The sequence below is a fragment of the Streptomyces sp. Pv4-95 genome (genome assembly GCF_045782725.1).
Classification (GTDB): Bacteria; Actinomycetota; Actinomycetes; order Streptomycetales; family Streptomycetaceae; genus Streptomyces.
Genome location: NZ_CP127172.1, coordinates 4,064,617 through 4,294,140 on the forward strand (window position 1 = coordinate 4,064,617; position 229,524 = coordinate 4,294,140).

The 229,524-nt window shown below is 70.7% G+C and carries 192 protein-coding genes, 3 tRNA genes, 1 pseudogene and 1 riboswitch (2 of these 197 cut by a window edge); of the genes and pseudogenes, 103 read left to right on the forward strand and 93 right to left on the reverse strand.

What is annotated here, in order from left to right; genetic code table 11:
• From lysA to mltG, 4 genes are all read left to right on the forward strand, one after another.
• Positions 1-340, forward strand: the 3' portion of a protein-coding gene (gene lysA, locus QOM21_RS17830; RefSeq protein ID WP_407551295.1) for a diaminopimelate decarboxylase. It extends 1,151 nt beyond the left edge of the window; 340 of the gene's 1,491 nt are visible here — the last part of the coding sequence; its start codon lies beyond the left edge, outside the window; it ends in the stop codon at positions 338-340.
• A 183-nt stretch (positions 341-523) separates the two neighbouring features.
• A complete protein-coding gene (locus tag QOM21_RS17835) occupies positions 524-1,234 on the forward strand; it encodes a FadR/GntR family transcriptional regulator (protein ID WP_407551297.1) in 711 nt (236 codons plus the stop codon).
• A gap of 140 nt (positions 1,235-1,374) precedes the next feature.
• Positions 1,375-2,679 carry a CynX/NimT family MFS transporter gene (locus QOM21_RS17840; protein WP_407551299.1) on the forward strand — a complete coding sequence of 435 codons (1,305 nt, stop codon included), beginning with the start codon at positions 1,375-1,377 and terminating at the stop codon, positions 2,677-2,679.
• Positions 2,680-2,800: 121 nt separating this feature from the next.
• On the forward strand, positions 2,801-3,622 hold the full coding sequence (gene mltG, locus QOM21_RS17845; RefSeq protein ID WP_407551301.1) for an endolytic transglycosylase MltG: 822 nt from the start codon (positions 2,801-2,803) through the stop codon (positions 3,620-3,622).
• A 72-nt stretch (positions 3,623-3,694) separates the two neighbouring features.
• Here the strand turns inward: mltG and QOM21_RS17850 are convergent, their stop codons facing one another.
• The 4 genes from QOM21_RS17850 to QOM21_RS17865 form a co-directional block, all read right to left on the reverse strand.
• Positions 3,695-4,414: an ABC transporter permease subunit gene (locus QOM21_RS17850; protein ID WP_407555708.1), complete on the reverse strand. Its 720-nt coding sequence runs from the start codon at positions 4,412-4,414 to the stop codon at positions 3,695-3,697.
• Positions 4,415-4,492: 78 nt separating this feature from the next.
• On the reverse strand, positions 4,493-5,404 hold the full coding sequence (locus QOM21_RS17855) for an ABC transporter ATP-binding protein (RefSeq protein WP_407551303.1): 912 nt from the start codon (positions 5,402-5,404) through the stop codon (positions 4,493-4,495).
• A gap of 91 nt (positions 5,405-5,495) precedes the next feature.
• Positions 5,496-6,431 carry an ABC transporter permease subunit gene (locus tag QOM21_RS17860; RefSeq protein ID WP_407551305.1) on the reverse strand — a complete coding sequence of 312 codons (936 nt, stop codon included), beginning with the start codon at positions 6,429-6,431 and terminating at the stop codon, positions 5,496-5,498.
• Positions 6,421-7,491 carry an ABC transporter ATP-binding protein gene (locus QOM21_RS17865; protein ID WP_407555709.1) on the reverse strand — a complete coding sequence of 357 codons (1,071 nt, stop codon included), beginning with the start codon at positions 7,489-7,491 and terminating at the stop codon, positions 6,421-6,423. Before QOM21_RS17865 ends, QOM21_RS17860 begins: the two co-directional genes overlap by 11 nt.
• Before the next feature lie 329 nt (positions 7,492-7,820).
• Between QOM21_RS17865 and QOM21_RS17870 the strand changes: the two genes are divergently transcribed.
• From QOM21_RS17870 to QOM21_RS17880, 3 genes are all read left to right on the forward strand, one after another.
• Positions 7,821-8,687, forward strand: coding sequence for a M24 family metallopeptidase (locus QOM21_RS17870; protein ID WP_407551306.1), 867 nt, complete (start codon positions 7,821-7,823; stop codon positions 8,685-8,687).
• The gene (locus tag QOM21_RS17875) at positions 8,684-10,552 is read left to right on the forward strand and encodes an SDR family oxidoreductase (protein ID WP_407551308.1); all 1,869 of its coding nucleotides are present in this window, start codon (positions 8,684-8,686) and stop codon (positions 10,550-10,552) included. The genes QOM21_RS17870 and QOM21_RS17875 overlap by 4 nt, the downstream gene beginning before the upstream one ends.
• Positions 10,553-10,814: 262 nt before the next feature.
• The gene (locus tag QOM21_RS17880; protein WP_407551310.1) at positions 10,815-11,921 is read left to right on the forward strand and encodes a MerR family transcriptional regulator; all 1,107 of its coding nucleotides are present in this window, start codon (positions 10,815-10,817) and stop codon (positions 11,919-11,921) included.
• 47 nt (positions 11,922-11,968) lie between these two features.
• Here QOM21_RS17880 and QOM21_RS17885 read toward each other — a convergent pair whose 3' ends face one another.
• The 4 genes from QOM21_RS17885 to QOM21_RS17900 all read right to left on the reverse strand — a co-directional run bounded on the left by QOM21_RS17885 (position 11,969) and on the right by QOM21_RS17900 (position 15,259).
• Positions 11,969-12,511 carry an RNA 2'-phosphotransferase gene (locus QOM21_RS17885; RefSeq protein WP_407551312.1) on the reverse strand — a complete coding sequence of 181 codons (543 nt, stop codon included), beginning with the start codon at positions 12,509-12,511 and terminating at the stop codon, positions 11,969-11,971.
• 56 nt (positions 12,512-12,567) lie between these two features.
• On the reverse strand, positions 12,568-13,131 hold the full coding sequence (pspAB, locus tag QOM21_RS17890) for a PspA-associated protein PspAB (protein WP_407551313.1): 564 nt from the start codon (positions 13,129-13,131) through the stop codon (positions 12,568-12,570).
• 66 nt (positions 13,132-13,197) lie between these two features.
• On the reverse strand, positions 13,198-14,097 hold the full coding sequence (htpX, locus tag QOM21_RS17895) for a zinc metalloprotease HtpX (protein ID WP_407551315.1): 900 nt from the start codon (positions 14,095-14,097) through the stop codon (positions 13,198-13,200).
• A 262-nt stretch (positions 14,098-14,359) separates the two neighbouring features.
• On the reverse strand, positions 14,360-15,259 hold the full coding sequence (locus tag QOM21_RS17900) for an LLM class flavin-dependent oxidoreductase (protein WP_407551316.1): 900 nt from the start codon (positions 15,257-15,259) through the stop codon (positions 14,360-14,362).
• 152 nt (positions 15,260-15,411) lie between these two features.
• Here QOM21_RS17900 and QOM21_RS17905 point away from each other — a divergent pair, with 152 nt between their 5' ends.
• The gene (locus tag QOM21_RS17905; protein ID WP_407551318.1) at positions 15,412-16,551 is read left to right on the forward strand and encodes an HAD hydrolase family protein; all 1,140 of its coding nucleotides are present in this window, start codon (positions 15,412-15,414) and stop codon (positions 16,549-16,551) included.
• A 121-nt stretch (positions 16,552-16,672) separates the two neighbouring features.
• Here the strand turns inward: QOM21_RS17905 and QOM21_RS17910 are convergent, their stop codons facing one another.
• The 5 genes from QOM21_RS17910 to QOM21_RS17930 form a co-directional block, all read right to left on the reverse strand.
• On the reverse strand, positions 16,673-17,920 hold the full coding sequence (locus QOM21_RS17910; protein ID WP_407551320.1) for a peptidoglycan DD-metalloendopeptidase family protein: 1,248 nt from the start codon (positions 17,918-17,920) through the stop codon (positions 16,673-16,675).
• Positions 17,921-18,217: 297 nt separating this feature from the next.
• The gene (locus tag QOM21_RS17915; protein ID WP_407555710.1) at positions 18,218-19,897 is read right to left on the reverse strand and encodes a GAF domain-containing sensor histidine kinase; all 1,680 of its coding nucleotides are present in this window, start codon (positions 19,895-19,897) and stop codon (positions 18,218-18,220) included.
• A 104-nt stretch (positions 19,898-20,001) separates the two neighbouring features.
• Positions 20,002-23,811, reverse strand: coding sequence for a thiol reductant ABC exporter subunit CydD (cydD, locus tag QOM21_RS17920; RefSeq protein WP_407551322.1), 3,810 nt, complete (start codon positions 23,809-23,811; stop codon positions 20,002-20,004).
• A gap of 63 nt (positions 23,812-23,874) precedes the next feature.
• A complete protein-coding gene (gene cydB / locus QOM21_RS17925) occupies positions 23,875-24,876 on the reverse strand; it encodes a cytochrome d ubiquinol oxidase subunit II (RefSeq protein ID WP_407551324.1) in 1,002 nt (333 codons plus the stop codon).
• 9 nt (positions 24,877-24,885) lie between these two features.
• On the reverse strand, positions 24,886-26,394 hold the full coding sequence (locus tag QOM21_RS17930) for a cytochrome ubiquinol oxidase subunit I (RefSeq protein ID WP_407551326.1): 1,509 nt from the start codon (positions 26,392-26,394) through the stop codon (positions 24,886-24,888).
• A gap of 226 nt (positions 26,395-26,620) precedes the next feature.
• Between QOM21_RS17930 and QOM21_RS17935 the strand changes: the two genes are divergently transcribed.
• On the forward strand, positions 26,621-26,989 hold the full coding sequence (locus QOM21_RS17935; RefSeq protein WP_407551328.1) for a cyclophilin-like fold protein: 369 nt from the start codon (positions 26,621-26,623) through the stop codon (positions 26,987-26,989).
• 52 nt (positions 26,990-27,041) lie between these two features.
• On the opposite strand, the gene hisC is transcribed toward QOM21_RS17935, so the two are convergent.
• Positions 27,042-28,121: a histidinol-phosphate transaminase gene (gene hisC, locus QOM21_RS17940; protein ID WP_407551330.1), complete on the reverse strand. Its 1,080-nt coding sequence runs from the start codon at positions 28,119-28,121 to the stop codon at positions 27,042-27,044.
• A 402-nt stretch (positions 28,122-28,523) separates the two neighbouring features.
• Between hisC and QOM21_RS17945 the strand changes: the two genes are divergently transcribed.
• From QOM21_RS17945 to QOM21_RS17955, 3 genes are all read left to right on the forward strand, one after another.
• The gene (locus tag QOM21_RS17945) at positions 28,524-29,624 is read left to right on the forward strand and encodes a LacI family DNA-binding transcriptional regulator (protein WP_393892993.1); all 1,101 of its coding nucleotides are present in this window, start codon (positions 28,524-28,526) and stop codon (positions 29,622-29,624) included.
• Positions 29,625-29,867: 243 nt separating this feature from the next.
• Positions 29,868-31,025, forward strand: coding sequence for a metallophosphoesterase (locus tag QOM21_RS17950; protein ID WP_407551332.1), 1,158 nt, complete (start codon positions 29,868-29,870; stop codon positions 31,023-31,025).
• 212 nt (positions 31,026-31,237) lie between these two features.
• Positions 31,238-32,122 carry a hypothetical protein gene (locus QOM21_RS17955; RefSeq protein WP_407551334.1) on the forward strand — a complete coding sequence of 295 codons (885 nt, stop codon included), beginning with the start codon at positions 31,238-31,240 and terminating at the stop codon, positions 32,120-32,122.
• Between the two features lie 465 nt (positions 32,123-32,587).
• On the opposite strand, the gene thiC is transcribed toward QOM21_RS17955, so the two are convergent.
• Positions 32,588-34,366 carry a phosphomethylpyrimidine synthase ThiC gene (gene thiC / locus QOM21_RS17960; protein ID WP_407551335.1) on the reverse strand — a complete coding sequence of 593 codons (1,779 nt, stop codon included), beginning with the start codon at positions 34,364-34,366 and terminating at the stop codon, positions 32,588-32,590.
• Positions 34,361-34,518: riboswitch (TPP riboswitch) on the reverse strand. Its footprint overlaps the gene before it by 6 nt.
• A gap of 69 nt (positions 34,519-34,587) precedes the next feature.
• Between thiC and QOM21_RS17965 the strand changes: the two genes are divergently transcribed.
• Positions 34,588-35,973, forward strand: a complete 1,386-nt coding sequence (locus tag QOM21_RS17965; RefSeq protein WP_407551337.1) for a YibE/F family protein — start codon at positions 34,588-34,590, stop codon at positions 35,971-35,973.
• A 56-nt stretch (positions 35,974-36,029) separates the two neighbouring features.
• Here QOM21_RS17965 and QOM21_RS17970 read toward each other — a convergent pair whose 3' ends face one another.
• The 4 genes from QOM21_RS17970 to QOM21_RS17985 all read right to left on the reverse strand — a co-directional run bounded on the left by QOM21_RS17970 (position 36,030) and on the right by QOM21_RS17985 (position 38,549).
• On the reverse strand, positions 36,030-36,452 hold the full coding sequence (locus QOM21_RS17970; RefSeq protein WP_398554140.1) for an SsgA family sporulation/cell division regulator: 423 nt from the start codon (positions 36,450-36,452) through the stop codon (positions 36,030-36,032).
• A gap of 104 nt (positions 36,453-36,556) precedes the next feature.
• Positions 36,557-37,327 carry an IclR family transcriptional regulator gene (locus QOM21_RS17975; RefSeq protein WP_407555711.1) on the reverse strand — a complete coding sequence of 257 codons (771 nt, stop codon included), beginning with the start codon at positions 37,325-37,327 and terminating at the stop codon, positions 36,557-36,559.
• Between the two features lie 498 nt (positions 37,328-37,825).
• Positions 37,826-38,053: a DUF5326 family protein gene (locus QOM21_RS17980; RefSeq protein ID WP_407551339.1), complete on the reverse strand. Its 228-nt coding sequence runs from the start codon at positions 38,051-38,053 to the stop codon at positions 37,826-37,828.
• 178 nt (positions 38,054-38,231) lie between these two features.
• Complete coding sequence (locus QOM21_RS17985; RefSeq protein WP_407551341.1) at positions 38,232-38,549, reverse strand: cupin domain-containing protein; 318 nt, start codon at positions 38,547-38,549, stop codon at positions 38,232-38,234.
• Between the two features lie 48 nt (positions 38,550-38,597).
• Here QOM21_RS17985 and QOM21_RS17990 point away from each other — a divergent pair, with 48 nt between their 5' ends.
• From QOM21_RS17990 to QOM21_RS18010, 5 genes are all read left to right on the forward strand, one after another.
• Positions 38,598-38,975, forward strand: a complete 378-nt coding sequence (locus QOM21_RS17990) for a phage holin family protein (RefSeq protein ID WP_407551343.1) — start codon at positions 38,598-38,600, stop codon at positions 38,973-38,975.
• Positions 38,968-39,582, forward strand: coding sequence for a low molecular weight protein-tyrosine-phosphatase (locus QOM21_RS17995; RefSeq protein ID WP_407551345.1), 615 nt, complete (start codon positions 38,968-38,970; stop codon positions 39,580-39,582). The genes QOM21_RS17990 and QOM21_RS17995 overlap by 8 nt, the downstream gene beginning before the upstream one ends.
• A gap of 208 nt (positions 39,583-39,790) precedes the next feature.
• Complete coding sequence (locus tag QOM21_RS18000; RefSeq protein WP_407551347.1) at positions 39,791-40,921, forward strand: cystathionine gamma-lyase; 1,131 nt, start codon at positions 39,791-39,793, stop codon at positions 40,919-40,921.
• Positions 40,922-41,206: 285 nt separating this feature from the next.
• Entirely contained in the window at positions 41,207-42,103 is an 897-nt protein-coding gene (locus tag QOM21_RS18005) for a LysR family transcriptional regulator (protein ID WP_407551349.1), read from the forward strand.
• A gap of 219 nt (positions 42,104-42,322) precedes the next feature.
• Positions 42,323-42,802, forward strand: a complete 480-nt coding sequence (locus QOM21_RS18010; protein ID WP_407551351.1) for an NUDIX domain-containing protein — start codon at positions 42,323-42,325, stop codon at positions 42,800-42,802.
• 123 nt (positions 42,803-42,925) lie between these two features.
• Here the strand turns inward: QOM21_RS18010 and QOM21_RS18015 are convergent, their stop codons facing one another.
• The 3 genes from QOM21_RS18015 to QOM21_RS18025 form a co-directional block, all read right to left on the reverse strand.
• Positions 42,926-43,897, reverse strand: coding sequence for a pyridoxamine 5'-phosphate oxidase family protein (locus QOM21_RS18015; protein WP_407551352.1), 972 nt, complete (start codon positions 43,895-43,897; stop codon positions 42,926-42,928).
• Positions 43,898-43,946: 49 nt separating this feature from the next.
• The gene (locus QOM21_RS18020; RefSeq protein ID WP_407555712.1) at positions 43,947-45,608 is read right to left on the reverse strand and encodes a globin domain-containing protein; all 1,662 of its coding nucleotides are present in this window, start codon (positions 45,606-45,608) and stop codon (positions 43,947-43,949) included.
• Positions 45,609-46,560: 952 nt separating this feature from the next.
• Positions 46,561-47,196, reverse strand: a complete 636-nt coding sequence (locus QOM21_RS18025) for an HAD family hydrolase (protein WP_407551354.1) — start codon at positions 47,194-47,196, stop codon at positions 46,561-46,563.
• Positions 47,197-47,373: 177 nt separating this feature from the next.
• Here QOM21_RS18025 and QOM21_RS18030 point away from each other — a divergent pair, with 177 nt between their 5' ends.
• Positions 47,374-47,910 (forward strand): DUF2269 domain-containing protein, encoded by a 537-nt coding sequence (locus tag QOM21_RS18030; protein ID WP_407551356.1) that lies wholly within the window; start codon positions 47,374-47,376, stop codon positions 47,908-47,910.
• Positions 47,911-47,945: 35 nt separating this feature from the next.
• Here the strand turns inward: QOM21_RS18030 and QOM21_RS18035 are convergent, their stop codons facing one another.
• Both QOM21_RS18035 and QOM21_RS18040 read right to left on the reverse strand, forming a co-directional pair.
• A complete protein-coding gene (locus QOM21_RS18035; RefSeq protein WP_407551358.1) occupies positions 47,946-48,401 on the reverse strand; it encodes a GlcG/HbpS family heme-binding protein in 456 nt (151 codons plus the stop codon).
• Between the two features lie 287 nt (positions 48,402-48,688).
• On the reverse strand, positions 48,689-49,909 hold the full coding sequence (locus QOM21_RS18040; protein ID WP_407551360.1) for an MFS transporter: 1,221 nt from the start codon (positions 49,907-49,909) through the stop codon (positions 48,689-48,691).
• A gap of 492 nt (positions 49,910-50,401) precedes the next feature.
• Between QOM21_RS18040 and QOM21_RS18045 the strand changes: the two genes are divergently transcribed.
• Both QOM21_RS18045 and QOM21_RS18050 read left to right on the forward strand, forming a co-directional pair.
• Positions 50,402-50,809 (forward strand): MarR family winged helix-turn-helix transcriptional regulator, encoded by a 408-nt coding sequence (locus tag QOM21_RS18045; protein ID WP_407555713.1) that lies wholly within the window; start codon positions 50,402-50,404, stop codon positions 50,807-50,809.
• 188 nt (positions 50,810-50,997) lie between these two features.
• Positions 50,998-51,450, forward strand: a complete 453-nt coding sequence (locus QOM21_RS18050; RefSeq protein ID WP_407551362.1) for a GNAT family N-acetyltransferase — start codon at positions 50,998-51,000, stop codon at positions 51,448-51,450.
• A gap of 364 nt (positions 51,451-51,814) precedes the next feature.
• Here the strand turns inward: QOM21_RS18050 and QOM21_RS18055 are convergent, their stop codons facing one another.
• From QOM21_RS18055 to dnaB, 5 genes are all read right to left on the reverse strand, one after another.
• Positions 51,815-52,684 (reverse strand): TetR/AcrR family transcriptional regulator, encoded by an 870-nt coding sequence (locus QOM21_RS18055; RefSeq protein ID WP_407551364.1) that lies wholly within the window; start codon positions 52,682-52,684, stop codon positions 51,815-51,817.
• Between the two features lie 898 nt (positions 52,685-53,582).
• Entirely contained in the window at positions 53,583-54,722 is a 1,140-nt protein-coding gene (locus QOM21_RS18060) for a pyridoxal-phosphate-dependent aminotransferase family protein (RefSeq protein ID WP_407551366.1), read from the reverse strand.
• Positions 54,723-54,844: 122 nt separating this feature from the next.
• Positions 54,845-56,230: a serine hydrolase domain-containing protein gene (locus QOM21_RS18065; RefSeq protein WP_407555714.1), complete on the reverse strand. Its 1,386-nt coding sequence runs from the start codon at positions 56,228-56,230 to the stop codon at positions 54,845-54,847.
• Positions 56,231-56,652: 422 nt separating this feature from the next.
• Positions 56,653-56,955 (reverse strand): hypothetical protein, encoded by a 303-nt coding sequence (locus QOM21_RS18070; protein WP_407555715.1) that lies wholly within the window; start codon positions 56,953-56,955, stop codon positions 56,653-56,655.
• 145 nt (positions 56,956-57,100) lie between these two features.
• The gene (gene dnaB, locus QOM21_RS18075; RefSeq protein WP_407555716.1) at positions 57,101-58,558 is read right to left on the reverse strand and encodes a replicative DNA helicase; all 1,458 of its coding nucleotides are present in this window, start codon (positions 58,556-58,558) and stop codon (positions 57,101-57,103) included.
• Between the two features lie 477 nt (positions 58,559-59,035).
• Here dnaB and QOM21_RS18080 point away from each other — a divergent pair, with 477 nt between their 5' ends.
• A complete protein-coding gene (locus tag QOM21_RS18080) occupies positions 59,036-60,373 on the forward strand; it encodes an MATE family efflux transporter (RefSeq protein WP_407551368.1) in 1,338 nt (445 codons plus the stop codon).
• 39 nt (positions 60,374-60,412) lie between these two features.
• On the forward strand, positions 60,413-61,279 hold the full coding sequence (locus tag QOM21_RS18085; RefSeq protein ID WP_407551370.1) for a trypsin-like serine peptidase: 867 nt from the start codon (positions 60,413-60,415) through the stop codon (positions 61,277-61,279).
• An 87-nt stretch (positions 61,280-61,366) separates the two neighbouring features.
• Here QOM21_RS18085 and rplI read toward each other — a convergent pair whose 3' ends face one another.
• From rplI to rpsF, 4 genes are all read right to left on the reverse strand, one after another.
• Entirely contained in the window at positions 61,367-61,813 is a 447-nt protein-coding gene (rplI, locus tag QOM21_RS18090; protein ID WP_393893019.1) for a 50S ribosomal protein L9, read from the reverse strand.
• Positions 61,814-61,831: 18 nt separating this feature from the next.
• Positions 61,832-62,068, reverse strand: coding sequence for a 30S ribosomal protein S18 (gene rpsR, locus QOM21_RS18095; RefSeq protein WP_003978893.1), 237 nt, complete (start codon positions 62,066-62,068; stop codon positions 61,832-61,834).
• Between the two features lie 110 nt (positions 62,069-62,178).
• Complete coding sequence (locus QOM21_RS18100; protein ID WP_407551373.1) at positions 62,179-62,778, reverse strand: single-stranded DNA-binding protein; 600 nt, start codon at positions 62,776-62,778, stop codon at positions 62,179-62,181.
• Between the two features lie 82 nt (positions 62,779-62,860).
• A complete protein-coding gene (gene rpsF / locus QOM21_RS18105; RefSeq protein ID WP_003978891.1) occupies positions 62,861-63,151 on the reverse strand; it encodes a 30S ribosomal protein S6 in 291 nt (96 codons plus the stop codon).
• A 230-nt stretch (positions 63,152-63,381) separates the two neighbouring features.
• On the opposite strand from rpsF, the gene QOM21_RS18110 reads away from it, so the two are divergent.
• The 3 genes from QOM21_RS18110 to QOM21_RS18120 all read left to right on the forward strand — a co-directional run bounded on the left by QOM21_RS18110 (position 63,382) and on the right by QOM21_RS18120 (position 66,044).
• Positions 63,382-63,699, forward strand: coding sequence for a hypothetical protein (locus tag QOM21_RS18110; RefSeq protein ID WP_407551375.1), 318 nt, complete (start codon positions 63,382-63,384; stop codon positions 63,697-63,699).
• Between the two features lie 129 nt (positions 63,700-63,828).
• Entirely contained in the window at positions 63,829-64,947 is a 1,119-nt protein-coding gene (locus QOM21_RS18115) for a lipid II:glycine glycyltransferase FemX (RefSeq protein WP_393893022.1), read from the forward strand.
• A gap of 65 nt (positions 64,948-65,012) precedes the next feature.
• Positions 65,013-66,044: an alanine racemase gene (locus QOM21_RS18120; RefSeq protein WP_393893023.1), complete on the forward strand. Its 1,032-nt coding sequence runs from the start codon at positions 65,013-65,015 to the stop codon at positions 66,042-66,044.
• A gap of 92 nt (positions 66,045-66,136) precedes the next feature.
• On the opposite strand, the gene QOM21_RS18125 is transcribed toward QOM21_RS18120, so the two are convergent.
• Entirely contained in the window at positions 66,137-67,618 is a 1,482-nt protein-coding gene (locus QOM21_RS18125; RefSeq protein ID WP_407551378.1) for a glycosyltransferase family 87 protein, read from the reverse strand.
• A gap of 131 nt (positions 67,619-67,749) precedes the next feature.
• Positions 67,750-70,398, reverse strand: coding sequence for a transglycosylase domain-containing protein (locus QOM21_RS18130; protein ID WP_407551380.1), 2,649 nt, complete (start codon positions 70,396-70,398; stop codon positions 67,750-67,752).
• Positions 70,399-70,759: 361 nt separating this feature from the next.
• On the opposite strand from QOM21_RS18130, the gene QOM21_RS18135 reads away from it, so the two are divergent.
• The 4 genes from QOM21_RS18135 (at position 70,760) to QOM21_RS18150 (ending at position 74,586) form a co-directional block, all read left to right on the forward strand.
• Positions 70,760-71,440 (forward strand): PadR family transcriptional regulator, encoded by a 681-nt coding sequence (locus tag QOM21_RS18135; protein WP_407551382.1) that lies wholly within the window; start codon positions 70,760-70,762, stop codon positions 71,438-71,440.
• Between the two features lie 46 nt (positions 71,441-71,486).
• Entirely contained in the window at positions 71,487-72,569 is a 1,083-nt protein-coding gene (locus QOM21_RS18140; RefSeq protein ID WP_407551384.1) for an inositol-3-phosphate synthase, read from the forward strand.
• 88 nt (positions 72,570-72,657) lie between these two features.
• Positions 72,658-73,938 (forward strand): MFS transporter, encoded by a 1,281-nt coding sequence (locus QOM21_RS18145; RefSeq protein ID WP_407551386.1) that lies wholly within the window; start codon positions 72,658-72,660, stop codon positions 73,936-73,938.
• 90 nt (positions 73,939-74,028) lie between these two features.
• Entirely contained in the window at positions 74,029-74,586 is a 558-nt protein-coding gene (locus QOM21_RS18150; protein ID WP_407551388.1) for a hypothetical protein, read from the forward strand.
• A gap of 100 nt (positions 74,587-74,686) precedes the next feature.
• Here QOM21_RS18150 and QOM21_RS18155 read toward each other — a convergent pair whose 3' ends face one another.
• Positions 74,687-76,159 carry a CCA tRNA nucleotidyltransferase gene (locus tag QOM21_RS18155; RefSeq protein ID WP_407551389.1) on the reverse strand — a complete coding sequence of 491 codons (1,473 nt, stop codon included), beginning with the start codon at positions 76,157-76,159 and terminating at the stop codon, positions 74,687-74,689.
• A gap of 180 nt (positions 76,160-76,339) precedes the next feature.
• Here QOM21_RS18155 and QOM21_RS18160 point away from each other — a divergent pair, with 180 nt between their 5' ends.
• The 7 genes from QOM21_RS18160 (at position 76,340) to trxA (ending at position 86,210) form a co-directional block, all read left to right on the forward strand.
• Complete coding sequence (locus QOM21_RS18160; protein WP_407551391.1) at positions 76,340-78,661, forward strand: DUF6049 family protein; 2,322 nt, start codon at positions 76,340-76,342, stop codon at positions 78,659-78,661.
• Between the two features lie 46 nt (positions 78,662-78,707).
• On the forward strand, positions 78,708-80,915 hold the full coding sequence (gene murJ / locus QOM21_RS18165) for a murein biosynthesis integral membrane protein MurJ (protein WP_407551393.1): 2,208 nt from the start codon (positions 78,708-78,710) through the stop codon (positions 80,913-80,915).
• A 107-nt stretch (positions 80,916-81,022) separates the two neighbouring features.
• On the forward strand, positions 81,023-82,735 hold the full coding sequence (locus QOM21_RS18170) for a protein kinase family protein (RefSeq protein WP_407551395.1): 1,713 nt from the start codon (positions 81,023-81,025) through the stop codon (positions 82,733-82,735).
• Between the two features lie 356 nt (positions 82,736-83,091).
• Positions 83,092-83,826 carry an RNA polymerase sigma factor SigM gene (sigM, locus tag QOM21_RS18175; protein WP_407551397.1) on the forward strand — a complete coding sequence of 245 codons (735 nt, stop codon included), beginning with the start codon at positions 83,092-83,094 and terminating at the stop codon, positions 83,824-83,826.
• A complete protein-coding gene (locus QOM21_RS18180) occupies positions 83,823-84,749 on the forward strand; it encodes an anti-sigma factor family protein (RefSeq protein ID WP_407551398.1) in 927 nt (308 codons plus the stop codon). Before sigM ends, QOM21_RS18180 begins: the two co-directional genes overlap by 4 nt.
• A 116-nt stretch (positions 84,750-84,865) precedes the next feature.
• Positions 84,866-85,837 (forward strand): thioredoxin-disulfide reductase, encoded by a 972-nt coding sequence (trxB, locus tag QOM21_RS18185; RefSeq protein WP_407551400.1) that lies wholly within the window; start codon positions 84,866-84,868, stop codon positions 85,835-85,837.
• Positions 85,838-85,883: 46 nt separating this feature from the next.
• Positions 85,884-86,210 carry a thioredoxin gene (trxA, locus tag QOM21_RS18190; RefSeq protein ID WP_030075727.1) on the forward strand — a complete coding sequence of 109 codons (327 nt, stop codon included), beginning with the start codon at positions 85,884-85,886 and terminating at the stop codon, positions 86,208-86,210.
• 79 nt (positions 86,211-86,289) lie between these two features.
• Here trxA and QOM21_RS18195 read toward each other — a convergent pair whose 3' ends face one another.
• The 9 genes and pseudogenes from QOM21_RS18195 to rpmH form a co-directional block, all read right to left on the reverse strand.
• On the reverse strand, positions 86,290-86,907 hold the full coding sequence (locus tag QOM21_RS18195; protein ID WP_407551402.1) for a GNAT family N-acetyltransferase: 618 nt from the start codon (positions 86,905-86,907) through the stop codon (positions 86,290-86,292).
• A 308-nt stretch (positions 86,908-87,215) separates the two neighbouring features.
• On the reverse strand, positions 87,216-88,316 hold the full coding sequence (locus QOM21_RS18200) for a ParB/RepB/Spo0J family partition protein (protein WP_407551404.1): 1,101 nt from the start codon (positions 88,314-88,316) through the stop codon (positions 87,216-87,218).
• A complete protein-coding gene (locus QOM21_RS18205; protein WP_407551405.1) occupies positions 88,313-89,383 on the reverse strand; it encodes an AAA family ATPase in 1,071 nt (356 codons plus the stop codon). The genes QOM21_RS18200 and QOM21_RS18205 overlap by 4 nt, the downstream gene beginning before the upstream one ends.
• Positions 89,384-89,689: 306 nt before the next feature.
• Positions 89,690-90,415 carry a 16S rRNA (guanine(527)-N(7))-methyltransferase RsmG gene (rsmG, locus tag QOM21_RS18210; RefSeq protein WP_407551406.1) on the reverse strand — a complete coding sequence of 242 codons (726 nt, stop codon included), beginning with the start codon at positions 90,413-90,415 and terminating at the stop codon, positions 89,690-89,692.
• 136 nt (positions 90,416-90,551) lie between these two features.
• Positions 90,552-91,058, reverse strand: a complete 507-nt coding sequence (locus tag QOM21_RS18215; protein ID WP_407551408.1) for a protein jag — start codon at positions 91,056-91,058, stop codon at positions 90,552-90,554.
• Positions 91,059-91,071: 13 nt separating this feature from the next.
• Positions 91,072-92,232, reverse strand: coding sequence for a membrane protein insertase YidC (gene yidC, locus QOM21_RS18220; RefSeq protein ID WP_407551409.1), 1,161 nt, complete (start codon positions 92,230-92,232; stop codon positions 91,072-91,074).
• A gap of 3 nt (positions 92,233-92,235) precedes the next feature.
• The gene (gene yidD, locus QOM21_RS18225) at positions 92,236-92,553 is read right to left on the reverse strand and encodes a membrane protein insertion efficiency factor YidD (protein WP_393893043.1); all 318 of its coding nucleotides are present in this window, start codon (positions 92,551-92,553) and stop codon (positions 92,236-92,238) included.
• 62 nt (positions 92,554-92,615) lie between these two features.
• Positions 92,616-92,984 (reverse strand): annotated as a pseudogene (rnpA, locus tag QOM21_RS18230) (ribonuclease P protein component); the annotation flags it as partial.
• Positions 92,985-93,008: 24 nt separating this feature from the next.
• Positions 93,009-93,146, reverse strand: a complete 138-nt coding sequence (gene rpmH, locus QOM21_RS18235; protein ID WP_030354375.1) for a 50S ribosomal protein L34 — start codon at positions 93,144-93,146, stop codon at positions 93,009-93,011.
• Positions 93,147-93,522: 376 nt separating this feature from the next.
• Here rpmH and dnaA point away from each other — a divergent pair, with 376 nt between their 5' ends.
• The 12 genes from dnaA to QOM21_RS18295 all read left to right on the forward strand — a co-directional run bounded on the left by dnaA (position 93,523) and on the right by QOM21_RS18295 (position 110,194).
• Complete coding sequence (gene dnaA, locus QOM21_RS18240; RefSeq protein WP_407551411.1) at positions 93,523-95,442, forward strand: chromosomal replication initiator protein DnaA; 1,920 nt, start codon at positions 93,523-93,525, stop codon at positions 95,440-95,442.
• Between the two features lie 943 nt (positions 95,443-96,385).
• A complete protein-coding gene (gene dnaN / locus QOM21_RS18245; RefSeq protein WP_393893045.1) occupies positions 96,386-97,516 on the forward strand; it encodes a DNA polymerase III subunit beta in 1,131 nt (376 codons plus the stop codon).
• 160 nt (positions 97,517-97,676) lie between these two features.
• The gene (gene gnd / locus QOM21_RS18250) at positions 97,677-98,555 is read left to right on the forward strand and encodes a phosphogluconate dehydrogenase (NAD(+)-dependent, decarboxylating) (RefSeq protein WP_407551413.1); all 879 of its coding nucleotides are present in this window, start codon (positions 97,677-97,679) and stop codon (positions 98,553-98,555) included.
• Between the two features lie 80 nt (positions 98,556-98,635).
• The gene (gene recF, locus QOM21_RS18255; RefSeq protein WP_407551415.1) at positions 98,636-99,772 is read left to right on the forward strand and encodes a DNA replication/repair protein RecF; all 1,137 of its coding nucleotides are present in this window, start codon (positions 98,636-98,638) and stop codon (positions 99,770-99,772) included.
• The gene (locus QOM21_RS18260; RefSeq protein WP_407551417.1) at positions 99,769-100,335 is read left to right on the forward strand and encodes a DUF721 domain-containing protein; all 567 of its coding nucleotides are present in this window, start codon (positions 99,769-99,771) and stop codon (positions 100,333-100,335) included. Before recF ends, QOM21_RS18260 begins: the two co-directional genes overlap by 4 nt.
• 334 nt (positions 100,336-100,669) lie before the next feature.
• Positions 100,670-102,700, forward strand: a complete 2,031-nt coding sequence (gene gyrB, locus QOM21_RS18265) for a DNA topoisomerase (ATP-hydrolyzing) subunit B (protein ID WP_407551418.1) — start codon at positions 100,670-100,672, stop codon at positions 102,698-102,700.
• Between the two features lie 50 nt (positions 102,701-102,750).
• Positions 102,751-105,369, forward strand: coding sequence for a DNA gyrase subunit A (gene gyrA, locus QOM21_RS18270; RefSeq protein ID WP_407551420.1), 2,619 nt, complete (start codon positions 102,751-102,753; stop codon positions 105,367-105,369).
• A 15-nt stretch (positions 105,370-105,384) separates the two neighbouring features.
• The gene (locus QOM21_RS18275) at positions 105,385-106,050 is read left to right on the forward strand and encodes a DUF3566 domain-containing protein (protein ID WP_407551421.1); all 666 of its coding nucleotides are present in this window, start codon (positions 105,385-105,387) and stop codon (positions 106,048-106,050) included.
• Positions 106,051-106,138: 88 nt separating this feature from the next.
• A tRNA-Ile gene (locus QOM21_RS18280) sits at positions 106,139-106,212 on the forward strand.
• A 189-nt stretch (positions 106,213-106,401) separates the two neighbouring features.
• Entirely contained in the window at positions 106,402-106,536 is a 135-nt protein-coding gene (locus QOM21_RS18285) for a DLW-39 family protein (RefSeq protein WP_003958712.1), read from the forward strand.
• 272 nt (positions 106,537-106,808) lie between these two features.
• Complete coding sequence (locus tag QOM21_RS18290) at positions 106,809-108,737, forward strand: vWA domain-containing protein (protein ID WP_407551423.1); 1,929 nt, start codon at positions 106,809-106,811, stop codon at positions 108,735-108,737.
• Positions 108,734-110,194 (forward strand): hypothetical protein, encoded by a 1,461-nt coding sequence (locus QOM21_RS18295; protein ID WP_407551425.1) that lies wholly within the window; start codon positions 108,734-108,736, stop codon positions 110,192-110,194. The genes QOM21_RS18290 and QOM21_RS18295 overlap by 4 nt, the downstream gene beginning before the upstream one ends.
• Positions 110,195-110,267: 73 nt before the next feature.
• Here the strand turns inward: QOM21_RS18295 and QOM21_RS18300 are convergent, their stop codons facing one another.
• Together QOM21_RS18300 and QOM21_RS18305 are read right to left on the reverse strand one after the other, a co-directional pair.
• Entirely contained in the window at positions 110,268-111,584 is a 1,317-nt protein-coding gene (locus QOM21_RS18300) for a serine/threonine-protein kinase (RefSeq protein WP_407551427.1), read from the reverse strand.
• 51 nt (positions 111,585-111,635) lie between these two features.
• Complete coding sequence (locus tag QOM21_RS18305; RefSeq protein ID WP_407551429.1) at positions 111,636-112,184, reverse strand: helix-turn-helix domain-containing protein; 549 nt, start codon at positions 112,182-112,184, stop codon at positions 111,636-111,638.
• 127 nt (positions 112,185-112,311) lie between these two features.
• Here QOM21_RS18305 and QOM21_RS18310 point away from each other — a divergent pair.
• Positions 112,312-112,384 (forward strand) — tRNA-Ala (locus QOM21_RS18310).
• A 157-nt stretch (positions 112,385-112,541) separates the two neighbouring features.
• Here the strand turns inward: QOM21_RS18310 and QOM21_RS18315 are convergent.
• Positions 112,542-113,576 carry a hypothetical protein gene (locus QOM21_RS18315; protein ID WP_407551431.1) on the reverse strand — a complete coding sequence of 345 codons (1,035 nt, stop codon included), beginning with the start codon at positions 113,574-113,576 and terminating at the stop codon, positions 112,542-112,544.
• Positions 113,577-114,116: 540 nt separating this feature from the next.
• Entirely contained in the window at positions 114,117-114,881 is a 765-nt protein-coding gene (locus QOM21_RS18320) for a DUF5324 family protein (RefSeq protein ID WP_407551433.1), read from the reverse strand.
• 319 nt (positions 114,882-115,200) lie between these two features.
• On the opposite strand from QOM21_RS18320, the gene QOM21_RS18325 reads away from it, so the two are divergent.
• Together QOM21_RS18325 and QOM21_RS18330 are read left to right on the forward strand one after the other, a co-directional pair.
• Positions 115,201-115,728, forward strand: a complete 528-nt coding sequence (locus QOM21_RS18325) for a peptidylprolyl isomerase (RefSeq protein ID WP_407551435.1) — start codon at positions 115,201-115,203, stop codon at positions 115,726-115,728.
• A 162-nt stretch (positions 115,729-115,890) separates the two neighbouring features.
• A complete protein-coding gene (locus QOM21_RS18330; protein ID WP_407551436.1) occupies positions 115,891-116,796 on the forward strand; it encodes a rhomboid family intramembrane serine protease in 906 nt (301 codons plus the stop codon).
• Between the two features lie 304 nt (positions 116,797-117,100).
• Here the strand turns inward: QOM21_RS18330 and crgA are convergent, their stop codons facing one another.
• The gene (gene crgA / locus QOM21_RS18335; RefSeq protein ID WP_393893059.1) at positions 117,101-117,358 is read right to left on the reverse strand and encodes a cell division protein CrgA; all 258 of its coding nucleotides are present in this window, start codon (positions 117,356-117,358) and stop codon (positions 117,101-117,103) included.
• A 146-nt stretch (positions 117,359-117,504) separates the two neighbouring features.
• Between crgA and QOM21_RS18340 the strand changes: the two genes are divergently transcribed.
• The 6 genes from QOM21_RS18340 to QOM21_RS18365 all read left to right on the forward strand — a co-directional run bounded on the left by QOM21_RS18340 (position 117,505) and on the right by QOM21_RS18365 (position 122,225).
• Positions 117,505-118,275, forward strand: a complete 771-nt coding sequence (locus tag QOM21_RS18340; RefSeq protein WP_407551438.1) for a DUF881 domain-containing protein — start codon at positions 117,505-117,507, stop codon at positions 118,273-118,275.
• Positions 118,276-118,313: 38 nt separating this feature from the next.
• Positions 118,314-119,054: a class E sortase gene (locus QOM21_RS18345; RefSeq protein WP_407551439.1), complete on the forward strand. Its 741-nt coding sequence runs from the start codon at positions 118,314-118,316 to the stop codon at positions 119,052-119,054.
• 81 nt (positions 119,055-119,135) lie between these two features.
• Positions 119,136-119,312 carry a hypothetical protein gene (locus tag QOM21_RS18350; RefSeq protein WP_393893062.1) on the forward strand — a complete coding sequence of 59 codons (177 nt, stop codon included), beginning with the start codon at positions 119,136-119,138 and terminating at the stop codon, positions 119,310-119,312.
• Positions 119,309-119,947 (forward strand): aminodeoxychorismate/anthranilate synthase component II, encoded by a 639-nt coding sequence (locus QOM21_RS18355; protein WP_407551442.1) that lies wholly within the window; start codon positions 119,309-119,311, stop codon positions 119,945-119,947. The genes QOM21_RS18350 and QOM21_RS18355 overlap by 4 nt, the downstream gene beginning before the upstream one ends.
• Complete coding sequence (locus QOM21_RS18360; protein ID WP_407551444.1) at positions 119,944-121,458, forward strand: class E sortase; 1,515 nt, start codon at positions 119,944-119,946, stop codon at positions 121,456-121,458. The genes QOM21_RS18355 and QOM21_RS18360 overlap by 4 nt, the downstream gene beginning before the upstream one ends.
• A 26-nt stretch (positions 121,459-121,484) precedes the next feature.
• The gene (locus QOM21_RS18365) at positions 121,485-122,225 is read left to right on the forward strand and encodes a class E sortase (RefSeq protein ID WP_407551445.1); all 741 of its coding nucleotides are present in this window, start codon (positions 121,485-121,487) and stop codon (positions 122,223-122,225) included.
• A 143-nt stretch (positions 122,226-122,368) separates the two neighbouring features.
• On the opposite strand, the gene pknB is transcribed toward QOM21_RS18365, so the two are convergent.
• From pknB to QOM21_RS18395, 6 genes are all read right to left on the reverse strand, one after another.
• A complete protein-coding gene (gene pknB / locus QOM21_RS18370; protein ID WP_407551447.1) occupies positions 122,369-124,345 on the reverse strand; it encodes a Stk1 family PASTA domain-containing Ser/Thr kinase in 1,977 nt (658 codons plus the stop codon).
• A gap of 146 nt (positions 124,346-124,491) precedes the next feature.
• Positions 124,492-125,961: a peptidoglycan D,D-transpeptidase FtsI family protein gene (locus QOM21_RS18375; protein WP_407551448.1), complete on the reverse strand. Its 1,470-nt coding sequence runs from the start codon at positions 125,959-125,961 to the stop codon at positions 124,492-124,494.
• Positions 125,958-127,355: an FtsW/RodA/SpoVE family cell cycle protein gene (locus tag QOM21_RS18380; RefSeq protein WP_407551449.1), complete on the reverse strand. Its 1,398-nt coding sequence runs from the start codon at positions 127,353-127,355 to the stop codon at positions 125,958-125,960. Before QOM21_RS18380 ends, QOM21_RS18375 begins: the two co-directional genes overlap by 4 nt.
• Before the next feature lie 23 nt (positions 127,356-127,378).
• Positions 127,379-128,941, reverse strand: coding sequence for a PP2C family protein-serine/threonine phosphatase (locus tag QOM21_RS18385; RefSeq protein WP_407551451.1), 1,563 nt, complete (start codon positions 128,939-128,941; stop codon positions 127,379-127,381).
• Between the two features lie 120 nt (positions 128,942-129,061).
• Entirely contained in the window at positions 129,062-129,586 is a 525-nt protein-coding gene (locus QOM21_RS18390; RefSeq protein ID WP_407551453.1) for an FHA domain-containing protein, read from the reverse strand.
• Between the two features lie 10 nt (positions 129,587-129,596).
• The gene (locus tag QOM21_RS18395; protein ID WP_407551455.1) at positions 129,597-130,430 is read right to left on the reverse strand and encodes an FhaA domain-containing protein; all 834 of its coding nucleotides are present in this window, start codon (positions 130,428-130,430) and stop codon (positions 129,597-129,599) included.
• A gap of 497 nt (positions 130,431-130,927) precedes the next feature.
• On the opposite strand from QOM21_RS18395, the gene QOM21_RS18400 reads away from it, so the two are divergent.
• Positions 130,928-131,011: transfer RNA gene (locus tag QOM21_RS18400), tRNA-Leu, on the forward strand.
• 553 nt (positions 131,012-131,564) lie between these two features.
• Here the strand turns inward: QOM21_RS18400 and QOM21_RS18405 are convergent.
• Positions 131,565-132,215 (reverse strand): FMN-dependent NADH-azoreductase, encoded by a 651-nt coding sequence (locus QOM21_RS18405; protein WP_407551457.1) that lies wholly within the window; start codon positions 132,213-132,215, stop codon positions 131,565-131,567.
• A gap of 126 nt (positions 132,216-132,341) precedes the next feature.
• Here QOM21_RS18405 and QOM21_RS18410 point away from each other — a divergent pair, with 126 nt between their 5' ends.
• Positions 132,342-132,704, forward strand: coding sequence for a winged helix-turn-helix transcriptional regulator (locus tag QOM21_RS18410; protein WP_407551459.1), 363 nt, complete (start codon positions 132,342-132,344; stop codon positions 132,702-132,704).
• A gap of 42 nt (positions 132,705-132,746) precedes the next feature.
• Here QOM21_RS18410 and QOM21_RS18415 read toward each other — a convergent pair whose 3' ends face one another.
• The gene (locus tag QOM21_RS18415) at positions 132,747-133,181 is read right to left on the reverse strand and encodes a MarR family winged helix-turn-helix transcriptional regulator (protein ID WP_407551460.1); all 435 of its coding nucleotides are present in this window, start codon (positions 133,179-133,181) and stop codon (positions 132,747-132,749) included.
• Between the two features lie 294 nt (positions 133,182-133,475).
• Here QOM21_RS18415 and QOM21_RS18420 point away from each other — a divergent pair, with 294 nt between their 5' ends.
• The 4 genes from QOM21_RS18420 (at position 133,476) to QOM21_RS18435 (ending at position 138,754) form a co-directional block, all read left to right on the forward strand.
• On the forward strand, positions 133,476-134,786 hold the full coding sequence (locus tag QOM21_RS18420) for an ABC transporter permease (RefSeq protein WP_407551462.1): 1,311 nt from the start codon (positions 133,476-133,478) through the stop codon (positions 134,784-134,786).
• A 377-nt stretch (positions 134,787-135,163) separates the two neighbouring features.
• Complete coding sequence (locus tag QOM21_RS18425) at positions 135,164-136,627, forward strand: DUF2252 domain-containing protein (RefSeq protein WP_407551463.1); 1,464 nt, start codon at positions 135,164-135,166, stop codon at positions 136,625-136,627.
• A 684-nt stretch (positions 136,628-137,311) separates the two neighbouring features.
• Positions 137,312-138,400, forward strand: a complete 1,089-nt coding sequence (locus QOM21_RS18430) for a J domain-containing protein (RefSeq protein WP_407551465.1) — start codon at positions 137,312-137,314, stop codon at positions 138,398-138,400.
• 9 nt (positions 138,401-138,409) lie between these two features.
• Positions 138,410-138,754 (forward strand): rhodanese-like domain-containing protein, encoded by a 345-nt coding sequence (locus tag QOM21_RS18435; protein WP_407551467.1) that lies wholly within the window; start codon positions 138,410-138,412, stop codon positions 138,752-138,754.
• A 329-nt stretch (positions 138,755-139,083) separates the two neighbouring features.
• Here the strand turns inward: QOM21_RS18435 and QOM21_RS18440 are convergent, their stop codons facing one another.
• From QOM21_RS18440 to paaA, 6 genes are all read right to left on the reverse strand, one after another.
• Positions 139,084-140,217 (reverse strand): acyl-CoA dehydrogenase family protein, encoded by a 1,134-nt coding sequence (locus tag QOM21_RS18440; RefSeq protein ID WP_407551469.1) that lies wholly within the window; start codon positions 140,215-140,217, stop codon positions 139,084-139,086.
• A gap of 468 nt (positions 140,218-140,685) precedes the next feature.
• The gene (gene paaE / locus QOM21_RS18445) at positions 140,686-141,735 is read right to left on the reverse strand and encodes a 1,2-phenylacetyl-CoA epoxidase subunit PaaE (RefSeq protein WP_407551471.1); all 1,050 of its coding nucleotides are present in this window, start codon (positions 141,733-141,735) and stop codon (positions 140,686-140,688) included.
• Positions 141,735-142,232, reverse strand: coding sequence for a 1,2-phenylacetyl-CoA epoxidase subunit PaaD (gene paaD, locus QOM21_RS18450; protein WP_407551473.1), 498 nt, complete (start codon positions 142,230-142,232; stop codon positions 141,735-141,737). Before paaD ends, paaE begins: the two co-directional genes overlap by 1 nt.
• Positions 142,226-142,939, reverse strand: coding sequence for a 1,2-phenylacetyl-CoA epoxidase subunit PaaC (gene paaC, locus QOM21_RS18455; RefSeq protein WP_407551475.1), 714 nt, complete (start codon positions 142,937-142,939; stop codon positions 142,226-142,228). The genes paaD and paaC overlap by 7 nt, the downstream gene beginning before the upstream one ends.
• Complete coding sequence (gene paaB / locus QOM21_RS18460) at positions 142,939-143,280, reverse strand: 1,2-phenylacetyl-CoA epoxidase subunit PaaB (protein ID WP_407551477.1); 342 nt, start codon at positions 143,278-143,280, stop codon at positions 142,939-142,941. Before paaB ends, paaC begins: the two co-directional genes overlap by 1 nt.
• A complete protein-coding gene (gene paaA, locus QOM21_RS18465; RefSeq protein ID WP_407551479.1) occupies positions 143,277-144,227 on the reverse strand; it encodes a 1,2-phenylacetyl-CoA epoxidase subunit PaaA in 951 nt (316 codons plus the stop codon). Before paaA ends, paaB begins: the two co-directional genes overlap by 4 nt.
• Before the next feature lie 281 nt (positions 144,228-144,508).
• Between paaA and QOM21_RS18470 the strand changes: the two genes are divergently transcribed.
• The 3 genes from QOM21_RS18470 to QOM21_RS18480 all read left to right on the forward strand — a co-directional run bounded on the left by QOM21_RS18470 (position 144,509) and on the right by QOM21_RS18480 (position 147,332).
• Positions 144,509-145,063: a DUF5819 family protein gene (locus QOM21_RS18470; protein WP_407551481.1), complete on the forward strand. Its 555-nt coding sequence runs from the start codon at positions 144,509-144,511 to the stop codon at positions 145,061-145,063.
• Positions 145,060-146,556, forward strand: coding sequence for an HTTM domain-containing protein (locus QOM21_RS18475; RefSeq protein ID WP_407551483.1), 1,497 nt, complete (start codon positions 145,060-145,062; stop codon positions 146,554-146,556). Before QOM21_RS18470 ends, QOM21_RS18475 begins: the two co-directional genes overlap by 4 nt.
• 107 nt (positions 146,557-146,663) lie before the next feature.
• Positions 146,664-147,332: a TrmH family RNA methyltransferase gene (locus QOM21_RS18480; RefSeq protein WP_407555717.1), complete on the forward strand. Its 669-nt coding sequence runs from the start codon at positions 146,664-146,666 to the stop codon at positions 147,330-147,332.
• 455 nt (positions 147,333-147,787) lie between these two features.
• Here QOM21_RS18480 and paaN read toward each other — a convergent pair whose 3' ends face one another.
• Positions 147,788-149,470, reverse strand: a complete 1,683-nt coding sequence (gene paaN / locus QOM21_RS18485) for a phenylacetic acid degradation protein PaaN (RefSeq protein WP_407551485.1) — start codon at positions 149,468-149,470, stop codon at positions 147,788-147,790.
• Between the two features lie 314 nt (positions 149,471-149,784).
• On the opposite strand from paaN, the gene QOM21_RS18490 reads away from it, so the two are divergent.
• Both QOM21_RS18490 and QOM21_RS18495 read left to right on the forward strand, forming a co-directional pair.
• Complete coding sequence (locus QOM21_RS18490; protein WP_407551487.1) at positions 149,785-151,302, forward strand: 3-hydroxyacyl-CoA dehydrogenase; 1,518 nt, start codon at positions 149,785-149,787, stop codon at positions 151,300-151,302.
• Positions 151,303-151,304: 2 nt separating this feature from the next.
• Positions 151,305-151,895, forward strand: coding sequence for a TetR/AcrR family transcriptional regulator (locus QOM21_RS18495; RefSeq protein WP_407551489.1), 591 nt, complete (start codon positions 151,305-151,307; stop codon positions 151,893-151,895).
• A gap of 207 nt (positions 151,896-152,102) precedes the next feature.
• Here the strand turns inward: QOM21_RS18495 and QOM21_RS18500 are convergent, their stop codons facing one another.
• Positions 152,103-152,639 carry an Lrp/AsnC family transcriptional regulator gene (locus QOM21_RS18500; RefSeq protein WP_407551491.1) on the reverse strand — a complete coding sequence of 179 codons (537 nt, stop codon included), beginning with the start codon at positions 152,637-152,639 and terminating at the stop codon, positions 152,103-152,105.
• Positions 152,640-152,862: 223 nt separating this feature from the next.
• On the opposite strand from QOM21_RS18500, the gene pdhA (QOM21_RS18505) reads away from it, so the two are divergent.
• The 9 genes from pdhA (QOM21_RS18505) to QOM21_RS18545 all read left to right on the forward strand — a co-directional run bounded on the left by pdhA (QOM21_RS18505) (position 152,863) and on the right by QOM21_RS18545 (position 165,297).
• Entirely contained in the window at positions 152,863-154,056 is a 1,194-nt protein-coding gene (pdhA, locus tag QOM21_RS18505) for a pyruvate dehydrogenase (acetyl-transferring) E1 component subunit alpha (protein ID WP_407551492.1), read from the forward strand.
• Entirely contained in the window at positions 154,053-155,087 is a 1,035-nt protein-coding gene (locus QOM21_RS18510; protein ID WP_398554226.1) for an alpha-ketoacid dehydrogenase subunit beta, read from the forward strand. The genes pdhA (QOM21_RS18505) and QOM21_RS18510 overlap by 4 nt, the downstream gene beginning before the upstream one ends.
• Positions 155,087-156,832 (forward strand): dihydrolipoamide acetyltransferase family protein, encoded by a 1,746-nt coding sequence (locus QOM21_RS18515; RefSeq protein ID WP_407551495.1) that lies wholly within the window; start codon positions 155,087-155,089, stop codon positions 156,830-156,832. Before QOM21_RS18510 ends, QOM21_RS18515 begins: the two co-directional genes overlap by 1 nt.
• Positions 156,833-157,921: 1,089 nt before the next feature.
• Complete coding sequence (locus tag QOM21_RS18520; protein WP_407551497.1) at positions 157,922-159,004, forward strand: NTP transferase domain-containing protein; 1,083 nt, start codon at positions 157,922-157,924, stop codon at positions 159,002-159,004.
• Complete coding sequence (locus QOM21_RS18525) at positions 159,001-161,094, forward strand: molybdopterin-binding protein (RefSeq protein WP_407551499.1); 2,094 nt, start codon at positions 159,001-159,003, stop codon at positions 161,092-161,094. Before QOM21_RS18520 ends, QOM21_RS18525 begins: the two co-directional genes overlap by 4 nt.
• Positions 161,091-162,236, forward strand: coding sequence for a potassium channel family protein (locus tag QOM21_RS18530; protein ID WP_407551501.1), 1,146 nt, complete (start codon positions 161,091-161,093; stop codon positions 162,234-162,236). Before QOM21_RS18525 ends, QOM21_RS18530 begins: the two co-directional genes overlap by 4 nt.
• A 238-nt stretch (positions 162,237-162,474) precedes the next feature.
• Positions 162,475-163,452 (forward strand): NAD(P)H-quinone oxidoreductase, encoded by a 978-nt coding sequence (locus tag QOM21_RS18535; protein WP_407551503.1) that lies wholly within the window; start codon positions 162,475-162,477, stop codon positions 163,450-163,452.
• A 482-nt stretch (positions 163,453-163,934) separates the two neighbouring features.
• Complete coding sequence (locus QOM21_RS18540; protein WP_407551505.1) at positions 163,935-164,504, forward strand: hypothetical protein; 570 nt, start codon at positions 163,935-163,937, stop codon at positions 164,502-164,504.
• A gap of 220 nt (positions 164,505-164,724) precedes the next feature.
• Positions 164,725-165,297 carry a bacterial proteasome activator family protein gene (locus QOM21_RS18545; RefSeq protein ID WP_407551507.1) on the forward strand — a complete coding sequence of 191 codons (573 nt, stop codon included), beginning with the start codon at positions 164,725-164,727 and terminating at the stop codon, positions 165,295-165,297.
• Between the two features lie 153 nt (positions 165,298-165,450).
• Here QOM21_RS18545 and QOM21_RS18550 read toward each other — a convergent pair whose 3' ends face one another.
• Positions 165,451-167,109, reverse strand: a complete 1,659-nt coding sequence (locus QOM21_RS18550) for a protein kinase domain-containing protein (protein WP_407551509.1) — start codon at positions 167,107-167,109, stop codon at positions 165,451-165,453.
• Between the two features lie 313 nt (positions 167,110-167,422).
• Here QOM21_RS18550 and QOM21_RS18555 point away from each other — a divergent pair, with 313 nt between their 5' ends.
• Positions 167,423-169,027, forward strand: coding sequence for a protein kinase domain-containing protein (locus QOM21_RS18555; protein ID WP_407551510.1), 1,605 nt, complete (start codon positions 167,423-167,425; stop codon positions 169,025-169,027).
• A 167-nt stretch (positions 169,028-169,194) separates the two neighbouring features.
• On the opposite strand, the gene QOM21_RS18560 is transcribed toward QOM21_RS18555, so the two are convergent.
• From QOM21_RS18560 to QOM21_RS18570, 3 genes are all read right to left on the reverse strand, one after another.
• Positions 169,195-170,238 (reverse strand): phosphotransferase, encoded by a 1,044-nt coding sequence (locus QOM21_RS18560; RefSeq protein WP_407551512.1) that lies wholly within the window; start codon positions 170,236-170,238, stop codon positions 169,195-169,197.
• 52 nt (positions 170,239-170,290) lie between these two features.
• Entirely contained in the window at positions 170,291-170,707 is a 417-nt protein-coding gene (locus QOM21_RS18565; protein WP_407551514.1) for a pyridoxamine 5'-phosphate oxidase family protein, read from the reverse strand.
• A gap of 151 nt (positions 170,708-170,858) precedes the next feature.
• On the reverse strand, positions 170,859-171,518 hold the full coding sequence (locus tag QOM21_RS18570; protein ID WP_407551516.1) for a response regulator: 660 nt from the start codon (positions 171,516-171,518) through the stop codon (positions 170,859-170,861).
• Between the two features lie 328 nt (positions 171,519-171,846).
• Between QOM21_RS18570 and pdhA (QOM21_RS18575) the strand changes: the two genes are divergently transcribed.
• Genes pdhA (QOM21_RS18575) through QOM21_RS18585 form a run of 3 tightly spaced genes read left to right on the forward strand, consistent with a single transcriptional unit; the run spans position 171,847 to position 175,546 of the window.
• Positions 171,847-173,073, forward strand: coding sequence for a pyruvate dehydrogenase (acetyl-transferring) E1 component subunit alpha (pdhA, locus tag QOM21_RS18575; protein ID WP_407551518.1), 1,227 nt, complete (start codon positions 171,847-171,849; stop codon positions 173,071-173,073).
• A 2-nt stretch (positions 173,074-173,075) separates the two neighbouring features.
• Positions 173,076-174,059 (forward strand): alpha-ketoacid dehydrogenase subunit beta, encoded by a 984-nt coding sequence (locus tag QOM21_RS18580; RefSeq protein ID WP_407551520.1) that lies wholly within the window; start codon positions 173,076-173,078, stop codon positions 174,057-174,059.
• 23 nt (positions 174,060-174,082) lie between these two features.
• The gene (locus QOM21_RS18585) at positions 174,083-175,546 is read left to right on the forward strand and encodes a dihydrolipoamide acetyltransferase family protein (RefSeq protein ID WP_407551522.1); all 1,464 of its coding nucleotides are present in this window, start codon (positions 174,083-174,085) and stop codon (positions 175,544-175,546) included.
• Positions 175,547-175,688: 142 nt separating this feature from the next.
• On the opposite strand, the gene QOM21_RS18590 is transcribed toward QOM21_RS18585, so the two are convergent.
• The gene (locus tag QOM21_RS18590; RefSeq protein WP_393893109.1) at positions 175,689-175,865 is read right to left on the reverse strand and encodes a hypothetical protein; all 177 of its coding nucleotides are present in this window, start codon (positions 175,863-175,865) and stop codon (positions 175,689-175,691) included.
• 386 nt (positions 175,866-176,251) lie between these two features.
• Here QOM21_RS18590 and QOM21_RS18595 point away from each other — a divergent pair, with 386 nt between their 5' ends.
• Both QOM21_RS18595 and QOM21_RS18600 read left to right on the forward strand, forming a co-directional pair.
• Positions 176,252-176,959, forward strand: a complete 708-nt coding sequence (locus QOM21_RS18595) for a GntR family transcriptional regulator (protein WP_407551524.1) — start codon at positions 176,252-176,254, stop codon at positions 176,957-176,959.
• On the forward strand, positions 176,956-178,284 hold the full coding sequence (locus QOM21_RS18600; RefSeq protein ID WP_407551526.1) for a nitrate/nitrite transporter: 1,329 nt from the start codon (positions 176,956-176,958) through the stop codon (positions 178,282-178,284). The genes QOM21_RS18595 and QOM21_RS18600 overlap by 4 nt, the downstream gene beginning before the upstream one ends.
• Before the next feature lie 153 nt (positions 178,285-178,437).
• On the opposite strand, the gene QOM21_RS18605 is transcribed toward QOM21_RS18600, so the two are convergent.
• On the reverse strand, positions 178,438-179,262 hold the full coding sequence (locus tag QOM21_RS18605; RefSeq protein WP_407551528.1) for a maleylpyruvate isomerase family mycothiol-dependent enzyme: 825 nt from the start codon (positions 179,260-179,262) through the stop codon (positions 178,438-178,440).
• A gap of 144 nt (positions 179,263-179,406) precedes the next feature.
• Between QOM21_RS18605 and QOM21_RS18610 the strand changes: the two genes are divergently transcribed.
• Entirely contained in the window at positions 179,407-180,195 is a 789-nt protein-coding gene (locus QOM21_RS18610; protein ID WP_407551530.1) for a carbon-nitrogen family hydrolase, read from the forward strand.
• Between the two features lie 56 nt (positions 180,196-180,251).
• Here the strand turns inward: QOM21_RS18610 and QOM21_RS18615 are convergent, their stop codons facing one another.
• Positions 180,252-180,746, reverse strand: a complete 495-nt coding sequence (locus QOM21_RS18615; RefSeq protein ID WP_407551532.1) for an LURP-one-related/scramblase family protein — start codon at positions 180,744-180,746, stop codon at positions 180,252-180,254.
• Positions 180,747-180,810: 64 nt separating this feature from the next.
• On the opposite strand from QOM21_RS18615, the gene QOM21_RS18620 reads away from it, so the two are divergent.
• Positions 180,811-182,619 carry an NHL domain-containing thioredoxin family protein gene (locus QOM21_RS18620; protein WP_407551534.1) on the forward strand — a complete coding sequence of 603 codons (1,809 nt, stop codon included), beginning with the start codon at positions 180,811-180,813 and terminating at the stop codon, positions 182,617-182,619.
• A 57-nt stretch (positions 182,620-182,676) separates the two neighbouring features.
• Here the strand turns inward: QOM21_RS18620 and QOM21_RS18625 are convergent, their stop codons facing one another.
• The 5 genes from QOM21_RS18625 to QOM21_RS18645 form a co-directional block, all read right to left on the reverse strand.
• Positions 182,677-183,330, reverse strand: a complete 654-nt coding sequence (locus QOM21_RS18625; protein WP_407551536.1) for a DUF4232 domain-containing protein — start codon at positions 183,328-183,330, stop codon at positions 182,677-182,679.
• A gap of 134 nt (positions 183,331-183,464) precedes the next feature.
• The gene (locus QOM21_RS18630; RefSeq protein WP_407551537.1) at positions 183,465-184,277 is read right to left on the reverse strand and encodes a DUF4232 domain-containing protein; all 813 of its coding nucleotides are present in this window, start codon (positions 184,275-184,277) and stop codon (positions 183,465-183,467) included.
• 125 nt (positions 184,278-184,402) lie between these two features.
• Complete coding sequence (locus QOM21_RS18635) at positions 184,403-186,355, reverse strand: BTAD domain-containing putative transcriptional regulator (RefSeq protein WP_407551539.1); 1,953 nt, start codon at positions 186,353-186,355, stop codon at positions 184,403-184,405.
• Position 186,356: 1 nt separating this feature from the next.
• Positions 186,357-187,649 (reverse strand): M18 family aminopeptidase, encoded by a 1,293-nt coding sequence (locus tag QOM21_RS18640; protein WP_407551541.1) that lies wholly within the window; start codon positions 187,647-187,649, stop codon positions 186,357-186,359.
• A gap of 314 nt (positions 187,650-187,963) precedes the next feature.
• Positions 187,964-189,790, reverse strand: coding sequence for an acyl-CoA dehydrogenase (locus QOM21_RS18645; protein ID WP_407551542.1), 1,827 nt, complete (start codon positions 189,788-189,790; stop codon positions 187,964-187,966).
• A gap of 234 nt (positions 189,791-190,024) precedes the next feature.
• Here QOM21_RS18645 and QOM21_RS18650 point away from each other — a divergent pair, with 234 nt between their 5' ends.
• The 3 genes from QOM21_RS18650 to QOM21_RS18660 all read left to right on the forward strand — a co-directional run bounded on the left by QOM21_RS18650 (position 190,025) and on the right by QOM21_RS18660 (position 192,898).
• Entirely contained in the window at positions 190,025-190,498 is a 474-nt protein-coding gene (locus QOM21_RS18650) for an SseB family protein (protein ID WP_393893121.1), read from the forward strand.
• Between the two features lie 164 nt (positions 190,499-190,662).
• Entirely contained in the window at positions 190,663-191,634 is a 972-nt protein-coding gene (locus tag QOM21_RS18655; RefSeq protein ID WP_407551543.1) for a pirin family protein, read from the forward strand.
• Between the two features lie 133 nt (positions 191,635-191,767).
• Positions 191,768-192,898 (forward strand): AI-2E family transporter, encoded by a 1,131-nt coding sequence (locus QOM21_RS18660; protein WP_407551544.1) that lies wholly within the window; start codon positions 191,768-191,770, stop codon positions 192,896-192,898.
• On the opposite strand, the gene QOM21_RS18665 is transcribed toward QOM21_RS18660, so the two are convergent.
• Complete coding sequence (locus QOM21_RS18665; protein WP_407551545.1) at positions 192,844-195,096, reverse strand: SpoIIE family protein phosphatase; 2,253 nt, start codon at positions 195,094-195,096, stop codon at positions 192,844-192,846. The two genes, QOM21_RS18660 and QOM21_RS18665, sit on opposite strands and share 55 nt — an antisense overlap.
• 269 nt (positions 195,097-195,365) lie before the next feature.
• Between QOM21_RS18665 and aspS the strand changes: the two genes are divergently transcribed.
• Positions 195,366-197,138 carry an aspartate--tRNA ligase gene (gene aspS, locus QOM21_RS18670; RefSeq protein WP_407551547.1) on the forward strand — a complete coding sequence of 591 codons (1,773 nt, stop codon included), beginning with the start codon at positions 195,366-195,368 and terminating at the stop codon, positions 197,136-197,138.
• 205 nt (positions 197,139-197,343) lie between these two features.
• Here aspS and metG read toward each other — a convergent pair whose 3' ends face one another.
• The 4 genes from metG to QOM21_RS18690 all read right to left on the reverse strand — a co-directional run bounded on the left by metG (position 197,344) and on the right by QOM21_RS18690 (position 203,713).
• Complete coding sequence (gene metG / locus QOM21_RS18675) at positions 197,344-199,062, reverse strand: methionine--tRNA ligase (RefSeq protein WP_407551549.1); 1,719 nt, start codon at positions 199,060-199,062, stop codon at positions 197,344-197,346.
• A 192-nt stretch (positions 199,063-199,254) separates the two neighbouring features.
• Complete coding sequence (locus QOM21_RS18680; RefSeq protein WP_407551551.1) at positions 199,255-200,820, reverse strand: DHA2 family efflux MFS transporter permease subunit; 1,566 nt, start codon at positions 200,818-200,820, stop codon at positions 199,255-199,257.
• A gap of 165 nt (positions 200,821-200,985) precedes the next feature.
• Positions 200,986-201,852 carry a hypothetical protein gene (locus tag QOM21_RS18685; RefSeq protein ID WP_407551553.1) on the reverse strand — a complete coding sequence of 289 codons (867 nt, stop codon included), beginning with the start codon at positions 201,850-201,852 and terminating at the stop codon, positions 200,986-200,988.
• Between the two features lie 355 nt (positions 201,853-202,207).
• On the reverse strand, positions 202,208-203,713 hold the full coding sequence (locus QOM21_RS18690) for a VWA domain-containing protein (RefSeq protein WP_407551555.1): 1,506 nt from the start codon (positions 203,711-203,713) through the stop codon (positions 202,208-202,210).
• Positions 203,714-204,491: 778 nt separating this feature from the next.
• Here QOM21_RS18690 and QOM21_RS18695 point away from each other — a divergent pair.
• The 3 genes from QOM21_RS18695 (at position 204,492) to QOM21_RS18705 (ending at position 208,950) form a co-directional block, all read left to right on the forward strand.
• A complete protein-coding gene (locus QOM21_RS18695) occupies positions 204,492-206,585 on the forward strand; it encodes a PhoX family protein (RefSeq protein ID WP_407551557.1) in 2,094 nt (697 codons plus the stop codon).
• 270 nt (positions 206,586-206,855) lie between these two features.
• On the forward strand, positions 206,856-208,145 hold the full coding sequence (locus QOM21_RS18700; RefSeq protein ID WP_407551559.1) for an alpha/beta hydrolase: 1,290 nt from the start codon (positions 206,856-206,858) through the stop codon (positions 208,143-208,145).
• A 238-nt stretch (positions 208,146-208,383) separates the two neighbouring features.
• Entirely contained in the window at positions 208,384-208,950 is a 567-nt protein-coding gene (locus QOM21_RS18705) for a VanZ family protein (protein ID WP_407551561.1), read from the forward strand.
• 21 nt (positions 208,951-208,971) lie between these two features.
• On the opposite strand, the gene QOM21_RS18710 is transcribed toward QOM21_RS18705, so the two are convergent.
• The 3 genes from QOM21_RS18710 to QOM21_RS18720 all read right to left on the reverse strand — a co-directional run bounded on the left by QOM21_RS18710 (position 208,972) and on the right by QOM21_RS18720 (position 212,190).
• Positions 208,972-209,844, reverse strand: coding sequence for a polysaccharide deacetylase family protein (locus QOM21_RS18710; protein WP_407551563.1), 873 nt, complete (start codon positions 209,842-209,844; stop codon positions 208,972-208,974).
• 334 nt (positions 209,845-210,178) lie between these two features.
• Entirely contained in the window at positions 210,179-211,453 is a 1,275-nt protein-coding gene (locus QOM21_RS18715; protein ID WP_407551565.1) for a sensor histidine kinase, read from the reverse strand.
• Positions 211,450-212,190: a response regulator transcription factor gene (locus QOM21_RS18720; RefSeq protein ID WP_407551567.1), complete on the reverse strand. Its 741-nt coding sequence runs from the start codon at positions 212,188-212,190 to the stop codon at positions 211,450-211,452. Before QOM21_RS18720 ends, QOM21_RS18715 begins: the two co-directional genes overlap by 4 nt.
• A gap of 193 nt (positions 212,191-212,383) precedes the next feature.
• On the opposite strand from QOM21_RS18720, the gene QOM21_RS18725 reads away from it, so the two are divergent.
• The 5 genes from QOM21_RS18725 to QOM21_RS18745 all read left to right on the forward strand — a co-directional run bounded on the left by QOM21_RS18725 (position 212,384) and on the right by QOM21_RS18745 (position 217,186).
• Positions 212,384-212,884 (forward strand): hypothetical protein, encoded by a 501-nt coding sequence (locus QOM21_RS18725; protein ID WP_407551568.1) that lies wholly within the window; start codon positions 212,384-212,386, stop codon positions 212,882-212,884.
• Positions 212,874-213,977 (forward strand): peptidoglycan-binding protein, encoded by a 1,104-nt coding sequence (locus tag QOM21_RS18730; protein WP_407551570.1) that lies wholly within the window; start codon positions 212,874-212,876, stop codon positions 213,975-213,977. The genes QOM21_RS18725 and QOM21_RS18730 overlap by 11 nt, the downstream gene beginning before the upstream one ends.
• On the forward strand, positions 213,974-214,792 hold the full coding sequence (locus tag QOM21_RS18735; RefSeq protein ID WP_407551572.1) for an ABC transporter ATP-binding protein: 819 nt from the start codon (positions 213,974-213,976) through the stop codon (positions 214,790-214,792). The genes QOM21_RS18730 and QOM21_RS18735 overlap by 4 nt, the downstream gene beginning before the upstream one ends.
• Before the next feature lie 8 nt (positions 214,793-214,800).
• The gene (locus tag QOM21_RS18740) at positions 214,801-215,985 is read left to right on the forward strand and encodes an ABC transporter permease (protein WP_407551574.1); all 1,185 of its coding nucleotides are present in this window, start codon (positions 214,801-214,803) and stop codon (positions 215,983-215,985) included.
• 259 nt (positions 215,986-216,244) lie between these two features.
• Entirely contained in the window at positions 216,245-217,186 is a 942-nt protein-coding gene (locus QOM21_RS18745; RefSeq protein WP_407551576.1) for an NADP-dependent oxidoreductase, read from the forward strand.
• 7 nt (positions 217,187-217,193) lie between these two features.
• Here the strand turns inward: QOM21_RS18745 and QOM21_RS18750 are convergent, their stop codons facing one another.
• The 4 genes from QOM21_RS18750 to QOM21_RS18765 all read right to left on the reverse strand — a co-directional run bounded on the left by QOM21_RS18750 (position 217,194) and on the right by QOM21_RS18765 (position 221,763).
• The gene (locus tag QOM21_RS18750) at positions 217,194-218,207 is read right to left on the reverse strand and encodes a hypothetical protein (RefSeq protein WP_407551578.1); all 1,014 of its coding nucleotides are present in this window, start codon (positions 218,205-218,207) and stop codon (positions 217,194-217,196) included.
• Positions 218,208-218,363: 156 nt separating this feature from the next.
• On the reverse strand, positions 218,364-219,050 hold the full coding sequence (locus QOM21_RS18755; RefSeq protein ID WP_407551580.1) for a hypothetical protein: 687 nt from the start codon (positions 219,048-219,050) through the stop codon (positions 218,364-218,366).
• A 152-nt stretch (positions 219,051-219,202) separates the two neighbouring features.
• Positions 219,203-220,228 carry a cation diffusion facilitator family transporter gene (locus QOM21_RS18760; RefSeq protein WP_407551582.1) on the reverse strand — a complete coding sequence of 342 codons (1,026 nt, stop codon included), beginning with the start codon at positions 220,226-220,228 and terminating at the stop codon, positions 219,203-219,205.
• 266 nt (positions 220,229-220,494) lie between these two features.
• The gene (locus tag QOM21_RS18765; protein WP_407551584.1) at positions 220,495-221,763 is read right to left on the reverse strand and encodes an MFS transporter; all 1,269 of its coding nucleotides are present in this window, start codon (positions 221,761-221,763) and stop codon (positions 220,495-220,497) included.
• Between the two features lie 73 nt (positions 221,764-221,836).
• Between QOM21_RS18765 and QOM21_RS18770 the strand changes: the two genes are divergently transcribed.
• The 3 genes from QOM21_RS18770 to cobM all read left to right on the forward strand — a co-directional run bounded on the left by QOM21_RS18770 (position 221,837) and on the right by cobM (position 224,854).
• Complete coding sequence (locus QOM21_RS18770; protein ID WP_407551586.1) at positions 221,837-222,595, forward strand: DeoR/GlpR family DNA-binding transcription regulator; 759 nt, start codon at positions 221,837-221,839, stop codon at positions 222,593-222,595.
• Positions 222,596-222,794: 199 nt separating this feature from the next.
• Positions 222,795-224,078, forward strand: a complete 1,284-nt coding sequence (gene cbiE / locus QOM21_RS18775) for a precorrin-6y C5,15-methyltransferase (decarboxylating) subunit CbiE (protein ID WP_407551588.1) — start codon at positions 222,795-222,797, stop codon at positions 224,076-224,078.
• Positions 224,075-224,854 carry a precorrin-4 C(11)-methyltransferase gene (cobM, locus tag QOM21_RS18780; protein ID WP_407551590.1) on the forward strand — a complete coding sequence of 260 codons (780 nt, stop codon included), beginning with the start codon at positions 224,075-224,077 and terminating at the stop codon, positions 224,852-224,854. Before cbiE ends, cobM begins: the two co-directional genes overlap by 4 nt.
• A 37-nt stretch (positions 224,855-224,891) precedes the next feature.
• On the opposite strand, the gene QOM21_RS18785 is transcribed toward cobM, so the two are convergent.
• Positions 224,892-226,037: a cobalt-precorrin-5B (C(1))-methyltransferase gene (locus QOM21_RS18785; protein ID WP_407551591.1), complete on the reverse strand. Its 1,146-nt coding sequence runs from the start codon at positions 226,035-226,037 to the stop codon at positions 224,892-224,894.
• 17 nt (positions 226,038-226,054) lie between these two features.
• Between QOM21_RS18785 and QOM21_RS18790 the strand changes: the two genes are divergently transcribed.
• Entirely contained in the window at positions 226,055-226,825 is a 771-nt protein-coding gene (locus QOM21_RS18790; RefSeq protein ID WP_407551593.1) for a cobalt-precorrin-6A reductase, read from the forward strand.
• A 10-nt stretch (positions 226,826-226,835) separates the two neighbouring features.
• Here the strand turns inward: QOM21_RS18790 and QOM21_RS18795 are convergent, their stop codons facing one another.
• A complete protein-coding gene (locus QOM21_RS18795; protein ID WP_407551595.1) occupies positions 226,836-227,591 on the reverse strand; it encodes a GntR family transcriptional regulator in 756 nt (251 codons plus the stop codon).
• A gap of 183 nt (positions 227,592-227,774) precedes the next feature.
• Between QOM21_RS18795 and QOM21_RS18800 the strand changes: the two genes are divergently transcribed.
• Entirely contained in the window at positions 227,775-228,215 is a 441-nt protein-coding gene (locus tag QOM21_RS18800; RefSeq protein WP_407551597.1) for a hypothetical protein, read from the forward strand.
• Positions 228,216-228,264: 49 nt separating this feature from the next.
• Here QOM21_RS18800 and QOM21_RS18805 read toward each other — a convergent pair whose 3' ends face one another.
• Positions 228,265-229,524, reverse strand: partial view of a precorrin-2 C(20)-methyltransferase gene (locus QOM21_RS18805; RefSeq protein ID WP_407551598.1) — the 3' portion only. The gene runs 288 nt beyond the window's last position; only the last 1,260 of its 1,548 coding nucleotides appear in the window; its start codon lies beyond the right edge, outside the window; the stop codon is at positions 228,265-228,267.

The window sequence follows — 229,524 nt, forward strand, 5'->3', positions numbered from 1 at the left end:
CGGCGGCATGAGCGACAACCCCCGGCCCGCGCTGTACGGGGTGCGCTACGCGCCCCTGCTGGTCGGCCGGCGCAGCTGCGCCGCGCCCGAACCGGCCACCGTCGTCGGGCGGCACTGCGAGGCGGGCGACATCCTCGCCTCCGACGTCGCGCTGCCCGGCGACGTCCGGCCCGGTGACCTGCTCGCCGTCCCCGTCGCCGGCGCGTACCACCTCTCCATGGCCTCCGGCTACAACCTCGTCGGACGCCCACCGGTCGTCGCCGTCACCGCGGGCCACGCGCGCCTCCTGGTCCGCCGTGAGTCCCTGGCCGACATCCAGGAGCGGGACATCGGGCTCTAGCGGGAGACCGGGCAGGCAGGCGGAGGGGGATGAGGGCGGCCGTGGAGTGCGGCCTTCGTCCCCCTGCACTCTTGCGTGTACCCTGAATGCATCAGTTGTAGGATGACTGGGCAACCGGGCAGAGCCCGCGACACCGCAGGGACCGCGGCGGCGCGAACACCGACAGAGGGGCGGCCGGACGGCATGGCATTGCAGGCAGCGGGGCGGCAGTCCCTGGTGGACACCGTCGTCGAGGCCCTGCGGTCCCAGCTGGCGGCCGGCGAGTGGAAGGTCGGGGCGCGCATCCCCACCGAACACGCCCTCGCCGAACAGCTCCAGGTCGGCCGGAACACCGTCCGGGAAGCGATCCGCGTCCTCGTGCACGCCGGGATGCTGCGCTCACGCCAGGGCGAGGGCACCTTCGTGGTGTCCGCCGCCGACCCCGGCGACATCATGCGCGGCGTCCAGCGCGCCGGTATCCGCGATGTCCTGGAGCTGCGGATCGCGCTGGAGGCGGAGGCCGCCCGGCTGGCGGCGCTGCGGCACGAGCCCGCCGACCTGGAGCGGATGCGGGCGGCCCTGGACGCCCAGGCCCGGCTGGCGGACGCCGCGGGACAACCCGCCTCCGGCAGCGTTGAGCTCTACGCCGACCATGACATCGCCTTCCACAGGGCCGTCGTCGAGGCCGCGCACAACACCGCGCTCACCGCGACCTACGGCTGGTTCAGCAGTTCCGTGCGCGAGGCGCTGGTCAGCGCGCTCGACGACCAGGCGATGCCGAAGGTCGTGCACGGTGACCACCGCGCCGTCATGGACGCCATCGCGGCGGGTGACCCCGAGGCCGCGGAACGGGCCACGCGCGAGCTGCTGGACAAGCCGAAACGGGCCGTGGAGGCCCTGCTCGCCGACGACTGAGTCCGAGGCCGCAGGCGCGCGGAGACACGGGCCCCTTGGCTCTTCCCCCTCCCGCAGCGCGCAGCAGCTGCCCGTCGTGCCGGCACACGCCCCGACGGCTCCCCCACACACAAGGCAATCGATAGGCGAGGTACGCACGCATGTCAGGGACCAGGTTCGAATCACCCTTGATCGACGCGGAGGAGGAGACGACCTCGGCGCCGGAGGCCGCCGCGGTCCGCCGTCGGCTGCGGGCGCACCCGGCCCTCCTCCTCGCCGGGATCGTCCTCGCGGCGCTCAACATGCGGGCCGCGCTCGCCGGCGTCTCACCGCTGCTCGGTGAGATCGGTGCGCACTTCCACCTCACCGCGACCGCCAGCAGCCTGGTGACGACCATTCCGCTGATCTTCATGGGCCTGGGCTCGATCGCCGCGCCGAAGCTGGCCCACCGCTGGGGCACCGAGGCGGTGCTGTGCGGGGCGCTGATGCTGCTGTGCGGCGGCATCGTGCTGCGCATCGCCCCGCCCGTCGTCGCGCTGTTCGCGGGCTGTGCGGTGGTCGGCACCGCCATAGCCCTGCTGAACGTGCTGATGCCGGGCCTGATCAAGCGCGACTTCCCGGACCGGGCCGCCGGTATGACGGCGCTGTACTCCACCGCGATGATCCTGGGCGCGACCGTCTCCGCCGCGACCGCCGTGCCGCTGGAGAGCGCGCTGGGCGCCTGGCAGGGTTCGCTCGTCTCCTGGTCGCTGCTGGCCGCCGTCGCGGCGCTCGTCTGGATCCCGCAGACCGTGCTCAGCCGCCGCGGCCGCAGTGCCGCGCGCTCCGGCGGGCCGGGGGAGAGCCGCCACGGCAACACGCCCGCGCAGGCGGCCGGGAGCGGACCGAGGCTGAGCCGCTCCCCGCTGGCCTGGCAGGTCACGCTCTTCATGGGGTCGCAGTCGCTGATCGCCTACGTGACCATCGCCTGGATGCCGACGATCCTCACCGACCACGGCATGGCCAAGGGCGAGGCCGGTCTGGTCTTCGCCTTCAGCACGCTGGTGCAGATGGCCGGTTCGTTCGTGGTGCCGATGCTCGCGGGCCGGATGCGCCGCCAGCGGCTGCTGGGCGTCACCGTCTCCTCGCTGATGGCCTGCGGCGTCGCGGGGCTGCTGGTGGCGCCGGTGGCCGGCGCCTGGCTGTGGGCCGCGCTGCTCGGCATCGGGCAGGGCGGCGCGCTGGGCCTGGCGCTGACGATGATGGTGCTCCGGTCCGGCGACGCGCACACCGCGGCCCGGCTCTCCGGGATGTCCCAGACCGGCGGCTATCTCCTCGCCGCGGTCGGCCCGCTCGCCCTCGGCGCGGTCCACCAGGCGACGGGCGGCTGGACCGTCCCCCTCCTGGTCCTCCTCGGCGTCTGCGCCGGACTCGCCCTTCTGGGCGTCGGCGCGGGCCGAGACCGCCGGATCGGGGACACGGCCTGAGGCCGCCCCACCGGGCCGCCACCCGTGCGGCTCCACGGCGCCGCCCCTCGGCTGCTCATCTTCCGAAGTGATCAAGGGGGAGGGCATCCCGTCCGACCGCTGACTGGCTTACGGTGCCCTCATGAGCGATGTTGAGCGCACCGTTCGCCGGCCACGCAAGCGGATCTCCCGCACCGGCCGGCTCCTTCTTGCGGCCGGGCTGTGTGTCCTGGTGGCCCTCGCCGTGCTCCTCGTGCCCCGGCTGCTGAGCAAGGGGCCGGAGCGGGCGGAGACGCTGACCGTCCCGGAGGGCATGCGGGCCAAGCAGATCTACGCCGCCGCGGACAAGGCCCTCCATGTGGCCGAGGGCACCACCGCGAAGGCGGCCGAAAGAGCGCGGCTCAAGCTGCCGGACGAGGCGAAGGGCAACCCGGAGGGCTACCTCTTCCCGGCCACCTATCCGATCCACGACGACACCACCCCCGCCTCGCTGCTCTCCTACATGGTCGACACCGCTCATGACCGGCTGGCCGCGGACGGCATCGCCTCCTACCGGACCGTGGTGATCGCCAGCATCGTGCAGGCCGAGGCGGACCGGCCGGACGACATGGGCAAGGTCGCCCGGGTCATCGACAACCGGCTCGCCGAGAAGATGCCGCTGCAGATGGACTCGACCATCAACTACGCGCTGGGCCGCAGCACGCTCAACACCACGCACTCCGACATCAGGACCGACAGCCCGTACAACACCTACAAGCAGCAGGGCCTGCCGCCCACCCCGATCGACAGCCCCGGGGCGGACGCGCTGAAGGCGGCGGGCTCGCCCCCGGCCGGTGACTGGCTGTACTTCGTGACCGTCAAGCCGGGCGACACCCGCTTCACCGCCGACTACCAGGAACACCTCCGGAACGTCCGGGAGTTCAACGCACAGCAGCAGAGCGGAAGCGGCGAACAGGAGGGGTGAGGTGGGGGCCGCGCCCGCTCACTCCTCCTGCTCGCCGCCCCGCCGGGGCTCCTTCACGCCGTGCCTGCGGCTCTACTCCTCACCCGCGAGGGTCAGTGCCTTCAGCCGGCGACCGGCGTACCAGGTGGCGAGTCCCGTGACGGCCACCAAGAGGAAGACGGCGAGCGGCAGTTGCACCTCCGAGGTGATCGCGCCCTCCGCACCGAACCGCTGCCCCACCGCAAGCGCCCACTGCTGGACGCTGAGCGTCCGCGCGCCGGGGACGAGGTTGCCGAACAGGGCCTCCCACACCAGGGCGTAGACCAGGCCGAAGACGACGGCGTGCCGCGTGATCGTGCCGAGGAAGAGGAACAGGGCGCTGTAGGCGATCGAGGCGACGGCCGCGGCGAGGGCGTACGCCACCGCGATCTGCTGGCTGTTGCCGTTCAGAACGAAGCCCGCCACCAGGACCGGGACGGCGGAGAACACCACCGTCACGCCGATCGCGACCAGCAGCTTGGTGAAAACGATCGTCGAGCGTCGCACCGGCTTGGCCAGCAGATAGACCACCGAGCCGTCGTCGATCTCCGGGCCGATGGCGCCGGTGCCGGCGATGACGCCGATCAGCGGCACCATCGTGCCGAGCGCGAAGCCGCCCAGAATGCCGCTCGCGGTGGCGTCGTCGGCGCCGGCCAGCATGCGGATGGCGAGGGCGATGACGATGAGCAGGGCGGGCAGCGCGAAGAGGATCCCGGCACGCCGCCGGCCGAGCAGGCCGCGGTAGGTGAGCCGGGCGACGGTCGGGTTGAACAGCGAGAACTTCGGAGGGGTCAGGGAATTCGACGGGGCCGTCGGGGAGGTCGTGGACATGCGTCAGGCTCCTTTCAGGCCTCAGGCCGCTACGAGGTAGGAGAAGACGGATTCCAGCGACTCGTCGGAGGGCGAGACCGTCAGGAGGCGGATGCCGTGCTCACGGGCGACCCGCGGCAGGAGGGCGGTGAAGCGGCCGAAGTCGACGGCCTGGATCCGCAGTGCGCCCTCGACGACATCGACCTCGATACCGGACGTCGACGGGTCGGCGATCAGCGCCCCGGCCAGCGCCCGGTCGTTGTCGGACCGGACGAGATAGCGGTGCGGACGGTCCGTCATCAGCCGGCGGATCTTGCGGAAGTCACCGGACGCGGCGTGCCGGCCGGCGACCACCACCTCGATGTGCGAGGCCAGTTGCTCGACCTCTTCGAGGATGTGCGAGGAGAACAGGACCGTACGGCCTTCGTCGCCCATCCGCCGCAGCAGTTCCATCAGCTGCATCCGCTGGCGCGGGTCCATGCCGTTGAACGGCTCGTCGAGCAGCAGCACCGAAGGGTCGTGCACGAGCGCGGAGGCCATCTTCACGCGCTGCCGCATGCCCTTGCTGTACGTCGAGATCTTGCGGTCCTGGGCGTACTCCATGGCCACGGTGGCCAGCGCCCTGGCCGCCTCGGCGCGGCCGAGACCGTGCAACTCGGCGTTGGCCAGGACGAACTCGCGGCCGGTGAGGAAGTCGTACATCGCCTCCCTTTCGGGGACGATGCCGAGGTGGCGGTAGATCCCGGCGTTGCGCCAGATGGTGGCGCCGTCGAGGGTGACGGAGCCGCCCGAGGGCGCGAGGAAGCCGCCCATCATGTTGATCAGCGTCGACTTGCCGGCGCCGTTGGGCCCGAGCAGGCCCGTCACACCGGGGCCGATGGTCATGGTGATGTCGTTGACGGCGACGACATTGCCGAACCAGCGCGAGACGTGGTCGATGTGGAGGGTGGTCATGGCCGCAGCCCCTTCCTTCCAGGGGTGGTGGTGGGCTGGGGGCAGCGCCCAGCGGTGGCCCGCGCGGAGCGGACGGTCACGGTCGCAGCGGTCACAGACCCGCCTTCCGGTAGCGGCGCATCAGCAGGGCGTAGCTGCCGGCGATGACGGCCAGCGAGACGAGGAGATAGACGAACCCGGCGCCGGTGGACGGCCCCAGGCCGTTGGGGAAGGAGCTCGTTCCGCCGAGGAGCGCGGACTGCACGCCGTCGATGAGGGTGATGGGGGAGAACAGCCCGAGCCAGCCGACGGCCGATTCGTTGCCCTGGACGGAGGCGATGCCCTGGACCGCGCTCACGGCGCCGTACGGGATGGTCAGGACGGCGATCACCGCGGCGACTCCGAAGCCGCGGCGCGGCGTGAGGGCCGCGATGACCAGACCGATGCCGGCGAACAGCAGCGAGAGCAGCGCGACGGAGACCAGGCCCTGCGCCAGGCCCTTGGTCTGGTCGAGGAAGTCCAGCTTGGCCAGCAGCGCCCCGACGTAGAGGACCACCAAGGGAGCGGCGGTCAGCAGGAACAGCGCGCTCGCCATGGCCGCGAACTTCGCCACGACGTAGTCGACGCGTTCGATGGGGCGGGAGAAGTAGAGCGGGACGGTCTTGAAGCGCAGGTCGCGGGAGACGGACTGCGGGGCCTGGGACGCCAGGTAGAGGCCGATGACGGCCTGGAGGTAGACGGCGTAGCGGGTGTAGTCGACGGGGAGGCTGCCGGCCTTGGTGAACACCGCCACCGCGACGATGATCCCGGCCGGCAGGCACATCACCGCGAAGAGCAGCATCGGCAGCACCTTGGTCCTGGCCGAGCGGCCCAGACCGTAGGCGCCGCGCAGGCTCTGCGAGAAGAGCGAGCGGCGGGCGTAGGCGCGGCCCTGGCGGGGGCCGTCGTAGTGGCGGTAGCCGATGTTGTGGATGAAGGCACCCGCGGCGGCTCCCTGCGGCGCGACGGGCGCGGAGGCAGGCGTGGACGTGGTGGGCTCAGGCGACATCGGGGGCGCCTCCGTCCTTGGTGGGCTGCGGGGCGCTCGGAGCGTTCACCGGCGCGGCGGGGGCTGCTCCTGTGGCGCCGGGGTGGGGCTGTGCGGGCACCTCGGCGGCCGCCTCCGCGGCGGCGTCCGCGTCGTGGAAGACCTCGGCGATGTGGTGCCTGCGCTGTTCCATCCGGATCAGACCGAGACCGAGGCCGGCGACGGTGTCCCGCACCAGGTCGTAGGTCTCCTCGCTCGCGGCCTCCACGAACAGCACGTGTCCGGCGGTGACGCTCCCCGGGCCGGCCGCGTCGGTCGTCACCGCGGCGCCTGCCGCGACCAGCGCCGCCCGCAGTGCCGCGGTGCCGTCCGGATGCGCTTCGCTGTCCGTGACCTCGACCGCCAGCGAGGCCGTGACCTGCGTGAACTCGTCGGTGGAGGAGGATCGCAACAGCTTGCCGCCGTCGATGACCACGACGTGGTCGCAGGTGCGCTCCAGCTCGCCGAGGAGATGGGACGTCACCAGGACCGATATCCCGAAGTCGGTGTGGACACGCCGGATCAGGCCGAGCATCTCGTCCCGGCCGGCGGGGTCCAGACCGTTGGTGGGCTCGTCGAGGAACACCAGCTGCGGGTCGTGGACGAGGGCCTGGGCCAGCTTCACCCGCTGCTTCATGCCCGTCGAATAGCCGCCGATGGGGCGGTAGCGCTCCTCGTAGAGGCCGACGTGGCGCAGGGTGTCGGCGGTGCGCTCGCGCGCGGCCGTGGGCGGCAGCCCGGACATCCGGGCCATGTGCACGACGAACTCCGTCGCCGAGACGTCCGGCGGCAGGCAGTCGTGCTCGGGCATATAGCCGACCCGCTCACGGATGGCGCCGCCGTCCTTCGTCACGTCCAGTCCGAGGACGTGCGCGGTCCCCTCGGTGGCCGGGGCCAGTCCCAGAAGGATCTTGATCAGAGTGGACTTGCCGGCGCCGTTGGCACCCACCAGGCCGGTCACGCCGGGGGCGATGTCAACGGAGAGCCGGTCCAAGGCGGTAACCCGCGGGAACCGCTTGCTCAGGCTTTCGGTCACGATCACAGTCACGGCAACGACGGTAGTGGCGACCGACACACCCGTCGTCAGACCTGACGGTTGGATGTCCCTACCTCTCCGGGACTACGGCCCCGTAGGGGAATCATGCTGCGAACGGTCCTGGGCTCGGGGTTCCGCACGCCGGGCGGTGGCCGGGGAGGCTCAGGCGTTCGCACCCGGTGAGCGGGGAGCCTGTGGACAACGAGGCGGGGAGGGTGGGCTTCGCCTCGCTCCGTGCACACCCCCTTGACGCAGCCGCCGGTCATTGTCACATTCATCAGTGTCAAGTTACGGGCACGTACCGCGATGAACCGCTTACGGACGGACGGTTGGCGATGGCCTCAGTCACTTCAGCGACCTCGGCGGGAGCCGGCGAGCTCACCGCCGAGCTACGGGGATTCCGGGAGGTCCAGCGCCTCGCCTACGCCTGCGCGGAGGCGGTGGCCGCCCAGCTCAAGCCCGGCGTCACCGAGCGCGAGGCCGCCCGGATGCAGCGCGAGTGGCTGCGCGAGCGCGGGGTGCGCGACTGGTTCCATCTGCCGTTCGCCTGGTTCGGCGACCGCACCGCCTTCGCGAATTTCCGCATCCCCCTCCAGTTCTTCCCCACCCACCGCGAGCTGGAGCCGGGGATGGCCTTCATCCTCGACATGGCACCGGTCCACCAGGGCTTCACGGCCGATATCGGCTACTCCGGCTGCCTCGGCCTCAATCCCGTGCACGACCGGCTGCTCGCCGACCTGGAGGCACACCGCGAGCTGATCCTGCACGAGGTGCGCGAGCGGCGCCCGCTGCGCGAGATATACGAGGACGTCGAGCGGCTGATGGTGCGGCAGGGGTACGCCAACCGCCACCGCGCCTATCCCTTCGGCGTGATCGCGCACAAGATCGACCGGGTCAAGGAACGTCGCTGGTCACCCACGCTTTTCGGCTTCGGCACCCAATCCCTCAAGGGCCTCGCCTCCGACGCGCTGCACGGCCACCGCGACGGCTGGTCCCCGCTGTGGAGCCCGTACACCTTCTCCGACCACCCGCCGCAGCCGGGACTGTGGGCGGTGGAGCCCCACCTCGGATTCCGGGGCACGGGGGCGAAGTTCGAGGAGATCCTGGTGGTCACGGACTCCAAGGACCCCCAGGAGAGCGCTTTTTGGCTGGACGACGATCTGCCGCATGTGCGGCGTTGGCAGGAGGAGAAGGCCGCATGAGCACCGGACGTGAACAGGGCCGTGAGCAGGGCCGGGAAGGGCAGCAGCGCCGGCAGGAGGGCGAAGGGCGGAGTGCGCCGAGGGGCGCGGAGCGGTCGCCCGTGAACGGCCTCTCCGGGGCCCGGGAGCGCCGGGTCGCCACCGGTGGGGTCGAGCTGTGCGTCGCCGAGCTGGGTGATCCCGACTCGCCGACGGTGATGCTGGTGCACGGCTACCCGGACAGCAAGGAAGTGTGGTCCGAGGTCGCCCGCGGCCTGGCGGACCACTTCCATGTGGTGCTCTACGACGTCCGGGGCTGCGGCCGGTCCACCGCCCCCCGACCGCTGCGCGGAGGCTTCACCCTGGAGAAGCTGACGGACGACTTCCTCGCCGTCGCGGACGCCGTCAGCCCCGGCCGCCCGGTCCACCTCGTGGGCCACGACTGGGGATCGGTGCAGGGCTGGGAGTTCGCCACCGCCCGGCGCACGGAGGGCCGTATCGCGTCCTTCACCTCGATGTCGGGCCCCTCCCTCGACCACTTCGGCCACTGGATCAAGAAGCGGATGGCGCGCCCCACACCGCGTCGCGCGGCCCAGCTCCTCGGCCAGGGCGCCAAGTCCTGGTACGTCTACATGCTGCACACCCCCGTGCTGCCCGAGCTGGCCTGGAAGGGCCCGCTCGGCAAGCGGTGGCCCGACATCCTGCGCCGGGTGGAGAAGGTGCCGGCCGACGGCTATCCGACACCGTCGCTGCCGACCGATGCCGCGCACGGTGCCTGGCTCTACCGCGACAACGTCCGGGCCCGGCTGCGCCGCCCCCGCACCGACGCCTACGCACACTGCCCGGTCCAGCTCATCACCCCGACCGGCGACGCGTTCCTCTCCCAGCGCCTCTACGACGACCTGGAGCAGTGGGCACCGCAGCTGGTGCGCCGTACCCTCCCGGCCAAGCACTGGGTGCCCCGCACCCGGCCCGACCAACTGGTCTCCTGGATCGGCGAGTTCGTCACGGCCAAGGAGGAGGGCGATCCGGCGAAGCAGGTCGTGGCCAGGGGACCGCACGCCGACCGCTTCGGCGGCCAGCTGGTGCTGATCACCGGCGCCGCCGGCGGCATCGGCCGGGCGACGGCGTTCGCCTTCGCGGAAGCCGGCGCCCGGATCATCGCCGTCGACCGCGACGCGGAGGGCGCGGCGCGGACCGCCGACATGGCCCGGCTGATCGGTGCCCCGCAGGCCTGGGGCGAGGTCGTCGACGTCTCGGACGAGGCGGCCATGGAGAAGCTGGCGGACAAGGTCGACGCCGAATACGGCACCGTCGACGTCCTGGTGAACAACGCCGGCATCGGGCTGTCCGGCTCCTTCATGACGACCTCCGCCGAGGACTGGAAGAAGGTGCTGGACGTCAATCTGTGGGGCGTCATCCACGGCTGCCGGGTCTTCGGCAGGCGGATGGCGGAGCGCGGGCAGGGCGGCCATATCGTCAACACCGCCTCGGCCGCCGCCTTCCAGCCGTCCAGGGTCCTGCCCGCCTACAGCACGTCCAAGGCGGCGGTGCTGATGCTCAGTGAGTGTCTGCGCGCGGAGCTGGCCGGCCAGGGCATCGGGGTCTCGGCCATCTGCCCCGGGCTGGTCAACACCAACATCACCGCCACCTCCCGCTTCACCGGCGTCTCGGCGGACGAGGAGAAGCGCCGGCAGGCCAAGGCCGCGCGGCTGTACGGCATGCGCAACTACCCGCCGGAGAAGGTCGCCGACGCCATCCTGCGCGCGGTGGTCCGCAACCAGGCGGTGGTGCCCGTGACCCCCGAGGCCCGCGGCGCACACCTGATGTCCCGCTTCACCCCGCGAGCGCTGCGCGCCCTCGCCCGGATGGAGCCACCGCTGTAGGGCGGCGGCCTCGGGCCGGGCACCCGCCCGTCCCGAGGCGCCTGCGGCTCGAAGGCGGGGATCGGGGGCGGTGGTGGCGAATCGGCCGGAGCCGCGGCGGTCGTACCATCCCTCGCAGAAAGGGCCGCCGCGCACGGCCGTCGCCTGTCCGGCGTCCTCACCTGCCGTACGGGCCGCGGCAGGGGCGCAGCGGGCCGCGCGCCCCTCGCGCAGGACGCTGCCGACCGTCTCGTACGACGCGGCCCACCGTAAGGAGCACGCAGTGACCGAGCAGCCGCCGTCGGCCGAATACCGCATCGAGGACCTGGCCCACCTCAGCGGCGCCACGGTCCGCACCATTCGCGCCTACCAGGACCGCGGACTGCTGCCCCGCCCGGAGCGGCGCGGCCGCGCCAATGTCTACGGCGACGCCCACCTGGCACGGCTCCGGCAGATCGCCGATCTGCTCGACCGCGGCTACACCCTCGCCAGCATCAAGGAACTGCTGGAAGCCTGGGACGCGGGGCGCGGACTCGGCGGGGTCCTCGGCCTGGTCGCCGAGATCGACGGCCCCTGGACGGACGAGGAGGCGTCCCGCATCAGCCGTGCCGAGCTGGACGCCACCTTCGGCGGTACGTCCGACGACGCGGCGGTGTCCGAGGCCGTCGCCCTGGGGGTGCTGGAGCGCATTCCCGGCCGCGACGACGAGTTCCGCGTCCCGAGCCCGCAGGAGCTCGCGGTCGCCGCCGAGCTGCACTCCGCCGGCGTCCCCCTGCCCGCGATCTCCTCCCATCTGCGCGAGCTGCGCGGCCAGGTCGAGCACATCGCCTCCCGCTTCCTGGACTTCACCACCGAATACGTCTTCCAGCCGTTCCTCGACCACCCGCCCACCGAAGCCGAGGCGGTGGAGGCCGCCGCCCTCGTCCGCCGCCTGCGCCCCCTCGCCCAGCAGACCGTCGACGCCGAACTCGCCCGCGCCATGCGCACGTTGGCCGCCCGATATCTGCGCCATCACCTCATCGAAGGGCTCCCGCCGGACTTCCAGGGGACACCCGGCGGGGCGGGGGCCGAGGGTCCGGGAATACCACCGGGCGGCATCGGGCCGGCGGCAGCGGCACCGGCAACAGCGCCGGAAGAGGAAAAAGCCGAGGAGGAGTCGGGGCAGCCGGATCGCGGGCATCGCTCGGCGGCCCCGCAGCCGGCCGGGGTCGAGAGCCCGGGGCTCCCGCCCGGCTCCGAGCCGGTGGTCCTGCCCGCCGAGGCCGTCCGCGCCGTACGGGACCTCGTGGGCGCGCAGAACACGGCTGCCTTCATCGCCGCGGCAGCGCAGCGCGAGGTGCACGCCCGCACGATGGACGCCCTGACGTCGGCTCCCGGCACCGATTCCTGAGCCCGAACGGCGCCGATGCGCGAGCCCGCTCGGGCCCGCCTGCCGCCTCACCCGGGAAAGCGCAGGAATTCCGGCGGTACGCGACCGGTGAGCCACACCCCGTTGGCACTGACCCGGAACTCGTGGCCCGCCCGGTACATCGCCCCCGTGTCGACCGTCAGCACCACGGCCCGGCCGCGCCGGGCACCCACCCGCGTCGCGGTCTCCCGGTCCGCCGACAGATGCACGGCATGTCGGGCCATCGGCCGCAGTCCCTCGCTCCGGATCGCCGCGACGGTGCGGGCGACCGTCCCGTGAAACAGCTGGGCGGGCGGTTCGACCGGGGACAGGCCGAGGTCGACACGCACGGAGTGGCCCTGGTTGGCGCGGATCCGGTCGCCCTCGATGGCGTAGCGCTGCTTGTCGTTGTCGGCGACCACCGACTCCAACTCGGCCCGGGTGAAGCGGAAGCCGTGCCGGCCGGCCGCCGCGATCAGCTCCGCCACGGGCACCCAGCCCCGGGCGTCGAGCGTGAGGCCGATCCGTTCCGGCTCGTGGCGAAGATGCTTCGCCAGATACTTCGAAATGCGCACGGAGCGCTGGACGTTCATGCTCCCAGGGTGGCGCGCGGGACGCCGGAGGGCATCCGAATTGCGTACGGCGCAGCTCAGAGCCCCGGAGCCCCCCACACCGGGAACCAGCGCGCAAGATCCTTCTCGACCGTCAGATCGTCCGCCAGCATCGCCCGCATCTGCAGTTCCAGCGGGCTGTCACGCTTCTCGCCACCGCTGGGGTGCGGCGCGAAGGGGTAGAACGTGCCGCGCTTGTAGAGGTAGACCAACGCCAGCGGCCGCTGCCGGTCGTCGCGGAAGGCGACCAGCGAGCACAGCAGCTGCGGGCCGAAGCCGGACTCCGCCAAGGACGTGTTGACCGCGTGCAGGTCGTTGACCAGACCCGCGACGTCCTCCGGCGGATGGCTGACGAGCAACCAGGTGTAGCCGTACGCGTCCTGGGTGAACTCCACCGAACCGTCCAGCAGTGACCGCGCCTCCTCCTGGATGCGCGAGAAGGCGCCGCCCTCGACGCTCGCGAAGCACACCGAGCCCAGCCCGGTCGGCACGAAACCGGCCGCGGCCTGCAGGGTCACGGCGGCGGACGGCAGCGCGAAGAGCTGATCGAGGTCGGGGCGTACCGGCTTGCTGCGGCCGAGGATGGCGTCCAGGAATCCCATGCGCGACGTACTCCTTGATCGATTGTTGCGCGGTGCCCGGTGACGCGGCGCGGAGGGCACCCGCCCTCACGGCCGCCCCAGCTGCGTCGCGATCCGCGCGAGTTGGTCGAGGCGCTGTTCGAGGGTCGGGTGGGAGGAGAACAGCCGGCTGACGCCCTCCTTGCTGAAGGCGGGGGCGAAGTAGAACGCGTTGAACGGCTCGGCCTTGCGCAGGTCCCGGGTGGGGATCCGCGCCATCTGCCCGGTGACCTTCGTCAGGGCGGACCCGAGCGCCGACGGGCGGCCGGTCAGCATCGCGGCGGCCCGGTCGGCGGACAGCTCCCGGTAGCGGGACAGCAGCCGGGTCAGCAGGAAGCTGATGGCGTAGACGACCGCGCTGACGGCGGTGACGATCAGGACGGCGATGGCCGCGTTCTGGTCGCGGCTGTCGCGCCCGACGCCGCTCCACAGGGCGGCCCGCGTGATGATCCCGGCCAGCACGCCGAGGAAGGACGCGATGGTCATCACCACGACGTCGCGGTGCGCGACATGGGAGAGCTCGTGCGCGAGCACGCCCTCCAGCTCCTCCGGCTCCAGCCTCCGCAGCAGCCCGGTCGTGGCGCACACCATGGAGTTCTTCTGGTTGCGGCCGGTCGCGAAGGCATTGGGCACATCCGACTCGGCGATCGCGACCTTCGGCTTTTGCATGTCCGCCAGCGCGCAGAGCCGGTCGACGGCGCCGTGCAGCTCGGGGGCCTGCTCGGGCGTGACCTCGCGCGCCCCCATGCTGAACGCCGCGATGCGGTCGCTGAACCAGAACTGCGCGACGAACAGCGCGCCCGCGATGAGCAGGATCACCACCCAGGCGCCCTTGAGCAGCACCACCAGTACGCCGACGACCACCACGTACAACAGCCCGATCAGGAACATCGTCGTGACCATGCGGGAGGTCAGCCCGCGGTCGGGGGCGAATCGGGTCCGGGCCATGGCATCCTCCGCTGCGCCGCGATGTCGCGCAGCGCGCCTGACCCGGCTCGCGCGTTCAGCTCACCCGCGCGCCGCGCCCTGCACACTGCGCCGCTGTCACCAATTCTCCCTCTTGTGTCCTATTCGTGGGATAAAGCCCAGGCCGGCGGGCTGCCGGGCGGGTTCCGGCCGGCTTCCGGGCCGGAACCCGGCGGCTCGCCGAGCCGCGAGCCGCGGGCGCGGCGGTCCACCGAACCGCCGCGCCCGCCGCGCCGGCGGTCGCCTACTCGCCGGCCAGCTGCGCCGCCCCGTCGGTGGCGATCCGCTCGAAGACCGCGAGATCGGCCTCGAAGACCGAATCCGCGATCGGCCAGTGCAGGACGAGTTCGTCGAAGCCCAGCTCGGCGTATGCGCCCGCGAAGTCGACGAAGGCGTCCACCGAGTCCAGCGGCCGGTCCGGGGTGAAGCCGGCCAGCATGATCTTGCGCAGTTCGCCGGGCTCCCGCCCGAGGTCCGCGCAGGCCTTGCCCAGCCGCTCGATCTGCCCGCGGACGGCGTTCCGGGAGTCGGCCGACGTGCCGCCCTCGGCGACGACCTTGGGATCGCCCGTCGTCACCCATGCCTGGCCGTGGCGCGCCGCCAGCTTCAGACCGCGCGGCCCGGTCGCCGCCACCGCGAACGGCAGCCGGGGCCGCTGCACGCAGCCGGGGATGTTGCGCACCTCGTGCGCGGAGTAGTGCGTGCCCTCGTGGGAGACGACGTCCTGGCTCAGCAGCTTGTCCAGCAGGGGCACGAACTCGGCGAAGCGGTCGGCCCGTTCCCGCGGCGACCACTGCTCCTGGCCGAGCGCGGTGGCGTCGAAGCCGTTGCCGCCGGCGCCGATGCCGAGGGTGATCCGGCCGCCGCTGATGTCGTCGAGGGAGATCAGTTCCTTGGCGAGGGTCACCGGGTGCCGGAAGTTCGGGGAGGTGACGAGGGTGCCCAGGCGCATCCGCGACGTGGCGGCGGCGGCCGCGGTCAGCGTCGGGACGGCGCCGAACCAGACCTGGTCACGAAAGCTCCGCCAGGAGAGGTGGTCGTAGGTGTACGCGGCGTGGAAGCCCAGCTCCTCGGCGCGCTGCCACACCGCCCTTCCGCCTTCGGACCAGCGGCGGACGGGGAGGATCACGGTGCTCAGTTGCATACCTCCGAGCCTACGGCGGCGCGGGCGCACCCCGTCCCCTCGCCGGACGGCACCCCCGCACCCCGGCACGGCGGCCACCCGCCACGGCCCCCGAAAGCTCATGCGCGCGCCCCACCGCACGCCTGTGCACGCTCGTACGGGAAGATGTCCCGGTGACTGATGCCTCTGCCACGCCACCCCGGGCGCCCGAGCCGGCCGTTGCGCCCCGGCTGATCGCCACCGACCTCGACGGCACGCTGCTGCACGACGACAAGACGGTTTCCGACCGGACGATCGCCGCGCTCGCCGCCGCGGAGCGGGCCGGCATCGAGGTCTTCTTCGTCACCGGCCGCCCGGCCCGGTGGATGGACGTGGTCAGCGACCATGTGCACGGCCACGGCCTGGCGATCTGCGCCAACGGCGCGGCCGTCGTCGACCTGCACCGCGGCCGCCGCATCGTGGAGGTCAGCCCGCTGGAGCGCGCGGTCGCCCTCGACGTCGTGGACATCCTCCGCAGCGCCGCACCCGGCACCTCCTTCGCGGTCGAGCGCACCGGCGGCATCCACTACGAGCCGCACTACCCGCCCTTCCACCGCGACCCGGCCGCGGTCATCGCCCCGGCCGAGAAGCTCCTCGCAGAGGACTTCGCACCGCCGCCGGCCCCGGAGACGGCCGGGATCGACGCGACGGGCATCGAGATGACCGGCATCGACGTGAGCGAGGGCGACACGGCTCAGGACGCCGCGGTCGCGTTCGGTGGCGTGCCGGGCGCCGTGCCCGGCCCCGCGGGGACGGGTGTCGACGACATCGCGGAGCCCCTCACCGGCCACGGCCGCGAAGGCGCCGGCGAGCAGCACGCGGCCGACGGCGGCGCCGCTGTGATCGTCAGCAGCGCCGCCGGCACCCCCGCGGGCCACATCACCACCACGGGCCCCGACCAGCCCGTCCTCAAGCTGCTCGCGCACCACCCCGAGATGGACCCCGACGCCTTCCTCACACTGGCCCGGTCGGCCGCGGGCGGCCTGGCGTCCTTCACCCGGTCCAGCCCCACCGCCCTCCTGGAGATCAGCGGCCCGGGCGTCAGCAAGGCCGGCACCCTCGCCCGCTGCTGCGCGGAGCGCGGTATCTCCCCCGCCGAGGTCGTCGCCTTCGGCGACATGCCCAACGACATAGAGATGCTCACCTGGGCCGGGACCGCGTACGCCATGGCCAACGCCCATCCGGACGTCCTGGCGGCCACCGGCCACCGCACGGAGTCCAACAACGACGACGGTGTCGCCGCCGTCATCGAGCGGATCGTTCAAGGGCGTTGAGCCCCGCCGGGGCGCCGGCACCACACGGCACCCGGCCCGGCCGGTGGTGAGCGGCCGGCCGCGCGCACGCCTCTTCGGACTCGGCCCGGGCCCGCGCTGAAGCACAGCGCGGGCCCGCGCTTCAGAGCCGCACCCCGTGCCGCCGCAGCCACGAGACGGGATCCACGCTCGACCCCAGGTCGGGCGTCCGCCGCACCTCGAAGTGCAGGTGCGGGCCGGTGGAGTTGCCGGTGTTGCCCGAGAGCCCGATCCGCTCCCCGGGCCGCACCCGCTGACCCGGCCGCACCATCGCCGCGGACAGGTGCGCGTACTGCGAGTACAGACCGTTGCGATGCCGTAGGACCAGGCTGATCCCGAAGCCGTCTCCGCAGGTCACGCTGGCGACCTTGCCTCCGCCGACGGCTCTGACGGAGGTCCCCACGGGGACCGCGAAATCCTGGCCCGTATGGCCGTCGGCCCATCGGGTGCCCTCGCCGCCGAAGGGCGCGGAGAGTTCGTAGCTCTCCACCGGGCGCGTCCAGCGTCCGCGCGGTGAGGCCGCCGGGGCGAGGGCCCGCGCCGCGGTGGACACCGCGCGCGGCAGCCTGCCGCAGGAACCGTCACGCGACGCCTCCTGGGAGAGCTGCTGCAACTCGCCGCGCGCCGCGCTCAGTCCGCGGTCGGCGTACGTCCGCTCCTCCTGGAGCCGGGCGCTGCGGGCGGTGAGGGTGGCGATGCGGGACGCGGCCGTCGCGCTGTCCGATTCCATCGCGCGGCTCTCCCGGCCCGCGCCACGCAGCCGGGCGGCCAGCATCCCCTCCCGCTTCTCGGCCTCCGCGAGCACCGTGGCCAGCGGCTTGCGCCCTTCGGCCGCCGACTGACGCACCGTGTACCCGATCATGTTGCCGGTGCGGTACTGCTCGGCCGCGATCGCACCGGCCGACCGGCGCAGTGCCGAGACCAGCCGCTGCTCCCCCAGCAACGCGGTCCGCAGCCGATCGCGCTCGGCCAGCTGCTCGAGTGCCGCGCGGTGCCCCTCGGTGTACGAGCGGCTCGCCCTCCGCGACACCTCGCCCAGCCGGATCACCTCCAGGCTCACGGCGGCCAGCCGCTCAGCGGGACCGCGCGGCACCTGGCTCGGGACGGAGCCCTCCGGGCCGGGAGCGACCGGTCCGCGGCCCTGGAGGTGGGCGCGTGGACCGGGGAGCGGCCCTCCGGCCCGTACGCCGGCGTCCTCCGAGGCGTCCGCGGTGGGAGCGAGCGGGCCATCCGTCCCGGAAGGCCCGTTGGAAGCGGTGGGTGCCCCGGAGAAGCGTGCGCCTGCTCCGAGCACCATCGATACGACCAGGGCGAAGGCTCCCACCGCGCACATCGCGCAGGCCCCGGCCATACGGCCCCGGCGCCTGCGACGCAGGAGGCCGGCGAGGCGGCGGAGACCGCCGGGACGGCCGCGTCCGTGCTCGCCGGGACCACCGGGCCGACCGCGGCGCCGGGCCTCGGTACACCTCCGTCTTCGCCACCATGGGTGTCGCCACGCAGATGAACACATGGACCGATAATTGCCTGAAGTCGCCCGGAATCGCCTGATTCACTGCTCCAGGTGCCGTCCAAGGCCCCCAACGGCCCAATCCGCACCGACCGGCGCCCGGTGTCTCGGCCGGACCTTCGGCGACGCAAGGGCGACCCGTCAGAGCGGGGCTTCCCAGATCACCCGCGTGCCGGCCCCGCCCTCTCCCAGACCGGGCCCGTACGCACTCGATCCCCCGAGCGCCTCGGCACGCCTGGCCAGGTTCTTCAGGCCACTGCGGCGGCCTCCGGCCGGGATGCCGACGCCGTCGTCGGCGACCGACAACCGCACGCCGTCGGTCCCGTCCGGCAGGGTGACCGTCGCATCGACGGTCACCTCGATACGGGTGGCCTGCGCATGCCGGAAGGCGTTCGACAGCGCCTCGCGCACCGCCGCGATGAGATTCTTCCCGGTCAGCTCGCCGACCCGGGAGTCGACCGGGCCGAAGAACTGTGCCGACGGCTGGAAACCCAGCGGTACGGCGGCCGTACCGACCTCCCGCAGCACCCTGGTCCGCAGCCCGGACGGCGCCTCCGCGGGCCCCTGTTGCAGCGCGAAGATCGCGGTACGGATCTCCTGGATGGTGACGTCCAGCTCGTCGACGGCCGTGCCGATGCCCTCGGTCACCTCGGGGACCACGGCCTTGCGCTGGGCACTCTCCAGCATCATTCCCGTCGCGAACAGCCGCTGGATGACGAGGTCGTGCAGGTCCCGGGCGATCCGGTCGCGGTCCTCGTAGACGGCCAGCCGCTCCCGGTCCCGCCGGGCGTCGACGAGCACCAGTGCCAGCGCCGCCTGGGCCGCGAACTGGGTGGCCAGGGTCCGTTCGGCACCGGTGAAGGAGCGGGCGCCCCGGTGGCGGGGCGTGGCGAGCGTGCCGAGCACCCGGCCGCCGCTTCGGAGCGGCAGCATCATGCTGGGACCGAAGCGCGGCGCGATCGCCGTGATCATGCGTGGGTCGGTGGCCGAATCGTCCACGAACACCGGCTCCCCGGCGAGGAGTTGCTCGGTCACCGGGCTTTCGGGCGGAATCCGCGTCCCCAGGATCCCGGCGGGATCGTCCGCCGAGACGGCGACGATCTCCAGGCCCCCTTCGTCGTCGGGCAGCAGCACGATGCCGGCGGCCGAATCCGCCAGCTTCCGCGCCTGCTCCGCGACGACCGCGAGCGCGTCGTCCATATCGCTGCCGGCGAGGAGTTCGGTGGTCACCGCGACCGAACCGTCGATCCACCGCTCACGCTGCCGGGTCAGCGCGTAGACGCGCGCGTTGCCGATGGCGATACCGGCCTCGGTGGCCAGCACCCGCACCATGTGCAGGTCCTCCTCGCTGAACTCCCCGCCGCCGCGCTTCTCCGTCAGATAGAGATTGCCGAAGATCTCGCCCTGGACGCGGATCGGCACCCCCAGGAAGGTCCGCATCGGCGGGTGCCCCGACGGCAGCCCGGCGGAGCGCACGTCCTGGCCGAGGTCGGCGAGCCGAAGCGGCTTCGGATCGTGGATCAGCGCGCCGAGCAGTCCCGTGCGGCCGTCGGGCAGCGCGGCGATCCGCTCGCGTTCCTGCGGGCTCACGCCGTACGTCACGAAGTCCGAAAGCCCCTCGCCCGCATCGTCGATGATCCCGATCGCGGCGTACCGGGCATCGGCGAGTTCCGCCGCCGTCTGCGCGATCCGGTCGAGCGTGACGTGCAGGTCGAACCCCGCGCCGACGGTACGCATCGCCTCCAGCAGCTGCGGCAACCGGGAGGTCAGCTCCGGGGACAGTCCCCGCAGACTGCGGGTGGCCTCGGTGGCGGCCTCCATCGGGTCCGCACCCGTGCCGCCGCCGTTGCCCGCCGGATCCGAGGGTTCTTCCGTGGCTGCCATGCCCTGAGCCTAATAAGGGCCCATTTCTGGCGAAAGTCCAGTTATGCGGGGAGCGCCGGCACCGGGTCTGCCGTGGACGGCTCGGGACGGGCCGGCGCCCCGGGAACGCCGTGGGCCGCGTCCACCGCCCGCTCACGCTCCAGCATCCGCCGGAAGGGGCCGTCGGCGACGGCCAGCTCCGCGTAGCCGCCGCTCTGCACGATCCGGCCGCGATCGAGCACCAACACCTCGTCCACGGCGTCGAGACCGGTGAGCCGGTGGGTGATCAGCACCGTCGTACGGCCCTCGGTCGCGGCCAGCAGATCGGTGGTCAACGCGTCGGCGGTGGCCAGGTCGAGGTGCTCGGCAGGCTCGTCCAGGACGAGGACCGGGAAGTCCGCGAGCAGCGCGCGGGCCAGGGCGAGACGCTGCCGCTGCCCGCCGGAAAGCCGGGCGCCGTGCTCCCCGACCATCGTGTCCAGACCGTCGGGCAGGCCACGCACCCAGCCGGCGAGCCGCGCCCGGCCGAGCGCGTCCCACAGATCCTGGTCCGCGTCGCCCGCCGAGTCCGCGGCCCCGGCGGCATCCGGGTCCTCGGCGGTGACGGGAGCCCGGCCGTCCGGCGCGGGCGCCGGGCGACGGCGGGCGAGCCTGAGGTTCTCCCGCAGCGAGCTGTCGAAGAGGTGCGCGTCCTGGGCGCACAGCCCCACCAGGCGACGAACCTCGTCCCCGGCCATGGCCTGGGCGTCCGTACCGCCCAGCGTGTACGTCCCCGCCTCCCGGTCGAGGAAGCGCAGCAGCACCTGCGCGAGGGTGGTCTTGCCGGATCCGGAGGGACCGACCACGGCGACCCGCCGCCCGGCCGCCAGGGTGAACCCGACGCCGTCCAGCGCGGGCTCGACCTGGCCGGGGTGGCGCGCGGTCAGATCCGACACGGCCAACGGGAACGGGGAGCCCGGAGCGGCCACCGGGGCGTCCGGCTCCCGCACCGGCTCCGGCGCGTCCAGCACCTCGAAGACCCGCTCGGCGGCCCGCCGGGTGCGCTGGCGGTACTGCACCGCGAGCGGCAGCCCCGTCACCGCCTCGAACGCGGCGAGCGGGGTGAGGACCACCACGGCGAGCGCGACCCCGTCGAGCCGTCCCGTGTGCACCGCCTGGACGCCCACCACCGCGGCCGCCGCGACGGTCAGCCCGCACAGCAGCGCCGAAAGACCGGCGCCGATACCGGCAACTCCGGCCGAACGGGAGGCGATCCGCGTCAGATCACGGTCCGCGCGCCGCACCGCTCCGAACCGGCCCACGACGGCACCGGCGACCGTCAACTCAGCCGTTCCGGTGAGCAGTTCGACCACGCGAGAGGACAGCACGCCACGGGACGGTGCCAGTTGCCGCTCCGCCCGGCGCGCCAGCGCACCCGACAGCACCGGCACGCCCGCGCCCGCGAGCAGCAGCCCGGCGGCGAGAATCGCGCCGGCCTCCGGCAGCAGCCACGCGGTGAAACCGACCGCGCCCGCACCGACCAGCACCGCCGCTCCCACCGGCAGCAGCCAGCGCAGGAAGTAGTCCTGCACCGCGTCCACATCGGCCACCAGCCGCGACAGCAGATCGCCGCGGCTGCGCTCCTTGAGCCCGGCCGGCGCGAGCCGCTCCAGCCGGCGGAAGACCGCGACCCGTACGTCGGCGAGCATCCGGAAGACCGCGTCGTGGGCGACGAGCCGCTCGGCGTAGCGGAAGACGGCACGCCCGATTCCGAACGCCCTGGTCGCGGTCACCGCCACCGCCAGATAGAGCACCGGCGGATGCTGGGCCGCCCTTGAGATCAGCCAGCCGGAGGTCGCCATCAGGCCCACCGCGCTGCCCAGCGCGAGACTGCCGAGCAGCAGCGCGAGCGCGAACCGCGCACGGCGGGCACGAGCGGTACGCCGCAGCCGGTTCAACGCCGAACCGCGGTCCGGGACCTCGGCATCGTCCGGTCCTTCGGTGACGACCGCGGGGGAGGCGGTGTCGGTGCCCGCCGCCGTAACGGCTTCCGGGCGGGGCTGCGGTACCGGCCCGACACTGCGGTCGGCGGTGATGTCGGACTTGGTGTCGGCGGCAGGCACCACGCCCTCGCCGGCTGCCGTGCCGTCCTCGTCGGCGGCCTCCGCCGTATCCGCCGGGTCGGGCAGCCGCACCGTGCGGTCGGCCACCGCCAGCAGCGCCGGCCGGTGCACGACCAGCAGGACCGTACGGCCCGCCGCGAGCCGCCGGACGGCCGCCACGACAGCCTCCTCGGTCTCGCCGTCCAGGTTCGCGGTCGGCTCGTCGAGCAGCAGGACCGGGCGGTCGGCGAGGAACGCGCGGGCGAGAGCGAGGCGTTGACGCTGGCCTGCGGAAAGGCCGGCGCCGGCCTCACCGAGGCGGGTCGCCGGGCCGTCGGGCAGGGCGTCGACGAAGTCCAGGGCCCCGGCGTCCGCCAGAGCGGCCCGCACCGCGGCATCGTCGGCGTCCGGGCGGGCCAGCCGCACGTTCTCGGCGATGGTGCCCGCGAAGAGGTGCGGGTGCTGCGGCACCCAGGCGATCCGCTGCCGCCAGCTCTCGGGAGCGAGGGAGGCGATGTCCCGGCCGTCGACGAGGGCCCGGCCCTCGGACGGCGCGGTGAAGCCCAGCAACACGCTCAGCAGCGTGGACTTGCCTGCGCCGGAAGGCCCGACCAGGGCGACGGTCTCCCCCGCCCCGACCTCGAACGAGGTGGCCGGCAGCGAGGCGCCCCTGCGCCCGGGGTGCCGGACGACCAGCCCCTCGACGGCAAGGGCCGTGCCCGCGGGCGCCGGCGCGGTACCGGGTGTCGGCAGCGGCGTCTCCAGCACCGCGAAGATCTCCTCCGCGGCCGAGAGCCCCTCGGCCGCGGCGTGGTACTGCGCGCCCACCTGCCGTAGCGGCAGATACGCCTCGGGCGCGAGGACCAGCACCATCAGGCCGGTGTAGAGGTCGAGTTGACCGTGCACCAGACGCATCCCGATTCCGACCGCGACCAGGGCGACGGAAATGGTCGCGAGGAGTTCGAGGGCGAAGGAGGAGAGAAAGGCGATGCGCAGCGTACGGAGTGTGGCCTGGCGGTATTCGCCGGTGATGGCCCGAATGGAGGCGGCCTGTGCCTTGGCGCGCCCGAAGACCTTGAGCGTCGGCAGCCCCTCGACGACATCGAGGAAATGACCGGAAAGACGGGAGAGCAGCCGCCACTGACGGTCCATCTGCGTCTGGGTGGCCCAGCCGATCAGAACCATGAAGAGCGGGATCAGCGGGAGGGTGAGGACGATCGTGAGCGCGGAGATCCAGTCGCCGGCGACGATCCTGGCCAGTACCGCGATCGGGACCACGACCGCCAGGCCGAGCTGCGGGAGGTAGCGGGCGAAGTAGTCGTCCAGGGCGTCGATGCCGCGCGTGGCGAGGGTGGTGAGTTCGCCGGTGTTCAGCTCCGTTGCGCTGTCGGCCCCGCCGTCGGCCCTGGCCCCAGGGCCCTTCTCCGCGTCGGCGCCGTCCGGACCGCTCTGCGGGCGGCGGAGGGTCGCGCCCGGCCCGAGCCGCGCCACCCGCTCGATCAGCCGGGTCCGCAGCTCGGACTTGACCGCCGCGCCGGCTCGGTGCGCGGCGAGTTCGGTGAGCCAGGAGACCAGCCCCCGGCCGACGGAGACCGCGGCGAGCAACCCGAGCGGTGCCGTCAGGTCGCCGAGAGCGAGATCGTGCCGGAAGGCACCCACCACGATCTCGGCGATCAGCATGGCTTGGCCGACCACCAGGCCCGCTCCGGCAAGCCCGAGCACCACCACCGCGACAAGGAAGACGCGGGTGGCGCGGGCGTATCGAAGGAGCCTGGGGTCGACCGGTTTCACGTGAAACCTTCCATCCTGCCGTGCCCGCCCCGAGGGGCGGGCACCGCTGCGGGAGTCGTTCAGCTAGTGGGCGTCGGCGATGTGCTGGGTCCCGATCCGCTTGCGGAAGACCCAGTACGTCCACCCCTGGTAAAGCAGGACGATCGGGGTGGCGATGCCTGCGCACCACGTCATGATCTTCAGGGTGTAGGGGCTGGAGGAGGCGTTGGTGACCGTGAGGTTCCAACTCTCGTTCAGCGAGGACGGCATGACGTTCGGGAAGAGCGTCAGGAACAGCATCGCGACCGCGGCCACGATGGTGATCCCGGAGAACGCGAAGGCCCACCCCTCACGCCCGAGCTGATTGGCCCCGAGCGCCGCCACCAGCGCGACCACCGCGACGATCATCGCGATCAGGCTGCTGCCGTCCCCCTTGTCCACCTGCGTCCACGACAGGAATCCGACCGCGAGCACGGCGGTGACCACCCCGAGGGCGGCCGCCATCCTGCGCGCCCGCTCCCGGATGTCGCCCACCGTCTTCAGCGAGGCGAAGACCGCGCCATGGAAGGTGAACAAGGTCAGCGTCACCAGGCCGCCGAGGATCGCGTACGGGTTCAGCAGATCGAACAGGGTGCCCACGTACTCCTTGTGGGCGTCGATCTTCACGCCGCGCACGATGTTGCCGAAGGCGACACCCCACAGCACCGCGGGACCCAGCGAGGTCCAGAAGATCGCCTGCTCCCAGTTCCGCTGCCAGCGCTCCTCGGTCCGCTTGGCGCGGTATTCGAAGGCGACCCCGCGCACGATCAGGCAGACGAGGATGAGCAGCAGCGGCAGATAGAAACCGGAGAACAGGGTGGCGTACCACTCGGGGAACGCCGCGAAGGTCGCACCGCCCGCGCTGAGCAGCCAGACCTCGTTGCCGTCCCAGACCGGGCCGATGGTGTTGATCAGTACGCGCTTCTCCCGGCGGTCCCGGGCGAGCAGCTTGGTGAGGACGCCGATTCCGAAGTCGAAGCCTTCAAGGAAGAAGTACCCGGTCCAGAGGACGGCGATGAGAACGAACCAGACGTCGTGAAGTTGCACGGTCGCCTCCTAGTACGAGAAGGCCATCGGCCGGTCGGCGTCCGTGGTGTCGCCGCCGATCTTGGTGGGCGGGTTGAGGTCGGAGTCGGAGAGTTCCGGGGGTCCGGCCTTGATGTACTTCACCAGCAGCTTCACCTCGACCACCGCGAGAATCGCGTAGAGCGACGTGAAGACGATCATCGAGGTGAGCACCTCACCCTGCGAGACCCCGGGCGAGACCGCGTCGGAGGTGCGCAGCACGCCGTAGACGACCCAGGGCTGCCGTCCCATCTCGGTGAAGATCCATCCCCAGGAGTTGGCCAGGAGCGGGAAGCCGAGCGTGACGAAGGCGAGCGACCAGTACCACTTGGTGAGGCGGGGGCCGAGTTCCCTGTTCTTGGTGAGCGCGAGGCGCGGTGGCTCCTCGTCCCCCGTACGCAGTCCCGGCGCGAGCCAGAACTTCTTGCGGGTGAGCCAGAGCCCGGCCAGCCCGATGGCGAAGGACGACATGCCGAAGCCGATCATCCAGCGGAAGCCCCAGTACGCGACCGGGATGTTGGGCCGGTAGTCGCCGGGCCCGAACTTCTGCTGTTCGGCCCTGTTGACGTCGTTGATGCCGGGGACCGGCGAGGAGAAGTCGTTGTGGGCGAGGAAGGAGAGCACGCCGGGGACCTCGATGGCGACCTTGTTGTGTCCCTTGTCGACATCGCCGTAGGCGAAGACCGAGAACGGCGCCGGCTTCTCCGTCTCCCAGAGCGCCTCGGCGGCGGCCATCTTCATCGGCTGCTGCTTGAACATGACCTTTCCGAGGGAGTCACCGCTGATCGCGGTGAGCACGCCGGCGATCACGAGGGTGATCAGGCCCAGCCGCAGCGACGTCCGCATCACCTTGACGTGCTTCTTGCGCATCAGGTGGAACGCGGAGATGCCCACCATGAACGCGGCGCCGGTGAGGAAGGCCGCGGTCAGCGTGTGGAAGACGACGACGAGGGTGGTGTCCTGGGTCAGCACCTTCCAGAAGTCGGTGAGCTCGGCGCGGCCGTTGGCGGCGTTGTACTTGTAGCCGACCGGGTGCTGCATCCAGGAGTTCGCCGCGAGGATGAAGTAGGCGGACAGGATGGTGCCGATCGAGACCATCCACATGCAGAAGCAGTGAATCTTCTTGGGCAGCTTGTCCCAGCCGAAGATCCACAGTCCGATGAAGGTGGACTCGAAGAAGAACGCGATGAGGGCCTCGAAGGCGAGCGGGGCACCGAAGACGTCCCCGACGAACCGCGAGTAGTCGGACCAGTTCATGCCGAACTGGAACTCCTGGACGATGCCCGTGACGACACCCATCGCGATGTTGATCAGGAACAGCTTGCCCCAGAACTTGGTGGCCTTGAGGTACTTCTGCTTGCCCGTTCGCACCCATGCGGTCTCGAGTCCGGCCACCAGAGCGGCGAGGGAGATCGTCAGGGGGACGAACAGGAAGTGGTAGACGGTCGTGATGCCGAATTGCCATCGCGCCAGAGTCTCTGGCGCCAACGCCAGTTCCACGTCGTTCTCTCCTTACGTCGCCGTTGCACTACGGCACTTTGCCCCGGTTTGCGCAGGACGAAGCAGCACAAAACCAGCGAGCTTGTGAACGCGTTCACATTCACAAGCAATTATCTCCCACACCCCCGAAACCTTGCACAGGGGGGGTACGTGACTGCGGTCACGTAGGAATCCATGGTGCGCACCCCCTTCCCCCGAGCTTCAACATATTGTTGAATTCGGCGCCATGGAGATTCGCTTTTCGTGGCCCGCGGGCCAGCTGACCGCCACCCTCGACGACACCCCGACCAGCACGGCTCTCGCCGCCGCCCTGCCGCTCCAGGGCACCGCCCACACCTGGGGCGAGGAGGTCTACTTCGAAACCGGGCTGAGCCCCGCGCTGGAGGCCGGCGCCCGCCAGGTCGTCGAGCCCGGCACGGTCGCCTTCTGGACCGAGGGCAACGCGCTCGCCCTGCCCTACGGCCCCACCCCGATTTCCCTGGGCGACGAGTCCCGCCTCGCCTCCCCCTGCAACGTCCTGGGCCGCATCGACGGTGACCCCCGCCTGCTCGCCACCGTCCGCAGCGGCGACCCCATCCGGGTGGAAAAAGCCTGAGGCCGCAGGTCAGCGACTGCTGACCGGCGGCCTCAGGAGTGCGCCGGGGCGCTCAGAGCATCTTGCGGAACTCCTCCGCGGCCTGCAGGAACATGTCCATCGCAGCGCCCTCGCCGATCGTCACCCGCACCCCTTCACCGGCGAACGGCCGCACGACGACCCCGGCCCGCTCGCACGCCGCCGCGAAGTCGGTCGTACGGTCGCCGAGCCGCAGCCACACGAAGTTCGCCTGGGACGCCGGAACCGTCCAGCCCTGCCCCTCCAGGGCATCGGCGACCCGGGACCGCTCGGCGACCAGTGCGTCCACCCGCTCCATCAGCGCCGCCTCGCTGCGCAGCGAGGCCACCGCCGCCTCCTGCGCCAGCTGGCTCACACCGAACGGCACGGCCGTCTTGCGGAGGGCCGCGGCCACCGGCTCGTGCGCCACCGCGAAGCCGATCCGCAGCCCCGCCAGGCCGTACGCCTTGGAGAAGGTGCGCAGCACGCACACGTTGGGGCGGTCGCGGTAGAGCTCGATGCCGTCCGGCACCTCGGGGTCGCGAAGGAACTCGCGGTAGGCCTCGTCGAGCACCACGAGGACATCGCTCGGCACCCGGTCGAGGAAGGACTCCAGCTCGGCGCGGCGCACCGCGGTACCCGTGGGGTTGTTGGGATTGCAGACGAAGATCAGCCGGGTGCGGTCGGTGACCGCGGCGAGCATCGCCTCCAGGTCGTGCACCTCGCCCGAGGTCAGCGGCACCTGGACGGGCGTGGCCCCGGAGACCTGGGTGATGATCGGGTACGCCTCGAACGACCGCCAGGCGTAGATCACTTCATCGCCGGGCCCGGCCGTCGACTGCACCAGCTGCTGGGCCACGCCCACCGATCCGGTGCCCGTCGCCAGATGCTCCACCGGCACCGAGAAGTGCTCGGACAGCTCGGCCATCAGTGCCGTGCAGGCCATGTCGGGGTAGCGGTTGAAGGAGCCGGCGGCCGCCACCGCGCTCTCCAGGACACCGGGCAGCGGCGGATAGGGGTTCTCGTTGGAGGACAGCTTGTAGGCGACGGGACCGTCGGCCGCCGCCGGCCGGCCCGGCTTGTAGGTCGGGATGCCGTCCAGCGCAGCACGCAGCTTGGGGGTCTTCTCGCTCACCGCAGGTCCTCCTCGACCGTCCCTCTCGACTCCAATACTGCACACCTTATGAGGATTGCCCCGTCCGGCGGCAGCCCCCGGCCCGGCAACCGGGCCGCGACAAGGCTCACAACCCGGCCGTAGCGGCCTGCGCACACGGCTGGGGAGCGCTTCGCCCTCTGTCGCGCGCCGGTGGCTCGCGCCGTGGCGCGCGTCCCCCGTGAAGGTGACTTGAGACCTCTTCGAGATCTGGGGAGATCGACAGGCAAAGTCGCCAGATCGCACCTTAAACGATCTTCGCACCAGGTAACTACCTGCGCTTCAAAGGTAATTGACGGGAGATCACCTTGCAGAAACGTGCCTTTGAGTAGGCCCGGGAAGGGCCCCTCGACTTGCCGTGCCGAGCCCTACTATCGGCTCGCCATGACAGCAGCAGGGAAGCACCAGGTGAGCCGGTCGACCGGTCGCCGGCTGGGACGCGCGGGCATCCGGGACGTGGCCGCCGCAGCCGGTGTATCGATCACGACTGTCTCCGACGCGCTCAACGGCAAGGGCCGGCTTCCGGATGCCACCCGTAGCCACGTCCGCGAGGTGGCCGAACGGCTGGGCTACCGCCCCTCCGCCGCCGCCCGAACCCTCCGTACCGGCAAGTCCGGCCTCATCGGCCTGACCGTGACCACGTACGGGGATGAACCTTTCACCTTCACCGAATTCGCCTATTTCGCGGAGATGGCCAGAGCCGCCACCTCCGCCGCGCTGGCCCGTGGCTACGCACTGGTCATCCTCCCCGCGACCTCCCGCCACGATGTGTGGTCCAACGTCGCCCTGGACGGCACGGTCGTCATCGACCCCGCCGACGGCGACCCGGTCGTCACCGAACTCGTCCGGCACGGCATCCCCGTCGTCTCCGACGGGCGCCCCGGCGGCAGCCTCCCCGTCACCGGCTGGGTGGACAACGACCACGAAGCGGCCGTCCTCGGCCTGCTCGACCACCTCGCCGACGCCGGCGCACGCCGGATCGGCCTGCTCACGGGCACCACCACCGACACCTACACCCGGCTGTCGACCACCGCCTACCTGCGATGGTGCGAGCGGGTCGGCCAGGAACCGGTCTACGAGTCCTACCCGGCGCACGACCCGCGCGCGGGCGCGGTCGCCGCGGACCGGCTGCTGGCCCGCCCGGACCGGCCGGACGCCGTCTACGGACTCTTCGACCCCAACGGCACCGACCTGCTCGCGGCCGCGCGGCGCTACGGCCTGCGCGTTCCCGACGACCTGCTGCTGGTCTGCTGCAGCGAGTCGACGGTCTACGCCACCACAGAACCGCCCATGACCACGCTCTCCCTCAAGCCGCGCCGCATCGGCACCGCCGTCGTCCAGATCCTCATCGACGCCATCGAAGGACTCGACAACGGCCGGCCGGTCGAACAGGTGATACCGACCGATCTGATCGTCCGTACCTCGTCCCAGCGACGGTCCCCTCGGACGACCGTGATCCCCCCGCGGGGCCCGGCCGGCGACTGAGTGTGCTCCGGCGAGCGACGGAGTGGGCGCACCGGTGACGACCGGGCGCCCCCTTCACTCAGGAAAAAATATGGCGATCCCGGGACAAATCATCCGGGAATGCCGAGCTCCGGCCGATTGACCACCCCCGGGTGCGTCACAACCCGCGAGCGGCATTCCTATGATGGGCGCACGACACCGCGGACCGCCGTCGACCAGGCAAAGGTCCGAGAGGTGCACGGCGGCGCGATGGTGGAGGGGTCGATGACTCAGGGGGCCAGTCAGGGACCCATGGTGTGGACCATGGCGGGACAGACACCGGCGTCTCCTCCGCCACCCTTGCCGCCCTCCGGTGCGCCGGCCGGGCCGCCTCCGGTGCCGTCTGCCGACCACCCGCTCCAGCAGCCCGCGGGCCCTCCTGCCGCGCCCCCTGCCGCACCCCCCGTCGTGCCGCCCGCCGCGCAGCCGGTGGACCTGCCCGAGGAGTACACCCCGACGGCCCGTGACCTCCCGGTCATCGGATCCGGCCGTACGGACACCCTCATCGACCAGCCGGCCGCGAGCCACCTCCCCGAGGCCACGCTCGACCCGGACGCGACCGAGGGCCTGGGCCCGCTGTACGTCGTCGGCGATGTGCACGGCTACTACGACGAGCTGCGCGAGGCACTCGCCTCCGAGGGGCTGGTCGACGCCGACGGCAGCTGGGCGGCCGGCAATGCCCGGCTGTGGTTCCTCGGTGACTTCACCGACCGCGGCCCGGACGGTATCGGCGTCATCGACCTCGTCATGCAGCTCTCCGCGGAGGCCGCGGCGGCCGGTGGCTACTGCAAGGCCCTGATGGGCAACCACGAACTTCTGCTGCTGGGCGCCAAGCGGTTCGGCGACACCCCCGTCCAGTCCGGCGCCGGCACGGCCTCCTTCCAGGCCGCCTGGCTGCTCAACGGCGGCCAGAAGTCCGACATGGACCGCCTGGAGGACCACCACCTCCAGTGGATGGCCCGCCTGGACGCCGTGATGGAGGAGGACGGGCATCTGCTCGTGCACTCCGACACCACCGCCTACCTCGAATACGGCGACTCCATCGAGGCCGTCAACGACACCGTCCACGACGTGCTCACCCGCAGCGACGCGGACGAAGTGTGGGATCTGTTCCGCAAGTTCACCAAGCGCTTCGCCTTCCGCGACGAGACCGGCTCGCAGGCGGTGCGCGAACTGCTGGACGCCTACGGCGGCACGCGCGTCGTCCACGGCCACAGCCCCATCCCGTATCTGCTGGGTGAGGTCGGCGGGGAGGACGGCGAGAGCGACGGTGTCGCCGTCGACGGCCCGCATGTCTACGCCGACGGCCTCGCCATCGCCATGGACGGTGGCGTCACGATGGCCGGAAAACTGCTGGTCGTTCAACTTCCGCTGGCCGACTGAGCGTTATCCGCGCAGGTCTGCGCCGGGCCGGGGACGTACGGCGGCCCGGCGGGCCGGGGCCGATCCGGTAATGGACTGGCTCAATTTCCGGAAACACCCTGTAACCCCGTGCCAAAAACGCTCTACCATCGGTCTATCCGTAGCAGGCTCTCCTCCGTTTCCGCCCACCGCCCGGCCACGCCGGCCCGTACGGCCCTACGGAGCATCGGGGGATGCACATGAACAGCGCTCCGCACCTGCTGAATGAGGACCGCGAGGAATTCGCGCGGATCCTTGATGACGCGCTGCGTACCGCCGAATACCGCCCGGACCACCTCGCTTCCGACGCGGGCAACGACCTCGACACCGAACAGCTGCGCACGATGGCCCTCGGCGCCACCAGCGCCATCGCCGCCTGCGCGACGGCTGAATACCAACGCTATGTGGAACTCCGCACCGCACTGCGGGCGGCACCGTCCGCGGTGTCGGCCGAAGCGGCGGACGGCCAGGAGGACGCGGCAGCCGGGCAGGAGCACGTTCCGGCCACGGCCGCGATCGAGGCCCCGGGGACGGCAGGCGCGGGGCTGGCCGCCATGATCGCCGTCCTCGCACCGGTCCTCGCCGGCATCGCCGCCATCCTCTTCCTCCTCATCGGCTACGTCCTGCGCGCCTTCGGCCCGGACCAGGCCGCGGCGCGCCCGCTGATCAGCGTCGGCTGGATCTTCGCCGCGCTCACCGCGACGGGCGCCCTGATCGCCATGGGCGGCCTCGTCGTCACGGCGCTGCGCAACGGCTCGTCGTCCGCACCCGACGTGAGAGAGGACGCGGCGGACGAGGAACTCCACCGCGCACACGACGAGTGGCGGCACGCCCTCCTGGAGCGCGGCCTGCTGCCGTTCCTCCGCGAGGCGCGCAGCGACACCGCACGGGGCCCGGATCCCGACCCTTCGCGTTACGTCCCCCGGCCGCACTCCGAGCCCAAGAGCCGCATCCCCACCCTGGGCTACTCCCGCCCCGACTTCACCAGCCCCGACAGCGGCTCCGCCTCGCGCCCCCGCTACTCCAGCCCCGACTTCACCAGCCCCGAATACGGCGGCCCGGACCACAGCCCGGAATAACAACCGCGCACGGCCGGCGCCCGTTCGCCGGGTCCGCTCTTCCTCTGCCCAGGGGCCCTCCCCGGGACGGCAACCCCAACGGCCCGCCATTCACACCCGCGTGGATTCCGCCAATGCCCACGGAGATCCCCTCGGCACCGACCGAATTCCCGCTCCTGATCCGGCGCGAACACGACGGCATCCTCCGCCCAGAGTTCGCGACGGCCTCGGGATGCCTTTCACGGTGAGCGCCTGAGGGCGCATATGATGGCAGGCGCGCTCATTTCCGTACGCAGCGGGCGTTAAGAAATCAGCTCAATGATCCCAACTGATACGCAGAATGCGGCGCCTTGATTTCTCTTTCGGGGCGCCGCACCTCAACACCCTTAACGATGCGCCCTGGCCAGCGACGCCGAAGCGCCGTCGCCGGATGGGGAAGCTTCCGGCGACGGCGCTCGGTTGGTTCGGGTCGGGTCGCAGCAGGGGTCAGTCGGCGAGGGGCAGGTAGACGCGATTGCCTGCTGCTGCGAATTCCTTGGACTTCTCTGCCATGCCGGCCTCGGGGTCGATCGCCAGGTCGCCGCCGTGTTCGCGGCGGATGTCCTGGGAGATCTTCATGGAGCAGAACTTCGGGCCGCACATCGAGCAGAAGTGGGCCGTCTTCGCCGGTTCCGCGGGCAGCGTCTGGTCGTGGAAGGACCGGGCGGTGTCCGGGTCGAGGGCCAGGTTGAACTGGTCCTCCCAGCGGAACTCGAAGCGGGCGTCGGAGAGCGCGTCGTCCCATTCCTGGGCGCCTGGGTGGCCCTTGGCGAGGTCCGCCGCATGGGCCGCGATCTTGTAGGTGATGACGCCGGTCTTGACGTCGTCGCGGTCCGGCAGGCCCAGGTGCTCCTTGGGCGTGACGTAGCAGAGCATCGCGGTGCCCCACCAGGCGATCATCGCGGCACCGATACCGGAGGTGATGTGGTCGTAGGCGGGCGCGATGTCGGTGGTCAGCGGGCCGAGGGTGTAGAACGGCGCCTCTTCGCAGATCTCCTGCTGGAGGTCGATGTTCTCCTTGATCTTGTGCATCGGGACGTGTCCCGGGCCCTCGATCATCGTCTGGACACCGTGCCGCTTGGCGATGGTGTTCAGCTCCCCGAGAGTGCGCAGCTCGGCGAACTGCGCCTCGTCGTTGGCGTCCGCGATGGAGCCGGGGCGCAGGCCGTCACCGAGTGAGTAGGTGACGTCGTAGGAGGCGAGGATGTCGCAGAGTTCCTCGAAGTGCGTGTAGAGGAAGGACTCCTGGTGGTGCGCCAGGCACCAGGCGGCCATGATCGAGCCGCCCCGCGAGACGATGCCGGTCTTGCGGCGGGCCGTGAGGGGCACGTAACGGAGCAGCACGCCGGCGTGCACCGTCATGTAGTCGACGCCCTGTTCGGCCTGCTCGATGACGGTGTCCTTGTAGATCTCCCAGGTCAGCTCCTCGGCCTTGCCGTCGACCTTCTCCAGTGCCTGGTAGAGGGGGACGGTGCCGATGGGGACGGGGGAGTTGCGCAGCACCCACTCGCGCGTGGTGTGGATGTTGCGGCCGGTGGAGAGGTCCATGACCGTGTCGGCGCCCCACTGGGTCGCCCAGGTCATCTTGTCCACCTCCTCCTCGATCGAGGAGGTGACCGCGGAGTTGCCGATGTTGGCGTTCACCTTCACCAGGAAGTTCTTGCCGATGATCATCGGCTCGATCTCCGGGTGGTTGATGTTGGCCGGCAGCACCGCGCGTCCCGCCGCGATCTCGTCGCGCACGAACTCGGGCGTGACGTTCTCGCGGATGGCGACGTACTCCATCTCCGCGGTGACCTCCCCGCGCTGCGCGTACGCGAGCTGGGTGACGGCGGCGCCGTCCCGGCCGCGGCGCGGCAGACGGGGGCGGCCCGGGAAGACCGCATCGAGGTTCTTGAGGCCGCCGCGCGGCGAGGTGTGCTTGAGGCCGTCGTCCTCCGGCCGCAGCGGCCGGCCCGCGTACTCCTCGGTGTCGCCCCGCGAGACGATCCAGTTCTCCCGCAGCGGCGCGAGACCGCGGCGGACGTCGGTCTCGATCTGGGGATCGGTGTACGGACCTGACGTGTCGTAGAGCGTCACGTCCTTGCCGTTGGTGAGGTGCACCTTCCGGACCGGGACCCGAAGGTCGGGCCGCGAACCGGAGACATAGCCCTTGTGCCAGCCGATCGTCGGCTCGACGCCGTCGCCGGCACCGTTTTCGGGCGTGCGTGCATCCTGCAGAGTCATATTGACCCAACTCCCTACGCCGGCATTACCCGGTAACAGGTTCGGCGGTCGACGCAGCGATTTCCCGTGGGTTGCGTTCCGGCGTCTGCCGGACGTCCCGCGGAGGTCAGCGCCCTCTCAGCCCGGTGCTCCGAGCTCCCGCGATTGCAAAGTGCCACCACGGTAGCTGCCGATGCGGCGCGGTGGCCAGGGGGCCCCTGGGTTCTTGCGATGATCGGGCGGTGAGCAGCCAGGAGCCCCATACGCATTCCCACGCGCACGGCCACGCGCCTGCCGCGCCGGTGTCCCGTCATCTGCGCAAGGTCATCGCGGCCGTGCTGATCCCGTTCGCCGTCGCGGTGGTCGTCGGTCTGGCCGTGCTCTGGCCCGGCGGCGCGCCCTCTCACAAACCGTCCGGTGTGGGCTTCGACCAGCCCACCGAGCAGGCGACGGTGCTCCAGGTGGACAAGGTCAACTGCGCCGACGTCCATGCCGAGCAGCAGCCGCAGCCCACGCCGCCGCCGGGGCAGCCACCGAGCGGGGGGTCGACGACCGGCAAGGACTGCGAGCAGGTGACGATCAAGGTCACCACGGGCGAGAACGCCGGGCGGACGTTCCAGACGGTGGTGACCCCGGACGCCTCGCGGCACTACACGACCGGGCAGGACGTGGTGGTCGCGTACTCCCCCAAGGCGCCCAAGGATCTGCAGTACTCGGTCAGCGACGTCGACCGGAGCTTCCCGATGTGGGTGCTCGCCGCGATCTTCGCGTTCGCGGTCGTGGCCGTAGGACGACTGCGCGGGGTTCTCGCGCTGGTGGCGCTGCTGGCGAGCTTCGGCGTGCTGACGCTGTTCATCCTCCCGGCCATCCTGCAGGGCTCCAATCCGCTGGTCGTGGCGGTGGTCGGGGGCAGCGCGATCATGCTGATCGCGCTCTATCTGTGCCACGGGCTGACCGCCAGAACGTCGGTCGCCGTACTCGGGACGCTCGCCTCACTGCTGCTGATCGGCCTGCTCGGGTCGGTGTTCGTCGGCTGGGCGCTGCTGACCGGTAACACCGACGACACCACCGGGCTGGTGCACGGCCTGTACCCGGACATCGAGATCCGGGGCCTGCTGCTGGCGGGGATCATCATCGGCTCGCTGGGTGTGCTCGACGATGTGACGGTGACCCAGACCGCCGCGGTCTGGGAGCTGAAGGAGGCCAATCCGTCGGCGAGTTGGCGCACGCTCTACAGCGCGGCGATGCGCATCGGACGGGATCACATCGCGTCCGTCGTCAACACGCTGGTGCTGGCCTACGCGGGCGCCGCACTGCCGCTGTTTTTGCTGTTCTCGATCGCACAGAGCGATGTGGGGACCGTCGCCACGAGCGAGGTGGTCGCGGAGGAGATCGTGCGCACGCTGGTGGGCAGCATCGGGCTCGTCGCCTCGGTGCCGCTGACGACGCTGCTCGCGGCGATGGTCGTCTCCGCGGACCGCAAGGGGCAGAGCACGGCGGCGCCCGGCACCGCACCGGACACCGGCGCCTCCTCACCGGGCGCTGCCGACGGCTTCGGGGCACAGCGAAGCGCCGCGCGGGGGCGGTCCGGACGGCGCGGGTCGCGGGGCAGGCGCCGAAAGCAGTGAGGACCGGCACGGCCGGGTCGGCGGGGCATGACCGACTGGGCCGGCCCTTCGGGGCATCAGCCGGCCGGCGCCTCCGTGAGGATCCGGTCCAGTACGGCCTCCAGCGTGTCGAAGACCTCTTCCTTGCCGAGCGGCACCAACCGGTCCGTCCGGTCCAGGAAGGCGACCAGCGGGGGCGCGCTGACCCGGAACAGGGCCTTCTCCGCACCGACTTGGAGGCTGATGAAGATGTCGCTGAGGTGCTCCGCGGAGGACGGTTCGATGCGCACATCGCCCTCACCGGACGGCCGGCTCAGCCCGTCCAGAAGCAGTTCGCGGCTGAAAGCCCAGGTCACGGGCACATCACCGGGGAGATCGAAGGTGAGCCGGACGGCGTACGGATCGGCGCTGTCGAAATCCAGCTCCACCGGGATCCGGAACGCGAGCTCCTCCGAGACGAGAAAGCTCATGATCACTTCTGCCTGAACTGTGTCGGTCATCAACCACTGCCCCGCACTTGATCGGAGATGGCCGGGAATCGTCCCCCGAAGCCCTATTGACGCCATCGTCTGTCACGTGCAAGCAGATCACAAGGAGTGAGTTTTCAGATACTGATAGAGAAGGCGAGTGTCGTTAGTGTCGCCTCCGCCATTTTCCGTAGTCGGCTCGTCACGTTACGCAATCGATGCAGCTCGGAGACCGGAAGAGAAACCGCCAGGGTGGCGGCCGCGGTACCGACCTGGATGGGGATCGCCGAACAGACGGTGCCCAGGGCATATTCCTGATGCTCGAAAGCGGCTTGACCGCGACGCACCGTATCCAAACGGTGCAGCAGATCGTCCTCTGATCGCACGGAAAATGGCGTTATGGACTGCACTGGATATCGGGACAAATGCTCCTTACGGGCGTTTTCGTCCAACTGCGCGAGCAGGCATTGTCCGATCGCATGTGCGTGCGCGGTGGTGCGGAAGTCCACCCACTCCTCGACCGGCGGCCGATCCGGCTCGTCGGTCACCGCCACTACTTCCACTTCACCCTCGCGGTAGACGGCGAAGTAGACGGCGGCGCCCAATTCCCGTCCGGCCATGGCCAGCGCCTCGGCGATATGGACGCGCTGCCGGCGCCGGGCGCCGACCTGGCCGATGGCCTCGGCCGCCTCCCCGAACACGAAGACGCCGTTCTCGCGGCGCAGATATCCCTCGTGGGTCAGGGTCCGCAGCAGGTGATAGGTCGTCGGGAGGGGGAGGCCGATCTCCCGGGCGAGTTGCTTCGCGGGTGCTCCGTCGGGGTGCGCGCTCACCGCCTCCAGCAGACGAAGTGCGCGCTGCACCGATCCGATCAGCGTGGGGTGAGAAGCGGATTCGCCGTTCACAATTGCCAACGCCAACCCCCAGGTTCTGTCCCCTTGGGGCACGGAGCCCCGTCGCGGGACCCTCTCCCGCGCCGCGCGCGTCTCCCAGCGCCCCGTCGGCGACGCCCTGTCGGCCGCCGCTTCCGGTATTTTCCGGAACTTTCCGTCCGGAAGACGCCTGCGCCCCGAACTCTAGCCGGGCCGATCGAAGCCGTAGCCCGAATGGCTGGGGAGTTAACTCGCCTGGCGCACTTGTTGACCATGCATGCCATGACGGAGCCGTTCATGAGCGCCTTGTGTACGGCGAACGGCACCGGGAAAACGCGGAACGCCCCGGTCCTGGTGGCGGATCGGGGCGTTCGGCGGGGACGCGGGGGCGCGTGCGATGAGGACGCGCGGCGGGTGGCGCGGGGCGGGCAGCTCGCGGCGGCGCCTTCACCGCCGGGCGATGCCGTGCCGGGCCGGGCTGCCGGGCCGGCCGGAGTTACCGGTTCCGGCCGGGGCTGCCGCTCAATCGGGGCTCTACCAGTCGCCCTTCGACGAGGACGAGGAGGACGAGCCGTTGAATCGGCGTACGAGGTAGACGACTCCGGCGATCAGCGCTGCCGCGATCAGCACCTTGAACAGCAGGCTGATCAGTACGCTGACCGCGGAGGCGATCAGACCGCCGAAGACGACGATCAGGATGACGGGCACCACGACCCAGGTGACCCACCACGGAAGCCCTGCGAATATCCCCTTACCAGCCACTGCTCTGCCCTGCCTTCTGTCTGTCGCGTCGATGGCACCGTTCACGTACCGCGCGTCCGCCGCGTCGCGTCTCCGGTTCCCCCTTCACCGTCGATGCTAGGGCGCCGCACGCCGCTGTGGGGGCCTCGCAGCCCCGGCCCGTCCCTGACCCTTCCCCTACGGGTCGGGGGCCCGGCCCTCAGCTCTCGGGCGGAGAGAAGACCACCATCACCCGGAGGTCCTCGCTGATGTGGTGGAACTTGTGGGCCACCCCGGCCGGCACGTAGACCACACTGCCCCGGGCCACCGACTGCGTCTCCATCCCGACCGTGATCGCCGCCCGACCGCTGACCACGAGGTACACCTCGTCCTGGGCGTGCGGCTGCTGCGGGTCCGTGGTGCCGGCGTCCAGCGCGTACAAACCGACCGACATGTTGCGTTCCCGGAGGAACTGCAGATACGCGCCGTCGTTCGCGGCCCGCTCCGCTTCCAGTTCTTCCAGCCTGAAAGCCTTCATGCCGTTCGCACCCCTCGATGATTCAGACTCGTCTGCGACGATCTCACCATGAAGAATTTTCTGGTCAAGACGATCGCCAACGCCGCGGCACTCGCCGTAGCGGTCTGGCTGCTCAAGGACATCACGCTGACCGGCGACAACACCGGTCGCACCGTACTGGCGCTGGTTCTGGTCGCGTTGATCTTCGGGCTGGTCAACTTTGTGGTCAAGCCCATTGTGAAGCTGCTCTCGTTCCCGCTATTCATCCTCACGCTCGGCCTGATCACTCTGGTCGTGAACGCACTGATGCTGCTGCTCACTTCCTGGCTGGCGGAGAAAGCCGATCTCGCCTTCCATGTGCAGGGCTTTTGGACCGCGGTGCTCGGCGGCGTGATCATTTCGATCGTTTCCTGGGCAATGCACATGATCCTTCCCGACAATGACTGACCAGCCGCAGGCTCCTTTCCGCGTCTGCTTCGTCTGTACCGGCAACATCTGCCGTTCGCCGATGGCCGAGTCCGTCTTCCGCGCCCGCGTCGCGGAAGACGGACTTGCCGGCCTGGTCGAGGTCGACAGCGCGGGCACCGGCGGCTGGCACGAGGGTGACGGCGCCGACCCGCGCACGGTCGCCGTGCTGCGGGCGGCCGGCTATGAACACGACCACACCGCGAGGCAGTTCCAGGCCGCCTGGTTCGACCGTCTCGACCTGGTGATCGCGCTCGACTCCGGTCATCTGCGCGCGCTGCGTCGCCTGGCCCCGACCGCGCGGGACGCCGCCAAGGTGCGGTTGCTGCGCTCCTACGGGGCCGCAGGCGCCACGAACGGCGTCGGCGGCTCAGGTGGCGCCGGCGGCACGGCCACGGACCTGGACGTCCCGGATCCGTACTACGGCGAGTTCGCCGGCTTCGAGGAATGCCTGGAGATGGTCGAGGAGGCCGGCGACGGCCTGCTGGAGGCGGTCCGCTCCGCGGTCACCGCCGCCACCGCCGTCACGGACGCCTCGGAGTCGTGCGCCACCGGATCCGACGGCCGGCCGGACCTGCAACGGCTGTGAAGGACCTGAGCCCGCCCGGCTCTGCGAATTCCCGGCGATTTCCGGCAAAACGCCACGCATAACCATCAGAAGCACGAATTCACACCGAAGTACCCGTAAAACCTGTAACACCCTTAACACCCCGCGGCCCCGTGCCATCGGTGACGCCGATGATGCCGTTGACGCCCTGGCACCGGCGCGCCCGCGGTTCCCAGAAGCAGGAGAGCGCATGACGGGCGATGGCACACGCGTCGTACGAGCGGGACTTCCCGAGCCCGCGGCCTACGAGCCGACCCACCCCGGGCCGGTCTTCGCGGCCCACTTCCACCTTCCCGGCGACGCCGTCGGCCCGTATACCTACGGGCGCGAGTCCAACCCCACCTGGACCCTGCTGGAACAGGCCATCAGCGACCTCGAATCGCCCGGTGAAGCCGCCCGGAGCGTCGTCTTCGCCTCCGGTATGGCGGCGATCAGCGCCGCCCTCTTCTCGCAGTTGCGCGCCGGGGACGCGGTGGTGCTCCCCAACGACGGCTATCAGCTGCTGCCCGCCGTCCGCACCCGCCTGGAGAGCTACGGCATCGAGGTGCGCACGGCGCCCACCGCGCATGACGCGCAGCTCGATGTGCTGGACGGCGCCCGGCTGCTCTGGATCGAGACGCCCTCCAACCCGGGCCTCGATGTCTGCGACATCCGGCGGCTGGCCGACGCCGCGCACGCCCGGGGCGCCCTCGTCGCGGTCGACAACACCCTCGCCACCCCCCTCGGCCAGCGCCCTCTGGACCTGGGCGCCGACCTCTCGGTCGCCAGCGGCACCAAGGCCCTGACCGGCCACGGTGACGTGCTGCTGGGCTACGTCAGCACGCGCGACGCCGCGCTGGCCGACTCCGTACGGCTGTGGCGCAAGACGGTCGGCGCGATCCCCGGCCCCATGGAGAGCTGGCTCGCGCACCGTTCGCTGGCCACCCTCGCGTTGCGCGTACGCCAGCAGGCGGCCGGCGCTCTGGCGCTCGCGCAGGCCCTGGCCGACCGCCCCGAGATCACCGGCCTGCGCCACCCCGGACTGCCGTCCGACCCCTCCCACCAGCTCGCCCTGCGGCAGATGCGTGCCGGGATCTTCGGCTGCGTGGTGTCGTTCACGCTGCCCGACAAGGCACATGCCGAACGCTTCCTGGCCGCGCTGACGCTGGTGGACGACGCGACGAGCTTCGGCGGAGTGCGGTCCACCGCCGAACGGCGCGGCCGCTGGGGCGGCGACGCCGTCGCGGAGGGGTTCATCCGCTTCTCGGTCGGTGTGGAGGAACCGGTGGATCTGGTGGCCGACGTGCTCCGGGCACTGGACTCGGCAGCGCGACCGGCCTGAGGCCGCTGCTCGGCCGGGCCGGCGGCATCATCCGGGCCCGCGGCAACGTCCGGGCCGCCGGGAGGACGCCCGGACCCACTGCCGCCGACGGTCCTGCGCACGCGCGATGGGCCGGCAGGGTATCCCCCCTCGTCACCCTGCCGGCCGCGGTTCACACTTCAACGAACCGCTTCCACAAGGCTAGTTGACTCAGCGTCAGTGTCCAATCACGCTGGCGATGCAGCCCTATCGACAAATTTATGGTGGGGCCGCGACCAGGCATCCGAGGGGCGCGGGAGGTTCCCGATGGATCTGGCTCTGCTGCGCACGTTCGTCACGGTGCACCGGGCCGGCTCCTTCACCCGCGCCGCGGCGTTACTGGGCCTCTCCCAACCCGCCGTGACGGGCCAGATACGTTCCCTGGAGCGGCAGTTGGGCCGCCCCCTCTTCCTGCGCAACGCGCGCGGCGTCACCGCGACCACGATCGGCGACGAACTCGCGCACAAGGTCGCACCCCACCTCGACGCGCTCACCGAGATCACCGAGGCCGACCTGGACGAGGAGTCCGTGGCCCGAACGCTGCACCTCGCCGGGCCACCGGAGTTCACCGCAGAGCGCACACTGCCCGCGCTGGCGCCGCTGGTGTCCCAGGGGCTCGCCCTGCGCGCTGCCTTCGGCCCCTCCGAGGAGCTGCTGGCGGGACTCGCCGCCGGGCACCACGACCTGACCGTCACCACCGCCCGGCCACGCGGCGGCCTGCTGACCTCCACCCCGCTGTGCGACGAGGAGCATGTGCTGATCGCCTCGCCGCGCTGGGCGGCCCGGCTGGGCGGGCCGGCGGTCCTGCGCGCCAGAGGTGTGCGGCTGCTCGATCACGTACCGCTCGTCGAGGTGCACGAGAGCCTGCCGCTGATCGCCCGCTACTGGTCCGCGGTCTTCGACGCCAGGCCCGCCGCCTCCGCCACCATCATCGCCAGTGATCTCCGGGCGGTGCTGTCCTGCGTCCTCGCGGGTGCGGGAATCGGCGTACTGCCCCGCTACCTGTGCACCGGCGCGCTGGACAGCGGCGAGATCATCGCCCTCCTCGACCCACCGGTGCCGCCGCTGCGCACCTACTTCCTGGCCGTCCGCACCGGGACGCTCGGCCTGCCGCATATCGCGCGGGCGCACGAGTGGCTGCTGCGGACGGCGACCGACTGGTGAGAGCCGGCCACGATGCGCGGGCGCAGGTGCGAGGCGGTTCCCTCGCCGTCCCGGGGCGGTGCGGAGCCGGCACCCGGCGAGGGGCAGCCTCCGGTGATGGGCCGCGGCGGATTGTGGGGCGTGCGGCGCATCGGGGCGTGAAGCGGCGCGAAGGGGGCGTGTGGCGTCGTCTCGGGCGGCGTGGGTTTCACCCGGCCGTGACTGCGGCATCTGTCCCCTATGACCGTACGGCCAGTCGTGAAACGCACCGCCCGCGCGATTCTGCTCGACGGCGAGGATCTGCTTCTGATCAAGCGCACCAAGCCGGGCCGGGCTCCGTACTGGATCACCCCGGGCGGTGGCGTGGAGCCCGAGGACTCCACCGTCATCGAGGCGCTCCACCGCGAGGTGGACGAAGAGCTGGGCGCGAAGATCAAGGATGTGGTGCCGGTCTTCGTCGACACCGTCGAGCACTTCAGCGAGGGCGGTGTGGACGGCGTGAAGGTGCAGCACTTCTTCGTCTGCCGACTGGACTCGATGGACCTCTCCCGCCGGCACGGCCCCGAGGTCGACGAGCCCTGCGGCGAGTACGAGATCGTCCGGGTGCCCTTCACGCGGGTCGGGATCGCCTCCGTCGAGGTCGTACCGCTGTCGCTGCGGCACTACCTCGACGGCAACATCGAGGGCGTACGCGCCATGCACGCCCCTGACCTCGGCTGACGACACGGGGGCGGGGACCGGCGAGCCGCCGGCCGAGAGACGGACCGACGGACAGACCCGACGGACGGACCGGCGGACGACCGGTGGGCTCTGGAGCCGCCCGGCTGCCGCCCGCCCGCTTCCTCAGCCGAACCACCCGCGGAACTCGGGATCACCCTCCGTGGACCGCCGGGGCTGGGCACGCGCGAGCACCCGCTCGACCCGGTCGAGGAACGCCCCGTTCAGCTCCGCGGCGAAACTGTCCGGCCCCTGGGTGCGCCCCGCCTCGCCGCGTGCGCCGACGGAAGCACCCAAGGCAGCGTCGAAGGAAGCACTGAAGGAGGCATCGGCGGAGGAGTCATCGGCAGAAGACTCATCGAGTGCGGCAAAGCGCGCTTCGACGGGTGCGCCGCCGTACGCGGCCGCGTCACCGACAGCCTGGTGCCCCTCGTCCCAGGGGTGCTCGTCCTTGCGCTCCGCACGCCGGAACGGTGCCCGCTCGGGAGCCTCCTCCGCGGCCCCGAAGAAGTCGCCGCCCTTGCGCTTGTAGTCGTCCGTTCCCCAGGCCCGCGCCCCACGCTGCTGCGCCGGGACCTTCTGCAGATGCGGGATGTGCTTGGAGCAGTGGATGTACGCCTCTTCGATCCCGACCATCACCCACAGCTGGGCACGCCGCCCGGGCACCGGGTCGACCGGCAGACCGGGGTGGCTCGCCCGCATCTCCTCGTCCATCACCACGCGCGCCCGGCCGTTGATGTGCAGCCCGATGCGGTTGCGGGTGAAGTCGACCATCAGCAGGCCAAGGCGCGGGTTCTCCGACATGTTGCCCACGGACGCCATGACACCGTTGCCGCGGTACTCCGGATACGCCAGTGTCCGCTCGTCCAGCACCTGCACGAACCCGGCCGGCCCGGCCCGGAAACTCGCATCGCAATCGCCGTGCCGGTCGGCCGTGGACAGGAAGAACATCTCCTGCCGGGTCACGAACTCCCGCATCCGCTCGTTGAGATGATCCAGCACCTGGTCACCGTAGAAGCGATTGGCGCGCTCGGTCGTACCGAGCCGCTGCTGCACCAAGTGCTCACCGTCGCTCCCGGGCCGCTCTCCCTGCCGCATGCCCCGCCCGTCCCCTGTCCGACCGTAGTCGCCCTGTGCTGCCAAGACCTCAATCCCCTGCCGAGACCAGCTCTTCGATGGAGTCATGCCGTATGCGAGCGGTCGGGATGCCGACCCCCACCAACGCGTCCACGCCGCTGCGGATCAGCCCGGGCGGCCCCGAGAGGTAGGCGTCGTACTCCCGCCACGGCCCGTACTGGCGTACCGCGTCCGGGAGTTGGCCACTGACGCTGTTCGTTCCGCTGGGCGCCGGACCGGAGGCCACGACCGGGCGGACCGAGAGCCAGGGATGCGTCTGCTCCAGGCGCATCATCGTGTCGATGTCGTACAGGTCGTGGTCGCTGCGGGCGCCGTAGAACACCTCGACCGGGCGCCGGGTGCCGTGCTCGGCGACGTCCTCGATCAGGGCCTTGATGGGTGCGATGCCGGTGCCGCCGCCGACACACAGCAGACCGTTCCTGGTGGAGTGGTCGACGGTCATCGAGCCGCCCGGTGCACCGAGGCGGATGACGTCACCGGGGCGGGCGCGGTGGACCATGGCGTTGGACACCCAGCCCGCCGGGACGGCCTTGACGTGGAACGAGAGCAGCCCGTCGGAGCGGGGCGCCGAGGCGAAGGAGTAGTGCCGCCAGATGCGCGGCCACCACGGGGTCTCGACGCTGGTGTACTGCCCGGCGCGGAAGGGGTACGGCTGGTCCGGGCGGACCGTCACCACCGCGATCTCCGGCGTGCGCAGCTCGTGCGAGACGACCTCGGCCTGCCACCACGCGGGGGCGACGGCCTCGTTCTCGGCGGCCGCGTCGATCATGATCTGGGAGATCGCGGTGTACGCGCGCACCCACGCGGCCTCCGTCTCCTCGTCCCAGCTGGAGGTCGCATAGCGCGAGAGCGCGCCCAGCAGGCACTCGCCGACCGCGGGGTAGTGGTCCGGCATCGTGCCGTACTTCCGGTGGCCGCGCCCGAGGTGCGAGAGGTACTCGGTGAGCCGCTCGGCGTCGTCGGCGTGCTTGGCCGCGGTGAGCAGCGCCTTGAAGAGCCGGTCGCGCTGCGTGTCCATCGAGGCGGGGAACAGCGCGCGCAGATCGGGGTGCTGGACGAACAGCAGCGCGTAGAAGTACGAGGTCACCTTGTCCGCGATGGGCTCGATCTCGGCCATGGTGCGGCGGATGAGGATCGTGTCGGGGGAGGCGGGAGCCGAGGTGGAGACCGACGCGGTGAGGGAGTTCAGCGTGGGCTCCGCGCTGCCCGGGCGCTCCGGGACCGAGGTGCGTCGCGGTGCCGAGGGGCGCTCGGGGGCCGCAGGGCGGCCGGGGGAGCGAGGGGCCTCCGAGGCGGCCGGGCCCTGTGCGCGGTCCGGTCGCTGGACGGGGGTGAAGGCCGGGGGCGCGGGGGCGGCCGGGGGTGCGGGGGCGGCCGGGGGTGCGGACGCGGCCGGGGGTGCGGACGCGGCGGCCGGTCGCTGTGCGCGATCCGGTCGCTGGACGGGGGTGAAGGCCGGGGGTGCGGAGGCGGCCGAGGGGGCGAACTCGGCGGGCGGTTCGGCGGCGGGGTCGAAACCGCCTGCGGCCCCCGGGCCCCGCGCCGGCTCGTGTACCGGCTCGGGCTCACGGCCGGGCTCACGAACGGGATCGCGGCGGGGCTCACGGTCCCACGCGGCCGGGGACTCATCGCGGGACGCGTCGTACCCGGGGTGGGGCTGCTCGGTGTACAGGGCGGCACGGGGCTGTCCGGCGGACGCGGCACCTGCGGGGGAAGAACCCTGGTGCGACGGGGCGTGCGACTGCGGAGCCGGTGACTGCGGGGCGTGCGGCTGCGGGGCCGGCGAGGACGGAGCCTGCTGGAAGGGGTTTTGGAAAGGGGGCTGGAATGGTGCCTGCTCGGACCACGCCTGCTGGGCGTGGTCCGGCGCCTGTCGCGCATCCGGAAGGGGCTCCGGCTCGCGCTCACGCTCGGCGGCGGTACCTACCGGCCGGATCGGATTGACCGGCCGGCTGGGTATCCGTTCACGGTCGTCACGGCCCCCCTGGCCCTGCGGGTCGGTCGGGTCGTTCTGTTCACTCCGGTCGTCCTGGTCCTGCCGGCCGTCCTGGCCGTTCTGCCGCTCCGACTGATCCTCGGAGGGCTTTTTCGACGGAGGAGTGAACCAACCCCAATCGCCACTGCTACCGCCAGAAGAGCCGCCATCGGCCGACGTGGTGGTCGGAGCGTCCATGGTCTGCCTCGCCTCGAACGTCTTTCGGTTGTCTTCGCACTTCCGTGGATCGGAAGTGCCCGGAATTCCCCCGCCTGGCCCCCGGAATACTTCATCGGCTCACACTATTCCGGCAACTTCCTCCAAAGCGGACACATCTCACGTCCCTGCAGCAATCGGCGCAGATGCCGCCTGCGCAGCATGCCACCCCGGTTCATCGCATCGGACAAATTAGTCAGAAGTCCTGATGCGGGGGCCCACTCGCCGCTAGGCTGACGGGTTTTTGCCTGGCCGCGTGCGCACCCACGGAGCCCTCACCCCGCTGAACCGGACTCGACCATACCGGCAGTAGTTGAAACCACAAGCCCTGATCTGCGAACACTCCACACGGGCCCCGTGATAACAGTGATCCTCCCCACAGAGCGGCTTTTCCGTACACACAGCGGACGAATCCGCCGCCTAATGCTCTTTATTACCGGCCAGTACGAACGAGGGTGTATGCGTCACGCAGATCGCGGCCCGCGTACGCGAATGAGGCCACGTCACTGACGTGGTGATCCGCATTCACCGCCACTGACACCGGAACCGCGGCGAAGAGATCGACATCCGACATGGAGTCGCCGTACGCCACGCAGTCAGCCCGGGTCAACCCGTACCGCGCGCAGAGTTCATCGGCGATCCTGACCTTTGCGGCCGAGGAAAGGATGCCGGTCGGCTCCACCCGTTCCATGATCGGCACGGCCGGCCAGCGCGATCCGTGCGCGGTATCCGCACCCCATGTCAAGAGCCGTTCCACAAAGAATCCCGGAGACAGGGAGATCACCGCGCACCGTTCACCACGTGCACGGATATCCGCCCAGACCTCCCGGATTCCGAGCAGCCACGGAGCGTTTTCAAAAGCCGCCGCCACTTGCCGTTCGGTGAGCTCCGCCGCCCACAGATCGCACGCGAGTTGCGCGAATTGCGGCGGCGTCAGCTCGCCCGCGGCGAACCCACGCTCCAGCTCGGCGATCTCCCGGTCGAGGCCGAGCTGCCGGGAGATCTCGATGGCGGCCGCGGACCCGTGGAGCAGGGTCCCGTCCATGTCGAACAGATGCAGCTTCCCCATGGGGCGAGCGTAGGCCGGGGGAGGGAGCCCGGGAGGAAGGGGGAGGGGGATGGGGGCAGGGGTGGGCGATGTGGGAGGTAGGTGGTCGGTGGTCGGGCGGCGTACTCAACCGCGCGTACACGCGGATACTCCCGCCGCCAGATGTCCCGTTCCGCGCCGCGCGCCATCGTGGGACGCATGCAGCAGCTCAGCCGCCCCGCACGCCGGGGATTCCTCGTCGTCCATGTCGCCGTATCCGTCGGCTGGTTCGGGCTCACCCTCGGCCTGCTCACGCTGAGCATCACCGGCTACACCACCCGCTCCCCCGAGATGGCGGAGATCGCCTACCGCGCCATGAAGATCTTCGGCGATTGGCTGGTCGTCCCCATAGCCCTGGCCTCGCTGCTCAGCGGGTTGGTGCTGTCCCTCGGCACGCGATGGGGGCTGGCCAGGCACCGCTGGGTCTACACCAAGTTCTGGCTGACCCTCGTCACCGTGCTGCTGTCGGTCTTCTCGCTCCGCCCGGGGATCAACCATCTCGCGGCCGAGGCCGCCGCCGGTACGCCGGTCCCCGACATCAATCTCGTCGTCGCCCCCTCGGTCGCCACCGCGACCTACCTCTTCATCACCGCGGTCTCCGTCCTCAAGCCGTGGGGCCTGACCAAACGCGGCAGCCGACTGCGGGGTACGCAGCCGGCCGGAGCCCGTGATGTCCGGGCTGTGCGCAGCAGTTGAGGGGGAGGGGCGTGGGGTTGGGGGGGCAGGCGGCGTCAGGCGAGTTCGGCTTCCGCCGCCGCAGCCGTGGCGATGCGGTGGTCCTGCTCAGGGGCGCCGCCGCCGAAGCCGATCGCCCCGACCAGGCGGCCGTCCCGGTGCAGGGGCACCCCACCCGCGATGAAGAGCAGCGGGCGGTCAAGCGCCGTGGGCAGGGTGTGGAAGAGGCCGTCGGGACGGACGAGGTCGACGAGGTCGGCGGTCGGTGCGTCCAACTGGAGCGCGGTGAACGCCTTGCGGTTGCTGGTCTCGCCGGAGATCAGCACGGCGTCGTCGTCCCGGCGGAGGCCGAGCAGATGACCACCCGCGTCCACAACGGTCACCGTGCCACGTACCCCGAGCCCCTCGGCGGCCCGGCGGGCGGCCTCGATGAGCGCATCGGCGTCACGGGTGGTGAGCGGGCGGACGGTGGGGACCTCGGTGGTGGTAGCGGTAGTGGTGATGGTGCTCATGGTTGTGCTCCTGGGGAGGTTGAGGGGGAGGGGGTTGTAGAGGGGTGTAGGGGGTGCGATTCAGGGGCGAGAGGCCCCTGGGGGTGCCGAGTGCTGCGCTTCAGCCAGGCACGGCGCGGGTCCGGCCGAAGCCGCCGGGATTCTGCCGGTCAGCCGCCGCGATATCTGCCGGGTGTCCGCCGAGATGCCCATCGGGATGCCCCAGCGGAATGCCCATCGGGACGTCTCTCTGAATGGCCACTCGGAATGTCCACGGGCCCAAGCCCGTTCGCCCACGGCCGAGATGGTCAGCTCTGTGCCGCCGGGACCGGCTCCTCCGTGGCCACGGCAGGGCCGCCGGAGGCGACCACCTGGTTGCGGCCGGCCGTACGCCGCTCCAGGGCGGACGCGAAGATCGCCACGCCGAGTGCCGCGGCGGCCATCAGCGCACCGACCCAGTTCGGCGCGGTGAAACCGAGACCGGCCGAGATGACGATCCCGCCGAGCCAGGCCGCCAGCGCGTTGCCGAAGTTGAAGGCCGCGATGTTGCCCGCCGAGGCGAGCGTGGGAGCGGAAGCGGCCTGGTCCATCACCCGCTTCTGGAGCGGCGGCACGGTCGCGAACCCGAAGACGCCGATGAGGACGATCGTGGCGGTCGCGGCCACCTTGTCGTGCGCGGTGAAGTTGAACGCCGCCAACGCGAGGGCAAGCCCCGTCAGTGACACGTACAGCATCGGCATCATGGCGCGGTCGGTGAAGCGGCCGGAGACCAGGTTTCCGCCGACCATTCCGATGCCGAAGACAGCCGTCAGCCAGATGACGGAGGACGGTGCGAAGCCCGTGACCTCGGTCATCATCGACGCGAGGTAGGTGACGGCCGCGAAGACTCCGCCGAAGCCGAGAACCGTCATGAGCATCGCCAGGCCGACCTGCGGATTACGGAAGACCGCCAGCTCACTGCCGATACGGGAAGCGGCCTTGGCCCCGTTCGCCGGGATGAGCTTGAGGATGCCCACCAGACCGATCACGCCGAGCGCGGTGATGGCGAAGAACGTGGTGCGCCAGTCGAACTGCTGGCTGAGCATGGTGCCGGCCGGGACACCGACGACGTTGGCGACGGTCAGGCCGCTGAACATCAGCGAGATGGCCGTGGCCCGCTTCTGCGGCGCCACCAGGTCAGCGGCCACGAGGGCACCGATTCCGAAGAACGCACCGTGCGTGAAGGCGGAGACGATCCGTCCGGCCAGCATGATCCCGAAGTTGGGCGCCAGCGCCGTGAGCAGGTTGCCCACGATGAACAGGCCCATCAACAGCACCAGCATCTGCTTGCGGGTGAACCGCGTACCGAGCGCCGTCATGAGGGGCGCTCCGACGACCACGCCCAGGGCGTAGACGGTGGTCGCGTAACCGGCGAGCGGGATGGAGACACCGAAGCCGGCGGCCATGTCGGGCAGCAGCCCCATGACCGCGAACTCGGTCGTTCCGATCCCGAAGGCGCCGATGGCGAGCGCCAGGAGTGCGAGTGGCATGACGGATCCCTTCAAATGATTGCGTCCGTCGCTTACAGGCGTCGACAATAATTGCAGACGCAGTTACTTGCAAACGCGGGCTATTTCAAAAGTGCCCTATCCTGGTGCGTACGACCTATGAGGAGGTCCTCGATGACGCCGCAGACGCACGAGACGCCGCAGGTGACAGCCGTTCCGGACCTCCGGTCCGCCGCAGGGCCCCCGGTGGCGGACGGCCTGGAGCCGGGCACGGCCATCGACGGGGAGACGGGCTCCCGCCAAGCGGCTCAGGAGCGCGACGGGGCTCCGGCCTCTGCTCCGGGTGCGGCTGCGGGAGGGACTGCGGGGGCGACCGCGACCTTGGCTCCTGGTTCGGCTTCGGAGTCGGCTTCGACTACTGCTTCGGCTCCGGCGGCGTCCCCGTCAGCCGGGTCTGCTTCCGATGGCACCTCCCCCGGCTGCCCGCCGTCGCAGTCCGGGCCGGCACGCGGGCTCGCCCAGGGCTGGTGCGCGCTGTCGGCGCTGCACGGCCGTATCGAGTCGCACATCGAGCGCGCGCTCCAGGCCGGGCACGACCTCAGCGTCCGGGAGTTCTCCGTCCTCAACGTGCTCAGCGAGCAGCACGATGGGCCGGGCGGCCACCTGCGCATGAACCAGGTCGCCGACTCCGTCGTCCTCAGCCAGAGCGCCACCACCCGCCTGGTGACCCGCCTCGAAGAGCGCGGACTGCTGTCCCGCTACCTGTGCCCCGACGACCGGCGCGGCATCTACACCAACGTCACCGCGGACGGCCTCGCCCTCCTCGAACAGGCCCGGCCCGCTCACGACAACGCCCTCCGCGAGGCCCTGCAGGAGGCCGCGAGGCGCCCGGAGCTGGCACCACTGGTCACCGCGGTGGAGACGTTGGCACCGTCCATCTAGGGGCGGGGCAGGACCCGGCCCGCGGTCGCCGGCGCCCCCGGTGCCTGCCCGGGAATGGCGTGGCGGTGCCGCCCGAGGGCTGTGCCCCCGGACCGGCGCCTACTGCCCGTCCTGCTGGGGCTGCTGGGGCTGCTGGGGCTGCTGGGGCTGCATCAGCAACGAGTTGTTCACCGCATAGGGTCGCGCCCATGAGCGATTTCGAGATACGGCGCGCCACCGAGGCAGACCTGCCGGCCATCGTCGCGATGCTGGCCGACGACGCGCTGGGCGCGACCCGCGAATCCCCCGACGACCTGACGCCCTACCGCGCCGCCTTCGAGGCACTGGCCGCCGACCCGCAGCAGCACCTGGTCGTCGCCGTCCAGGAAGGACGTACGGTCGGTACCCTCCAGCTCACCGTCATCCCGGGCCTGTCCCGTCGCGGCTCCACCCGCTCGATCATCGAGAGCGTGCGCATCCACGCCGACGCGCGGGGCAGTGGCCTGGGCACGCTGCTCATCGAGTGGGCGGTCGCGGAATCCCGCACCCTCGGCTGCCAGTTGGTGCAGCTCACCAGCGACGCGACCCGCATCGACGCCCACCGCTTCTACGAGCGTCTCGGGTTCGAGGCCTCCCACCTGGGCTTCAAGCTCCAGCTCTGACGAGCACGGGCGGGTCGCCCGACGAAGCCGCACCGACCGACCGTGTCGGGCAACCGCCGGCACCCGCCCCCGGAAGCCCACGCAGACCCCCGATCCCACCGTTCGCCCCGTCACATGCCCCACCACCACGCCGTCGGCCACACCGACAGGTACGGCCGAAGGCTCACGTGTACGGGCGGGGACCGACGCGTACGTCCGAGGCCGACAGGCAAGGGCGGGGCTGACGCGTGCAGCCGGGGCCATCGCCACGGCGGTCGGCCGCCACCGTCCACCCTCGGGCCCCGGACCGCCGCCCTTCGCTCCTCCCCTACGCGGCTCACCGGGCTCACACGGCTCACCCGCACCTCACCCAACCGGGCGCGGGTTACGGCCGCGGCGCCCGCACCCGCTCCCGATGGGCCTTCTGCCGGCACGCACCACCGCAGTAGCGCGCGGGCCGACCGGTACGCGCTGCCTCCACAGGCCGACCGCACACCTCGCACGGGATCGCCTCGCGTCGGGCCTCGTCGCCGTGGGGGCCAGCCCTGCGAGTTTCGTCGCCCGTCGTGCCGACGCCTCGGGTTTCGTTACGCGCTTCCGCCACATTCGGCAGTTTCGTTACGGCGCGGCCCGGCCGCAGCCCGTCACACAGAAGGGCGGTCATACGCCCCGGAGTCTCCCCCTCCGCTCCCGCCCCGGAGCGCTGACGCTCCATCGTCATGCATCCGATCAACAGCACACGGACGTCCTCCAGCCGGACGTCCTCCCTTACCGCTCCGGCCTCTTGCGCCCGAACGAGCAGGACCCCCCACGCTTCCTCGAACTCCTGCTCGATCCCGGGTGGCGCCTCGCCTTCCCTGCCCCTGCCCCTGCCTCCGTCCCCGCTCCCACAGGCGGCCTCAGCCGCCGAGCCCGCCGCCTCCAGCGCGTCACACAGTGCCTTGTTCCGCGAGGCCAGCCGGACCACCGCCGCCAGGAAGCGAAAGAACACCCCGCCCGGATCCTCGGCGTCGGCCAAGTCCCTTGCCGTATCGGTGAAGAGCCGAAGCCGGTCCTCGATCGATGCCCTGAACAGGGCTTCCTTCGAGGGGAAGTGGCGATACACGGTCCCCGCACCCACCCCGGCACGACGCGCGATCTCCCCCAGCGGCACTCCCAAGCCCCGCTCCTCGAAGGCCGATCGAGCCGCCTGAAGCACCAGGGCGCGATTGCGCCGCGCGTCAGCACGCGAGCAGCCCGAACCGACATTTCGCACCTGCAAGCCTCCCGAGATCGCCGCTCAGCCCCATCAAAAACATGCCGATTTTAAACGGGCTGAGCGTTCCGATTCTAAGAGCAGACCAAAACATGAGCCGTGAGGGCCACGCGCAGCTGCTGACGGCCTCGAAAAGCGATGGCTACGAACGAACGCCGTCACGGCCGGCAGCGACACGGAACATGAGCCACGGACGGCCACAGGAAAGCCACTGGGGCAGAGCAGAGAAACGGGCGACCGGAGCGGCGCTCTCCAGCAACCCGCGCCCGCCCCGCCCCTCGACGCGCAACACTCCGCGCTGCGACTCGCGGCAGGGCGTGGATGCCAGGACGGGATGCCAGGCCGGGCGATCCCGCAACACGGCGCACAGTCGGCGACCCTCCACGCAACACCCCGGCCAACCTCCCCACCGCCGCCCGAGCACATCGAAAGGAGTCGACATCGCCACAGCAGGGCTACGCCAACTCCCCTACACGATAGGGAACTTGAGGGCCAAATGGGTGACTGCGAGAGCAAGAAAACGAGGGCTCGAAAGGCGCGTCCCGAGCACGCGACAAGGCCGGCCGCACCGCGAACGCGGCTGCCCTCGTTCCCAGACGACGGCTCCGCCACAGCGGCCTTCTCCCCACCACCCCAGGGGCCCTCTGGGTACCGCAAAGACTGTGGGGCGCTGCGTTTCACGTGAAACGCAGCGCCCCATCCAGCGCGAGCCGCTCGGCACAAGCGGCCTCAAGCACCATCACCGAACAGTCGGCATCAGCCGGCACCTAGCCGGCGGGCTGACACCAGCCCCCAACAACCGGCGACCGATGCGCGGGCAGCGACCGACGAGCGGCAGCAGCGACCCGCAGCCGCGCGCCTCCTACCGGCAACCTCCTACCGCCCTCCCCCTACCGGCTCAGCCGGCGGCGACAACCTCATCCCACGCCGCTCCGGCCGCTCCGGCCGCCGCGTCCTCGTCGATGGTTGCGCCCAGTGCCCGCAGACCGGCCGCCAAGGCCGCCAGCGAAGCCAGCACCACGTCACGGTCCGCCGCCCGCCCGTAGTGATTCACCCGGATCATCTCCTTGGCCAGTGCGCCGCCCGCCGCCTGCAGCGGCACCGAGCTGTTGGCGGCGAGCGCAGCGGAGACCACCTCACGGGCATCGAGGCTCGCGGGCGCCCGCAGGGTCGTCGCGGCCGGCGCCGCGTCCTCGTCGCGGATCACGTACGGGACCGGGCCACCGAGCACGCGCACGCCCGCACGTACCGCAGCGGAGGCGGCACGGTGGCGGGCCATGGCCGCCTCCAGTCCCTCCACCTCAAGGCGATCCACGGCCTGCTCCAGGGCGAGCATCTCCAGCTGCGCAGGAGCATGCGGCAGGGCGGTGCGGCCGCCGTCGATCCAGCGCTCCTTCCAGTCCAGCAAGGAAAGGTACGACCGCCGGGGCGCCTGCTCATTGGCCACGATGCGCTCCCAGGCGCGAGCGCTGACCGACACCGTGGAGACACCGGCCGGCCCGGCCACCGCCTTCTGCCCGCCGATGACGCACAGGTCCACCCCCCACTCGTCGGTGAGGAGCGGCTCAGCACCCACGGAAGCCACCGCGTCGAGCATCAGCAATGCCCCGTGCTCGCGCACCAGGGCCCCGATCTCGGCGACGTGGTTGGTGTTGCCGGTCGCCGCCTCGGCATGGACCAGGCTGACGAAGTCGATCTCCGGGCGGTCCCGCAGCGCATCCGCCACCTGCTGGGCATCGACAGCGCCGGTGAAGGGCGCGCTGACGGTGATCACCTCGGCGCCGCAGGACCGCAGCCAGCCGCCGAAGGTCTCCCCGTAGGGGCCGGTGATGATGTTGAGCGCGGTGCTGCCGGGCCGCACCGCGGAGCGGATACACGCCTCAAGAGGCAGCAGCGCCTCGCCCTGCATCGTCACGACATCGCAGCGGGTGCGCATCAACGCGGCGACCTTGTCCTCGATACGCGCGAAGTGGGCTGCGTCGAGCGGCGGCAGGTCGAGCAGAACCGGGGCGTCGGAGTTCGCAGTCACGGCAGTCACAGTGGCCTTCCAGCGGTGGCGAGCCGCGGTTCGGGCGGCTCCTGACATCTGGATCGACTGTACGTCCGTGAACACCACCCTCGCCGTGCGGCCCTGCGACCCCGGAGGTCGTCAGGCGCAGCTCACACGCGCCATCCCTCCGCGTCCACGCCTCCCGGCACCGGTCCTGCCGGCTCGTAGGGGCCACGGGTGAAGACGAAGGTGCCCAGATCCAGATGATCGGCCGCACCGTCCTCGGTCCTGACCACCCTCAGCGTCTCCCCCGCGTAGTAACCGTCGAGCCCGGTCCAGGTACCGTCCGCCTCCGCCCGGAACCGCGAACCGCGCCCCGTACCGGACAATGGCGACAGCGTCAGCCCGCGCTCAGCGGTCAACCGCAGGGCGAACGGGTTCGCGCCCCAGTACCAGGGCCCGGTCAGTGCCAGCAGGTCGTGGTCGAGCGGCCCGGACAAGGGACGCCACGGCTCCGGAATCCTCGGTTCGCGATCGGCCACGATCTCCAGGAGGTCGGTGGCCACCGCGCTGATCGCCGGTCCCGACGTGCAGTTGGCCAGGGCGATGCCGGCGAGATCCTCCTCCACGTCGACCCACAGCGACGCCAGGAAGCCCGGCATCGATCCGGTGTGCCCCGCCAGCCGGCGCCCAGCCCCGCCGTCGCCGCGCTCCCCGCGGCCGCTGGTGCGTACGAGCTGCAGGCCCAGGCCGTAGCCCGCCTCCCAGCCGCCGCCCTCAGGCGGCACCGCCGGGGCACGCATCTCGGCCAGGCTCGACTCGCTCAGGACCCGTTCATCCCCCCGCAGCAGGAAGTGCGCCCAACGGCACAGGTCCTCCAATGTGGACCACAACTGCCCGGCCGGGCCCATCAGCCCGGTGTCGTGCGCCGGTTCGGGGAGCAGAGCATCGGCCCACGGGTGGACCGCCCAGCCGCCGGCATGCGGCATCGCCGGCTGCAGCGTCGTACGCCGCAGGCCCAAGGGTTCACACACCTCGCGCCGCAGCACCTCGCCCCACGGCTCCCCTCCCCGCAGCCGCTCGACGAGCGCACCCAGCAGCGCGTAGCCCGGGTTGGAGTAGTGGTGCCGGCGCCCGGCAGGAAGTCGCTGCGGCCGCTCACCGAACAGATCGGCCGGCTCGGGCCGTAGCCCGCCCTCGGTCCGCTCCCACCACGGCCCCCGCGGCTCCGCCGTCAATCCGGAGCTGTGGGACAGCAGTTGGGCAACGGTCACGGTCGGCAGCGGGGCGTCCTCCAGGTAGGTGCCGATCGGATCCTCCAGCCGGAGCATCCCTTCGTCCCTCAGCCTCATCACCATGACCGCCACGAAGGTCTTGGTGATCGAGCCGATCCGGTACTGCACGTCGCCGTGCGGCACTTCCCCCTCGACCGAGGTACGGGCCCCTGTCCACACCGTCCGTCCGCCACGCACGACCGCCCCCATCATCGACGGCGCCCGCCCCTCGGCCTGGCCGACCGCAAGCCTGCGCAGCAGGGCCCGACGCGTCTCGGGCATCAGCTCGGTAAAGGCGTCGGCCGCCTCCGCTGCCGCCCCACTCCCCGCAGCCGGCGCCCGCCCGGCGGCCGGCTGGTCGAGCGGGCCGCTCAAGTGCGGGTCGGGTCCTTGGGATTCCGTGGACGGTGCGGTGGTCATGACGCTCCTCAACGGTCGAACCGGCGCGTGCGCAGGCAAACGACTGCCTACCGGGGATCACCATCTCCCGATCACGGCCCTGGACGCCACCAGGTGGCGACTCACCGTCATCACCCGCCGAAACCGCGAACACCAGCGCCGTCCCAGGACGCCGAGCCCCTCAAAGATCTCGCGGCTCGCGCCGGACAGCGTCGCGTTGTCCATCCTCTTCTCGGGCCGACTCATGTGATGGCCGGGCGCCTTGTCTCGGAAGGGGTGGCATTACCTCTCGCCCGCTTCGGGAGTCACGACGGCCGAGCTGCGATCTGCCGGCGGGCGGTGTCCCAGACCTCCTCGAACTTCTCCAAGGTCAGCTGCTCTGGATCATGGCCTTCCCACTCGGAGACGGGCAGTTCTGCTGTGATCCCGAACCTGCTGTCGCACTCGTCGAGGCGGCCCGCATCGGAGGCCCGCTGCCATTCCGCGAGGGAAGCAGCTGCGATCGGGGTCCGCCCAGGCCCTTCGAGCTCGAGCTGCCGGGTCACCCAGCCCTCCGAGTCGATCTCGAAGTAGAACCAGACGTCTTCCTCGTCCCAGTAGCAGCGCATCCATGTGGTCACCAGCTCATGATGGTGGGGACGTCTGACAACCACGGCGGACGGTCAGCCGGTCTGCGCCGGGCCCCTCGGCCATCGCTTGGCCGTCGGAACCGATCATCGGGGACACGGAATGTGCGCCCACGGCCGCCAGGGATCAGGTCTGCGCCATGTCCACGAAGCGCGAGTAGTGGCCCTGGAACGCCACGGTGATCGTCGCCGTCGGGCCGTTACGGTGCTTGGCCACGATCAGGTCGGCCTCACCGGCGCGCGGGGACTCCTTCTCGTAGGCGTCCTCACGGTGCAGCAGGATCACCATGTCGGCGTCCTGCTCGATGGAGCCGGACTCACGGAGGTCGGAGACCATGGGCTTCTTGTCCGTCCGCTGCTCCGGGCCTCGGTTCAGCTGGGAGAGCGCGATGACGGGGAGCTCCAGCTCCTTCGCCAGCAGCTTGAGGTTTCGGGACATGTCGGAGACCTCCTGCTGGCGGCTCTCGGCGCGCTTCGAGCCACCGGACTGCATCAGCTGCAGATAGTCGATGACCACCAGCTTCAGCTCATTGCGCTGCTTGAGCCGACGGCACTTCGCGCGGATCTCCATCATCGACAGGTTCGGCGAGTCGTCGATGTACAGCGGGGCGGCCGAGACGTCGGGCATCCGGCGTGCCAGCCGCGTCCAGTCCTCGTCCGTCATGCTGCCCGAGCGCATGTGGTGCAGCGCCACCCGCGCCTCGGCGGACAGCAGGCGCATGGCGATCTCGTTGCGGCCCATTTCGAGCGAGAAGATGACGCTGGGCAGGTTGCTCTTGATCGAACAGGCCCGCGCGAAGTCCAGCGCGAGTGTCGACTTACCCATGGCGGGACGGGCCGCGATGACGATCATCTGGCCCGGGTGCAGACCGTTGGTCAGCGAGTCCAGGTCGGTGAAGCCCGTGGGCACACCCGTCATCTGGCCCTGACGCGAACCGATCGCCTCGATCTCGTCAAGGGCACCTTCCATGATGTCGCCGAGCGGCAGGTAGTCCTCGCTGGTCCGCTGCTCGGTGACGGCGTAGATCTCCGCCTGGGCGCTGTTGACGATCTCGTCGACATCGCCGTCCGCCGCGTATCCCATCTGCGTGATGCGGGTGCCGGCCTCGACCAGCCGGCGCAGCACCGCCCGCTCGTGGACGATCTCGGCGTAGTACTCGGCGTTCGCTGCCGTCGGGACGGACTGGACGAGGGTGTGGAGATACGACGCTCCGCCGACCCGCGCGATCTCCCCGCGCTTGGTCAGCTCCGCGGCGATGGTGATCGGGTCGGCCGGCTCGCCCTTGGCGTACAGGTCGAGGATGGCCTGGTAGACCAGCTCATGGGCGGGCCGGTAGAAGTCATCGCCCTTGAGCACCTCGACGACATCCGCGATGGCGTCCTTGGACAGCAGCATGCCGCCGAGCACGGACTGCTCGGCGTCCAGGTCCTGCGGGGGCACACGCTCGAAGCTGCCGGCCCACGAGCCGCCGTCTTCGTCACCGCGGTCCTGGCGGTCACGGCCGCGGTTCTTTCCGTCGTTACGGCGGGAGCGGGCGGCCGGCAGCCGGTCGCTCGGACCGGAGTCCGCCCAGGGGTCTTCCATGGACTCGGGAATGCTCACCCCGGGCACCTCCTCCCGTCCGCGACGCGGACCTTGCTGTGCTCCTCTTTCTTACGGCACAGCTCTGACAATCGAGCCGCCCGACTCCGGCTACGGCGCGTCGAGTTCGGACGTATTCTCACGGCGGAACAGGCTGCGGGTGCCGGACCACGGTAGGCCCGCGGGCACCGTCCGCCAATCTGGTTATCCACAGGCCGTGTGGATGACGGCCCCATAGCTGTGGAGAACCCACCGGATCCTGTGCACGGGCCGGGGGAAACCGCTGTGGACAAGCACACAATCACTCCGTCCCCACCCTTCTGACCTGCGATTTTCTCATCCATAGGCTGTGGGGGAGAAAAACTTCCCCAACCTGTTCAAGATCGCGGCAAACGGCGCGGAGGAGGCAACTCCACAGAGCGGAAAGTAAGGACTGCACGCTAGTTGCATCTATTACCTGTGGAAGATTAGATTGAGTGCATGACACAGGCTCCCGCGACGCCCCGGCGCACCGACCGCCGCCACGACCGCGAGATCATCGCACTTGCCGTGCCCGCCTTCGGCTCCCTGGTCGCAGAGCCCCTGTTCGTCATGGTCGACAGCGCCTTCATCGGCCACCTCGGCACCCCCCAGCTCGCCGGCCTGGGCGTCGCCGCCGCACTGCTGACCACAGCAGTATCCGTCTTCGTCTTCCTCGCCTACGCCACCACCGCGGCCGTCGCCCGCCGGGTCGGCGCCGGCGACCTCGCCGCCGCCATCCGCCAGGGCATGGACGGTATCTGGCTCGCTCTCCTCCTCGGCGCCGCCGTCATCGCCGCCGTCCTGCCCATGGCCCCCTGGCTGGTCGACCTCTTCGGCGCCTCCGGCACCGCCGCCCCGCACGCCACGACGTACCTTCGCATCAGCGCGCTCGGTATACCGGCCATGCTCGTCGTGCTGGCCGCCACAGGCGTGCTGCGCGGCCTCCAGGACACCAGGACCCCGCTCTACGTCGCCGTGGGCGGATTCTCCGCCAACGCCGCCCTGAACGCCGCGCTCGTCTACGGCGCCGGCCTCGGCATAGCGGGCTCCGCCTGGGGCACGGTCATCGCCCAGTGCGGCATGGCGGCTGTCTACCTCGTCGTGGTGGTCCGCGGCGCCCGGCGGCACGGTGCCTCGCTGCGCCCCGATGCGGCCGGCATACGCGCCTCCGCCCAGGCCGGTGTCCCGCTGCTGGTCCGCACCCTCTCGCTGCGCGCGGTGCTGATGATCGCCACCGCGGTCGCCGCCCGGCTCGGGGACGCCGAGATAGCCGCCCACCAGATCGTGCTGACCCTCTGGTCCCTGCTGGCCTTCGCGCTGGATGCCATAGCCATCGCCGGCCAGGCCATCATCGGGCGCTACCTCGGTGCGGGGGACCGGGACGGCGCCACGGCCGCCTGCCGCCGCATGATCCAGTGGGGTATCGCCTCAGGTCTCGTCCTCGGCGTCCTGGTCGCCCTCGCCCGCCCGGTGTTCATCCCACTGTTCACCTCCGACCCCGCGGTCAAGGGCCCCCTGATGACCACGCTTCTCGTCGTGGCCGTCACTCAGCCGATCTCCGGCATCGTCTTCATACTCGACGGCGTGCTGATGGGCGCAGGCGACGGTCCCTACCTCGCCGGAGCGATGGTCGTGACACTGGCCCTGTTCGCCCCCGTCGCACTGGCCGTCCCCGCCCTCGGCGGCGGCCTGGTCGCCCTGTGGTGGGCCATGGCACTGATGATGACCGTGCGCATGCTGACGCTCTGGCTGCGCACCCGCTCCGGGCGCTGGATTGTGACCGGGGCCTCCCGCTGAACCGGCCCGCAATCCGCAGCCCGTACCGATAATGAGCCTGTGCGCCCGCTTGCCAGGAAATCCATCCTGCCCTTGACGCTCGTCGTCCTCGGGGCTGCAGCCATCGTGGGGTACGCCACGGAGGAAGCGGCAACGCACAGCGGGAACGGTGACCGCAGCAGCTTCGGCAAGTCCGGCGAGGCCGGGCACGAGCCCGAGGACCAGGACCCCGCCGCCACAGCCCCGGCCGGCGCCGGCGACGCGTACACCCCGCGTCGCAACGAACAGAACGCCAGGGTCGGCGCGATCTTCGAGAAGGACGACTCCGGCGAGCACTTCTGCACCGCGAGCGTGGTGCAGAGCCCGGGCCGGAACATGCTCATCACCGCAGCGCACTGCGCCTTCGACAGTGACGCCGGGGCGCCCGTGGACGACCTCGTCTTCGCCCCCGACTACCGCGACGGCGAGGAGCCCACCGGCCTGTGGAAGGTCGAGAAGGTCGTGGTGGACGACCGCTGGGCCAAGTCGAACGACGAGGATCTCGACGTCGCGTTCCTGGTGCTGGCCAAGAAGGACGGCGAACAGATCCAGGACGTCCTCGGTGGCAACACCCTCGGCATAGACCGGGGCTTCACCAACGAAGTCAAGATCACGGGTTACCCCACCAGCCGCGATACGCCGATCTCCTGCCAGAACCGCACCACGAAACACACCTCGACCCAGCTGCGCATCCGATGCAAGGACTTCGAGGGCGGCACGAGCGGCAGCCCCTGGCTGGCCGACTACGACCCCAAGAGTCACACCGGCACGGTCATCGGCGTTCTGGGGGGTCACGAAGGCGGAGGCAGCGAGGACGACGTCTCCTACGCGGCGTACTTCGACGACGACATCGCCAAGCTCTACCGCCGGGCCCAGGAAGCGGACTGACACCGGCCGGGCGGTGATCCGCCCACGGCGAAGGGCCGCACCCCCAGGAGGGGTACGGCCCTTCAGCGTTGTGCTGGGGTGCTGCGATTACGCGGCGACGACCTCGACGCCGAGCTTCGCAACGACCTCGGCGTGCAGACGCACGGAGACCTGGTGCGCGCCCAGGGTCTTGATCGGCGAGCCGAGCTCGACACGACGCTTGTCGACGTCCGGACCACCGGCAGCCTTGATCGCCGAAGCGACGTCGGCCGGGGTGACGGAGCCGAACAGGCGGCCCGCGTCGCCGGCGCGAACGGCCAGCTTCACGTTGACGCCCTCGAGACGGCCCTTGACCTCGTTGGCCTGCTCGATCGTGGCGATCTCGCGGATCTTGCGACCGCGACGGATCTGCTCGACGTCCTTCTCGCCACCCTTGGTCCAGCGGATCGCGAAACCACGCGGGACCAGGTAGTTGCGAGCGTAACCGTCCTTGACGTCAACGACGTCGCCAGCGGTGCCGAGGCCGGAGACCTCGTGGGTGAGGATGATCTTCATTTGTCGGTCACCCTTCCCTTATCGCGCGGTGGACGTGTAGGGCAGCAGCGCCATCTCACGGCTGTTCTTCACGGCCGTGGCGACGTCACGCTGGTGCTGAGTGCAGTTGCCGGTGACTCGGCGGGCACGGATCTTGCCGCGGTCGGAAATGAACTTCCGCAGCAGGTTCGTGTCCTTGTAGTCAACGTAGGAGATCTTCTCCTTGCAGAACACGCAAACCTTCTTCTTAGGCTTGCGAGCAGGCGGCTTCGCCATTATCTCTCTCCAGTGAGTTCAAGAAGTTTGTGCTGACGCCTTCGAGGCCCTGGCCGTTTCGCGGCGCTGTTTCACGTGAAACGACGCCGGGACGAACCAGCTGTACGGACCTAGAAAGGCGGCTCGTCCGAGTAACCGCCGCCGGAGCCGCCGCCCCAGCCACCGCCGCCGCCACCCTGCTGGCCACCGCCGGCAGGCGCGTTGGTCGCCCACGGGTCGTCGGCGGGAGCCCCGCCGCCGCCCTGCTGCTGGCCGCCACCGGGGCCGCCGCCCCAGCCGCCGCCACCCTGGCCGCCACCGCCCTGCTGACCGCCGCCGAAGCCGCCACCGCCCTGGCCACCACGACCACTGGTCTTGGTGATCTTGGCCGTGGCGTTCTTGAGGCTCGCGCCCACTTCCTCGACGTCGAGCTCGTAGACCGTGCGCTTCACGCCCTCGCGGTCCTCGTACGACCGCTGCTTGAGGCGGCCCTGCACGACCACGCGGGTACCCCGCGTGAGGGACTCGGCGACGTTCTCGGCCGCCTGACGCCACACCGAGCAGGTCAGGAACAGGCTCTCGCCGTCCTTCCACTCATTGGTCTGACGGTCGAAGGTGCGGGGGGTGGACGCGACGCGGAACTTCGCGACCGCCGCACCGGACGGGGTGAAGCGCAGCTCGGGGTCGTCGACAAGATTGCCGACAACCGTGATGACGGTCTCGCCTGCCATTAGGGGAACCTCTCGGCGGGTGTGCTGCTGGCTGCTGGTGTTGCTGCTACTCGGACCCGGTTACCGCTGAACGCTTACGCGGTCAGTGGGTCTCGGGACGGAGGACCTTGGTCCGGAGGACCGACTCATTCAGGTTCATCTGACGGTCGAGCTCCTTGACGACCGCAGGCTCGGCCTGCAGGTCGATGACCGAGTAGATGCCCTCGGGCTTCTTGTTGATCTCGTAAGAGAGACGACGACGGCCCCAGGTGTCGACCTTCTCGACCTTTCCGTTGCCCTCACGGACGACGGAGAGGAAGTTCTCGATCAGCGGGGAGACAGCGCGCTCCTCGAGATCGGGGTCGAGGATGACCATCACCTCGTAGTGACGCATGTAGAACCCACCTCCTTTGGACTCAGCGGCCACGGTCGTTCCGTGGCAGGAGGGTCTTGATGCGTTCCGCGCCGAGCCCGGCCAGATCATCCGGACAGACATGGGCGCAGACCGTACAGAGTACCTGCCTCAAGCCTTCTGGTTGAAATCCGACCACCGCACCCCCAGTCTGGAACCCAACGGGTGTGAGCGGCGTTACAGTGCGCCGCCCTGTCAGTCGGAGGTGCCGCATGGCACAGGCAGTAAGGACCCAGCGCAACCTGCTCTCGCTGCTCAACAGCGACGGCAAGGCCCATCCCGTCGAAAACACCATGATCGCCGTGACGCTGGTGCTCGGAGCGGTCGCCATCTTCACCACGTTCTCGAACAGCCTGCACCTGGTCAGCTCCTGGGCCGGCCTCGTCGGAATCGCCACCGGGGCCTGGGGCCAGTTCATCTCCTCGACGACAGGCGAACGCTTCCTGTTGATCATCGGTCTGGGGGCATCGGCCGTGGGCTTCTTCCTCGGTATGGCCCACGGCGGCCTCTTCGGCGGCGTACTCGGTTAGCCCTCCATCCGAGGGCCGTACGGGCCAAGCCCCGTACGGCCCAGACGGGGCGCTCCCCGGTCACAGTAGGCTTCGGCGCGAGAGCCGGAGCCCCGACCATGGGGACACACCTGCCGAGGAGCGCCCCGCATGAGCCTGACCCTGAGGACCATCAGCCGAGAGCAGCATCTGGCATACATCCAGAGCCTGCCCGCGGCCAGCCACATGCAGGTCCCGGCCTGGGCAGACGTCAAGGCCGAATGGCGGTCCGAAAGCCTGGGCTGGTTCGACGCCAACGGCGAGCTGGTCGGCGCCGGACTGGTCCTCTACCGCCAGTTGCCCAAGATCAAGCGCTACCTGGCGTACCTGCCCGAGGGCCCGGTCATCAACTGGTACGCGCCGAACCTGGACGACTGGCTCCAGCCGATGCTGCGCCACCTCAAGCAGCAGGGCGCCTTCTCCGTGAAGATGGGCCCGCCGGTCGTCATCCGCCGCTGGGACGCCGCTGCGATCAAGTCCGGCATCCAGAGCCCGGACGTCAAGCGCCTGCGCGACGTCGAGGCCACCCACATCGAGCCGCGGGCCTTCGAGGTCGCCGACAAGCTGCGCCGCATGGGCTGGCAGCAGGGCGAGGACGGCGGCGCCGGCTTCGGTGACGTGCAGCCCCGCTACGTCTTCCAGGTGCCGCTGGCCGAGCGCTCCCTGGAGGATGTCCACAAGGGCTTCAACCAGCTGTGGCGCCGCAACATCAAGAAGGCCGAGAAGGCCGGCGTCGAGGTCGTCCAGGGCAGCTACGAAGAGCTGGCCGAGTGGCAGCGGCTGTATGAGATCACCGCGGAGCGCGACCACTTCCGGCCGCGGCCGCTCAGCTACTTCCAGCGGATGTGGACGGCCCTCAACTCCGAGGACCCCAACCGCATGCGCCTCTACTTCGCCCGCCACGAGGGCGAGAACGTCGCGGCCGCCACGATGCTGATCGTCGGGGGCCACGTCTGGTACTCCTACGGCGCGTCCGCCAACCACAAGCGTGAGGTCCGCCCGTCCAACGCGATGCAGTGGCGGATGCTGCGCGACGCCTACGCACTCGGCGCCACGGTCTACGACCTTCGCGGCATCAGCGACTCCCTGGACGAGAACGACCATCTCTTCGGCCTGATCCAGTTCAAGGTCGGCACGGGTGGGCAGGCAGCGGAGTACCTGGGTGAGTGGGACTTCCCGCTCAACAAGCTTCTGCACAAGGCTCTCGACATCTACATGTCGCGGCGCTGACCGCTCCACCGCATCGATCGCACCTCTGACACACCCCAGCCACGAGAAAGGTTCCGGGCCCGGCCATGGCGCTCACCCTCTACGTCGACACCGCGCGCTGGCGGGCGCATCAGCAGAGCGTTCTCCAGCAGTTCCCCGGGCTGGTCCCGGTCTGCAAGGGCAACGGCTACGGCTTCGGCCATGAGCGCCTTGCCGATGAGGCGACCCGCCTCGGTGCCGACATCCTGGCGGTCGGTACGACCTACGAAGCAGCCCGCATCAAGGATTTCTTCAGCGGTGATCTGCTCGTGCTGACTCCCTTCCGTCACGGCGAGGAGCCGGTGCCGCTGCCCGACCGGGCCATCCGCTCGGTCTCCTCGGTCGAGGGCGTGGGCGGCCTGGTCGGTGCCCGGGTCGTCATCGAGGTCATGAGCAGCATGAAGCGGCACGGCGTCACGCCGGAGGACCTGCCGAAGCTGGCCGCCGCCATCGAAGACGTCCGGCTCGAAGGCTTCGCGATCCACCTGCCGCTCGACCGCACCGACGGGAGCGACGCGGTCGATGAGGTCATCGGCTGGATGGACCGGCTGCGGGCCGCCCGGCTCCCGCTGCACACCATGTTCGTCAGCCACCTCAAGGCCAACGAACTCGCCCGGCTCCAGCAGCAGTTCCCCCAGACGCGCTTCCGCGCCAGGATCGGAACGCGACTGTGGCTCGGCGACCACGAGGCCACGGAGTACCGCGGCTCGGTTCTCGACGTCACACGCGTGGCGAAGGGCGACCGGTTCGGCTACCGCCAGCAAAAGGCCGCCTCCGACGGCTACTTGGTCGTGGTGGCCGGTGGCACCTCGCACGGCGTGGGTTTGGAGTCGCCCAAGGCCCTGCACGGTGTGATGCCCCGTGCGAAGGGTGTGGCCCGGGCCGGCCTGGCGACCGTCAACCGCAACCTCGCGCCCTACGTGTGGAGCGGGAAGCAGCGCTGGTTCGCGGAACCCCCGCACATGCAGGTGTCGATCCTGTTCGTTCCCAGTGACGCACCCGAACCGCAGGTCGGCGACGAACTGGTGGCTCACCTGCGCCACACCACCACCCAGTTCGACCGCCTCGTGGAGCGCTGAAGCAGCCGCATCCACTCCGGGAACCACTGAGGGCCCGGTGCCGCAGGAATCTCTGCGGCACCGGGCCCTCAGCCGTTGGCCAGGCTGTGCGGTCAGTCCCGCACAGCGCCCCAGCGCACCCGCGGACGGCCCTCGAAATGCATCGCGTGGCGCGGTGCGTGATGGCCCCGCCCGAGGACGAACACATCGGGCTTACGGTCCAGCACGCCGCCCGACGGGTCGTCGTCCCCGTCCTGGCGGACCACATCGCGTTCCGGCAGCAGGATGTCCCGCACGATCACCGCGCAAAGGTAGAGCGTCCCCAACAGGTGCAGCACGATGGCCAGTTGGTAGCCGTCCAGCGGCAGTCCCTGGTGCTTGTCACCGTTGCCCGTGTAGGCGAGGTACATCCAGATCCCCAGGAAGTACATGACCTCACAGGCCTGCCAGATCAAGAAGTCCCGCCAGCGCGGTCTGGCCAGCGCGGCGAGCGGGATCAGCCAGAGGACGTACTGCGGTGAGTAGACCTTGTTGGTGAGAATGAACAGCGCCACGACGAGGAACGCGAGCTGGGCGAACCGTGGCCGGCGCGGCGCGTACAGCGTCAGGAGTGCGATGCCTCCGCAGCCCAGGAGCATCAGCAGCGTGGCGTAGGTGTTGGCGTCCTCGAGCGGGTTTCCGGTCCGCTGGGAGATCAGCAACCAGACCGAGCCGAAGTCGATCGGCCGTTCCTGGCTGAAGGTGTAGAACTTCGCCCAGCCCTCCCGGATATGCCATCCGGACGCGTCGTGCATGACCATCACCGGCAGGTTCACCACGAGCCACGCCACCACAGCGCCCGCCACGGCCTTGCCGTACGCACGCCAGGCCCCCGCGCGCCAGCAGAGGGCCAGCAGGGGCCCCAGGAGCAGTACCGGGTACAACTTCGCCGCGGTCGCCAGTCCGATCAGGACACCGGCAGCCAGCGGGCGGCTGCGCGCCCACATCAGCATTCCGGCCGCGGTCAGCGCGATGGCCAGCAGGTCCCAGTTGATGGTGGCGGTGAGTGCGAAGGCGGGCGCCAGGGCGACCAGGAGACCGTCCCAGGGGCGCCGCCGATGCGTACGGGCCACGCACACCGCGATGACCGCCGCGCACGCCATCAGCATGCCGGCGTTGACCAGCCAGTAGATCTGTTCACGGTGCTGGATCGTGCCGCTGCCAGGAGTCATCCACGAGGCGACCTCCATGAAGACGCCGGTCAGTACCGGGTACTCGAGGTACTCCATGTCACCGGGCAGTCGGTCGAAGTACGGGATCAACCCGTCCGCGAAGCCTCGACCGGCGTAGAGATGAGGAATATCGGAGTAACAGGCGTGGATGTACTGGCTCGTGGCGCCGAAGAACCAGCCACCGTTGTAGCAGGGGAGCTTTTGCACCATGCCGAGCGCGAACATGCCGATGGCGACGAGCGCGATGACCCGGACCGGTGTCAGCCAGCTCGTTCCGAGCAGCGCATGCCGGCCGGCCGGGCCGCCGATCAGCTCGCTTCCGGCCGCGGCCACCTCATCCCGCCTCGTCGGCCGTACGGGCTCGTCCTGTCGCACGCTCGTCATGGGCCCCATCCTGCCGCAAAGCCCTCACGCGAACGCGACGAAGCCCCCGCCCGGTCCAGCCGGGTCGAGGGCTTCGTTGGCCCGGTTTCACGTGAAACGGTCACCGTTTCACGTGAAACCGGGGTCGATCATCAGGGTTCCGTGCCGTTGGGCCCGCCGAACAACCCACCGCCGTTTCCATTGCCCGGATCGGGCGTGGGACTCGTATCGCCACCGGTGCCACCGCCCGGGTCACCGGTGTCTCCACCAGTGGCTCCACCGTTCTCCTTGCACCTGACGTCCCAGTCGGAGCAGGTCTCCGTCGGAGTGGGACTCGGGGAGTCGCTCGGGGAAGCAGAGCCGCTAGGCGTCCCGGAAGGCGTCTCGGACGGCTCCTCCGACGGCGTCGGCGACGGAGTCGGGCTCGGCATGCCTTCCTGGTCCACACGCGTACCGATGGGCTGGGCAAGCGGGAAGGGCTTCGCCGGAACCCCCTTCATCGCCTGCAGCATGTACTCGGTCCACACTTCGGTGGGAAGCGCACCACCGTGGATCGAGTCGAACCCACCAACGCCGTTCATCGACAGCTGGCGAGGGTTCTTCGGGTCCTCACGGAACATCGTGACGGCGGTGGAAAGCTGCGGGGTGTACCCCACGAACCAGGCCGACTTGTTCTGGTCGGTGGTGCCGGTCTTACCGGCGGCCGGCCTGCCCAGACGCTTCGCGTCCTTCGCCGTGCCGTTCTGGATGACGTTCTCCAGCACCTCGGTCACGTTGTTGGCGATGTTGGAATCCATCGCCGACTCCTGCTCGGGCTTGTCGAAGCCCTGCACTTCCACGCCTCCGGACGTCAGCTTTGTCACCGAGTACGGCTCGACCTTCGTTCCCGAGTTGGCGAAGGTCGCGTAGGCGTCGGCCATGCGGATGGCGCTCGGAGTGGAGGTGCCCAGCGCGAAGGACGGGTTCAGGTTCTTGTCGAAGCTGGCCTCGGAGATGCCGGTGGCCTGCGCCATGTCCCGCACCTTGTCCATCCCGACGTCCATGCCGAGCTGGACGAACGGGGTGTTCACCGACTGCTCCATCGCCTTCGTCAGCGGGATGTATCCCCAGCGACGGGCGCTTTCGTTTTCCTGATAGAAGGGCGAGTTATCCCGCTTCAGGACGTAATTGCCTTGCGCGTCCTTCACCTTGAGGTGGTCGTTGCCGTTGTAGCGGCTATCCGGGGAGATCGGCTGGTGGCCGCTGTGACTCGTCCCGTCCTGCATCGCCGCAGCCAGCACGAACGGCTTCCAGGTGGAACCGACCGGCACGCCGAAGGTGTCGGCGTTGTTGCTGAAGTGGCCCTTGTCGTAGCCCTCGCCGCCGTACAAGGCGACGATCTTGCCGTCTCCCGGCACCACGGAAGCTGCACCGAACTGGACGTATTTGTCCTTGAGGCGCTCCTTCGGGTCGATATACCGCTTGTCGACCTTCTTGACGGAGTCCTCCAGCTCCTTGGTCCGACCCTCGTCGAAAGTGGTCTGGATCGTGTAGCCGCCCTTGTCGAACTGCCGCTCACCGACGCCGTGCTTCAGCACATACTTCTTCGCGGTGTCCATCAAGTACCCGATCTGGCCCTTCTTGCTGGCCACAGGCTTCGGGTCGTGGGGCATCGGGAAGTTCTTCACCGTGTACTTGGCGCGCTCGCTCTTCGACATGAGCTTGTTCTCGACCTCGCGGTCGAGAATCCAGGACCACCTCGCCTGCGCACGCTTGGTGTTCGCGGCCCGGTCGGAGTTCGGGCCCGTACCACCCGCGGGGTCGTACAGGTCGGCACCCTTGAGCACGGTCGCCAGCAAGGCGCTCTCGTCGGGCTTGAGTTCCGCGGCGTCCTTGCCGTAGTACGCCTGCGCCGCCGCCTGGATCCCGTAGGCACCGCGACCGTAGTAGCTGGTGTTCAGGTAGCCCTGGAGGATCTTGCGCTTGTCGACCTTCGCGCCCACCTTTATCGAGATGAACAGCTCCTTGAACTTGCGCTCAAGCGTCTGCTCCTGAGTCAGGATCGCGTTCTTCACATACTGCTGGGTGATGGTGGAGCCACCCTGGGTTTCGCCGCCCTTGGCCATGTTGAACAGGGCGCGGGCGATACCCATGGGGTCGACACCCGAGTCCGACCAGAACGACGCGTTCTCCGCCGCGATCGCCGCGTTCTGCATGTGGACCGGGATCTCGCCGATGTTGACGTTCTGACGGTTCGCCTCGCCGTCCCGCGCCATCACCTTGCCGTTGGACCACAGGTAGACGTTGTTCTGCTGCTGTGCGGCCTTGCTCTCGTCCGGTACCTCCACCACGGCCAGCGCGACGCCGGCCGCTCCCACGATCAGGCCGAGGAAGGTGACCATCAGGCCCGATACCTGTTTCCAGGACGGGACGAAGCGGCGCCAGCCGGAGCGGTTGGCGCGCGGGTAGTCGATGAAGCGCTTCCTCGACGGCTGCCCGCCTCCACGACCCCCCTCAGGGCCGTTTCCGCCACCGCCGGTGCGGCGTCGGCCTCCACCTCCACGTCCGGCGCCACCTCCGCCGGAGGCCATCGCCTCCCGGTCGGACGCTCGCCGGCGACCGCCGCGCTGTGCGGCCCTGCGAGCCTCGGCCCGGCCGCCTGTCGGACGCTCCTGGCCGTAGGGATCGGAATTGGGCACAGAACCGGCAGCGGAGCCACGTGAGGGCGCCGCGCGACGCCCTGTTGGCTGCTGCGCGGCGCGTCGGGCCGCGGCACGTCCGCCACCCTGCGGCTGTGGCGGTTTGCGACGGTGCTCGCTCATGGAACGAATACTCCTCGGGCAGGCGCGCTATCTCGTCGCCTGAAGGCGGCAGTTGTCTTCAGGTCCCCCCGATGCACGACCCGCTCCTGACGCGCGAGCCGCACTACACCGAGGACAGGGACGCCACAACTAGGTCCACGGTTCCCGGCAGTCTGCATGCCGCACAGACTACGCACGGCCAAAACCTGCCCAGCGTTGAAATTCACTCCAAATCAGTCAGGACGGGTCGAGCAAATTGGTGATGTGACGCCGTTCACCGATCCCCCACTTGTTCCGACCGGGTGAGCGTTCTATCGTCTGGATGTATCGAGTCGATACATCAGGACGACATAAAGAGTGCACCAGGCCAGGGAGGCGGAGGATGAGCAGGCGTTCCGGCATCCTCGAGTTCGCCGTCCTCGGCCTTCTCCGCGAGTCGCCGATGCACGGGTACGAGCTGCGAAAACGGCTCAACACTTCACTCGGCGTCTTCCGTGCGTTCAGCTACGGCACCCTCTACCCCTGCCTCAAGGCGCTGGTCGCGAGCGGCTGGCTCATCGAGGAGACGGGCGGTGCGCCCGAGGGCGTGCCGGCTGCGGCGCTGACGGGTCGCCGGGCGAAGATCGTCTACAGATTGACCGCATCGGGCAAAGAGCACTTCGAGGAGCTGCTCGCCCACTCCGGCCCGGATGCGTGGGAGGACGAGCACTTCGGCGTCCGCTTCGCGTTCTTCGGTCAGACGTCGCGGGACGTCCGGATGCGCGTGCTGGAAGGCCGCCGCAGCCGGCTGGAGGAGCGCCTGGAACGCATGCGCACCTCCTTGTCCAGGACGCGCGAGCGGCTGGACGACTACACCCTCGAACTGCAACGCCACGGCATGGAGTCCGTGGAGCGCGAGGTGCGGTGGCTGAACGAGCTCATCGAGAGTGAGCGCGCCGGACGCGATCAGCGCGCCCCGGAGCCCGCAGAGCAGGACAAGAAGGACCAGTCAGGAGATACGGGCGGCCTGCCCCGGCACCGGGGTGGTACCCGGCCGGATCCGTCCGATGACACCACCACATGAGGTCCTGCGGTGCAGGCCCTCATCGAGAACACAGGGAGCAACCGGAATGGGTTCGGTTCGCGTAGCCATCGTCGGCGTGGGCAACTGCGCCGCCTCGCTGGTACAGGGCGTCGAGTTCTACAAGGACGCAGACCCGGACAGCCGCGTGCCCGGCCTCATGCACGTGCAGTTCGGTGACTACCACGTGCGTGACATCGAGTTCGTGGCTGCCTTCGATGTCGACGCCAAGAAGGTCGGCCTCGACCTCTCGGACGCCATCGGCGCCAGCGAGAACAACACCATCAAGATCTGCGACGTGCCGAACGCCGGCGTGCAGGTCCAGCGTGGCCACACCCTGGACGGGCTGGGCAAGTACTACCGGATGACGATCGAGGAGTCCGAGGAGGCCCCGGTCGACATCGTCCAGATCCTCAAGGACAGGCAGGTCGACGTTCTGGTCTGCTACCTCCCTGTCGGCTCCGAGGACGCGGCGAAGTACTACGCCCAGTGCGCCATCGACGCCAAGGTCGCCTTCGTCAACGCCCTCCCGGTCTTCATCGCCGGCACCAAGGAGTGGGCGGACAAGTTCACCGAGGCCGGCGTCCCGATCGTCGGTGACGACATCAAGTCCCAGGTCGGCGCCACGATCACGCACCGCGTGATGGCCAAGCTCTTCGAGGACCGGGGCGTCATCCTGGACCGCACGATGCAGCTGAACGTCGGCGGCAACATGGACTTCAAGAACATGCTCGAGCGGGAGCGCCTGGAGTCCAAGAAGATCTCCAAGACGCAGGCCGTCACCTCCCAGATCCGGGACCGCGAGATGGGCGAGGACAACGTCCACATCGGCCCGTCGGACTTCGTTGCCTGGCTGGACGACCGCAAGTGGGCCTACGTCCGCCTCGAAGGGCGCGCCTTCGGCGATGTGCCGCTGAACCTCGAGTACAAGCTCGAGGTCTGGGACTCCCCGAACTCCGCCGGCGTCATCATCGACGCCCTGCGCGCCGCGAAGATCGCCAAGGACCGGGGCATCGGCGGCCCCATCCTGTCGGCGTCCTCGTACTTCATGAAGTCGCCGCCGGTGCAGTACTTCGACGACGAGGCGCACGAGAACGTCGAGAAGTTCATCCGAGGCGAGGTCGAGCGCTGACGCGCCCACCACACCGTCTTTCCGCAGGCCTCCAGGTATTGCACCTGGAGGCCTGCGGGTTGTGTGAGCCTGTGTGAAGCTGTGCCCCATGCATGCTGTGCGCGACCTCCGCGTATTACTCCACCTACGCGACTTCCGGTCTCTCCTGGCCGCACGGCTTCTCTCGCAGGCTGCGGACGGCGTCTACCAGGTGGCCCTTGCCGCCTACGTCGTCTTCTCCCCCGAGAAGCAGACCTCGCCCGCGGCGATCGCCTCGGCCATGGCGATCCTGCTGCTTCCGTACTCGCTCCTCGGGCCGTTCACCGGAGTGCTGCTGGACCGCTGGCGCCGTCGGCAGGTGCTGCTTTACGGCAACCTGCTGCGGACGGCGCTGGCCACCGTGACAGCGGCGCTGATCATGGTCGAGGTACCCGACTGGCTGTTCTACGCCTCGGCTCTCTCCGTGACCGCCGTGAACCGGTTCGTTCTGGCCGGGCTCTCCGCCGCTCTCCCCCGGGTCGTGGACAGCGAACAGCGGCTCGTCATGGCCAACTCCCTTACGCCCACGGCAGGAACGCTCGCCGCGACGGCTGGTGGCGGGCTCGCCCTGGCGGTGCGGCTGGCCGGACCCGACGCGGATGCCATCGTCGTACTGCTCGCCTCGGCCCTCTACTTCTGCTCGTCCGTCACGGCGCTGCGACTGACTCCGGGGTCGCTGGGGCCGGACCCTTCCGAGCTCCAACCCCACCTCGGAGAAGCCTTGTTGAGCACGGTGAGGGGGCTCGTCGAGGGCATACGGCACCTGGCGGAGCGACGCGCGCCGGCACGCGCGCTCGCCGCCATGACCACGGTCCGGTTCTGCTACGGCGCCCTGACCGTCATGGTGCTCATGCTGTGCCGCTACGCCTGGACCTCTGATGAAGCGGACGGCCTGGGCCTGCTCGGCCTCACCGTCGCAGTCTCAGGAGCGGGCTTCTTCGCCGCCGCTCTCCTCACCCCCTGGGCCGTCGAACGGCTCAACCCCTTCGGCTGGATCGCCTTCTGCGCCGCCCTGGGCGCGGTGCTGGTGCCTGCCCTCGGCCTCTTCTTCGCACCGGCGCCGATGCTGACAGCCGCATTCGTGCTGGGGCTGGGCACCCAGGCCACCAAGATCTCCACGGACACCGTGGTGCAGTCCTTCGTCGACGACGCCTTCCGCGGCCGGATCTTCGCCGTCTACGACGTGCTGTTCAACGTCGCCTTCGTCGGCGCCGCGGCGGTCGCCGCCCTCATGCTGCCGCCGGACGGAAGATCTACTGCTCTGCTGATCTTCGTGGCCTGCCTCTACGCGACGGTCTTCGCGGCAATGGTCCGCAATGGGCTCCGCAAGACACCGCCGTCCTGGCCTTAGACGCCCATCCCTTGCGAAGGCCGCTGACGCACCCGGTACCTTACGGGCGTCGAATATCAGCCTGGACACTTCAAAAACGGGGGATCACTCATGACCACACCGCCGCAGGGCCAGTACCCATACGGACAGCAGCCGTACGGCCAGAACCCGTACCCGCAGGCCCCCCAGGCACCCCAAGCTCCGTACGGGCAGCCGCAGCCCGGCTATGGATATCCCCAGCAGCAGGCGCCCTACGGACAGCAGCCCCCGCCCGGTTACCCGCAGGCGCCGCAGCAGCCCTACATGCAGGGCGGTTCCCCTGTTCCGCCCTCGAGGCCGTCCCGCGGCCGTTCCCCGATGGCCATTTTGAAGGGCATCGGCGTCGTCCTCGCGCTGATCGTCGGCGCGTTCTTCTGGGTGAGCAGTTGGGACGACGCGGACACCGCGGAGGTCGGGGACTGCATGAAGAACAACGGCAACCAGATCAACCCCGACCTCGAAGTGGTCGACTGCGGCACGGCCGAGGCCAAGTACAAGGTCGCGGAGGTGCACACGGACACCACCGACACGTCCCTCTGCCCCCAGAACACCACGTCCTACGGGGAGAGCCAGCACCGCCGGAGGGGTTCCGACACCAGGTTCGTGCTCTGCCTCACCGTTGAGAAGTAGAGCGAGCCACCCGGTCGCGTCGTAGCGGCACGCTGTGTTTCACGTGAAACAGGGCGGTTCACCACCGGCCGTTTCACGTGAAACACAGCACCGTCCGCCCTCAGCCTTGGGCGGCCCACCACTCCTTGAGCACGGCCACCGCGGCGTCCCGCTCCATCGGACCGTGCTCGAGCCGCATCTCCAGCAGGTGCTGGTACGCCTTACCGACCTCAGGGCCGGGGGCGATGCCCAGAATTTTCATGATGTCGTTGCCGTCCAGGTCAGGCCGGATCGCCTCCAGCTCTTCCTGTTCCTGCAGCCGCGCGATGCGTTCCTCGAGCCCGTCATACGCCCGCGACAGCGCGTTGGCCTTGCGCTTGTTCCGCGTGGTGCAGTCCGAGCGCGTCAGCTTGTGGAGCCGCTTGAGCTGAGGGCCGGCGTCCCGGACGTAGCGACGAACCGCCGAGTCCGTCCACTCGCCCGTTCCATAGCCGTGGAAGCGCAGATGCAGCTCCACCAGACGCGACACGTCCTTCACCATGTCGTTGGAGTACTTCAGGGCGATCATGCGCTTCTTGGTCATCTTCGCTCCCACCACCTCGTGGTGGTGGAAGGAGACCCGACCGTCCTTCTCGAAGCGCCGCGTCTTCGGCTTGCCGATGTCATGCAGCAGAGCCGCCAGCCGCAGCACCAGATCAGGCCCGTCCTCTTCGAGGTCGATCGCCTGCTCCAGCACCGTCAGCGAGTGCTCGTAGACGTCCTTGTGACGGTGATGCTCGTCACTTTCCAGCTGGAGGGCCGGCAGCTCCGGCAGGACACGTTCGGCCAGACCCGAGTCGACGAGCAGCCGCAGTCCCTTGCGCGGGTACGGCGACAGGATCAGCTTGTTCAGCTCGTCCCGCACGCGTTCCGCGGAGACGATCTCGATGCGCTCGGACATGGCCTTCATCGCGGTGACGACATCGGGCGCGACCTCGAAGTCGAGCTGGGCGGCGAAACGGGCCGCACGCATCATCCGCAGCGGATCATCGGAGAAGGACTCCTCCGGGGTCCCCGGTGTCCGCAGAACACGGGCCGCGAGGTCCTCCAGGCCGCCGTGCGGGTCCACGAATTCCTTCTGCGGCAAGAACACCGCCATGGCGTTCACCGTGAAGTCACGGCGGACCAGGTCCTGCTCGATGGAGTCGCCGTAGGACACCTCCGGCTTGCGCGAGGTGCGGTCGTACGCCTCGGAGCGGTAGGTGGTGACCTCGATGTCGAACGAGCTCTTCTTGCAGCCAACGGTGCCGAAGGCGATGCCGACCTCCCAGACCGCATCTGCCCAGGGGCGAACGATCTTCAAGACGTCTTCGGGGCGAGCATCGGTGGTGAAGTCGAGATCGTTACCGAGGCGGCCGAGCAACGCGTCCCGGACCGACCCGCCGACCAGGGCAAGCGTGAACCCGGCCTCCTGGAAGCGGCGGGCCAGGTCGTCCGCGACGGGGGACACCCGCAGCAGCTCGCTCACGGCACGGCGCTGTACGTGACTCAGCGCGTTCGTCGACTGCGGAGTCCGGTCGGGCTGCGGGGCGATGTCATTGTTGGCGTTCGGCACAACAGAACAGAGTACGTGCCTGTGCCGCACGAGGCGGCACCCTATTAAGGGGACAGACATCCGGTCCCCGGCCCACGATCATGTGGCGCAGTCCCCGGCACCACGCCGCAGCGGGCCTCGTTACCATTCGTGGACGCACATTCCGACGACCACTGACGACGACGAGGGACGGGCGAGCGCGTGGCCGAGGCGGCAGGGTTCCAGGGGACTGAACGGCCGCGTGGTCGATGGCTGAGAAGGACCGTGGCACTGCTCACCGGAGTACCCCTGCTTGTGGGGCTGCTCCAGGTCCCACAGGCCCCCTCCGCGCAGGCGGCTCCGACGGGCTCCCACGCCGTCGACGTCACCATCGACTCGATGACCCCGTCGGCTCCCACCAAGTCCGACACCGTCACGGTCTCCGGGACGCTGACCAACGACAGCAAGACCGCGATCACCGATGCGCATGTCGGGATGAGCCGAAGCTCGGCCCTCGGCGGGCGGAGCGCGATCGATGCCGCGGCCAAGCGCACCGGCTACATCCCGGGCGTGGACGGCCAGGAGGTCAAGGGCCACACCGAGAAGGTCGCCAGGCTCGACGCCGGTGCGAGCCGCTCCTTCACCCTCAGCGTGCCGGTGAAGGACCTCCACCTCGGCGAGGACGGCGTGTACCAGCTCGGTGTCTCGCTGTCGGGCAACACTCCGGCCGCGCCCTACGAGCACGTGCTGGGCATCGACCGGACGTTCCTGCCCTGGCAGGAGTCGGACGCGGAGAAGAAGACGCAGCTCACGTACATGTGGCCGCTGATCTCCTCGACACATCTCACCGCCGAGACCGACCCCGACGCCCAGCAGACGCCGGTGTTCCGCAATGACGATCTCGCTGCGGAGATCGCCCCCGGCGGCCGTCTGCAGCAGATGGTGGCACTCGGCAAGAACCTGCCGGTGACATTCGTCATCGACCCCGACCTGCTCGCCACCGTCGACGCGATGGCCAAGACCTACAAGGTCGACGGCGCCGACGGCCCCACGGGCAAGAACCAGGCGGTCGCCAGGCAGTGGCTGACCGACCTCGAAGAAGCGGTGAAGACCCACGAGGTGGTCGCGCTGCCGTTCGCCGATCCCGATCTGGCCTCGCTCGCTCACCACGGCAAGAGCGTGCCCAGGGCCCTGAGCCATCTCGGGCCGGCCACCGAGCTCGCCGCGAAGACCGTCGACACGGTTCTCGGCGTCAAGCCGCGCACGGACTTCGCCTGGCCCGTCGACGGCGCGATCGACTCTTCGATCGTGGACGTCGCCACCTCGGCCGGCGCGCACAACGTCATCAGCCGCAGCGACAGCCTCCGCGACCCCGGCGTGCCGTACACGCCGACGGCGGCCCGGCCGATCGGCGGAGGCAACACGGCGGTCGTCGCGGACGCACGACTCTCCCGCGCCTTCGAAGGCGACATGGCCAATGCCGGGGACGCGACCCACGCGGTCCAGGAGTTTCTCGCCCAAACCCAGATGATCGGCCGGCAGAGTCCGGGCCGGCAGCGCAGCATCGTCGTCGCGCCGCAGCGCATGCCGTCGGCCGGCCAGGCCCAGGCCATGGCCTCCGCGCTGCGCACCCTGGAGTCGGAGCGCTGGACGCAGCCCCTGGACCTCAGCCGCGCCGCGAAGGCGAAACCGGATCCGTCGGCCAACCGACAGGTGCCGAGCGGAGCGAACTATCCGGCCTCTCTCCGCAGGCAGGAGCTGCCGACCGAGGCCTTCCGGCAGATCCAGGACACCCAGTCCGCGCTGGACGAGTTCCAGGTGATCCTCGACCAGCCGGAACGCGTCGTCACGCCGTTCGGCACCGCCATAATGCGCGAGATGTCGACCTCGTGGCGGGGTGATTCCTCGGGCGCCACGGGCTTTCGGAACTCCGTTCGGAGCTACCTCAGCAGTCTGACCAAGAAGGTCAGCCTGATCCAGAAGTCGGACGCGACGCTCTCCGGGCGCAGCGCCACGATTCCGGTGACGGTGCAGAACAACCTCGTCCAGGGTGTCGAGGGCATGACGCTGGAGCTGAGCTCGTCGCAGCCCAACCGTCTGGACGCGGGCACGTCGCAGCGGATCAAGGTGGACGGCGGCCACAGCCAGTCGTTCAAGTTCGACACCACCGCGAACGCCAACGGTCGGGCCTGGGTGACGGCCCAGCTCTACACATCGGACGGCAAGCCCTACGGTGACCCCATGACGTTCCAGGTGAACGTCACGGAGATCACCGCGACGGTCATGCTCGTCATCGCGGGCGGTGTCCTGCTGCTCGTCCTCGCCGGCGTGCGGATCTATCTTCAGCGCAAGCGGCATGCCGCCGAGAGCAGCGACGACGGGCCCGACGGCGACGACGGCGACGGTTCCGAGGGTGGGGGAGACACGGACGGCGACAACGGCGGCACGGACGGCGATACGCCCGAGCAGCCGAGTGACCCCACGCCGGACACCGGTTCGGAAAGCCCGGACGCGTCCGGCTCAGGTGAGAAAGTGGACCGTTGATAGATGGCGGGGCCGGATGGCCGGCGACGGATGAGGTGGGGCAGCGATGAATGCGCCGTACGACGGTGACCGCAGCCGGGGCGCCCACGGCGACCCCCCGGGGCCGGTCCCTGCGACGCCCCAGGTCCCTGCGGCCCAGGACCCCTATGTCCAGGACGCCTACCGCAACGATCCGCACCACGCCCAGGACCCGACGGCGCAGGATCCCGTTGCCGAGGCGCTCTACGACCGCGCCGCGCACCCGCCGCCGCCCCCCGGCCAGGCTCCGCATCCGCTGTATCAGCAGCCGCCGGCCGCACAGCACACACCCGATCCGCAGTTGTGGGCCTCGCCGCCGCCACCCGAGCCGCAAGGCCCGACGCGCAATCTTCCCTACGGCGACGCCGCGGCAACGACACAGTTCGTGGGCGTCGACGACCTGATCACCCAGGCCGCGGAAGAACGCCCGGAGCCTGACGCCTTCGCGCATCTCTTCCGGGACCAGCAGCAGCCTTACGATCCGCAGCGCCCCGCGGGCTCGCCCGAAGCCGCAGCAGGCCAGGCGCCCGAGACTGGGCCGCAGACAGGCGCGCCCTCGCCGGAAGCCGCTCCTGTGGCGGCGGCCGGCGGAAAGCCTTCCGGTGGCCGCGCCTCCAGCCTCCTGAAGTCCAGCGCGGTGATGGCCGCGGGCACGATGGTCTCCCGGCTCACGGGCTTCATCCGCTCGGCGCTCATCGTCGCGGCGCTCGGCGGCGCGGTTCTCGGTGACTCCTGGCAGGTGGCCTACCAGCTGCCCACGATGATCTTCATCCTGACCATCGGCGGCGGCCTGAACTCCGTCTTCGTCCCGCAGCTGGTGCGGGCGATGAAGGAGGACGAGGACGGCGGCGAGGCCTACGCCAACCGGCTGCTCACGCTGGTCATCGTGATCCTCGGTGCGCTGACGGTCCTCGCGGTGTTCGCCGCTCCTCTCCTGGTGAAGCTGGTCTCCTTCGACATCTCGCGGGATCCGGCGGCCAACGAGGTCGCCGTCGCGTTCACCCGCTACTGCGTGCCGACGATCTTCTTCATGGGCCTCCATGTCGTCATGGGCCAGGTCCTCAATGCCCGCGGCCGCTTCGGCGCGATGATGTGGACTCCGGTCCTCAACAACATCGTCATGATCGCCACGTTCGGCCTGTTCATCGGCGTCTACGGCTCGGCCGAGACCTCGCACATCGGTGTCACCACGATCCCCTCCGAGGGCATCCGCCTGCTGGGCATCGGCACCCTCCTCGGTCTCGTCGTCCAGGCCCTGGCGATGATCCCGTACCTGCGCGACGCGGACTTCAAACTGCGGCTGCGCTTCGACTGGCGAGGGCACGGCCTGGGCAAGGCCGCCAAGCTCGCCAAGTGGACGGTCCTCTTCGTCCTCGCCAACCAGGCGGGCGTCCTGGTCGTCACCCAGCTGTCCACCTGGGCCGGAAACACCGCCGACCAGCAGGGCCACCCGGGCACGGGCTTCATCTCCTACGCCAGCGCGCAGCTGATCTGGAACATGCCGCAGGCGATCATCACCGTCTCCGTGATGGCGGCGCTGCTGCCCCGGCTGGCCAGGTCGGCCCACGACGGTGACACCGGCGCGGTCCGGGACGACATGTCCCAGGGCCTGCGCACCTCGGCGGTCGCCATCGTCCCGATCTCCTTCGGGTTCCTCTCTCTCGGTATTCCGCTGTGCACCCTGGTCTACGGTTCGTCCGGCGCCGGTGTCCCGATGGGATACATGCTGATGGCCTTCGGTGTCGGCCTGATTCCGTTCTCGGTGCAGTACGTCATCCTGCGCGCGTTCTACGCGTACGAGGACACCCGCACCCCCTTCTACAACACGGTGATCGTCGCCGCCGTCAACGCCGCGGCGTCCGCCCTCTGCTTCCTGGTCCTGCCCGCACGCTGGGCCGTGATCGGCATGGCGGCCTCCTACGGCCTCGCCTACATCATCGGCGTCGGAGTGGCCTGGCGCCGCCTGAGCAAGCGGATGAATGGTGACCTCGACACCGCGCACATCGTCCGCACCTACGCGCGGCTGGCGGGCGCGAGCATCCCGGCCACCATCATCTCCGGGGCGGCCGTCTACGGCATCATGCAGGCGCTCGGCACCGGTGTTCTCGGCTCGCTCTCAGCTCTCGTGGGGGGTGGCGCCGCACTTCTGGGCGTCTTCTTCGTCGCCGCTCGCAAGATGCGGATCGATGAGCTGAATGCGCTGGTGGGCATGGTTCGCGCCAAGCTGGGGCGCTGACCGAGCACAACCATCGACCGCCATCGTGTGTCGTGCATAGTGGCGGACTGTGGGCACAATTGTCTTGGCTCATTGAGCCTGCAACGGATGGGGAGGCAGGAACGACGGTGGCGGAACGGAGCACGGCTGCCGTCGACGTGGCCGACACGAGCGGTGAGGAACCGCTGACCGCCCAGGCGGGTAAGGCCACGGACGACGGTGCGGAGGCCGAGAAGGTATCCGGCGGGGAAGCGGACGCCGCGGGCAACGGTGAGCAGCCGACCGCGGGGGCCGATGCCCAGCCACCGGAACTGCACAGTGGCCACAAGCTCGCCAGACGCTACCGTCTCGAGGAGTGCGTCACCCGTCTGGACGGCTTCAGCAGTTGGCGTGCGGTCGATGAAAAACTGCGCCGGGCGGTGGGTGTCCACATCCTGCCCGCCGACCATCCGCGGGCCCGCCCCGTGCTGTCCGCGGCGCGCTCCTCCGCGCTGCTGGGCGATCCCCGGTTCGTGCAGGTCCTCGACGCCGTCGAGGAGAACGACCTGGTCTACGTCGTCCACGAATGGCTGCCGGACGCCACAGAACTCTCCACCGTGTTCGCCGGCGGCCCGCTCGAACCGCACGACGCCTACCAACTGGTCAGCCAGGTGTCCCAGGCCATGGCAGCCGCGCACCGCGAGGGCCTGGCCCATCTGCGGATCACGCCCGGCTCGGTGCTGCGGACGGAATCCGGGCAGTACCGCATCCGTGGTCTCGCCGTCATGGCGGCGCTGCGCGGCATCAGCTGCGAGCACCCCCAGCGCACGGACACCGAGGCGATCGGAGCACTGCTGTACGCCGCGCTGACGCAGCGCTGGCCCTACGAGAACGACGCCTACGGGCTCACCGGCCTGCCGAAGGGCGTCGGGCTCATCGCGCCCGATCAGGTGCGGGCCGGCATCCACCGCGGGCTGTCCGAGCTGGCCATGCGGGCGTTGGTCAACGACGGTGCCACCGCTTCCCGTCAGGAACAGCCGTGCACCACTCCGGAAGAGCTGTCCAAGGCAGTCGCGGCCATGCCGCGCATCCGGCCCCCGGAGACGTCCTTCACCACCCCGCCGCCGTATCAGCGCACCGGATTTCAGCAGGGTTCCTACGGACAGCCTCCGAGCCGCAACGGCCGGCCCGGTCATGCAACGCAGCCCGTGCCGGCTCCGCCGCCCCCGCTGCAGAGCCGCACCGGCAAGGCGCTGAAGTGGTCTGTCTCCGCGCTGCTCATCGCGGCACTGGGGCTGGGTAGCTGGCAGCTGGCCGACACCCTCTTGAAGGGCGAGAAGCAGTCCGATTCGCCGGGCAGTTCCCAGCCCGGCGGCGGGGAGAAGCCGGCCGCCAAGCCCCTGCAGATCGAGAAGGCCACCGAGTTCTCACCGCTGACGTCGCCTTTCGCCGATGCACAAGCGCCCAACGCCGTGGACGGGGACGCGGGAACCGCCTGGGTGACCGGCCGCTTCAAGGGAATGGCGAACTTCGGCAACCTCCCGAGCCGCGCGGACGGCAGCGGCATCATCCTGGACCTCGGGAGCGAGAAGAAGGTCTCCGGTGTGAAGGTCAGCATGTACCGCCCGGGGCAGACCGCGGAGGTGCTCGCCGCTGATCCGTCCGCGTCGGCCCCGACGTCTCTGAACGCCTTTTCCCAGCGCCTCACCAAGGCGAACAAGGTCGACGGAGAGCTGACCGCGAGCGTCGAAAAGCCCGTACGCACGCGTTATGTACTGGTTCACATCACGGAACTGCCGAGCGATGGCACCCCGGATTGGTTCCGGGGTGGCATTTCGGAAATCAGGGTCACCGGCAGCTGACGCATAGCCCTCATGCGCCCTCCAGCAGACGCTGGAGGGCGCATTGCCGTGGTACGGATCGATGGGTCGAATTGTGCCGTGAACTGGCACAATGGGATCGAATCGGTTGCTTGGAGGCCGCGTGGCCCGGTCCTCACCCCGCGCGCGCAAGCGGCTCCGGCGAGAATCGAGGACGGGGTTTTCAGCAGCCCCACCCCACGACAATCAGGCGACAGCAGGGGCTGGGAATCGGAATTTCCTGTCCGGCCACGAGTCGGAATTCCGCCGCGAAGTGGCCACCAGGGATTACCTGACGAATTGGTGTGTTTGCGTCATTTTTGGCCTGCTCATTTACTTTCCGGGCATCAGCAGCTTGAATGGCTGCGAGGGTGAGTACCTGTAGCGGGGGGCTTGTGTCCACAGAGAGCAACGAGGCGTCCACTCCGCCGAGCGACAGCGACCTCCTCGCGAGCCATGTCGCGGGCGACCCGGACGCCTTCGGGGAAATCGTCCGCCGGCACCGCGACCGGCTCTGGGCAGTGGCGCTGCGCACCCTCGGGGACCGCGAGGAAGCCGCCGACGCCGTCCAGGACGCGCTGGTCTCCGCCTATCGCGCCGCCCACACCTTCCGCGGGCAGTCGGCCGTGACGACCTGGCTCCACCGCATCACCGTCAATGCCTGCCTGGACCGGGCCCGCAAGGTCGCTTCCCGGCGAACGTCACCGATCGCGGAGACCGAGCGCCTGGAGCAGCTCCTGGAGCCCCACGAATCCGCGGCCGTCCCCGCCGAGCGCAAAGATCTGCACCGCGAACTGCTCAGCGCGTTGCGCACCCTCCCGGAGGAACAGCGCGCCGCTCTCGTGCTGGTCGATATGCAGGGCTACCCGGTCGCCGAGGCGGCCGCGATCCTCGATGTCCCCACCGGCACGGTGAAGAGCCGCTGTGCGCGTGGCCGCGCCCGTCTCCTCCCCTTGGTCACCCATCTGCGCACTGAAGGCGGGGATAACAGACCTGCGGGCCGGGAAAGGAACCGGGCGCAGGGGACATCCGTCCCACCGACGGCAGGGCCGAACGACACAGGTGCCGTGAAGGGCGGAGGTGGGCGAGCGTGACGACGACCGGCACGGGTCAGCACCCGGAGGTCTCCGAGATCTCCGATCTCACGGATGGGCTGCTCTCGCCGTCCCGTACGGCGGATCTGCGTGACCACCTCGCCTCGTGCGCACTGTGCGAGGACGTCTACGAGTCCCTGGAGGAGATCCGCGGACTCCTGGGCACTCTTCCCGGCCCGAGCCGGATGCCGGCGGATGTCGCAGGACGCATCGATGCCGCACTCGCAGCTGAAGCCCTGCTCGATGCCACCGCTCCCGCCACCGGGACGCTGGTTTCACGTGAAACGACCATGGAGCCTTCTGCTGTTTCACGTGAAACAGCAGAGAGCGCACCTCCCCGTGGCTCGACCGCCACCCGTCCGGCAGGCCGGCCCCGTGGCGCCTCGGGTCCGGGACGTCAAACAACGGGTGGTCGGTCGCCGCGGGGACGACGCTGGCCCCGCCTTCTGCTCGGCACAGCGGCAGCCGCGGCGGTTTTCGGCCTTGGGGGTCTGCTCGTCCAGAACGCCGCCACCAACGGCGCGGGAAACGGCCAGGACCGCCCCTCGGCAGCCACTGAACAGAGCGAGGGCGGGACGAGCGCACTGACCTCGGCGACCCTCGGCTCGCATGTCCAGGACCTTCTGAAGTCCAAGCACGCGCACAAGTCCCCGGAGATGGGTACCCGAAGCTCCCCCGAGACCCCGCTGCGCGGCGGCGCCGACACGATCCCGTCGTGCGTGCGCCAGGGCATCGGGCGTGCGGAAACTCCGCTCGCGTCCACACAGAGCCGCTACGAGGGCAAGGACGCCTTCCTCGTCGTCCTTCCGCACCCGTCCGACCCGTCTCGGGTCTCCGCGTATATCGTCTCTTCCTCCTGTATCTCCGCCACGCCCCCGGCTCCTGGCAAGGTCTTGCTGAGCCACTCCTACCAGCGAGACTGAGCGGCGGGCAGAGCACTGTGGGACTACGGGAATGCGCGACCCGTAGGATCCGTTGGGTGGGGTGAGAGTTCCGAGACAGCCCCATCCAGCAGTCGGCAGAGACAAGGAAGACACCCGTGAGCGACGTCCGCAACGTGATCATCATCGGCTCCGGGCCCGCGGGCTATACGGCAGCGCTCTACACCGCCCGCGCGTCCCTGAAGCCGCTGGTCTTCGAAGGTGCTGTCACCGCCGGAGGCGCGCTGATGAACACCACCGACGTGGAGAACTTCCCCGGTTTCCGCGAGGGCATCATGGGTCCCGACCTGATGGACAACATGCGCGCCCAGGCCGAGCGCTTCGGCGCCGAGCTTGTACCGGACGACATCGTCTCGGTCGACCTCTCCGAAGAGATCAAGACCGTCACGGACACCGCGGGAACGGTTCACCGCGCCAGGACCGTCATCGTCACCACCGGCTCGCAGCACCGCAAGCTCGGTCTGCCCCGCGAGGACGAGCTGTCCGGCCGCGGCGTGTCCTGGTGCGCCACGTGCGACGGGTTCTTCTTCAAGGACCAGGACATCGCCGTCATCGGTGGTGGCGACACCGCGATGGAGGAGGCGACCTTCCTCTCGCGCTTCGCCAAGTCCGTCACGATCGTCCACCGCCGTGACACCCTGCGCGCGAGCAAGGCGATGCAGGAGCGTGCCTTCGCCGACCCGAAGATCAAGTTCGTGTGGGACAGCGAGGTCGCGGCGATCCAGGGCGAGAACAAGCTCTCCGGCCTGACGCTTCGCAACCTCAAGACCGGCGAGACCAGCGAGCTTCCGGTGACCGGCCTGTTCATCGCGATCGGCCACGACCCGCGCACCGAGCTGTTCAAGGGCCAGCTGAACCTGGACGACGACGGCTACCTCATGGTCGAGGCGCCCAGCACTCGCACCAACCTGGAGGGCGTCTTCGCAGCAGGTGACGTCGTCGACCACACCTACCGCCAGGCGATCACCGCGGCCGGCACCGGCTGCTCCGCCGCCCTCGACGCCGAGCGGTTCCTCGCCGCGCTGACGGACAGCGAGTCCGCCGAGCCGGAGAAGACTCCCACGGTCTGATCCCGGACCTCCCCAGCCTTTAACCACCACCAGTAAGGAGATTGCCATGGCCGGCGCCACGGTGACCGTGACGGACGACAACTTCGAAGAGGTCGTCCTCAAGAGCGACAAGCCCGTACTCGTCGACTTCTGGGCCACCTGGTGCGGCCCGTGCCGCCAGGTCGCCCCGTCCTTGGAGGCCATTGCCGCCGAGCACGACGAGATCGTCATCGCGAAGCTGAACACCGACGAGAACCCGGCGACCACGGCCAAGTACGGCGTCATGTCAATTCCGACCATGAACGTCTACCAGGGCGGCGAGGTCGTGAAGACCATCGTGGGTGCCAAGCCGAAGGCCGCGATCGAGCGGGACCTGTCGGACTACCTCGCCTGAGTCACGCATCACGTTTCACGGGAAACGGGCCCGCCCCTTCGAGGGGCGGGCCCGTTTCTCCGTTCCGTCGCACCACGCTCTAAAGCGGTCGGAGAGCAGGTTCCTTCTGGACGGCCCCCAGCAAGCGGTCGAGTGCCAGCTCCACGTCTTCCTTCCACGAGATGGTCGCTCTCAGCTCCAGCCGGAGCCGTGGGAACCGCGGATGGGGCCGTACGGTCTTGAAGCCGACCGCCAGCAGGTGATCGGCGGGCAGCACGCAGGCCGGCTCGGTCCACCGAGCGTCCCCGAACGCCTCGATGGCCTTGAAGCCCCGCTGAATGAGGTCCTTGGCGACGGTCTGCACCATGACCCGGCCGAGCCCCTGGCCCTGGTACTCAGGCAGCAGCGACGCGGTGAGCAGTTGCACCGCGTCCGGAGACACCGGGCTGGTGGGGAAGGCCGTGGACCGCGGCACATAGGCCGGAGGGGCGTACATCACGAAGCCCGCCGGCGCATCGTCGACGTAGACGACACGTCCGCAGGACCCCCACTCCAACAGCACCGCCGAGATCCAAGCTTCCTTTTCCAGCTCGGGTCGGCCCGCCTTTACTGCGGCTTCGCCGCTGACGGGGTCGAGCTCCCAAAAGACGCAGGAGCGGCAGCGCTTTGGGAGATCCGGAAGGTTGTCCAGCGTGAGCGGTACGAGTCGACGGCCCATGAAGCCAGGTCCTCACTTCCCTCGCCCGCCGCACCTCGAAGCATCGTCAGCGACCCCTGCTCTCTGAGCAGACCGCCGACAAAACCTCCCACCGCTGCGAGGCCGAAACCTACGGCCAACAGTCCGGTGCGGCTCACCGATCGCATGGCCTCTCCTCGATCTGAGGTATTTCTCCGTGGATGGGCGCCATACCCGATCGCATCGTATCCACCCTTTACGGGCACCGGTACCGCCAGAGAGCAAAGGGCGGGCCGTGTTCCGGTATGGACTCCGGATCATGGCCCGCCCTCACGCTGCAAGCGGTCAGCTCACGCCTCTTCGTCGCTCTCCTCGGCCAGCGACTTCCCCAGCACACGTCCCTCGCCGGGAGCGAGGGTGCCGAGGATGCGCTCCAGATCGTCTATCGAGGCGAACTCGACGACGATCTTTCCCTTCTTCTGGCCCAGGTCCACCTTCACCCGGGTCTCGAAACGATCCGAGAGGCGGGAGGCCAAACCGGTGAGAGCGGGCGACACGCGGTTGCCCGCGCGGGGCCCCTTCGCCTTGCCGGCGCTCTTGGGGCTCGACCCCATCAGCGTCACGATCTCCTCGACCGAGCGCACCGACAGCCCCTCCGCCACGATGCGGCGCGCGAGGTGATCCTGCTCCTCCGGGTCGTCCACCGACAGCAGCGCACGCGCGTGCCCCGCGGAGAGCACGCCCGCAGCGAGGCGCGACTGAACGGACGGGGAGAGCTTCAGCAGACGCAAGGTGTTGGAGACCTGCGGGCGAGACCGCCCGATGCGGTCGGCCAGCTCGTCATGCGTGCACTTGAAGTCCCTCAACAGCTGGTCGTAGGCGGCCGCCTCTTCCAGAGGGTTGAGCTGGGCCCGGTGGAGGTTCTCCAGGAGTGCATCGAGCAGCAGCTTTTCGTCGTCCGTGGCGCGGACGATGGCGGGGATCTTCTCCAGGCCGGCCTCACGGCAGGCCCGCCAGCGACGCTCGCCCATGATGAGCTCATAGCGCTCCGGTGCGGTCTGACGGACCACCACCGGCTGGAGCAGGCCCACCTCCTGGATGGAGGTGACCAGTTCCGCGAGAGCATCTTCGTCGAAGACCTCACGCGGCTGTCGTGGGTTCGGCGTGATCGCGTCGAGGGGCACCTCGGCGAAATGCGCGCCGGCGACCTCCGTCGCCGTCTCGCTCGTCGTCCCCGGCTCCGGCGGCTCCTCCGTTTCACGGGAAACACCGTGCGGCGGAAGCCCGGCGACCTTCGCCGCTGCGACTCCCCGCTCCGGCGACAACACCGGTACGGCCGTCGGTGACGTCGCCCCCCGGCCCACCGCAGGCCCGGCCTGGTCCGTGCTCTGTGGTGCCGCAGGGATCAGCGCACCGAGCCCACGGCCCAGTCCTCTACGTCGTTCGCTCACTGATTCCCCTCCGACATGCTGTGCTGTGCTTCGTAGTTGACGCTGAGACCTTGGCCCCCGGTCTGGGGAGCCCCGCGCATCGCGATCTCTCGGGCCGCTTCGAGGTACGAGAGCGATCCGCTGGATCCCGGGTCGTAGGTGAGCACCGTCTGCCCGTAGCTCGGCGCCTCCGAGATGCGCACGGAGCGGGGGATGCTCGTACGGAGCACCTCGTTACCGAAGTGGCTGCGCACTTCATCGGCGACCTGGGAGGCCAGCCGGGTGCGCCCGTCGTACATGGTGAGCAGGATGGTCGAGACGTGAAGCTTGGGGTTGAGATGGCCCCGCACAAGGTCCACATTTCGCAGCAGCTGTCCCAGCCCCTCCAGCGCGTAGTACTCGCACTGAATCGGGATGAGGACCTCGGCGCCCGCGACCAATGCATTCACGGTCAGCAGGCCCAGCGAGGGCGGGCAGTCGATGAGGATGTAGTCCAGAGGCTGTTCATACGCCTTGATGGCACGATCCAGCCGACTCTCGCGTGCCACCAGCGAGACCAGCTCGATCTCGGCGCCGGCCAGGTCGATCGTGGCGGGCGCACAGAACAGCCCCTCCACATCGACCACCGGCTGCACCACGTCCGAGAGCGGCTTGCTCTCCACCAGGACGTCGTAGATGGACGGCACCTCGGCGTGGTGGTCGATCCCCAACGCTGTCGACGCATTGCCCTGGGGGTCGAGGTCGATCACCAGAACCCGTGCGCCGTGCAGGGCGAGGGAGGCCGCCAGGTTCACCGTGGTCGTGGTCTTCCCGACCCCGCCCTTCTGGTTGGCCACCACCATGACCCGGGTCTGCTCGGGTCGTGGCAGCCCCTCGCCCGCGCGGCCGAGTGCCTCCACCGCCAGCTGAGCGGCACGACCGATCGGGGTGTCGTCCATCGGGGGCGGCGTTTCACGTGAAACGTCGTCCCCGAACGACTCGCTACGGGGACCGGGGACCGGATCGGTCATCGGTCCCGCGATGTTGGCGTCGGACCGCACGGATTCACTCTCCTCGACATCAGGCTCGCAATGTGCAGAGCCTGCCATGCTTTCGGTGTCGTGAACCAGTGAGGTCCGTTCTCCTGTGGATGAATCCACTTCTGTGGATACTTCCCTGACCCTCGTGGGCTTATGGCCACGCGGCGCGGCAGCCGCCCGACCACGACTGATAATCCCTTGCAGCAGAGAACGACGTTTCACGTGAAACACGATGACAGCGTCGCGCCCGATTAAGCCGCGACACTCCGTCTTATGCCGTTTTGATGGCTTTTAGATAATTCATCACTCACGCCGATCGACGGACGCCACACCCATCACCACGCCGCCTGCCAGCACATTTCCGGCATTCGAGCCTCAGCGGCGGCGACCCCGCGACGCACGGCTGGCTCGCGCGGCCTTCGCCCGCTTGGCGGCAAAGCGCACACCGCCCGGGCTCTCGCCCACCTCGACGCGCACGACCGTCGACGGCGGATCCACGATGCCCTCACCGACGTGTACCACCGACGTCTCCACCACACCGAGCTTGCTGAGGGCCGCTCGCGCCCCCTTGAGCTCTTCCTCGGCGGCGTCGCCCTTGAGCGCCAGCATCTCGCCGTAGGGGCGCAGCAGGGGAACACCCCAGCCGGCGAGACGGTCGAGCGGAGCGACGGCCCGTGCGGTCACCACATGCACCTGCGGAAGCTTGCCCATGACCTCTTCCGCCCGCCCCCGGACCACCGTCACGTGGTCCAGCCCGAGCAGCTCGACAACCTCCTGCAGGAAGTTGGTCCGCCGCAGCAAGGGCTCCAGGAGCATGATCTTGAGGTCCGGTCGCACCAGCGCCAGCGGAATGCCGGGCAGCCCGGCTCCTGAGCCCACATCACAGACCGAGACGCCCTCGGGCACCACCTCGGAGAGGACCGCGCAGTTCAGCAGGTGCCGCTCCCACAGCCGGGGCACCTCACGCGGGCCGATGAGCCCCCGCCTCACCCCCGCGTCCGCGAGCAGCTCGCCGTACCGCACGGCCTCCGCAAAGCGTTCTCCGAATACCTCCTGCGCCGCCTTCGGCGCGGGAGGGAGCTCCGCTGCTGCCTCCGTCACGGGAACCGCCCCTTCCACTGGACTGCTATTGCTGCCGGGAGCCCGGGTTACGCCCCGGGATAACACAGAACGCTGACAAGATTTGGCCCCGCCTGCGAGCAGACGGGGCCAAAAGACAATCTGGAGCGCTGAGAGGTCAGGCCGGGAGGACGACCACTCGGCGCTGCGGCTCCTCGCCCTCGGACTCGCTGCGCAGTCCGGCCGCCGCCACGGCGTCGTGGACCACCTTGCGCTCGAAGGGCGTCATCGGGTCGAGCTTCACCGGCTCGCCGGTGCCCTTGGCTTCCTCGGCGGCCTTCGCGCCGATCTCCGCCAGCTCCTCACGCTTGCGCGCCCGGAAGCCTCCGATGTCCAGCATCAGACGGCTGCGGTCACCGGTCTCGCGGTGCACGGCGAGCCGGGTCAGCTCCTGCAGCGCCTCGAGCACCTCGCCATCGTGGCCCACCAGCTTCTGCAGGTCACGGCTGGTCGAGTCGCTGATGATCGACACAGCGGCTCGGTCGGCCTCGACATCCATGTCGATGTCGCCGTCAAGATCGGCGATGTCCAGCAGACCCTCGAGGTAGTCGGCCGCGATCTCGCCTTCCTGCTCCAGGCGAGTCAGGGTGTCGGTGCCCTTGGTGGCAGGGGTCGTGTCCGTCACGAAAGGACTCCTCTTACTTCTTGGACGGGTGCTTGGGGCGCTGCTGGCCCTTGCCGGACTTGGTGTTGCGGGAGCCGGAGGAGGAGCCGCCCTTCGCGGAGCTGCCGCCCTTGGACTCGCCGTCCTGCGCGGTGCTGTCCTGCGGGGCCTTCTTCTCCAGCGACTGCTTCTTCGTGGCACCCGATCCCGACGCACCGGCACGCGTACGGCCCGGCGCACCGGCACCCGACGCGCCCGCGCCGGCGGTGTGCTGGCGCTTGGACTTCGGCTGGCGCTTGGGCTGCTGGCGGTTCTGACGCGCCTCCTCGACGGCCTTCTTCGCCTCGACCTCGGCCGGGTCCTCGACCAGCTTGCCCTTGGCACGCAGGCGCTCCTGGCGCTCGGTGAAGGCCTTGCTGCCGGGGGTGGGGTTACGGCGGATGACGAACATCTGCTGGCCCATGGTCCACACGTTGGTGGTCAGCCAGTAGACGAGGACACCGACGGGGAAGTTGATACCGAAGACGGCGAACATGACGGGGAAGACGTACATCAGCATCTTCTGCTGCTGCATGAACGGCGTCTTCACCGTGAGGTCGACGTTCTTCGTCATCAGCTGGCGCTGCGTGTAGAACTGCGAGGCCGACATCAGAACGATCATGATGATCGTGACGACCCGGACGTCGACCAGCGAGGCACCCAGGCTCTGGATCTTCTCCGCGCTGTCCAGGAACTTCGCGGCCAGCGGTGCGCCGAAGATGTGTGCCTTCTGCGCGCTCTCCAGCAGCGGCTGGTCGATGACGCCGACGGTCTTGTTCTGGGCGATGTGGTTCAGGACCTGGTACAGGGAGATGAAGAACGGCGACTGCGCCAAGATCGGAAGACAGCTCGAGAGCGGGTTGGTGCCCGTCTCCTTGTAGAGCTTCATCATCTCTTCGGACTGGCGCTGCTTATCGCTCTTGTACCGCTCCTGGATCGCCTTCATCTTCGGCTGGAGCGCCTGCATGTTCCGCGTCGCCTTGATCTGCTTCACGAAGAGCGGGATCAGGCAGATACGGATCAGTACCACCAGCGAGACGATGGACAGACCCCACGCCGCGCCACTGTCCTTGTCAAAGATGAGGCTGTAGAACGAGTGGAACTGGACGATGATCCAGGAAACAGCGATATAGAGGGGACCGAGGATCGTGTCCACGAATCAGGCTCCTTGGGCGTTGGGCTGAGTCTCGGGCTGGGCGACAGGCTCAGGGACGGTGGGCCCGCCCAGGCGGCTCCTCAGCCGCTGATGCCAAACCGGACGCTTCCGGGGAGGGACGTGGTCGACGCCACCGAGCGACCACGGGTTGCACCGCAGGATGCGCCAGGCTGTCAGCGCAGTCCCTTTCACCGCGCCGTGCCGGTCGATGGCGGTGTAGCCATAGTGCGAGCACGACGGGTAGTACTTGCAGACCGGGCCCAGCAGGGGGCTGATGGTCCACTGATACAGCTTGATCAAAAGCAGCAGCGGGTACTTCACTGTGCACTCCCTCCCGGGTCCCGACCGGGGTTCCGGGGGGCGTCCCCCGGGGGATTGCAGCCTCTCGGCACCCCTCCCGGCAGCCGCTGAAGGGCGGCGTCCAGGTCGCGGGCCAGCTGTTCGTGGTCCGCCTCACCCGCGCCGGGCAGGGCCCGTACGACAACCAGGCTACCGGCGGGAAGCCGGTCCAGCCGGTCGCGCATGAGGTGACGCAGCCTGCGCTTGACCTTGTTGCGGACGACGGCAATGCCAACGGCCTTGCTCACGACGAAACCCGCACGCGTCGGGGGAACACGTTCCCCCGCTGCGTGCGGGTCCGTTGAACCGCTACGAAAATGAACGACAAGGAGCGGGCGCCCGGCCCTGCGTCCCCGGCGTACCGCGGTCGCAAAGTCCTCGCGCCGCCTCAGCCGATGTTCGGTAGGCAGCACGTCATGGACCTAGGGTCAGGCTGCTCAGGCCGACAGGCGGGCGCGACCCTTGCCACGGCGGGTCGCCAGGATGGCGCGACCGGCGCGGGTCCGCATGCGCAGACGGAAGCCGTGGGTCTTCGCGCGGCGGCGGTTGTTCGGCTGGAAGGTGCGCTTGCTCACTCGGGGGCTCCAGGAATGCTTGTTGTCTCGGGAGAGACAGATGTGGGGCGTCGACTGGCTGTCACCGTGCGCCCACGAGTAGCTCGCAACGCCTAAGTGCACCGCTACACGATCACTAGAGCGCGATCTTTGCCCATCGGAGGCAGGCGGCAGCAGCCATCGACAACTCGACCTGTGCACGGTACGCGCGGCTGCGCCATCCGGTCAAACCGGCTCGGGACAGCCTCCAACCCGCTCTTGTCAGGACACACTATGCACAGCCTGTGGACAACAACTTGAATCCCCAGGCCCGGCCTGACTACCGTGGCCGAACTCCGATTCCTTCCCGCCCGTCCTGAGAATCACACATTCGCGGGACTGTGAGAGAGCGTGCCCTGTGGCTGATGTTCCTGCCGATCTTGCCGCAGTGTGGCCGCGCGTCCTCGACCACCTCCTGCGAGCGGAGGCCGACGGCCTCAAGCCGAAGGACCAGGACTGGCTCAAGCGCACTCAGCCGCTGGCGCTGGTCGCCGACACCGCGCTGCTCGCCGTACCCAACGAATTCGCCAAGGGCGTGCTCGAAGGCCGGCTGGCGCCGCTGATCGGCGAGGCCCTCAGCCACGAGTGCGGTCGGCCGATCCGGATCGCGATCACCGTGGACGACTCCGCCGAGGAGTCGCCGGCGCAGTCCGGGTCCGCCGCGCCTCAGCAGCACCAGCAGCCGCAGCACCAGTCCCAGCAGCACCCACAGCATCAGCAGCAACATCAGTCGCAGCAGCAACACGATGCGTACGACGGCTATGACGGCCGGCACGACAACCGGCACGACAACCGCCAGGGATACGGACGTCAGGGCGACGATCTGCCCAGCGTCCGGCCCGCCTACCCGGATTACCAGCAGCACCAGCCCCGCCACGAGCCCGGATCCTGGCCGCAGCACTCCTCCGGCATGGGCGGCGGCGGTCCTCGCGACGACTACGGCTGGCAGCAGCAGCGGCTGGGCGGATTCCCCGAGCGCGACCCCTATGCCTCGCCGCCCCCCTCGCACATACAGCACCAGCAGCACCAGTCGCAGAACGACTACCGCTCGCAGGGCCCCGACCGCTCCGGGCCGCCGCAGCACTCCGACGGGCGCTCCCCTTATGACCAACCGCGCCGCGACCTCTCCGAGCACCAGGGCCACAACGGGCGCTCCGGCGGCCCGGGGTCCGGTCTCCCGGCTCCCAGCGGTGCGCCCAGTCCGCTCGCCGCGCAGCCCGCGCCCGCGACCGGTCCCGGTGAGCCGACGGCCCGGCTGAATCCGAAATACCTCTTCGACACCTTCGTCATCGGTGCCTCGAACCGCTTCGCGCACGCCGCCGCGGTCGCCGTCGCCGAGGCGCCGGCGAAGGCGTACAACCCGCTGTTCATCTACGGCGAGTCCGGCCTGGGCAAGACGCACCTGCTGCACGCGATCGGGCACTACGCGCGGAGCCTGTATCCGGGCACCCGGGTGCGGTACGTGAGCTCGGAGGAGTTCACCAACGAGTTCATCAACTCCATCCGCGACGGCAAGGCGGACGCGTTCCGCAAGCGCTACCGCGACATGGACATCCTGCTCGTCGACGACATCCAGTTCCTGGCCAGCAAGGAGTCGACGCAGGAGGAGTTCTTCCACACCTTCAACACGCTGCACAACGCGAACAAGCAGATCGTGCTCTCCAGTGACCGGCCGCCCAAGCAGCTGGTCACCCTGGAGGACCGGCTGCGCAACCGCTTCGAGTGGGGTCTGATCACGGACGTCCAGCCGCCCGAGCTGGAGACCCGGATCGCGATCCTCCGCAAGAAGGCGGTGCAGGAGCAGCTGAACGCTCCCCCCGAGGTGCTGGAGTTCATCGCCTCGCGGATCTCGCGCAACATCCGCGAGCTGGAGGGGGCGCTGATCCGGGTCACGGCGTTCGCGTCGCTCAACCGGCAGCCGGTGGACCTGGGCCTCACCGAGATCGTGCTGAAGGACCTGATCCCCGGGGGTGAGGACGCCGCCCCGGAGATCACCGCGACCGCGATCATGGCGGCGACGGCCGACTACTTCGGGCTGACCGTCGACGACCTGTGCGGCTCCTCCCGCAGCCGGGTCCTGGTGACGGCCCGGCAGATCGCGATGTATCTGTGCCGCGAGCTGACGGATCTCTCGCTGCCGAAGATCGGCGCGCAGTTCGGCGGCCGCGACCACACGACCGTGATGCACGCCGACCGCAAGATCCGCGCGTTGATGGCGGAGCGGCGCTCCATCTACAACCAGGTCACCGAGCTCACCAACCGCATCAAGAACGGCTGAGGCGGGCCGGGACCACCGCCGGCCGGACCGGCGCGCCCAGGGGCGCTCAGGGACTCGTTCCCGGGGCGCCCTTCGTCGTACGGGCCTGTGCGTCGGCGTACCGAAGCGGCCCACGGGACGGTGCAAGGGGCGTCCTGGGCACCTCTGCGACCGTCCCGCCGGCTCCCGTCGGCGTCCCGAACCTGTGGAGGCGCAGCGCCGCTGTTCGATTCCGGGCGGGGTCACGGCCTCCCTCCACAGATTGGGCGAGAATCTTCCGTCCACATCCTGGGGAGAGGAAAGTTATCCCTGTGGGATCCACAGGCGGGTGTCCTGACGGGGCATCGGGCAAGGTCAGCAGGGTGTGGATTTGTGGTCAACGATGATCCACAGGCTGTGGACGAAAGATCCGTCCACAGGGGGAGGTTCGGCTTGTCCACCGGCCGCCCACAGGCAGGGCGGTGTTGTCCCCAGCTTCTCCACACCCCTGTCCACTGTTCGGCAACACAACACCCTCCCTCACCGGGCCGAGTGAAAGCGGTCACACCAAGGTGGTGGGTTGGGCTGTGGGGAACGTGGGTAAACCTGGGGACGGCACTGGGGAGAAGTACCCCTCGCCTGTGCATCGGGTGTGCAGAACTTTCGGCGGTCCACAGAACCGCCCGCTTATCCACGACCGCCACCCACAGGGCCGGTGGACAAAAAATCCGTGTTGACCTGCGCAAAAGCAGTTGTCCACGGTTTCCACAGCCCCTACTACTACGACCACGGATATCTACCGGGGAACTCGCTTCGAAACGGGGCCTGTGCACAAGTTGGCCAGGGAGCGCCCCGGACCGGTCGAGTCGACTTGACCCCGAGCCGCACCGACTGTCGGCGGCGTACGTCAGACTGGTCTCCGGCAACTCAGCCGACGACGAAAGCCAGCAGGGCGAGAGCCAGCAACAGCAGGAGGCGGTTTCCGGTGAAGATCCGGGTGGAGCGCGATGTACTCGCGGAGGCGGTGGCCTGGGCGGCCAAGAGCCTCCCGGCCCGTCCGCCGGTGCCCGTCCTCGCGGGCCTGCTGCTGAAGGCGGAGGAAGGCACCCTGAGCCTGTCGGGCTTCGACTACGAGGTCTCGGCGCGGGTCTCGGTGGACGCCGAGGTCGATGAGGACGGCACCGTCCTCGTCTCCGGCCGGCTGCTCGCCGACATCTGCCGCGCCCTCCCCAACCGCCCGGTGGAGATTTCCACCGACGGTGTACGCGTGACCGTCGTCTGCGGCTCCTCCCGGTTCACCCTCCACACCCTGCCGGTGGAGGAGTACCCGACCCTGCCGACGATGCCCACCGCCACCGGCACCGTGCCCGGTGAGGTCTTCGCCGCGGCCGCCGCCCAGGTGGCCATCGCCGCCGGCCGTGACGACACCCTGCCGGTGCTCACCGGTGTGCGGATCGAGATCGAGGGCGACACCGTCACCCTCGCCTCCACCGACCGCTACCGCTTCGCCGTCCGCGAGTTCCTGTGGAAGCCGGAGAACGCCGACGCCTCCGCGGTCGCGCTGGTGCCCGCCAAGACCCTGCTGGACACCGCGAAGTCGCTGAGCAGCGGCGACACCGTGACGCTGGCGCTGTCCGGCTCCGGTGCCGGTGAGGGGCTGATCGGTTTCGAGGGCGCCGGACGGCGGACGACGACGCGTCTGCTGGAAGGCGACCTGCCGAAGTACCGCACCCTCTTCCCGACCGAGTTCAACTCGATCGCCGTGATCGAGACCGCCCCGTTCGTCGAGGCCGTCAAGCGTGTGGCCCTGGTGGCCGAGCGGAACACCCCGGTGCGGCTGAGCTTCGAGCAGGGTGTGCTCATCCTGGAGGCCGGCTCCAGCGACGATGCACAGGCTGTGGAGCGGGTGGACGCGGAGCTGGACGGCGACGACATCTCCATCGCGTTCAACCCGGGCTTCCTCCTGGAGGGCCTGTCGGCCATCGATTCCCCGGTGGCCCAGCTGTCCTTCACCACGTCCACCAAGCCCGCGCTGCTGAGCGGCCGGCCCGCCAAGGACGCCGAGGCGGACGACGCGTACAAGTACCTGATCATGCCGGTGCGACTGTCCGGCTGAACCGGCTGACGGGGAGTGCCGGGCGGCGCCGCGGAGCCCTTGGGGCGACTGGCTGAACGGGCTTCTGATGAGCGGCTGAGCCCACAGGTGTGCACGCACCTGCGGGCGTAGGCTCGGACCGGGTACGAACAGCAACGACTACGTGCAAAGAGGGTCTTTGATGGAGCTCGGTCTCGTCGGTCTCGGCAAGATGGGCGGCAACATGCGCGAGCGCATCCGCCGCGCAGGCCACACCGTCATCGGATACGACCGCAACCCGGACCTGGCCGATGTGGACAGCCTCCAGAAGCTTGTGGAAAAGCTCAAGGGTCCGCGAGTGGTCTGGGTCATGGTGCCGGCCGGTGCCGCCACCCAGGCCACGATCGACGAGCTGGCGGAGCTGCTCTCGCCGGGCGACATCGTCGTGGACGGCGGCAACTCCCGCTGGACCGACGACGAGAAGCACGCCGAGGAGCTCAAGGCCAAGGGCATCGGCTTCGTCGACTGCGGTGTCTCCGGCGGTGTCTGGGGCCTGGAGAACGGCTACGCGCTGATGTACGGCGGCGACACGGACGACGTCGCCAAGGTGCAGCCGATCTTCGACGCCCTCAAGCCCGAGGGCGAGTTCGGCTCGGTGCACGCGGGCAAGGTCGGCGCGGGCCACTTCGCGAAGATGGTCCACAACGGCATCGAGTACGCGATGATGCAGGCCTACGCCGAGGGCTGGGAGCTGCTGGAGAAGGTCGACTCCGTCACGGACGTGCGCGAGGTCTTCCGCTCCTGGCAGGAGGGCACGGTCATCCGCTCCTGGCTGCTCGACCTCGCCGTCAACGCGCTGGACGACGACGAGCACCTGGAGAAGCTGCGCGGGTTCGCCGCCGACTCCGGTGAGGGCCGCTGGACGGTCGAGGCCGCGATCGACAACGCCGTCCCGCTGCCGGCGATCACCGCCTCGCTCTTCGCCCGCTTCGCGTCCCGTCAGGACGACTCCCCGCAGATGAAGATGATCGCCGCGCTGCGCAACCAGTTCGGCGGCCACGCGGTCGAGAACAAGAAGTAGCAGCTCGTTCCACGCAGCAGAGCAGTACGCAGCAAGCAGCACAGAGCAGTTCAGCAGCCGCGGGAGGTCGGCGGGTAGCCATGCACGTAGCGCATCTGTCGCTCGCCGACTTCCGCTCGTACGCCCGGGTCGAGGTCCCGCTCGACCCGGGCGTCACGGCGTTCGTGGGCCCCAACGGCCAGGGCAAGACCAATCTGGTCGAGGCCGTCGGCTATCTCGCGTCGCTCGGCAGCCACCGTGTCTCCTCCGACGCGCCACTGGTGCGGATGGGCGCCGAGCGGGCGATCATCCGGGCTGCCGTCGTCCAGGGCGAGCGGCAGCAGCTGGTGGAGCTGGAACTCAATCCGGGCAAGGCGAACCGCGCCAGGATCAACCGGTCCTCGCAGGTCAGGCCGCGCGATGTGCTGGGAATCGTCCGGACGGTGCTGTTCGCGCCGGAGGACCTGGCGCTGGTCAAGGGCGATCCGGGTGAGCGCCGGCGGTTCCTGGACGAGCTGATCACCGCGCGCTCCCCGCGGATGGCCGGGGTGCGCGCGGACTACGACCGGGTGCTCAAGCAGCGCAACACCCTGCTCAAGACGGCGGCGCTGGCCAGACGGCACGGCGGACGGCAGATGGATCTGTCGACGCTGGACGTGTGGGACCAGCACCTCGCGCGGGCGGGCGCGGAGCTGCTGGCGCAGCGGCTGGACCTGATCGCCACGCTGCGGCCGCTGGCGGACAAGGCGTACGAGCAGCTGGCACCCGGTGGCGGGCCGCTGGCGCTGGAGTACCGCGGGTCGGCGGGCGAGTCGATGGCCGACGCGACGACCCGCGAGGAGCTGTACGGCGTGCTCCTCGCGGCGCTGGGCGAGGCCCGTAAGAACGAGATCGAGCGGGGCGTGACGCTGGTCGGCCCGCACCGCGACGACCTGGTGCTGAAGCTGGGGGAGCTGCCGGCGAAGGGATACGCCAGCCATGGCGAGTCCTGGTCGTACGCGCTCGCCCTGCGGCTGGCGTCGTACGACCTGCTGAGCTCGGAGGGCAACGAGCCGGTGCTGGTGCTCGACGACGTCTTCGCGGAGCTGGACGCGCGGCGCCGCGAGCGGCTCGCCGAGCTGGTGGCGCCCGGTGAGCAAGTCCTGGTGACGGCGGCGGTGGACGACGACGTGCCGGGGGTGCTGGCCGGGGCGCGGTTCGCGGTCGCCGACGGCACCGCGACGCGGGTGACGCGGTGAGCGGCGAGGAGCTGCCGGAGCGCGGGGAGCCGGGTGCCGGGGTGCCCGAGCAGCCCAAGCCGCCGGAGTTGTCCGGGGTGGATCTGGCCCGCCAGGCGCTGGTGGCGGCCAAGGAGCAGGCGCGGGCGCGGGGCGCAGCCGCTCAGCAGAAGAAGCAGGCCAGACGCGGTGGGCTGCGCTCGGGTGCGCGCGCCGACGGCCGGGATCCGCTGCCTCTGGGAGCGGCGATCAACCGGCTGATCACCGAGCGCGGCTGGGAGACCCCGGCGGCGGTCGGCGGCGTGATGGGCCGCTGGCCGCAGATGGTGGGCCCCGAGGTGGCGCAGCACTGCGAGCCGCAGAAGTACGACGAGGACGCCCGGGTGCTGACCGTCCAGTGCGACTCCACGGCGTGGGCGACGCAGCTGCGGCTGCTGGCGCCGCAGCTCGTGGCGCGGCTGAACCAGGACCTCGGGCAGGGCACCGTGAAACTGATCAAGGTGCTGGGCCCCGGCGGCCCCCCGCGGCGCTACGGCCCGCTGCGCGCACCGGGCAGCAAGGGCCCGGGGGACACCTACGGCTGAGCCGTGGGAGAGACCTGATCACCGTTGTCCACGGGAGTGTCGGGTGAGACCCCGCTCACCGTAGTCGGAGGTTGACAGTCCGAAGCGCTGAGCGCCCGCGTGAGCGTCCTGGGGCCCCTTCTCGGATATGGGGAGTCGGCGGACGTCAGTTCAGGGCGGCACATGACGACTCAGGTGCCTCCAAACCCCCATGGATGTCGGCGCTACCGGTAGACTGGGGGCAATCCCGCCCACTCGCGGAACATGTCGAACGACGTAGCCGCTCCCGCCTGTCTTCCCTGGGGTTTCCCCCGCAGGCGCGGAAGGGCTCGTGCTGTGCCAGAAAGGGCGCTTCGTGGCCGACTCCGGCGACCTCAACGAGAACAACACGGCTTCCACAGAAGAGGAGGTTCCTGCCGGTGTCATGGGCGACTCCTCGGTGGAGAAGTCGTATGACGCCAGCGCGATCACTGTCCTCGAAGGCCTGGACGCGGTTCGCAAGCGCCCCGGCATGTACATCGGCTCGACGGGCGAGCGCGGTCTGCACCACCTCGTGCAAGAGGTCGTCGACAACTCCGTCGACGAGGCGATGGCCGGGCATGCGGACACCATCGACGTGACGATCCTGGCCGACGGCGGCGTTCGCGTCGTCGACAACGGCCGCGGTATCCCCGTCGGCATCGTGCCGTCGGAGAACAAGCCGGCCGTCGAGGTCGTGATGACCGTGCTGCACGCCGGCGGCAAGTTCGGCGGCGGCGGCTACGCGGTCTCCGGTGGTCTGCACGGCGTGGGTGTCTCCGTCGTGAACGCGCTGTCGCAGCGGGTGGCGGTCGAGGTCCGCACGGACGGCAACCGCTGGACGCAGGAGTACAAGCTCGGTGTGCCGACCGCGCCGCTCGCCAAGCACGAGGCGACGGACGAGACCGGCACCTCGGTGACCTTCTGGGCCGACGGCGACATCTTCGAGACCACCGAGTACAGCTTCGAGACGCTGTCCCGGCGCTTTCAGGAGATGGCGTTCCTCAACAAGGGTCTGACGATCGCGCTGACGGACGAGCGCGCGGACCACGTGGACGAGGAGGGCAGGCCGCTCTCCGTGCGCTACCACTACGAGGGCGGCATCGTCGACTTCGTGAAGTACCTGAACTCGCGCAAGGGCGAGCTGGTGCACCCCACGGTGATCGACGTGGAGGCCGAGGACAAGGAGCGGCTGCTCTCGGTCGAGATCGCGATGCAGTGGAACACCCAGTACAGCGAGGGTGTCTACAGCTTCGCGAACACCATCCACACCCACGAGGGCGGTACGCACGAGGAGGGCTTCCGTGCGGCGCTGACGGGTCTGATCAACCGTTACGCGCGCGACAAGCGGCTGCTGCGCGAGAAGGACGACAACCTCACGGGTGAGGACATCCGCGAGGGTCTGACGGCGATCATCTCGATCAAGCTCGGCGAGCCGCAGTTCGAGGGCCAGACGAAGACGAAGCTCGGCAACACCGAGGCGAAGACCTTCGTGCAGAAGATCGTCCACGAGCACCTCACGGACTGGCTCGACCGCAACCCCAACGAGGCCGCGGACATCATCCGCAAGGGGATCCAGGCGGCGACGGCCCGGGTCGCGGCCCGCAAGGCGCGCGATCTGACCCGCCGCAAGGGTCTGCTGGAGACGGCGTCGCTGCCGGGCAAGCTGAGCGACTGCCAGTCCAACGACCCGACGATGTGCGAGATCTTCATCGTCGAGGGTGACTCCGCCGGCGGCTCGGCCAAGTCCGGCCGCAACCCGCAGTACCAGGCGATCCTTCCGATCCGAGGCAAGATCCTCAACGTCGAGAAGGCGCGGGTCGACAAGATCCTGCAGAACAACGAGGTCCAGGCGCTGATCTCGGCGTTCGGCACCGGGGTCCACGAGGACTTCGACATCGAGAAGCTCCGCTATCACAAGATCATCCTGATGGCGGACGCCGACGTCGACGGTCAGCACATCAACACCCTGCTGCTCACCTTCCTCTTCCGCTTCATGCGGCCGCTGGTCGAGGCCGGGCACGTCTACCTCTCCCGCCCGCCGCTCTACAAGATCAAGTGGGGCCGCGACGACTTCGAGTACGCCTACTCCGACCCGGAGCGGGACGCACTCATCGAGATGGGCAAGCAGGCCGGCAAGCGGATCAAGGACGACTCGGTCCAGCGGTTCAAGGGTCTCGGTGAGATGAACGCCGAGGAGCTGCGCATCACGACCATGGACACCGACCACCGTGTCCTCGGCCAGGTCTCGCTGGATGACGCGGCCCGCGCGGACGACCTGTTCTCGGTGCTGATGGGTGAGGACGTCGAGGCCCGGCGCTCCTTCATCCAGCGCAACGCCAAGGACGTCCGCTTCCTCGACATCTGAGCCCTGTCGGCCCGTACAACAGCCGCAGCTCGAAAGGACTTTGAACCAGCATGGCCGACGAGAACACTCCTGTGACCCCTGACGGCGTGACCGCCGAGGGCGCCCCCGCCGCCATCGAAGGCGTGGGTATGCGCGTCGAGCCCGTCGGGCTCGAAACGGAGATGCAGCGCTCCTACCTCGACTACGCGATGTCCGTCATCGTCTCGCGTGCGCTGCCCGACGTGCGGGACGGCCTCAAGCCGGTGCACCGCCGCGTGCTGTACGCGATGTACGACGGCGGCTACCGCCCCGAGAAGGGCTTCTACAAGTGCGCCCGCGTCGTCGGTGACGTCATGGGTACGTACCACCCGCACGGCGACTCCTCGATCTACGACGCCCTGGTGCGCCTGGCCCAGCCGTGGTCGATGCGGATGCCGCTGGTGGACTCCAACGGCAACTTCGGTTCTCCGGGCAACGACCCGGCCGCGGCCATGCGGTACACCGAGTGCAAGATGAAGCAGCTGGCCATGGAGATGCTCCGGGACATCGACGAGGAGACCGTCGACTTCCAGGACAACTACGACGGCCGTAACCAGGAGCCGACGGTTTTGCCGGCGCGCTTCCCCAACCTGCTCATCAACGGCTCGGCCGGCATCGCGGTCGGCATGGCCACGAACATCCCGCCGCACAACCTCCGCGAGGTCGCGGCCGGCGCGCAGTGGGCGCTCGAACATCCGGACGCCTCCAACGAAGAGCTGCTCGACGCGCTCATGGAGCGCATCAAGGGCCCCGACTTCCCCACCGGCGCGCTGGTCGTGGGCCGCAAGGGCATCGAGGAGGCGTACCGCACCGGCCGTGGCTCGATCACGATGCGCGCGGTGGTGGCGGTCGAGGAGATCCAGAACCGCCAGTGCCTGGTGGTCACGGAGCTTCCGTACCAGACCAACCCGGACAACCTCGCGCAGAAGATCGCCGACCTGGTCAAGGACGGCAAGATCGGTGGCATCGCCGACGTCCGCGACGAGACCTCCTCGCGGACGGGCCAGCGCCTGGTCATCGTGCTCAAGCGGGACGCCGTCGCCAAGGTCGTCCTCAACAACCTCTACAAGCACACGGACCTGCAGTCGAACTTCGGCGCGAACATGCTCGCCCTGGTCGACGGCGTGCCGCGCACGCTGTCCCTGGACGCGTTCATCCGCAACTGGGTCAACCACCAGGTCGAGGTCATCGTCCGGCGGACGAAGTTCCGGCTGCGCAAGGCCGAGGAGCGGGCCCACATCCTGCGCGGTCTGCTCAAGGCGCTGGACGCGATCGACGAGGTCATCGCGCTGATCCGGCGCAGTGAGACGGTCGAGGTGGCGCGCGAGGGCCTGATGGGCCTGCTGGAGATCGACGAGATCCAGGCCAACGCCATCCTGGAGATGCAGCTGCGCCGGCTGGCCGCCCTGGAGCGCCAGAAGATCACCTCCGAGCACGACGAGCTGCAGCGGAAGATCAGCGAGTACAACGCCATCCTGGCCTCCCCGGAGCGCCAGCGGCAGATCATCAGCGAGGAACTGGCCGCGATCGTCGAGAAGTTCGGCGACGACCGGCGCAGCAAGCTGGTGCCCTTCGAGGGCGACATGTCCATCGAGGACCTGATCGCCGAGGAGGACATCGTCGTCACGATCTCCCGTGGCGGCTATGTGAAGCGGACGAAGACCGACGACTACCGGTCGCAGAAGCGCGGCGGCAAGGGCGTGCGGGGCACGAAGCTGAAGGAAGACGACATCGTCGACCACTTCTTCGTCTCCACCACCCACCACTGGCTGCTGTTCTTCACGAACAAGGGCCGGGTCTACCGCGCGAAGGCGTACGAGCTCCCGGACGCCGGGCGGGACGCGCGCGGGCAGCACGTCGCCAACCTGCTGGCGTTCCAGCCGGACGAACAGATCGCGCAGATCCTGGCGATCCGGGACTACGAGGCCATGCCGTATCTGGTGCTCGCCACCAAGGCCGGCCTGGTGAAGAAGACGCCGCTGAAGGACTACGACTCGCCGCGCTCCGGCGGTGTCATCGCGATCAACCTGCGCGAGCAGGAGGACGGCGCGGACGACGAGCTGATCGGCGCCGAGCTGGTGTCGGAGAACGACGATCTGCTGCTGATCAGCAAGAAGGCGCAGTCGATCCGCTTCACGGCCACCGATGACGCGCTGCGGCCCATGGGACGTGCGACATCCGGTGTGAAGGGCATGAGCTTCCGCGAGGGCGACGAACTGCTCTCGATGAATGTGGTCCGAGCCGGTACGTTCGTCTTCACCGCCACCGACGGTGGCTACGCCAAGCGCACGCCGGTCGACGAGTACCGCGTCCAGGGCCGCGGCGGTCTGGGCATCAAGGCCGCCAAGATCGTGGAGGACCGTGGCTCGCTGGTCGGCGCGCTGGTCGTCGAGGGGACCGACGAGATCCTCGCGATCACGCTGAGCGGTGGAGTGATCCGTACGCGGGTCAACGAGGTGCGCGAGACCGGGCGTGACACCATGGGCGTCCAACTGATCAACCTGGGCAAGCGAGATGCCGTGGTCGGCATCGCACGGAACGCCGAGGCCGGTCGTGAGGCCGAAGAGGTCGACGGGATCGAGCCCGACGAGACCGACGCGGCCGAGGGAACCGAGCCCGCAGCCGAGGGCGAGCAGCCCGCGGCGGAGTAGCACGAGGAGTAAGTCGTGAGTGGAGCCACGGGCGCTGCGGCGGGTGGACCGGGAGAGAGCAAGAGCTCCCCGTCCGGACCCGCGACCGTGAAGGACAACAGCGCCCGTGGCTCCGCCGCGTCCGGCGGCCCCCGGGACGAGGGCTCCTACGAGGGGGGAACCGTGACCGATACGCGCCAGCCACAGCCGCAACCGCAGGCTCAGGGCGGTCAGCAGCCGTACCAGCCGCCGCAGGCGTACAGCACGGGCGGCGGCAAGGCCGGCGGGCAGTCGGTGCGTCTGCCGCGTACCGGAGCGCGTACGACGCCGCGCACCCGCAAGGCGCGCCTGCGGGTGGCCCGCGCCGATCCCTGGTCGGTGATGAAGGTCAGCTTCCTGCTCTCCATCGCGTTGGGCATCTGCACGGTCGTGGCCGTCTCGGTGCTGTGGATGGTGATGGACGCGATGGGCGTCTTCTCCACCGTCGGCGGCACGCTCAGCGAGGCGACCGGCTCCGGGGACGGCGGCGGCTTCGATCTGCAGTCGTTCCTCTCGCTGCCGCGGGTGCTGCTGTTCACGGGGATCATCTCGGCGATCGACGTGGTGCTGGCGACGGCGCTGGCCACCCTCGGCGCCTTCATCTACAACCTCTCGGCGGGCTTCGTCGGCGGGGTGGAGCTCACCCTCGCCGAGGACGAGTGAGGCCCTGATGGGAGCCCGTTCCGAGCGCTGCGGGAACCGATTTTGGGAACGCCTCTGAAGTGCGCTAATCTTTCGGTGCAGCGAACGCGCGGCTATAGCTCAGACGGTTAGAGCGCTTCCCTGATAAGGAAGAGGCCCCAGGTTCAAGTCCTGGTAGCCGCACTGCACAATCGGCCCGGCCGGAGATTTCTCCGGCCGGGCCGATTCGTTGTGCCGGGCCGCGAGTTGGGTGCGCGCCGGGCCGTTCGCGGGGCGGTTGCCGGGTGCGGGCTAGATAACCGATCGGTATCGGTCGGTGTGTATCATCGGCCCCCATAGGTCCCCTACGTCAACGAAAGACGAGGTCGCGCGGTGAAGAAGCTTCTCCTGGTCGCACTGGCCGCCATCGGCGGGCTCCTCGTGTACCGCCAGATCCAGGCGGATCGCGCCGAGCAGGATCTGTGGACGGAGGCGACCGACTCCGTGCCCGCAGGTTCGGGTGTGTGAGACCCAACGCGCAGCACATTGCGTACGAACCCCGGTTGCCCCTAGGCGACCGGGGTTTCGTGCGTCCGGGGCGGATTCCGTGCGTTCGGCGCGGGAGGAGCGCGGGGCTTTGTGGTGCCGCGGGGTGGCCGGTGTCCGGCGGTCGTGGGGGAGTCCGCCGTTGCAGGACCGTAACGGCCCCAGCCTTGAATTTGCTATAGCACACCATTAGATTGCAACAGCAAAGTTCATGTGTGTGATGTGACATGTGGGACCAAGGGGGACAAGGGGACATGGCACGACGACCACGCAGGGGGGCGGTGGCGTTGCTCGGCGGGCTGCTGATGGCCCTCGCCGCGGCGCCGCTCCAGGCGGCGGCCGCACCGGCAGCGCCCTCGGCGCCGGCCGACGACGGCACCGGCATGGTGATGGTGCTGGACTCGTCCGGTTCGATGGCCGAAAAGGACGGCTCCGGAAGCACCCGGATCGCCGCCGCCCGCAAGGCCGTCGGCACGGTCGTCGACGCGCTCCCCGACGGCTACCCCACCGGACTGCGGGTCTACGGGGCCGACAAGCCCAAGGGATGTGACGACACCCGGCTCGCCCAGCCCGTGGCACCCCTCGACCGGGCAGGCATGAAGCGGGCCGTCGCGGGGGTGACTCCCAGGGGCGACACCCCCATCGGGCTGTCGCTGCGCAAGGCCGCCGCCGACCTGCCCAAAGCCTCGGGCGGTGCGATGGGCAAGCGCACGATCCTGCTGATCTCCGACGGCGAGGACACCTGCAGGACGCCACCGCCCTGCCGGGTCGCGGCCCAACTGGCGGCTTCCGGTGTCGATCTGCACATCGACGCCATCGGCTTCCAGGTGGCGGGCGCGGCGCGGCAGCAGCTGGAGTGCCTCGCCAAGGCCGGCAACGGGCAGTACTACGACGCCCCGGACGCCGCCTCGCTCGCCCGCCAATTGCAGCGGGCCGGCCAACTTTCCGCGGACGGCTACCGCTTCAAGGGGAAGAAGGTGCGTGGCACCGCCACCGCGGGCGGCGCACCCGCCCTCGCCCCGGGGCAGTACCTCGACACCATCGGGCCCAACGAGGAGCGTTATTACGCCACCGAGCTGGACGCCTCCTCGACGGCCAACTTCTCGGCGACGGCGGTCCCGCAGCCCGGGGCGGCCGTCGACTCCCTCGACACCCTGCGCACCAGGATCGCGTACGGCACCGACAGCGCCTGCGCCTCCACCTCGCAGATGTTCGGCCGGCAGGAGGGCGCGACACCGCTCACCTCGGGCGTCAGCCGGATTCCCTCCGAGCGCGGCACCAACGGCTGCGACAAGGCGGGCAGGTACTGGCTCGTCGTCGAGCGCAAGGCCGCCAAGGGCTCGGACGCCACACGCTGGCCGCTGGAGCTGACCTTCGACGTCGAGGCCCCGCTGAAGAAGGGCGTCACGCCCGCCCAGTCGGAGCCGGAGTACGGCGCGGGCGGCAAGGACGCCGCTCTGCCGACCACCGCGCCCGAGGACGTCACCGGTGGCACCGGCTTCAACGACGCCCGCCGGCTCGCCCGGGGCGTGTGGCGGGACAAGATCCTTCCCGCGCAGACCCTTTGGTACAAGGTCCCGGTCGGATGGGGACAGCAGCTGCGCTACGACGTGGAGTTCGCCAACGAGCCCACGCTCAAGGGCCACAGTGCCGTCACCTCCTACGCGGGCACCCAGGTCTACACCCCTTCGCGGACCCCGGTCGGCAGCGGCACCGGTGAGTTCAGCCCACAGGTCCCCTACAGCGGCCGGCTGGCGTCGCTGAGCATGGGGACGGTGCCCGTCGCGTGGACCAACCGCTACGAGAGCCACCCCAACACCCTTCCCGTGCACCGCAAGGGCGACTTCTACATCGCGGTGACGCTGGGCGCCAAGGCCGCGGAGATCGCCGAGAACCCGCGGATCGGGGTGGTGCTGCGGGTCGCGGTGCTCGGCAAGGAGAAGACCGGCCCGCAGGCCGGAGCGGCCGCCGCCAAGGCCGGGGCGGCCGCGGACCGGGCCGCCCCGGCGGCGGACGGTGCCGGCGGCGATGCAGGATGGGCCGCGGGCCCCGTGGTGGCGGCCGTCTCCTTCGGCGTGGGAGCCCTGTTGCTCGCGGGCCTGGCGGTGGCCTATCTGCGAGCCCGCAGGAAGCAGCATCCGGACGGTGGGAACGGGGATCCGATGAGAGGTGGCTCGTGGTGACGGGGCGGACGGCACACAGGGGTCTCGCCGTGCTGGCGGCGCTCGCGGCGGTGGCGCTCATGCCGGGGGCGGTGGCCTCGGCAGCGGAGCCGCCCGCCTACCGGCCGGCGGAGGGCGCCAAGGCCGCCCAGGGCACCCCCAGTGCGGCGGACGCGCCCCAGATCACGCCCGGCCTGTACACCGACACCATCGGACGCGGGGAGACGAAGTACTACGCGGTCACCCTCGACGCCAAGTCCAGCGCCTACTTCTCCGCCGTCGCCGCGCCCGCGCCCGGCACCAAGGTCGAGGACTCCGGCGACCGCATGACCGTCAGCGTCCAGGACAGCAGCGGCAGCACCTGCAGCACGGATGCCACCCCGACCTTCCACGGCGGCGGCACGGCCTACCCCATCGCCGACTACGCCAGCAGGCGCATCGGCAGCGACCGGCCGCAGTGTCAGGAAGCCGGCCCCTACTACCTGGTGATCAGCCGGGAGGGGGCGGCCACCTCCGGGCCCGACAGCTGGCCGATCGAGGTGGGCTATCTCAGCGAGCCCGCGCTCAAGGGCAGCACCCCGGGGAAGCCGGGCGAGGGCAGCTGGAGCACCGCCACGCCCGCACCGCCCACGGCCTCCGGCAAGCGAACCGCCAAGGGCGGAACCGGCTTCAACGATGCCGGGTCGGTCGGCGCCGGCGTCTGGAAGGACCGGATCCTGCCCGGCGAGACCCGCTTCTACCGGGTGCCGGTCGACTGGGGACAGCAGCTCAACCTGCGGGCCGAGCTGCCGAACGCCAAGACCGGGTCCACCGAGTACGTCTCCGACGCCCTCGGGCTCGGCGTCTACAACCCGGCACGCGGTGCGGTCAGCGACGACAACTTCGTCCCGTACGACGGCAAGCAAGCCGTGGCGAAGGAGTTCACCGCGCCGGTCGCCTACGGCAACCGCTTCCACACCACCGACGCGATCAGCGCGATGCGGTTCGCGGGCTGGTACTACCTGGAAGTCACCCTGCACCCGGACGCGGCGCAGTTCTTCCCCAAGGGAGCCGACCTCACCCTCCGCGTGGACGTGCGCGGTACGCCGAAGCCGGGGCCGGGCTACGCAGGTCCGGCAGGCGACTTCTCCGTGACGCCCGAAGAGCGGGAGATGGCCGACAAGGGACAGAGCGAGCAGGAGGCGGCGACGAGCGGCACGCTGCGGACGGTGGCCTACGCCGGGATCGGCGTGGGCTTCGTGCTGCTCACGGGCCTCGTGGCCTGGACCGTGGTGGCCCGGCGCAAGGCCGCGGCGGCGGGCGCGCCCGACGTCGGCGGCGCCGCGCTTCCCGGGGGCGGCCCGCAGGCACCGGCCGACGGGTCCTGGCCGGGGCAGCCGGGGCAGATGTTCCCCCGGCAGGGCGGACAGACGCCGCAGGACCAGCAGGGCGGACAGGCGCCGGGGGACGGGCAGTTCGGGCCGCCGCGGGGCTGGTAGCGGCGGAGGGGCGGCCGGTGGGGCTCCTGTGTCCCCAACCGGCCGGCGTGGCCCGTACGGGCCATGTGGCGGCTCAGGAGGCCATCAGGGCCCAGACACCCACCGCGATGCACAGCAGCGCGACGATCAGCACCGGGACCGCGACCTTCGGGGACGGTCCCGGTTTCCTTTCCGGTGAGGCGACGGCGCGCACCGCGGGGGCGGGGGCGAACGGGGCCTGCCCGGGGACCGGGTACCGGCCCGCCGTGTAGGGGCGGGTCGCCGAATGCTCCGGCCGCGCGGCCGCCGTGGGCTCGTAGGCGGGGATCGGGGACGGCGGCGGGGTGGCGGGTGGCGACGGGATCGGTTGGCCGCCCGGCAACGGTGTCGGTGTCGGTGTGGGCGGGGTGTTCGGCTGCTGCGGCGCGGCGAAGCGGGGCTCCGGAGGCGCCAGCGGGAAGCTTCCGGTGTCGGACATCGATGCCGGACCGGCGGCCGCGGCGCCCTGGCTTGCGTCGGTGTCCCCGCTCGTCAGGGGGCCGTCGGGGCCGAAGCCGGCCGGCAGCGGCCCTATGTGGTCGAAGACCTCGACGATCTCGTCCTCGATCGTCGCGTCGGGCAGCAGCTCGACCGCGGACAGGATCGCCTTGCGCGCCCCGGTGGCCGTCTTGAACCGCGCTTCGGGGTCGGGGTGCAGCAGCGAGGCCAGCACCTGCCACAGCGGCTCGGGAACGCCCTCCGGGGCGTGCGGGATGCCGTGCTGCTCGAAGCGCCTGACCAGCGCCTCGGAGTCCGGTTTGGTGCCGGTGATCAGGTAGAGCGCCACCAGGCCGACCGCGAAGAGGTCCGCGGGGAAGTCCGGCTCGGCACCCAGCATCTGTTCGGGTGCGAAGTAACCGGGCGTCCCCATCACGTAGTTGGTCTCGGTGAGGCGGGGCTCGCCCTTGCGCATCGAGATGCCGAAGTCGGACAGCCGCAGATGTGGCCTGCCGGTGCCGGTGGCCTCCAGCAGGATGTTCGCCGGCTTGATGTCGCGGTGCACCACGCCCTCCGCGTGCACCGCCGTCAGACCGGCCAGCAGCTGATCCAGCAGGATGCACACGAACCGGGGCGGCAACGGGCCGTAGTCACCGATCAGATGCGCCAGCGATCCGCCGTTGACCAGGTCCATGGTGAACAGGACGTTGTCGTCGTCGGCCGCCCAGCTCGCCGGCGCCAGCACATGCGGATGGTCGATACGCAGCGCCTGTTCGCGTACGAAGCGCAGCAGTGTGTGCGCGTCGCTCTGCTGCAGCACCTTGGCCGCGACATAGCGGCGGCGTCGGTGGTCCCAGGCACGCCAGACCGCGCCCACACCGCCTCGGCCGATCGGATCGATCAGCTCGTACCGAGCGGCGAAGATCTCACCCATTGCGCCCCGTTCGCCTTCCTGGCTCCGCGACTTCGCTGCGGAGCATCCCCGCTATCCCTGGTGCGCCTCGTAGTGGGCGACCGCGTCGGCGGTGCGACCGGCACCGTAGACCCTGAGGAACTCTGCCAGCTCGGGGTGAGTCGGGGCGAGGGTGTTCGCCGCATCGATGATGTCCCCCGCGTCCGAGACCGAGCGCAGCAGCGACTGGATCTCGCGCACCACGCGCCGCACGGTCGTCGCGCCCGTCGACGAGGTGGCCTGCGCGGTGTTGTTCAGCACCGAGCCGCCGGCCGTCTTCTTGATCTCTTCCATGCGGTCGGTGGCCTCGGCGGCGCTCGCACTGCCGTCGGAGACCTGTCCGGCCAGTTCCTGCAGGGCCTGCACCCGCTGCACGACGGCCGGGTTGCCTATCTTCGCGCGCTGCCCGCTCATCAGCTGGGACAGCATCGGGGCGGACAGGCCGAGCACGGAGGCGAGCCGCGCCTGGTTGAGACCGAGATCGTCGATGAGACGGCGGAACAGCGCGCCCAGAGGCTCCCCGTACCAACTGCGCTGCAGCTCCCGGGCCCGCGCGGTGGCTTCCTGCTGTGCTGCGTCCATGCCGTCTCCCCATCTCCCCGATGCGCTTCGCTGCCGCGAATCTCGCGAGGCATCCTACGGAGAGCGACCGGGCCGGGCGATACCCGGTCGGGAAAGCGGCCTGGCACCGGGTACCCTGGTGCGCGAAGGGGCCTTAGCTCAGTTGGTAGAGCGCTGTCTTTGCATGGCAGATGTCAGGGGTTCGACTCCCCTAGGCTCCACCTTCAAAAGGCCCTCCGACCAGCGTTAACAGCTGGTCGGAGGGCCTTTTTCCGTAGGGTCCGGGTTGCGCGGAAGCCTGGGGTTCCGTGGAGCGCCCGGTCGTGGATGACGGGAGAGCGGTTCCGGGGAGTTCACCGGCCGATGTACCGCGGCGGATTACGCGCGTGCCGGGGACACACCTTCCTCCCGCGGACGCCACAACAGCGCGGCGGCGGCGAGTGCGGCACTGACCACGGCGAGCCCCACCGCCAGCATTTCCGGCCAGGCTGTGGCATCACCCAGGATCAGCAGCGGGTCCACGAGGCCGACCCGGGAGAGCGCGTGCAGCATGATGACGGCCACGGCCGCGCTCGCACTCGCCGTCCAGGCCAGGGCCGTGTCCCGGACCGAGAGCCAGCCGGCCAGCAGCAGGTAGACCACGGCGATGGTCACCGAGAGGCCGTCGCCCCCGGACTGTTCGGGCGGCCCGCCCATCGGCAGGTGGCTCAGTCCGCAGGCGGCCAGGGCCACGGCCGCGGGCCAGCGAAACGTGGACCGCAGCACTCCGCCGGTGGTGTAGTCCTGGCGGTACGAAGCGCCTCCGTGGCCGCTTTCGGAGTGATCGCTGCTCCGGGCCGGCACGCGCGGGGGGTGCTTCGGGTAGGGCGCGGCGCCCCACATCACGCGCTGGGCCTGGGTGGACACCTGCGCGGAGTCGACCGGGTCGGGGGGAGCGGGCTCGGGCTGGAGGGGGACGGCCCAGGTGGCGGCCATGGGGTCACCACCGGGGTAGGACCGGTCGTCGTCCTGGCCCTCCGCCGACCCGCTGTGCTCGTCGGGGGGGCCGAACAGCGCGATCAGTTCCGCGACCTCTTCGACCGACCGGCCGATGGCCGCCGCGCGCAGCGCCTCGCGGCACGAGTCCGATGTGCGCGGATCGTTGAGCAGTGCGACCAGTGGCGCCACCTCGCTCAGCGGACGGGTGACCGCCGCCACGCGCAGTGCCTCGTCGGCGGAGTGGTAGTCGTCACCGTTGCGCTTGAGGAGCGCCACCAGGGCGGCGACCTCCTCCAGGGGGCGGTTGGTGGCCGCCGCCCACACGAGCGTGCGGACGGAGGCGGCTTCCGGGGTAGCGGGCGGGCGGGTCTCGTCGGGGTCTGTCGAGGACAGGTCGGCGTCGCCGTGGCCGAGAAGTGCTGGTTCGGAGGACATCGAGGACTCCACTGAACGAGGGGGAGCGCCAAACACCGGAGGCGCTGACACTCAGCGAGCGTTGAGCATGCTGATCCTCAGCCAACTGCCCCCATGGCCGCCCGCGCCATTCGAAAAGGCCATCCGGTGGACGCCACGCCGAACCCCCGGGCGCGTCGCGCTTCACCACGCGCGGAAAATCCGATACGGCGACAGAGCGCTTGCGTGGTGCGGCTGGTGTCGGGCCGTCAGTAATCCGTCGGAAGTGCGCAGGCGTGGCGCTTCGCCGGATCGCGCCGATGGCGGTCGGTGGGGCACGAGGTCGCAGTGGCGCTCACGAGGCCGCTCGAAGGGCCCTTCGCGGCCCTGCCGTCGCGACCGCGAGGATCATTCGCGGACTTCGGCGGCGTGCCCCCTACGGGGCGCTGCTCGCCGTCCTTCGCTCGCCGGCCACCGACGGGCCGCTGCCTCCGGGCCCGGGGAGCTCCACGGCACGGGCCGGGCCCGCCACCCGATCAAGGGGTGGCGGGCCCGGCCCGTGAAAAAGGGTGGCGGCCTGCCTCAGGCCGTGTTGCCGCGGCGTCGCTCGTCCGAGTCCGACTCCGCCTGCTTCGCCTGCACCTCGGGGTCGAGGGACGCGCCCTCGCTCCCGTCGACGGCGTTGAGGCGGGCCCGGTCGCCGACCTCGGTGGGCGCCGGCGGCTCGACCAGCCAGTCGGGGTTGGCCTGCTTGTCCCACCACTTCCACGCGGCGACCGCGCCGCCCGCCAGGATGCCGAGCACCGCGAGCCGTTTGGCCACCTTGCCGGCGCGGGCCCGGCGGTTGTGCTTCTTGACGAGCTTCTCGATCTCACGTGCCGTCACCCCACCGCGCAGCGCGGCGAGCGCCGCGGTGCCACGGGCGACCGCCTCGTCGCGTACCGGCTCGGCGGCGGCGCGGGCGGTGACCACGGCGTTCTCCAGCCGCGGGCCGGTGTAGTCGGCGGCCTGCCGCGCGGCGGCCTTGGTGCGGTGCGCGGCTCGGTGGGCGGCGGCGTCGACCCTGGGGGGCAGCGCGCCCCGGGCGTGCTCCAGGCGCGGCTGCAGATGGGCGTCGTACTGGGTTCGGGCCTGCTGAGCGGCCTCGGCCACCTTCGGAGCCACGCGGGTGCGGGCCTCATGAGCGGCTTCGGCCACCTTCGGGGCCACGCGGGTGCGGGCCTCATGAGCGAAGTGCACGGCGGTGTCCTTGGCCGTACCGGCATACGGAGCCACCACCTCCGCGGCGTGCCGCACGCTGTCCCTGGCCGTACCGGTCGCGGCGCGCACGCTGTCCTTGCGGGTCACGGGATCCTCCTCCTCGGTGGCGTGTCCGGGGCTTTGGGGGTTGGTCCCCCATGTCTGCTGTGTCGCCTGTCCACCCGATTGAAGATCATGCCTGCTCACCCTCCGTACGGCATGTGCGAGCGGGCATCCGGGTCATTGGGGACCTTCCGGAGCCTTGTGATGACAATGCCACGATTTACCGCCCGACGCCCCGCTACCGCCCGGCCGGAGTCGGGAAAGAAATCTGTACGACGCCGTCCGGGGGCGCAGGCCGAGCGACGGGCGGGCGCGACCGTGCGAGGATCGGGAGCCGTCAGAGAAGACTTATGGAAGGTAGACCGTGGCTGAACAGCTCTACGCCACCCTGAAGACCAACCAGGGCGACATCGAGATCCGGCTCCTGCCGAACCACGCGCCGAAGACGGTCAGGAACTTCGTCGAGCTCGCCAAGGGCGAGCGGGAGTGGACCAACCCGGCGACCGGCCGGAAGACCACGGACAGGCTGTACGACGGCACGGTCTTCCACCGGGTGATCGAGGGCTTCATGCTCCAGGGCGGCGACCCGCTGGGCAACGGCACCGGCGGTCCGGGCTACGAGTTCGCCGACGAGTTCCACCCCGACCTGTCCTTCAACAAGCCCTACCTGCTGGCCATGGCCAACGCCGGTCCGGGTACCAACGGGTCGCAGTTCTTCATCACCGTCTCGCCGACCGCCTGGCTGACCGGCAAGCACACCATCTTCGGTGAGGTCACCAACGAGGCGAGCAAGAAGGTCGTCGACGCCATCGGCAGCACGGCGACCAACCCGCGCACCGACCGCCCGGTGCAGGACGTGGTCATCGAAACGGTCGTCGTCGAGAGCCGCTGAGCAGGTCCGGTTCGCCCGGTCCGCACGCCCTTCGGCCCGCCCCGGATCCGGAGCGCGGACTTGGAAGCGGACCGCCCAGGGAACCAATACGCCCCGCCCGGTCGTACTCCGGGCGGGGCGGTGCGTTGAGACGCCCCGACGGAGAAGAGGACGAGGGAAGCGATGGACCAGGTGCCAGGCAGCCCGCAGGAGCCGCAGAACGCACACGGCGACAGCCTGCCCGGCTGTTACCGCCACCCGGACCGCACGACCGGCATCAGCTGCACCCGCTGCGAGAAGCCGATCTGCACCGACTGCATGGTCAGCGCCTCGGTCGGATTCCAGTGCCCGGACTGCGTCCGCAGTGGCGGCGGCACCGGGCACACGGCGCAGGCGACGGTGCCGCGCACGATCGCCGGCGGCACCATCGCGTCCGATCCGCGGCTGATCACCAAGATCCTGCTGGGTATCAACGCCGCCGTCTTGATCGCCGTACTGGCGACCGGTGACGACCTCGTCGACCGGCTCGACATGCTCGGTCTCGCCTTCGACCCGAACCGCGCGCAGCTCGCCGGCGTCGCGGAGGGCGAGTGGTACCGCCTGGTGAGTGCGATGTTCCTGCACCAGCAGCTGCCGCACTTCGCCTTCAACATGCTGTCGCTGTGGTGGCTGGGCCCGTCGCTGGAGGCGGCGCTCGGCCGCGTCCGCTTCATAGCGCTCTACCTGCTGTCCGGTCTGGGCGGCAGCGCCCTGTCGTATCTCCTCGCCGCGCAGAACCAGCCCTCGCTCGGCGCCTCCGGCGCGATCTTCGGCCTGCTGGGTGCGACCGCCGTGCTGATGCGGCGGATGAACTACGACATGAAGCCGGTCCTGATCCTGCTCGGGCTCAACCTGGTCTTCACGTTCCTGTGGCCGAATATCGCCTGGCAGGCCCACGTCGGCGGCCTGGTGGTCGGCGCCGCGGTGGCCTTCGGCATGGTGCACGCCCCGCGCGATCGCCGGACCCAGGTGCATATCGCGACCTGTGTGGTGGCGCTGCTGGCCATCGTCGCTGTGGTGTGGGTGCGGACCGCGCAGCTGATGGGCTGACCCGTCCGTCGACGGGGTGTGGGAGGGGCCCCGTCCCGGCTCCGCCTGGTGGGGATGACCAGGAAGTCGGGCCCCTCCGCGACACGTTGTCCACAGTGCGTGGCGGATCTTGTGCAACCTGTGGGGAACACTCGTTCAGGACTGCGCTGACCTGCGTTTCCCCAGTAAGAACAAGGGAAGGCGGGCTGCGGAGGCTGTCGGCGCCGGTCACACCGGCGTCAACCTCCAGAGGGTTATCCACAGATCTTCTGAAGTTTTCCCCGGCTGTGGATAACCGTGTGGATGGCCTTGGGCAGGGCTTGCGCTACTTCCACTGGGTGGATACGCCGAAGCCCACCGCGATGAAGCCGAAACCGCACACGATGTTCCAGTTGCCCATGTCCTTGATCGGCAGATCGCCCTCGGACACGTAGAACAGGACGATCCAGGCGAGCCCGATCAGGAACATCGCCAGCATCAGGGGGGCGACCCAGCTGCGGCCCGACGTCATCTTCAGACTGGTGGTCTGCTTCGCCGGCGGCGGCGTGAAGTCGTCCTTCTTGCGGATCCGTGACTTCGGCACGAGGAACTCTCCTGTCGATGTGCTGCTCCCCCATCCGACGGGGGCTGTACGGAATGGGAGCCGGGTGGGAAGCGGCGGGGATCGGCTCCTCGCCCGGGCGTCCGTTAGCGTAGTGCTTCCGCGGCGTCGTAAGGAGTAAGGGTACGTTGAGCAATTCCGCTGACTCCTCCGGCCGCCCCGCCCGATTCCGGCTGCGGCCCGTACGCCTTCTCACACTCACCGTGTTCGCGCTCGCCGGCCTGCTGTTCTGGCTGAGCTTCGACACCGCGCGCGGCACCAATCTGCGCTCGGACGACTCCATGCTGAGGCTGTCGGACCTCATCCAGGAGCGCAGCCACAAGAACGGCGCCCAGGACGACCGTAACGCGGCCCTGCGTGAGGACGTCGATGCCCTCGCACAGCGCGACAACGGCAGCTCCAAGGCCGACGACGCCAAGCTCAAGGCGCTGGAGGTGAACGCCGGCACCAAGAAGCTCACCGGCCCCGGCGTCACCGTCACGCTCACCGACGCCCCGCCGAACGCCACCGCCAAGATCCCGGGGCTGCCCGAACCGCAGCCCAACGACCTGGTCATCCACCAGCAGGACCTGCAGGCCGTGGTGAACGCCCTGTGGCAGGGCGGCGCCAAGGGCATCAAGGTCATGGACCAGCGGCTGATCTCCACCAGCGCGGTGCGCTGCGTCGGCAACACCCTGATCCTCCAGGGCCGGGTCTACTCCCCGCCGTACAAGGTCACCGCCGTCGGCGACCGAGAGGCCCTGAACCGCGCACTGACCGCCTCCCCCGCCATCCAGAACTACCTGCAGTACGTGAACGCCTACGGCCTCGGCTGGAAAGTCGACCAGCACGAAGCGGTGACTCTTCCCGGCTACTCCGGCACAGTGGAGCTCCACTACGCACAGCCTGTGAAGCCGTAGCCCGCCCGCCGCGGGACGGCGGGGAGGGGCGGAGCCGCATGACGGTGCGGTGGATCGTCAGGACCTTCAGCGAAATCTGCGTCACCCTCGGCACCCTCATCGTCCTCTTCGTCGCCTATCTGCTCTTCTGGACCGGCGTACGCGCCGACAGCGCCATGGACGGCGAGATCGGCGAACTGGAGCACCGGTGGGCGGCCGGTCCTGTCGCCGGCGGACCGGACGGCAGCGGAAGCGGCGAAGCGGCACCGGACGGCACACCGGGGGACACCGCGGACGCCGGCGAAGGCCGCCCGCACCGGCCCCCCTACCGGGACGGAAAGTCCTTCGCTGTGATGTACATCCCGCGCCTCGGCGCGGACTGGGCCAAACCCGTACTCCAGGGCACCGCCGTCGACACCCTCAAGCGCGGCCTGGGCCACTACGACCGGACCGCGCGGCTCGGCGCCACCGGCAACTTCGCGGTCGCCGGGCACCGCAGAACCTACGGCGACCCCTTCAAGGACTTCCCGGAGCTGCGGCCCGGCGACGCCGTGGTGGTGAACGACGGCGCCACCTGGTTCACCTATCGAATCGACAACCGCCCCTACACGACGCTGCCCGGAGACACCGGCGTGATCGATCCGGTACCGCGGAAGTCCGGCTACAACGGCCCCGGCCGCTATCTCACACTGACCACCTGTGAGCCGGAATGGGGCCACAGCCACCGCCTGATCGCCTGGGCGCACCTGGATTCCACTCAACCCGTGGAACAGGGAAGGCCATCGGCTTTGACCGGCTGACCCTCCGGCGCCCGCCCTCTCCCCTTACTCTGGTGGGGCAATCGTCATCGTCAACGGCATCGGCAAGGGGACAGCGACAGCATGTACGGCTGGATCTGGCGGCATCTGCCGGGCAACACATGGGTGAAGTCGCTGATTTCACTCCTGCTGGTGCTGGCGGTCGTCTACGTGCTTTTCCAGTACGTCTTTCCGTGGGCGGAGCCGCTGCTCCCCTTCAATGACGTCACTGTCGATGAAGGGATGGCAGCCTCCCGATGACCGCACGCATTCTCGTTGTCGACAACTACGACAGCTTTGTCTTCAACCTCGTCCAGTACCTCTACCAACTGGGTGCCGAGTGCGAGGTGCTGCGCAACGACGAGGTCGCCCTCGGCCACGCCCAGGACGGCTTCGACGGCGTCCTGCTGTCGCCGGGGCCCGGTACGCCCGAGCAGGCCGGTGTCTGCGTGGACATGGTCCGGCACTGCGCGGACACCGGCGTGCCCGTCTTCGGCGTCTGCCTGGGCATGCAGTCGATGGCGGTGGCCTACGGCGGCGTGGTGGACCGTGCGCCCGAGCTGCTGCACGGCAAGACCTCCCTCGTCACGCACCAGGGCGCCGGCGTCTTCTCCGGCCTGCCCACCCCCTTCACCGCCACCCGTTACCACTCGCTGGCCGTCGAGCGGGACACCGTCCCCGACGAGCTGGTCGTCACGGCCTGGACCGAGTCCGGCATCCCCATGGGTCTGCGGCACCGTGAACTCCCGGTGGAGGGCGTCCAGTTCCACCCCGAGTCGGTCCTGACGGAGTGGGGGCACAAGATGCTGGCCAACTGGCTGGTGGAGTGCGGCGACGAGGGGGCCGTGCAGCGCTCGACGGGGCTCGCCCCGGTGGTTGGCAAGGCCGGCGCGTGACCGCCCTGCGCCCCGAGCGTGAAGGGAGACCCTACGAGCCGTATGTGCCCTCCCAGCAGTACGCGCCGCAGGATCAGCACGAACCACCGGATCCGTACAAGCAGCCCGAGGCGTTCGAGGCTGCCGTCGGGCAGCTCAGCGACCCGCTGAACGATCCGCTGCCGGGCCGGGCCGCCCCGGCTCAGGCCGCCTCCCAGGACTCGCATGCGGACGCCGCCCAGCCCGCGGGGGAGCCCGTGGAGGCCGGTCACGACCCGGCGCGGCAGGGGTCACCCTGGTTCCGGCCGCATCTGGAGCCGGAACAAACCGCCCAGCAGCCTCCCGCACGTCCGTCCGCCGGCGGATCCGGGACGTACGGACCGTCGGCGCCGCGGCGGCAGCGACGCCAGGTGCCCGGGCAGGCCGGGCCCAACCAGGGCTACCCCTCGGGCTACGAGTCCTACACCGCACCGGCCGAGCCGCGACCGGAGCCGTACGCCCCCACCGAGCCGTTCACGCGCCCGAAGCCGTCCGCTCCGGCCGCGACGCCGGCGCCGGTGCCCACCCCCTCGCCGGTTCCCGGGAAGGCGTGGGACGACGAGACGATGGCGCTGCGCCAGGCCGAAAAGCCGGGGGGTGGACGCGACGCAGACGCTGTTTCACGTGAAACGGACGCGGCGCCCAGCGCAGGTGGCCGCGCGGCCCGGCGCAAGGCCGCACAGGAGGCCGCCAAGCGGGGCGGCAAGCACGGTCGCCACGGGGCCGGGGCGGCCGCCGCGGCAGCGGCCGCCGAACGGACGTCGGCATCGGCACCGACCTCCCGGCTGGAGGCTCGTCGCGCCGCGCGAGCAGCCAAGGACAGCCCCAGCCTGATCATCAGCCGCGCGGTGGGTGAGGTGTTCATCACCCTCGGCGTGCTGATGCTGCTGTTCGTCACCTACCAGCTCTGGTGGACGAACGTCCTGGCTGAGCAGGAGGCGGGCGGCGCCGCGAACACCCTCCAGAACGAGTGGGACCACGGCGGCCAGGAGAAGAAGAACCTCGCAGCCGGGGAACGCTTCGCGATCATGTACATCCCGAAGCTGGACGTGAAGGCGCCGGTGGCCGAGGGCATCGACAAGCACTCGGTTCTCGACCGCGGCATGGTCGGCCACTACGACAAGAGCAGCGGGATCAAGACGGCGATGCCCTGGGACAAGAAGGGCAACTTCTCGGTGGCGGGCCATCGCAACACCCACGGTGAGCCGTTCCGCTACGTCAACAAGCTCACCAAGGGCGACAAGATCGTTGTGGAGACCAAGACCTCGTACTACACGTACGAGATGGAGAGCATCCTCCCGCAGACCTCACCCAGCAACACCAGCGTGATCGGCCCCGTGCCGCCCGGTTCGGGCTTCACCGGCCCGGGGCGCTACATCACGCTCACGACCTGCACCCCGGAGTTCACCAGTACCTATCGGATGATCGTCTGGGGCAAGATGGTCGAGGAGCGGCCGCGGAGCAAGGGCAAGCCGGATGCGCTCGTCAGCTGAGCGAACGTAAAAAAGGGGACTACGCGGTGACTGTCACCGGACACGACGAGGACACCGACCGGTCCCCGTCGTCACCCAAGCCGCGCCGGGTGCGGAGGATGATCGCCTCCGTCGTCAGCGTCATCGGCGAACTGCTGATCACGGCCGGACTGGTTCTGGGCCTGTTCGTCGTCTACTCATTGTGGTGGACCAACGTCCTCGCCGACCGCGAAGCGCATGAGCAGAGTGACCAGATTCGCCGGCACTGGGCGGACGACAGCCCCAAGGGCCCGGGCGACCTGGACACCAAGGACGGCATCGGCTTCCTGCACGTACCGGCCATGAGCAACGGCGAGGTGCTGGTCAGGAAGGGCACCAACGCCAAGGTCCTCAACGAGGGTGTGGCCGGCTACTACACCAAGCCGGTCAAGTCCGCGCTGCCGAAGGACGCCAAGGGCAACTTCACGCTCGCCGCGCATCGCGACGGGCACGGTGCGAAGTTCCACAACATCGACAAGATGAGGAACGGCGACGCGATCGTCTTCGAGACGCAGGACACCTGGTACGTCTACAAGGTCTACTCGACCCTGGCCGAGACCTCGAAGTACAACGTGGACGTCCTCGACGACGTCCCCAAGGAGTCCGGCAAGAGCAAGGCGGGCCGCTACATCACGCTCACGACCTGCACCCCGGTCTACACCTCGAACTACCGCTACATCGTCTGGGGCGAGCTGGAGCGCACCGAGAAGGTCGACGCGGAGCGCACTCCCCCGAAGGAACTGCGCTAGCCCGCTCCGGCACCACCCTCCCGCGACCGTGCCACTCAGTACTGCATCACCCGGTGCCGCAGGTCCTGCGACCACGTACGGCAGAGCCCCGGTGGCCCATCACGGGCCACCGGGGCTCTGCCGTACGCGCGTCGTGCGGGGCGCTAGTTGTTGCCCCCGAACGGTCCGCCGAAGATGCCGCCGTCGTCGTCCCCGCCGCCACCGAGGGTGGTCAGCGTCACGGTGGTCGTCTTGGGGTCGGACGGGGTCGCCGCGGCCGGGTCCTGCGTGACCACCCGGGCGTTGTCGCTCTGGTCGCTGCCGTCGGCGAACTGGATGTTGGTGAAGCCCGCCTGCTGAAGGATCTGCTTCGCGTCCTTCACCTTCTGGCCGACGACATTCGGGACCGGCGTCTGGGCCGCGGCCTTGCCGACGGTCAGAGTGATCGTCGAGTTCTTCTTGACCTGGGTGTTGGCGCCCGGGTCCATGGCGGTGACCTTGCCGACCTGAGCCGGGTCGTCCACTTCCTGTTCCTGCTTGCTGACCTGGAGGTTCTGGTCCGTCAGCTGCTTCCTCGCCGCCTCGAAGTCCTGGCCGATGACGTCCGGCACCGAGACCTTCGGCACTGCCTGGGCGATGGACAGCGTGATGGTGGTGTCCTTGGCCTTCTTGGCGCCCGGCTGCGGGTTCTGGTCCGCCACGGTGCCGGGCTCACGGTCGGACACCACGGTCTTGGTCTCGATGTCGGTGAAACCCTTGGCCTTGAGGTCGGACGTCGCCTCGTCCAGGGTCAGGCCCTTGACGTTGGGAACGGTGACCTTGACAGCACCCGTGCACATCGTGACGGTGACCGTCTCGTTCTTCTCGATCTCCTCGCCGGACTTCGGGTCCTGCCGGGTGACCTGGCCCTTCTTGGCGTTGTCGCAGGGCTCGCTGCCGCCTTCGACGACCTTGAAGCTGCCGTTGACCCCGCGCTCCTTGGCCTCCTTCAGCGTCTTGCCGACGAGGCTCGGGACGGGCACCGTGCCGCCGGTGTTCCCGCCGCTGAACATCGCCTTGCCGATGAAGATCGCACCGACCAGGACGAGCACGGCCGCGAGCACCAGCAGGATCGTCGACAGGTTGCTCTTCTTGCCGCCGCCCCGCCGCCGGTCACCCCGGTCGTCGTAGCCGTAGCCGTCGTTGGGGTTCATCGGCGGCATCATCGAGGTCTGGCCCGCCGGGTCCTGCGGGCGCAGCATCGTGGTGGGCTGGTCCTGGTCGTAGCCCGCGGCGCCCATGGCGGACGTCGCGGCGACCGGCTGGCCGTCCAGTGCCGCTTCGATGTCGGCGCGCATCTCGTCCGCCGACTGGTAGCGGTAGTCGGGGTCCTTGACCAGCGCCTTGAGGACGATGGCGTCCATCTCGGGCGTGATCTCGGGATCGAAGTTGCTCGGCTTCTGCGGCTCCTCGCGGACATGCTGATAGGCCACCGCGACCGGCGAGTCACCGACGAACGGCGGCCGGACCGTGAGCAGCTCGTAGAGCAGACAGCCGGTGGAGTACAGGTCGGAGCGGGCGTCGACCTGCTCGCCCTTGGCCTGCTCGGGCGAGAGGTACTGCGCGGTGCCGATGACCGCGGCGGTCTGCGTCATGGTCATCCCGGAGTCGCCCATGGCGCGGGCGATGCCGAAGTCCATGACCTTGACCTGGCCGGTGCGCGTCAGCATGACGTTGGCCGGCTTGATGTCGCGGTGGACGATGCCGGCCCGGTGGGAGTACTCCAGCGCCTGGAGCACGCCGATGGTCATCTCCAGGGAGCGCTCGGGCAGCAGCTTCCGGCCGGAGTGCAGCAGCTCACGCAGCGTGGAGCCGTCGACGTACTCCATGACGATGTACGGGATCGAGACCCCGTCGACGTAGTCCTCGCCGGTGTCGTACACCGCGACGATCGACGGATGGTTCAGCGAGGCGGCCGACTGGGCCTCACGGCGGAACCGGGCCTGGAAGGACGGGTCACGGGCGAGGTCCACCCGGAGCGTCTTCACAGCTACGGTGCGGCCCAGGCGGGTGTCATGCGCGAGGTACACCTCGGCCATGCCACCGCGGCCGAGCACCGAGCCCAGCTCGTACCGGCCGCCGAGGCGACGCGGCTCTTCCATAAGCTTCTCCAGCCCTCTCCGTCAGTCCCGACCGCACCGGTGTGTGGTCCGGCGGTGTGCTGTTCGGGCATACGGTACCCGGCACTGACCACCGGCTCGGGCCGCAGCCGCAACCTGATATCCGACCGGTATTGGCATGACCCGAGTCACTTCTTGCCTTCGAGTACCGCCTCCATGACGCTCTTGGCGATGGGAGCGGAGAGCTTGCCGCCCGCGATGTCGTCGCGGATCGTGTCGGAACTCTCAATCACGACGGCGACCGCGACGGGCGTTCCCTTGTCGGTCTTCGCGTACGAGATGAACCAGGCGTAGGGGTTGTCCTTGTTGTCCTCGCCGTGCTGCGCGGTACCGGTCTTACCACCGACTGTGACGCCCGCGATCTGGGCGTTGGTTCCCGTGCCGCTCTTGACCACGGTCTCCATCATGTCCTGGACCTTCTGGGCGTTCTCCGGCTTGAGCGGCTGGCTCATCTCCTGCGGAGTGTGCTGCTGGACCACGTTGAGGTTCGGCGCGACCAGCTGCTCGACCATGTACGGCTTCATCAGCTTCCCGCCGTTGGCGACCGCCGAGGCGACCATGGCCATCTGCAGCGGCGTGGCACGGTTGGAGGCCTGGCCGATACCGGCCATCGCGTTCTGCGGCCGGTTGTCGGTGGGGTAGATGCTCTCGGCGGCGCGGACCGGAGTGTCGATCTTCGCGTTGTTGAAGCCGAACTTCTCCGCCTCGGCCTTCATCTTCTTGTTGCCGAGGTCGGCGCTGATCTTGCCGAAGACGGTGTTGCAGGACACCCGCAGCGCCTCGCGCAGGCTGGCGTTCTCGCAGGGGATGTTGCCCTCGTTCTTCAGCTCGACGCCCGAGGTGTCGGGGAGGGTGTAGGGCAGCGGCGAGTCGGTCTTGGAGTCGGCGTCGGAGTAGAGGCCGTTCTCCAGCGCGGCGGAGGCCGTGACGACCTTGAACGTGGAGCCGGGCGGGTAGGTCTGGCGCAGCGCCCGGTTGAGCATCGGCTCGTCCGGGTTGTTCTTCTTCTGCAGACCGTTGTACGCCTCGGCGTCCTTGTCACTCATGCCGGCGAACTTCGACGGGTCGTAGGACGGCGTGCTGGCCAGCGCCAGGATCGCGCCGGTCTCCGGGTTGATCGCGGCGACCGCGCCCTTCTTGTTGCCGAGCCCCTCGAAGGCCGCCTTCTGCGCCTTGGCATCCAGGGTCGTGACGACGTTGCCGCCCTCCTGCTTGCCACCGGTGAGCATGTCGACGGTGCGGCTGAAGAAGAGCTTGTCGTCGGTGCCGGACAGGATGCCGTCGTTGAGCTTCTCCAGCTGGTTGGCGTCGAAGGCCTGCGAGGCGTAGCCGGTGACCGGCGCCCACATGGGGCCGTTCTTGTACGTCCGCTTGTACTTGAAGTCGCCGCTGTCGGTGGTGGTGGAGCCGGTGATGGCCTTGCCGTCGACGATGATGTTGCCGCGCGGCGTGCTGTAGCGCTCGATCGCGACACGCCTGTTGTGGGTGTCGTTCTTCAGCTCGTCGGCCTGGACGAACTGCACCCAGTTGACGCGGACGAGCAGAGCCAGGACGAGCAGGCCGCAGAAGATCGCGACCCGGCGCAGGGGCTTGTTCACGGGCGGACCACCTGAGTCATCTCGGCGTCGGTGGACGGGGCGGGGGCGGGGGCGGGCCGGCGCGCGGTGTCGCTGATGCGCAGCAGGATCCCGACCAGTGCCCAGTTAGCGATCACGGACGAGCCACCCTGGGCGAGGAACGGCATGGTCATACCGGTCAGCGGGATGAGACCGGTCACGCCGCCGGCGACGACGAAGACCTGCAGCGCGAAGGCGCCGGACAGGCCCACGGCCAGCAGCTTGCCGAACGGGTCCCGGGCGGCCAGCGCCGTACGGATCCCGCGCTCGATCAGCAGGCCGTAGAGCAGCAGGATCGCCATCAGGCCGCCGAGGCCGATTTCCTCGCCGACAGTGGCGAGAATGTAGTCACTCTTGGGCGCGATACCGCCGATGAGGCGGGAGTAGCCCTGGCCGAGGCCGGAGCCGAGGATGCCGCCGGAGCCGAAGGAGTACATCGCCTGCGCGGTCTCGGTGACACCGCCGTTGGCCAGCTCCAGCGGGTTGAGCCAGTTGTGGACTCGCGTCTGGACGTGCGACTCGAAGGTCGCCACCGCCACCGCGCCGGCCGCGCTGAGCAGCAGACCGAAGACGATCCAGCTGGTGCGCTCGGTCGCGACGTACAGCATGACGACGAAGAGGCCGAAGAAGAGCAGTGAGGTACCCAGGTCCGTCTCGAACACCAGGATCATCAGGCTCAGCGCCCAGATGACGATGATCGGGCCGAGGTCGCGGCCGCGCGGCAGATACAGACCCATGAAGCGGCGGCTGGCCAGCGCCAGCGCGTCCCGCTTGACCATCAGATAGCCCGCGAAGAAGACCGCGATGACGATCTTCGCGAACTCACCGGGCTGGAGCGATCCGACCCCGGGGATGGTGATCCAGATGCGGGCACCGAACTTCGCCGGGAAGAACACCGGCAGGATCAGCAGGACCAGCGCGACGACCATCGAGATGTAGGTGTAGCGCTGCAGGACACGGTGGTCCTTGAGGAAGATCAGCACCCCGAGGAAGAGCGCGACGCCGAGCGTGGACCACATCAGCTGGCCCGGCGCCATCGCCCCGCCGAGCTGGTCGGTGGTGATCTGCGGCTCCTGGTCGAGCCGCCAGATGAAGACCAGGCCCAGGCCGTTGAGCAGGGTGGCGATGGGCAGCATCAGCGGGTCGGCGTACGGCGCCCACTTGCGGACGACGAGGTGCGTGACGCCCGCGAGCAGGCCGAGGCCGAGGCCGTAGCCGATGACGCCGGCGGGGACCGAGCCCTCCTTGGCCAGACCGACGTTGATGTACGCGAACACCGGAATCAGCACCGCGAAGATGAGCATCGCCAGCTCGGTGTTGCGGCGGCTCGGGGCTCCGATGGTGCCGATGGTGGTGGTGTTGGTGGTACTGCTCATGAGATGTACGGCCCCCTACGCCCTCACTGCTGGGTGCTGCAATTCTTTTCCAGCTTCTGCTGCTCCTCGGAGGGGGCCTGGCTGGTGGTGGGTGTGGGAGTGGCGGTCGGGGACGGCGCGAGCGCACCGGGCAGCGACGAGTTGTCTGCCTTGGTCTTGTCGCCGGTGCCACCGGACTTGCCGTCCGCCGAACCGGCCGTTCCGCCGGCGTGCTTGGCCTTCTCCTGGGCGGCCTTCTGCCGCGCGGCCTCCCGTGCGGCGGCCTCCCGCTGCTCCTTGCTTTGGCAGGCGCCGGCCTGCTTGCCGAGTTCGGTGACCTTCTGGGTCGCCTGGGCCCGGCTGTCGACCGCGATCGTCTCCTTGACCTGGTTGCGCTGGTACAGCGGTAGGTACTTGAGTTCGATCTCGGGGTGATCCTCATCGACGTCGTCGAGGTTGATCCACGCCAGGTCCTGGCTGATACCGCGGTAGAGCGCGACGTGGTCGTCCTTGGCGCCGACGAAGTACTGGGTCTGCGTCCAGCGGTAGCCGGCGTAGAGACCGCCGCCGACGACTGCCAGCGCCAGGGCGATGAAAAATGACCGCTTGAGCCACTTCCCGCGCCGCCGGGGCTTGAGGAAGTCCTCGTCGGTGAAGGCACCGAACGAGCCCTGCGGGGGACCGCCGACATCGTGCCCGCCGCTCCCGGGCGGCCCGAAGGAGCCTCCGGGCGGCCCCGGGGGGACGTCTCTGCGGCCGAGCTCGGCGGCGCGGGCCGCCGGCGTCTGGAGGGTGCTGGGGTCGCTGAGCTGGTTCTGGTTCTCGGCGACGGCGCCCACGATGACGGGGGTGTCGTTGAGCTGGCCGGCCAGCGTCTCATTGCCGTCGACGTCCAGGACATCGGCGACGATGCAGGTGATGTTGTCGGGCCCGCCGCCGCGCAGCGCGAGCTGGATCAGCTCCTGCACGGTCTCGTGCGGCCCGTGGTAGCCGGCGAGGGTCTCTTCCATCGTCTGGTGGCTGACGACCCCCGACAGCCCGTCGGAGCAGATCAGGTAGCGGTCGCCGGCCCGCACCTCACGGATGGAGAGGTCGGGTTCGACGTGATCGCCGCTGCCCAGCGCGCGCATCAGCAGCGAACGCTGCGGGTGCGTGGTGGCCTCTTCCTCGGTGATCCGGCCCTCGTCGACGAGCCGCTGCACCCAGGTGTGGTCCTGCGTGATCTGGGTGAGGACGCCGTCGCGCAGCAGGTAGGCGCGCGAGTCGCCGACATGCACCAGGCCCAGCCGCTGACCGGTCCACAGCAGGGCGGTCAGGGTGGTGCCCATGCCCTCCAGCTGAGGGTCTTCCTCGACCATGACCCGCAGCTGGTCGTTGGCGCGCTGCACGGCCGTACCCAGGGAGGTCAGGATGTCCGAACCCGGCACGTCGTCGTCGAGCTGGACGAGGGTGGAGATCACCTCCGAGGAGGCGACCTCACCGGCGGCCTGGCCGCCCATGCCGTCGGCGATCGCGAGCAGACGCGGACCGGCGTAGCCGGAGTCCTCGTTGCCCTCCCGGATCATGCCCTTGTGCGATCCGGCGGCGAAGCGCAGTGACAGGCTCATGCGCACCTCACCCGTCGGTTCGGGGTACATCCGCACGGTGCCCACCCTCCGGTCGGGAGCACGCCGGGGTCCGCCGAGTGGACCGCCGCGGCTCGCTCGCTCCGCTCGCTCATTGTCGTACTACTTCCGCAGCTCGATGACGGTCTTGCCGATGCGGATCGGGGCTCCCAGCGGAATCGGTGTCGGGGTCGTCAGCCGGGTCCGGTCCAGGTACGTGCCGTTGGTGGAACCGAGGTCCTCGACGATCCACTGGCCGTCACGGTCCGGGTAGATCCTGGCATGCCTGCTGGAGGCGTAGTCGTCGTCCAGCACGATCGTGGAGTCGTGCGCACGGCCCAGAGAGATGGTCTGGCCCTGGAGAGCGACGGTAGTGCCCGTCAGGGTGCCTTCGGAGACCACCAGTTTCGTGGGGGCGCCCCGGCGCTGACGGTTGTTGCCGCGGCCGCTCTCCTGGCGGCGCTGCGGTTGCTGCGGCGGCGCAGCCTGACGCTGCGTACGCGGTTCCTGCCCGCGCCGTGCGGCGCCGCGTTGTGTGACACGCGTGCCGAACAGATCGCTGCGAATGACCTGAACGGCCACGATGACGAACAGCCACAGTACGGCGAGGAAACCCAACCGCATGACCGTGAGGGTCAGCTCTGACATTGCCCCCGCTTCACCCTTCGGCTTGCCGGTAAACGATGGTGGTACTGCCCACGACGATCCGTGAGCCGTCGCGGAGATTAGCGCGAGTGGTGTGCTGCCCGTCCACCACGATGCCGTTCGTGGAGCCCAGATCCTGGACTGTGGGGGGCGTTCCGACCCGGATCTCACAGTGACGCCGGGAGACACCCGGGTCGTCGATTCGTACGTCCGCGTCGGTGCTGCGGCCCAGAACGAGCGTCGGGCGCGAGATCTGGTGGCGGGTGCCGTTGATCTCGATCCAGCGCCTGGTCTGCGCGTAGGGCTGCGGTCCTGCGCTCGGCGGTGCCGTACGGGGTACGGGCTGCGCGCCGCCGGGAGGCGGGGACGAGGGCATGGGGGGCGGGCCCACGTGACCTCCGCCCGGCTGACCGCCGCGCGGCGCCACGGAGGCGCGCTGGGCGGCGGCTGCCTGACCCGGTTCCTGGGACGAGCTGGAGGCGAGCGTACGGCTGCGCACGCGGTACAGGCCGGTGTCGAGATCGTCGGCCTTCTCCAGGTGCACCTTGACCGTGCCCATGAAGGTGTAGCGCTGCTGCTTGGCGTAGTCGCGGACCATGCCGGAGAGCTCGTCGCCGAGCTGCCCGCTGTAGGGGCTCAGCCGCTCGTAGTCAGGGGTGCTCAGTTCGACGATGAAGTCGTTGGGGACGACCGTGCGGTCGCGGTTCCAGATGGTGGCGTTGTTGTCGCACTCGCGCTGCAGCGCCCCGGCGATCTCCACCGGCTGCACCTCGGACTTGAACACCTTGGCGAAGGTGCCGTTGACGAGACCTTCGAGACGCTGCTCGAAACGCTTCAGTACTCCCACGGGGCACCTCCTTCCTCAGTCTTCGTCGGGGTCGTCCTGGTACTGCTTACTGATCGTATCCACGCGTAGGGAAATCGGCTGGTTCCCCTTTCCCGCCTGGAGGACGAGTGTCGCCCCTCACAGGGTTGCCCGGTGCTTCCTTCTCCTTGCCCACTGCTTGTGCACTGCGATCGTAGAGGTGCCCCGCAAACAGTGTCCCGCAACCACTGACCTCTCCTGCCGGGCGGGGGGCCGGAGACCGCCGCGCCCGGTCCGCCGGAGAGGGACGCGCCCCCGGTGGCGGACACCGAGAGTGTGAACCCTGAGGGAGGCGCTCGGCCAACGGCACCTGAGCAGCGGCCCGCCGCTCACGTGCCGGCGGCGGGGCGGGGACCGGGGGAAAGGCGTGTGAAGGCACCCTCGACAGCGTGCTAATGTTCTGCATGTCGACAGGCGCTCGCACAAGACCCGGACGGAACAGCCCGGATCGCGTGAGAGAATCGATCGGCAGCACCCATGCGCGGGTGGCGGAATAGGCAGACGCGCTGGATTCAGGTTCCAGTGCCCGAAAGGGCGTGGGGGTTCAACTCCCCCCTCGCGCACAGATGAGACCCCTGGTCTCCGGAGAAATCCGGGACCAGGGGTTTTCTCGTTGTGCCGGCAGATGTCGCGTGTCGGGGCGGGTCGGCGGGTGTCGGCGGGTGTGGCGCGGGGCGGCGCGATCCGGGGCTTTACCCCTCCCTCGATCCCTTGAGCCCTTGGCCCCTCGGGTCGTCCCGGGGGCGTCGGCGTCGGCGGGAGGTTCGGCTGCGAAGGCACCGGTCGGCGTTTGCGAGGGCTGTGCCACGGCAGCCGCTGCCTGAGGACTGCGTCACTTTTGGGGCGGCGGGTGGTGACCGTCGGCGGCGGGGTGCCGCTGTTGTGTGGGCGGCGTGTGGGGCGTCTCACGGCGGGAGCGCAGGGGCGCGCTTACGGGGCGGTCGCTGCTCGGGCTGGGCGCCCGGACCTCGTGTGGACGTTCTCTCAGGAGGCCGGTCGGGAAGTCGGCGCTTCGGGGGGAGAAGACGCGCAAGCCCCGGGTCGTGAGGCACGGGCAGGGCCTCGTGTCCCCTTCTCCCGGGGCGGGCGCAGTGAGCCGATGCGGCCGTCGGGCCGTCAGGCGGCCAGGCGCGTGGCGAGGGCCTTGGCCTTGGCCGTGGCGTCCGCGTGGGCCTTGTCACGGGAGGCCTCGAACTTCGGGATGAGCTCGGCCATCGCAGGGTTGTTAGGGGCCATCGTCAGCTCGGGAACGATGAATTCCACCTCGAACCCGAAGCTGTCGGCCAGCACGGACTGCAGGTAGTTCTGCACGTACTCGAAATTCTCGCGGGGCGTCCCCGGCGCGTACGAACCACCGCGGCTTGCGACGACCGTGACCGGGGTGCCCTTCGCGCTCGGCTCGGCTCCGACCGTGCGGCCCATGATGATCACCTGGTCGAGCCAGGCCTTGAGCGTCGAGGGGATCGTGAAGTTGTACATCGGCGCGCCGATGACGATCGCGTCCGCCTGCTCCACCTCTTCGACGAGCCGGGTGCGCAGCGCGAAGGCGGTCTGCTGCTCCGGGGTGTGGGTGGCGGGGTCGACGAAGGCGGCCGAGGCGCCGGCGCCGTCGAGGTGCGGGACCGGATCGGCCGCCAGGTCCCGGTGGATCACGGTGCCGTCGGGGTGCTGCTCCTCCCATGCCTTGCGGAAGGCCGCGGTCACCGAGCGGGAGGCGGAGCCGCCCTCGGGGAAGACGGAGGAGTCGATGTGCAGAAGCGTGGCCATGGGGATCGGTCCTTCGGTTCGCGGCCGGACGGTGTCGGCACGACGGTTGAATTCCGTACGTCACTATTCTTACCACAGGAGCTTACTTTTCCGCAGCACCCAACGGAAGCGCGGTACTCTGGGGGCATGGCGGACCACGGCGAGGCGGTGTGCAGGAAGGTCGACGACGGCATGGCCCGCGTTTTCGAGCTGTTCGGGAAGCGCTGGACGGGCTTGATCGTCGCGACGTTGATGGCGGGCCCGGTGCATTTCGCCGATCTGCGGCGGGCGATCCCGGGCATCAGCGAGCGCATGCTGTCCGACCGCCTCATGGAGCTGGCGGGGACCGGGCTGGTCGTCCGCGAGGTGGATGCGGGGCCCCCGCTGCGCGTCGCGTACCGACTCACGGAGGCGGGCCTGGCGATGGATTCTTCGCTCAAGGAACTGGGGCGGTGGGCCGAGACCTACCTCGCCGACGGGGGGCAGTGTCCGGAGCGGTTCCGGCAGTAGGTAGCAGGCGTAGGTGCTGGGGCGGGGCGGTCCCTGTTCGGGTCAGCCGTGCTTCTCCTGGGCGGCGTTGTAGCGCAGCAGGTACGTCGCGAAGCGGTCCAGGTCGGTCTCGTCCCAGTCGGCCAGGCGCTCGTGGAAGGCCTGACGGCGGCTCGCGGTGACATTGGCGAGCACCTGCGCGCCCTTTGTTGTGGGATGCAGCACCTGCACCCGATGGTCGTCCGGGTCGACGCGGCGCTCCACGAAGCCCAGTTTCTCCAGCGCGGCGATCTGCCGGCTGACCGTCGACTTGTCCAGAAGGTAGTGCGCGGCGAGGTCGGTGGCGCGGCATCCGTGCTGGTCGTCGAGGTGCGCGAGCAGGGTGTAGGAGACCAGCGACAGCTCGGGATGCATGCGGGCGGCGGTCGCGCGGGCCCGCCGGGCGAATGCGGTCATCTCCTGCTGGATGGTCTCGACGGACTCGTCGCGGTGGGCCACGGCGTTGCCTTTCGTTGAAGTAGTTGTATAGTACAACGTGGATTGAGAGTTGTATTAGCCAACTACTGGCGACAGCTGAGACGACTAGCTGAGAAGGCCTGCCCCATGAGTCCGGTCCGTCATCCCGATCACCACAGCGGTGCCGTGCGCGATCACCGAAGCGACGAGCTGAGGTCCCCTCGCGAAGAGGCGAGGGCCCATGGCGAGGAGCCGAGGCCGCCCCATCGAGGCGGGCAGCGATTCGACCACCGGAGCGGGCCGCCTTCGCGTGAGCAGCGTGCCGAGCATCCGGGTGTGGCCGAGCGCCCGGGCATCGCCGAGCACGCGGGCGCGCCACGGGGCGCACACCGCTCCGCCCACTCCGCCGGCCTGCGCCACGTCCTGACGCACCTGATCACCCCACTGCTGATGTGCATCGGCATGGGCCTGGCCTACCTGGGCGCGTTCGCGAACCCGCAGCCGCACCACCTGCCCGTCGCCGTCGTCGGGTCGGGCCAGAGCGCCCAGCTGCTTGCTCAGTCGATCAACGACAAGTCGGGCGGCGACCTGGCCGTACGGACAGTCGCCGACCGGGGCGCAGCGGTCGAGCAGCTCAAGCACGAGGACATTTTCGGTGCCTATGTGGCGAGCACGGACGGTGGGAACGCGGGTGGCGAGAAGGCAGGCGGGCCGGCGGCGGGTGAGCGAGCGGCGGCTGAACGGTCGGCGGGCGAACGGGCGGAGGTGAAGCCGGCGCCCGAACTGATCGTGGCGACCGCCGGGTCCGACACCAGCGCCTCCGTGGTGCAGAAGGTGTTCACCCCGATCGCGGCACAGCAGGGCGCACCGCTGAAGGTCACGGACGTGGCGCCGACCGTGGAGGACGACCCGACCGGCCAGGGCATCTTCTTCCTCCTGGTCGCGATCAGCATCGGCTCGTACGCCTCCGTCGCGGTGATCGGCGGCGCCGGAGCCGTGCTGCCGCTCCGGCTCAGGGCGATGCTGGCGGTCGGCACGTCCTTCGTGGTGAGCATCATCGGGACGGTGTTCGCCGGACCGGTCTTCCACCTCGTCGACCACGGTCTGTGGGGTCTGTGGGGCATGGCCTGGCTGTACTCCGCGGGCATCCTGCTGATCGGTACCGGTCTGCACACCTTCCTCAAGCGCTGGACCACGCTCGGTGTGATGACGCTGTTCGTGATGCTCAACTTCACGTCCTCCGGCGGCATCTTCCGGCCCGAGATGCAGCACGGATTCTTCGCGGCCCTGCACTCCTTCTGGAACGGGGCGGGCTTCGTCGAGGGTGTCCGCAGCCATGTCTACTTCGCCGGCCACGGCCTGACCGGGCATCTCGTGACGCTGGCGTGCTGGCTGGGCGTCGGGCTGCTGACGGTCGGCGTGGCCGCCGCTGCGGAGCGCCGTCGCCGTACCGCGGAGAGGAACGCGGCAGCCAATGCCACGGCGGTGGCGGCGGCCGCGGTGGCGGCGACGGTTCCGGATCGGGGGGCGGGTGTTGATCGGCGGGCGGCTGTTGGCCCCGAGGCGGCTGCTGAACGGGGGGCGGGCAGCGAGCGCGTTGAAGAGGTGGAGGTGGAGGAGGAGATGGAAGAGGCGGTGGGGGTGTAGGGCGTAGGGGTTGTAGGGGGTGGCTGGACGGGCCGTCTGTGGTCCGTCGGTAGGGGCGTCTGTCCGGGGTGGGGCTCGGGCGGGCGCCCGTTTGTGTTGGGGGCGTGTCGCCGGGGAGCCGGAGGGCTTGGTTCTCGGGGGGATTGGGGCGTGGGGGCGGATTGGGGCTGGGGTGCTGGGTGGGTTTGGGAGGCGGTATCCGGGGTGCCGTTTTTGGGTGGTGAGCGGGCCTGCCGACCGCCCCGAGCGTCGGTGCAAAGAGTTATCCACAGGCCCGAGCCGGGTGGCGGATCTCTCGATAACGTCATGGTCAGGCGAAGCCGGAATCGGCCGGCGGGCCGAGCCGATGAAGTTCGTGAAGGGGGAGGTGGCTCGCGATGACGCGTGTGCCGCACGTAACGGGGTTCGCCAGCCCCAAGGCGGAGGGACCGTCGCCCAAGGCGGCGGGCCGGGCGCTGCGGGACCGGGTGCCTCGCTCGGAGCAGGCGGCGCTGCCGGACGCGGCCGGACGGCCCGACGCGGTAGCAGCGGTCGAGCTGTCCAATGCCGGACGCCTGGCGGAGCTGACCCCGATACGGGTCGGGCGGATGGCCGCGAGCCCCTTCGCCTTCCTCCGCGGATCCGCCGGCTTGATGGCCTACGACCTGGCGGCCGGCCCGGTGACGGGTGTGGGTGCGCAGATCTGCGGCGACGCGCACGCCGGCAATTTCGGCCTCTACGGCGATGCCCGCGGCGGACTCGTCATGGACCTCAACGACTTCGACGAAACCCTGAACGGCCCGTGGGAGTGGGACGTGAAGCGGCTCGCTGCGTCGCTGGTGCTGGCGGGCCGGGAAGCGGGCGCCGGAGAGGACAGGTGCCGGAAGGCGGCGCGGGATGCCGCGGGCGCCTATCGGCGCACGATGCGGCTGCTGGCGAAGCTGCCCGTCATCGAGTCGTGGAACGCCATCGCCGACGAGGAGTTGGTCTCCCACACCGACGCCAGGGACCTGTTGGGCACCTTGGAGCGGGTGGAGCAGAAGGCGCGCAAGAACACCAGCGCCAAATTCGCGGCGAAGGCGACCGAGGAAGCGCCGGACGGCGGACGGCGATTCGTGGACGCTCCACCGGTGCTGCGGCGGATACCGGATGAGGAAGCGGCGGCGGTGGCCGGTTCGCTCACTGGCTATCTGGAGACGGTCCCCGAAGACCGGCGACCGCTCCTGGCCAGGTACGCCGTGCACGATGTGGCCTTCCGCGTGGTGGGGACGGGAAGTGTGGGCCTGCGCTCCTACGTAGTGCTGCTGCTGGATCACCAAGGAGAGCCCCTGGTGCTCCAGGTGAAGGAGGCGCGCAGCTCGGTGCTGGCGCCGTATGTGGAAAGGGCAGGCTTTGCCGCCCAGCCGGTGGCCCACGAGGGGCGGCGAATAGTGCTCGGCCAGCGGCGTATGCAGGTCGTCAGCGACATATTGCTGGGTTGGACGACGGTGCGGGACATAGCGGCACCCGACGCAGGCTCCGCGGGCGGGCCGTGGGCACGAACGGGTACGGACGACGGTCGGCGTGACGGACGGCCGTTCCAGGTCCGGCAGTTCAGGAACCGCAAGGGAAGCGTGGATCCGACGGAGCTGGCCGACGATCAGATGGACGACTACGCCCGGATGACCGGCGCCCTCCTCGCGCGGGCCCATGCGCACACTGCCGACCCTCGGCTGCTGGCCGGCTACTGCGGCAAGGGGGAAAGCCTGGACGAGGCGCTGGCGGACTTCGCGGTCGCCTACGCGGACCGAACCGAGGCCGACCACGCCGACCTGGTCGAGGCGGTGAAGAGCGGTCGGATCGCTGCGGAGATGGGGGTCTGAGGGGAGACGGCGAGACGGCGACACACGCCTGGTGGCCGGTGGCAGGTCGCTGGTGCGCGTGGGGCGTGGGCAGGCGGGAATGCAGGCGCGTAGCCACGAGAGGGTGGCAGGCGGGCGCCGGCCGTGGGTGCGTGGGCACGCGTGGGTGAGCCAGCACGGCGGGTGACAGGCGGGCGCTGAGTTTGGGCATCGGGGCACGCGGGTGTCAGGCACGGGCGGGTGACGGGTCTGCGCTGGTGGTGATGCGGTGCCGTGCGGCGCGGTGTTGCGTCGCGTTGTGTCGAGCGGCGGCGGCGGTGGCGGTGTGTGGGGGTGGGGTGGGTGGGGGCTGGGCCCCCGGGGGGAGGGGGAGGAGGGAAGAGGGGGTTTTGGGCGCCGGCGGCGGGGGCCGTCTCCGAAGCCGGTTGGGAGGCTGGCGTGAGGTAGACGCCAGAAGCCCGTGGGTTGGGTGGTGGGAGCGCTCGTGTGGGGGCTTGGTACCGGCTGCGGCACCGACAGCTATTGCTTGGACCTGGCAGATGTGTGTCTGCGGTGGTCGAGGGTGGGGCCGAGGGCGGATCCCCCCGTTGGTTCTCGGGGATGCCCGGTGGCTCGTGGGTGCGCCGTAGCTCACTGGTCCTGGTGTCCAAGCGGAGGCGAATGGCTGCGGAGAGTGTCGGCTGATATGGGCCGTACGCTGACCGGGTGACGAACTCGCACGCGGAGAACGCGCAGGACGGCCAGGACCGACCGGACGCATCGGACGCGCTGGGGACAGCGGATGCCCCGGCCGCCCCGCAGGCATCGGACGCCCGCGGTGGCGGTCAGGACGGCCCGCGCGCCGGCCAGGATGCACCCGGGGGTCAGTACGACTACGGCAGTGGTCACGGTGACCAGTCCGTCGGTGGCGACAGTGGCGCCGGGGACGTCGCCGCGGATGCTGCCGGTACCGGGGCTGGTCAGGGCGGTGACGAGGCCGGCCAGGTGGGTGCTGGTGCGCCTGGTGATCAGGCGGCCCAGGATGAGGGGACGCGGCGGCTGGCGAAGGCCGTACTGGCGGCGGAGCAGGCGCTGATCGAGTTCGAGATCGCGGTGGAGACGTTCCGGGTGGAGGTCGAGAACTTCTCCCGGCTGCACCACCAGCGGCTCGGCCCGATGTACGCGCGCCTGGACGAGCTGGACGCGCAGATCGCCGAGGCCGTGGCGGCACGTACCGGCGCACCCGAGGACATCCGTAAGGCGCAGGAAGCACGCGCCTCGGTTCTGCCGATGCCGGATGTGGAGGAGCTTTTTCACGGCTGGATCGGTTCGGACGGGCTGTTCCCCGAGTCGCAGGCCATGCTCACCGAGCAGCCTGTGCAGCCGCCGCAGAAGGTCCGTCCCAGCGAGGAGGCCCGCAAGGTCTACCGCGACCTGGTGCGCAAGGCGCATCCGGACCTGGCGCGGGACGACGCGGAGCGGGCGCGGCGGGACGAATTCATCGCGCGGGTCAACGCGGCGTACGGCCGTGGCGATGAGGCGACACTGCGGGAGCTGGTCCGGGAGTGGGAGGCCGGCCCGGCGCCGGTCGAGGAGCGGCTCAGCGAGAGCGAGGAGCTGTACGCGCGTCTGGAGTGGCTGGCCGAGCGCAAGGAGCTGCTGGCCGCCGTCGCGGCGGAGCTGGAGGACAGCGCCATCGGCGCGATGATCAAGATGGCGCCGCAGGACCCGGACGCCCTGCTCGAGGAGATCGCCGAGAAGCTGCTCGCCGATGTGGCGGAGCGCGAGGCGTACCTCGCGCAGCTGGTCGGGTAGCGTCGAGGTATGCGATTTGGTTCTCTGCCCACGGTCGGTGTCGACGCTCTCACGTCGGATGACTTCCTCCTGGACGTCCGGGAGATCGACGAGTGGGAAGCCGGGCACGCCGAGGGCGCGCTGCACATCCCGATGAGCGAATTCGTCGCTCGGTACGGCGAGTTGACCGAGGCTGCCCCTGAGGACGGCAAGGTCTATGTGCTGTGCCGGGTCGGCGGTCGTTCGGCGCAGGTCGCGCAGTACCTCATCCAGCAGGGTCTGGATGCGGTGAACGTCGATGGCGGTATGCAGGCATGGGAGGCCGCCGGCCGTCCCGTTTCGGATGGCAAGGGCGGCGCCGGGACGGTCATTTAGCGGACCGGCGGGTGGGCATCGTTCTGCCGTTGCCCGTTGCCCGTTGCCCGTTGCCCGGTGCCCGGTGCCCGTTCCTCGTTGCCGCGGGGCGGTGCTGATGGTTGAGCAGTTGGCGGCGGGTTGCGTATCGGGATGTTGAGTGTTCCGGGAGCGCGCTGATTCTCTTGTGCTGGATGCCGACGCCGGGCCTCGTCGCGCGGCTCCGTACGCCGCCCCGAGCCCGCCCTCATTCGGCGAGGCGTCGTGAGGTGCGGAGCGTCTTTTTCTTGGGCTCCCCCGTGCAGGTGGAGAGTCTCCTAACTCCTTCTGCTTCTCCTTCTGCGGCCGTCTCAGCTCAGGGGGTGTGCCGCCAGCAGGTCGCCGAGGGTCTCCTCATGGGCGGCCGCGGGGCCGAGGGAGAGTTCGAGTTGCTTGGCCCAGGCGTGGAAGCGGTGCAGGGGATAGTCGGTGTCGGCGCCGAAGCCGCCGTGCAGGTGGTGGGCGGTCTGGACGACACGGCGGACGCCTTCGGAGGCCCAGATCTTGGCGACAGCGATGTCCCCGGCCGCCGGCAGTGGACCGGCCGCGTCGGTGGTGATGCGCCAGGCGGCCTGCCAGAGCGTGGCTTCCATGGCACGCAGGTCTATGAAGCGGTCCGCGGCCTGGACGGCGACGGCCTGGAACGTGGCCACCGGGAAGCCGAACTGTTCGCGCTTGCTGGTGTAGTCGCTGGTCATGGAGAGAACTCGTTCACCGAGGCCGAGGGCCAAGGCGCAGGTGCCGATGGTGAGGTTGTTCCGTAGCGACTCCCAGGCGCCCGGGTCGGTGATCATCTTTCGGGCTTCGATGCGTACGGAGTGCAGTCGGACCTCGGCGTAGCGTTCCCCGTTGGTGGAGATCTGGTCGTCGAGAGAGACGCCTTCATCGTCCTGGGATACGAGGGCAACAACGGTGTCGCCGTCAGGTGTGTGCGCGGGAAGCAATATCTGGTCTGCGGTCGGTGCCCAGGGGACCGCGGTCTGGCTGCCGTCGAGGATCCACTCGTCGCCCTCCTGCCGGGCTTCCACGGAGAGTTCGGCCGAATCGTGCCCGGTGCGGCCTGCTGTTGCCACTGTCACGACGAGATCGCCGGTGCCAATGCGGGGCAGCGCCTCGGTGCGGAGCTCAGCACTGGCGTAGCGCTGAATCGTGAGGGCGGCGGCGCCCGACTCCAGCAGCGGTACACGTGCCAGAACCTTGGCCGACTCGCGCAGCACCAGGCAGAGGGCGATCGGTCCCAGGCCGGCTCCGCCGTGTTCGGGTGGGACCGGCAGGCTCAACAGGTGGGCGTCGGCGAGCTTGCGCCACAGCGCGCGGTCGAAGTCGTCGGCAACGGCTCCTGTAGTGAGCGAAGGGCTGGGTACGTCATCAGGAGCGACCCCCGAGAAGACGGCCTTCGCCGCTTCGACGGCGGCCTGCTGCTCCTCGGTGAAGGTGAAGTCCACTGGTCTGTCCTCCCACGCGGCGCCTTAATCTGACGATGCGTCAAGGTAGAACAGGTTGCAGGAATTGGGAATGGCGCCGACGGCGGAATAGGTGAGGGTGGGTGAGGTCGGTTGGGGGACGGAGGGCTGCCCGCCTCGTGTGAGCTCGGGCGGGCGTGTGGGCGGGCGTGTGGGGCGCCGGCGAGGCCGGGGACCGGGGTTTTGGTGTGACCGGGGTGAACGCCGGTCTGCGGGCGAGGACAACCCCGGGTCTTTGAGGACAACCCCGGGTCTTTGTGGAGACGAGCGGCTGTGGACAGGTGCCCGCCTGCGTCCCGCAGCGCCGGGGCGGCCGCCGGATCGCGTCAGAGTCGGCCTGTGACTGTCTGACCGGGCGATGCGGTCAGGGCGCGGATGTGCGCTCCCCCGGGCGACAGTGGGCAGGCCGGGCACGCGACCTCGGTGACGGAGTGGTCGGCGGGCGCCTGGTCAGCGGTCGAAGTCCAGCTCCACCTTTTCGGTTACGGGGTGCGACTGGCAGGCCAGCACGTACCCGGCGTCGACTTCCTCGGCCTCCAGGGCGAAATTTCGGTCCATGCGTATCTCGCCCGACACCAGGAACGCGCGGCAGGTGCCGCATACGCCGCCCTTGCAGGCGTAGGGCGCGTCCGCGCGGTTGCGCAGCACGGTCTCCAGCAGCGATTCGCCGTCCTGCACCGGCCAGTTGCCGGAGCGGCCGTCGAGGGTGGCGGTCACCGAGCTGTGGGCGGGCACGGACGTGGCCGTAGCGCCCGGGGTGGTGGTGCCGTCGGCGACGTGGAAGATCTCCTCGTGGATTCGGCCGCGGGGTACCCCCAGTGTCCGAAGCGCCTGTTCGGTGCCCTGGACGAGGCCGTAGGGCCCGCAGAGGTACCAGCCGTCCACCGACTCGACCGTCAGTAGCGCCGGCAGCAGGGCACGTAGTCGCTCCTCGTCGAGTCGGCCGGACGGCAGGCCGGCCTGCTGCTCCTCACGGGAGAGAGTGGTGACCAGCTGGAATCGTTGGGGGTAGCGGTCCTTGAGGTCGGCCACCTCCTCGAGGAACATCGTGGAGGCCGCCGTGCGGTCGCTGCGGATCAGGCAGAAGCGGGCGTCCGGCTCCCGGGCGAGCAGGGTGGCGGCGATGGACAGCACGGGGGTGATCCCGCTGCCGCCGACGATCCCGACGAAGTGTCCGGGCCGGGGTTCCAGGGTGAACCGGCCGGCCGGGGCCATGACCTCGACGGTGTCGCCCTCCATCAGCTCCTTGAGCGCGTAGGTCGAGAAGGCGCCCTCCTCGACCAGGCGGATCCCCACCCGCAGCACAGGATCATCGGTGGACGGGGTGCAGATGGAGTACGTCCTGCGGATTTCCTGGCCGTCGACCGTCCGGCGCAGCGCGATGTGCTGCCCGGGGGTGTGCCGGAAGGTTTCGCGCAGCTCGGGTGGGACCGCGAAGGTGACGGCCACCGCGTCGTCCGTGAGCCGCTCGATCTCCCGGACCCGGAGCGGGTGGAACATCACAACTCCTTGAAGTGGTCGAAGGGTTCGCGGCAGGACTCGCAGCGACGCAGTGCTTTGCAGGCGGTGGAGGAGAAGCGGCTCAGCAGGGTGGTGTCGGTCGATCCGCAGTGCGGGCAGCGGATGGCGAGATCGACGGCGACCGGTCCGCTTGCCGGGCCCGTGGGCCGGGGCGGTGCGATGCCGAACTCGGCCAGTTTCCTTCGGCCTTCGTCCGTGATCGCGTCGGTGGTCCACGGCGGGCTGAGGACCGTACGGACCTCGACCTCGGGTATGCCGCGGTCGTGGAGTACGCGCTCGATGTCCGCCGACATCGCCTCGATGGCGGGGCAGCCCGTGTAGGTGGGAGTGAGACACACCTCGACGCGGTCCGGTGCCGTCAGCTTCACGTCGCGCACCACGCCGAGCTCGGCGAGGGTGAGCACCGGCAGCTCCGGGTCCGGTACCGAGCCGGCGAGCGCGCGCAGCTCCTCTTCGAGGGCGGTCGTGGTCACCATGCCGCCCCCGGGTGACTGCGGTGGAGGTGCTGCATCTCGGCGAGCATCCGGCCGAACGGCTCGGTGTGCAGTCCCTGGCGTCCCGCGCCCGCCGTCCAGGCGCCCCGCTGCGGCCCCTCAGAGACGGTGAGGGTGGCGCGGTTCAGGATGGCGGTGATGCGGGTCGTCCACTCGTCGTGGAGCGTGGGCAGGGGTACGTCCAGGCCGTCGACCGGCTCGAAGAGCTCCCCCGTGAACTTCCACAAGGCGTCGACCGCGCGCTGCATGCGAGCGTGGCTCTCGTCGGTGCCGTCGCCCAGGCGCAGAGTCCACTGCTGGGCGTGGTCGCGGTGGTAGGCGACCTCCTTGACGGCCTTCGCTGCGAGTGGCGCCAACTCACCAGTGCCCGAGGCGAGATGCTCGAAGAGCAGCTCTTGGTAGGTGGAGAAGTACAGCTGGCGGGCGATGGTGTGCGCGAAGTCGCCGTTGGGCTGTTCCACGAGCTGGAGGTTGCGGAACTGCCGCTCCTCGCGCAGATACGCCAGTTCGTCCTCGTCGCCGGCGAGGGAGAGCAGGATGCGGGCCTGACCGAGCAGGTCCAGCGCGATGTTGGCCAGCGCGACTTCTTCCTCCAGGACCGGCGCGTGGCCGGCCCACTCGCCCAGCCGGTGGGAGAGGATCAGGGCGTCGTCCCCGAGGGCAAGGGCCGGGGTGACCGTGACGTTCATCAAAGGTGCTGCACCCCGTCCGGGATCTCGTAGAAGGTCGGGTGACGGTAGGGCTTGTCACCGGCCGGTTCGAAGAACGTGTCCTTCTCGTCGGGGGACGAAGCCGTGATCTGGGCGGAGGGCACCACCCAGAGGGAGACGCCTTCGGAGCGGCGGGTGTACAGATCCCGGGCGTTACGCAGCGCCATTTCGGCGTCCGGGGCGTGCAGGCTGCCGGCGTGGGTGTGCGCCAGGCCGCGCCGGCTGCGCACGAACACCTCCCACAAGGGCCAGTCGGTGGAAGCCGCGCCGGCCGCGTTGGTTTCCGACGCGGTGGATCGCGTGGTGCCTGGTGTCGTCATCGGGTCGCCTCCCCCTGCTTGGCCGCATGCGCCGCGGCTGCGTCGCGCACCCAGGCGCCGTCCTCATGAGCCTTGCGGCGGCGGTTGATCCGCTCTTCGTTGCAGGGGCCGTTGCCCTTGAGCACCTCGCGGAACTCGTCCCAGTCGATCGGGCCGAAGTCCCAGTGGCCCCGTGCCTCGTTCCATGTCAGGTCCGGGTCGGGGAGCGTGAGCCCGAGGGCTTCGGCCTGGGGGACGCAGATGTCCACGAAGCGCTGGCGCAGCTCGTCATTGGAGTGGCGCTTGATCTTCCAGATCATGGACTGCGCCGAGTGCGCCGACTCGTCGTCCGGCGGGCCGAACATCATCAGGGACGGCCACCACCAGCGGTCCACCGCGTCCTGAGCCATGGCGTGCTGGGCCTCGGTGCCGCGGCTGAGCGCCAGCAGGAGTTCGTAGCCCTGCCGCTGGTGGAAGGACTCCTCCTTGCAGACGCGGACCATGGCGCGGGCGTAGGGACCGTACGAACACCGGCAGAGCGGGACCTGGTTCGTGATCGCCGCGCCGTCCACCAGCCAGCCGATGGCTCCGACGTCGGCCCAGGTCAGGGTCGGGTAGTTGAAGATCGAGGAGTACTTCTGGCGGCCGGAGTGCAGCTTGTCGAGCAGTTCCTCGCGGCTGGTGCCGAGGGTCTCGGCGGCGCTGTAGAGGTACAGGCCGTGGCCCGCTTCGTCCTGCACCTTCGCCATCAGGATCGCCTTGCGGCGCAGCGAGGGGGCCCGGGTGATCCAGTTGGCCTCCGGCTGCATGCCGATGATCTCGGAGTGGGCGTGCTGGGCCATCTGCCGCACCAAGGACGAGCGGTAGGCGTCCGGCATCCAGTCCCGCGGCTCAATGCGCTCGTCCGCGGCCACGGTGGCGTCGAATACCGCCTCGCGAGCCGTGTCTTCCGGCGCGATCGTCGTCATGTGGTGCCCCCTCGCTCCCGACCGACCGATCGTTCGGTTCAATGGTGGGTGGGCGGCCCGCGGGTGTCAAGCCTGTGGATAACTCGGGGAAGGGTGTGCCCGGTGCGGCCGCCTAGGTACGGTTCCGTGGCGGAGTCAGCCGAGTGGATTCTGGGAACGGGGCGGGAATGCAGTCATACGGGGACGAAACGCGGCCATTGGCTGCGCTCTCGCTACCCTCGCGGATCGTCATAGGCACGGCAGGCTGCGCTTTCGCCGTGGTCGTCGCGATACATCTGGCCATGATGTTTTTGCATGTCGCGCCGTCGAACACGCTGAGCAAGCAGCAAGGCACCCTGATCGGCGAATACGTCTATCCCGAGTACGAGCAGAACTGGAAGCTGTTCGCACCCAACCCCCTCCAGCAGAACATCGCCGTCCAGGCCCGGGCGCAGCTGCGCACCGAATCCGGGGAGTCCTGGAGCACCGGCTGGACGGATCTGACGGCGCGTGACGGACGGGCCATCCACCACAACCCGCTCCCCAGCCACACCGAGCAGAACCAGCTGCGCCGGGGCTGGGAGTTCTACCTCAACACGCACAATGCGCAGAACCGGTCCACCGGGCCGCGCGGCGAGCTCTCCGAGCGCTATGTCCGCCGCATCGTGCTGTCCCGGCTCGGCGCCGAATGGGCCGAGGGCGGCAGGGTCGAGCGCATCCAGGTGCGGTCGAGGACGACTCCTGTCAGCCCGCCGTCGTGGAGCACCGAGAAGATCAGCGTAAAGCCCGTGTACCGCGTGCTGCCCTGGTGGCAGGTCACCGCAGACGACCTGCCCGAGGGGGCGACGAACTCGTGACTTCACCGACGCCGCAGCAGCCGCAGGGCACGCACCAGCAGGACACCCGGCAGCCGCACACCCCGGAACCGAGGGACCCCGAGAAGTCACCGGAATCGCGGGATTCGGCACCTCAGGGGGATCCGGCAGCTCAGCAGGAGCAGGAAGCACGGGAGTCCTCGCCCTCGCAGGACGCGCCCGATCCTGCCCCTTACGAGGAGACCCGTATCGAGCGCGCCATAGGCCGCGGCTTCGCGCGGGTCAGCAGCCAGGCGATGGCCCCCTACCAAACCGCCGTCATCCGCATCGGTTTCGCCGCGACCTGGCTGCTGTTCCTGCTCCGGGAATGGCCCAACCGCCGAGACCTCTACGGGCCTGACAACCCCTGGGACCTGGGCATGGCGCGCCGGCTCCTCGACGGCAACCACGCCTTCTCCGTGCTGCCCTGGTCGGACGGCAACGCCTGGTTCGAGTGCGTCTACCTGCTCGCCATCGTGGCCAGTGCCCTGTTGATGCTGGGCTGGCGCACCCGCACCATGTCGGTGCTGTTCATGATCGGTGTGCTCTCACTGCAGAACCGCAGCATCTTCGTCGGTGACGGCGGCGACAACGTCATTCACCTGATGTCGATGTATCTCGTGCTGACCCGGTGCGGGCAGGTGTGGTCGCTGGACGCGCGCCGCGCGAAGCGGGCCGCGGCCGGGAACGCCGAATCCGGCACAGCCGCCGACGCCGCCCCGGGCCCGGACGCCGCCGCACGCCCCGCCCGCGATCTTCCCGGAGTCATCCTGTGGGCCGTACTCGGCCTCGGGCTGGCCGTGGCGCAGCTGCTCGGCAGCTACGGCCTGACCTGGTTCGAGAACGGCCCGTTCCCGCACGTCGGCTGGGGCCTGACGCTGTGGTTCCTGTGGGTGACGCATGGCGTGTGGTGGTGGGTGCAGCGGCACGCCCCCGGGGAGCCGCGCATCGTCCTGGACACCCTCGCAAAGCTCGCGCACAACGCCGCCCTGCTGGTGATCGTGGTCGAGGTCTGTCTGATCTACGCCACGGCCGGCTGGTACAAGATCCAGGGTTCGCGCTGGCAGGACGGCACCGCCGTCTTCTATCCGATGCACCTTGACTACTTCTCGCCATGGCCCGCGCTGTCGGATGCGCTGGGCAGCAACGGGCTGATGGTCATGATCATCACCTACGGCACGGTGATGGTGCAGGTCGCCTTCCCGTTCACGCTCTTCAACCGCCGGCTGAAGAACGTTCTGCTGGTCGCGATGATCTGTGAGCACCTCTCGATCGCGTTCCTTCTCGGGCTGCCCTTCTTCTCGCTCGCGATGATCGCGGCGGATGCGGTCTTCCTGCCGACGAACTTCCTGACCTGGCTCTCCGCACGGATCTCCGAGCTGCGCGACCGGCTGTTCCGCCGCGGTAGAACCCCCACCGCGGCCGAGGGGCCTGCGGGCGGTGAGCCGGAGGCCCGTACACACAGCGGGGACGGTGGCCATACGCTCGTGGGGTGAGCAGCGAGAGAACCGTCCAGGGCGGCGAGCGGACCGACCCCGTGGATCAGCCCACCGCCCCGGGCGGCAACAGCACCCCGGCCGACGGGGCCGGTGCCGCCCTTGCGGTGGCCTCGGCCGCCGAGCCGATCCAGTACGACGAGGGGTACGGCCCCAAGGTCGGCGTCGGCCCGCACCCCGAGCCCTGGCCGCAGGGTGAGCACTACGATCCCGAGCTGCTCGCGCACGGGGACCGGCGCAACGTGGTCGACCAGTACCGCTACTGGACGCGGGAGGCCATCGTCGCGGACCTCGACACCCGCCGCCACGACTTCCATGTGGCCGTCGAGAACTGGGGCCACGACTTCAACATCGGCTCGGTCGTCAGGACCGCGAACGCGTTCCTGGCCAAGGAGATCCATATCGTCGGGCATCGCCGCTGGAACCGGCGCGGCGCGATGGTGACCGACCGCTACCAGCATGTGCGGCATCACCCGGGCACCGAGGACCTCACCGCCTGGGCCTCCGCCGAAGGGTTGCCGATCATCGGGATCGACAACCTCCCCGGGGCGGTGCCGCTGGAGACGACCGTGCTGCCCCGCCGCTGTGTGCTGCTGTTCGGCCAGGAGGGGCCGGGGCTGACCGAAGAGGCGCGCCGTCATGCCTCTGTCGTGTGCTCGATCGCGCAGTTCGGCTCGACCCGCTCGATCAATGCGGGTGCCGCGGCGGCCATCGCCATGCACGCCTGGATCGGCCGCCATGCCCACATCGAGGCGCCGAGCGAGACCGGCATCTGAGTCCACGAGGGGCGTTGGCGTGGCGCGCTCTTGCCGGGCGCCGTGCAGTGCAATGCCGGGCCGCGACCCTACCCGGCAGGCCAGAACCACGCGCAGTGGACGAGCCGTCGGACATGGTGCCGTGGTTGCCTGCCCTTCCCCGGGCCGGGAGCAGCCTCAGGGGCCCCTGAGCCGCCCTGAGACCGCAGGGGTACTTGCCAGCCGCCCAGGTCCGTGACGGCGGGCGCTCGGCAAGCGGCCCGCAGCCTCCCCCGACTCGACTCGACGCGTGAGCCGTACGCCACCACCTGGACACGGAGTACGAGGGCCGGCTGACAAGGGGCGGCGGGCAATGAACGGCGGGCCAAGAACGGCGGGCCGAAGGCCGTGGACGGCAGGCGTCGAACCGCTCACCGTCCACTGCCCGAGGGCCCGGCACCAGATATTCAGGCACTGCCGGGCCCGCCATAGAGGCCCTACGCCGGGCGCCGCACCTCCACCGTCCGGAAGCGGTTCGCCACGAACGCGCTGTCACACAGCGCGGCGTTGGCCGACGGGTTACCGCCCGAGCCGTGGAAGTCGGAGAACGCCGCCGTCTGGTTCACATAGACGCCGCCGGTCAGGTTCAGTGACAGCTGGGCGCACTCCTCCAGGCAGGCATCCTGGATCAGCTGCTCCACCTCCGCGGAGGTGGTGTACGCGCCGACCGTCATGGCGCCCTTCTCACGGACCGTGCGCCGCAGCAGCTCCACCCCGTCGGCCGCGGAATCGACCGCGACGGCGAAGGACACCGGGCCGAAGCACTCCGACAGATAGACCGCTTCGGAGCCCGGCTCGGCGCCGTCCAGCTTGACCATCACCGGCGTACGGACGGTCGCGTCGGGGAACTCGGGGTGGGCCACGGCGCGGGACTCCAGCGCCACCTCACCGAGCCCGGCCGCGCTCTCGATGCGCTCCTTGACCTGCGGATTGACGATCGCGCCCAGCAGGGCGTTGGCCCGTGCGTCGTCGCCGAGCAGGCCGCTCACCGCGCCCGCGAGGTCGCTGACGACCTCGTCGTACGACTTCGGGCCGGCGTCCGTGGTGATGCCGGCGCGGGGGATCAGCAGATTCTGCGGGGTGGTGCACATCTGGCCGCTGTACAGCGACAGCGAGAAGGCCAGGTTGCTGAGCATGCCCTTGTAGTTGTCGGTGGAGTCGATGACGACGGTGTTGACGCCGGCCTTCTCGGTGAAGACCTGCGCCTGATGGGCATTCGTCTCCAGCCAGTCGCCGAATTCGGTCGAGCCGGTGTAGTCGATGATGCGGACCTCGGGGCGGACGGCCAGCGTCTTGGCGAGGCCCTCACCCGGCCTGTCCACCGCAAGGCAGACCAGGTCGGCGGGGAAGCCGGCGTCGGCGAGCACCTCACGCGCCACCTTGACCGTCAGCGCCAGCGGCAGCACGGCGCGCGGATGCGGCTTGACCAGCACCGGGTTGCCGGTGGCCAGCGAGGCGAAGAGGCCGGGGTAGCCGTTCCACGTCGGGAAGGTGTTGCAGCCGATCATCAGCGCCACACCGCGCGGCACGGCGGTGAAGGTCTTCGACAGCTCCAGCGGATCCCGCTTGCCCTGCGGCTTGGACCACGCCGCCTGCTCCGGGGTGCGGGTCTGCTCGGCGTAGGCGTACGCCACCGCCTCCAGGCCGCGGTCCTGCGCATGCGGGCCGCCCGCCTGGAACGCCATCATGAACGCCTGCCCGCTGGTGTGCATGACGGCCTGCGCGAACTCATGGGTGCGTGCGCTGATCCGCGCGAGGATCTCCAGGCACACCGCGGCCCGCGCCTCGGGCCCCGCAGCTCGCCAGGCGGGCATCGCGGCCCGCATGCTCGGCAGCAGGACGTCCACATCCGGATGCGGATAGCTGATGCCCAACTCCGGTCCGTACGGCGAGACTTCCTCGCCCACCCAGTCGTCCGTCCCGGGCTGGTCGAGGTCGAACGGCTTGCCGCGGAGCGCCTCGAAGGCGGCCAGACCCGCAGGCGCGGCGTCCTCGCCGTACGCCTTGGGGTTCTCGGGGTGGGGGGACCAGTACGCGCGGCTGTTGATCGCCTCCAGCGTCTGGTCGAGAGTCGGGCGGTGCTTCGCGATCAACTGCGCTGCGGTCATTTCGGCGGCCATCGATGACCAACTCCTCGTCGAGCCGGGCGGAGAGCGGATGGGGGCGGAAAGCAGAGGTGCGGAATGGGAAGTGCGGACTGCGGAGGTGCGGATTGCGGGAACAGCTATGGGGCGAAGGTGCGGGCAAGGGCTGAGGGATGAAAGTGAGAGAGGTGCGGTGCGGCCGCGCGGTGGCCGGCCGGAGTGGACGATGCGGACAGCGGTCGTGGATCTGGGAGCGGACAACCCGACGGAGTTAGAGTAACCGAACGATCGGTCGGGGCAAGAGGGCCCGGCAAACCTGTGGACAATTCGGTCGGGGAGGATCTGTCGGCATGACGGCAATAGAGACCAGCAGCACCGTGGCAGTGGTCGGTACCGGCACCATGGGGCAGGGAATCGCGCAGGTGGCGCTGGTCGCCGGCCACCGCGTACGCCTCTATGACGCGGCGCCGGGGCGCGCCGGTGAGGCCGCCGAGGCCCTCGTGCGGCGGCTGGATCGGCTCGCCGAAAAAGGCCGGATCACGGCGCAGGAGCGGGACGCGGCGCGCGACCGGCTGGCCCCCGCCGCCGAACTCGCCGACCTGGCCGACGCCGCGCTGGTCGTCGAGGCGATTCTGGAGGAACTGCCCGCCAAGCAGCAGCTGTTCACCGCCCTGGAGGAGATCGTTCCGGCGGACTGTCTGCTGGCCACCAACACCTCCTCGCTGTCCGTGACCGCCGTCGCCGGCCCGCTGCGGCACCCCGGGCGATTCGTGGGCCTGCACTTCTTCAACCCCGCCCCGCTGCTCCCGCTCGTGGAGGTCATCACTGGATTCGCCACCGACGAGGCCGCCGCGGCCACCGCGTACGACACCGCCGCGGCCTGGGGAAAGACGCCGGTGCGCTGCGCGGACACCCCCGGGTTCATCGTCAACCGCATCGCCCGCCCCTTCTACGCCGAGGCGCTGCGCGCCTACGAGGAGCGGGCCGCCGACCCGGCGACGATCGACGCCGTGCTGCGAGAGGGCGCCGGATTCAAGATGGGCCCGTTCGAGTTGACCGACCTGATCGGGCAGGACGTGAACGAGGCGGTCACGCACTCCGTGTGGACGTCCTTCTTCCAGGACCCGAAATTCACGCCGTCCCTGGCGCAGCGGCGGCTGGTGGAATCCGGGCTGCACGGCCGTAAGGCCGGGCGCGGCTGGTTCGACTACGCCGAGGGTGCCGAGCGGCCCGCGCCGCGCACCGCTGCCGCGTGCCCCGCCCCGGAGAGCGTCGGTCTGGACGGCGAGCTGCCCGGCCCCGCCGCGGGACTGCGCGAGCTGATCGAGGAAGCCGGCATCAAGATCACCGGCGAGCGTGCGGACGGGGGCGCAGGCGTCATCCGGCTGCCGGGCGGCGCTGCTCTGGGCCTCACCAGCGGGGCCCCGGCGACGAGCGGTGCCCAGGGGCGGTGCGTACGCTTCGACCTCTCGCTCGACTACCGTGCCGCGACCCGGATCGCGCTCGCCCCGTCGGAGACCGCCTCCGAAGCGGACCTCGCCGAGGCGGTCGGGCTGTTCCAGGCGCTCGGCAAGCAGGTCAGCGTGGTCCGGGACGTACCCGGCATGATCGTCGCCCGGACGGTCGCCATGATCGTCGACTTCGCCGTGGACGCCGTGGCCCGGGAGGTCGCGAGCCCCGAGGACATCGACACCGCGATGCGGCTGGGCGTGAACTACCCCGGTGGCCCCCTGGAGTGGGCGGAGCGCCTCGGCGCCCGGTGGGTGCGGGATCTGCTGGACTCCCTGGACCACCAGAGCGCCGGCGGCCGCTACGCCCCCTCCTGGGCACTGCGGCGCCGTGCGGAAGTGCAGGGACAGGTGCTCTAATCATGACCATGGCCAAGCGCGACACCTACACGCCCGATTCGCTGCTCGCGGTCGCCGTGGAGGTGTTCAACGAGCGCGGTTACGACGGCACCTCCATGGAGCACCTCTCCAAGGCGGCGGGCATCTCCAAGTCCTCGATCTACCACCACGTGCGCAGCAAGGAAGAGCTGCTGCACCGGGCGATAAGCCGGGCCCTGGACGGGCTGTTCGGTGTGCTGGAGGAGCCCGGCGCCGTCGAGGGGCGGGCGATCGAGCGGCTGGAGTACGTCACCCGGCGCGAGGCCGAGGTGCTGATGGACGAACTGCCCTATGTGACGCTGCTGTTGCGGGTGCGCGGAAACACCGACAGCGAGCGGTGGGCCATGGAGCGCCGCCGCGATTTCGACCACCAGGTCGCCGACCTGCTCAAGCGGGCGGCCGACGAGGGGGATCTCCGGGCGGATGTCGACATCCGGCTGGCCACCCGGCTGCTCTTCGGAATGATCAATTCGATCGTGGAGTGGTACCGGCCCGGGCGCGGCGGCGCGGCCAGCCGGGACGAGGTCGCCGACGCCGTGGTGCGGACGGCGTTCGCGGGCCTGCGCAGGTCCTGAGGGGCGGGCCGCCTGTGGGCGGTGGCCGTGGGCTGTCCGGGGCCGTGGGCCGTGTGGGTCAGGGGAGGCCGGCTGTCAGCCATGAGTTGCGTGGGTCAGGGGGCGCCGGCTGCCGGCCGTGGGTAAAGCCTCACCCCGTCGTACGGCCGTAGGGGCGCGTGCGGCTCGCAGGAGGGCCCACGCCGCGAGGGCACCGGAGGCTCTCGGTCACTGCTGGTCGGGCCCGTGTTCCGTACCGAGGTCGGTTTCCTCGAAGACCAGCAGGGTGCGGGTGCTGAGCACTTCCGGGATCGACTGGATCCGGGTGAGGACCAGCTCCCGCAGCTCGCGGTTGTCCTTGGTGTGCACCAGGAGCAGGACATCGAAATCGCCGCTGACCAGCGCGATGTGGGTGGCCCCGGGCAGCGCTGTGAGCTGGGCCCGTACGGTCCGCCAGGAGTTCTGAACGATCTTCAGCGTGATGTATGCGGAGGCGCCCTGACCTGCGCGTTCCTGGTCGACGCGGGCGCTGAAGCCGCGTATCACGCCGTCCTCGATCAGCCGGTTGATCCGGGCGTAGGCATTGGCGCGCGAGACATGCACGCGCTCGGCGACGGAGCGTATCGAGGCCCTTCCGTCGGTCTGCAGCATGCGCAGGATCGAGCGGTCGATGGTGTCCAGGGGACGCGCGGCCGGAGGGGGCGGCGCGGGCGCCGGTGCTGCCGGCGGCCGGCCGCCGGGATTGGCCATCTGTTCGTCCGGCATATGGTCCCGCCTCCCCTTTGTGGACACCCTGACTTCATCACAAGCTGTGGAGAACCGTTTGTCCACAGGCCGACCCCGCCTGTAGCCAAATTGCATCAGCGACCGAACAATCGGTAGGGAAGGGCTACCCGCCCCGACCGTATGCATCCTGCCCACCCGTCGCCCGCCCCCCACCCCTATGAGGCGCTCCGCGCCACCCCTTCGATTCGAGGAGGTGCTCGTCATGACGGTCCTTGAGCAGCCCGGCAGCAGCAGGAACAAGAGCGGCCTGTCCGGCCCGCCGCCCGCCTGGCGGCCGCGCGTCGACCCGGCGCCCCTCCTGCCCGACGCCGAGCCGTACCGCCTGCTGGGGACGGAGGCCGCGCGGCGGCTCGACCCCGGACTGCTGACGCGGCTGTACGCCCAGCTGGTGCGCGGCCGCAGGTTCAACGCGCAGGCCACCGCGCTGACCCGGCAGGGGCGGCTGGCGGTCTACCCGTCCTCCACGGGGCAGGAGGCCTGCGAGGTCGCCGCCGCGCTGGCGCTCGAGGACCGGGACTGGCTCTTCCCCAGCTACCGCGACACCCTCGCCGCCGTTGCCCGCGGCCTCGATCCCGTGCAGGCGCTGACCTTGCTGCGCGGCGACTGGCACACCGGATACGACCCGCGCGAGCACCGCATCGCCCCGTTGTGCACTCCCCTGGCCACCCAGCTTCCGCATGCGGTCGGCCTGGCGCACGCCGCTCGTCTCAAGGGTGACGATGTCGTCGCCCTGGCGATGGTCGGCGACGGCGGCACGAGTGAGGGCGATTTCCATGAGGCGCTGAATTTCGCGGCGGTCTGGCAGGCCCCGGTCGTCTTCCTCGTCCAGAACAACGGCTTCGCGATTTCCGTACCGCTCGCCAAGCAGTCGGCCGCGCCGTCCCTGGCCCACAAGGCGGTCGGCTACGGCATGCCGGGCCGCCTCGTCGACGGCAATGACGCGCCCGCGATGCACGAGGTCCTCAGCGAAGCGGTGCAGCGTGCCCGCAGCGGCGGCGGCCCGACGCTGGTGGAGGCCGTCACCTACCGCATCGAGGCCCACACCAACGCCGATGACGCCACCCGCTACCGCACCGACTCCGAGGTCGAGACCTGGCGGGCGCATGACCCGATAGCCCTTCTGGAGAGCGAGTTGGAAGCGCGTGACCTGCTGACGGAGAAATTTCTCAAGGACACGCGGGACGGCGCGGAGCAGCTGGCAGCCGGCCTGCGGGACCGGATGAACCAGGACCCCGAGCTCGACCCCATGGACCTGTTCACCCACGTGTACGCCGAGCAGACCGGGCAACTCCGGGAGCAGGCGGCCCAGTTGAGGGCCGAGCTGGACGCGGAGGCCGCCGGCCACACCGAGGAGCCGGCCACCGCCACCGAGTCCGCCGAGGGGGACCGACCATGACGACCATCGCTCCGGCCACCGCGCGCAAGCCCGCCACCATGGCGCAGGCGCTCACCCGCGCGATGCGCGATGCCATGGCCGAGGACCCGACGGTCCACGTCATGGGGGAGGATGTCGGCGCTCTGGGCGGCGTCTTCCGGGTCACCGACGGCCTGGCCAAGGAGTTCGGCGAGGACCGCTGCAGCGACACCCCGCTCGCCGAGGCCGGCATCCTGGGCACCGCCGTCGGCATGGCCATGTACGGGCTGCGGCCGGTCGTGGAGATGCAGTTCGACGCGTTCGCCTATCCGGCGTTCGAGCAGCTGATCAGCCATGTCGCGCGGATGCGCAACCGCACCCGCGGCGCCATGCCGATGCCCCTGACCATCCGCATTCCCTACGGCGGCGGGATCGGCGGGGTCGAGCACCACAGTGACTCCTCCGAGGCGTACTACCTCGCCACCCCCGGCCTCCATGTCGTCACCCCGGCAACGGTCGCCGACGCCTACGGGCTGCTGCGCGCCTCCATCGCCTCCGACGACCCGGTCATCTTCCTCGAACCCAAGCGGCTGTACTGGTCCAAGGCCGACTGGTCGCCCGACGCCCCCACGGCCGTCGCCCCCATAGGCCGCGCCGAGGTCCGCCGCCGCGGCGACAGCGCCACACTCATCACCTACGGCCCGTCGCTGCCGGTCTGCCTGGAGGCGGCCGAGGCCGCCCGGGCGGAGGGCTGGGATCTGGAAGTCCTCGATCTGCGTTCGCTGATGCCGTTCGATGACGAGACGGTCTGTGCGTCGGTGCGGCGCACCGGACGAGCGGTGGTCGTCCACGAGTCGACCGGCTTCGGTGGCCCGGGGGGCGAGATCGCGGCGCGGATCACGGAGCGCTGCTTCCACCACCTGGAGGCGCCGGTTCTGCGCGTCGCCGGATTCGACATCCCGTATCCGCCGCCGATGCTGGAGCGGCACCACCTGCCGGGCGTGGACCGGATTCTGGACACCGTCGCCCGCCTCCAGTGGGAGTCGGACTGGACCGAGGGACGTGGTGAGTGATGGCCGTGGTCCGTGAATTCACCCTTCCCGACTTGGGGGAGGGCCTCACCGAGGCGACGATCGTGCACTGGATGGTCGAGGTCGGCGAGGTCGTGGCCATCGACCAGCCGGTGGTGGAGGTCGAGACCGCCAAAGCGCTGGTGGAGGTGCCGTGCCCCTATGGGGGCGTGGTGACCGCCCGTTTCGGTGAGGAGGGGGCGGAGGTTCCGGTCGGAGCTCCGCTGGTCATGGTTGCCGTTGGGGCGGTGCCGGACGACCTTGAGACGGGTGGGCCGGCCGCGGACTCGGGCGAGGCGGGGGCGACGGAGTCCGGGTCGGCGACGGCTTCCGGTCGGACGGGCGCGTCGGACCAGAGCGCGGACGCGGGCGCGGCACGGGCCGGATCGGCGGACTCCGGATCGGCGGACTCGGGGTCGGCGGACTCAGGATCGGGCAATGTGCTCGTCGGATACGGCACGAGTGCCTCCGCGGCGCGGCGGCGGCGCATCCGGCCGGGGGCAGGCGGCGGCCCTGCGTCGGGGACAGCCGCCGGAATCGCAGATTCCGCTGCCGCTGTGCCTGAAGGATCGTCGGCGGTTGCCGAGGCGACCGGTACCGCAGCGAGAGCAGGAACTGCTGGATCTGCCGGGGCGGATGGGGCAGCGGAGTCGGTGAGTCCGGAGGCGGAGCTTTCCGGGAGCCGTGCCGTGGCCGTCATCTCGCCTCTGGTGCGGCGGATGGCGCGGGAGCACGGTCTGGATCTGCGAGAGGTGACGGGAACCGGGCGGGAGGGCCTGATTCTCCGTACGGATGTCGAGCGTGCGATTCGTGGCCAGGAGCACGCGGCCGGTGCCGCCGCAACGGGTGCCACGACCGCTGTGGGTATGGGCGCCGCGGACGCCGTCGGTGCAGGCGCGATCGGTACGGGCGCCATCGTTACGGACGCGGTCGGTACGGGCTCGGGCGTGACGGGCACGGTTGGGGCCGGGGCCCGTCTGGGAGCGAGGGGTGCCACCGTCTCAGGCGTCGGGGGCGGCTTCGGGGCAGCGTCCGAGAGTCGGGTCGGGACCGCGCCGGGTGCGGAACGGGTTCCGCTGCGTGGGATGCGCGGGGCCGCCGCCGAGAAGTTCAGCCGCAGCCGACGGGAGATCCCGGACGCGACCTGCTGGGTGGACGCGGACGCCACCGAACTCCTCGCCGCCCGCAAGGCGATGAACGTGCCGGGCGCCGCCAAGGTGTCTCTCCTCGCTCTCCTGGCCAGGGTCTGCACGGCCGCGCTGGCGCGGTTCCCCGAGCTGAATGCGACCGTCGACACGGAATCCCAGGAGATCGTCCGGCTGCCCGCCGTCCACCTGGGCTTCGCGGCCCAGACCGAGCGCGGATTGGTGGTTCCGGTGATCCGGGACGCCCATGCCCGTACGGCGGAGCAACTGTCCGACGAGATCGCCCGGCTCACCGACACCGCGCGCAGTGGGGGCCTGTCCCTCGCCGAGATGACGCACGGCACCTTCACCCTGAACAACTACGGCGTCTTCGGGGTCGACGGCTCCACACCGATCATCAACCACCCCGAGGCCGCGATGCTGGGTGTCGGCCGGATAGCCGCCAAACCCTGGGTGCACAACGGTGAGTTGGCGGTCCGGCAGGTGGTCCAGCTCTCCTTCACCTTCGATCACCGGGTATGCGACGGCGCCACGGCGGGCGGCTTCCTACGGTTCGTCGCCGACTGCGTGGAACAGCCGGCACTGCTGTTGCGGGCGCTGTAACTGGGCGGAGACTGCCGTGCGCGTTGGCTGAGGGGCGCGTTCGGCTGAGGGGCGGGTTGGCTGAGGGCGGTTGCGACCGTTGATTGAGGCGAGGCGAGGCGAGAGCTGGCGCTGTGGAGTTGGCCGGCGAGAAGTGGGGCTGGGCGGTCGGGGCGTGCACCCATGGGGAGACGTCCAGGTGCGTGGTCGGCCGGTGAGCGTGGGGCTCAACGATCTCGCGCCGCACGGCATCGCGGTCGCGTCGGCGGCCCCGGCCCCGGGCTCGTCGCCACGTTCCGGTCTGTGGCGTCGTTGCGGGGTCGGGGAGTCGGGGAGTCGGGGAGTCGGTGGGGCGGCGGGGCGACGGGTTGGTGAGTCGGCAGGTCGGTGATCGGCGGTCGGCGGGTTGGCCGGGGAGCTGGGGCGGGGGCGGGGGATGTGGCCTGCGGCTCGTCCCTCTTCGGCTCGTCCCCTGTGTGTTTGTGGTTCTGGCAGCTGGGGCGTTGCGGGCTGCAGGGCTTGCGGTCCTTGTACTCCCGCCCCGTCGCCCCGTCGCCCCGTCGCCCCGTCGCCCCGTTGCCCCGTTGCCCCGTCGCCCTTCCGCCTTGCGGCCCCGCCGCCCTGCGCGGTGTAGGTCTTGGGCCGTACGGGGCGCAGCTTTCGAGGCCCGGCCCTACGAGACCAGCAGTCCGGACGGGACTGAGTCCCCACGGGGCTAAGTCCGGACGGGCTCGATGTCCCAGAAGTCGGGGCCCAGAGGAAGGAGCCCAGCGGCGCGGAGCCAGTGGCGCGGAGCCCAGCGGCCCGGAGCCCGAGGGGCTGCGAGCCGATGCCTGAGGCCCTGAGGCCCTGAGGGCCTGCGGGTCCTGAGGGCCTGCGGGTCCTGAGGGCCTGCGGGTCCTGCTCTGTTCGTCGGTGACGGGGCTGTCGGGTGGGCGGTGGTGGAGCTCTGGCTGCAATGTCGGTGCGACCCGGGCCCGTGGATGTCTGTGCGACCCGGGCCCGTGACTCTGGGCCTCTCCGTGGCAGTGGGGGCACGGTGACCGCCCTGTAACCACAGCGACTCGGTGGCCCCTGTGTGATGACGGCGCTCCCGGCGATACTCATGGGGTGAGCGACCACACCGACTACGACACCATCGTGCTGGCCGGAGGTGCGGCCCGTCGGCTCGGCGGGGCGGACAAACCCGCCTTGTCCGTCGGCGGCCGCCCCCTGCTGGACCGCGTGCTCGCGGCCTGCCCGGATGCCGCGGTGACGGTCGTTGTCGGCCCCCGGCGTCCGACCAGCCGCGAGGTTCGCCGCGCGTTGGAGGATCCACCCGGTGGCGGCCCGCTCGCCGCGCTGGATGCAGGTCTGCGGCAGACCTCCGCTCCTACGGTCCTTGTCCTCTCGGCCGACCTGCCCTTTCTGACGGCGGCGACCGTACGTGACCTGCTGGCCGCAGCGACGCAGTCGGCCCCTGAAGCCGCAACGGCCGGCTACGCCACGCCCAGCCCCGATGCCCCTGAGGGGAACACCACCCCTCGCCCCGACGCCTCCGAGGAGAACGCGACCCCTCGCCCCGACGCTCCCCGCCCCGGCGGCCCAGGCAGTACGGTCCCGTCCCCCGACGGGGCGCTTCTGCGGGACAGGGCGGGGCGGGATCAGCCGTTGGTGGCGGCTTATCGGGTGGAGCCGTTGCGCCGGGAGCTGGAGCGGTTGCGTGCCGCGCACGGGGGCCTGGCCGGGCTGCCGCTGCGTGCGCTGACGTCCCGATTGACGCTCGAACGCGTCCCGGATGCCACGTCCACGGCATCCTTCGACTGCGACACCTGGGAAGACATCAGCGCTGCACGCGCCCGGATCAGGGAGCATGGAAACGTGTTGGACGAATGGATCACCGCAGTCAAGGCCGAGCTGGGCATCGAACTCGATGTCGATACGCCGGTACTCCTCGATCTCGCACGGGACGCGGCACACGGGGTGGCCCGCCCCGCCGCTCCGCTGACGACGTTTCTGATCGGCTACGCGGCGGGCCAACAGGGCCGTGACGTGGCGGAACTGTCCGCCAAGGCTGTCGCGCTGGCCAACCGGTGGGCCGCGGAGGGCACCGGTAGCGACCGGGCGGACGGGCCCACCGGCGCCACCAGCCCCACCGGCAACGAAGCAAAGGCCGACAAGCACCCGGACAACGCAAAGAAGACCGCCCCATGACCGACGGGGACTTCGACGCCGCGCTCGCCGACGCGCTCGCGCTGGCCAACGGTCGCGGAGCGGCGCGGGTACGTCCTGCGGCCCCCCGGGCGCCGTACGAGAACAACGGCTCTGCCAAGGGCAGCGAGTCCGGCACCTTCGACGTGTGCGAGGCCCTCTGGGGGCCCGCCTCCGGAAGCGCTTCAGCCTCTCGTCGCTCTTCCGCCTCCCGCCCCGGCGCCGACGATGGCGATGGCGATGCCCGGGGCTCAGCCCGATCCGCCGCCGACGTGCCCTCCCCCGGCAATCGCCAGGACCATGACGGCCGCTCCCAGGACCCCGGCAGTTCCCGCGGCCCCAGCGGCCACCGTGGCCCCAGCGCTCCCCGCGACCCCGCGGACGCCCGAGAGACCCCACCCCCCGGTCAGACCCCACCCCCCGGTCAGAACCCTCACCCCGGCCAGGCTCACCGCCCCACTCAGGACGACCCCGCAGCCGCCGATCACCACACTCCGGCCCCCGGCGCGCACCGTTCGGATGCCCCTGCCGCCCCGTGGGGGACGGCCCGTGAGATCGCCGCGCGTGCCGCTGTAGGGCCGCTCGCCCCCGAGACGTCGTCGCTCGGGGAGGCGCTCGGCCGGACGCTGGCTGCGCCCCTCGCCGCGCTCACCGATCTGCCGTCCTTCGACACCTCGGCCATGGACGGCTGGGCGGTGTCCGGCCCAGGCCCCTGGCGTCTCGACCGCCCGGCGGACGACCGGACCACGGACAGGACCACGGACGGGGCAACCGCCAGGACCACCGCCAGGACCACCGCCGGGACCAGCGACAAGAACACCCACAGGACCACCGACAAGACCACCGACCGCGCAAAGGGCCGGTCCACGAGCAGCCCCCTCGCACCGGACGAGGCCGACCTCACCGAACAGGCGGAGGACGATCCCGTCGACCGCGACGCCCCCGCTCCGGCCGGCTCACACCCCGGCATCCTGGCCGGGCACGCCCCCGTCGGCATGCTCCCCGACGGCCATGCGATCCGGATCGCCACCGGCGCGCGGGTGCCCGGCAACGCGACCGCCGTTCTGCGCAGCGAGCACTGCGAGGTACGGGGCCTCGGTGACGGCCGGGCGCGGCTGTTCGCCACCCGGCCCCCGTCGCCCGGCCAGGACATCCGGCCTCGCGGCCAGGAGTGCCGCCGCGGCGACCAACTCCTGCCCGCCGGCGCCCTGGTGACCCCGGCCGTCCTCGGCCTGGCCGCTGCGGCCGGCTACGACGAGCTGACCACCTATCCCCGCCCCCGCGTCGAAGTCCTCATCCTGGGCGACGAGTTGCTGCAACACGGACTGCCGCAGGAGGGCCGGATCCGCGACGCGCTCGGGCCGATGCTCGCGCCGTGGCTGCGTGCGCTGGGCGCCGAGGCGGCCGCGCCCCGCCACCTCGCGGACGACGCCGACACGTTGTACGCGGCCATCGCCGGATCCACCGCCGACGTGATCATCACCACCGGCGGCACCGCGTCGGGGCCCGTCGACCATGTCCATCCCACCCTGCGCCGCCTGGGCGCAGAGGTGCTGGTGGACGGGGTGGCGGTACGTCCCGGGCATCCCATGCTGCTCGCCCGGATCACCCCGCACCGCCACCTCGTCGGCCTCCCGGGCAACCCGCTCGCCGCCGTCTCGGGACTGCTCACCCTCGCCGAGCCGCTGCTGCGAACCCTCGCCGCCCGCCGCCCGGCCACGGCCTACCCCACCCCGCTGGCCGGAGCCGTCTACGGGCATCCGCACGACACCCGGCTCGTCCCGGTGGCCTACCGGGACGACGAGCAGCACGGCGTGATGGCGGCGCCACTGCACTACAACGGGCCCGCCATGCTGCGTGGGATCGCCGCCGCCGACGCCCTCGCCGTGATCCCGGCAGGCGGCGCGGACCGCGGTGACGAGGTGGAGTTGCTGGACCTGCCCTGGTCGGCCGGTGGCGCGGGAGGCTGGGCCACACCGGACACGGCGTACGGCCCCGCCGGTGCCTCCGATTCGTCCGCCCCGTGGCCGCCGTCCGGGGCGCACTCCGCAGGCTCCCCGTTCCCCACGCCCCCCGCCGGAGGAACCGCGTGAAGCTCCCGTCCCAGGACGCCGCCGCGCGCGAGATCCCCGATGATCACTCGCGCCGGGTGATATTGCCGCGCCGCACTCCCATGGCGCCGTTGCGCCAGGTCTTTCGCCGCCTGCTGATGGCGCTCGCCGTCCTCGTCGCGACGGTCTTCATCGTCTGGGTGGACCGCGACGACTACCACGACAACGCCAACGGCAGCGTCGACCTCCTCGACTGCGTCTACTACGCGACCGTCACCCTCTCGACCACCGGCTACGGCGACATCGTCCCCTACGGCGACACCGCGCGACTGCTGAACATCCTGCTCATCACGCCCCTGCGGGTGCTGTTCCTGATCATCCTGGTCGGGACCACACTGGAGGTGCTGACCGAACGCACCCGCGAGCAGTGGCAACTGAAACGCTGGAGAAACGCCTTGCGCGACCACACCGTCATCGTCGGCTTCGGGACCAAGGGCCGCAGTGCCGCCCAGACCCTCTGCGCCACGGGCTTGAGCCGCGACCGCATCGTCATCGTCGACCCGAGCGCCAAGGTGATCGACGCGGCGGTGGCCGACGGCTTCGCGGGCGTGGTCGGCGACGCGACGCGCAGCGATGTCCTGGTGCGGGCCGAGATCCAGCGCGCCCGGCAGGTCGTCATCGCCACCCAGCGCGACGACACCGCGGTGCTGGTGTCGTTGACCGCGCGTCAGCTGAACAAGAAGGCCAATATCGTCGCCGCGGTGCGCGAGGAGGAGAACGCCCCGCTGCTGCGGCAGTCCGGCGCCGACTCGGTGATCACCTCCGCCAGCGCGGCCGGCCGGCTGCTGGGGCTCTCGGTGCTCAGCCCCAGCGCGGGCACGGTCATGGAGGATCTGATCCAGCAGGGCAGCGGCCTGGACCTGGTGGAGCGGCCGGTGGTGAAGTCCGAGGTCGGCAAGTCCGTCCGGGACACCGAGGATCTGGTCGTGTCCGTCCTGCGCGGCCACCGCCTCCTCGGTTATGACGACCCGGCGGCCAGTCCGTTGCAGACGGCGGACCGGCTGATCACGATCGTCCGGGCGGCCTCGACGGAGGAACAGGCCCTCCCGGGCCGGCAGTCCGGCCGCCCGCACGGGCCGACGCCCGGCAGCGGTGTCTCCCCGATGCGCCGGGCGGGCGAGTAACGGCAGGGACGTGACGCGGGCCGGCGCACCGGGATCGGGCCGGCACCCGGGCGGACGAGTGGCCGCCCGGCGCCGCCGCGTCCGTCATCCTCGTTACGGCGCCCGGCAGTTGGCCCCGTGACCCGTCGGCGCTTGTTGCCACGCGGCCTCGTCGGCGGTCACCGGCATCTCCGCTCCGGTGACGGTTGCCGCCCCCGCCCCGTCGCCCCATGGGCGGACGGCGAGTAGCCTCGCGCCCATGCGAGCGATCACTATCCCCGAGCCCGGTGGCCCCGAAGCACTTGTGTGGGCGGACGTGCCCGATCCGCAGCCCGCCGACGGTGAGGTGCTGGTCGAGGTCGTGGCCAGCGCGGTGAACCGCGCCGACCTGCTCCAGCGTCAGGGCTTCTACGACCCACCGCCCGGCTCCTCCCTGTACCCCGGTCTGGAGTGCGCCGGCCGGATCGCGGAGGTCGGCCCCGGCGTCAGCGGATGGGCCGTGGGCGACGAGGTGTGCGCGCTGCTGTCGGGTGGCGGCTACGCCGAGAAGGTCGCCGTGCCCGCCGGGCAGGTCCTGCCGGTGCCGCCGGGCATCGACCTGGTCCAGGCCGCCGCGCTGCCGGAGGTGGCGTGCACGGTCTGGTCCAACGTCTTCATGATCGCGCACCTGCGGCCCGGCGAAACGCTTCTGGTGCACGGCGGCGCCAGCGGTATCGGCACGATGGCGATCCAGCTGGCGAAGGCGGTCGGTGCGCGCGTGGCGGTCACCGCCGGCGGTCCGGAGAAGCTGGCGCGCTGCGCGGAGCTGGGCGCGGACATCCTCATCGACTACCGCGAGCAGGACTTCGTCCAGGAGATCCGCAAGGCCACCGACGGCAAGGGCGCGGACGTCATCCTCGACATCATCGGCGCCAAGTACCTGCAGAAGAACGTCAAGGCGCTCGCGGTGAGCGGGCGACTGGCGATCATCGGCATGCAGGGCGGGGTGAAGGCGGAGCTGAATCTCGCGGCCCTGTTGTCCAAGCGTGCCGCGATCACCGCCACCGGGCTGCGTGCCCGCCCGCTGAACGAGAAGGCGGCCATCGTCGCCGCGGTGCGCGAACACGTCTGGCCACTGATCGGCAACGGCCAGGTCCGGCCGATCGTGGACCGCACGATTCCGATGGCGGACGCCGCCGAGGCGCACCGTGTGGTGGACGCGAGCACACATGTCGGCAAGGTCGTGCTGACGGTCTGACGCGGCCGGCCGCGAAGGGGGCGGGTCCACGGGCCCGTCCCGGCCCGTCCCGGCCCGCGCGGCCCCCTCCGCGACGGGATCCGGCAGGCGGCGCCGGCCGGCAGGACGCCGTTACGCCGGTTGGCCCAGCTCATGAGCCCCGGCCCGCCTCCTCGCTCGAACGACCTGCCCGAGATGCCGGAAATCTTGAGAGATGTGACGCTGGACACGTCACTCGACGGCTCGGTACGGAGGGGGCAATGGTCGTGGCTCCACGGTTCCGTTCGCGCATCGCCACCAGCCTTCTGGTGGTCGCTGCGGTCCTCCCGCTTCACGTGGCGGCAACCACCGCGACAGCCGTCGACCAGCAGAGAACACCGGTCGACCGTCCCCCGCACCTCGGTCATCCGCAAGATCCGCCCGACAGCGTTCCGGCGGATCTTCCGCTGGCCGGCAGCCGTGCAGGAGCGGGACGGGGGCATCCCGGCCGCCCGGGGGCACCGATGGGGTTCGCGGATGACTGGGACCCGGTCGCGGACGTGCCGGACCTCCCTGAGCTACCGGATCTGCTCCCCGCTCTCCCGGAGCCGCCGTCCCACCTCCCGAGTGCACCGCACCACCCCTCCCCGCCGCCGACGGATGCCGCCTCCCCGCCGGAGTCCACGCAGGAGCCGCGGGACGAGGGCCGTGAGGCCCCCGAGGTGGAGAGCCCGAAGCCGTCCGAGCCGTCCGACGCGCAGATCCCCCCGGCCCCCGCAGAGCCCTCACCAGCACCGTCGCCGCCGGCCACCTCGCCGGCGCCGAAGAAGGCCGCTCCGGCGAAGCCTCCGCGCCGTCCCGAGGCCCGGGAACGGTTCGTGGCACCGGGGGCGCCGCGGCAGACGCCCGGGGCGCCCGAGGGGCGGGCCGACACCACGCAGGAAGGTCTCGAAGCGGGCCCGGCGGCCGAGGGCAGTCCGTACACCTTCGAAGCGCCGGAAGCGCGGGTCGAACGCGTCCTTCCGATGGGCACCGGCCTTGCTCTCACCGGCCTCGGCCTCGCCTTTCTCGGCCTTCGGCTGCGCCGCCGCTGACCGCTGCCGTTTCACGTGAAACAGCGCGGCCCCACGACGTGCGCGGGCCGATCCGATGGGGTCCTCGCACCTCTCCGGCGAGTCGGCCGCCGCGCGCCCCGACCGGGGTTTCGTACGGGCGTACAAGGATCGCGCGTACAACGACTTCGCTCCGACGCGGTGGATCACCCTCCCCTGGGGGCACCACGTTTCTTGAGGACCGATACGAGAGAATGGCGGCATGGATATGCCGATGAACGAACGGTCGCAGGATAGCCCGCACGTCCTGGTTGTCGGCCCGGATGGCATGGCGCTGGGTAGCGCCGGCTCCGGTGGCTCCGGTAGCGGGGACGAGGGCGACGAGAGTCGCGAGGTGCCGGTGACGGAGATGGTCGAGCAGCCTGCGAAGGTCATGCGTATCGGCAGCATGATCAAACAGTTGCTGGAAGAGGTGAAGTCCGCCCCGCTGGACGAGGCGAGCCGTGTCCGGCTCAAGGACATCCACGCCACCTCGCTCAAGGAGCTGGAGGACGGGCTGGCGCCCGAGTTGGTGGAGGAGCTGGAGCGGCTCTCCCTGCCCTTCACCGAGGACTCGGTGCCCACGGAGGCGGAACTGCGCATTGCCCAGGCCCAGTTGGTGGGCTGGCTCGAGGGCCTTTTCCACGGAATCCAGACCGCGCTGTTCGCCCAGCAGATGGCGGCCCGCGCCCAACTCGAATCGATGCGCCGTGCGCTCCCGCCCGGTGCCGGACCGCTCGAAGGCGATGAGGAGCACCCCGCCCACGGCGGCGCCCGCTCCGGCCCGTACCTCTGAGGACTGACGGTCGGACCGACCGCTTGTCGCCCGTGAGGACCGAAGGAGCGGCGCGAACGAGGAAGCGGAACACGGAAGGGGCCGGCACGCACTGCGTGCCGGCCCCTTCCGTGCTCGTCCGGGCCCTGAGGGCTCCGTCGAATCAGCCGCGCATCAGCCGCTACGGCCGGTCGAGATGGTGAGCTCGATGGTGTCGTTGCTGCTCGGGTACCACCAGCTGATGGCCGCGGGGGTCTGATCCGTGACGGTGTTCTTGCCCCAGATCGAGCTGTCCTCTTCCTTCACGATCTTGTAGTTCCAGCCGGCCGCCCTGATGCACTCCTTCACCGAGTCCAGGTTCTTGAAGCGGAAGGACGGGACAAGGATCTTGCCCTTGTCGCTGTAGCTCTTGGTGGGGCTGGTGCACTCGGACGACAGGATCGTCGCGGTCTTGTCCTCCGGCCGCACGCTCGCGCTGGGCGAGGGCGTGTAGGAGTACGGCGTGTAGGTCGACGTCGGGGTGTCGTCGGTGCCCTCGGTGCCGCTGGAGCCGGCGCTCAGGCCGATGCCGATCGCGATCGCGGTGACCACGACCACGCCGACGATCGCCGAGACGACGATCACCGGGGTGTTGTTCTTCCGCCCGCCCGGGCCGCCGCCCGCCGGCATCGAGGCCGTCACGGGAGCCTGGTTGTACGGCGGCGGAGCCTGGAAACCGCCGCCGTGGAACGGCGCGGGAGTCGGCGCCGGCGTCGGATAGGCGTTGTTCGGCGGCGGCGGAGGCGTCGAGGGCCCGAAGGCGGCCTGCGTCGGCTGATACGGCTGCTGCACGCTCGGCGGCGCCGGCGTGTGCGGGTTGCCGCTCGCTGCGGGGAACACCGCGGAGGAGACCGACGAGCCGCTGGTGCGCGCCCGCGGGCCCTCGCTGATGATCAGCGGGGTCGCGCCGGACTGCGCGGATCCGGCGATGCGCAGACACTCGTCGCGCATCGCCTCGGCGGTCGGGAACCGCTCGTTGGGGTTCTTCTTCAGCGCCCGCGCCACCAGGGCGTCCACCGCCGGGGGCACCGAGCGGTTGATGCTCGACGGGACCGGGGGCTCCTCCTGCACATGCGCGTAGGCGATGGCCAGCGGGGAGTCGGCGTCGAACGGCAGCTGCCCGGTCAGCAGCTCGAAGAGCATGATGCCGACGGAGTACAGGTCGGAGCGGGCGTCCACGCCGCGGCCCAGCGCCTGCTCGGGCGAGAGGTACTGCGGAGTGCCGACGACCATGCCGGTCTGCGTCATGGACGTCACGCCGGACTGCATGGCGCGGGCGATGCCGAAGTCCATGACCTTGACGACATTGCGCTTGGTCATCATGACGTTGCCGGGCTTGATGTCCCGGTGGACCAGGCCCATCTCATGGCTCGCCTCCAGGGCGGCGAGCACATCGGCGGTGATCTTCAACGCCTTTTCCGTCGGCATCGCGCCGTGCCGGGCGACATCGGCGTCGAGTTCCGAGCGCAGCGGCTGCCCGGAGACGTACTCCATGATGATGTACGGCACCATGCCGCCGTCGAGCTCGTCCTCACCGGAGTCGAAGACCGAGACGATATTGGTGTGCGTGAGCTTTGCCACCGACTGTGCTTCGCGGCGGAAGCGTTCGCGAAATGCCTGTTCCCGGCCGAGCTCGGTGTGCAGGGTCTTGATCGCGACCTCGCGGTCCAGCACGCTGTCGTATGCGAGGTGCACGGAAGCCATTCCGCCCGCGCCGAGAAGATCACGAAGCTGGTAGCGTCCGCCGCCGACCGAACGGCCCTCGAATTGGCCTTGAGCGCCGTCCTGGCTCATCGTTTTGCTTCCCCCTAGGCGCACTACCCGCACGTATCGCGATCAAATTCTGGAATTCCGCAGCCAAGTCTGCCCCAGGCCCCCGACACGTCAAGCCGTGTGCCCGTTCCGTGACCAGATGTGCAAGATCCCGTCACGGCAGTGAGACGTTTTGGGGCTCTTCATACCCCTGGTGAACTTGCGACACCGGGTGCCCGGAAGGTTTGATGGCCGGTCCACTTCGGACCGGCGGGTGTCGCGGAGCCTGTAGCGTGCTCTAGCGAAGACCGAGACCTTACCGCTCTCACGCGGACCGAATCGACGGCGAGGACCGATGGCACCGACGCAGAGCCCCCAGGGCCCGTCCGATCCTGACGCCACCGGCTCCAATATCCCCGACGCACCGGAGATGTGGGGCAACGGCGGGCTGGTCGGCGACGGCCGCTACCGGCTCACGCACCGGCTCGGCCGGGGTGGCATGGCGGAGGTGTTCGCGGCCGAGGACGTGCGGCTGGGCCGCACCGTCGCCGTGAAGCTGCTGCGCGCCGACCTCGCCGAGGACCCGGTGTCCAAGGCCCGCTTCACGCGGGAGGCGCAGTCCGTCGCCGGCCTGAACCACCACGCGGTCGTCGCGGTCTACGACTCCGGCGAGGACTACGTCGGCGGCAACACCGTGCCGTACATCGTGATGGAGCTGGTCGAGGGCCGCACCATCCGCGATCTGCTGCTCAACGCCGACGCCCCGCCGCCGGACCAGGCGCTGATCATCGTCTCCGGTGTGCTGGAGGCGCTGGCCTACAGCCACCAGCACGGCATCGTGCACCGTGACATCAAGCCCGCGAACGTCATCATCACGCACAGCGGCGCGGTCAAGGTGATGGACTTCGGCATCGCCCGTGCCCTGCACGGCGCGGCGTCCACGATGACGCAGACCGGCATGGTCATGGGCACCCCTCAGTACCTCTCGCCGGAGCAGGCGCTCGGCAAGACCGTCGACACCCGCTCCGACCTCTACGCCACCGGCTGCCTGCTGTACGAGCTGCTCGCACTGCGGCCGCCGTTCACCGGCGAGACCCCGCTTTCGGTCGTCTACCAGCATGTTCAGGACATGCCGGTGCCGCCGTCCGAGGTCGCCGAGGCGGTGCCGCCGGAGCTTGACGGCCTGGTCATGCGGTCGCTGGCGAAGGACCCGGACGACCGTTTCCAGTCCGCGGAGGAGATGCGCGGGCTGGTGCAGTACTCCCTGCAGATGCTCCACGAGCAGGGCGGGCACACCGGCACCTGGAACACCGGTCCGGTCTCCATGCACGAGGGTGGCAGCACCCCGGCCATGGGCACCGCCGCCACCACCGCGCTGCCGCACCCCGATTCGGGGTCCACGGCGGCGAACCCGATCCTGCCGCCCGGTATGCGGGCGGACGACGGCGGTTTCGAGGGCGGGCACCGGCCCGGCAAGGGCGGTCGCGGCAAGATCTGGCTGATCGCGGCGCTCGCGGTGATCGCGATCGCGGTCGGTGTCGCCTTCGCGCTGCAGAACGCCAACAGCGGCAACACCGGTCCGGACACCACCAAGTCGCCTTCGCCGAGCCAGTCGAAGGAGGACAAGACCTCCGAGCCGCCCACGGAGGAGCCGTCCACGCCGCAGACCGAGCCCGGCGGTACGGGTGGCGGCTCCGGCACGTTCACCGAGCCGCCGAGCACGCCGCCCACCACCCCCTCGACGTCCTCGCCGCCCACCTCGGAGCCTCCGACGTCCACACCGCCCACGTCCGTGCCGCCCACCGACGACGCCGACGGCGGCACCTCGGACGGCGGGACCTCGGACGGCGGGACGACGGACGGCGGCACCTCCAGCGGCACCGACTCCGGCACCACCAGCGGGACGGACAGCGGCTCGACCACCGGCGTCGACGGCGGCCCGCTCGGTACCAGCGGCTGACGAAGGGCCGGCAGGGCGGGGACACCCGTCGGCCGACAGCAGGAACGACATGGCGGGCCGGGCTCCGGATCATCGGAGCCCGGCCCGTTTCGTGTGCCACGGCCGCGGCGGGCGCGCGGTACACAGCCGCGCGCAGCTGCTGGAGGCCCGGTTGCGCCGACGCCGGTTCAGCCGGTGAACGCGTCCTGGACCCGGGTGTACTCGCGGGTCCACCACACCGCCAGCGCGGCCGCCGCCGGGAACTGCGGATCGGTGCGGCGGTCGCCCAGGCGGTAGCGCCAGGTCAGCATCCAGAAGTCGTTCAGCCGCTCCCACCACACCCGGTGCACGGCCGCGGCGAGTTCGCCGGGCCCGGCCCCGCAGGCGCCGCGGTAGGCCCCCGCGTACGCCGCGACCTTGGCCAGGTCCAGGGTGCCGCAGGGGCGGACGAAGAAGATCGCGGCGGCACGTACCGCCTCCTCGGCGCGCGGCTGGACCCCGAGCCGGTCCCAGTCGACGATCGCGGCCGGCTCGCCGCCGCGGTAGAGCACGTTCAGGGGGTGGAAGTCGCCGTGCACCCAGCCCGCCGCGGGCTGCGAGCCCGGCGCGGGGCGGCGGTGGGCCTGTCGTTCCAGCAGCGACCTGCGCTCCAGCAGCCGGTGCTCGGCGAGCTCGTCGAAGCTGGTGCGCGGGCGGGCCCGGCGGGCCAGGGCCAGCAGGTCGTCGATCATCTCGAAGGTCCGCGCGGGGTCGGCGGCGGCCTCCGCGTACGGCGGGCGGGGTGGGTGCGGGGCGTCAGCCATCACCTGTTCCAGGGCGGTGTGCACCAGGCCGAGCAGCGCGCCGAGCCGGCGGGACCGGTCGCCGGTGAGCGCGGCGCCGCCGAGGTGTCCGCCTTCGATCCAGGGGTGCAGGGCGTAGCAGCGGCCGTCCAGCACGGTGACGGTCCGGCCGTCCATGTCGGCGACCGGTGGCGCGACCGGGAGGCCGAGGGCGCCGAGTCTGCGGGTGGCCCGGTGCTGGCGGCTGAGGGCGCCGAGGTCTCCGTCGAGGTGGTGCTTGAGGAAGTAGCGCCCGTGGGTGGTGGCGAGGAAGTAGCCGTGGTTGAGCAGGCCCTCGGCGACGGGTTCGCACGACAGCGGCTCTTGGGCGCCGGGGTAGCGGCGCAGCAGGGATCCGAGGGTGTGCCCGTCGGGCGTGGCAGCCGTCCGGGCTACAGATGAGCGCAGCACGCGCCAGATGTTAGATCAACTACATGCCGCGAAGTGGGCTTACCGGAATGCGTTACGCAGAGTGCGCATATCGGGAGGAGGGGCCGTCCGAGAGGCGGTGCACCGTCACGAACCGCGGCGCGATGCGCAGATACACCGGATCGTAGGGCTCACCGTCCGCCAGCAGCGGGGACTGCCCGAAGAGGGCGCGCTCGCCGGTGCCGGGATCGTGCACCCGGGCGGTGCCGGTGACCTGTACGGACCAGGTGTCGCACGCGTCGCTGTGGGCGTTGTCGGCCTGGTACGCGACCACGCTGCCGTCCAGCGCCCGGTGGTAGCCGTGGCCGCGGTGCAGCCGCACGGTCAGCCGCCCGTCGAGGACGAGATGCCGGGTGACGGCGGTGAAAGGCAGCGCCCGGCGGCTCGCCGAGACCCGTCCGTAGGCGGTCCGGCCGAGCAGCTCGATGGCGTACATGTCGTCGGTGGGCATCTCCTCAGACTGCACGGCCGGCCGGACCGGCAACAGGGACGGCAGCCCCGAGAAGAGGGGACCTTGGTCCCGAACGGCCGAGGCCGCCGGGCATTCGCGATGTCGAAAAGCTGCGGCACCGGCGCGGCCGTTTCATCTGTTCCCGGCCTGGTCAGCGCCTTTCCGCCTGCATTCGCGCGACATACGCGGCGGCTTGCGAACGGCGTTCCATACCGAGTTTGGCGAGCAGGCCGGAGACGTAATTCTTGATTGTTTTCTCGGCGAGATGGAGTCGTTCGCCGATGGCCCGGTTCGTCAGTCCCTCCCCGATCAGGTCGAGGATCCTGCGCTCCTGGTCGGTGAGGTTCGCGAGGCGGTCATCGCCCTTGGGGCCGTCGCCGTCGCGCAGCCGCTCCAGCACCCGGGCGGTCGCCACCGGGTCCAGCAGGGACTTCCCGGCCGCCACGTCGCGGATCGCGGAGAGCAGCTCGTTACCCCGAATGGCCTTGAGGACATACCCGGACGCACCGGCCATGATCGCGTCGAAGAGCGCCTCGTCGTCCGCATATGACGTGAGCATCAGGCATTTGATCTCATCGTTCTGCGAACGGATCTCCCGGCAGACCTCGACGCCGCTGCCGTCGGGCAGGCGGACGTCGAGAACGGCGACGTCCGGATGGGTCGCAGGGATCCTGACCTGGGCATCTGCGGCGGTGCCTGCCTCCCCGACCACCTCGATGTCCGCTTCGGCGGACAACATTTCGTGCAGGCCGCGCCGGACCACTTCGTGGTCATCGAGCAGGAATACAGTGATTTTTCCGTCTTCGTGCACGGCCTCAGTCTCACACACCAACCCTTCCCGTGCTCCAGGTCACCGATATAACGTGCCGTTGTCCCGGCGGCCTGCAACGCTGTGACCAGGAGTTGTTCCCAGCCCCCGCGATTTACTTGGAAATCCAAGCAAAATCGCAGGTCAGCGCCGTTTCCACTTAGGCTTTGACAATGGGTAACGTGCAATGAGCAGGCCACTGTCCGGGACGCTTTGTTCCACCCGGATCCGGCCGCGTTCGCACACACCCCGTGCGCCGTATCGGATACCGGGTGAGCCGCAATACGGCCACCGGCGGACCCCGGGGGCCGGACAGACGGAGGAGCAGCACGTGACCGTGGAAGGCACTGCCCAGCGGAAAACCACCCGCGCCGGCAGCAAGCGCACCACCGCCAAAAAGGCGTCGCCGGCCAAGAAGGCCGCGACCGCCAAGGGCGCGGAAACCGGCCCTGCGGACCGGCGCGACCAGGCGGAGCAGGATCAGCTCGTACAACTGCTGACCCCGGAGGGCAAGCGGGTCGAGCACCCCGAATACGCGATCGACCTTTCCCCCGAAGAACTGCGCGGTCTCTACCGCGACATGGTGCTGACGAGGAAATTCGACGCCGAGGCGACGACTCTCCAGCGTCAGGGCGAGCTGGGCCTGTGGGCCTCGCTGCTGGGCCAGGAAGCCGCACAGATCGGCTCCGGCCGCGCGCTGCACGACGACGACTACGTCTTCCCGACCTACCGCGAACACGGTGTGGCGTGGTGCCGTGGCGTCGACCCGACGAACCTGCTGGGCATGTTCCGCGGGGTCAACCACGGCGGCTGGGACCCCAACAGCAACAACTTCCACCTCTACACCATCGTCATCGGCTCGCAGACGCTGCACGCGACCGGCTACGCGATGGGCGTGCAGAAGGACGGCGCGGACTCCGCGGTCATCGCGTACTTCGGTGACGGCGCCTCCAGCCAGGGCGATGTCGCCGAGTCCTTCACCTTCTCCGCGGTCTACAACGCCCCGGTCGTCTTCTTCTGCCAGAACAACCAGTGGGCGATCTCCGAGCCCACCGAGCGGCAGACCCGCGTCCCGCTCTACCAGCGTGCCCGCGGCTACGGCTTCCCGGGCGTCCGGGTCGACGGCAACGACGTGCTGGCCTGTCTGGCGGTGACCAAGGCGGCGCTGGAGCGCGCCCGCACCGGCCAGGGCCCGACGCTGGTCGAGGCGTTCACGTACCGCATGGGCGCGCACACCACCTCCGACGACCCGACGAAGTACCGGGCCGACGAGGAGACGCTGGCCTGGGAGGCCAAGGACCCGATCCAGCGGCTGCGGACGTACCTGGAGGCGGAGGGCTTCGTCGACGACGCCTACCTCGCCTCCATCGACGAGGAGAGCGAGGCCCTGGGCAAGCGGGTCCGCGACGTCGTCCGGGCGATGCCCGACCCGGACACCATGGCGATCTTCGAGAACGTCTATGCCGACGGGCACGCGCTCGTCGATGAGGAGCGCGCGCAGTTCGCCGCGTACCAGGCGTCCTTCGCCGACGCCGATGCCGCCGCGGAGGGGAACTGACCATGGCAGTCTTCGAGAAGATCACCATCGCCAAGGCGATCAACGAATCGCTGCGGACGTCCATGGCGGCCGACAGCAAGGTCCTCGTCATGGGTGAGGACGTCGGCAAGCTCGGCGGCGTCTTCCGGGTCACCGACGGGCTGCAGAAGGACTTCGGCGAGGACCGGGTGATCGACACCCCGCTCGCCGAGTCCGGCATCGTCGGCACCGCGATCGGCATGGCCCTGCGTGGTTACCGCCCCGTCGTGGAGATCCAGTTCGACGGCTTCGTCTTCCCCGCCTACGACCAGATCGTCACCCAGCTCGCGAAGATGCACGCGCGGGCGCTGGGCAAGGTCAAGGTGCCCGTCGTCATCCGCATCCCCTACGCGGGCGGCATCGGCGCGGTCGAGCACCACTCGGAATCCCCCGAGGCGCTGTTCGCGCACGTCGCGGGCCTCAAGTGCGTCTCCCCCTCGAACGCCTCGGATGCCTACTGGATGCTCCAGCAGGCCATCGCGGGCGACGACCCGGTCATCTACTTCGAGCCCAAGCGCCGCTACCACGACAAGTCGCGGCTGGACACCGAGGCGATCCCCGACCCGCTGCACGCGGCACGCGTCGCACAGGCCGGATCGGACCTCACGCTGGCCGCCTACGGCCCGATGGTGAAGGTCTGCCTCGATGTCGCCAAGGTCGCGGCGGAGGAGGGCAAGTCGGTCGAGGTCGTCGACCTGCGCTCGCTCTCCCCGATCGACTTCGACACCGTCCAGGCGTCGGTCGAGAAGACCGGCCGGCTGGTCGTGGTCCACGAGGCCCCGGTCTTCCTCGGTACGGGCGCGGAGATCGCCGCCCGGATCACGGAGCGCTGCTTCTACCACCTGGAGGCCCCGGTCCTGCGGGTCGGCGGGTTCCACGCTCCGTATCCGCCCTCCCGGTTGGAGGACGAGTACCTGCCGGGACTTGACCGGGTGCTCGACGCCGTTGACCGCGCGTTGGCGTACTGAAGGGCTTGAGGAGAGTCGTGACCATGACCGCAACTGATCAGCGCTTCCGTGAGTTCAAGATGCCCGACGTGGGCGAGGGGCTCACCGAGGCGGAGATCCTCAAGTGGTACGTCCAGCCGGGCGACACCGTCACCGACGGCCAGGTCGTCTGTGAGGTCGAGACCGCCAAGGCCGCCGTCGAACTGCCCATCCCCTTCGACGGGGTGGTGCACGAGCTGAACTTCGGCGAGGGCGTCACCGTCGACGTCGGCACCGTCATCATCTCGGTGGACACCGACCCGGGCGCCGGGCCCGCGGCACCGCCGCAGGCCCAGCAGGCGCCGGCCCCGCCGGCCGCCGGTGCCGCCGATGACGACGCGGAGCCGCAGGGCAGGCAGGCGGTGCTCGTCGGCTACGGCGCCGCGCCGTCCTCGACCAAGCGCCGGGCCCGCAAGCCGCAGCCGGGGGTGCCGGCCCAGTCGGAGCCGGTGACCGCGGGGCTTCAGGCGGAGATGAACGGGCGGGCGGCGCCCGCTCCGGCGGCGGCCGCCCCGGCCCCTGCCGTCCCGCAGGCGCCCGCGGCGCCCGCCGGCCGGCCGCTGGCCAAGCCGCCGGTGCGCAAGCTCGCCAAGGACCTCGGCATCGATCTGACCGCCGTGATCCCGACCGGCCCCGAGGGGATCATCACCCGCGAGGACGTGCACGCCGCCGCCGCACCGGCGCCGGCTCCTTCGGTGGCCACGCCGTCCGCCACCGAGGCGCCCGCTCCGGACACCGCCGGCGCGGTCGGCACCGTCGATGCGGCCGCCCGTGAGCGTCGCGTGCCGGTGAAGGGTGTCCGTAAGGCCACCGCGCAGGCGATGGTGGCCAGTGCTTTCACGGCGCCGCATGTCACGGAGTTCGTCACCGTTGATGTGACGCGCACGATGAAGCTGGTCCAGGAGCTCAAGCAGGATCCGGACATGGCGGGGCTGCGGGTCAATCCGCTGCTGCTGGTCGCCAAGGCTTTCCTTGTCGCGATCAGGCGGCATCCGGAGGTCAACGCGTCCTGGGACGAGGCCCGTCAGGAGATCGTCTTCAAGGATTACGTCAATCTCGGGATCGCGGCGGCCACTCCGCGCGGGCTGATCGTGCCGAACATCAAGGACGCGGGCGTCAAGACGCTGCCGCAGCTCGCGGAGGAGCTGGGTGAGTTGGTGGCGACGGCCCGGGAGGGCAAGACGTCTCCGGCGGCGATGGCCGGCGGCACGGTGACGATCACCAATGTCGGTGTCTTCGGTGTCGACACGGGCACGCCGATCCTCAATCCGGGGGAGTCGGCGATTCTCGCCTTCGGTGCGGTCAAGCTGCAGCCGTGGGTGCACAAGGGCAAGGTGAAGCCGCGTCAGGTGACCACTCTGGCGCTGTCCTTCGACCACCGTCTGATCGACGGCGAGCTGGGCTCCAAGCTCCTCGCCGACATCGCGGCGGTGCTGGAACACCCCAAGCGGCTGATCACCTGGGGCTGATGGCCCCGGGATGAGCACCCGCGTACCGGTGGCCCGCTTGCCGTGTGCAGGCGGGCCACCGGTGTGTTCGAGTGCGGGACCGGCGCGCGAGGGGCGCGCGCCCGTCCTTCGGGCGGCGGCGCGACCGCCGCCCCGGGGCGGCTCAGCCCCGGATGAGTTCCACCGCGCGGCTGAAGTGCGCCACCGGGCCGGTCGGGCCGGTGCGTTCGCCGGGCGCGGCGCCGCGCGCGATGGCGGCACCCGCCCACAGCGCCGCGACGATCAGGGCCACCACGACGGTGTTCCGGGTGCGGCGGCCGGCGGTCGTCCTGGGCTGCATGCTCAACTCCCCTTGGGTGACGAAGCCTTTCCGGCTCCGTGCCTCCATTCAGCCACGCGATCCGGGCCGTTGCGTACGCGTCAGGTACGGACTCGCATCAGACTTGAGTCTGACCCGTCCTCCCCCTTGCGGCAGAGGCGACCCTCGGGGCGGGCGCCGATGGGTGGGCCCTTCCTGGAGCCGGAGGCGCACGACGACGGTATCCGGCAGGTGCCGGCGGGCGCCGCCGGCTGCCGGGACGGCCGCTGACCGTCGGTGTGGCCGCCGGCTGCCCGGTGGGTCGAGAGGGCGCACGAGCGCCCGGCTCTGCCGCCGTCCATGGCCCGGACTGTCCGCATCGCGGAATGTTCCACCGCACGCATACCTGTTGTATCTATCCTGTGCGCATGTCCTCCGCCCCGACCCGCACCGCCGCCAGGGAATCCGCCCCCGCCGACCGGCCCGCCAAGCAGGCCACCAAAGCGCCGCCCGCCGCCGAGCGGGTCTACGCGCACATCAAGGACGCCGTCCTGGAGCGCCGCTACGAGGGCGGCATGCTGCTCACCGAGGGTGAGCTGGCCGAGGCCGTGGGCGTCTCGCGCACGCCGGTGCGCGAGGCCCTGCTGCGGCTGGAGGTCGAGGGGCTGATCAAGCTCTACCCGAAGAAGGGCGCGCTGGTGCTGCCGGTCTCCGCGCAGGAGATCGCCGACGTCGTCGAGACCCGGCTGCTGGTGGAGAAGCACGCGGCGGCCAAGGCGGTGCCCGCGGGCGAGGCGCTGATCGACGAGCTCACCGAGCTGCTGGAGACGATGCGGCAGCAGGTCGAGTCCGGGGATCTGGCCGCCGTGTCCGTCACGGACCGGGCCTTCCACGCCGCCATCGTGCGCAACGCGGGCAACCAGATCCTGGACCGGCTCTACGAGCAGCTGCGCGACCGGCAGCTGCGGATGGGGGTCGCAGTGATGCACGCGCACCCCGACCGGATCGCCAAGAACCTCGCCGAGCACGCGGAGATCCTCGATGCGCTGCGGGCCGGCGATCCGGACGCCGCGACCGACGCCGTGCACCGGCACGTCAGCTGGGTCCGCAACCTCGCGCAGGGGGACGTGCGATGAGCGGCAGCACACCGGCGGGCGGCGCCTCGGCGCGCCTGCTGCCCTCGGACCCGCCCGGCGGCCGCCGGGCCATGGCCGTCTGGGGCATCGGCGTCGCCGTCTACTTCGTCGCGATCACCTACCGTACGAGCCTCGGCGTCGCCGGGCTGGACGCTGCCGAGCGCTTCCACATCAACGCCTCCGCGCTGTCCACCTTCTCCATCCTGCAACTGCTCGTGTACGCGGGGATGCAGATACCCGTCGGCCTGATGGTCGACCGGCTCGGGCCCAAGAAGGTGCTGACCCTCGGGGTCGTGCTCTACACGCTCGGCCAGTTCGGCTTCGCGCTCTCCGAGTCCTACGCCATGGCGCTCGGCTCCCGGGCGCTGCTCGGCTGCGGTGACGCCATGACGTTCATCAGCGTGCTGCGGCTGGGCTCCCGGTGGTTCCCGGCGCGCCGCGGGCCGATGATCGCGCAGATCGCCGCACTCGTCGGCATGGCGGGGAACCTGATCTCCACGCTCGTGCTCGCCCGGTTCCTGCACAGCTTCGGCTGGACCCCGACCTTCGCTGCCAGCGCGGTGGGCGGTCTGGTGGTCCTGGCGTTGCTGCTGCTCTTCCTCAAGGACCACCCCAAGGGCTACGAGCCGCCCCCGGCGCCCGCCGAGCACACCGGCCCCGCGTTCGTGCGGCGGCAGATCACGGAGGCCTGGCGGGAGCCCGGTACCCGGCTCGGGATGTGGGTCCACTTCACCACCCAGTTCCCCGCGATGGTCTTCCTGCTCCTGTGGGGGCTGCCGTTCCTGGTCGAGGCGCAGGGCCTGTCCCGCGGCACCGCGGGGGAGCTGCTCACCCTGGTGGTGCTGTCCAACATGGCCGTCGGGCTGATCTTCGGCCAGGTCATCGCCCGCCACCACGCCGCACGTATGCCGCTGGCCCTCGGTACCGTCGGCGCCACCGCGCTGATGTGGGGGATCACGCTGGCCTGGCCGACCGCGCATGCGCCCATGGGCCTGCTGGTCACGCTGTGTGTCGTGCTGGGCGCCTGCGGCCCCGCCTCGATGATCGGCTTCGACTTCGCCCGGCCCGCGAACACGCCGGAGCGGCAGGGCACCGCCTCCGGCATCGTCAACATGGGCGGATTCACCGCCTCGATGACGACCCTGCTGGCCGTGGGTGTGCTCCTCGACGCGACCGGCGACAACTACCGGATCGCCTTCCTCTCCCTCTTCGTCCTGGAAGCGCTCGGCGTCTCGCAGATTCTGCGGCTGCGTCGGCGCGCGGCGCGGCGTGAGCGGGAGCGGCTGGTGGTCAGCCGGGTCGAGGCGGTACACGTTCCCGCGTGACGGCTCCTGGCCGGTGGGGGCGGTGGCCCGCCGCGGGTGCTGCCGGCGTTTCACGTGAAACCCGACGACCCGGCGGGGCCCCGCCCCGAGCCTCGGGGCGCGCGCTCTCGCATGCTCACATCGGCCGCGGAGCGCCCGCCCTGAGGCTCTCCGCTACGGCGTGACGGCGAAGTTGTCCAGGACCGCCGCGGCCAGCGCGTGGTCGCCGTCGATCTTGATCTGCTCGGCCACGGTCGCCGGGCGGGTCCGGCCGCAGGCCAGCCGGACAAAGGTCTCCCAGTCCAGCGCGAGCGTCACGGTCGGGCCGAGCGAGACGCTGCCGTCGATCGTGCCCTTGCCCTCGGCGTCGACCCGGACCGTCCGCATGAACTCCATCGGGCCGCTGACGTCGAAGACCACCGCCGAGTCGGCGGGTGCCTGGGCCCGCTTGGCGACGATCACCGGCAGTGCCTTCATCAGGTGATCGCGCGTCACATGGGCGCCGGGGGAGTCGAGGTTGCCGGGCTTGTCGAGCACCCGCCGCAGGTCCTGCTCATGCACCCAGACGTCGAAAGCCCGCTGCTGGAGCACGAATTCCAGGGTGCGTTCCTCGCCGAGCGGGCTGCGCGTCATGGCGTCCGGCTCGCGGGATTCGTTGCGCAGCTGCCGGGAGCGGCGGATGACGGTGTACTCCAGCTCGCTGAGCATCTCCGGCGCGGTGTGGTGCCGCCGGACGTCGACCTGCACCTCCATGCGGCGGGCGAACTCGCTGCGCACGTGGTAGAGATCGCGCGGCAGGGTGTGGATCGGCCGGGGGTCGCCGAGCATCTCGCATTCCACGCCGATGACGTGCGAGACGACATCGCGGACGGACCACCCCGGGAGGTCTGTCGCCCAGCTCCATTCGCCTTCGACGAGCGGTGTCACCAGCTCGGCTATCGCTTCTATGGAGTGTGTCCAGGCATCGATGGCGGTTTGCAGGCTGGGATGGACGGTCACGGGACCCCTCGGACGGTTCGTACGCGGGCTGCTGTCTGTGCAGTTAAGTTACGCTGCGCACGGGCACCCCGGCAGTGCTTTCGGGTGACCATCGTAGGCTGATATTTGACGGCGGACCGGTTCGAAAGCTTAGGCGGTGGTACTGTGCGCGCCTCGTTGATCCAGATCAGGGTGGACCCGGCGGAATCGGTCAATTCCCGGCGGGCGCGGGTGGCTTCGCTGGTACGCGAGCAGGGCGCCGCCGACCTCGTGGTGCTCCCCGAACTGTGGCCGGTCGGTGCCTTCGCGTCCGATCTGTTCGCCACGGAGGCGGAGCCCCTCGACGGCCCGACGCATGATGCGATGGCATCGGCCGCGCGGGACGCCGGGGTCTGGCTGCACGCCGGATCCGTCATCGAGCGGGCATCGGACGGCACGCTGTACAACACCTCGCTGGTGTTCTCCCCCGAAGGCCGGCTCGCCGCGACCTATCGCAAGATCCACCGCTTCGGTTTCGACCAGGGTGAGGCCACCTTGCTCGGTGCCGGCGACCGGGCCGTGACGGTCGGCCTGCCGGAGACCACGCTGGGCCTGGCCACCTGCTACGACCTCCGCTTCCCCGAGCTCTTCCGGCAGCTGGTGGCGGACGGCGCGCAGCTGCTGGTGGTCCCCGCCGGCTGGCCGGCCCGGCGCCGTGCGCACTGGTCGCTGCTGGCCCGTGCCCGCGCCGTGGAGAACCAGTCCTATGTGCTGGCGTGCGGCACCGCCGGCACCCACGCGGATGTCGAGCAGGCGGGCTACAGCGTCGTGGTGGACCCCTGGGGTGAGGTGCTCGCGGAGGCCGGCCCGGACGAAGAGGTGCTGAGCGTGGACCTCGACCCGGCCAAGGTGGCCAAGACCCGGGCGGACTTCCCGGTGCTGCGCGACCGCGTCCTCGGCCTCGACCGGCCGTAACCGCGGCGTCGGCCGGGGGAGAGCATCCGAGCGGCCTCGGGTCGCTCGGCCGGGCGTCAGTCCTCTCCGTGCTCCCGCTCCGCGAGCCGGATCACGCACACCGCGACCGCGATCAGCAGCGGCGGTTCGGCGTCCTCGCGGACGATGTTGACCGCGTAGGTGTCGCGCACGGTCAGCCATCGGCGCGAGATCTCGGCGAGCAGCTCGCCGTCGTACTCGATCGCGAACTCCCGGTCGAGGATCTTGCCGCTGACGTCCAGCTCGGTGCCGTCCACCAGCTCCACGCGGTAGTGGTTGCGGAGCAGCGAGAGCCGCTTGCGCTTGACGGTGGCCAGCGGCTGGTCGTCCCGCTCGATGGTCATCGTGTCCCGGAGGCTGAGCATCTTCTTGCGGATCGTGACCAGCACCCGCCCGTCGAGGTCCTTCAGCTCGAAGGTCTCCCGCAGCCGCAGCGCCTTGCCGTCCACGAGGAAGGCGCGGTGCCCGTGGTCGTCCTCGATCCAGTAGTCGTCACCGATGCCGAAGATCCGGTCGCGTACGAGGAATTTCATGGGTGAGGTGTTCCCCGGGGCCCCTGCGGAATGCGCACGCAGCGGGGTGACGTTGAATGTGCACATGGCTTCACGTGCGCGCGTCCGGGCCCCCGAGCTGATCGGCAAGGGTGGCTGGCTGAACACCGGCAACAAGGATCTGACCCTCTCCGACCTGCGAGGACGCATTGTCATCCTCGATTTCTGGACCTTTTGCTGTGTGAACTGTCTGCATGTTCTCGACGAGCTGCGGGAGCTGGAGGAGCGGCACCGCGACACCGTCGTGATCGTCGGTGTGCACTCGCCGAAGTTCGTGCACGAAGCCGAGCACCGCGCCGTCGTCGACGCCGTAGAGCGCTACGGCGTCGAGCACCCGGTGCTGGACGACCCCGAGCTCGCCACCTGGAAGCAGTACGCCGTGCGGGCCTGGCCGACGCTCGTGGTCATCGACCCCGAGGGCTATGTCGTCGCCCAGCACGCGGGCGAGGGCCACGCGCACGCCATCGAGAAGCTCGTTTCGGAGCTGGAGGCCGAGCACGGCGCGAAGGGCACGCTGCGGCGCGGCGACGGCCCGTACGTCCCGCCGGAGCCGGTCGCCACGGACCTGCGCTTCCCCGGCAAGGCGGTACGGCTGCCGGCCGGCACCTTCCTCGTCTCGGACACCACCCGCCACCAGCTCGTGGAGCTGGCGCCGGACGGCGAGCAGGTGCTGCGCCGGATCGGCGGCGGCGAGCGCGGGCTGGGCCCCGACGCGTTCAGCGAACCGCAGGGCCTCGCCCTGCTTCCCGACGGCCGGGTCGCCGTCGCCGACACCGTCAACCACGCCCTGCGGGTCCTCGATCCCGAGAGCGGCACCCTGGAGACCGTGGCCGGCACCGGCAAGCAGTGGTGGCAGGGCTCGCCGACCTCGGGCCCGGCCCGTGCGGTGGACCTCTCCTCGCCCTGGGATCTGGCCTGGTGGCAGGACCGGCTGTGGATCGCGATGGCCGGTGTGCACCAGCTGTGGACGTACGACCCGGCCACCGAAACCGTTGAGGTCGCAGCCGGCACGACCAACGAGGGGCTGGTGGACGGCCCGGCCGCCGAGGCATGGTTCGCGCAGCCCTCCGGGCTCGCGGCGGCGGGCGACCGGCTCTGGGTCGCCGACTCGGAGACCAGCGCGCTGCGGTGGGTGGAGCGGGCGGAGAGCGGCGACGGCTACGTCGTCCGGACGGCCGTCGGCACCGGCCTGTTCGACTTCGGCCACCGGGACGGCGACGCCGGCCAGGCGCTGTTGCAGCACCCGCTGGGCGTGACCGCGCTGCCCGACGGCTCGGTCGCCGTCGCGGACACCTACAACCACGCGCTGCGCCGCTTCGACCCCGCGACCGACGAGGTCACGACGCTGGCGACGGATCTGCGCGAGCCGTCGGCAGCGGTCCTCGTCGACGGCGACATCGTGGTGGTGGAGTCGGCCAGGCACCGCCTGACCCGGCTGCGCCTGCCCGAGGAAGCCGTACGCGTCGAGTCGGTGGCGCACCGCACCCAGCGCGCGGCCACCGAGGTGGCGCCCGGGTCGCTGCGGCTCGATGTGGTCTTCCAGGCCCCGGCGGGCCAGAAGCTCGACACCCGCTACGGTCCCTCGACGCGGCTGCTGGTCAGCGCCACGCCGCCGGAACTGCTCGCCGAGGGCTCGGGCCCCGGCAGCGACCTCGCGCGCGACCTGGTGCTCGCGGACGGCGTGACCGAGGGCGTGCTGCACGTCTCGGCGATGGCCGCGTCCTGTGACGACGACCCGGAGATCGAGTACCCGGCCTGCCATGTGCACCAGCAGGACTGGGGCGTACCGGTCCGGATCGCCGACGGCGGGGTGGCCCGGCTGGGGCTCGTCCTCGCGGGGCTGGACGCGGAGTAGGCGCTGCGCCCGGGGCGTCGGCGCGTCAGCGACGGCCGGCGCCCCCGGGGCGCGGGGTCACTTGTCGGTGCCCGACTTCAGGTCGGCCAGGTGCTGGCTCGTGTACCACTCGCCGACCTTGGCCTTGCCGTTCGCGGCGACCGTCGCCTGGTACTTCGAGAAGCCGATGTCGGCGCTCAGGGCCCGGGGGTCGCCGTGGCTGTCGGAGAACCTGATGTCCATGGTGTTCAGGTGGGAGCCCTTGGTGGCCGCGGTGTTGGTCGGGATGACCGCGAAGGCCCTGCCGTGGGCGGGGACGGTGGCCCGGTGCGCCATCACCGCCGATTCTTCGTGCAGGGGCTGCAGCGGTACCTCGGACCGGTCGAGGCGGATCACCGGCGCGTAGTAGAGGTAGCAGGGCGTGCTGCTGCGGTTGTCATAGGTGATCACCAGGCGGGAGGGGTCCGGCCGGTGCGTGACGCCGAGCTTGGTGGCGCTCGCCTTGCAGTCGGTCGTCCGATGGGAGGCCGCACCCGCACCCGCACCTGCCGCGGCGCCGCCACCGCCGATGATCTTGCGCTTCTTGCTCTTGGACGTCGACGAGGAGGAGGTCTTCTTCGACTTCGACTTCTTGGAGTGGCTGTTGCAGCCCGTCAGAGCGAGTGAGCCGGCCAGGCCGAGGGCCAGCGCGGCATAGGCGGCGGAGCGGCGGCGGGATCGGCGTGCGGTCATGGTGGGGTCCCCCAGTGGGTCACTGCATTCAGCGGAGCGTGTCTGTCATGGCATGGCCACGATAGCGAGTGCCCTCCGATGCGCCAGGCCCGGTGCGCCTCCCGCCGGGCGGGCGCCGGAACCGGGGACGCGGATCACCAGGTGAGGGCGCTGGACGCGTCCGTCTGCCAGTACGTCACCCACGCGCTGTCGTCGATGCGCACCGAGCCGCCGGGCAGCGCGACCCGCGCCGGGCCGCCGACGCTGCCCTTGCCGTCGCGGCCGGGCAGGTGGACCTCCAGCGAGTTCACGGTGCGGCCGTTGCTGCCGGAGCCGTCGGCCGAGGAGGTCATGACGGCCGCGTAGCCGGTGGCGCCCGGGGCCAGGGTGACCACGGACTGCGGTTTGCTGTCGGGCAGTTCGGGCAGCGGGGACTGCGCCTCGCCGAAGCGCAGGTACGGGGCCGCGTAGAGGTCGCACGCAGTGCTTGAGGTGTTGGTGGCCTCCAGCAGCAGGTGGTTGACCGGCTGGTTCACCGACCTCGCCACGATGCGGATCTCGACCGCGTCGCAGGAGGTGCTCCGGGTGGCGCTCTTGCCGCCGCCGGTCGCGCCGGTGGAGGCCCCCTCCTTGGCGCCGGCCCCGCTCCCCTGCCCGGTTTCGCCGTCCGCCTCGGCCGGTGCGGCCGCCTCCTTGGCGGACGAGCCCTTGGCGGACGAGCCCTTGGCGGACGGGTCCTTGCCGGACGTGTCCGCGGAATCCTGCGGCGCCGGGTTGAACGGTTTGCCGCTGCCGGTGTGGAGGGCCTCGCCCTGGCCGCCGCAGGCGGTGAGGCCGAGCGCCGCGACGGCCGTCAGCGTGGCCGCGGCGATCCGCAGCGTGCGGCTGCGGGCCGTGCGCCGGCCACCGGAGGCGGTGCGGTGGCTGCTGCCCGTGGCGGTCGTGTGCGTGGCGTCCGTGTGCGGCATGTCCGGTCTCCCCCGGTCGGTGGTGGCGTCCTGCGGTCCGTCCACCACACTGCCGCTCGCGGTTGTCGTGCGGCTGCCGTGCCGCTAACGCCCGCCTAACGCCCTCTCACACGCCCCGCCGCAGGTCAGTCGCCCCCACCCGCACCGCTGCCGGGCTCCGCCTCACCGCTCTCGTCGCGCGCGAACAGCTGGGTGAGCGTGCTGATCGTGTAGACGTCGGTGGCCTCCTCGTCGACCAGGTGCATCTCGGCGAGCCGGTCCAGGCCGTCCTGGGTGCGCTCCGGGTCGTAGCCGGCCAGGGCGGCCGCCACGGACGCGTTCAGATGCCCGTCGGCGCTGGTCGCCAGGGCGCTCAGCAGCCGTGCGTCGTCCGCCGACAGCCGGGCGACGGACATCCGCAGCGCCGCCGCGATCCCGCTGTCCTCCGCCGACAGCAGCGCCAGCCGCCGCCGTTCGTCGCGCAGCGCCGCGGCGAGCCGGGCCAGCCGCCAGCGGGGTCGTGCGGTCAGCTGGGCGGCGGCGGCCCGCAGCGCGAGCGGCAGACCGTCGCAGAGCGCGACCAGTTCCCGGGCGGCGGCCGGGTCCTCGGCGACCCGCTCCGGGCCGAGCATGGCGCCGAGCAGCGCCGCGCCTTCCTCGTGGCCGAGGGCCTGAAGGCCCACCGGCCGGGCGCAGTCGGTGGCGACCAGGCCGTCCAGCCGGCTGCGGCTGGTGACGACGGTGGCGCAGTGCGGACCACCCGGCAGCAGCGGCCTGACCTGTGCCGAACCGCGGGCGTTGTCGAGGACGACCAGCAGTCTGCGGTCGGCGACCAGGGACCGGAACAGGGCCGAGGCGGCCTGCGCGGAGCCGGGCACCCGCTCGGGCGGGGTGCCCAGTGCGAGCAGGAAGTCCCGCAGGATCTCGGCGGGCGGCGCCTCGTCGCCCTCGCCGAAGCCCCGCAGATCGGCGAAGAGCTGCCCGTCGGGGAAGTCCGCGGCGTGCAGATGCGCCCACTGCACGGCGCAGGCGGTCTTGCCCACGCCGGCCGGCCCCGCGACCACCGCGAGGGGGCTCTCACCCGTCGTACGGTCACTCAGGGCATCGGTCAGCGAGGCGAGTTGGTTGCCCCTGCCGAGGAAGCGGGCGGGCGGCCTGGGCAGCAGTCGCGGCGCCGCTCCCGTCCGCCCGGAGGTCTCCCGGGTGCCGCCGGCAGCCGTCGCGGCCTCCGCGCCGGGCTTCCCGGCCGGCACCGCGCCGCCCTGTGCGGGCACCCGGCCCGCAGCGGCCCGCGGGTCCGCGCCGGTGCGCCCCTGGCCGCGCGCGCCGGAACCGGCGGCGGACCTGCGCCCGTCCGCCGCCTCCGCCCGCAGAATCTCCTCGTACGCGCCGCTCAGCCGCTCGCCGGGGTCGACGCCCAGTTCCTCGTTGAGCAGCCGGCGGGTGCGGTGGAACCACTCCAGCGCGTCGGACTGCCGCCCGGTGCGGAACAGCGCCCGCATCAGCGCGGCGATCAGACCTTCGCGCAGCGGGTGGGCGACCGCGGCGGAGTAGAGGATGGCGGCGGCCTGTTCGTGTTCGCCGAGTGCGCCGTGGGCGCGCGCCAGCGCCTCGACGGCGGTCAGCTTGCGCTCCTCCAGCGCGTGGGCTGCGGCCGCGAAGGGCGGACTGGTGACCGTGCCGGTCAGCGCCGGTCCCCGCCACAGCCCGAGCGCCTCGCGCAGCAGCGGTACGGCGTCGGCCGGGGCCGCCTCGGGGCGTGCCAGTGCGACCAGTTCACCGAACCGGTGGGCGTCGATCAGCTCCTCGGGCAGCCGCAGCAGATAGGCCGAGCCGTGGGTGGTCAGCTCGATGCCGTAGGCGTCCGCACCGCCCTCGGCGAGGGTGGCGCGCAGCCGCGAGACATGCCCCTGGACGACCGTCCTGGCGTGCTCGGGCGGCTCGTCCTCCCACAAGGAGTCGATCAACTGCTCCAGTGGGACGGTGGTGTTGGGCTGCAACAGCAGCAGCGCCAGCACACTGCGCCGTTTGGCGGGCCCCAGCGCCAGCTCCCCGGAGCCGGTCGCGACGGAGATCGGGCCCAGCAGTGAGAATTCCAACTCAGCCCTCCAGGAAGGCCGTCAGGGCGTTCGCCAGCAGATAAGGGTCATCGGAGCCGCACAGCTCGCGCGCCGAGTGCATGGAGAGGATCGCCACCCCGATGTCGACCGTGGCGATGCCGTGCCGTGCGGCGGTGATCGGGCCGATCGTCGTGCCGCACGGCATGGAGTTGTTGGACACGAAGGACTGCCAGGGCACCCCTGCCCGCTCGCAGGCGTCCGCGAACACGGCCCGCCCGCTGCCGTCGGTGGCGTACCGCTGGTTGACGTTGACCTTCAGGATGGGGCCGCCGTTGGGCATCGGGTGATGCCCCGGCTCGTGCCGCTCGCCGTAGTTGGGGTGGACGGCGTGGCCGGTGTCGGACGACAGGCAGACGGTACCGGCGAAGGCGCGGGCGCGGTCCTCGTAGGAGCCGCCGCGGGCGAAGACCGAGCGCTCCAGCACGGTGCCGAGCAGCGGGCCGTCGGCTCCGGTGTCGGACTGGCTGCCGTTCTCCTCGTGGTCGAAGGCGGCCAGCACCGGGATGGTGGTCAGCCCGCCCCCCGCGGCCACGGCGGCCAGCGCGGCCGTGCCGGCGTGCACCGAGAGCAGGTTGTCCATGCGCGGACCGGCGAGCAGCTCGCGGTCGCGTCCCAGATAGGCGGGCGCCTCGATGCTGTGCACCATCAGGTCCCAGCCGCGGACGTCCCCGGCCGGGACGCCGATCTCCTCCTCGACGAACGCGATCAGATCGCCCTCCGCGACCTCGCCCAGGCCCCAGATCGGCGTCATGTGGCGCTGCTTGTCGAGCTTGAGCCCGTCGGCGTTGACCGACCGGTCGAGGTGTACGGCGAGTTGTGGCACCCGCATCAGCGCGCGGTCGACGTTGACCAGCCGGTTGCTGCCGTCGCGCAGTGTCACCCGGCCGCTGAGCCCGAGGTCGCGGTCGAGCCAGGTGTTGAGCAGGGTGCCGCCGTAGATCTCGACGGCGATCTGCCGCCAGCCGCGGTTGCCGGTGTCCGGGATCGGTTTGACGCGCAGATTGGGCGAGTCGGTGTGCGCCCCGACGATGCGGTACGGGGTCGCTGCGCTCACGCCCTCGGGGACGTACCAGGCGATGAGGGCGCCGCCGCGCAGCACGTACTTGCCGCCGCTCTCGCCGTCCCACGCGTCCGTCTCCGCCACCTGCCGGAAGCCGGCCTTCTCCAGCCGCGCCGCTGCGTTCGCCACCGCGTGGTAGGGCGAAGGGCTTGCGGCGAGGAAGGACATCAGGTCGTCGGTGTGGCCGCGATCGAAGCGGGCGGAATGACTCATGGATTCAGCATAAGGAGCCGGACGCCGCTTTCCCCGCGCCCGAGGGGGGTGACTCCGCTCCCTTCCGGCCAGGATGGATGCATAACGCACTCGATTTTCCGGCGGAGTTCGAGATTCCGGTTCTCCTGGCGGGCGGATCTTCCGGGGCACGACCGTGCCCCGGGGCATGACGGTGCCCGCCTCCCCGGGGGAAGGGAGGCGGGCACCGCCAGTCTTGTCACTGATTCTGAGAGACCTCTAAGAACGTCCGGTGATCGGGGTCGTTCCGGGAAGCGCGGACCCGCTTCCCGGGACGGCCCGAACGATCACGGTGGTCAGAAGGCGGACTCGTCGAGCTCCATCAGGGACTGGTCGACCGACTCGGCCAGACCGCGCTGGACGGAGACGCCCGGCAGGACGTTGTGGGCGAAGAACTTCGCCGCGGCGATCTTGCCGGTGTAGAAGGACTTGTCCTTCGTGGAGGCGCCGGCCAGCTTCTCGTGAGCCACCGCCGCGCCCTTGAGGAGGAGGTAGCCGATGACGACGTCGCCGGAGGCCAGCAGCAGGCGGGTGGTGTTCAGGCCCACCTTGTAGATGGACTTGACGTCCTTCTCGGTCGCCGCGAGGTCGGTCAGCATGGCGCCGACGATGGCCTCCAGGTCGGCGGCGGCCTTGGCCAGTTCGCCGCGGGCCTGCTCCAGCTCCGCACCGCCGACACCGTCCGCGAGGAACGTCTTGATCTCGTCGGACAGCACGGTCAGGGCCTGGCCCTGGTCGCGGACGATCTTCCGGAAGAAGAAGTCCTGGCCCTGGATCGCGGTGGTGCCCTCGTAGAGGGTGTCGATCTTGGAGTCCCGGATGTACTGCTCGATCGGGTACTCCTGGAGGTAGCCGGAGCCACCGAAGGTCTGCAGCGACTGCGCCAGCTGCTCGTAGGACTTCTCCGAGCCGTAGCCCTTGACGATCGGCAGCAGCAGGTCGTTGAGGCGGTTCTCGGCCGTGGCGTCCTCGCCCGCGGCCTCCTTGACCAGGATCTCGTCCTGCACCGTCGCGGTGTAGAGCACCAGGGCGCGCATGCCCTCGGTGTACGCCTTCTGCGTCATCAGCGAGCGGCGTACGTCGGGGTGGTGGGTGATGCTGACGCGCGGCGCGCTCTTGTCGGTGAAGGCGGCCAGGTCCGGGCCCTGCACACGCTCCTTGGCGTACTCCAGGGCGTTGAGGTAGCCGGTCGACAGGGTCGCGATGGCCTTCGTGCCGACCATCATCCGCGCGAACTCGATGATCCGGAACATCTGGCGGATGCCGTCGTGCTTCTCGCCGATGAGCCAGCCCTTGGCGGGGTGGCGGTCACCGAAGGTCATCTCGCAGGTGTTGGACGCCTTCAGGCCCATCTTGTGCTCGACGTTGGTCGCGTAGACGCCGTTGCGCTCGCCCAGCTCGCCGGTCTCGAAGTCGAACTCGTACTTCGGGACGAGGAAGAGCGACAGGCCCTTGGTGCCGGGGCCGTGGCCCTCGGGGCGGGCGAGGACGTAGTGAAGGATGTTCTCCGACATGTCGTGCTCGCCGGAGGTGATGAAGCGCTTGACGCCCTCGATGTGCCAGGAGCCGTCCTCCTGCTTGACGGCCTTGGTGCGGCCGGCGCCGACGTCCGAGCCCGCGTCGGGCTCGGTCAGCACCATCGTGGAGCCCCAGGCCTTGTCCACGGCGATCTTGGCGATGTGCTTCTGCTGCTCGGTGCCCTCCTCGAAGAGCACGCCGGCGAAGGCCGGGCCGGAGGAGTACATCCACACGGCCGGGTTGGCGCCCAGGATCGTCTCGGCGAAGCCCCACAGCAGCGAGCGCGGCGCGGTGGTGCCGCCGATCTCCTCCGGGATGCCCAGCCGCCACCACTCGGCGTCCATGAACGCCTGGTAGCTCTTCTTGAACGTGTCCGGGACGGGCGCGGTGTTGGTCTCCGGGTCGAAGACCGGCGGGTTGCGGTCGGCGTCCGCGAAGGACTCGGCCAGCTCGTTCTCGGACAGCCGGGCGATCTCGGAGAGCACGCTCTTGGCGGTGTCGACATCCATCTCCGCGAACGGCCCGGTGCCATACACACTGTCGCGGCCGAGCACCTCGAAGAGGTTGAACTCGATGTCGCGGAGATTCGACTTGTAGTGGCCCATGGGTACGGCTCCGTAAAGGCTCGGGAGGGAGGGACCTCAAAACGCAATACCAGCAAGTAGCTACTCATGATGCTACCCACCAGTAATAAAGAAGCAACCCCTAACCGCCCATCTGTGACGAGCGTCCCTTGTGGGGCGCGTGTGACGCCGGCCGTACGGGCCGGTCCGCGGGCGGAGTTGCCGGCTTCGGCAGGGGGCCGGTGCGGGCCGCGCCAACTCAGTACGCTGTGCGGCATGTACGGCTACGACCAGAACACGGGTGCAGGGCAGCAGCAGTACGGTGCGCCGCCCCCGCCGCAGCAACCGCCCCCCGGGGGCTACGGCGAGCAGCCGCTGTATCCCGAGCCGTCCCCGCCCTCGCTCGCCGACGCGGTGCGCGCCTTCACCACCGGCTCGATGTCGGCCGAGGACTTCCAGGGCATCTTCTCGACGTCCAAGATCTACTGCCCGCGGGGGGAGAACCCCGGGTTCCTGGCGCTGCACAACACGCAGCAGCCGGTGATCCCGATGTTCACCTCGCTCAAGGAGCTGCGGCGGTACGCGGGCAAGGAGTCCAAGTACTTCGTGATCACCGGCGCCGAGGTGCTCGATCTGCTGCCGACCGGCTACGGCTTCGTCCTCGACATGGAGGGCGACCACCGGATGGTCTTCGACGCCAAGGCCGTGGAGCAGATGGTCGACTTCGCGATGCGGCGGATGTACGGCTGACGACCCCCGCCCGGCGGCCGGAGAGCGGCCGGGCCCTCCTCTGTCGTGCCTTACGGGCTTCCTCGAACCTGTTGACCTGCGCAAACGCGGGCGGGAATGCCGCACGCCTTGCTAGTTGTTCACTCTTCAACTAAATTGAATGACGAACGACCGAGGAGGCCGTCATGCCCGCTGTGACCGTTGAGAACCCGCTGACCCTGCCGCGTGTGGCGGCGCCCGCCGAGGCCCGCACCCGCCCGGTGCTCGCCGTCGCCACCGCGCCGAGCGGCTTCGAGGGCGAGGGCTTCCCCGTCCGCCGGGCCTTCGCCGGGCTGGACTACAAGCACCTCGACCCGTTCATCATGATGGATCAGATGGGCGAGGTGGACTATCAGCCCGGGGAGCCGAAGGGCACGCCCTGGCACCCCCACCGGGGCTTCGAGACCGTCACCTACATCATCGACGGGATCTTCGACCACCAGGACTCCAACGGTGGCGGCGGCACCATCACCAACGGCGACACCCAGTGGATGACGGCCGGCTCGGGCCTCCTCCACATCGAGGCGCCGCCGGAGCACCTCGTCACGTCCGGCGGCCTCTTCCACGGCCTGCAGCTGTGGGTGAACCTGCCGGCCAAGGACAAGATGATGCCCCCGCGCTACCAGGACATCCGCGGCGGCACCGTCCAGTTGCTGACGTCCGCGGACGGCGGCGCGCTGCTGCGCGTCATCGCCGGTGAGCTGGACGGTCACCAGGGGCCGGGGATCACGCACACGCCGATCACGATGGTTCACGCGACGCTCGCGCCGGGCGCGGAGATCACCCTTCCCTGGCGCGAGGACTTCAACGCCCTCGCCTACGTCCTCGCCGGGCGCGGCACCGTCGGCACGGAGCGCCGGCCGGTGCACCTGGGCCAGACGGCCGTGTTCGGCCCCGGCTCGTCGCTGACGGTCCGTGCGGACGACAAGCAGGACGCGAACGCGCCGGACCTGGAGGTCGTCCTGCTCGGCGGGCAGCCGATCCGGGAGCCGATGGCGCACTACGGGCCGTTCGTCATGAACACCAGGGAAGAGCTGCAGCAGGCGTTCGAGGACTTCCAGAAGGGCCGGCTCGGAACGATCCCGGCCGTACACGGAATGTCCGAGGGCGGCCTGTAGGGGCCACGCCCCGCCGTCCGGCACTTCCGATCGCACCGACCGCACCGCGCGGGCCCGCACCCCGGGCCCGCGCGGTGCCGTCGTCCGCCGGTAATTCGTGCCGCCCGCGGCCCGCCCGTGGTGGACTGTCCCGGTGGGAAACGATTCGGAACACGGCCGACCGGACGACGCCCGCGGCCGGGCGCCGCAGGAAGGGGCGTTGCTGCCCCCGGCGGCCCGCCGCACGGCGGCATGGTGCGGGGTGGGGCTGCTGGTCACCGCCGTGGTGGCGGTCGGCGTCTGGGTGTTCGTCGAGCTGAGCGCGGCACTCACGCCGGTGCTGCTGGCACTGCTGGGCAGCGCGCTGCTCGGGCCGTTGTACCGGCGCCTGGTGGCGATGAAGCTCAACCGCTCCCTGGCCGCCGGGCTGACCTGCGCCGTGCTGCTGATCGTGGTCGGCGGCGCCGGCTACATCGTCGTCAGCGCGCTGGTCGACACCGGTGACCAGATCATCGCCTCGCTCAAGGACGCCGCCAAGGACCTCTCCCAGCACGTCGGTTCGGCCGGCACCTCACTGGAGGATCTCGCCTCCAACGCCAAGGAGCTGCTGGGCAAGTTCGGCGGCACGGCGGCTTCCGGACTGCTGACCGGGGTCAGCGTCGTCGGCCAGGCCCTCGCCGCGGCGGTGCTCGCCCTGCTGCTGACGTTCTTCTTCCTGCGCGACTCGGACAAGGCCGTCCGCTCCCTGCACGACTGGGCGCCCGGCACCTCGGCGCCCCAGCTGGAGCGGATGGCCCGCCGCGGCTTCCAGGCCATCGAGGGCTTCATGCGCGGCACGACCTTCATCGCGCTGATCGACGCGCTCTGCATCACCGTGGGCCTGCTCATCCTCCAGGTGCCGGGCGCGCTCGGGCTGGGAGCGCTGGTCTTCGTCGGCGCCTACATCCCCTACCTCGGCGCGTTCATCTCCGGCGCGGTGGCGATCCTGGTGGCGCTCGCCGACCGCGGCTTCGTGATCGCGCTGTGGGTGCTGGGCGTCGTCCTGGCCGTACAGGTGCTGGAGGGCCACGTCCTGCAGCCGATGATCCAGAGCCGTACCGTCCAGATGCACCCGGCGACGGTGATGCTGGCGATCACGGCCGGCGCGAGCGTCGCCGGAATCCTCGGCATGCTGCTGGCCGTACCGCTGACCGCGGCCGTCTCCGGCGTGCTCCACGAGCTGCGCCGGCACTACGCCGCGGACTCGGGAGCCGACTCGGCGGGGTCCTCCGCGAACTCCTCCTGACGGGAGAGCACCGGGCCGGCGTCCGAGAGCGCGGCAGGATCCGGCAGGCCCGGCGCGAGCGCGTGCTGCGGCACCGTGTCGGCCAGGATGCCCTGGTCCTCGTGGCTCTCGAACCAGATCGACTTGCCGTCCCCGCGCGGGTCCACGCCCCACGAGCCGGCCAGCAGGTCCATCAGGACCAGGCCGCGCCCCGATGAGGCCAGCTCGCCGGGGCTGCGGCGGTGCGGAAGTTCATCGCTGCCGTCGGAGACCTCGACCCGGAGACGCCGGCCGCCGCGCTCCCCGGAGATCTCGGCGACCAGCAGCGCGTCCCCGTCGGTGTGGGTGAGGACGTTGGTGACCATCTCGGAGACCAGCAGCTCCGCCGAGTCGACCTGGTCCGGGTCGGCCCAGTCGTGCAGCACGTCCCGGATCTGCCGACGGGCCGCGGCTATCCGCTCCGGCTCGGCCTGCGCGACGGACAGCACCGTGCGCCGCACCGGCTGCTGCGCCAGGCGCCCGCCGGCGCCCACCCCGCAGCTGCCGCCCTCGCGGCACAGCAGCAGGACCGCTATGTCGTCCTCGCGGCGGTCCACCAGCGGCCCGGTGGTGTGGTGCGAGGGCGGCCCGTGCACGGCCTGCACCAGGGTGTCGGCGAGCTTCTCCAGGGCCACGCCGTCCTCGCCGCCCTCGTACGCCTCGATGAGGTCGCGCAGCCGCGCCCAGCCGGTCTCCAGGTCGTGGCCGCCGGTCTCGATCAGCCCGTCGGTGCACACCAGCATGGTCTCGCCGGGCTCCAGGACGAGCCGGGTGGTCGGGTAGTCGGTGTCCGGGTCGATGCCCAGCGGCAGGCCGCCCGCGGTGGGGCGCACGAGCAGGGTGCCGTCGCTCAGCCGGATCGCCGGGTCGGGGTGGCCGGCCCGCGCGATGTCGAGCAGACCGGTCGCCGGGTCCACCTCGATGTACAGGCAGGTCGCGAAGCGCTGGTCCTCGCCGTCGTCCCGGGACGCGGTCTCGTTGATACCGGCCAGAAAGCGGGAGGCCCGGGAGAGCACCGCGTCGGGGTGGTGGCCCTCGGAGGCGTAGGCGCGCAGCGCGATCCGCAGCTGTCCCATCAGGCCGGCGGCCCGTACGTCATGACCTTGGACATCCCCGATGACCAGCGCGATCCGGCCGGAGGGCAGCGGGATCATGTCGTACCAGTCGCCGCCGACCTCCAGGCCGCCGCCGGTGGGGACGTAGCGGGCCGCGACCTTCATGCCGGGGATGTCCGGCTGCACCGTCGGCATCATGCTGCGCTGCAGCCCCACCGACAGCTCCTGCTGCGACTCCTGCACCCCGGCCCTGGCCAGCGCCTGGGCCAGCATCCGGGCGACGGTGGTGAGCACCGAGCGCTCATCGGGCGTGAAGGACACCGGCCGGGCGAAGCCCGCCATCCAGGCGCCGACCGTCCGGCCGGCGTTGACCAGCGGCAGGAACGCCCATGACGTCCGGTCGAAGCGGGACGCCAGCGGCCAGGCCGCCGGAAAGCGGCTGCGGTAGTCCTCGGGCGTGGGGAGGTAGATCGCCCGGCCGGTCCTGATGACCTCGGCGGCCGGATAGTCGGTGTCCAGCGGCATGTCGAGGAAGGGCTGCTCGTCGCCGGCGTTGTGGCCGTGGTGGCCGATGACCGAGATCCGGTCGCCCTCGATCCCGAAGACGGCGAGGCCGTCCGGGCTGAACCCCGGCATGGAGAGGCCGGCCGCCACCCGCAGCACCTCGGCGGTGGAGCGGGCCTCGGCCAGGCCGCGTCCCGCGTCGAGCAGGAACGCCTCGCGGGAGCGGCGCCAGTCGCCGGTGATGGGGGTGTGCGCGGCGGCGGTGCCCGGCGTCGGCTCGGGGACCTCCTGGATGGTGCCGACCAGCTCGAAGTCACCGTCGACCATGCGGGGGCGGGAGCGGGAGCGGACGATGCGCAGCACCCTGCCGCGCTCGTCGACGATCCGCAGCCGGGCCTCGGCGAGCGTCTCCTCGGCCACGGCGAGATTCACCACGCCGTTGATCTCGGCGAAGTCGACGGGATGAAAACGGGAGCGCACCGCGGCCTCGGTCAGCTCGACGGGCTCCGCGGGCAGTCCGAGCAGCCGGGCGGCTTCGGCGTCGAGGGTCACCCGGCCCGTCGCGTTGTCCCAGCGCCACAGGCCGGTCGCGATGGCGGCAAGGAGATCCTTGGTGCGCATTGCATCACTTTAGGGGGGTTTGCCGGAGCCCTGCCAGTGAGCTGGATGTGACCATCGTCCCAGCCGCGCTCCCCCGGCCGCCGCCGGGCAAATCCTGATGGGTATATGTCAACGAAACGCCGGGGGCCGGGGCGGTAACCTGGAGCGGTTATGCCAACACTGGGGTGGTCTTTCGGGTGATCCACCGGGTGATCGATCGGGCGTTCGAGTCCCGTGTCTCCCCTTCTCCCACAACTCCCCACCTCGACTCGCGACGACTTGGATGAGCGATGCATCGGTACCGGTCCCATAACTGCGGCGAGCTCCGAGCCGCGGACGTCGACACCGACGTCCGCCTCAGCGGCTGGCTGCACAATCGTCGTGACCTGGGCGGCATCCTCTTCATCGATCTGCGCGACCACTACGGTCTGGTGCAGCTCGTCGCCCGTCCCGGCACTCCCGCCAACGAGGCGCTCGGCTCGCTGACCAAGGAGTCCGTCGTCCGCATCGACGGCAAGGTCAGCGCCCGTGGCGCGGACAACGTCAACCCCGAGCTGCCGACCGGTGAGGTCGAGATCGAGGTCACCGCGGTCGAGGTGCTCGGCGCCGCCGAGCAGATCCCCTTCACGATCAACGCGGAGGACGGTGTCAACGAGGAGAAGCGCCTCGAATACCGCTTCCTGGACCTGCGCCGCGAGCGGATGCACCGCAACATCCTGCTGCGCACGGCCGTCATCTCCGCCATGCGGCACAAGATGACCGCGATGGGCTTCAACGAGATGGCGACGCCCATCCTGTCCGCGACGTCCCCCGAGGGCGCCCGCGACTTCCTGGTCCCCTCCCGCCTGCACGCCGGCAAGTTCTACGCGCTGCCGCAGGCCCCGCAGCAGTTCAAGCAGCTGCTGATGATCGCCGGCTTCGACCGCTACTTCCAGATCGCGCCCTGCTTCCGCGACGAGGACGCCCGCGCGGACCGTTCGCCGGGCGAGTTCTACCAGCTCGACGTCGAGATGAGCTTCGTCGAGCAGGAGGACGTCTTCCAGCCGATCGAGAAGCTGATGACCGAGCTCTTCACCGAGTTCGGCAACGGCCGCCGGGTGACCTCCCCCTTCCCGCGCATCCCGTTCCGCGAGGCGATGCTCAAGTACGGCTCGGACAAGCCCGACCTGCGCGCGGAGCTGGAGCTGGTGGACGTCTCCGACGTCTTCGCGGGCTCCGGCTTCAAGGCCTTCGCCGGCAAGCACGTCCGCGCCCTCGCGGTGCCGGACACCGGCGACCAGCCGCGCAAGTTCTTCGACCAGATGGGCGACTTCGCCGTCCAGCAGGGCGCGAAGGGCCTGGCCTGGGTCCGGGTCGGCGAGGACGCCGGCAAGACGGTGCTGAGCGGTCCGATCGCCAAGTTCCTCACCGAGGACGATGTGAAGTCCCTGGTCGCGGCGCTGGACCTCAAGCCGGGGCACGCGATCTTCTTCGGCGCGGGCGAGTTCGACGAGGTCTCCAAGATCATGGGCGCGGTCCGCGTCGAGGCGGCGCGGCGTGCCGGGCACTTCGTCGAGGACGAGTTCCGCTTCTGCTGGATCGTGGACTTCCCGATGTTCGAGAAGGACGAGGACACGGGCAAGATCGAGTTCTCGCACAACCCCTTCTCCATGCCGCAGGGCGGCCTGGAGGCGCTGGAGACCAAGGACCCGCTGGACATCCTGGCCTGGCAGTACGACATCGTCTGCAACGGCACCGAGCTGTCCTCCGGCGCGATCCGTAACCACGAGCCCGAGGTCATGTACAAGGCCTTCGCGATCGCCGGTTACGACAAGGACTCCGTCGAGGCGGAGTTCGGCGGCATGCTCCGCGCCTTCAAGTTCGGCGCCCCGCCGCACGGCGGCATCGCCCCGGGCGTCGACCGCATCGTCATGCTGCTGGCCGACGAGCCCAACATCCGCGAGACCATCGCCTTCCCGCTCAACGGCAACGCCCAGGACCTGCTGATGGGCGCCCCGAGCGAGGTCGAGGAGGCCCGGCTCAAGGAGCTCCACCTCTCCCTCCGCAAGCCGCAGGCGAAGTAGCGGCAGCGGCACGTACACAGGCCGAGGGCCCGGGACCCGAGAGGGTGCCGGGCCCTCGGCCTTGCCGCGTCCGGGGCGCGCTGTGTGCCGGGTGCGGGGGCACCTCGCCCCCGGGGCCCGGGGCCGGGCATGTGGCCCCGGAACGCCGCATGCCCCCGGACCGGTCGGTCCGAGGGCATGCGGGAAGAAAGGGGGCCGGGGCGCCTCAGGCGGCGTCCTCACCGCCGAAGCGCTCGCGGTAGGACTCCAGGTCGTCCTCGGTGATCTTCGCGAAGAGCACCGGCGGCACGGTGAAGGGCGTGCCCGCGGGGACCGAGGCCAGCGCCTTGGCCTCCTCCTGGGAGACCCACACCGCGGTGTCGTTCTCCAGCGCGAAGGCGCCCCGCATGGCCTTCGCCGATGCCGGGATGAACGGCTCGGAGACGACGGCGTAGAGGTGGATGAGGTTCATGGCCGTCCGCAGCGTCAGCGCCGCCGCTTCCTTGTCAGTCTTGATCTCCAGCCACGGGGCCTTCTCCTCCAGGTAGACGTTGCCCGCGCTCCACAGCGCGCGCAGCGAGGCCGCCGCCTTGCGGAACTGGAGGGCCTCCATGTGGCCCTCGTACTCGGCCAGCAGCCCGGCGATCTCCTCGCCCAGCTTCTGCTCCGCGGCGCCCGCCTCCGCGCCCGCCGGCACGTCGTCGCCGAATCGCTTGCGCGAGAAGGACAGCACGCGGTTGACGAAGTTGCCCAGGGTGTCCGCGAGGTCCTTGTTGACCGACGCGGAGAACAGCTCCCAGGTGAAGGACGTGTCGTCCGACTCGGGGGCGTTGGCGATGAGGAAGTAGCGCCAGTAGTCGGCGGGCAGCAGCTCCAGGGCCGCGTCGGTGAAGATGCCGCGCTGCTGCGACGTCGAGAACTTCCCGCCGTAGTAGTTCAGCCAGTTGAAGGCCTTGAGGAAGTCGACCTTCTTCCACGGCTCGCGGGTGCCGAGCTGGGTGGCGGGGAACATCACCGAGTGGAACGGGACGTTGTCCTTGGCCATGAACTCGGTGTAGCGGACGTCGTCGGCCTCGTACCACCACGACTTCCAGTCACGCTCCTGCGGCGCCTGGTCCGCCCACTCCTTCGTCGACCCGATGTACTCGATCGGGGCGTCGAACCAGACGTAGAAGACCTTGCCCTCGGCCGCCAGCTCGGGCCACACATCGGCCGGCACCGGGACGCCCCAGTCCAGGTCGCGGGTGATCGCCCGGTCCTGGAGACCTTCGGTCAGCCACTTGTGCGCGATGGAGGAGGCGAGGGTCGGCCAGTCCTTGCTGCCGTTGCCCTCCAGCCAGCCCTCGACCTCGTGCTGGAGCTTCGACTGGAGCAGGAAGAGGTGCTTGGTCTCGCGCACCTCCAGCTCACCGCTGCCGCTGATCGCCGAGCGCGCGTCGATCAGGTCGGTCGGGTCCAGGACGCGGGTGCAGTTCTCGCACTGGTCGCCGCGCGCCTTGTCGTAGCCGCAGTGCGGGCAGGTGCCGACGATGTAACGGTCGGGCAGGAAGCGGTCGTCGGCGATCGAGAAGACCTGGCGGATCGCCCGCTCCTCGATGAATCCGTTCTCGTGCAGCTTCCGCGCGAAGTGCTGCGTCAGCTCGACGTTCTCCGGCGAGGAGCTGCGGCCGAAGTAGTCGAACTCCAGGCTGAAGCCCTCGTAGATCGCCTTCTGCTTGTCGTGCTGCTCGGCGCAGAACGCGTCGACCGACTGCCCGGCGGCCTTGGCGGCCAGCTCCGCGGGTGTGCCGTGCTCGTCCGTCGCGCAGATGTACAGCACGTCGTGTCCGCGCTGGCGCATATACCGGGCGTAGACATCGGCCGGGAGCATGGACCCCACCATGTTGCCCAGGTGCTTGATCCCGTTGATATACGGAAGGGCGCTGGTGATGAGGTGTCGAGCCATTGCCGGCTGCTCCCAAGTCGCTACGGTGAGTGAGGATTTGCTTTACGGAACGTCAATATCGTACTGGACGGGGTGGGGGCGTCCGCGCGGGCTTTTACCGGACCGCCGGGGCCCCGCGCACCGGGGTGCACGCGGGCAGCGGAAAGCGGACGGCGTGCCCGGGCGGCCGCCGTCAGGTGTTCTCCGCAGGGGTCAGGCGGGTGCGTCCGCGGATGCCGCGTCGCCCGCCGGGGCCCCGTGCTTCGGCGCGCGGGCCGTGATCATCAGGCCGGCGAGGAGCGCGGCCAGCAGCATGACCCCGGCCGCCACCCCGATCGCCACGTTGAAGCCGTGCACCACGCCTGCCTTGATCACGGTGTCCCGCAGTGCCGGGGTGAGGCGGCCGCCGTTGTCCTGTGTGGCCCGGACGAGATGCGACCCGATGTATGCCGCGCTGCTCGATGTCGCGATCGTGTTCAGCAGCGCCGTCCCGATCGAACCGCCCACCTGCTGCGCGGTGTTGACGGTCGCCGAGGTGACGCCGGAATCCTGTGGGGCCACCCCGGCCGTCGCCGTCGCGATCACCGGCATGAAGATCAGGCCCATGCCGAGGCCGACGAGGAGCTCGGCGGGCAGGACATGCGAGACGAACGCGGGCTCCGGCGTCAGATATGTCAGCAGATACAGCCCCACGGCGGCCAGTAGCGCACCCGGCACCAGCAGCAGGCGCGGGGGGAGGCGATGCAGCAGGCGGGCCGAGATCTGCGTCGAGCCGATGATGATCATCGCTGTCATCGGCAGGAACGCCAGACCCGTGCGCAGCGGCGAGTACCCGAGCACGATCTGGAGGTAGTAGGTCATGAACAGGAACATGCCGAACAGCGCGATGAGGGCGAGGCCCATGGTCAGGAAGGCGCCGGCGCGGTTGCGGTCCCGCACGATGTGCAGCGGCAGCAGCGGGTGGCGGGCCCGGCCCTGCCACCAGGCGAAGGCCACGAGCAGCAGCGCACCGCCCACCAGCACCGTGAGCACCAGGGCATCGCTCCAGCCCCGCGGCTGCGCCTCACTGCAGCCGTAGACGATGGCGACCAGTCCGCCGCAGCCCAGCACCGCACCAGGAACGTCCAGGTGGGCGCGGCCGCGATCGGGGGTGTCGTGCAGGAAGGCCATGGCGCCGAGGAGGGCGAGGGCCGCGACGGGGATGTTGACGTACAGACACCAGCGCCAGTTCAGGAACTCCGTCAGCAGGCCGCCGGCGATCAGCCCGATCGCCGCGCCGCCACCCGCGATGGCGCCGTAGATCCCGAAAGCCTTGCTGCGCTCCTTGCCGAGGGTGAAGGTCGTGGTCAGCAAGGACAGGGCGGACGGCGCCAGCAGTGCCCCGAAGGCGCCCTGGAGGGCCCGGGCCCCGAACAGCATCGCGGAACCGGATGCCGCGCCGCCCAGGGCGGAGGCGATGGCGAAGCCGACCAGGCCGAGCATGAAGGTCTTCTTGCGCCCCACCAGGTCGGCGATCCGGCCGCCGAGCAGCAGCAGTCCGCCGAAGGCGAGCGTGTAGGCGGTGATCATCCACTGCCGGTTGGCGTCCGACATCCCCAGGTCGCGCTGGGCGGACGGCAGGGCGATGTTCACGATCGTGGCGTCCAGCACCACCATCAGCTGGGCGAGCGCGATCACCACGAGCCCCCACCAGCGCCGCGGATCCGGTTCCCGCTCCGCGGCCCAGCTGGGTGTGGTGCCGGCTGCCCGGGCGCTTCCCGTTCGGTCCGCTCCGCTCATCAAGACCCGCCTCCGCCGGTCGTCGGCCCGGCGCGGTGGTACGGCCGCCCGCGCCGGTACGGCCCCCACGATCGCCCGAGCGCAAACGGGCAACAGGGATATTTCACCCACTCAGCCTAGGGAGCTCGGCGCCAGCTCGCACGGGGACGGGGCGGGCCGGGGAGGTCAGCCCAGCGGGGCCGTGACCTCGGTGCGGATCTTGCCCGCCTTGTCGGCGAGGGCCTGCAGATCGACCGACGCCGGGTCCTTCGACAATTCCGCCGCATCGGTCTCGGCGACATTGCCGCTGGTGCTGCTGTCGGCCCATACGCAGAATGCCAGGGTGATCTTCTGGCCCATCTCCTGCCGCACATCCACACCGCAGGTCAGCGGCTTTCCGCCGCCGCTGGGAGTGAACTCCTTCTCCTCGACGGCGACTTCGGTCTTGCCGTCCTCGGTCATGCCCTGGAGGGTGTGGTCGACCGCCAGGTCGGGATCGTCGATGGTGCCGTAGATCCCGAGCATCACCATGGATTTCGTGCCACTGGTGTACTGGCCGCCGGCGGTTTTCATGCCGTGTGAATTGCTGCCGTCCGTCGGCACCGAACTCCCGGCCTGCTGGGAGATGTCCTTGGACAGCTTGTACTCCCCGCCGACGAGTGTCCGCGGCACCGTGATCTTGTACTTCGGTCCTGCGCTCGTGCCGGTCCCGCCGCTCGTGCCGCCCCGGAAGACGCCGAGGGACACCAGGGTGCCGATCACGAGGACGCCGGCTATCGCGCCGAGGATGCCCCAGACCTTGGCGGTGCCGCTCTTCGGCGGAATCGGTGGCATGCCGCCGGGGCCGCCGTAGCCGTACGGCGCTTGCTGGGGTGCGCCGAACTGAGGGGGCGGCGGCGCGCCGTAGGCCGGCTGCCCGTACGCCCCGGGGCGCTGGGGGCCCGGCTGAGGCGGCTGCTGCGGATAGCCGGGCGGCGGGCCGGGCTGGGGCGCGCCGTACCCCGGATTCGCACCGTAACCGTTGCCGTATTGCGGCTGCTGCGGCGTGCTCATCTTTCTCCCCCATGTGTGGTGCGCCCCGGGAAAGCGGCCGGAGTCGGACGCCCACCATAGCCGCGGGTTTCTCTTCGGCCCTTGGGAGAGGGGAGTCCGGTAATGGGGAGGTCGGTTCTGCGGGTATTTATCCGCGCAATTCCGGGTCGGGGCAGGCCATTTGAATGCGGCTATTCGCTCGCCGGGCGCATCCGGTGCATCCGGGCACACATTCCTCGGGGCCGTCCGGCGGGAGGAATGCAGTAAGTGAAGGGGAGTTGGCGGGCAAAAGCCGGCATGCGCAAACGCGCCGGCCGCGGCGGGCCCGGTGGGACCCGGCCGCGGCCGGTGGACGTGAATGCGGTGGCGAGTGCGGTCAGTTGTCCTTGACCACACCGGCGGCGCGGGCCTCGGTGAGCCACTCGGGGAACTCGACCATCAGCTGCTGGTAGAGCTCGTCGGCGGAGAGGCTGCGGGGGTCGCGGCCGGCGTGGAAGAAGCCGGCGTTGTCGACGACCCGCTTGTCCGGTACGGCCAGGTCGTCGAGCTTGCGAAGGAAGTCGAAGCCCTTCGCGTCCGGGTCGCCGAAGCCGATGAACTGCCAGAAGATCGGCAGCCCGGCCGCGTCGCACAGTGCCTTCTCCGCGGCAGGCTTGGAGGTCGGCGCGCCGTCCGTCTGGAAGATGACGAAGGCGGGGGCGGTGCTGCCGGACTTCTTGTAGTGCTCGACCACGGCGTTGATCGCCCAGTGGTAGTTGGTACGGCCCATGTGGCCCAGACCGGCGTGCAACTCCTCGATCCGGCCCTCGTAGTTGGCGAGGTCCAGCTCGGCGGAGCCGTCGATGTCGGTGGAGAAGAAGACGACCGGGACGGTGCCGTCGTCGTCGAGATTGGCGGAGAGGCCGAGGGCCTGCTCGGCGAGGTTCTGGACGGTGCCGTCCTTGTAGTAGTTCCGCATCGAGCCGGAGCGGTCGAGGACCAGGTAGACGGCGGCACGCTGGGTGGCGAGGCCGTGCTTCTCCAGGGTGCTGGACGCGGACTTGTAGAGGCTGACCAGGCCGGGGGCGGTGGCCTCGACCTTGCTGAGGGAGAGCGCCGGGAAGGCGGTCGCCGTGTCCGCGGCAACCGCGGCGGGCTCGGGCTTCACCTCGGCCTCGGGCTCCGGCTTCGCGGCGGCCTTCGGCTTGGCGGTGGCCTTCGGCTCAGCGGCAGGCTTCTCCTCGGGCGCGGCCTTCGCGGCGGGCTTCGGCTCGGCCTTCGGCTTCGGCTCGGCCTTCGCGGGCTTGCCCGCTGCCTTACCGGTCGTGGGCTTCGCGGATTCCGCGGGCTTCGCGGCCTGCGCGGGCTCTTCAGCCGGCTCGGCTGCCGGGGCGGGGCTCGCGACCGGCTTGTCGAACGCCTGGCTCACCAGGTCGGAAATGGTGTCGGGGCTGTCCGTCGCGGGGGTGGCGGCGTCGGCTGACGGCTCCCCGGTGACCTCGGTGGCCTTCGCCTCCGCCGCCTCCGGTGCCGCCTCGGCCGGCTCGTCGCGCTTCGCGGACTCCGCGGCCGAGGGCCGGGCGGACTCGGCGTCGGACTCGGACCGTACGGCCGACTCCTCGCGCGCCGGAGCCTCCGGTCGGTCCTCCACCGGGCTCCCCTGGGCCGGCAGCGAGGCCGTCGTCGGGGCCGGCTCCGGTGTGGAGACCTCGGTGGGGGCCGTGCGGGCGGCCGGCACCTCCGCTTCCGGGGCGGCGGTGGCGGATGCCGGATTGGACTCCTCGCGGGCCTCCGGAATCGTTGCCGATTCCGGCGTATCGGCGCCGCTCGGTGCCGCGCCGGTTTCTTCACGGGTCGCCTTGGAGCGACCGAAAGCGTTGCGCAGCAGACTCCGAATGCCCATCGGCGGACCTCTCTTGCGTGTGGTGGGTGCGGCGAATGTCCGTGAAGCACAGACATGTCCCTGACCAGGACGGATACGTAAGGGTAGCGGCCTGCACCGGCCTCATCGTGGGACCCCGCGCCTTGTGTGGTGGGCCATCCGGGGGTGGCTGGGCACGATCTGGTTTCGGCCAGGGGGCGTGCGTTGCGAAGGCGCGGGGGGTCGGCGGCATCCGACGCGGCGCGGCGCGCGGTCGGTGTGTCTCCACGTCGGGCGTCTGACCAGGGACGGGCCGCAACGGTGGACGGCGGATCGGCGTGCGGCGGCCGCTCCTCGGCGTCCGGCGGAGGGGCGCGCGCGGAGCTCGCAAGCGGGGCGCACGGGTTGAGCGAGGTGACGCCAACTCGTCGCCAATTCGTCACCCGGGAAGCGGTGCGCGCCTCGCACGAGTCGCTGACTCCCCGTAGCGCGCCGGCCCTGCCGGCCGACGCGACCGACGCACACCCCGCGGTATCGGTACACCCGTTCCCCGCCCGCCGTCTGACCGTCCGTAGGGGGCGCTCTGTCCTCCTGGCACGTCTCCGGCGCGTCTCCCGGCGCCCGGATGACTCGTGGTGGCCCCGGATTCACCGCGCGTTCATGTTTGCGACGCCGTCCGGCGGGGCGGCGCCCTTAGCGTCACGGCGAATCGTTCGACGCCGTTCGATGCCCTCCGATGCCTCGGGCCCTCACGGGCGCGGGCCGCGGCCGGCGGAGGGCGCGGGCGGTTCGTCCACGAATTCATACAAAGGGGGAGAGCGTGCGCACGTTCCTGCCGCTGATCGGCTCGCATCCCGGCGGGCGTTCGGCCATGACCTGCCGGTACCGCTGTGGCGACGCCTGTTTTCACGAAACGCCCAATGTGAGCGACAACGACTATGTCGGTGATGTCATCAGCGGTGCGCTGTCACGGCGTTCGGTGGTGCGGGCGGCCGCCGTGGTGACGGTCGTGGGGGCGGCCGGCGGCGTGCTGCCGCTCGGCGCGGGCGCGCAGGAGGCGGTCGCGGCGCAGGCCGACGGCGACCCGCTCGCGGGCCGGGGCACCCCCGGCGGGAAGACCGGCAAGGCGGCGCGGGGGCTGCGGTTCGCGATCGTCGCCCCGAACACCGCCGACGCGGTGGTGGTGTCCGAGGGGCATACGCAGAATGTCGTCATTCGCTGGGGCGACCCGATCCTGCGGGGTGCGCCGGCCTTCCACCCCGACCGGCAGTCGGCCGCGGCGCAGTCCGGGCAGTTCGGCTACAACAACGACTACATGGCCGTACTCGACCTGCCGGGCGAGCGGAACCGGCAGCTGCTGGTGATCAACCATGAGTACACCGACGAGCAGTTGATGTTCGCCGGGTACGACCCGGAGGCCCCGACCCGTGAGCAGGCGGAGATCGGCTGGGCGGCCCATGGCTTGTCCGTGCTCGTCGCGCAGGAGGAGCGGCGCACCGGCAAGCTGACGGCCGTGACCCGCCACCACCTCAACCGGCGGATCACCGGCAGCACACCGTTCGAGGTCACCGGGCCGGCCGCGGGCAGCGATCTGCTGAGGACGTCCGCGGACCCCGAGGGCACCCGCATCCTCGGCACGCTCAACAACTGCGGCGGCGGCATCACGCCCTGGGGCACGGTGCTCTCCGGCGAGGAGAACTTCAACCAGTACTTCGCCAACGGAGGCTCCGTCACCGACCCGGTGGCCGCCGCCCGGCTCAAGCGGTACGGGGTCACCGGCGCCGCCAGCCAGCGCAAGTGGGAGCGCTTCGACAAGCGGTTCGACGTGGCCCGCGAGCCGAACGAGGTGCACCGCTTCGGCTGGGTGGTGGAGATCGACCCGTTCGACCCGGACTCGACCCCGCGCAAGCTGACGGCGCTCGGACGGTTCAAGCACGAGGCCGCCGAGCCTCGGCTGACGGCGGACGGCCGCCCCGTCCTCTACATGGGCGACGACGAGAAGTTCGACTACTTCTACAAGTTCGTCTCCGCCAAGCGTATGAAGCGCGGCGGCGGGCGGGCCGCGCGGGAGCACAACCGCACACTCCTGGACGAGGGGACGCTGTACGCGGCCAAGTTCACCGGGGACAGCGCCGCGCAGGAGATCGACGGCTCCGGGAAGCTCCCGAAGGACGGCGAGTTCGACGGGTCGGGCGAATGGATCCCGCTGGCGAGCGGCGACACGTCGTACGTACCGGGTATGACGGCCGAGGAGGTCTATGTCTTCACCCGGCTCGCCGCCGACAAGGTGGGCGCCACGAAGATGGACCGCCCCGAGGACGTCGAGCCCAGCCCGCGCACCGGGCGGGTCTATGTCGCGCTGACGAACAACAGCGACCGGGGCAAGCCGGGCAAGGCCGGCGCGGACGAGGTGAACCCGCGCAACGGCAACAAGCACGGGCAGATCCTGGAGCTGACCGAGCACCGGGACGATCCGTCCGCGGGCCGCTTCCACTGGCGGCTCTTCCTGGTGTGCGGTGACCCGGAGGACCCGGCCACGTACTTCGGCGGGTTCCCCAAGGACCAGGTCAGCCCGATCTCCTGCCCGGACAACCTGACCTTCGACGCGTACGGGAACCTGTGGATCTCGACCGACGGCAACGCGCTGGGCAGCCATGACGGACTGTTCGGTGTGGCGACGGCGGGGGAACGGCGGGGCCAGGTGCGGCAGTTCCTGACCGTGCCGACGGGGGCCGAGACCTGCGGCCCGATCGTGCAGGACCGCAGGGTGCTGGTCGCGGTGCAGCACCCGGGCGAGCTGGACGGCGCGAGCGTGGAGAAGCCGGCGTCGACGTGGCCCGACGGGCCGGGCACGCTGGTGCGCCCGTCCGTGGTGAGCGTATGGCGCACGGACGGGCGGAACATCGGGGTCTGACCCCACCCGTCCGCCCCGCGCGAGCCCGGCGCCCCTGTACCGGGGGAGGGGCGCCGGGCCGCCGGGGAGCCGCCCCGCGTAGGGCCCGGTCCGGCACATCACGCCACGGAAACGAGGAGGCAAGAGCTGGGTAAGAAGTAGGTCGTTCAGGTATCCGATGCGCAGGTGGGCCCGTCTTCTCCGGTGACCATTGTCCTGAGCCGCCCGTTGTGCCTCTAGGCGGCCGGAAAAGGCAAGAACCCTTTCGAGGGTGACGGGAGATGTAGGCGCATGGGGCTGACCAGTCAGTCGCTCGAATACACGGTGGTCGTGCTGGCCCTGGCCTGTGTGGCCGCCACGGTGTGGCTCTGGCCCCGGCTGTCGCGGCGCGGGGTGCGGCCCGTCCTGGGCAGGCTCGGTGCCATCGTGGTCACGCAGCTGTCGATCGTGTCTGCGCTCGCACTGGCGGTGAATTCCAGCTTCCAGTTCTACGGCAGCTGGGACGAGCTGCTGGGCAACAACGAGAAGGCCCCGGTGTCGGTGAACGCCGGTGGCGGACAGTACGCCTCCGTCGGGAGCCTCAAGGGCGGGCTGGTCCAACCGGCCGGTCCGCAGGGCCTCGATCAGGTGACCGGGCTGCCCAAGGGGCCGGCGGACAAGGTCGGCAAGGTCGAGTCCGTACGCATCATGGGGCGGCGCTCGCGGGCCATCAACCCCGGGTTCGTCTATCTCCCGCCGCAGTACTTCCAGCAGCAGTTCCGCCGGCAGCGATTCCCCGTCATGGTCGTCATCAGCGGCTACCCCGGCGGCATCATGAACCTCGCGCAGCACCTCCAGGTGCCGCAGAACGCGGGGCGGCTGATCGAGCAGGGCAGGATGCAGCCGACCGTGATCGTGATGGTGCGCCCCACGATCGCGCCTCCGCGCGACACCGAGTGCGTCGATGTGCCGGGCGGGCCGCAGGCCGAGACGTTCTTCACGCAGGACCTGCCGGAGGCGATGAAGTCGGCGTACCGGGTCGGCCGGGACCCCAGTGCCTGGGGCGCGTTCGGGTACTCGTCCGGTGGCACCTGCTCGCTCCAGCTGGCGATGCGCAACCCGAAGATCTACACCTCGGCCGTCTCGCTCTCCGGTGACTACGCCATCAAGGACGACCTCACCACGGGCAGCCTCTTCGGCACCGGCGCGGCGGGCGCGCAGCGGGAGCGGGAGCACGATCTGCTGTGGCGGCTCGCGAATCTGCCCGCGCCGCAGGTCTCCGCGCTGGTGGCCAGCAGCCGCAAGGGCGAGCCGGGTTACCCGGACACCATGAAGTTCCTGCGTGCCGCGAAGGCGCCGATGACGGTCGACTCGATCATCCTGCCGCGCGGCAGCCACCAGTTCGCGACGTGGCGGCGTGAGGTCGTCCCGGCCCTGGAGTGGCAGAGCAGGCAGTTGACGTTCCCGCAGGACACCGAGCCGGCCGGTACGGAGCGCAAGCCGGGCCAGGCTCCGGTGAACGGAGCGGCGGGGCCCGAGGCGCCGGCAGCGTCGCCGTCGCCCTCCGACCGCAGGCGGGTGGAGGCGGAACCGCGGGGATGAGGCGCAGCGGGGCGTCGCAGGAGTGAGGCGGGAGGGGGTGCCGGTGGTCCGGCGCCCCCTCTCCGTCCGTCCGCCGCATGGTTCGGCCTACCCGGGGTAACCGAACCTCCCGGCCGGTACGGAGAAAGCAGTACCCGCACAGGGCGGCAGGAACGCGGAGCTGCGCCGCAGGTGGCGTGGCGGATGCGGGCCTGTCCGGCCGGACGCCCGGCACGTGACGCACCCTGGGAGAGGTCTGATGACGCGTACCCAGCAGGACGGCAATATCCGGCAGCTCCGTGACGGCCGGGCCCCTGTGGCCGTCCGCGTTCTGCTGCTGGTGGCGGCCTTCGCCGCGATGGTGGCCTTCGCGGTGGTCCTGGCCCGGCTCACCCTGACGCCGTCGGCGGCCTCGGTGCCGCTGACCCACCCCAACCTCCGCCCGGGGGACTCGATCCGCGACTACCTCGGGCAGCCGCACCTGGCCGACACGGTCAAGCAGCTCGGCGGCAACATCGTGCTCGGTGTGCCGTTCGGGGTGCTCCTGCCGGTGCTGGCGCCGGGTGCCCGTGGCACGCTCCGGGTCGGCGTCGCCACGGCGGTGGTGATGCTGCTGGTGGAGCTGGTGCAGGGAGCGCTGATCACCGGGCGGGCCTTCGACATCGACGATGTGATCCTCAACTGCACCGGCGCGCTGATCGGTTATCTGCTGCTGGGGCGCCGGCTGGGCCGTGCCGTCCACCTGCGGCGCCGCCACTGGTGGCAGCGGTTCGGCGGCGCCCGGCGCGTCGGGCAGGTCGAGCCCGCCACGGAAAAGGGCGGTTGAGGCGCCGCGTACTCGCGGCTCTCAGGGGCGGTAGACCATTCCGGGCTCCGGCTCGGCCGGTGAGAGCAGCTGGGAGACCGTCACGATCGTGTAGCCGCGCTGCTTGAGTTTCGCGAGGATGCCCGGGACGGCGGGCACGGTGCCCCGGTAGATGTCGTGCAGCAGGATGATGCCGTCGCGCTCGGTCTGTTCGAGCACCCGCTCGGTGATCAGGGCGGAGTCGTCGGTCTGGTAGTCCTTCGCGGTCACGCTCCACAGGACCTGCGCGAGGCCGAGTTCGCGGCTGATGCGGGAGACCTCCTCGTCGGTCCTGCCCTGCGGCGGGCGCATCAGCCGGGGCTTCTTGCCGGTGATCGACTCGACCGCGTCCTGGGTGCGCGACAGCTCCTTGCGGGCCTCTTCGGGCGCGAGGTCGGTGAGGACCTGGTGCGACCAGGTGTGGTTGGCCAGTTCATGGCCCTCGGCGTCGATCCGGCGCACGTCGGCGGGGCGGTCGGCGACATGGTTCTTACCGAGCATGAAGAACGTCGCGTGCACCTTCTCCTTCTTGAGGATGTCCAGCAGCCGGGGGGTGTGCTCGCTGGGGCCGGCGTCGAAGGTGAGCGCGACACACTTGGCCTTGCGGCAGTCGATGTCGGACCTGGCGGTGTCCTGCCGGTCCTCCCGCTTCCCGTTCCCCTGAGCGCCGCTCTTCCCGCCCTCGTCCACCGTCTTCCCGGCTGCGGCGAGCCGTGTGTCCTTCGTCTTCCCCTGCCCGGCCGACGCCTCGGCGCGGGCGTCGGCCGGTGCGGTGACGTCGTAGGCGGCGCAGCCGCTGAGGGCCAGGACCAACGAGGTGGCCGCCAGCAGCCCGGATATGGCGGGGCGGCGGGGCGCGGACTTCTTCTTCGGCATACGGGTCTCCTCGGACCTGGCAGGGCGCGCGGACGTCGACGCGGATGCGGACGTGGCGCGCGGGAGTGCGGGCGGTCGGCGCGCTGACCCTGTGGCGGCCGGCGCCGAGGGCAGGGCGCAGCCCCGCGGCGACCAGCCGTGACCTGGCGCGGCGCACCTCGAACGGCCGGACCGAGGGAACTATACACACGTAGTACACACGCAATGTATAGATGAGGTTTCTACTGCTCCGGGAGGTGTGCACCGCTCCTTGGGGCGGCCACCGCTACGAGGAGGAAGGAACGGGCTGAGGAGGAAGGGCACACAGCTCGCCGCAGCCGGGGAGACCGGTCCGTCAGGAGGGCAGCCGGGCGGGGAAGGCGACCCGGACCGTCAGACCGCCGCCCGGGTTGGGGTGCGCGGTGGCGGAGGCGGCGTGCGCGCGGGCGAGGGACGCCACGATCGACAGGCCGAGGCCCGCGCCCTCTCCCGGGGCGTGCCGGCGCGCCTCCAGGCGGCGGAACGGCTCGAAGAGGTACGGGACGGCCTCTTCGGGGATCCGCGGCCCGGTGTTGCTGACCTCCAGCGTCCGGTCGTCGACGCATAGCGTGACCCGGCCGTCGGGGCGGTTGTGGCGTACGGCGTTGCCGACCAGGTTCCGCACGAGGTGCGTGAGCAGCACGGGGTCGCCGTCCACGGTCAGCGGATGGATGTCGGTGGCGATGGTCAGCCCGCGTCGCCAGGCGTCGTCGGCGTACTCGGCGGCGACGCTCTCGGCGAGGTCACCGAACGCGACCGCCTCCCTGCGCTGCAGACCCTGGTCGGAGACGGAGAGCAGCAGCAGACCCTCGATCAGGTGCTCGCTGTTCTCGGCGACCTCGATCAGCTTGCCGCGGATGCGCCGGACGTTGTCCGGGTCCGGGTCGGCCAGCCCGATCTCGGCCGCGGCGCGCTGCACGGCCAGGGGAGTGCGCAGCTCGTGCGCGGCGTTGGCGGCGAACCGCTGCTGCGCGGAGACCAGCTGCTCGATGCGGTCGAGCATGCCGTCGAAGGTGTCGGCGAGGTGCTTGAGTTCGCCCGGCGGCGCGTCCAGCGCGATGCGCTCGTGCAGGTTGGCGGCCGAGAGCCGGCGGGCGGTACGGGTGATCACGGAGACCGGGCGCAGCACCCGACCGGCCATCCACCAGGCCAGTGCCACCGAGAGGACGGCGAAGACCAGCAGGGCGATCAGCGAGGTGGTCAGCAGGCGGCTGAGCGCGGCCTGTTCGGCGGCGTCGGTGATGTTCTTGGTGACGCTGTAGAGCCCGCCGTCGCGCAACGCCGGGGTGTAACCGGGAAGCGGTGAGGCGGGCGCCATGGTCGGGCCGGGGACGGGCGTGCCGGTGGCGGCGCCGCTCGGGGCGAGGGGGCCGGGCCCGCGGGGAGTGGCGGTGGTGACAGCCGTGCTCAGAGACGAGTACAGGCCGCTCCGTACCAGGACGTAGACCAGGCCGATGAGCATGGCCCCGGCCAGCACCAGCAGTCCGCCGTAGAGGGTGGTGAGCCGGACGCGTTCGCTGCCGGGGAGCCAGCGGCGGCCGAGCGACGACGGGGGGCGCGGTATCGGGCGGTCCGTGGCGGAAGTGCTCATGCGCCGTCGCCCGCGGGCCCGACCGCGTCGGTCCGCTGCCGGCCCCGGTCCGGCGGCGGGCCCGCGTCCGCCGGCGCGCCGCCGGTCATCCGGTAGCCGGCGCCCGGCACGGTCTCGATCACCGCTGGTTCGCCGAGCTTGGCGCGGAGCTTGCTGAGGGTGACGCGGACCGCGTTGGTGCGGTAGCTGGTGTGCTCCTCCCAGACCTCCTCGATCAGGTCGTCACCGCTGACCACCGCGCCCTCGGCGCGCAGCAGCACCTCCAGCACCCCGAACTCCTTGCGGGACAGGGCGAGCGGGCGCCCGTCGCGGACGGCGAGGCGGCGGGCGGTGTCGACGGTGACGCCCGCCCGCTCCAGGACCGGCGGCAGGGCCGGGCGGGCGCGCCGGCCCAGGGCCAGGACCCGCGCCAGCAGTTCCTCGTACGCGAACGGCTTGGTCAGATAGTCGTCGGCGCCCAGCCCCAGACCGTCCACGCGGTCGCGCACCGTGCCGGACGCGGTGAGCATCAGCACCCGCGTCAGCAGCCGCCGGCCGACGACCTCGCGGCACACCTCGTCGCCGTGCAGTCCCGGCAGATCGCGGTCCAGGACGAGGACGTCGTACGCCCCGAAGCGCAGTTTGGCCAATGCCTCCCGGCCGTCGTGGGCGACATCGGCCGCGATCGCGTCGCGGCGCAGCCCCTCGGCAATCATCTCCGCGAGGAATTCCTCGTCCTCCACCACCAGAACGCGCATGGCGTCATGTCTACCCGAGGGGCACCTTTCGGCGGTGTAAACGTCTTTCGCCGCACCGGCCCGGACCTGCGGAATTCACCGCTGTGGCGCCGCCTGTCCGGGGGCGTCGGAGAGCGGTTAGAGAAACGAAAGGCGGCCCGGTGCCAGCCTCTGCCGCGTCAGGTCACCACCGCATTCGGCACGGAGGAAATCCATGAGGCAGCGCAGGGCGTCAGTGGCGGCGGCATCGTTGGCGGCGGGGCTGGCGATATTCGCCACCGCCTGCTCCGGCGGCGGCGCGCAGGAGAGCACCGGCGGCGGCTCGGACGCCAACGGCAAGGGCAAGGAGGCGGACGCGGCGTACCGGCACCGCCAGTGCCTTCGCGACCACGGGGTGAAGGTCGAGGAGCCCAAGCCTGGGCAGGACCCGCGCAGCATGGTCGTCGGCGGCTCCAAGACCGACCCGGAGAAGATGAAGAAGGCGTTCAAGGAGTGCAAGGACAGCGGTCCCGGCGCCGGTCAGGACGGGCCGAGCCAGGCGGACAAGGACAAGGCGCTGGAGTTCGCCCGGTGCATGCGGGAGAACGGCTTCAACATGCCCGACCCGAAGTTCGGCGGCGACGAAATGCAAAAGGCGATGCCGATCCCGAAGGGCGCGGAGAAGGAGAAGTTCGAGAAGGCCAACGCGGCGTGTGGCGGCCGGAATGCCGGCTGAGGAGGGGCGGCGCGCCGCCCGGCGCGGCCGCACGAAGTATCTCGTCTCCGCGCTGGTGGTCGCGGCCGTCCTGGCCGGCGGTGGCGCGGCGATCGGTTCGGTGACCGGGCGTCAGGACGCCGGGCAGCAGACGCCGAAGAACGCCCTGCCGCCGGACACCGACACCGTCCGGCGCCAGGACCTCAGCAGCAGCACCCAGGTCGACGGATCGCTCGGCTACGCCAAGGAACGCAAGGTCAACGGCGGTGCGGCGGGCACGCTGACCTGGCTGCCCGCGACCGGCTCCACGGTGGAACGCGACGGCGCGCTGTACGAGACCGACGGCCGCATCGTCCGGCTGATGTACGGCGGGAAGCCGATGTACCGGTCCTTGAAGCAGGGCGACGAGGGCGCCGACGTCCGGCAGCTGAAGGAGAACCTGCGGGCGCTCGGGTACGGCGACGCGCTGGCCGTGGACGAGGAGTTCACCCCCGGCACCACGGAGGCGGTCAAGCGCTGGCAGAAGGCGCACGGGCTGAAGCAGACCGGCACCACCGGGCCGGACCAGATCTCCTTCCAGCCGGGCGCGGTGCGGATCAAGAACAAGGAGGCGGCGGTCGGCGACCAGGTCTCGCCCGGCCGTCCGCTGCTGACCACCACCGGCTCCGCGCGGGAGGTCCGGATCAAGCTCGATGTCGCGCAGGCCGACCTGGCTAAGCCCGGCACGAAGGTGACGGTGCAGCTGCCCGGCGGCGGCTCGGCCGAGGGCAAGGTCGCCTCCGTCGACCGCAGCGTCACCGAGGAGGGCAGCGACCCGTCGGGCAAGACCCCGAAGATCACCGCGCGGATCGCCTTCACGGATCCGGGCAAGGTCACCGCGTTCGACCAGGCGCCGGTGACGGTCGACATCGTCGGCGAGGTCCGCGAGGACGTGCTGACCGTGCCGGTGAACGCGCTTCTCGCGCTGCCCGGCGGCGGCTTCGGCGTGCAGGTCGTCGAGGGCGGCACGGTGCGCGACGTCCGCGTGAAGCTGGGCATGTTCGGGCAGGGCCGGGTGGAGATATCCGGCGGGGGCCTGAAGCCGGGCACGAAGGTCGGGGTGCCGAAGGCATGAGCGCCCGCACCGACCTCAGTGCTCCCGCCGGTCCGGCGGACCCCGCGGCCCGTGCCCCGGGACACGTCATCGAGCTGGCCGGGGTCACCAAGGAGTACCCGGGCGGGGTCGCCGCGCTGCGCGGCGTGGACCTGCGGGTCGCGCGCGCGGAACTGCTGGCCATCGTCGGCCCGTCCGGCTCCGGCAAGTCCACCCTGCTGCACATCATCGGCACCCTGGACCGCCCGACGGCCGGCGAGGTCACCATCGCGGGCCACGACATCGCCTCGCTCACCGACCGCAGGCTCTCCGCACTGCGCGCCCGGCACATCGGCTTCGTCTTCCAGTCCTTCCACCTGGTGCCCGGCATCAGCGCACAGGACAACGTCGCCGAAGGGCTGCTCTACTCCGGGCTGCCGCGCGCCGAGCGCCGCCGCCGGGCCGCCGACGCGCTGGACCGGGTCGGTCTCGCGGACCGTATGACGCACCGGCCGCACGAGCTGTCGGGCGGTCAGAAGCAGCGGGTGGCCATCGCCCGGGCGGTGGTCGGCGAACCGGACCTGCTGCTGGCCGACGAACCGACCGGAGCGCTGGACTCCGCCTCCGGCGCGGCGGTCATGGCACTGCTGCACGACCTGAACAAGGAGGGCGCCACCATCGCCGTCATCACCCACGACAGCGACATCGCCGCGCAGCTGCCCCGGCAGGTGCGGATCCGCGACGGCCACGTGGTCACCGACGAGGGGCCGATGGCCGACGGGAGCCGGACGTACGGCACCCGGGCCGCCCCCGGGACGGACGGCGGGCCCGCGGCCCCCGGGAGCGCGGAGCGGTGAGGCGCGGCATGCTCTCCCCGGCCTCCCTCGGCCCGCGCGAGGTGCTGCACGTCGGGTCGGCGGGGCTGCGCGCCCGCCCCGTGCGGGTGGTGCTCTCCGCCCTCGGCATCGCCATCGGTATCGCGACGATGATCGCGGTGGTCGGCATCTCCGCGTCCAGCAAGGCGCAACTCCTGCAGAAACTCGACGCGTTGGGCACCAACATGCTGGTCGCCACGCCGGGCCAGGGGATGTTCGGCGAGGAGGTGAAACTGCCGAAGGAGGCGCCCGGGATGGTGGGGCGGATCGACGGGGTCCGGCAGGTCGGCGCCACCGGCGATCTGGAGGTGTCGGTACGGCGCAGCGAGAAGATCCCCGTGGAGGAGACCGGTGGCATCACGGTCAAGGCCGCCGGGGTGGGGCTGCTGGGGACACTGCGCGGCGCGATGGCGTCCGGCACCTGGCTCAACGACGCCAACGGCCGCTATCCGTCCGTGGTGCTCGGCCATGTCGCCGCCGAGCGGCTCGGCATCAGCCGCCCCGGGCAGCAGGTGGCCGTCGGCGGCCGGTACTTCACCGTCGTCGGCATCCTGCGGCCGCTGCCGCTCGCGCCGGAGATCGAGCGGGCCGCCCTGGTCGGCTGGACGGCGGCGGGCGAACTGCTCGGCTTCGACGGCCACCCCACGGCGATCTACGAACGGTCCACCGACGCCTCGGTGCACCGTGTGCGGGACCTCGTCCCGCACTCCGTCGACCCGCAGAATCCGCGCAATGTGCAGGTGAGCGACCCGTCGTCGGCGCTCCAGGCGAAGGCCGCGACGGAGGGGACCTTCACCGGTCTGCTGCTCGGGCTCGGCGGGGTGGCGCTGCTCGTCGGAGGTGTCGGGGTCGCCAACACCATGATCATTTCGGTGTTGGAACGCCGTCACGAGATCGGCCTTCGCCGCTCGATGGGCGCCACCCGCGGCCAGATCCGGCTGCAGTTCGTGACCGAGTCGCTGCTGCTGTCTGGCCTGGGCGGGATCGCCGGCATCGCCCTGGGCGCCGCCGCGACCTACGCCTTCGCGGCCGCGGGCGGCATGCCGTGGGTGGTGCCGCTGTGGGCGGTGGCCGGCGGCTTCGGGGCGACGCTGGCGATCGGCACCGTCGCCGGTCTCTACCCGGCCGTCCGGGCCGCCCGGCTCTCGCCCACGCTCGCCCTGCAAGCCGTGTAGGGCGCCGGACGCGGACGGCGGGGCCCGCGTCCGCGTCCGGCCGGGCTCCGGCTCCCACGAAGGCGGCCCACCCGACCGGTCCGGTCGCCCGTCGCCCGCCCGCCGCGGGACATACGTTCGGCGGCGGCCGGACCGGGCCGGACGGGGGGCCGTACGAGTTGCTTCCGGGGCACCGCCTCTCGTCCTGCGGGATCCGGCCGCACCGGCGTGCTTACGATCCACTCCGGCCTCCGGTCGGAAGGGTGGAAGGGAACGCCAGATGAGAGCCGTAGCAGTCAGCGCATTCGGTGAACAGCCGCAGCTCATGGATCTGCCACAGCCCGAGCCAGGGCCGGGGGAGGTCCTGGTCCGGCTGTCCGCCGCCGGAGTCAACCCCATCGACTGGAAGATCGCGGAAGGCATGTTCGGTGATGCCATGCCGGCCGCGTTCCCGCTGGTCATGGGAGCCGACGGGGCGGGCGAAGTGCTCGCGATCGGGACCGGCGTGCGGCGCTTCACGGTCGGTGACGCGGTGTTCGGCCAGTTCCAGCGGACGGAGCAGGGCGGCGGCTCGTACGCCGAACTCGCCCTCGCCGACGAGGCGGCGATCGCACCGGCCGCCCGCAGCGTCACCTACGCCACCTCCGCGGCCGTGCCGACGGCCGGCACGACCGCCTACAACCTGGTCGAGGAGACCCGCGTCAGCGAGGGCAGAAGGGTGCTGATCGTCGGCGCGACCGGCGGGGTGGGCACCTTCACCACCCAGCTGGCGGCCGGCCGCGGCGCCGAGGTCATCGCCACCGCCCGCGCCGCCCAGTCGGAGCTGATGCGGAATCTGGGGGCCGCCGAAACCGTCGACCACACCGTGGGCCCGGTCGCCGACCAGGTCCTCGCCGCCCACCCGGACGGCGTGGACGTGCTGATCGATCTGGCCAGCGGTCCTGCGGAGTTCAGCGCGATGACCCGGACCGTCCGGGACGGCGGAACGGCCGTCTCCACCATCGGCTCGGCCGACGCGGACGATCTGACCGAGCACAATCTGCGCGGCTTCAACTTCGTCAACCGGCCCTCGCCGCAGCTCCTGGAGATCCTCGCCGGGCAGGTCGACTCCGGCCGGCTGACGGTGCTGGTGGGCCGCGAGGTGCTTCTGGAGGAGGCACCCGAGGCGATCGCCGCCCAGCGCAAGGGGCGGACCCAGGGCAAGACGGTGCTGACGATCTGAGCCCCTGTCACCCGTGGTCCCGGCGCTCCGGCCGCCCGCCGTCCCGGTGGGCGGCCGTCGCCATGAGCGCGCGGACGGCGGGCGGCCCGGCGGCGGCGAGCGCGGCGGTCAGCAGGGCGGCACCCAGGAGCAGCCAGACCGCGGTACGCAGCGAGCCGGTGAGGGCGTCCGCGAAGGCTTCGGCCGCCGGCCGGGAGACCACCGCGGGCAGCGCGTCCACGGCGCGGGCGCGGACCAGCGCGAGCGCTGCGGCCAGCAGCGCGGTCGCCGCGGCGCACCCCAGCCCGGTGCAGATGAGGGCGCGCCGCCTGCGCCGCGCGAGCAGCAGCCCGGCCAGCAGGCAGAGGGCCGCGGCCGGCGGCATCAGCAGGGCGGCGACGCGTACGGCCTGGTAGGCGGTGCGGGCCCGCGGCACGTCCGGGGAGTGCAGCAGCACGATCTCGGTGCCCATACGCGGGACGCGCCGGGCGACGTCGATCCCCAGGCCGTTGGCGGCCACCTGGTGTTTGACGCGTTCGATGATCGGCGTCAGGTCGAGGGTCACCGGAGCGTTGCCGGAGGCGGTCAGGGTGCCGTCCAGGGCCTGGTGGGCGTTGCGGTGCACACCGCTCCACACCGTGGGGAAGGCGCGGCCGGTGACGACCTGGCGTACCTGCTTGTCGACGAACTCGCGGATGCCGCGGGTGAACCGCTGGCGCAGCGCGGGCCGCTCCGCCCGGGGAATGGCCTTGAGCAGTCCGTCGAGCCGGATGTGCGCCATCACGCCGTCGGTCACGTCGTCGACGATGGCGTCCTGGACCGCGGCGTTCGCGGCGAGCGGCGCGACGGCGGACACATAGCGGTCGGTGTCGGTGAGTTCGGTGCGGGCCCACACGGCGGCCAGGCTCAGCGGCACCATCAGCGTCGCGATCAGCAGGAGCACGCCGCCGCCGAGCGCGCGGCCGGGCCGCCGGGGAGGGTGCGGTACGTGCTCCGCCTCCGCCGCCCGGCCGCCTGCGCGTGCGGGGGCGCTCGCTGACATGGCTCCCGGTCCTTCCTGAACGGCGAACGTGTCGCCCTTACAGGCAAATCCGAACCGGCACCGGCCGCGAGCGGGGCCGGTGCCAATGGGTGACCGCGCGGGCGGCCGGGTGGCGCGCCGCCCCGCCGGCCCCCCGGGGAGTGGCCGTGCCGTGGCTCAGAGGCGGGCCGCCACGCGCCGGCCGCGCCCGCTGTCCCCGCCACGCCCCCTGTCCCCGGGCTCAGCGTCCCCGCCGCGCCCGCCGTCCCCGCGCCCACCCCTGCGCCGGCGCACCGCACGGAGCACGCCCGAGGCGAGCAGGCCGCAGACCACCAGTGCCAGGGTCCACCAGAGCCAGCCGTCGTCCCCGTCCTCCTCCCGTGTCGCCGGCAGGTCGTCGGTGTCGCCCGAGCAGGCGCTCGGGGCGTCGGAGCCGCCCAGATAGACGCAGACGGTGGTGTTGGCGCGAAGGGTGCCGGGGGCTGCCGTGGCGGCCGGCGTGGGGCGCTCGCCGAGGACCGCCGAGGCGGTGAACTCCCGGACGGCGTGGGCGGGCAGGTCGGACCGCCAGACGGCCCGCTGCTCCCCGGTGCCGCGCCGTACGACCGTGCCGCCCTCGGCGGAGACCGTGGCGGCGGTGGCCGGCATCCGCTGTTCGGTACGTGTCGCGGACAGGCCGGTGTCGCCCAGGTTGCGCACGGTGATGCGGTAGCCGAGGCGGTCCCCGGGCTCGGCGCGGTCGGTGCCGTCGGTCACCGTCACCGAGACGGGGCCGCCGGGCGGTGCCTGGCGGGCGGGGGCGGCGGCGGACGGTCCGGGGAGCGTGGCGGCGCAGAGCAGCGCGCAGACGGCAGCGGTTCTCATGCCGTCATCCGAGCACCGCAGCCCGCCGCACCGGCGGCTTCCGCCCTGCCTGCGGGCCGGGTTCACCCGAGCGAGGGGACGGCGGCGGTGGGGACGGGCGCTACGGGGCGGTTGCGCGGGTGGGCGCGGCCGTACGGGCGCGGCGGCGCGTCCTACTCGCGGTACCCGCCGGGCCGGTGGACCGGGCCGTGGGTGTCCTCGCAGTGGTCGGCCCGTGGCTCCGGCCGGGGCCCGCTGCTCAGGGTCAGGACCTCGTCGGCGGACGCCTGCTCACCGACGTGGTCGACCTGGAGGGTGGCGTGGGTGATGCCGTACTCCAGGTCGAGGACTTCCTGCAGGGTGCGGCGGACCTTGTGGCAGTCGCCGCCCGGCTCCACCAGCACATGCGCGGACAGCGCGGGCTGGCCGGAGGTGATCTGCCAGATGTGCAGATCGTGCACCTCGACGACCTGGTCGGTGGAGGCGAGGTGGTCGCCCAGCGCGTCCGGGTCGACGCCGGCCGGCGCTGCCTCCATGAAGATCCGCCCGGACTCGCGGACCAGGCCCGTACCGGCCTTCAGCATCAGGGCGACGACCACGAGTGTGGCGATCGCGTCGGCCCGCTCGAAGCCGGTGGTCAGCACGATCAGGCCGGCGACCGCGGTGGCGACGAAGCCGAACAGGTCGGTGAGGATGTGCTGGTAGGCGCCCTCGATGTTCAGGCTGGAGCGGTTCGCCCTGGAGAGGAACCAGGTGCAGACGAGGTTCACCACGACGCCGGAGAGCGCGGTGACCAGGACCAGTCCGCCGGTGACCTCGGGCGGCGAGATCAGCCGCTGGACCGCCTCGTACGCGAGCCAGACCGACAGCAGCAGCAAGGTGATGCCGTTGGCCTGCGCGGAGAGGATCTCGGCGCGCTTGAGGCCGTAGGTGTAGCCGCCGCGCGCGGGCCGGGCGGCCAGCCGCATCGCGATCAGGGCCAGTGCGATGGAGACGGCGTCGGTGAGCATGTGGGCGGCGTCCGAGATCAGCGCCAGCGACTGGGCCACGAAACCGATGACGACCTCGACCGCCATGTAGGCGGTGATCAGGGCCAGGGCGGCGCGCAGCCAGCGCCGGTCGGCGTCCGGGGAGACGGCGTGCGCGTGGCTGTGCCCGTGGGCCGTGGCCCCGTGGTGCCCGTGGTCGTGTCCGGTCATGGCGCGCTCCTTCCTGGGTCGTCCCTGCGAAGCAAACCGCACTTCGGCGGGAGATCCAAAGGCTGCACCGGTGACCGTTGTCATTACCGTCAAACGGCCTATCGTCGCTGGTCAGAGCGGTGGGGGCGGGGAAGCGCGGACAGGCGGAAACGGAAGGCCGTGGTCCGGCGGCCGGGGCGTCGCCCTCCACCGCCCCGCGCTGCCGGGGCACGGCGGCGGGCGCCGGCAGCGCCCCGGAGGCGTCCCCCGGCGACCGCAGGCGGCGTTCACCGGGCCCGCAGGACCCCGGCGGCGCAGGCGGCCAGCAGGCAGAGTGCCACCGGCAGCAGGAACGTGATGTTGAGCGGGACGGCATGGGTCATCGGCCCGATGACGGCGGGCCCGGCGAGCATGCCGAGATAGCCCAGACCGGCCACCCGGGACACATGCGCACCGGAGGCTTCGGGGTCCACATGGCCCGCGGCGCTGAAGAACTGCGGGACGCAGCCGGACAGGCCGATGCCGAAGAGCGTCCAGCCCGCGAGGGCGAGGGGCACCGAGGGGGTCAGGGCGGCGGCTGTGAGACCGACGGCGGCCAGGGCCGTGCCGTAGCGGACCAGGCGCACCGGACCGAACCGGAGGACCACGCGGTCGGTGGCGAACCTGCCGATGGTCATCGCCGTGGCGAACGCGCCGTAGGCAAGGGCGGCCGTCGGGGCGGAGGCGCCCAGGACGTCCCGCAGATGCAGCACGCTCCAGTCGTTGGCGACGCCTTCACACAGCATCAGGGCCGTTGCCAGCAGGGCGAGCAGCCAGACCCGGGAGGGTGTGCCGCGGGTGCGGGCGGGCGCGCCGTCCGTGGCCGGCGCGGCGGTCTCCCCCGCGGCGTCCCGGCCGGCTCCGGTGTCCGGCCGCAGCAGCCCGGCGGCGGTGAGCAGCGTGACGGCCACGCCGAAGGCCGCGACGCAGCCCAGGGTCAGGGGCGCGCTCCAGCCCCAGCCGAGGGAGCGGGCGCCGGCCAGCGCCGCGAGCACGCCGCCGACGGAGAAGACCGCGTGGAAGGCGGACATGACGGGCCGTCCGTATCCGCGCTCCACCTGGACGGCGTGGGTGTTCATCCCGACGTCCAGACAGCCGTTGCCGAAGCCCAGCACCAGCAGCGCCGCCGCCAGGGCCCAGGGGCCCTCCGCCGGCCCCGGCAGCACGAGCGCGGCGCTGCACAGCACGCCGCCCGCCGGGACGACGCGGTGGCTGCCGTAGCGGTCGGTCAGCGGCCCGCAGAGCTGCATCCCCGCGAAGGCGCCGGCGCCGAGGAAGAGCAGCAGCCAGCCCAGCACCGCGTGGCTGACGCCGGCCCGCTGCTCGACGGCTGGGATGTGCACGATCCACATGCCCATGACGAAGCCGTTGAGGGCGAAGAATCCGAAGGTGGCGAGCCGGGCCGTCCGCAGCCGCCGGCCCGGCGGGCCCGGTGGGGAGAGCGCCGCAGTGGCCGGGGTCGGACGGGTCGTCGGATCGCTGGTCCGATCGCTGGTCGGATCACTGGGAGCAGTCACCGGAAGGAGGCTAGCGAACAGAATCCCTGTTCGCTAGCTTGACTTACGAACATGATCGGTGTGCGATGTGGTGATGTCGAGTACAGACCGGCTCACCCTGATCACCCAGGCCCTGCGCGAGTCCGAGCGGCTGAGCGTCGCGGAACTGGCCGCGCTCACCGGCGCCTCGGAGATGACCGTCCGGCGCGATCTGGAGCAACTGGCGGAACAGGGCGTGCTGGAGCGCTTCCGGGGCGGCGCGAGGAGCCTGGTGCTGCGCGGCGAGGAGCCGCCGTTCGGCCTGCGCGCACGCGAGGGCACGGCGGTCAAGGAACGGATCGCCGCCGAGGTGGCCGGCCTGATCGCGGACCGTGAGTCCGTCGTCCTCGACAGCGGTACGACCTGCCTGGAAGTCGCCAAAGCGCTGCGGGAGCGGCCCCTGACGGTCATGCCGCTCTCCCTGCACGCGGCCAACGCCCTGGTCGGCGCGCCCGCCCTCAAGCTGCTGCTGCCGGGCGGCGAGCCCCGCCCCGGCGAACTCGCGGTGACCGGACCGCTGGCCGAGGCGTCGCTCGCCGCGCTGCGCTTCGACACCGCCGTCATCGGCTGCTGCGGCCTGACACCCGGCGACGGCGTGACCGCCTACGACCTGGCGGACGCCGCGATCAAGCGCGCCGCCATCGCCTCCGCCCGCCGGGTCATCGCGGTCGCCGACGCCGCCAAGCTGTCGCGCACGGCGCTGGCCTTCGTCGCCGCCGCGAGCGCCCTCGACGTCCTGGTCACCGACACGGACGCGCCGGACGAAGCCGTCGACGCGCTGGCCGCGGCGGGGGTGGCGGTGCGGCGCGTGTGACCCGGGCACCGGTCGGCGCACGCCGGTCCCCGGGCCGGTGACCTGCGTCGGAAGTGATGCCGCGCGCCCGCCCGCCGGGGCCGCGTGCCGGGCTCTCCCGCCACCTCGTGTGCTCCCCCCCCACAACGGCACGCACCGACCGGTCAGTAAAGTTCGGCACTCGGTCCCCGTCCCCTCCCGACCTCTGAGGTACTCGGCAGTGAGCCCCGCACCATCCCTCTGCGTCGTCGGCATCGGGGCCGACGGCTGGGACGGCCTGCCCGCCGCCTCCCAGCAGGCCCTGCTCCGTGCCGACGTGCTCATCGGCGGCCCCCGCCAGCTCGCCCTGCTGCCCGGCGACTGCGCGGGCGAACGGGTGCCGTGGCCCTCGCCGCTGCGCCCCGCCGTCCCCGGACTCCTCGCCGCGCACACCGGCCGCCGGATCTGCGTCCTGGCCAGCGGCGACCCGATGTTCTACGGCATCGGCCGGACGCTCACCGAGACCCTGGGCGCCGAGGCCGCCGGGCGGCTGCGGGTGCTGCCGCACCCGTCCTCCGTCTCCCACGCCTGCGCCCGGCTCGGCTGGCCGGTGGAGGACACCGAGGTCGTCACGCTCGTCGGCCGCCCCGCCGAGAACCTGCTCGCCCCCCTGCACGACGGCCGCCGGCTGCTGGTGCTGTCCGCGGGTGCCGACACCCCCGGCGAGGTCGCGGCCCTGCTGGGCGCCCACGGCTTCGGCCCCACCCGGATGCGGGTCCTCGAACAGCTCGGCGGCGACCGCGAGCGGCTGACCGACGGCACCGCCGCCGACTGGGCACACCCGCCCGCAGACCCGCTGAACGTCATCGCCCTGGACTGCGCCCGGGAGCCCGGCGCGCTGCGGCTGTCGGCCGCGCCTGGCCTGCCCGACAGCGCCTACGAGCACGACGGGCAGCTCACCAAGCGCCACGTCCGCGCCGCCACCCTCGCCGCTCTGGCGCCCGCCCCCGGCGAACTGCTGTGGGACATCGGCGGCGGCTCCGGCTCCATCGCGATCGAATGGCTGCGCACCCACCGTGCGTGCCGTGCGGTCACCGTAGAGCGCGACCCGGTGCGCGCCGAGCGGATCGGCCGCAACGCCCGCACCCTCGGCGTACCGGCGCTGCGCGTCGTGCACGGTCCCGCGCCCGCGGCGCTGGACGGCCTGCCCACGCCGGACGCGGTGTTCATCGGCGGCGGCCTGACCGCGCCCGGCCTGCTGGCCGCGTGCTGGGAGGCGCTGCCGACCGGCGGCCGGCTCGTCGCCAACACGGTGACGCTGGAATCCGAGGCGCTGCTCGCCGACTGGTACCGCAGGCACGGCGGCGACCTGGTCCGGCTGGCGGTCGCGCACGCCGTGCCGGTCGGCGGATTCACCGGCTGGCGGCAGGCGATGCCGGTCACCCAGTGGGCGGCGGTCAAACCGGCCGCCCCGGCGCCGCAGCCCGAGTCCCCCTCCCTCCCTCAGGAGTACCAAGAGCGATGACCGTCCACTTCATCGGTGCGGGCCCCGGGGCCGCCGACCTGATCACCGTGCGCGGCGCCCGGACCCTGGCCGGCTGCGGCGTCTGCCTGTACGCCGGCAGCCTGGTGCCGCGCGAGCTGCTCGCCGAGTGCCCGCCGGACGCGCGGCTGATCGACACCGCCCAGCTCGACCTCGACACCATCACCGCCGAGATGGTCCGCGCGCACGAAGAGGGCCACGACATCGCCCGGCTGCACTCCGGCGACCCGTCCGTCTTCAGCGCGGTGGCCGAGCAGATGCGCCGCCTGGACGCGGCCGGGGTGCCCTACGACGTGGTGCCCGGCGTCCCCGCGTTCGCCGCCGCGGCCGCCGCTCTCAAGCGTGAGCTGACGGTGCCCACGGTCGGCCAGACGGTGATCCTCACCCGCGTCGCGCAGCGCGCGACCCCCATGCCCGAGGGCGAGGACCTCGCCACTCTCGGCCGCAGCGGCGCGCTGCTCGTGCTGCACCTCGCCGCCATGTACGTCGACCGGGTCGTCGACGAACTCCTTCCGCACTACGGCGCCGACTGCCCGGCCGCCGTCGTCGCGATGGCCTCCCGCCCGGACGAACTGGTCCTGCGCGGCACCCTGTCCGACATCGCCGCCCAGGTGAAGGCGGCCGGTGTCGTCCGCACCGCCGTCATCATGGTCGGCCGCACCCTCGGCGCCGAACAGTTCCGCGACAGCCACCTGTACTCCACGGACCGCGAACGCCCGCACGCCCCGTGCGACGCGCCGTCCGGGGACGCCTCCTAGGGGCCTCCTGGGCCCATCCGCCCTGGGCCGGACCGCCCTAGGGCCGCGGGCCCCGCGGCTCCGCCCGGCCCACCACCAGCCCGGCCCGGTCGATGCAGATGACGTCGACGGCGACCGGGGCGCCGCGCAGCACCGTCAGGGACTCGTCACGGGCCGTGGCCGCCACCAGATCGCCGAGCGGGACGCCTGCCGCCGCGCAGAGCTGGAGCGCGGCGAGGCCGGTGTTCGCCTCGGCGACGGCGGTGGCCAGGGCCTCGTCCGCGCCGCCGCGGCGGGCCAGTTCGGCGAGGAAGCCCTTGTCCACCTGGGACCGTGCGGAGTGCAGGTCGAGGTGCCCGGCCGCCAGCTTCGAGAGCTTGGCGAAGCCGCCGCAGATCGTCAGGCGGTCGACGGGGTGGCGGCGGATGTACTTGAGCACCGCGCCGGCGAAGTCCCCCATGTCCAGCAGCGCGTCGTCGGGGAGCTTGTGCACGGCGACGGCGACCTTCTCCGACGTCGAGCCGGTGCAGCCGGCGACATGGCGCCGCCCCGCCGCCCGCGCCACGTCCACGCCGCGCCGGATGGAGTCGATCCAGGCGGAGCAGGAGTAGGGGACCACGATGCCGGTGGTCCCCAGGATCGACAGCCCGCCGAGAATGCCCAGCCGCGGATTCCACGTACTGCGGGCGATCTCCTCGCCGTGATCGACGGAGACCGTCACCTCGACGTCCGCCGTGCCGCCGTGGCGGGCGGCGACCGCCGTCAGATGCTCGCGGATCAACTGCCGCGGTACGGGGTTGATCGCGGGCTCCCCCACGTCCAGCGGCAGTCCGGGCCGGGTGACGGTCCCGACCCCGGGCCCGGCCTGGAAGACGACGCCGGAACCGGCCGGCAGCGTGCGCACCGCCGCTCGGATCAGCGCCCCGTGCGTCACGTCCGGATCGTCGCCCGCGTCCTTCACCACCCCCGCCATCGCGCCGGTCCGGCCGGGCGCCAGCTCCTCCACCGCCAGCGCGAACGCCGGGGTCTGCCCCTTCGGCAGGGTGATCGTCACCGGGTCGGGGAAGTCCCCGGTCAGCAGCGCGGTGTACGCGGCCGTGCTCGCCGCCGTCGCACAGGCACCGGTCGTCCAGCCGTGCCGCAGCCCGGTGTGCGCGAGCTGGGCGCTACGGCCTCCCGTACCCTGCGGTTGCGCTTCAGCCATGGAAGGACCCGCCACTCGTGAACGACGACGCCCCGCGCCCGCCGGGCCGCCGCCATGTGCTGATCCTCGGCGGCACGACCGAGGCCCGCCGACTGGCCGCCGACCTGACCGCGCAACCGGCCGCGCCGCGGGTCACGACATCCCTCGCGGGCCGGGTCGCCGCTCCCAGGCTGCCGGCGGGGGACGTGCGCATCGGAGGGTTCGGAGGCCCCGAGGGCCTCGCCCGCTGGCTGCGCGAGCACGCGGTGGACGCGCTCATCGACGCCACCCATCCTTTCGCCGGCACGATCAGTCACAACGCGGCACTGGCCGCCGCCACCGCCCATGTTCCCCTGCTGGCCCTCCGCCGGCCCGGCTGGGTCCCGGCCCGGGGTGACACCTGGCACCGGGTCGGCTCCCTGGACGAGGCCGCCGCGGCCCTCCCCGCCCTGGGCCACCGCGTCTTCCTCACCACCGGCCGCATGGGCCTCGCCCTCTTCGCCCACCTGACGGACCTCTGGTTCCTCATGCGCTCCGTGGACGCCCCCGAGCCCCCGTACCCGCCCCGGATGGAAACCCTCCTCGCCCGCGGACCCTTCACCCTGGAGGACGAACGCGAACTGCTGCGGCGGCACCGCATCGACGTGGTGGTGACCAAGGACAGCGGCGGCGCCGCCACCGCCCCCAAACTCACCGCGGCCCGCGAGGCGGGCATCCCGGTCGTCATCGTGGAACGTCCACCGGTGCCGGAGGGGGTGCCGGTGGCGGCGGCCCCGGAGGCGGCGGCGCAGTGGGTGGCCGAGCTGTAGGCGTGCGCCCTCACGCGTCGAAGGCGTACTCCAGGACGTACGAGGCGGAGTCCAGCGTCATCTCGTTGAACTCCACCGCACGGCCGTCCTCGGTGAGCGCGGTGCGGCAGATGAGGATCACGGGGGTGCCCATCGGCAGGGCCAGCCGGTCCGCCTCGTCGGCGGACGGCATCCGGCAGCGGACCTCCTCGCGGAAGTGCACCGGCTCGTGGCCGAGTTCGGCCAGCCGTGCGTACGTGCCGCCCGCGCCGGTGTCCCGCTCGGTGATCGCGGATCCGGCGACCACGTCGGCGGGCAGGTAGGACGTCGAGAGGAGGACCGGCTTGCCTTCGAGCACGTAGCGGCGGCTGCGGACGCAGACGGGCGCCCGCGACGGCAGCTCCAGCGCTTCGGCGATACGGTCGTCGGCCGGGCTTTCGGTGACCTCGACCTGGTCCACGTCGAGGGGACGGTCCTCGATGTCGGCGGACCAGACGGACTTGCCGGATCCCCATCGGTCGCGGGCCAGCCGGGGAAGTCCGCGTCGGCGCAGGGGCCTGAAGGACCGGACGTAGACCCCGGCGCCCTTGCGTGCCTCTGCCAAGCCCTCGTTCTGCAGGACGCCAAGGGCCTGACGCACGGTCATGCGGGCCACCTCGTAGGTGGCCATGAGGTCGTTCTCGCCCGGAAGCCGGTCGCCGGGGCCGTATGCGCCCGTCCGGATGGCGGCCTTCAACTCCTCCGCAATCCGCTGGTACTTGGGCTGCCGGACGTTGCCCTGAGCCATGGAGCGATCACTTCCTTCCTCTCCGGACACCCTAGAGGCAGCTCGCCGGGGTTCGTATGAACGTGCCCATCGTGACATCTCTAGAGATGCATTGACGGTGGGGGTGTCGTCGGCTTCCATGGGGACATCCCGAACGTCTCTAGAGATGTTCGGGCTCGTGTGTCGTCGACGAGGAGGACATCCATGGAAAGGGATCGGGGCGCGCTCGCAATGGGCGCCCAACTGGCGGAGGACTTACATCTCGCACTGCTCGCCCGGGGCTTCTTCGTCCGGATGCAGGCGGCGCCACCGCTCCACGGCCGCGCCTACGTGAGCGTCGAGCCGCTACGGCACGAGGTGGCCCGCCGGTTGATCGACGTACTGGGGCCGCCCGCACCCGAGCGCCGGGACGGCGACCCGTGGACATCGGCCGAGGACGCCTTGACGGAGCTGCGCAGAGCCCTGTTCGCCGCGCGTCTGACCCTGCCGTCCCTCGGGCTGGACGGCCCCTGCATGGACAGGGAAAGGGTGCTGGTCACGCTCGGAAACGCGCGGCCGGATGTGGTCCACCGGCTGGCAGACCTCGTCCTGAAGGGGGCTCAGGTGACCGAAGCCGACGCGCGAAGCCGAGGGGAGACCTGCTGAACGGCCTATGGAGGCCAGGGGGCAGTCACTCGTACCGCCCCCTGGCGGCTCACGCCTCCGGATACCGCCGCGGTGTCCAGACGGCCTCCGTGCCGTCGTCGCGTCGGACCGCCCGGGTCTGGGACGAGCCGACCAGCAGGATGGTGCGCATGTCGACCTGGGTGGGGTCGAGGTCGCAGAGGCGGACGGTGCGGACGGACTCCTCGGGGCCGCCGATGTCGCGGCCGAGGACGACCGGGGTATCGGGGGCACGGTGCTCCAGCAGGAGTTCGCGCATCTTGCCGACCTGCCAGGTACGGCTGCGGGAGCCGGGGTTGTAGAGAGCCAGCACCAGGTCGGCGGCGACCGCCGCGCGCAGCCGCTCGGCGATCACCTCCCAGGGCTTGAGGCGGTCGGAGAGGGAGATGACCGCGTAGTCGTGGCCGAGCGGGGCGCCCGCGCGGGCCGCGGCGGCGTTGGCGGCGGTGACGCCGGGCAGGACGCGCACGGGAACGGACCGGTAGGGGTCCTGGGAGGCCACTTCGAGGACGGCGGTGGCCATCGCGAAGATGCCGGGGTCGCCGCCGGAGACCACGGCCACCCGGCGGCCGCGCCGTGCCAGGTCCAGGGCGAGTTCGGCGCGCTCGGACTCGACCTTGTTGTCGGAGCCGTGCCGGCGCTGGCCGGGACGGACCGGCACCCGGTCGAGATACGTGGTGTAGCCGACGAGGTCCTCGGCCGCGGCCAGGGCGCCGCGCGACTCCGGGGTCAGCCACAGCGGCCCCGCCGGTCCGGTGCCGACGACCACGACCTCGCCCGGGGCGGGATCAGCCGCGTCCGCCGCTTCCGGAGCCGGGTTGGCGATCCGGCTCGGGACGACGGCGACGGCGAAGTAGGGGACCGAGTCCGCGTCGATGGCCGCGAGACGGTCGGTACGCTCCCCGGCCATCGTGGCCCGCTCGACGTACTGCGCCTCCGGCATCCGGCCCGAACGCTCCATGGCCCGGCGAACGGCGGGGAAGGTGCGGCCCAGCTTCATCACGACCGCGGCGTCGGTGGACGCCAGACGGGCGGTCAGTTCCTCCTCCGGCAGGGTGCCGGGGAGGATCGTCAGCACCTCGTCGGCCTCGGCCAGCGGCTTGCCCAGGCGGGCCGCGGCGGCGCTCATGGAGGTGACACCGGGGATGACCTCGGTGGGGTAGCGGTGCGCGAGCCGCTTGTGCATGTGCTGGTAGGAGCCGTAGAAGAGCGGGTCGCCCTCGGAGATGACGGCGACCGTGCGCCCCGCGTCGAGGTGTACCGCGAGCCGGGCCGCAGCCTCCTCGTAGAA

Excerpts from the sequence above, each read along its gene's own strand:
- QOM21_RS17835 (WP_407551297.1), top strand. The coding sequence starts at position 524 with ATGGCATTGCAGGCAGCGGGGCGGCAGTCCCTGGTGGACACCGTCGTC.
- QOM21_RS17840 (WP_407551299.1), top strand. The coding sequence starts at position 1,375 with ATGTCAGGGACCAGGTTCGAATCACCCTTGATCGACGCGGAGGAGGAG.
- mltG (WP_407551301.1), top strand. The coding sequence starts at position 2,801 with ATGAGCGATGTTGAGCGCACCGTTCGCCGGCCACGCAAGCGGATCTCC.
- QOM21_RS17855 (WP_407551303.1), bottom strand. The coding sequence starts at position 5,404 with ATGACCACCCTCCACATCGACCACGTCTCGCGCTGGTTCGGCAATGTC.
- QOM21_RS17860 (WP_407551305.1), bottom strand. The coding sequence starts at position 6,431 with ATGTCGCCTGAGCCCACCACGTCCACGCCTGCCTCCGCGCCCGTCGCG.
- QOM21_RS17870 (WP_407551306.1), top strand. The coding sequence starts at position 7,821 with ATGGCCTCAGTCACTTCAGCGACCTCGGCGGGAGCCGGCGAGCTCACC.
- QOM21_RS17875 (WP_407551308.1), top strand. The coding sequence starts at position 8,684 with ATGAGCACCGGACGTGAACAGGGCCGTGAGCAGGGCCGGGAAGGGCAG.
- QOM21_RS17885 (WP_407551312.1), bottom strand. The coding sequence starts at position 12,511 with ATGAACGTCCAGCGCTCCGTGCGCATTTCGAAGTATCTGGCGAAGCAT.
- pspAB (WP_407551313.1), bottom strand. The coding sequence starts at position 13,131 with ATGGGATTCCTGGACGCCATCCTCGGCCGCAGCAAGCCGGTACGCCCC.
- htpX (WP_407551315.1), bottom strand. The coding sequence starts at position 14,097 with ATGGCCCGGACCCGATTCGCCCCCGACCGCGGGCTGACCTCCCGCATG.
- QOM21_RS17900 (WP_407551316.1), bottom strand. The coding sequence starts at position 15,259 with ATGCAACTGAGCACCGTGATCCTCCCCGTCCGCCGCTGGTCCGAAGGC.
- QOM21_RS17910 (WP_407551320.1), bottom strand. The coding sequence starts at position 17,920 with ATGGCCGGGGCCTGCGCGATGTGCGCGGTGGGAGCCTTCGCCCTGGTC.
- QOM21_RS17915 (WP_407555710.1), bottom strand. The coding sequence starts at position 19,897 with ATGGAGGCCGCCACCGAGGCCACCCGCAGTCTGCGGGGACTGTCCCCG.
- QOM21_RS17935 (WP_407551328.1), top strand. The coding sequence starts at position 26,621 with ATGGAGATTCGCTTTTCGTGGCCCGCGGGCCAGCTGACCGCCACCCTC.
- QOM21_RS17945 (WP_393892993.1), top strand. The coding sequence starts at position 28,524 with ATGACAGCAGCAGGGAAGCACCAGGTGAGCCGGTCGACCGGTCGCCGG.
- QOM21_RS17950 (WP_407551332.1), top strand. The coding sequence starts at position 29,868 with ATGACTCAGGGGGCCAGTCAGGGACCCATGGTGTGGACCATGGCGGGA.
- QOM21_RS17955 (WP_407551334.1), top strand. The coding sequence starts at position 31,238 with ATGCACATGAACAGCGCTCCGCACCTGCTGAATGAGGACCGCGAGGAA.
- thiC (WP_407551335.1), bottom strand. The coding sequence starts at position 34,366 with ATGACTCTGCAGGATGCACGCACGCCCGAAAACGGTGCCGGCGACGGC.
- QOM21_RS17970 (WP_398554140.1), bottom strand. The coding sequence starts at position 36,452 with ATGACCGACACAGTTCAGGCAGAAGTGATCATGAGCTTTCTCGTCTCG.
- QOM21_RS17985 (WP_407551341.1), bottom strand. The coding sequence starts at position 38,549 with ATGAAGGCTTTCAGGCTGGAAGAACTGGAAGCGGAGCGGGCCGCGAAC.
- QOM21_RS17990 (WP_407551343.1), top strand. The coding sequence starts at position 38,598 with ATGAAGAATTTTCTGGTCAAGACGATCGCCAACGCCGCGGCACTCGCC.
- QOM21_RS17995 (WP_407551345.1), top strand. The coding sequence starts at position 38,968 with ATGACTGACCAGCCGCAGGCTCCTTTCCGCGTCTGCTTCGTCTGTACC.
- QOM21_RS18000 (WP_407551347.1), top strand. The coding sequence starts at position 39,791 with ATGACGGGCGATGGCACACGCGTCGTACGAGCGGGACTTCCCGAGCCC.
- QOM21_RS18005 (WP_407551349.1), top strand. The coding sequence starts at position 41,207 with ATGGATCTGGCTCTGCTGCGCACGTTCGTCACGGTGCACCGGGCCGGC.
- QOM21_RS18010 (WP_407551351.1), top strand. The coding sequence starts at position 42,323 with ATGACCGTACGGCCAGTCGTGAAACGCACCGCCCGCGCGATTCTGCTC.
- QOM21_RS18015 (WP_407551352.1), bottom strand. The coding sequence starts at position 43,897 with ATGCGGCAGGGAGAGCGGCCCGGGAGCGACGGTGAGCACTTGGTGCAG.
- QOM21_RS18025 (WP_407551354.1), bottom strand. The coding sequence starts at position 47,196 with ATGGGGAAGCTGCATCTGTTCGACATGGACGGGACCCTGCTCCACGGG.
- QOM21_RS18030 (WP_407551356.1), top strand. The coding sequence starts at position 47,374 with ATGCAGCAGCTCAGCCGCCCCGCACGCCGGGGATTCCTCGTCGTCCAT.
- QOM21_RS18035 (WP_407551358.1), bottom strand. The coding sequence starts at position 48,401 with ATGAGCACCATCACCACTACCGCTACCACCACCGAGGTCCCCACCGTC.
- QOM21_RS18040 (WP_407551360.1), bottom strand. The coding sequence starts at position 49,909 with ATGCCACTCGCACTCCTGGCGCTCGCCATCGGCGCCTTCGGGATCGGA.
- QOM21_RS18050 (WP_407551362.1), top strand. The coding sequence starts at position 50,998 with ATGAGCGATTTCGAGATACGGCGCGCCACCGAGGCAGACCTGCCGGCC.
- QOM21_RS18065 (WP_407555714.1), bottom strand. The coding sequence starts at position 56,230 with ATGCCCGAGACGCGTCGGGCCCTGCTGCGCAGGCTTGCGGTCGGCCAG.
- QOM21_RS18070 (WP_407555715.1), bottom strand. The coding sequence starts at position 56,955 with ATGCGCTGCTACTGGGACGAGGAAGACGTCTGGTTCTACTTCGAGATC.
- dnaB (WP_407555716.1), bottom strand. The coding sequence starts at position 58,558 with ATGGAAGACCCCTGGGCGGACTCCGGTCCGAGCGACCGGCTGCCGGCC.
- QOM21_RS18080 (WP_407551368.1), top strand. The coding sequence starts at position 59,036 with ATGACACAGGCTCCCGCGACGCCCCGGCGCACCGACCGCCGCCACGAC.
- rplI (WP_393893019.1), bottom strand. The coding sequence starts at position 61,813 with ATGAAGATCATCCTCACCCACGAGGTCTCCGGCCTCGGCACCGCTGGC.
- rpsR (WP_003978893.1), bottom strand. The coding sequence starts at position 62,068 with ATGGCGAAGCCGCCTGCTCGCAAGCCTAAGAAGAAGGTTTGCGTGTTC.
- QOM21_RS18100 (WP_407551373.1), bottom strand. The coding sequence starts at position 62,778 with ATGGCAGGCGAGACCGTCATCACGGTTGTCGGCAATCTTGTCGACGAC.
- rpsF (WP_003978891.1), bottom strand. The coding sequence starts at position 63,151 with ATGCGTCACTACGAGGTGATGGTCATCCTCGACCCCGATCTCGAGGAG.
- QOM21_RS18110 (WP_407551375.1), top strand. The coding sequence starts at position 63,382 with ATGGCACAGGCAGTAAGGACCCAGCGCAACCTGCTCTCGCTGCTCAAC.
- QOM21_RS18115 (WP_393893022.1), top strand. The coding sequence starts at position 63,829 with ATGAGCCTGACCCTGAGGACCATCAGCCGAGAGCAGCATCTGGCATAC.
- QOM21_RS18120 (WP_393893023.1), top strand. The coding sequence starts at position 65,013 with ATGGCGCTCACCCTCTACGTCGACACCGCGCGCTGGCGGGCGCATCAG.
- QOM21_RS18125 (WP_407551378.1), bottom strand. The coding sequence starts at position 67,618 with ATGACGAGCGTGCGACAGGACGAGCCCGTACGGCCGACGAGGCGGGAT.
- QOM21_RS18130 (WP_407551380.1), bottom strand. The coding sequence starts at position 70,398 with ATGAGCGAGCACCGTCGCAAACCGCCACAGCCGCAGGGTGGCGGACGT.
- QOM21_RS18135 (WP_407551382.1), top strand. The coding sequence starts at position 70,760 with ATGAGCAGGCGTTCCGGCATCCTCGAGTTCGCCGTCCTCGGCCTTCTC.
- QOM21_RS18140 (WP_407551384.1), top strand. The coding sequence starts at position 71,487 with ATGGGTTCGGTTCGCGTAGCCATCGTCGGCGTGGGCAACTGCGCCGCC.
- QOM21_RS18145 (WP_407551386.1), top strand. The coding sequence starts at position 72,658 with ATGCATGCTGTGCGCGACCTCCGCGTATTACTCCACCTACGCGACTTC.
- QOM21_RS18150 (WP_407551388.1), top strand. The coding sequence starts at position 74,029 with ATGACCACACCGCCGCAGGGCCAGTACCCATACGGACAGCAGCCGTAC.
- murJ (WP_407551393.1), top strand. The coding sequence starts at position 78,708 with ATGAATGCGCCGTACGACGGTGACCGCAGCCGGGGCGCCCACGGCGAC.
- sigM (WP_407551397.1), top strand. The coding sequence starts at position 83,092 with ATGGCTGCGAGGGTGAGTACCTGTAGCGGGGGGCTTGTGTCCACAGAG.
- trxA (WP_030075727.1), top strand. The coding sequence starts at position 85,884 with ATGGCCGGCGCCACGGTGACCGTGACGGACGACAACTTCGAAGAGGTC.
- QOM21_RS18195 (WP_407551402.1), bottom strand. The coding sequence starts at position 86,907 with ATGGGCCGTCGACTCGTACCGCTCACGCTGGACAACCTTCCGGATCTC.
- QOM21_RS18205 (WP_407551405.1), bottom strand. The coding sequence starts at position 89,383 with ATGGCAGGCTCTGCACATTGCGAGCCTGATGTCGAGGAGAGTGAATCC.
- gnd (WP_407551413.1), top strand. The coding sequence starts at position 97,677 with ATGGAGCTCGGTCTCGTCGGTCTCGGCAAGATGGGCGGCAACATGCGC.
- recF (WP_407551415.1), top strand. The coding sequence starts at position 98,636 with ATGCACGTAGCGCATCTGTCGCTCGCCGACTTCCGCTCGTACGCCCGG.
- gyrA (WP_407551420.1), top strand. The coding sequence starts at position 102,751 with ATGGCCGACGAGAACACTCCTGTGACCCCTGACGGCGTGACCGCCGAG.
- QOM21_RS18290 (WP_407551423.1), top strand. The coding sequence starts at position 106,809 with ATGGCACGACGACCACGCAGGGGGGCGGTGGCGTTGCTCGGCGGGCTG.
- QOM21_RS18300 (WP_407551427.1), bottom strand. The coding sequence starts at position 111,584 with ATGGGTGAGATCTTCGCCGCTCGGTACGAGCTGATCGATCCGATCGGC.
- QOM21_RS18305 (WP_407551429.1), bottom strand. The coding sequence starts at position 112,184 with ATGGACGCAGCACAGCAGGAAGCCACCGCGCGGGCCCGGGAGCTGCAG.
- QOM21_RS18315 (WP_407551431.1), bottom strand. The coding sequence starts at position 113,576 with ATGTCCTCCGAACCAGCACTTCTCGGCCACGGCGACGCCGACCTGTCC.
- QOM21_RS18330 (WP_407551436.1), top strand. The coding sequence starts at position 115,891 with ATGGACCAGGTGCCAGGCAGCCCGCAGGAGCCGCAGAACGCACACGGC.
- QOM21_RS18345 (WP_407551439.1), top strand. The coding sequence starts at position 118,314 with ATGACGGTGCGGTGGATCGTCAGGACCTTCAGCGAAATCTGCGTCACC.
- QOM21_RS18350 (WP_393893062.1), top strand. The coding sequence starts at position 119,136 with ATGTACGGCTGGATCTGGCGGCATCTGCCGGGCAACACATGGGTGAAG.
- QOM21_RS18355 (WP_407551442.1), top strand. The coding sequence starts at position 119,309 with ATGACCGCACGCATTCTCGTTGTCGACAACTACGACAGCTTTGTCTTC.
- pknB (WP_407551447.1), bottom strand. The coding sequence starts at position 124,345 with ATGGAAGAGCCGCGTCGCCTCGGCGGCCGGTACGAGCTGGGCTCGGTG.
- QOM21_RS18380 (WP_407551449.1), bottom strand. The coding sequence starts at position 127,355 with ATGAGCAGTACCACCAACACCACCACCATCGGCACCATCGGAGCCCCG.
- QOM21_RS18385 (WP_407551451.1), bottom strand. The coding sequence starts at position 128,941 with ATGAGCCTGTCACTGCGCTTCGCCGCCGGATCGCACAAGGGCATGATC.
- QOM21_RS18390 (WP_407551453.1), bottom strand. The coding sequence starts at position 129,586 with ATGTCAGAGCTGACCCTCACGGTCATGCGGTTGGGTTTCCTCGCCGTA.
- QOM21_RS18405 (WP_407551457.1), bottom strand. The coding sequence starts at position 132,215 with ATGGCCACGCTTCTGCACATCGACTCCTCCGTCTTCCCCGAGGGCGGC.
- QOM21_RS18410 (WP_407551459.1), top strand. The coding sequence starts at position 132,342 with ATGGCGGACCACGGCGAGGCGGTGTGCAGGAAGGTCGACGACGGCATG.
- QOM21_RS18425 (WP_407551463.1), top strand. The coding sequence starts at position 135,164 with ATGACGCGTGTGCCGCACGTAACGGGGTTCGCCAGCCCCAAGGCGGAG.
- QOM21_RS18435 (WP_407551467.1), top strand. The coding sequence starts at position 138,410 with ATGCGATTTGGTTCTCTGCCCACGGTCGGTGTCGACGCTCTCACGTCG.
- paaE (WP_407551471.1), bottom strand. The coding sequence starts at position 141,735 with ATGTTCCACCCGCTCCGGGTCCGGGAGATCGAGCGGCTCACGGACGAC.
- paaD (WP_407551473.1), bottom strand. The coding sequence starts at position 142,232 with ATGGTGACCACGACCGCCCTCGAAGAGGAGCTGCGCGCGCTCGCCGGC.
- paaC (WP_407551475.1), bottom strand. The coding sequence starts at position 142,939 with ATGAACGTCACGGTCACCCCGGCCCTTGCCCTCGGGGACGACGCCCTG.
- paaB (WP_407551477.1), bottom strand. The coding sequence starts at position 143,280 with ATGACGACACCAGGCACCACGCGATCCACCGCGTCGGAAACCAACGCG.
- paaA (WP_407551479.1), bottom strand. The coding sequence starts at position 144,227 with ATGACGACGATCGCGCCGGAAGACACGGCTCGCGAGGCGGTATTCGAC.
- QOM21_RS18470 (WP_407551481.1), top strand. The coding sequence starts at position 144,509 with ATGATGTTTTTGCATGTCGCGCCGTCGAACACGCTGAGCAAGCAGCAA.
- paaN (WP_407551485.1), bottom strand. The coding sequence starts at position 149,470 with ATGGCCGCCGAAATGACCGCAGCGCAGTTGATCGCGAAGCACCGCCCG.
- QOM21_RS18490 (WP_407551487.1), top strand. The coding sequence starts at position 149,785 with ATGACGGCAATAGAGACCAGCAGCACCGTGGCAGTGGTCGGTACCGGC.
- QOM21_RS18495 (WP_407551489.1), top strand. The coding sequence starts at position 151,305 with ATGACCATGGCCAAGCGCGACACCTACACGCCCGATTCGCTGCTCGCG.
- QOM21_RS18500 (WP_407551491.1), bottom strand. The coding sequence starts at position 152,639 with ATGCCGGACGAACAGATGGCCAATCCCGGCGGCCGGCCGCCGGCAGCA.
- pdhA (WP_407551492.1), top strand. The coding sequence starts at position 152,863 with ATGACGGTCCTTGAGCAGCCCGGCAGCAGCAGGAACAAGAGCGGCCTG.
- QOM21_RS18510 (WP_398554226.1), top strand. The coding sequence starts at position 154,053 with ATGACGACCATCGCTCCGGCCACCGCGCGCAAGCCCGCCACCATGGCG.
- QOM21_RS18515 (WP_407551495.1), top strand. The coding sequence starts at position 155,087 with ATGGCCGTGGTCCGTGAATTCACCCTTCCCGACTTGGGGGAGGGCCTC.
- QOM21_RS18525 (WP_407551499.1), top strand. The coding sequence starts at position 159,001 with ATGACCGACGGGGACTTCGACGCCGCGCTCGCCGACGCGCTCGCGCTG.
- QOM21_RS18535 (WP_407551503.1), top strand. The coding sequence starts at position 162,475 with ATGCGAGCGATCACTATCCCCGAGCCCGGTGGCCCCGAAGCACTTGTG.
- QOM21_RS18540 (WP_407551505.1), top strand. The coding sequence starts at position 163,935 with ATGGGGTTCGCGGATGACTGGGACCCGGTCGCGGACGTGCCGGACCTC.
- QOM21_RS18545 (WP_407551507.1), top strand. The coding sequence starts at position 164,725 with ATGGATATGCCGATGAACGAACGGTCGCAGGATAGCCCGCACGTCCTG.
- QOM21_RS18550 (WP_407551509.1), bottom strand. The coding sequence starts at position 167,109 with ATGAGCCAGGACGGCGCTCAAGGCCAATTCGAGGGCCGTTCGGTCGGC.
- QOM21_RS18555 (WP_407551510.1), top strand. The coding sequence starts at position 167,423 with ATGGCACCGACGCAGAGCCCCCAGGGCCCGTCCGATCCTGACGCCACC.
- QOM21_RS18565 (WP_407551514.1), bottom strand. The coding sequence starts at position 170,707 with ATGCCCACCGACGACATGTACGCCATCGAGCTGCTCGGCCGGACCGCC.
- QOM21_RS18580 (WP_407551520.1), top strand. The coding sequence starts at position 173,076 with ATGGCAGTCTTCGAGAAGATCACCATCGCCAAGGCGATCAACGAATCG.
- QOM21_RS18585 (WP_407551522.1), top strand. The coding sequence starts at position 174,083 with ATGACCGCAACTGATCAGCGCTTCCGTGAGTTCAAGATGCCCGACGTG.
- QOM21_RS18590 (WP_393893109.1), bottom strand. The coding sequence starts at position 175,865 with ATGCAGCCCAGGACGACCGCCGGCCGCCGCACCCGGAACACCGTCGTG.
- QOM21_RS18595 (WP_407551524.1), top strand. The coding sequence starts at position 176,252 with ATGTCCTCCGCCCCGACCCGCACCGCCGCCAGGGAATCCGCCCCCGCC.
- QOM21_RS18600 (WP_407551526.1), top strand. The coding sequence starts at position 176,956 with ATGAGCGGCAGCACACCGGCGGGCGGCGCCTCGGCGCGCCTGCTGCCC.
- QOM21_RS18615 (WP_407551532.1), bottom strand. The coding sequence starts at position 180,746 with ATGAAATTCCTCGTACGCGACCGGATCTTCGGCATCGGTGACGACTAC.
- QOM21_RS18620 (WP_407551534.1), top strand. The coding sequence starts at position 180,811 with ATGGCTTCACGTGCGCGCGTCCGGGCCCCCGAGCTGATCGGCAAGGGT.
- QOM21_RS18625 (WP_407551536.1), bottom strand. The coding sequence starts at position 183,330 with ATGACCGCACGCCGATCCCGCCGCCGCTCCGCCGCCTATGCCGCGCTG.
- QOM21_RS18630 (WP_407551537.1), bottom strand. The coding sequence starts at position 184,277 with ATGCCGCACACGGACGCCACGCACACGACCGCCACGGGCAGCAGCCAC.
- QOM21_RS18640 (WP_407551541.1), bottom strand. The coding sequence starts at position 187,649 with ATGAGTCATTCCGCCCGCTTCGATCGCGGCCACACCGACGACCTGATG.
- QOM21_RS18645 (WP_407551542.1), bottom strand. The coding sequence starts at position 189,790 with ATGGGCCACTACAAGTCGAATCTCCGCGACATCGAGTTCAACCTCTTC.
- QOM21_RS18650 (WP_393893121.1), top strand. The coding sequence starts at position 190,025 with ATGTACGGCTACGACCAGAACACGGGTGCAGGGCAGCAGCAGTACGGT.
- QOM21_RS18655 (WP_407551543.1), top strand. The coding sequence starts at position 190,663 with ATGCCCGCTGTGACCGTTGAGAACCCGCTGACCCTGCCGCGTGTGGCG.
- QOM21_RS18665 (WP_407551545.1), bottom strand. The coding sequence starts at position 195,096 with ATGCGCACCAAGGATCTCCTTGCCGCCATCGCGACCGGCCTGTGGCGC.
- aspS (WP_407551547.1), top strand. The coding sequence starts at position 195,366 with ATGCATCGGTACCGGTCCCATAACTGCGGCGAGCTCCGAGCCGCGGAC.
- metG (WP_407551549.1), bottom strand. The coding sequence starts at position 199,062 with ATGGCTCGACACCTCATCACCAGCGCCCTTCCGTATATCAACGGGATC.
- QOM21_RS18680 (WP_407551551.1), bottom strand. The coding sequence starts at position 200,820 with ATGAGCGGAGCGGACCGAACGGGAAGCGCCCGGGCAGCCGGCACCACA.
- QOM21_RS18685 (WP_407551553.1), bottom strand. The coding sequence starts at position 201,852 with ATGAGCACGCCGCAGCAGCCGCAATACGGCAACGGTTACGGTGCGAAT.
- QOM21_RS18690 (WP_407551555.1), bottom strand. The coding sequence starts at position 203,713 with ATGGGCATTCGGAGTCTGCTGCGCAACGCTTTCGGTCGCTCCAAGGCG.
- QOM21_RS18700 (WP_407551559.1), top strand. The coding sequence starts at position 206,856 with ATGGGGCTGACCAGTCAGTCGCTCGAATACACGGTGGTCGTGCTGGCC.
- QOM21_RS18705 (WP_407551561.1), top strand. The coding sequence starts at position 208,384 with ATGACGCGTACCCAGCAGGACGGCAATATCCGGCAGCTCCGTGACGGC.
- QOM21_RS18710 (WP_407551563.1), bottom strand. The coding sequence starts at position 209,844 with ATGCCGAAGAAGAAGTCCGCGCCCCGCCGCCCCGCCATATCCGGGCTG.
- QOM21_RS18715 (WP_407551565.1), bottom strand. The coding sequence starts at position 211,453 with ATGAGCACTTCCGCCACGGACCGCCCGATACCGCGCCCCCCGTCGTCG.
- QOM21_RS18720 (WP_407551567.1), bottom strand. The coding sequence starts at position 212,190 with ATGCGCGTTCTGGTGGTGGAGGACGAGGAATTCCTCGCGGAGATGATT.
- QOM21_RS18725 (WP_407551568.1), top strand. The coding sequence starts at position 212,384 with ATGAGGCAGCGCAGGGCGTCAGTGGCGGCGGCATCGTTGGCGGCGGGG.
- QOM21_RS18730 (WP_407551570.1), top strand. The coding sequence starts at position 212,874 with ATGCCGGCTGAGGAGGGGCGGCGCGCCGCCCGGCGCGGCCGCACGAAG.
- QOM21_RS18735 (WP_407551572.1), top strand. The coding sequence starts at position 213,974 with ATGAGCGCCCGCACCGACCTCAGTGCTCCCGCCGGTCCGGCGGACCCC.
- QOM21_RS18740 (WP_407551574.1), top strand. The coding sequence starts at position 214,801 with ATGCTCTCCCCGGCCTCCCTCGGCCCGCGCGAGGTGCTGCACGTCGGG.
- QOM21_RS18745 (WP_407551576.1), top strand. The coding sequence starts at position 216,245 with ATGAGAGCCGTAGCAGTCAGCGCATTCGGTGAACAGCCGCAGCTCATG.
- QOM21_RS18750 (WP_407551578.1), bottom strand. The coding sequence starts at position 218,207 with ATGTCAGCGAGCGCCCCCGCACGCGCAGGCGGCCGGGCGGCGGAGGCG.
- QOM21_RS18755 (WP_407551580.1), bottom strand. The coding sequence starts at position 219,050 with ATGAGAACCGCTGCCGTCTGCGCGCTGCTCTGCGCCGCCACGCTCCCC.
- QOM21_RS18760 (WP_407551582.1), bottom strand. The coding sequence starts at position 220,228 with ATGACCGGACACGACCACGGGCACCACGGGGCCACGGCCCACGGGCAC.
- QOM21_RS18770 (WP_407551586.1), top strand. The coding sequence starts at position 221,837 with ATGTCGAGTACAGACCGGCTCACCCTGATCACCCAGGCCCTGCGCGAG.
- cobM (WP_407551590.1), top strand. The coding sequence starts at position 224,075 with ATGACCGTCCACTTCATCGGTGCGGGCCCCGGGGCCGCCGACCTGATC.
- QOM21_RS18785 (WP_407551591.1), bottom strand. The coding sequence starts at position 226,037 with ATGGCTGAAGCGCAACCGCAGGGTACGGGAGGCCGTAGCGCCCAGCTC.
- QOM21_RS18795 (WP_407551595.1), bottom strand. The coding sequence starts at position 227,591 with ATGGCTCAGGGCAACGTCCGGCAGCCCAAGTACCAGCGGATTGCGGAG.
- QOM21_RS18800 (WP_407551597.1), top strand. The coding sequence starts at position 227,775 with ATGGAAAGGGATCGGGGCGCGCTCGCAATGGGCGCCCAACTGGCGGAG.